229 protein-coding genes, 1 pseudogene, 3 riboswitches and 1 other annotated feature (2 of these 234 only partly in view) are annotated in these 230686 nt (G+C 44.1%); of the genes and pseudogenes, 36 read left to right on the forward strand and 194 right to left on the reverse strand.

The genetic code is table 11. The features are described 5' to 3' along the window. The 5 genes from R50345_RS19930 to leuC all read right to left on the reverse strand — a co-directional run. Window positions 1–488 carry the 5' portion of a GerMN domain-containing protein gene (locus R50345_RS19930; protein ID WP_042129458.1) on the reverse strand. The gene continues 172 nt to the left of window position 1, outside the view, so the window shows 488 of its 660 coding nt (coding positions 1–488); it begins with the start codon at window positions 486–488; its stop codon lies beyond the left edge, outside the window. 115 nt (window positions 489–603) lie between these two features. Next, the gene (locus tag R50345_RS19935) at window positions 604–2043 is read right to left on the reverse strand and encodes an N-acetylmuramoyl-L-alanine amidase (RefSeq protein ID WP_042129459.1); all 1440 of its coding nucleotides are present in this window, start codon (window positions 2041–2043) and stop codon (window positions 604–606) included. A gap of 147 nt (window positions 2044–2190) precedes the next feature. Further along, window positions 2191–3759: an N-acetylmuramoyl-L-alanine amidase family protein gene (locus R50345_RS19940; RefSeq protein ID WP_042129460.1), complete on the reverse strand. Its 1569-nt coding sequence runs from the start codon at window positions 3757–3759 to the stop codon at window positions 2191–2193. Between the two features lie 187 nt (window positions 3760–3946). After that, entirely contained in the window at window positions 3947–4549 is a 603-nt protein-coding gene (leuD, locus tag R50345_RS19945; RefSeq protein ID WP_042129463.1) for a 3-isopropylmalate dehydratase small subunit, read from the reverse strand. 29 nt (window positions 4550–4578) lie between these two features. Continuing rightward, window positions 4579–6003, reverse strand: a complete 1425-nt coding sequence (gene leuC, locus R50345_RS19950; RefSeq protein ID WP_042129465.1) for a 3-isopropylmalate dehydratase large subunit — start codon at window positions 6001–6003, stop codon at window positions 4579–4581. Window positions 6004–6226: 223 nt separating this feature from the next. Between leuC and R50345_RS19955 the strand changes: the two genes are divergently transcribed. Together R50345_RS19955 and R50345_RS19960 are read left to right on the forward strand one after the other, a co-directional pair. Further along, window positions 6227–7609, forward strand: coding sequence for an FAD-binding oxidoreductase (locus R50345_RS19955; protein WP_042129467.1), 1383 nt, complete (start codon window positions 6227–6229; stop codon window positions 7607–7609). 189 nt (window positions 7610–7798) lie between these two features. Beyond that, window positions 7799–8710 (forward strand): LysR family transcriptional regulator, encoded by a 912-nt coding sequence (locus R50345_RS19960; protein WP_042129468.1) that lies wholly within the window; start codon window positions 7799–7801, stop codon window positions 8708–8710. 108 nt (window positions 8711–8818) lie between these two features. Here the strand turns inward: R50345_RS19960 and R50345_RS19965 are convergent, their stop codons facing one another. Next, window positions 8819–9016 carry a hypothetical protein gene (locus R50345_RS19965; protein ID WP_042129470.1) on the reverse strand — a complete coding sequence of 66 codons (198 nt, stop codon included), beginning with the start codon at window positions 9014–9016 and terminating at the stop codon, window positions 8819–8821. A gap of 431 nt (window positions 9017–9447) precedes the next feature. Between R50345_RS19965 and proB the strand changes: the two genes are divergently transcribed. The 3 genes from proB to proC are packed head-to-tail and all read left to right on the forward strand — an operon-like array spanning window position 9448 to window position 12754. Then, complete coding sequence (gene proB / locus R50345_RS19970) at window positions 9448–10551, forward strand: glutamate 5-kinase (protein WP_042129472.1); 1104 nt, start codon at window positions 9448–9450, stop codon at window positions 10549–10551. Window positions 10552–10588: 37 nt separating this feature from the next. Further along, entirely contained in the window at window positions 10589–11836 is a 1248-nt protein-coding gene (locus tag R50345_RS19975; protein WP_042129474.1) for a glutamate-5-semialdehyde dehydrogenase, read from the forward strand. A 48-nt stretch (window positions 11837–11884) separates the two neighbouring features. Beyond that, window positions 11885–12754 carry a pyrroline-5-carboxylate reductase gene (gene proC, locus R50345_RS19980; protein ID WP_042129476.1) on the forward strand — a complete coding sequence of 290 codons (870 nt, stop codon included), beginning with the start codon at window positions 11885–11887 and terminating at the stop codon, window positions 12752–12754. Between the two features lie 64 nt (window positions 12755–12818). Here proC and R50345_RS19985 read toward each other — a convergent pair whose 3' ends face one another. The 26 genes from R50345_RS19985 to R50345_RS20110 form a co-directional block, all read right to left on the reverse strand. Beyond that, window positions 12819–13544 carry a hypothetical protein gene (locus R50345_RS19985; RefSeq protein ID WP_052414664.1) on the reverse strand — a complete coding sequence of 242 codons (726 nt, stop codon included), beginning with the start codon at window positions 13542–13544 and terminating at the stop codon, window positions 12819–12821. Continuing rightward, on the reverse strand, window positions 13541–14644 hold the full coding sequence (locus R50345_RS19990; protein ID WP_042129478.1) for a membrane protein: 1104 nt from the start codon (window positions 14642–14644) through the stop codon (window positions 13541–13543). The genes R50345_RS19985 and R50345_RS19990 overlap by 4 nt, the downstream gene beginning before the upstream one ends. An 18-nt stretch (window positions 14645–14662) precedes the next feature. Further along, window positions 14663–15148, reverse strand: coding sequence for a hypothetical protein (locus R50345_RS19995; protein WP_052414665.1), 486 nt, complete (start codon window positions 15146–15148; stop codon window positions 14663–14665). After that, window positions 15145–15693 (reverse strand): RNA polymerase sigma factor, encoded by a 549-nt coding sequence (locus R50345_RS20000; protein WP_081954140.1) that lies wholly within the window; start codon window positions 15691–15693, stop codon window positions 15145–15147. The genes R50345_RS19995 and R50345_RS20000 overlap by 4 nt, the downstream gene beginning before the upstream one ends. Before the next feature lie 132 nt (window positions 15694–15825). Then, complete coding sequence (locus R50345_RS20005; RefSeq protein ID WP_042129483.1) at window positions 15826–16578, reverse strand: DnaD domain-containing protein; 753 nt, start codon at window positions 16576–16578, stop codon at window positions 15826–15828. A gap of 26 nt (window positions 16579–16604) precedes the next feature. Next, window positions 16605–17903 carry an asparagine--tRNA ligase gene (gene asnS, locus R50345_RS20010; protein WP_036676308.1) on the reverse strand — a complete coding sequence of 433 codons (1299 nt, stop codon included), beginning with the start codon at window positions 17901–17903 and terminating at the stop codon, window positions 16605–16607. A gap of 21 nt (window positions 17904–17924) precedes the next feature. After that, the gene (locus R50345_RS20015; RefSeq protein ID WP_042129486.1) at window positions 17925–19133 is read right to left on the reverse strand and encodes an acetate/propionate family kinase; all 1209 of its coding nucleotides are present in this window, start codon (window positions 19131–19133) and stop codon (window positions 17925–17927) included. Continuing rightward, window positions 19130–20002, reverse strand: a complete 873-nt coding sequence (locus R50345_RS20020; RefSeq protein WP_042129488.1) for a 3-hydroxyacyl-CoA dehydrogenase family protein — start codon at window positions 20000–20002, stop codon at window positions 19130–19132. Before R50345_RS20020 ends, R50345_RS20015 begins: the two co-directional genes overlap by 4 nt. Window positions 20003–20135: 133 nt before the next feature. Continuing rightward, the gene (locus R50345_RS20025; protein WP_042129491.1) at window positions 20136–21638 is read right to left on the reverse strand and encodes an AAA family ATPase; all 1503 of its coding nucleotides are present in this window, start codon (window positions 21636–21638) and stop codon (window positions 20136–20138) included. Continuing rightward, window positions 21631–22173, reverse strand: a complete 543-nt coding sequence (locus R50345_RS20030; RefSeq protein ID WP_042129492.1) for a hypothetical protein — start codon at window positions 22171–22173, stop codon at window positions 21631–21633. The genes R50345_RS20025 and R50345_RS20030 overlap by 8 nt, the downstream gene beginning before the upstream one ends. 415 nt (window positions 22174–22588) lie before the next feature. After that, window positions 22589–23020: a cell wall elongation regulator TseB-like domain-containing protein gene (locus tag R50345_RS20035; RefSeq protein WP_231573833.1), complete on the reverse strand. Its 432-nt coding sequence runs from the start codon at window positions 23018–23020 to the stop codon at window positions 22589–22591. 255 nt (window positions 23021–23275) lie between these two features. Further along, window positions 23276–24577, reverse strand: coding sequence for an amidohydrolase (locus R50345_RS20040; protein ID WP_042129495.1), 1302 nt, complete (start codon window positions 24575–24577; stop codon window positions 23276–23278). Continuing rightward, window positions 24567–25217: a redox-sensing transcriptional repressor Rex gene (locus R50345_RS20045; RefSeq protein ID WP_042129497.1), complete on the reverse strand. Its 651-nt coding sequence runs from the start codon at window positions 25215–25217 to the stop codon at window positions 24567–24569. Before R50345_RS20045 ends, R50345_RS20040 begins: the two co-directional genes overlap by 11 nt. A 133-nt stretch (window positions 25218–25350) precedes the next feature. Beyond that, window positions 25351–28212 (reverse strand): ATP-dependent DNA helicase DinG, encoded by a 2862-nt coding sequence (gene dinG / locus R50345_RS20050; RefSeq protein WP_042129499.1) that lies wholly within the window; start codon window positions 28210–28212, stop codon window positions 25351–25353. A 136-nt stretch (window positions 28213–28348) separates the two neighbouring features. Next, window positions 28349–28990: a tetratricopeptide repeat protein gene (locus R50345_RS20055; protein WP_042129502.1), complete on the reverse strand. Its 642-nt coding sequence runs from the start codon at window positions 28988–28990 to the stop codon at window positions 28349–28351. A 111-nt stretch (window positions 28991–29101) separates the two neighbouring features. Continuing rightward, complete coding sequence (gene panD, locus R50345_RS20060) at window positions 29102–29485, reverse strand: aspartate 1-decarboxylase (RefSeq protein ID WP_042129504.1); 384 nt, start codon at window positions 29483–29485, stop codon at window positions 29102–29104. Further along, window positions 29478–30368 (reverse strand): pantoate--beta-alanine ligase, encoded by an 891-nt coding sequence (gene panC / locus R50345_RS20065; RefSeq protein WP_042129506.1) that lies wholly within the window; start codon window positions 30366–30368, stop codon window positions 29478–29480. Before panC ends, panD begins: the two co-directional genes overlap by 8 nt. A 1-nt stretch (window position 30369) precedes the next feature. Further along, entirely contained in the window at window positions 30370–31236 is an 867-nt protein-coding gene (gene panB, locus R50345_RS20070; protein WP_042129508.1) for a 3-methyl-2-oxobutanoate hydroxymethyltransferase, read from the reverse strand. A gap of 336 nt (window positions 31237–31572) precedes the next feature. Next, window positions 31573–32373 (reverse strand): biotin--[acetyl-CoA-carboxylase] ligase, encoded by an 801-nt coding sequence (locus tag R50345_RS20075; RefSeq protein WP_052414666.1) that lies wholly within the window; start codon window positions 32371–32373, stop codon window positions 31573–31575. Continuing rightward, window positions 32363–33712 carry a CCA tRNA nucleotidyltransferase gene (locus R50345_RS20080; RefSeq protein ID WP_231573834.1) on the reverse strand — a complete coding sequence of 450 codons (1350 nt, stop codon included), beginning with the start codon at window positions 33710–33712 and terminating at the stop codon, window positions 32363–32365. The genes R50345_RS20075 and R50345_RS20080 overlap by 11 nt, the downstream gene beginning before the upstream one ends. A 22-nt stretch (window positions 33713–33734) precedes the next feature. Continuing rightward, complete coding sequence (gene bshA, locus R50345_RS20085) at window positions 33735–34892, reverse strand: N-acetyl-alpha-D-glucosaminyl L-malate synthase BshA (protein ID WP_042129514.1); 1158 nt, start codon at window positions 34890–34892, stop codon at window positions 33735–33737. Window positions 34893–34912: 20 nt separating this feature from the next. Further along, entirely contained in the window at window positions 34913–35623 is a 711-nt protein-coding gene (bshB1, locus tag R50345_RS20090; RefSeq protein WP_042129515.1) for a bacillithiol biosynthesis deacetylase BshB1, read from the reverse strand. After that, window positions 35620–36042: a methylglyoxal synthase gene (locus R50345_RS20095; protein WP_042129517.1), complete on the reverse strand. Its 423-nt coding sequence runs from the start codon at window positions 36040–36042 to the stop codon at window positions 35620–35622. The genes bshB1 and R50345_RS20095 overlap by 4 nt, the downstream gene beginning before the upstream one ends. A gap of 15 nt (window positions 36043–36057) precedes the next feature. Continuing rightward, on the reverse strand, window positions 36058–36861 hold the full coding sequence (dapB, locus tag R50345_RS20100) for a 4-hydroxy-tetrahydrodipicolinate reductase (protein WP_042129520.1): 804 nt from the start codon (window positions 36859–36861) through the stop codon (window positions 36058–36060). A 33-nt stretch (window positions 36862–36894) separates the two neighbouring features. Further along, a complete protein-coding gene (locus R50345_RS20105) occupies window positions 36895–37416 on the reverse strand; it encodes a tetratricopeptide repeat protein (RefSeq protein WP_042129521.1) in 522 nt (173 codons plus the stop codon). A 59-nt stretch (window positions 37417–37475) separates the two neighbouring features. Then, window positions 37476–37805 (reverse strand): nucleotide pyrophosphohydrolase, encoded by a 330-nt coding sequence (locus R50345_RS20110; RefSeq protein ID WP_036676271.1) that lies wholly within the window; start codon window positions 37803–37805, stop codon window positions 37476–37478. 168 nt (window positions 37806–37973) lie between these two features. On the opposite strand from R50345_RS20110, the gene R50345_RS20115 reads away from it, so the two are divergent. Further along, window positions 37974–38843, forward strand: a complete 870-nt coding sequence (locus tag R50345_RS20115) for a YitT family protein (protein WP_042129524.1) — start codon at window positions 37974–37976, stop codon at window positions 38841–38843. 57 nt (window positions 38844–38900) lie between these two features. Here R50345_RS20115 and R50345_RS20120 read toward each other — a convergent pair whose 3' ends face one another. The 50 genes from R50345_RS20120 to R50345_RS20365 form a co-directional block, all read right to left on the reverse strand. Next, window positions 38901–39800 (reverse strand): sporulation protein YpjB, encoded by a 900-nt coding sequence (locus R50345_RS20120; RefSeq protein ID WP_052414667.1) that lies wholly within the window; start codon window positions 39798–39800, stop codon window positions 38901–38903. Window positions 39801–39956: 156 nt separating this feature from the next. Continuing rightward, complete coding sequence (locus R50345_RS20125) at window positions 39957–40604, reverse strand: DUF1405 domain-containing protein (RefSeq protein ID WP_042129526.1); 648 nt, start codon at window positions 40602–40604, stop codon at window positions 39957–39959. 92 nt (window positions 40605–40696) lie between these two features. Further along, window positions 40697–41569 carry a menaquinol-cytochrome c reductase cytochrome b/c subunit gene (locus tag R50345_RS20130; protein WP_042129527.1) on the reverse strand — a complete coding sequence of 291 codons (873 nt, stop codon included), beginning with the start codon at window positions 41567–41569 and terminating at the stop codon, window positions 40697–40699. Between the two features lie 26 nt (window positions 41570–41595). Continuing rightward, window positions 41596–42267 carry a menaquinol-cytochrome c reductase cytochrome b subunit gene (gene qcrB / locus R50345_RS20135; protein WP_042129529.1) on the reverse strand — a complete coding sequence of 224 codons (672 nt, stop codon included), beginning with the start codon at window positions 42265–42267 and terminating at the stop codon, window positions 41596–41598. A 6-nt stretch (window positions 42268–42273) separates the two neighbouring features. Continuing rightward, window positions 42274–42828, reverse strand: a complete 555-nt coding sequence (locus R50345_RS20140) for a QcrA and Rieske domain-containing protein (RefSeq protein WP_042129531.1) — start codon at window positions 42826–42828, stop codon at window positions 42274–42276. A gap of 239 nt (window positions 42829–43067) precedes the next feature. Beyond that, a complete protein-coding gene (locus R50345_RS20145; protein WP_042129533.1) occupies window positions 43068–43487 on the reverse strand; it encodes a DUF2487 family protein in 420 nt (139 codons plus the stop codon). A gap of 202 nt (window positions 43488–43689) precedes the next feature. Then, entirely contained in the window at window positions 43690–43869 is a 180-nt protein-coding gene (locus tag R50345_RS20150) for an IDEAL domain-containing protein (RefSeq protein WP_042129535.1), read from the reverse strand. A 245-nt stretch (window positions 43870–44114) separates the two neighbouring features. Next, window positions 44115–45197 (reverse strand): hypothetical protein, encoded by a 1083-nt coding sequence (locus tag R50345_RS20155; RefSeq protein ID WP_042129537.1) that lies wholly within the window; start codon window positions 45195–45197, stop codon window positions 44115–44117. 89 nt (window positions 45198–45286) lie between these two features. Next, entirely contained in the window at window positions 45287–45874 is a 588-nt protein-coding gene (locus R50345_RS20160; RefSeq protein WP_042129539.1) for a histidine phosphatase family protein, read from the reverse strand. 182 nt (window positions 45875–46056) lie between these two features. Next, window positions 46057–46647 (reverse strand): anti-sigma factor family protein, encoded by a 591-nt coding sequence (locus R50345_RS20165; protein ID WP_042129541.1) that lies wholly within the window; start codon window positions 46645–46647, stop codon window positions 46057–46059. 5 nt (window positions 46648–46652) lie between these two features. Next, window positions 46653–47240: an RNA polymerase sigma factor gene (locus tag R50345_RS20170; RefSeq protein ID WP_042129542.1), complete on the reverse strand. Its 588-nt coding sequence runs from the start codon at window positions 47238–47240 to the stop codon at window positions 46653–46655. 809 nt (window positions 47241–48049) lie between these two features. Beyond that, the gene (locus R50345_RS20175) at window positions 48050–49144 is read right to left on the reverse strand and encodes a prephenate dehydrogenase (RefSeq protein WP_042129543.1); all 1095 of its coding nucleotides are present in this window, start codon (window positions 49142–49144) and stop codon (window positions 48050–48052) included. A gap of 47 nt (window positions 49145–49191) precedes the next feature. After that, window positions 49192–50289 carry a histidinol-phosphate transaminase gene (gene hisC, locus R50345_RS20180; protein ID WP_042129546.1) on the reverse strand — a complete coding sequence of 366 codons (1098 nt, stop codon included), beginning with the start codon at window positions 50287–50289 and terminating at the stop codon, window positions 49192–49194. Between the two features lie 59 nt (window positions 50290–50348). Then, window positions 50349–51173: a tryptophan synthase subunit alpha gene (gene trpA, locus R50345_RS20185; protein WP_042129549.1), complete on the reverse strand. Its 825-nt coding sequence runs from the start codon at window positions 51171–51173 to the stop codon at window positions 50349–50351. Next, complete coding sequence (gene trpB / locus R50345_RS20190; protein ID WP_042129551.1) at window positions 51170–52369, reverse strand: tryptophan synthase subunit beta; 1200 nt, start codon at window positions 52367–52369, stop codon at window positions 51170–51172. Before trpB ends, trpA begins: the two co-directional genes overlap by 4 nt. After that, a complete protein-coding gene (locus tag R50345_RS20195; protein WP_042129553.1) occupies window positions 52366–53043 on the reverse strand; it encodes a phosphoribosylanthranilate isomerase in 678 nt (225 codons plus the stop codon). The genes trpB and R50345_RS20195 overlap by 4 nt, the downstream gene beginning before the upstream one ends. Next, window positions 53036–53866, reverse strand: coding sequence for an indole-3-glycerol phosphate synthase TrpC (trpC, locus tag R50345_RS20200; protein WP_042129555.1), 831 nt, complete (start codon window positions 53864–53866; stop codon window positions 53036–53038). The genes R50345_RS20195 and trpC overlap by 8 nt, the downstream gene beginning before the upstream one ends. Further along, entirely contained in the window at window positions 53856–54896 is a 1041-nt protein-coding gene (gene trpD, locus R50345_RS20205) for an anthranilate phosphoribosyltransferase (RefSeq protein ID WP_042129557.1), read from the reverse strand. Before trpD ends, trpC begins: the two co-directional genes overlap by 11 nt. Before the next feature lie 39 nt (window positions 54897–54935). Further along, on the reverse strand, window positions 54936–56501 hold the full coding sequence (gene trpE / locus R50345_RS20210; protein WP_042129559.1) for an anthranilate synthase component I: 1566 nt from the start codon (window positions 56499–56501) through the stop codon (window positions 54936–54938). Window positions 56502–56839: 338 nt separating this feature from the next. Next, window positions 56840–57214: a chorismate mutase gene (gene aroH / locus R50345_RS20215; RefSeq protein WP_042129560.1), complete on the reverse strand. Its 375-nt coding sequence runs from the start codon at window positions 57212–57214 to the stop codon at window positions 56840–56842. After that, window positions 57208–58311, reverse strand: coding sequence for a 3-dehydroquinate synthase (gene aroB, locus R50345_RS20220; protein WP_042129562.1), 1104 nt, complete (start codon window positions 58309–58311; stop codon window positions 57208–57210). Before aroB ends, aroH begins: the two co-directional genes overlap by 7 nt. A gap of 2 nt (window positions 58312–58313) precedes the next feature. Continuing rightward, a complete protein-coding gene (aroC, locus tag R50345_RS20225) occupies window positions 58314–59483 on the reverse strand; it encodes a chorismate synthase (RefSeq protein ID WP_042129564.1) in 1170 nt (389 codons plus the stop codon). Window positions 59484–60094: 611 nt separating this feature from the next. Beyond that, on the reverse strand, window positions 60095–60256 hold the full coding sequence (locus R50345_RS31715; protein WP_170880309.1) for a hypothetical protein: 162 nt from the start codon (window positions 60254–60256) through the stop codon (window positions 60095–60097). 107 nt (window positions 60257–60363) lie between these two features. Continuing rightward, window positions 60364–61167, reverse strand: coding sequence for a CheR family methyltransferase (locus R50345_RS20230; RefSeq protein WP_042129566.1), 804 nt, complete (start codon window positions 61165–61167; stop codon window positions 60364–60366). Window positions 61168–61194: 27 nt separating this feature from the next. Next, on the reverse strand, window positions 61195–61638 hold the full coding sequence (ndk, locus tag R50345_RS20235) for a nucleoside-diphosphate kinase (protein ID WP_042129567.1): 444 nt from the start codon (window positions 61636–61638) through the stop codon (window positions 61195–61197). A 98-nt stretch (window positions 61639–61736) separates the two neighbouring features. Further along, window positions 61737–62705: a polyprenyl synthetase family protein gene (locus R50345_RS20240; protein WP_042129569.1), complete on the reverse strand. Its 969-nt coding sequence runs from the start codon at window positions 62703–62705 to the stop codon at window positions 61737–61739. Continuing rightward, window positions 62702–63562 carry a menaquinone biosynthetic enzyme MqnA/MqnD family protein gene (locus R50345_RS20245; RefSeq protein WP_042129571.1) on the reverse strand — a complete coding sequence of 287 codons (861 nt, stop codon included), beginning with the start codon at window positions 63560–63562 and terminating at the stop codon, window positions 62702–62704. Before R50345_RS20245 ends, R50345_RS20240 begins: the two co-directional genes overlap by 4 nt. A 4-nt stretch (window positions 63563–63566) precedes the next feature. Continuing rightward, window positions 63567–64169 carry a UbiX family flavin prenyltransferase gene (locus R50345_RS20250; RefSeq protein ID WP_042129573.1) on the reverse strand — a complete coding sequence of 201 codons (603 nt, stop codon included), beginning with the start codon at window positions 64167–64169 and terminating at the stop codon, window positions 63567–63569. Continuing rightward, window positions 64166–65041, reverse strand: a complete 876-nt coding sequence (locus tag R50345_RS20255; protein WP_042129574.1) for a UbiA-like polyprenyltransferase — start codon at window positions 65039–65041, stop codon at window positions 64166–64168. Before R50345_RS20255 ends, R50345_RS20250 begins: the two co-directional genes overlap by 4 nt. Then, window positions 65034–65786 (reverse strand): demethylmenaquinone methyltransferase, encoded by a 753-nt coding sequence (locus R50345_RS20260; RefSeq protein ID WP_156114836.1) that lies wholly within the window; start codon window positions 65784–65786, stop codon window positions 65034–65036. The genes R50345_RS20255 and R50345_RS20260 overlap by 8 nt, the downstream gene beginning before the upstream one ends. 3 nt (window positions 65787–65789) lie before the next feature. Next, on the reverse strand, window positions 65790–66704 hold the full coding sequence (locus tag R50345_RS20265) for a heptaprenyl diphosphate synthase component 1 (protein WP_231573836.1): 915 nt from the start codon (window positions 66702–66704) through the stop codon (window positions 65790–65792). Between the two features lie 69 nt (window positions 66705–66773). Further along, entirely contained in the window at window positions 66774–67316 is a 543-nt protein-coding gene (locus R50345_RS20270) for a hypothetical protein (protein ID WP_042129578.1), read from the reverse strand. Window positions 67317–67409: 93 nt separating this feature from the next. Further along, window positions 67410–67658, reverse strand: a complete 249-nt coding sequence (gene mtrB, locus R50345_RS20275; protein ID WP_042129580.1) for a trp RNA-binding attenuation protein MtrB — start codon at window positions 67656–67658, stop codon at window positions 67410–67412. Window positions 67659–67775: 117 nt separating this feature from the next. Next, window positions 67776–68048 (reverse strand): HU family DNA-binding protein, encoded by a 273-nt coding sequence (locus tag R50345_RS20280; protein ID WP_036676223.1) that lies wholly within the window; start codon window positions 68046–68048, stop codon window positions 67776–67778. Between the two features lie 376 nt (window positions 68049–68424). Continuing rightward, a complete protein-coding gene (gene spoIVA / locus R50345_RS20285) occupies window positions 68425–69903 on the reverse strand; it encodes a stage IV sporulation protein A (protein WP_042129583.1) in 1479 nt (492 codons plus the stop codon). Window positions 69904–70431: 528 nt separating this feature from the next. Further along, complete coding sequence (locus R50345_RS20290) at window positions 70432–71178, reverse strand: DUF3939 domain-containing protein (protein ID WP_231573838.1); 747 nt, start codon at window positions 71176–71178, stop codon at window positions 70432–70434. 30 nt (window positions 71179–71208) lie between these two features. Continuing rightward, window positions 71209–71577, reverse strand: coding sequence for a 2Fe-2S iron-sulfur cluster-binding protein (locus tag R50345_RS20295; protein WP_042129587.1), 369 nt, complete (start codon window positions 71575–71577; stop codon window positions 71209–71211). Window positions 71578–71611: 34 nt separating this feature from the next. Further along, window positions 71612–71791: a DUF2768 family protein gene (locus R50345_RS20300; protein ID WP_042129589.1), complete on the reverse strand. Its 180-nt coding sequence runs from the start codon at window positions 71789–71791 to the stop codon at window positions 71612–71614. A 199-nt stretch (window positions 71792–71990) separates the two neighbouring features. After that, window positions 71991–72266: a stage VI sporulation protein F gene (locus R50345_RS20305; RefSeq protein WP_042129590.1), complete on the reverse strand. Its 276-nt coding sequence runs from the start codon at window positions 72264–72266 to the stop codon at window positions 71991–71993. Window positions 72267–72332: 66 nt separating this feature from the next. Beyond that, complete coding sequence (locus R50345_RS20310) at window positions 72333–73373, reverse strand: NAD(P)H-dependent glycerol-3-phosphate dehydrogenase (protein ID WP_042129591.1); 1041 nt, start codon at window positions 73371–73373, stop codon at window positions 72333–72335. Further along, window positions 73366–73983, reverse strand: a complete 618-nt coding sequence (gene plsY / locus R50345_RS20315; protein ID WP_042129592.1) for a glycerol-3-phosphate 1-O-acyltransferase PlsY — start codon at window positions 73981–73983, stop codon at window positions 73366–73368. Before plsY ends, R50345_RS20310 begins: the two co-directional genes overlap by 8 nt. A gap of 12 nt (window positions 73984–73995) precedes the next feature. Further along, the gene (der, locus tag R50345_RS20320; protein WP_042129594.1) at window positions 73996–75321 is read right to left on the reverse strand and encodes a ribosome biogenesis GTPase Der; all 1326 of its coding nucleotides are present in this window, start codon (window positions 75319–75321) and stop codon (window positions 73996–73998) included. A 169-nt stretch (window positions 75322–75490) separates the two neighbouring features. Continuing rightward, the gene (gene rpsA / locus R50345_RS20325) at window positions 75491–76813 is read right to left on the reverse strand and encodes a 30S ribosomal protein S1 (protein ID WP_231573840.1); all 1323 of its coding nucleotides are present in this window, start codon (window positions 76811–76813) and stop codon (window positions 75491–75493) included. A 175-nt stretch (window positions 76814–76988) separates the two neighbouring features. Beyond that, the gene (locus tag R50345_RS20330; RefSeq protein ID WP_042129595.1) at window positions 76989–77576 is read right to left on the reverse strand and encodes a lysophospholipid acyltransferase family protein; all 588 of its coding nucleotides are present in this window, start codon (window positions 77574–77576) and stop codon (window positions 76989–76991) included. Then, on the reverse strand, window positions 77573–78283 hold the full coding sequence (gene cmk, locus R50345_RS20335) for a (d)CMP kinase (RefSeq protein WP_231573844.1): 711 nt from the start codon (window positions 78281–78283) through the stop codon (window positions 77573–77575). Before cmk ends, R50345_RS20330 begins: the two co-directional genes overlap by 4 nt. Before the next feature lie 207 nt (window positions 78284–78490). Beyond that, window positions 78491–79144 carry a flagellar brake protein gene (locus tag R50345_RS20340; protein ID WP_042129598.1) on the reverse strand — a complete coding sequence of 218 codons (654 nt, stop codon included), beginning with the start codon at window positions 79142–79144 and terminating at the stop codon, window positions 78491–78493. Between the two features lie 128 nt (window positions 79145–79272). Further along, on the reverse strand, window positions 79273–80631 hold the full coding sequence (ypeB, locus tag R50345_RS20345) for a germination protein YpeB (protein WP_042129600.1): 1359 nt from the start codon (window positions 80629–80631) through the stop codon (window positions 79273–79275). Between the two features lie 359 nt (window positions 80632–80990). Continuing rightward, window positions 80991–81686 (reverse strand): glutamic-type intramembrane protease PrsW, encoded by a 696-nt coding sequence (prsW, locus tag R50345_RS20355; protein WP_042129603.1) that lies wholly within the window; start codon window positions 81684–81686, stop codon window positions 80991–80993. A gap of 247 nt (window positions 81687–81933) precedes the next feature. Then, window positions 81934–82548 (reverse strand): genetic competence negative regulator, encoded by a 615-nt coding sequence (locus R50345_RS20360; protein WP_042129604.1) that lies wholly within the window; start codon window positions 82546–82548, stop codon window positions 81934–81936. A 262-nt stretch (window positions 82549–82810) separates the two neighbouring features. Continuing rightward, window positions 82811–83194 carry a hypothetical protein gene (locus R50345_RS20365; protein WP_042129605.1) on the reverse strand — a complete coding sequence of 128 codons (384 nt, stop codon included), beginning with the start codon at window positions 83192–83194 and terminating at the stop codon, window positions 82811–82813. Between the two features lie 85 nt (window positions 83195–83279). On the opposite strand from R50345_RS20365, the gene R50345_RS20370 reads away from it, so the two are divergent. Next, complete coding sequence (locus R50345_RS20370) at window positions 83280–84173, forward strand: polysaccharide deacetylase family protein (RefSeq protein WP_375103454.1); 894 nt, start codon at window positions 83280–83282, stop codon at window positions 84171–84173. 69 nt (window positions 84174–84242) lie between these two features. Here the strand turns inward: R50345_RS20370 and R50345_RS20375 are convergent, their stop codons facing one another. From R50345_RS20375 to R50345_RS20385, 3 genes are read right to left on the reverse strand one after another with little or no spacing between them, the layout of a single operon-like run. Next, on the reverse strand, window positions 84243–85085 hold the full coding sequence (locus R50345_RS20375) for a metallophosphoesterase (protein ID WP_052414669.1): 843 nt from the start codon (window positions 85083–85085) through the stop codon (window positions 84243–84245). Next, window positions 85079–85450: a hypothetical protein gene (locus tag R50345_RS20380; protein WP_042129606.1), complete on the reverse strand. Its 372-nt coding sequence runs from the start codon at window positions 85448–85450 to the stop codon at window positions 85079–85081. The genes R50345_RS20375 and R50345_RS20380 overlap by 7 nt, the downstream gene beginning before the upstream one ends. Then, window positions 85447–86040: a CPBP family intramembrane glutamic endopeptidase gene (locus R50345_RS20385; RefSeq protein WP_042129608.1), complete on the reverse strand. Its 594-nt coding sequence runs from the start codon at window positions 86038–86040 to the stop codon at window positions 85447–85449. Before R50345_RS20385 ends, R50345_RS20380 begins: the two co-directional genes overlap by 4 nt. Before the next feature lie 115 nt (window positions 86041–86155). Here R50345_RS20385 and R50345_RS20390 point away from each other — a divergent pair, with 115 nt between their 5' ends. Together R50345_RS20390 and serA are read left to right on the forward strand one after the other, a co-directional pair. Further along, the gene (locus R50345_RS20390; RefSeq protein WP_042129609.1) at window positions 86156–87067 is read left to right on the forward strand and encodes a hypothetical protein; all 912 of its coding nucleotides are present in this window, start codon (window positions 86156–86158) and stop codon (window positions 87065–87067) included. Between the two features lie 110 nt (window positions 87068–87177). Then, window positions 87178–87408, forward strand: a binding site (T-box leader). A gap of 243 nt (window positions 87409–87651) precedes the next feature. Then, on the forward strand, window positions 87652–89244 hold the full coding sequence (gene serA, locus R50345_RS20395) for a phosphoglycerate dehydrogenase (RefSeq protein WP_042129612.1): 1593 nt from the start codon (window positions 87652–87654) through the stop codon (window positions 89242–89244). A 72-nt stretch (window positions 89245–89316) separates the two neighbouring features. On the opposite strand, the gene R50345_RS20400 is transcribed toward serA, so the two are convergent. Then, entirely contained in the window at window positions 89317–90150 is an 834-nt protein-coding gene (locus R50345_RS20400) for an SDR family NAD(P)-dependent oxidoreductase (RefSeq protein ID WP_042129615.1), read from the reverse strand. A gap of 172 nt (window positions 90151–90322) precedes the next feature. Here R50345_RS20400 and R50345_RS20405 point away from each other — a divergent pair, with 172 nt between their 5' ends. The 4 genes from R50345_RS20405 (at window position 90323) to R50345_RS20420 (ending at window position 95079) form a co-directional block, all read left to right on the forward strand. Continuing rightward, entirely contained in the window at window positions 90323–91279 is a 957-nt protein-coding gene (locus tag R50345_RS20405) for a helix-turn-helix transcriptional regulator (RefSeq protein WP_042129616.1), read from the forward strand. A 122-nt stretch (window positions 91280–91401) separates the two neighbouring features. Continuing rightward, a complete protein-coding gene (locus R50345_RS20410; protein ID WP_042129618.1) occupies window positions 91402–92652 on the forward strand; it encodes a methyl-accepting chemotaxis protein in 1251 nt (416 codons plus the stop codon). A gap of 190 nt (window positions 92653–92842) precedes the next feature. Beyond that, window positions 92843–92938: riboswitch (cyclic di-GMP riboswitch) on the forward strand. Between the two features lie 118 nt (window positions 92939–93056). Beyond that, a complete protein-coding gene (locus R50345_RS20415; RefSeq protein WP_052414670.1) occupies window positions 93057–94700 on the forward strand; it encodes a thiamine pyrophosphate-binding protein in 1644 nt (547 codons plus the stop codon). Between the two features lie 10 nt (window positions 94701–94710). Next, entirely contained in the window at window positions 94711–95079 is a 369-nt protein-coding gene (locus tag R50345_RS20420; protein WP_042129622.1) for a carboxymuconolactone decarboxylase family protein, read from the forward strand. 122 nt (window positions 95080–95201) lie between these two features. On the opposite strand, the gene R50345_RS20425 is transcribed toward R50345_RS20420, so the two are convergent. The 21 genes from R50345_RS20425 to mscL all read right to left on the reverse strand — a co-directional run bounded on the left by R50345_RS20425 (window position 95202) and on the right by mscL (window position 114372). Beyond that, on the reverse strand, window positions 95202–95450 hold the full coding sequence (locus R50345_RS20425; protein ID WP_231573845.1) for a helix-hairpin-helix domain-containing protein: 249 nt from the start codon (window positions 95448–95450) through the stop codon (window positions 95202–95204). Between the two features lie 14 nt (window positions 95451–95464). Continuing rightward, entirely contained in the window at window positions 95465–96958 is a 1494-nt protein-coding gene (gene glpK, locus R50345_RS20430; RefSeq protein WP_197069697.1) for a glycerol kinase GlpK, read from the reverse strand. 118 nt (window positions 96959–97076) lie between these two features. After that, window positions 97077–98513, reverse strand: coding sequence for an ATP-binding protein (locus R50345_RS20435; RefSeq protein WP_042129626.1), 1437 nt, complete (start codon window positions 98511–98513; stop codon window positions 97077–97079). Continuing rightward, window positions 98514–99230 (reverse strand): response regulator transcription factor, encoded by a 717-nt coding sequence (locus R50345_RS20440; RefSeq protein ID WP_036676174.1) that lies wholly within the window; start codon window positions 99228–99230, stop codon window positions 98514–98516. It abuts the gene before it with no gap. Between the two features lie 77 nt (window positions 99231–99307). Then, window positions 99308–100570 carry a cytochrome c biogenesis protein CcsA gene (gene ccsA / locus R50345_RS20445; RefSeq protein WP_042129629.1) on the reverse strand — a complete coding sequence of 421 codons (1263 nt, stop codon included), beginning with the start codon at window positions 100568–100570 and terminating at the stop codon, window positions 99308–99310. Continuing rightward, window positions 100567–102252 (reverse strand): cytochrome c biogenesis protein ResB, encoded by a 1686-nt coding sequence (resB, locus tag R50345_RS20450; RefSeq protein WP_042129632.1) that lies wholly within the window; start codon window positions 102250–102252, stop codon window positions 100567–100569. The genes ccsA and resB overlap by 4 nt, the downstream gene beginning before the upstream one ends. After that, complete coding sequence (locus R50345_RS20455; RefSeq protein ID WP_042129633.1) at window positions 102252–102773, reverse strand: redoxin domain-containing protein; 522 nt, start codon at window positions 102771–102773, stop codon at window positions 102252–102254. Before R50345_RS20455 ends, resB begins: the two co-directional genes overlap by 1 nt. A gap of 120 nt (window positions 102774–102893) precedes the next feature. Continuing rightward, complete coding sequence (locus tag R50345_RS20460) at window positions 102894–103652, reverse strand: pseudouridine synthase (protein WP_042129634.1); 759 nt, start codon at window positions 103650–103652, stop codon at window positions 102894–102896. Between the two features lie 20 nt (window positions 103653–103672). Beyond that, entirely contained in the window at window positions 103673–104017 is a 345-nt protein-coding gene (locus R50345_RS20465; RefSeq protein WP_042129637.1) for a peptidoglycan recognition protein family protein, read from the reverse strand. A gap of 66 nt (window positions 104018–104083) precedes the next feature. Continuing rightward, window positions 104084–104572: a spore maturation protein gene (locus R50345_RS20470; protein WP_042129639.1), complete on the reverse strand. Its 489-nt coding sequence runs from the start codon at window positions 104570–104572 to the stop codon at window positions 104084–104086. A gap of 52 nt (window positions 104573–104624) precedes the next feature. Further along, window positions 104625–105290, reverse strand: coding sequence for a nucleoside recognition domain-containing protein (locus tag R50345_RS20475; RefSeq protein ID WP_042129641.1), 666 nt, complete (start codon window positions 105288–105290; stop codon window positions 104625–104627). A gap of 36 nt (window positions 105291–105326) precedes the next feature. Then, window positions 105327–106526: a D-alanyl-D-alanine carboxypeptidase family protein gene (locus R50345_RS20480; RefSeq protein WP_042129643.1), complete on the reverse strand. Its 1200-nt coding sequence runs from the start codon at window positions 106524–106526 to the stop codon at window positions 105327–105329. Between the two features lie 166 nt (window positions 106527–106692). After that, window positions 106693–107199, reverse strand: a complete 507-nt coding sequence (gene ytfJ, locus R50345_RS20485; RefSeq protein WP_042129645.1) for a GerW family sporulation protein — start codon at window positions 107197–107199, stop codon at window positions 106693–106695. An 84-nt stretch (window positions 107200–107283) separates the two neighbouring features. Beyond that, entirely contained in the window at window positions 107284–107997 is a 714-nt protein-coding gene (locus R50345_RS20490; RefSeq protein WP_042129646.1) for a DUF2953 domain-containing protein, read from the reverse strand. A gap of 183 nt (window positions 107998–108180) precedes the next feature. After that, window positions 108181–108783 carry an SMC-Scp complex subunit ScpB gene (scpB, locus tag R50345_RS20495; RefSeq protein ID WP_042129648.1) on the reverse strand — a complete coding sequence of 201 codons (603 nt, stop codon included), beginning with the start codon at window positions 108781–108783 and terminating at the stop codon, window positions 108181–108183. Continuing rightward, window positions 108752–109543 (reverse strand): segregation and condensation protein A, encoded by a 792-nt coding sequence (locus tag R50345_RS20500; RefSeq protein WP_042129650.1) that lies wholly within the window; start codon window positions 109541–109543, stop codon window positions 108752–108754. The genes scpB and R50345_RS20500 overlap by 32 nt, the downstream gene beginning before the upstream one ends. Window positions 109544–109677: 134 nt before the next feature. After that, window positions 109678–110145, reverse strand: a complete 468-nt coding sequence (gene ribH, locus R50345_RS20505; protein WP_036676377.1) for a 6,7-dimethyl-8-ribityllumazine synthase — start codon at window positions 110143–110145, stop codon at window positions 109678–109680. A 36-nt stretch (window positions 110146–110181) separates the two neighbouring features. Next, window positions 110182–111435 (reverse strand): bifunctional 3,4-dihydroxy-2-butanone-4-phosphate synthase/GTP cyclohydrolase II, encoded by a 1254-nt coding sequence (locus R50345_RS20510; RefSeq protein ID WP_042129652.1) that lies wholly within the window; start codon window positions 111433–111435, stop codon window positions 110182–110184. Between the two features lie 62 nt (window positions 111436–111497). After that, a complete protein-coding gene (locus tag R50345_RS20515) occupies window positions 111498–112166 on the reverse strand; it encodes a riboflavin synthase (protein WP_042129654.1) in 669 nt (222 codons plus the stop codon). 78 nt (window positions 112167–112244) lie between these two features. Further along, entirely contained in the window at window positions 112245–113345 is a 1101-nt protein-coding gene (gene ribD / locus R50345_RS20520) for a bifunctional diaminohydroxyphosphoribosylaminopyrimidine deaminase/5-amino-6-(5-phosphoribosylamino)uracil reductase RibD (protein ID WP_042129657.1), read from the reverse strand. A 214-nt stretch (window positions 113346–113559) separates the two neighbouring features. Then, window positions 113560–113735, reverse strand: a riboswitch (FMN riboswitch). 232 nt (window positions 113736–113967) lie between these two features. After that, a complete protein-coding gene (mscL, locus tag R50345_RS20525) occupies window positions 113968–114372 on the reverse strand; it encodes a large-conductance mechanosensitive channel protein MscL (protein WP_042129658.1) in 405 nt (134 codons plus the stop codon). Between the two features lie 174 nt (window positions 114373–114546). On the opposite strand from mscL, the gene R50345_RS20530 reads away from it, so the two are divergent. From R50345_RS20530 to R50345_RS20550, 5 genes are all read left to right on the forward strand, one after another. Next, a complete protein-coding gene (locus R50345_RS20530) occupies window positions 114547–115731 on the forward strand; it encodes an acyltransferase (RefSeq protein ID WP_042129660.1) in 1185 nt (394 codons plus the stop codon). Between the two features lie 73 nt (window positions 115732–115804). Next, window positions 115805–116515, forward strand: a complete 711-nt coding sequence (locus R50345_RS20535; protein ID WP_042129662.1) for a response regulator transcription factor — start codon at window positions 115805–115807, stop codon at window positions 116513–116515. Next, the gene (locus R50345_RS20540; protein ID WP_042129663.1) at window positions 116512–117615 is read left to right on the forward strand and encodes a sensor histidine kinase; all 1104 of its coding nucleotides are present in this window, start codon (window positions 116512–116514) and stop codon (window positions 117613–117615) included. The genes R50345_RS20535 and R50345_RS20540 overlap by 4 nt, the downstream gene beginning before the upstream one ends. A 127-nt stretch (window positions 117616–117742) precedes the next feature. After that, window positions 117743–119122: an MBOAT family O-acyltransferase gene (locus tag R50345_RS20545; RefSeq protein ID WP_042129665.1), complete on the forward strand. Its 1380-nt coding sequence runs from the start codon at window positions 117743–117745 to the stop codon at window positions 119120–119122. 22 nt (window positions 119123–119144) lie between these two features. Then, window positions 119145–120581, forward strand: coding sequence for a stalk domain-containing protein (locus tag R50345_RS20550; protein ID WP_042129668.1), 1437 nt, complete (start codon window positions 119145–119147; stop codon window positions 120579–120581). 107 nt (window positions 120582–120688) lie between these two features. Here R50345_RS20550 and R50345_RS20555 read toward each other — a convergent pair whose 3' ends face one another. Both R50345_RS20555 and R50345_RS32005 read right to left on the reverse strand, forming a co-directional pair. Next, on the reverse strand, window positions 120689–121525 hold the full coding sequence (locus tag R50345_RS20555) for an IS3 family transposase (RefSeq protein WP_231574241.1): 837 nt from the start codon (window positions 121523–121525) through the stop codon (window positions 120689–120691). After that, on the reverse strand, window positions 121441–121839 hold the full coding sequence (locus tag R50345_RS32005) for a helix-turn-helix domain-containing protein (RefSeq protein ID WP_042123336.1): 399 nt from the start codon (window positions 121837–121839) through the stop codon (window positions 121441–121443). The genes R50345_RS20555 and R50345_RS32005 overlap by 85 nt, the downstream gene beginning before the upstream one ends. Window positions 121840–122268: 429 nt before the next feature. Here R50345_RS32005 and R50345_RS20565 point away from each other — a divergent pair, with 429 nt between their 5' ends. Then, on the forward strand, window positions 122269–123027 hold the full coding sequence (locus R50345_RS20565) for a YwaF family protein (protein WP_042129670.1): 759 nt from the start codon (window positions 122269–122271) through the stop codon (window positions 123025–123027). Between the two features lie 58 nt (window positions 123028–123085). On the opposite strand, the gene R50345_RS20570 is transcribed toward R50345_RS20565, so the two are convergent. From R50345_RS20570 to R50345_RS20625, 12 genes and pseudogenes are all read right to left on the reverse strand, one after another. After that, complete coding sequence (locus R50345_RS20570) at window positions 123086–123517, reverse strand: peptidylprolyl isomerase (protein WP_042129672.1); 432 nt, start codon at window positions 123515–123517, stop codon at window positions 123086–123088. Between the two features lie 145 nt (window positions 123518–123662). Next, complete coding sequence (lysA, locus tag R50345_RS20575; protein ID WP_042129674.1) at window positions 123663–124997, reverse strand: diaminopimelate decarboxylase; 1335 nt, start codon at window positions 124995–124997, stop codon at window positions 123663–123665. Window positions 124998–125124: 127 nt separating this feature from the next. After that, window positions 125125–126699 (reverse strand): annotated as a pseudogene (locus R50345_RS20580) (spore germination protein); the annotation flags it as partial. Between the two features lie 834 nt (window positions 126700–127533). Continuing rightward, window positions 127534–127959, reverse strand: a complete 426-nt coding sequence (locus R50345_RS20585) for a stage V sporulation protein AB (protein WP_042129676.1) — start codon at window positions 127957–127959, stop codon at window positions 127534–127536. Further along, window positions 127956–128618, reverse strand: coding sequence for a stage V sporulation protein AA (locus R50345_RS20590; RefSeq protein ID WP_042129678.1), 663 nt, complete (start codon window positions 128616–128618; stop codon window positions 127956–127958). The genes R50345_RS20585 and R50345_RS20590 overlap by 4 nt, the downstream gene beginning before the upstream one ends. A gap of 208 nt (window positions 128619–128826) precedes the next feature. Continuing rightward, window positions 128827–129870 (reverse strand): glycoside hydrolase family 53 protein, encoded by a 1044-nt coding sequence (locus tag R50345_RS20595; RefSeq protein WP_042129680.1) that lies wholly within the window; start codon window positions 129868–129870, stop codon window positions 128827–128829. Window positions 129871–129875: 5 nt separating this feature from the next. Beyond that, window positions 129876–130754 (reverse strand): carbohydrate ABC transporter permease, encoded by an 879-nt coding sequence (locus tag R50345_RS20600; RefSeq protein ID WP_042129682.1) that lies wholly within the window; start codon window positions 130752–130754, stop codon window positions 129876–129878. A 24-nt stretch (window positions 130755–130778) separates the two neighbouring features. Beyond that, a complete protein-coding gene (locus tag R50345_RS20605) occupies window positions 130779–131669 on the reverse strand; it encodes an ABC transporter permease (protein ID WP_042129685.1) in 891 nt (296 codons plus the stop codon). Between the two features lie 247 nt (window positions 131670–131916). After that, window positions 131917–133620 (reverse strand): type 2 periplasmic-binding domain-containing protein, encoded by a 1704-nt coding sequence (locus R50345_RS20610; protein ID WP_042129687.1) that lies wholly within the window; start codon window positions 133618–133620, stop codon window positions 131917–131919. Between the two features lie 109 nt (window positions 133621–133729). Beyond that, window positions 133730–135370, reverse strand: a complete 1641-nt coding sequence (locus tag R50345_RS20615; RefSeq protein WP_042129689.1) for a response regulator transcription factor — start codon at window positions 135368–135370, stop codon at window positions 133730–133732. A gap of 11 nt (window positions 135371–135381) precedes the next feature. Further along, entirely contained in the window at window positions 135382–137133 is a 1752-nt protein-coding gene (locus R50345_RS20620) for a sensor histidine kinase (protein ID WP_042129691.1), read from the reverse strand. Between the two features lie 297 nt (window positions 137134–137430). Beyond that, the gene (locus R50345_RS20625) at window positions 137431–138390 is read right to left on the reverse strand and encodes a DMT family transporter (RefSeq protein ID WP_042129693.1); all 960 of its coding nucleotides are present in this window, start codon (window positions 138388–138390) and stop codon (window positions 137431–137433) included. Between the two features lie 126 nt (window positions 138391–138516). Next, window positions 138517–138665, reverse strand: a riboswitch (FMN riboswitch). A 208-nt stretch (window positions 138666–138873) separates the two neighbouring features. On the opposite strand from R50345_RS20625, the gene R50345_RS20630 reads away from it, so the two are divergent. Both R50345_RS20630 and R50345_RS20635 read left to right on the forward strand, forming a co-directional pair. Further along, on the forward strand, window positions 138874–140064 hold the full coding sequence (locus R50345_RS20630) for a PstS family phosphate ABC transporter substrate-binding protein (protein ID WP_231573848.1): 1191 nt from the start codon (window positions 138874–138876) through the stop codon (window positions 140062–140064). A 207-nt stretch (window positions 140065–140271) separates the two neighbouring features. Next, entirely contained in the window at window positions 140272–141774 is a 1503-nt protein-coding gene (locus R50345_RS20635; RefSeq protein WP_042132331.1) for an N-acetylmuramoyl-L-alanine amidase family protein, read from the forward strand. Window positions 141775–141837: 63 nt separating this feature from the next. Here R50345_RS20635 and R50345_RS20640 read toward each other — a convergent pair whose 3' ends face one another. The 5 genes from R50345_RS20640 to R50345_RS20660 form a co-directional block, all read right to left on the reverse strand. After that, on the reverse strand, window positions 141838–142230 hold the full coding sequence (locus R50345_RS20640) for a VOC family protein (protein ID WP_042129695.1): 393 nt from the start codon (window positions 142228–142230) through the stop codon (window positions 141838–141840). A 23-nt stretch (window positions 142231–142253) separates the two neighbouring features. After that, window positions 142254–143726, reverse strand: a complete 1473-nt coding sequence (locus R50345_RS20645; protein WP_042129697.1) for a carboxylesterase/lipase family protein — start codon at window positions 143724–143726, stop codon at window positions 142254–142256. Between the two features lie 19 nt (window positions 143727–143745). Next, window positions 143746–144900, reverse strand: coding sequence for an AI-2E family transporter (locus R50345_RS20650; RefSeq protein ID WP_042129699.1), 1155 nt, complete (start codon window positions 144898–144900; stop codon window positions 143746–143748). 71 nt (window positions 144901–144971) lie between these two features. Then, a complete protein-coding gene (locus tag R50345_RS20655) occupies window positions 144972–145622 on the reverse strand; it encodes a GNAT family N-acetyltransferase (RefSeq protein ID WP_052414671.1) in 651 nt (216 codons plus the stop codon). A gap of 193 nt (window positions 145623–145815) precedes the next feature. Beyond that, window positions 145816–146175 carry a (2Fe-2S) ferredoxin domain-containing protein gene (locus R50345_RS20660; protein ID WP_042129701.1) on the reverse strand — a complete coding sequence of 120 codons (360 nt, stop codon included), beginning with the start codon at window positions 146173–146175 and terminating at the stop codon, window positions 145816–145818. 231 nt (window positions 146176–146406) lie between these two features. On the opposite strand from R50345_RS20660, the gene R50345_RS20665 reads away from it, so the two are divergent. Together R50345_RS20665 and R50345_RS20670 are read left to right on the forward strand one after the other, a co-directional pair. Continuing rightward, on the forward strand, window positions 146407–147993 hold the full coding sequence (locus tag R50345_RS20665) for an AraC family transcriptional regulator (RefSeq protein ID WP_042129703.1): 1587 nt from the start codon (window positions 146407–146409) through the stop codon (window positions 147991–147993). Between the two features lie 103 nt (window positions 147994–148096). Beyond that, a complete protein-coding gene (locus R50345_RS20670) occupies window positions 148097–149209 on the forward strand; it encodes an ABC transporter substrate-binding protein (RefSeq protein ID WP_231573850.1) in 1113 nt (370 codons plus the stop codon). Window positions 149210–149412: 203 nt separating this feature from the next. Here the strand turns inward: R50345_RS20670 and R50345_RS20675 are convergent, their stop codons facing one another. The 5 genes from R50345_RS20675 to R50345_RS20695 form a co-directional block, all read right to left on the reverse strand. Further along, on the reverse strand, window positions 149413–149649 hold the full coding sequence (locus tag R50345_RS20675) for a cupin domain-containing protein (protein ID WP_042129705.1): 237 nt from the start codon (window positions 149647–149649) through the stop codon (window positions 149413–149415). 141 nt (window positions 149650–149790) lie between these two features. Beyond that, on the reverse strand, window positions 149791–150831 hold the full coding sequence (locus tag R50345_RS20680; protein WP_042129707.1) for an NAD(P)/FAD-dependent oxidoreductase: 1041 nt from the start codon (window positions 150829–150831) through the stop codon (window positions 149791–149793). Between the two features lie 42 nt (window positions 150832–150873). After that, a complete protein-coding gene (locus tag R50345_RS20685; protein WP_042129708.1) occupies window positions 150874–152589 on the reverse strand; it encodes an ABC transporter ATP-binding protein in 1716 nt (571 codons plus the stop codon). A gap of 43 nt (window positions 152590–152632) precedes the next feature. Continuing rightward, window positions 152633–153667 (reverse strand): FecCD family ABC transporter permease, encoded by a 1035-nt coding sequence (locus R50345_RS20690; RefSeq protein ID WP_042132334.1) that lies wholly within the window; start codon window positions 153665–153667, stop codon window positions 152633–152635. A gap of 2 nt (window positions 153668–153669) precedes the next feature. Beyond that, window positions 153670–154728, reverse strand: a complete 1059-nt coding sequence (locus R50345_RS20695) for a FecCD family ABC transporter permease (protein ID WP_042129709.1) — start codon at window positions 154726–154728, stop codon at window positions 153670–153672. 213 nt (window positions 154729–154941) lie between these two features. Between R50345_RS20695 and R50345_RS20700 the strand changes: the two genes are divergently transcribed. Beyond that, window positions 154942–155949, forward strand: coding sequence for an ABC transporter substrate-binding protein (locus R50345_RS20700; protein WP_042129710.1), 1008 nt, complete (start codon window positions 154942–154944; stop codon window positions 155947–155949). Between the two features lie 90 nt (window positions 155950–156039). On the opposite strand, the gene R50345_RS20705 is transcribed toward R50345_RS20700, so the two are convergent. The 11 genes from R50345_RS20705 to R50345_RS20755 form a co-directional block, all read right to left on the reverse strand. Next, window positions 156040–156261 (reverse strand): hypothetical protein, encoded by a 222-nt coding sequence (locus R50345_RS20705; protein WP_042129712.1) that lies wholly within the window; start codon window positions 156259–156261, stop codon window positions 156040–156042. A gap of 36 nt (window positions 156262–156297) precedes the next feature. Then, window positions 156298–158286 carry an FtsX-like permease family protein gene (locus R50345_RS20710; RefSeq protein ID WP_042129714.1) on the reverse strand — a complete coding sequence of 663 codons (1989 nt, stop codon included), beginning with the start codon at window positions 158284–158286 and terminating at the stop codon, window positions 156298–156300. Then, entirely contained in the window at window positions 158276–159043 is a 768-nt protein-coding gene (locus tag R50345_RS20715; protein WP_042129715.1) for an ABC transporter ATP-binding protein, read from the reverse strand. The genes R50345_RS20710 and R50345_RS20715 overlap by 11 nt, the downstream gene beginning before the upstream one ends. A gap of 235 nt (window positions 159044–159278) precedes the next feature. Then, window positions 159279–160358 carry a chemotaxis-specific protein-glutamate methyltransferase CheB gene (cheB, locus tag R50345_RS20720; RefSeq protein ID WP_052414672.1) on the reverse strand — a complete coding sequence of 360 codons (1080 nt, stop codon included), beginning with the start codon at window positions 160356–160358 and terminating at the stop codon, window positions 159279–159281. Between the two features lie 41 nt (window positions 160359–160399). Then, on the reverse strand, window positions 160400–161998 hold the full coding sequence (locus R50345_RS20725; protein ID WP_042129720.1) for a methyl-accepting chemotaxis protein: 1599 nt from the start codon (window positions 161996–161998) through the stop codon (window positions 160400–160402). A gap of 205 nt (window positions 161999–162203) precedes the next feature. After that, the gene (locus R50345_RS20730) at window positions 162204–162866 is read right to left on the reverse strand and encodes a response regulator transcription factor (protein WP_042129722.1); all 663 of its coding nucleotides are present in this window, start codon (window positions 162864–162866) and stop codon (window positions 162204–162206) included. Window positions 162867–162904: 38 nt separating this feature from the next. Beyond that, window positions 162905–165838 (reverse strand): sensor histidine kinase, encoded by a 2934-nt coding sequence (locus R50345_RS30390; protein WP_052414673.1) that lies wholly within the window; start codon window positions 165836–165838, stop codon window positions 162905–162907. Between the two features lie 97 nt (window positions 165839–165935). Further along, a complete protein-coding gene (gene sigF / locus R50345_RS20740) occupies window positions 165936–166691 on the reverse strand; it encodes an RNA polymerase sporulation sigma factor SigF (protein WP_042129724.1) in 756 nt (251 codons plus the stop codon). An 11-nt stretch (window positions 166692–166702) separates the two neighbouring features. Then, window positions 166703–167158 (reverse strand): anti-sigma F factor, encoded by a 456-nt coding sequence (gene spoIIAB / locus R50345_RS20745; RefSeq protein WP_042129726.1) that lies wholly within the window; start codon window positions 167156–167158, stop codon window positions 166703–166705. Beyond that, window positions 167155–167508: an anti-sigma F factor antagonist gene (gene spoIIAA, locus R50345_RS20750; protein WP_042129729.1), complete on the reverse strand. Its 354-nt coding sequence runs from the start codon at window positions 167506–167508 to the stop codon at window positions 167155–167157. The genes spoIIAB and spoIIAA overlap by 4 nt, the downstream gene beginning before the upstream one ends. Window positions 167509–167683: 175 nt before the next feature. Then, window positions 167684–168883 (reverse strand): D-alanyl-D-alanine carboxypeptidase family protein, encoded by a 1200-nt coding sequence (locus R50345_RS20755; protein ID WP_375105437.1) that lies wholly within the window; start codon window positions 168881–168883, stop codon window positions 167684–167686. Window positions 168884–169193: 310 nt separating this feature from the next. Here R50345_RS20755 and R50345_RS20760 point away from each other — a divergent pair, with 310 nt between their 5' ends. Next, entirely contained in the window at window positions 169194–170207 is a 1014-nt protein-coding gene (locus tag R50345_RS20760) for a serine hydrolase domain-containing protein (protein WP_042129734.1), read from the forward strand. Window positions 170208–170305: 98 nt separating this feature from the next. Here R50345_RS20760 and R50345_RS20765 read toward each other — a convergent pair whose 3' ends face one another. The 9 genes from R50345_RS20765 to R50345_RS20805 form a co-directional block, all read right to left on the reverse strand. Beyond that, on the reverse strand, window positions 170306–171637 hold the full coding sequence (locus R50345_RS20765) for a pyrimidine-nucleoside phosphorylase (RefSeq protein ID WP_042129735.1): 1332 nt from the start codon (window positions 171635–171637) through the stop codon (window positions 170306–170308). A gap of 161 nt (window positions 171638–171798) precedes the next feature. Next, window positions 171799–172623, reverse strand: a complete 825-nt coding sequence (locus R50345_RS20770; protein WP_042129737.1) for a purine-nucleoside phosphorylase — start codon at window positions 172621–172623, stop codon at window positions 171799–171801. Window positions 172624–172667: 44 nt separating this feature from the next. Further along, on the reverse strand, window positions 172668–173846 hold the full coding sequence (deoB, locus tag R50345_RS20775) for a phosphopentomutase (protein ID WP_042129739.1): 1179 nt from the start codon (window positions 173844–173846) through the stop codon (window positions 172668–172670). A gap of 227 nt (window positions 173847–174073) precedes the next feature. Further along, complete coding sequence (gene xerD, locus R50345_RS20780; protein ID WP_042129741.1) at window positions 174074–174967, reverse strand: site-specific tyrosine recombinase XerD; 894 nt, start codon at window positions 174965–174967, stop codon at window positions 174074–174076. 158 nt (window positions 174968–175125) lie between these two features. After that, window positions 175126–175359 carry a DUF4227 family protein gene (locus R50345_RS20785; protein ID WP_042129742.1) on the reverse strand — a complete coding sequence of 78 codons (234 nt, stop codon included), beginning with the start codon at window positions 175357–175359 and terminating at the stop codon, window positions 175126–175128. 162 nt (window positions 175360–175521) lie between these two features. Beyond that, window positions 175522–175986: a ferric iron uptake transcriptional regulator gene (gene fur, locus R50345_RS20790; RefSeq protein WP_042129744.1), complete on the reverse strand. Its 465-nt coding sequence runs from the start codon at window positions 175984–175986 to the stop codon at window positions 175522–175524. A gap of 89 nt (window positions 175987–176075) precedes the next feature. Continuing rightward, complete coding sequence (gene spoIIM, locus R50345_RS20795) at window positions 176076–176726, reverse strand: stage II sporulation protein M (protein ID WP_042129747.1); 651 nt, start codon at window positions 176724–176726, stop codon at window positions 176076–176078. Between the two features lie 81 nt (window positions 176727–176807). Continuing rightward, window positions 176808–178007: an endonuclease Q family protein gene (locus R50345_RS20800; RefSeq protein ID WP_042129749.1), complete on the reverse strand. Its 1200-nt coding sequence runs from the start codon at window positions 178005–178007 to the stop codon at window positions 176808–176810. Further along, window positions 177998–178570, reverse strand: coding sequence for an NUDIX hydrolase (locus tag R50345_RS20805; protein WP_042129751.1), 573 nt, complete (start codon window positions 178568–178570; stop codon window positions 177998–178000). The genes R50345_RS20800 and R50345_RS20805 overlap by 10 nt, the downstream gene beginning before the upstream one ends. Window positions 178571–178647: 77 nt before the next feature. Here R50345_RS20805 and R50345_RS31370 point away from each other — a divergent pair, with 77 nt between their 5' ends. Next, window positions 178648–178821, forward strand: a complete 174-nt coding sequence (locus R50345_RS31370) for a hypothetical protein (RefSeq protein ID WP_156114838.1) — start codon at window positions 178648–178650, stop codon at window positions 178819–178821. 263 nt (window positions 178822–179084) lie between these two features. Here R50345_RS31370 and R50345_RS20810 read toward each other — a convergent pair whose 3' ends face one another. Continuing rightward, window positions 179085–180212: a tripeptidase T gene (locus R50345_RS20810; protein ID WP_042129753.1), complete on the reverse strand. Its 1128-nt coding sequence runs from the start codon at window positions 180210–180212 to the stop codon at window positions 179085–179087. Between the two features lie 94 nt (window positions 180213–180306). On the opposite strand from R50345_RS20810, the gene prli42 reads away from it, so the two are divergent. Next, window positions 180307–180408 carry a stressosome-associated protein Prli42 gene (prli42, locus tag R50345_RS31375; protein ID WP_094872112.1) on the forward strand — a complete coding sequence of 34 codons (102 nt, stop codon included), beginning with the start codon at window positions 180307–180309 and terminating at the stop codon, window positions 180406–180408. Between the two features lie 72 nt (window positions 180409–180480). Here prli42 and lipB read toward each other — a convergent pair whose 3' ends face one another. From lipB to lpdA, 5 genes are all read right to left on the reverse strand, one after another. Beyond that, the gene (lipB, locus tag R50345_RS20815) at window positions 180481–181200 is read right to left on the reverse strand and encodes a lipoyl(octanoyl) transferase LipB (protein ID WP_042129756.1); all 720 of its coding nucleotides are present in this window, start codon (window positions 181198–181200) and stop codon (window positions 180481–180483) included. Window positions 181201–181254: 54 nt separating this feature from the next. Next, complete coding sequence (locus R50345_RS20820; protein ID WP_042129757.1) at window positions 181255–182619, reverse strand: dihydrolipoamide acetyltransferase family protein; 1365 nt, start codon at window positions 182617–182619, stop codon at window positions 181255–181257. 197 nt (window positions 182620–182816) lie between these two features. Beyond that, a complete protein-coding gene (locus tag R50345_RS20825) occupies window positions 182817–183803 on the reverse strand; it encodes an alpha-ketoacid dehydrogenase subunit beta (RefSeq protein ID WP_042129758.1) in 987 nt (328 codons plus the stop codon). Between the two features lie 3 nt (window positions 183804–183806). Beyond that, window positions 183807–184838 (reverse strand): thiamine pyrophosphate-dependent dehydrogenase E1 component subunit alpha, encoded by a 1032-nt coding sequence (locus R50345_RS20830; RefSeq protein ID WP_042129760.1) that lies wholly within the window; start codon window positions 184836–184838, stop codon window positions 183807–183809. Window positions 184839–184968: 130 nt separating this feature from the next. Beyond that, the gene (lpdA, locus tag R50345_RS20835; protein ID WP_042129762.1) at window positions 184969–186390 is read right to left on the reverse strand and encodes a dihydrolipoyl dehydrogenase; all 1422 of its coding nucleotides are present in this window, start codon (window positions 186388–186390) and stop codon (window positions 184969–184971) included. A 167-nt stretch (window positions 186391–186557) separates the two neighbouring features. Here lpdA and R50345_RS20840 point away from each other — a divergent pair, with 167 nt between their 5' ends. Continuing rightward, window positions 186558–186863 carry a DUF2627 domain-containing protein gene (locus tag R50345_RS20840; RefSeq protein WP_042129764.1) on the forward strand — a complete coding sequence of 102 codons (306 nt, stop codon included), beginning with the start codon at window positions 186558–186560 and terminating at the stop codon, window positions 186861–186863. A 180-nt stretch (window positions 186864–187043) separates the two neighbouring features. Here R50345_RS20840 and R50345_RS20845 read toward each other — a convergent pair whose 3' ends face one another. The 3 genes from R50345_RS20845 to R50345_RS20855 are packed head-to-tail and all read right to left on the reverse strand — an operon-like array spanning window position 187044 to window position 190844. Further along, the gene (locus R50345_RS20845; protein ID WP_042129766.1) at window positions 187044–188903 is read right to left on the reverse strand and encodes an ABC transporter ATP-binding protein; all 1860 of its coding nucleotides are present in this window, start codon (window positions 188901–188903) and stop codon (window positions 187044–187046) included. Continuing rightward, window positions 188884–190617 carry an ABC transporter ATP-binding protein gene (locus R50345_RS20850; protein WP_042129768.1) on the reverse strand — a complete coding sequence of 578 codons (1734 nt, stop codon included), beginning with the start codon at window positions 190615–190617 and terminating at the stop codon, window positions 188884–188886. The genes R50345_RS20845 and R50345_RS20850 overlap by 20 nt, the downstream gene beginning before the upstream one ends. A gap of 17 nt (window positions 190618–190634) precedes the next feature. Further along, the gene (locus tag R50345_RS20855) at window positions 190635–190844 is read right to left on the reverse strand and encodes a hypothetical protein (protein WP_042129770.1); all 210 of its coding nucleotides are present in this window, start codon (window positions 190842–190844) and stop codon (window positions 190635–190637) included. A gap of 158 nt (window positions 190845–191002) precedes the next feature. On the opposite strand from R50345_RS20855, the gene R50345_RS20860 reads away from it, so the two are divergent. Beyond that, entirely contained in the window at window positions 191003–191572 is a 570-nt protein-coding gene (locus R50345_RS20860; protein WP_042129772.1) for a thymidine kinase, read from the forward strand. Between the two features lie 110 nt (window positions 191573–191682). On the opposite strand, the gene R50345_RS20865 is transcribed toward R50345_RS20860, so the two are convergent. Continuing rightward, window positions 191683–192201, reverse strand: coding sequence for a DinB family protein (locus R50345_RS20865; protein WP_042129774.1), 519 nt, complete (start codon window positions 192199–192201; stop codon window positions 191683–191685). A gap of 134 nt (window positions 192202–192335) precedes the next feature. Between R50345_RS20865 and R50345_RS20870 the strand changes: the two genes are divergently transcribed. The 5 genes from R50345_RS20870 to sda all read left to right on the forward strand — a co-directional run bounded on the left by R50345_RS20870 (window position 192336) and on the right by sda (window position 194370). Continuing rightward, window positions 192336–193001, forward strand: coding sequence for a hypothetical protein (locus tag R50345_RS20870; RefSeq protein WP_042129776.1), 666 nt, complete (start codon window positions 192336–192338; stop codon window positions 192999–193001). After that, complete coding sequence (locus R50345_RS32485; RefSeq protein ID WP_042132337.1) at window positions 192982–193509, forward strand: accessory gene regulator ArgB-like protein; 528 nt, start codon at window positions 192982–192984, stop codon at window positions 193507–193509. The genes R50345_RS20870 and R50345_RS32485 overlap by 20 nt, the downstream gene beginning before the upstream one ends. Further along, the gene (locus R50345_RS31380; protein WP_139328656.1) at window positions 193506–193625 is read left to right on the forward strand and encodes a cyclic lactone autoinducer peptide; all 120 of its coding nucleotides are present in this window, start codon (window positions 193506–193508) and stop codon (window positions 193623–193625) included. Before R50345_RS32485 ends, R50345_RS31380 begins: the two co-directional genes overlap by 4 nt. Before the next feature lie 21 nt (window positions 193626–193646). Further along, window positions 193647–193979 carry a LytTR family DNA-binding domain-containing protein gene (locus R50345_RS20880; RefSeq protein ID WP_052414675.1) on the forward strand — a complete coding sequence of 111 codons (333 nt, stop codon included), beginning with the start codon at window positions 193647–193649 and terminating at the stop codon, window positions 193977–193979. Between the two features lie 217 nt (window positions 193980–194196). Then, window positions 194197–194370 carry a sporulation histidine kinase inhibitor Sda gene (gene sda / locus R50345_RS30900; protein WP_081390100.1) on the forward strand — a complete coding sequence of 58 codons (174 nt, stop codon included), beginning with the start codon at window positions 194197–194199 and terminating at the stop codon, window positions 194368–194370. Window positions 194371–194552: 182 nt separating this feature from the next. Here the strand turns inward: sda and R50345_RS20885 are convergent, their stop codons facing one another. The 5 genes from R50345_RS20885 to R50345_RS20905 form a co-directional block, all read right to left on the reverse strand. Beyond that, complete coding sequence (locus R50345_RS20885) at window positions 194553–194861, reverse strand: hypothetical protein (protein ID WP_042129778.1); 309 nt, start codon at window positions 194859–194861, stop codon at window positions 194553–194555. A 119-nt stretch (window positions 194862–194980) separates the two neighbouring features. Further along, window positions 194981–195640, reverse strand: coding sequence for a helix-turn-helix domain-containing protein (locus R50345_RS30395; protein WP_042190416.1), 660 nt, complete (start codon window positions 195638–195640; stop codon window positions 194981–194983). Window positions 195641–196033: 393 nt separating this feature from the next. Continuing rightward, the gene (locus R50345_RS20895; protein WP_042129780.1) at window positions 196034–202483 is read right to left on the reverse strand and encodes a phosphodiester glycosidase family protein; all 6450 of its coding nucleotides are present in this window, start codon (window positions 202481–202483) and stop codon (window positions 196034–196036) included. Between the two features lie 229 nt (window positions 202484–202712). After that, complete coding sequence (locus R50345_RS20900) at window positions 202713–203324, reverse strand: PfkB family carbohydrate kinase (protein WP_052414676.1); 612 nt, start codon at window positions 203322–203324, stop codon at window positions 202713–202715. 132 nt (window positions 203325–203456) lie between these two features. Next, entirely contained in the window at window positions 203457–204368 is a 912-nt protein-coding gene (locus R50345_RS20905) for a LysR family transcriptional regulator (protein ID WP_042129782.1), read from the reverse strand. 163 nt (window positions 204369–204531) lie between these two features. On the opposite strand from R50345_RS20905, the gene R50345_RS20910 reads away from it, so the two are divergent. Further along, a complete protein-coding gene (locus R50345_RS20910) occupies window positions 204532–205281 on the forward strand; it encodes an SDR family NAD(P)-dependent oxidoreductase (protein ID WP_042129784.1) in 750 nt (249 codons plus the stop codon). 58 nt (window positions 205282–205339) lie between these two features. Here the strand turns inward: R50345_RS20910 and R50345_RS20915 are convergent, their stop codons facing one another. Next, a complete protein-coding gene (locus R50345_RS20915; RefSeq protein WP_042129787.1) occupies window positions 205340–205630 on the reverse strand; it encodes a MazG nucleotide pyrophosphohydrolase domain-containing protein in 291 nt (96 codons plus the stop codon). A 309-nt stretch (window positions 205631–205939) separates the two neighbouring features. After that, entirely contained in the window at window positions 205940–206425 is a 486-nt protein-coding gene (locus R50345_RS20920; RefSeq protein WP_042129788.1) for a hypothetical protein, read from the reverse strand. A gap of 310 nt (window positions 206426–206735) precedes the next feature. Between R50345_RS20920 and R50345_RS20925 the strand changes: the two genes are divergently transcribed. Then, window positions 206736–208478 carry an ABC-F family ATP-binding cassette domain-containing protein gene (locus R50345_RS20925; protein ID WP_042129790.1) on the forward strand — a complete coding sequence of 581 codons (1743 nt, stop codon included), beginning with the start codon at window positions 206736–206738 and terminating at the stop codon, window positions 208476–208478. Between the two features lie 110 nt (window positions 208479–208588). Here the strand turns inward: R50345_RS20925 and R50345_RS20930 are convergent, their stop codons facing one another. From R50345_RS20930 to spoIIIAA, 26 genes are all read right to left on the reverse strand, one after another. Then, complete coding sequence (locus R50345_RS20930) at window positions 208589–209182, reverse strand: hypothetical protein (RefSeq protein ID WP_042129793.1); 594 nt, start codon at window positions 209180–209182, stop codon at window positions 208589–208591. 513 nt (window positions 209183–209695) lie between these two features. Continuing rightward, on the reverse strand, window positions 209696–210511 hold the full coding sequence (gene spo0A / locus R50345_RS20935) for a sporulation transcription factor Spo0A (RefSeq protein ID WP_042129795.1): 816 nt from the start codon (window positions 210509–210511) through the stop codon (window positions 209696–209698). Between the two features lie 199 nt (window positions 210512–210710). Next, the gene (spoIVB, locus tag R50345_RS20940; RefSeq protein ID WP_081954142.1) at window positions 210711–211823 is read right to left on the reverse strand and encodes a SpoIVB peptidase; all 1113 of its coding nucleotides are present in this window, start codon (window positions 211821–211823) and stop codon (window positions 210711–210713) included. Between the two features lie 138 nt (window positions 211824–211961). Beyond that, a complete protein-coding gene (recN, locus tag R50345_RS20945) occupies window positions 211962–213689 on the reverse strand; it encodes a DNA repair protein RecN (protein WP_042129799.1) in 1728 nt (575 codons plus the stop codon). 63 nt (window positions 213690–213752) lie between these two features. Beyond that, window positions 213753–214202, reverse strand: coding sequence for a transcriptional regulator AhrC/ArgR (gene ahrC / locus R50345_RS20950; protein ID WP_042129801.1), 450 nt, complete (start codon window positions 214200–214202; stop codon window positions 213753–213755). Between the two features lie 148 nt (window positions 214203–214350). Beyond that, complete coding sequence (locus tag R50345_RS20955) at window positions 214351–214716, reverse strand: hypothetical protein (RefSeq protein ID WP_231573852.1); 366 nt, start codon at window positions 214714–214716, stop codon at window positions 214351–214353. Between the two features lie 227 nt (window positions 214717–214943). Further along, window positions 214944–215843 carry a TlyA family RNA methyltransferase gene (locus tag R50345_RS20960; protein WP_042129803.1) on the reverse strand — a complete coding sequence of 300 codons (900 nt, stop codon included), beginning with the start codon at window positions 215841–215843 and terminating at the stop codon, window positions 214944–214946. Between the two features lie 46 nt (window positions 215844–215889). Further along, window positions 215890–217794: a 1-deoxy-D-xylulose-5-phosphate synthase gene (gene dxs, locus R50345_RS20965; RefSeq protein ID WP_042129804.1), complete on the reverse strand. Its 1905-nt coding sequence runs from the start codon at window positions 217792–217794 to the stop codon at window positions 215890–215892. A 99-nt stretch (window positions 217795–217893) separates the two neighbouring features. Further along, window positions 217894–218841, reverse strand: coding sequence for a polyprenyl synthetase family protein (locus R50345_RS20970; RefSeq protein ID WP_042129805.1), 948 nt, complete (start codon window positions 218839–218841; stop codon window positions 217894–217896). Further along, the gene (xseB, locus tag R50345_RS20975; RefSeq protein WP_042129807.1) at window positions 218828–219085 is read right to left on the reverse strand and encodes an exodeoxyribonuclease VII small subunit; all 258 of its coding nucleotides are present in this window, start codon (window positions 219083–219085) and stop codon (window positions 218828–218830) included. Before xseB ends, R50345_RS20970 begins: the two co-directional genes overlap by 14 nt. After that, entirely contained in the window at window positions 219063–220442 is a 1380-nt protein-coding gene (gene xseA / locus R50345_RS20980) for an exodeoxyribonuclease VII large subunit (RefSeq protein WP_042129808.1), read from the reverse strand. Before xseA ends, xseB begins: the two co-directional genes overlap by 23 nt. A gap of 11 nt (window positions 220443–220453) precedes the next feature. Continuing rightward, window positions 220454–221311 carry a bifunctional methylenetetrahydrofolate dehydrogenase/methenyltetrahydrofolate cyclohydrolase FolD gene (gene folD / locus R50345_RS20985; RefSeq protein ID WP_042129810.1) on the reverse strand — a complete coding sequence of 286 codons (858 nt, stop codon included), beginning with the start codon at window positions 221309–221311 and terminating at the stop codon, window positions 220454–220456. A 143-nt stretch (window positions 221312–221454) separates the two neighbouring features. After that, complete coding sequence (nusB, locus tag R50345_RS20990) at window positions 221455–221907, reverse strand: transcription antitermination factor NusB (protein WP_042129811.1); 453 nt, start codon at window positions 221905–221907, stop codon at window positions 221455–221457. A gap of 292 nt (window positions 221908–222199) precedes the next feature. After that, entirely contained in the window at window positions 222200–222433 is a 234-nt protein-coding gene (locus R50345_RS20995) for a DUF2273 domain-containing protein (protein ID WP_042129813.1), read from the reverse strand. A 15-nt stretch (window positions 222434–222448) separates the two neighbouring features. After that, on the reverse strand, window positions 222449–222988 hold the full coding sequence (gene amaP / locus R50345_RS21000) for an alkaline shock response membrane anchor protein AmaP (protein WP_042129814.1): 540 nt from the start codon (window positions 222986–222988) through the stop codon (window positions 222449–222451). A 74-nt stretch (window positions 222989–223062) separates the two neighbouring features. Beyond that, window positions 223063–223479, reverse strand: coding sequence for an Asp23/Gls24 family envelope stress response protein (locus R50345_RS21005; protein WP_042132343.1), 417 nt, complete (start codon window positions 223477–223479; stop codon window positions 223063–223065). A 114-nt stretch (window positions 223480–223593) separates the two neighbouring features. Next, window positions 223594–224937, reverse strand: a complete 1344-nt coding sequence (gene accC, locus R50345_RS21010; RefSeq protein ID WP_042129816.1) for an acetyl-CoA carboxylase biotin carboxylase subunit — start codon at window positions 224935–224937, stop codon at window positions 223594–223596. A 54-nt stretch (window positions 224938–224991) separates the two neighbouring features. Continuing rightward, window positions 224992–225501 carry an acetyl-CoA carboxylase biotin carboxyl carrier protein gene (gene accB / locus R50345_RS21015; RefSeq protein ID WP_042129818.1) on the reverse strand — a complete coding sequence of 170 codons (510 nt, stop codon included), beginning with the start codon at window positions 225499–225501 and terminating at the stop codon, window positions 224992–224994. Between the two features lie 147 nt (window positions 225502–225648). Next, the gene (locus tag R50345_RS21020; protein ID WP_042129821.1) at window positions 225649–226554 is read right to left on the reverse strand and encodes a SpoIIIAH-like family protein; all 906 of its coding nucleotides are present in this window, start codon (window positions 226552–226554) and stop codon (window positions 225649–225651) included. A gap of 67 nt (window positions 226555–226621) precedes the next feature. After that, the gene (gene spoIIIAG, locus R50345_RS21025; protein ID WP_042129823.1) at window positions 226622–227263 is read right to left on the reverse strand and encodes a stage III sporulation protein AG; all 642 of its coding nucleotides are present in this window, start codon (window positions 227261–227263) and stop codon (window positions 226622–226624) included. 40 nt (window positions 227264–227303) lie between these two features. Further along, window positions 227304–228065 (reverse strand): stage III sporulation protein AF, encoded by a 762-nt coding sequence (gene spoIIIAF, locus R50345_RS30400; RefSeq protein WP_052414677.1) that lies wholly within the window; start codon window positions 228063–228065, stop codon window positions 227304–227306. A gap of 160 nt (window positions 228066–228225) precedes the next feature. Further along, a complete protein-coding gene (gene spoIIIAE, locus R50345_RS21035; protein ID WP_042129825.1) occupies window positions 228226–229467 on the reverse strand; it encodes a stage III sporulation protein AE in 1242 nt (413 codons plus the stop codon). A 42-nt stretch (window positions 229468–229509) separates the two neighbouring features. Next, window positions 229510–229899, reverse strand: coding sequence for a stage III sporulation protein AD (gene spoIIIAD / locus R50345_RS21040; RefSeq protein WP_042129828.1), 390 nt, complete (start codon window positions 229897–229899; stop codon window positions 229510–229512). A gap of 7 nt (window positions 229900–229906) precedes the next feature. Continuing rightward, complete coding sequence (gene spoIIIAC / locus R50345_RS21045; protein ID WP_036682849.1) at window positions 229907–230110, reverse strand: stage III sporulation protein AC; 204 nt, start codon at window positions 230108–230110, stop codon at window positions 229907–229909. A 13-nt stretch (window positions 230111–230123) separates the two neighbouring features. After that, window positions 230124–230642, reverse strand: coding sequence for a stage III sporulation protein SpoIIIAB (gene spoIIIAB / locus R50345_RS21050; protein WP_042129830.1), 519 nt, complete (start codon window positions 230640–230642; stop codon window positions 230124–230126). Further along, window positions 230635–230686, reverse strand: partial view of a stage III sporulation protein AA gene (gene spoIIIAA, locus R50345_RS21055; RefSeq protein ID WP_042129831.1) — the 3' end only. It continues 950 nt past the right edge of the window; the window shows 52 of its 1002 coding nt (coding positions 951–1002); its start codon lies beyond the right edge, outside the window; the stop codon is at window positions 230635–230637. Before spoIIIAA ends, spoIIIAB begins: the two co-directional genes overlap by 8 nt.

Genomic DNA, 230686 nt, shown 5'->3' on the forward strand with positions numbered 1-230686 from the left:
TCCGGTTTATGAATATCCATCACAATTTGACCATCCACAAACTTTAACGATTTCAGCTCAATCTTACCCCATAACGATACAAGCTCAGTATTCTCGTTACTTTGCAATGCTTTGAATGTCTCTGTATATTTCTCAACATCGTCAGAGAAGCTAATGCTAGTCTTAGCAGGAATCAGATCCATAACTTGTGAATTCGTATAATAAGCTTCTATACTCAGACTCTGTTTTTGCTTCTCATCTGCTACTGGCTTCGCAGTAGGCTGGGTTTCTGCACTAGTATTGTCTGCTGTCGGTTGCGGAGTGCTAGCCACTTCGTTTCCTGGATCTTCACTTGGAGCCGGAGTACTTTCTCCAGCACCGCTTACAACATTAGTACTATCTGTCTCCACACCGTTTGCTGGAGCTGCTGTAGGCTTGTCTCCACAGCCAGCGATCACTAGCAGGAGCAGCGCGGCAACCCCAACCATAGTCCATTTTTGTTTCATCATTAATAAACGCCTCCTCTAGATGAATACGGGCAGACAGGTACCGCAAAACCACTTCTTGCCTTTTAAAAACAAAAGCAGAAAGCTGACTTTGCGGCGCTCGTCTGCCACTGGTCTGTTATTTTATACCCAAATATTCCTTAATTCCACTCACCATTGAAGCAGCAACTTTATTTTGAAGTGCATCTGTAAAGAGCAACGCCTCATCTTTTTTGTTACTCAGGTACCCTACTTCAAGTAAAACTGCAGGCATTTTCGTTTCACGAATTACATGGAAATTACCGTAACGTACACCGCGATCGCTAAGTCCTGTAGCTTGAACAAGATATTTATGCATCACGTTCGCCAATGCCTTACTGGCTTCCCGTTGATAATAAGTTTCTGTTCCACTTGCCGCCGAGGATCCTGAACTATTGGCATGTACAGAAATAAATAGGTCTGCCTTTAAATTATTAGCCATTGCCGCACGATCCTTAAGTTCCAAGAAAGTATCGTCACTACGCGTCAACACAACGTCGATATTACTCTCTTTTTTAAGCAAAGCAGCTGCCTTAAGCACTATAGCTAAATTAAAATTCTTCTCGTATTTGCCAGTGACTCCAACTGCTCCAGAATCCTTAGCTCCGTGCCCTGCATCCAGTACTACAAGCTTCTTACCGTCCTTACCTGGCTGTGTTGAAGTATCTCCCGTATCTTCTGCATTCAGATCAATGATGACCAGCTTAGAATCGGTGCCAGAAACGCTTACGTTATAATTTTTAGGATGATTCAAATCAATCACAAAACGTACTGTATAAGGGTTAGTGTTGTAAAGAGAATAACGAACTCCAGAAACATCAGGATAATCCGTTACTTCCAGTTTACCATTCAGGTCAGGGTCAAGAACTTGTCCAGTTCCGAACAGATCGGAGAAAGTAGCATTAGGAAAATCAACCACTAACCGATCCGGTCCAGTCATCGCCGTCACTTTCGGTGCTGAATTACCCTCTATCGCAATACTCAAACGATTTTCACTAAAACTCACACCATTTACCATCGTTAAATTCTTAGAAGGATCTACTGGGGGTACAACCTCAGATCCACCATTTTCAGTATTTCCACCAGAACTACCGTTATCATTTGAGGATCCTGGGGTAATAAGATATACACTCTTCTTCACGTTGTCCCACGAGACATTCAATCCAAACTGTTCACTTATGAATCGAATCGGTACAAGTGTCGTATTACTACGAAGGATTGGTGCCGTGGTAAGCGTTAATGTCTTGTCATCAACTGAGGCTGTCTTTTGATTCACAACCAGTTTGATGACCTTTCCTTGCTGTTCAATCGTTACCGTCTTGCTCTTCTGATCCCATCCCACGTTATATCCAAGGCTTTCAGAGATCAACCTTAACGGCACCATGATTGTATCATTCACATTCTCAACCGGGACATTTTGCCCTGCGGTCAGCTCCTTGCCGTCCAGATAAATCTTGCTATTCCCGGCAGCAGCATGTCCGTTCTCAGGCAAAACAAAAACTAAGAGCAACAAAAACAACATCAAACTGAATTTCTTCATTCTTCACCTCTAAATCTAGTATTCGCCTGTGAATGGCGATCGTGATGGCCTGTCTACGTCAACCTCAGACCTCTATTAGACGCTAATAATCTATAAAGGTTGCGAATATATTCCATAAAAATTGAGAAATCTCACCAACATTAAGCATTAAAGTCCTAAATATTCCTTAATACCAGCTACAATTTCCCTCGCTAATTTGTCTTGAAGCTGCTCACTATACATCCCTGATTCATTTCCTGAATTAGTAAGATACCCCACTTCTAGAAGTACTGCCGGCATACTTGTTTCTCTTGTAACATGCAGACTTTTCGTTCTTACTCCGTTGTCCTTGAATCCAGTACCAGCTATCAGATGTTTGTGCATAATCTGTGCAAGCGGCAGACTCCCACTACGCGAATAGTACGTTTCGCTGCCATTTATTTTATCTCTATTCGGATAACCCTGCTCCAGTGAATTCCCATGAACTGAAATAAATAGATTAGCCTTTGCAGCTTCTGCGATATTCACACGGTCCTGAAGACCTAACGTAATATCTTCAGTCCTAGTAAATACGACGTCAACCAAAGCTTCTTGCATCAACAGTGCTTGTACTTTACGGATAACAGCTAAATTGAAGTCTTTTTCCAGTTTACCTGTGAGGCTGACTGCTCCTGATTGTGACCCTCCATGACCCGCGTCGAGAACTACAACTGGCTTTCCTGTCATTCCACTACCACCTGAGGTATTCCCTTCACTGCCTGTAACATTCAAATCTAGTGTCACCAGTCCAGTACTTTCATCCGTACTTAATTGATAAGGCTGGCTCCCGACCGTTTGAATCACGAACCTAACAGTAGAAGGACTTACACTGAACAACGCATACCGGATCTCAGAAACTAGAGGGTAACCAGTAACATCCAGCTTCCCTTGCGGACTTCCGTTTGTCGTAATACTCGGTAGGCCTCCTACGAAATCAGGAGCAAAAGCCGCACCGGGAAAATCTACGACGATTCGATCTGGACTGCTCATTTTTGTGATGCTAGGTTTAGCAGCCCCAGAAACAGCGATGATTAATCGATTCTCAGTGAAGGCTGCCCCATTTACAAGCGGACCTGCTGCATTCACACCAGTGCTTCCTGGTACGGAAGATGATTGTGGTGTCGGTGAGGGCACAACACTTCCAGCGCTTGTGCCATTATCCATGCCGGGTGTAGTAATCTGAGTTGGAGAAGGCGTACTTGTTGCTGTAGGACTAGTAACGGTTCCCTCAGGTGTAGCCACCGAAGCTTGTCCACCCGTCAAATAGACCGTTTTATCGCTATTATCCCAGCCAACCTTGAGCCCGAACTGCTCACTTACGAAGCGAATCGGAACGAGAACTGTACCACCGCTTTGCTTGGGTGCTGCGTTTAAATCAAACGTTACTCCATCCGCATCAGCTGTTTTTCGTCCTACAGCCAGCTCAATGCTTTTTCCATCTTGGTGAACCGTTACTTTGCGGGCCTGCTGCTCCCATAAAACCTCAAATCCAAGATTCTCCACTACCACTCTGACAGGGATCATAACACTGCCATTGACGTTCTCAAGTTTAATTCCTTTTGGTAAAGTAAGCTCTTGATTATCCATAATAATTCTGCCTGAGCTACTACTAGCTGCGGCAGCTTCACGTCCAGTGAATGATAGTAATAATAATGGCAGCAACAATAGCAGCAACGTTCGATACCCAACTCTTCTCATTTTCCCGCTCCTTCTGCAAGTGATAGTTCTAGATAAATACTTAGACGACAGAAATCACCAAATGTTTCCTTAATAACCAATGAATATTTTGATTATAGCAAAAAAAACTTCTATTTCCGTGACCCGGAAATAGAAGTTTTGCGTAATTTTTGTAAAAATTAAGAATAAAACCAGTCATACCCTACTATTAAGAGAATAACTTAGCCGCATGACGCTCTTCATACGCAGCAATTTCATCCGCATGTTGAAGGGTCAAGCCGATATCATCCAGACCTTGCAGCAAGAACTGACGGCGGTGCTCATCCAGATCAAAACTGATGCTTAGTCCAAATTCATCATGAAGTGTATTGCTTTCAAGGTCCACGGTCAACTGGTAGCCATCATGCTCGGCTGTCCGATTAAACAGCTCATCCACTTGCTCTTCCGAAAGCTTGATCGGCAGAATGCCATTCTTAAAGCAGTTGTTGTAGAAGATATCTGCATAAGAAGGTGCAATAACAACTCTGAAACCATAATCCATAATCGCCCAAGGTGCATGTTCCCGTGACGAACCACAGCCAAAGTTAGCACGTGAGATCAAGACAGAAGCATCTTTATAGCGTGGTTTATTCATTTCAAAGGCAGGATTATCGTTACCAGCCTCATCAAAACGCCATTCGTAGAACAAAAATTGTCCAAATCCAGTCCGTTCAATCCGTTTCAAGAACTGCTTTGGGATAATCGCATCCGTATCTACATTCACCCGATCTACTGGTGCAACAATTCCTGTTAATTTTTTAAAAGCATCCATAGTTTTATCCTCCCGTGTTCTCTCTAGTTCTATGAGCTGACAGCTTCCGTCTTATAGTTCCAATCACGTACATCAGTGAAACGACCTTTTATCGCAGCTGCAGCAGCCATAGCTGGGGATACCAGATGCGTGCGTCCACCGCGACCTTGACGTCCTTCAAAGTTACGGTTCGAGGTAGATGCACAGCGTTGCCCAGGTTGCAGTACATCAGGGTTCATCGCAAGGCACATGCTGCATCCCGCTTCGCGCCATTCAAAGCCCGCGTCAGTAAAGATTTTATCAAGCCCTTCCTTCTCAGCTTGCATTTTAACACGACCAGAACCAGGAACAACAATGGCAGTAACCTTGTCAGATACCTTATGGCCTTTTGCTACCACGGCAGCGGCTCTCAAATCTTCGATCCGTCCGTTAGTACAAGAACCGATAAATACATAATCAATTGGAATTTCAGAAATAGGAGTTCCAGGAGTCAAATCCATATATTCAAGCGCTTTTTCAGCAGCTTTGCGTTCATTTTCAGTGGTAAAGTCAGCCGGATTTGGCACGCTAGAGTTGATATCTGTACCCATGCCCGGGCTAGTACCCCAAGTCACTTGTGGAATCAATGTCTCCACATCGAATTCAACAACCGTATCATACTGAGCACCTTCGTCACTAACAAGACTCTTCCATCCTTCAACAGCAGCGTCATAAGCTTCGCCTTGCGGCACATATTGACGTCCACGCAGATAGTTAAAAGTAGTTTCGTCAGGAGCGATCAAGCCGGCTCTTGCTCCGCCTTCGATCGACATGTTGCAGACGGTCATACGTTCTTCCATCGACAACTCACGAATAGCTTCACCTGTGTATTCAATTACATAACCTGTTGCAAAATCAGTACCATATTTAGCAATAACACCAAGGATCATATCCTTTGCTGTTACACCAGGATTTCTTTTACCAGTAAAGCGTACTTCCATTGTTTTAGCTTTGGATTGCTGCAAACATTGGGTAGCCATTACATGTTCAACTTCGCTTGTTCCGATACCAAAGGCCAGCGCACCGAATGCACCATGTGTAGAGGTATGGCTATCACCACAAACGATAGTTTTACCAGGGTGAGTCAAGCCGATCTCAGGACCCATTACGTGAACAACACCTTGATCAATATCATTTAGGTCGAACAATCTCACACCAAAATCAGCACAGTTTTTAGAAAGTGTATCGATTTGTTGCTTGGAAATTGGATCTTTAATGTTAAAACGGTCCTTGGTAGGAACGTTGTGATCCATTGTAGCGAAAGTCAGTTCAGGACGGCGAACCTTGCGGTTACTGAGGCGAAGTCCTTCAAACGCTTGTGGAGAAGTTACTTCATGAACCAAATGAAGATCGATATAAATAATGCTAGGCTTACCTTCCTCTTGATGAATAACATGATTATCCCAAATCTTCTCAAACATTGTCTTGTTGCTCATAATTTCACCTCATTAATAGAATCGTTCATTGGAAGAGAGCGTGGAGTCTCTCTTGAATGATCTAAATATAACATCACCATCTTTATAATTCCAAGATATGATATCTATAGAAGTGATAGGTTCAACCTATAAGATTGAAGACGTTTTTTTCTGAGACCCTAGTAAGCCCACTCCTTAGACGAATGCCCTTCATACTATATCGGGTCCTAGTTGTTGAAATGCAATGCATTTGTTAGCTCAGAAGGAGTTGGAACAATTGAAGTCAGGAACGAGACTTACCGGGCGAGTTATTTTCAAAGGTGATCAAGGGTATGAAACGGCACGTAAGAATTGGGATCCGCATACTGACAAATTCCCGAAAGTGTTTGTTTTCGCACAAAAAACACAAGATGTTGCGAACGCCATAAAATGGGCTAACGAGAATAAAGTCCCCATCCGTGCAAGAAGCGGTAGACATTCTCTGGAGGTTAATCTTTCACAGGTCACCGGAGGAATTGTCATCGATGTAAGTGAAATGAAGAAAATCAAACTAAATAAAAAATCAGGAACTGTTGTTGTGGGTACCGGAAATACAGTGGGGAGAATTGCACACACGCTTGCTGGGCAAGGATATATGGCTCCATTCGGCGATAGCCCTACGGTTGGAATCGGAGGCATCACCCTAGGCGGGGGTATCGGGCCGCTCCAGCGAACCGTGGGCCTTGTTAGTGATAATCTAATCGAACTCGAAATGGTTGATGCCAAAGGGAAAATTATTCGTGCCAATAAGAATAGTAACTCTGATCTCCTCTGGGCTTCACGCGGAGGTGGCGGGGGGAATTTCGGAGTTTACACCAGTTACAAATTCAAAGTACGTCCAGCTCCAGCTTCGGCTACCGTTTTTCGTATCACCTGGCCTTGGGATCAGTTCGAGAAGGTATTCAAAGCTTGGCAACTCTGGGCTCCTTCCGTTAATACCAAGTTGGGCAGTGAATTATCCATTGGTCCGAAAAAAGGCGGTAATGTCACTATGACGGGGCTGTTCCTCGGATCAAAAGCAGAGGCTTCTCGCCTCTTAAAGCCCGTTACGAGCGTAGGAACGCCTACAAATCAAATTATCCGCTCTTTGCCCTATACAAAAGTAGTGAGTTTTATGTTAGCGCCCGATCCAGTGCTAACTCAAAGAGTCAGCAACCAGTTCTCCAGCGGTTTCGTAAGAAAACCCTTCCCGGACAAGGCAATTAAGTCCATGCGTGAATTCTTAGAGAAAGTGGAGGGAGAGTTCGCAGGTTTCTTTTTCCTCAACTGGGGTGGAGCTGTGAGCCGTAAGTCACCCAAATCTACAGCCTTCTACTGGCGTAAAGCGAAATTCTATGTAGAGTGGAATAGCTCATGGATCAAGAAATCGGAAGCTGCCAGAAATATATTCGTAGTACGAAATACACGTCGGAAGCTGCAGCCATTTATCGTGGGGAGCTACATCAACGTTCCAGACCAGGGAATTAAAAATTCCGGAACAGTATATTATGGGGCGAACTATCCTAGATTACGGAGAGTCAAAGCTAAATATGACCCGGGAAATATATTTAACAACCCTCAAAGCATCTCTCCAGCCCGCAAAGTATAGTAAGACGTAATAAGATAGCATAGAAATTAGACCGGCAAACATAAAGGACTCCAGCGATTACTGGTAAACCACACCTTCCTATTTGCCGGTCAGAGCGTTCGTGCACGAACTCACATGCGAACCTATATAAAACTTCAACTTCATAGGTTATACTTATAAGTAAAAACAATCTCCCAAAGGAGTTTATACATGGAACTGAGACAACTACAATATGTACTGCAAATCGCAGCCGAAAAAAACTTCTCCCGAGCAGCGGACAAGCTGCACATTGCCCAACCATCACTCAGTCAGCAGCTTTCCAAGCTGGAAAAAGAGCTCGGTGTAATGCTGTTCCAGCGAAATACCAGTTCTGTTGAACTGACCTATGCTGGATCTAAATTCGTAGAGCAAGCCCAAATCATCATTGATGGCGTAGAACTGCTACGGCAAGAAATGTCTGATATTTCTGAACTGCGTACCGGGCGAGTCGTTGTAGGCAGTATGCCGATCACTGGTGCACATTTACTACCGCATGTGCTTCCTGTTTTTAAACAAAATTATCCGGAAGTAGAAATCACTCTGCTCGAAGACTCCTCCATGAACCTAGAGAAGCTTACTGCGAGTGGTCAGACTGATTTAAGCCTGCTCTCATTGCCGCTCGAAATTCCGGCTCTTGCTTACGAAGAACTGGGTGAGGAAAGGATCGATCTTGCAGTCCCACCCGAACACCCACTAGCTAAACGTAGCTTAGATGGAACTAAGACCTCTTTGGAAGAACTAAAGGACGAGCTATTTATTGTACTTAAAGAAGGTCAAGGCTTCCGCAAAATGACTATGGATCTGTGCCGAAACGCTGGCTTCGAGCCAAAAATTGTTTTTGAGAGCAATAACATGGAGACAGTTCAGTCACTGGTGGCTACTGGCATGGGGGTAACTCTTGTACCTCATTTTATCGCCCGTGCACCGCGGAGTGAATTCGTGCCTGTCTACTTGCCTCTAGCTAATCCAGCCCCTAGCCGAACATTAGTCGTAGCCTATCGACGTGGACGTTATTTATCCAAGGCCGCAAAGGCTTTTGTAGAAACATTTAAATCTACGGTAGCTGAACTAACTGAGGAATAGATACTTAGCCTTTCATAACCTTCTTCCAAAACATATGAAATGCCCTGATAACCAATCGTATGGTTGTCAGAGCATTTTTTTCAAGTTTTCCTTATAAAATTTTCTGTTTTATTTACGCATATTACGCTTTGTAATCAGGCGGTTCTGATCATCTGACACTCGAGCCGTACTTTCATTAACAGATCCTTTAACAATGAAAGTTCCGGTATGTTCCTCCACAAATTCACGAGTCACACTATTTTGAAACTCTGCTATTTCGTTTGGATCTTGGTTCTGTGCCTGCTCAGCATTGTTGCCTTTAGTCACTTCAATCCACCTCCTAGTAACAGATTATAAGTACTTTACCCCCTCGCTTAGAGGCTAAACATAATATTTAAAGCTCTCTCATGCGAGAAATAGTTCCTTCGTTTTTCCTTTGCAATGCAACCATCTCCATGGTATTCTATTGAAAATAAGTGAAACGTGCAGACGGGACCAGTAAGAATGAGTCTAACCGCGCCTAGAGAGTAAATTCCGACAGGCTGAAAGAATTTACCGCGGTTTTCGTTCCGAATCCTACCCCCGAGCGGCCTGTGCTAAACAGGACGGATCCTCCCGTTACGAGAATGAAGTCGGATGATCCCTCATCAATGAAGGTGGTACCGCGGAAGTTAATAGCTTTCGTCCTTTGCTAAGTCTAAGGATGGGGGCTTTTTGTCGTTTTCAGGATCTATATAATACTAAGGAAGTGAACAGAAATGACGACACGAATCGTAGTCAAAATAGGCAGCAGCTCGCTGACTGGAACAGAGGGCGGTTTGAATCGCGAAGCCGTCTCCTTCTTCGCTTCAGAGATTGCCGAATTGAAGAGAAACGGCTGCGAGGTTTTATTGGTAACCTCCGGTGCTGTAGCTGCAGGCTTTCGCAGTATCGGTTACCCAACACGTCCAAAGCTACTGCATGAGAAGCAAGCAGCGGCAGCTGTAGGCCAAGTGCTGCTCATGCAGGCATATCAAGAAGCTTTTGCTGAGCATGGAATTACCACAGCACAAATTTTACTAACCCGTACCGACTTTTGTAGTCGCAGAGCCATGAATAACGCTATGATGACGGTAGATGAGCTGCTTCGCCAAGGAGCGGTGCCTGTATTTAACGAGAATGACACCGTCTCCGTAGATGAGTTGAAATTCGGCGATAATGATACTTTATCTGCGCTCGTAGCCAACCTGCTGAAAGCCAGCAGATTGCTCGTCTTAACCGACATGGATGGCTTATATAGCGGAGATCCGCGGAAACATCCCGACGCTGTTCGCTATCAGTTCGTTGATGATATTACGCCAGAGATTTATGCTATTGCCGGTGGAGCCGGCTCTAGTGTGGGAACGGGTGGTATGCGTTCAAAAATCGATGCTGCCAAGATTGCCACACGAGGTGGTGTACCTGTCTTTGTTGGAAGAGCTACCGAGCCTGGAGATTTACAACTCGCAGCGTCAGGAACGGGTCGAGGTACTTATTTTGCAACCAAGTTATCTTCCTTGCCTGTTAAAAAGCAATGGCTTGGCTTCATGTCCACCCCGCTCGGCTCCCTTTACATTGACGAAGGAGCCGTTGAAGCGCTGCTCCATGGCGGTCATAGTCTGCTGCCTGTCGGCGTCAAACATGTAGAAGGGAATTTTCATGCAGGTGATGTTGTAGAGGTCCTTGGACCTGACTCCAAATTGCTGGGACGCGGGATTGTGAATTACGATGACGCCCAGCTGCGCAGTATTCAAGGCTTACCAAGCCGTCAGATTGTTCCGAAGCTGGGAGAAGTACACCGGCTAGAGGTCATTCACCGTGACGAATGGATTACTTTAAGGTAAGGAAACTTGTCCATACAAAATTTAAGGAGGAATCGTCATGAGTGAAGTTGTCAATAAAACAAAATTAGCCAAGGAAACCACTGGAGTATTAGCTAGTCTAACAACCGGTCAAAAAAATGAAGCTCTCTTAGTGATGGCAGAAGCGCTACGCCGTGAAGCTCCAGCCATTATTGCCGCCAACAAGGAAGATTTGGAACGCGGGCGCCTAAGCGGCACTCCTGAGTCTATGCTTGATCGACTAGCCTTAGATGTAGGCCGAATAAACAGTATCGCTGAAGGACTTCAACAAATCGCTGTATTACCTGATCCGATTGGTGACACGCTAGAAACCATTGAGCGTCCAAATGGTCTGGGCATCCAGAAACTCCGTGTTCCACTCGGTGTCATCGGGATCATCTATGAAGCACGCCCAAACGTAACTGTTGATGCTGCTGGTCTGTGTCTTAAGACGGGTAACGCTGTTGTGCTGCGCGGTGGCTCCTCCGCTCTGTCCTCTAACCGAAAAATTGTCGAGGTGCTTCACCAAGCGCTAGCAGGGACTTCAATGCCGAAAAATGCACTTCAGCTGATCGAGGATCCCAACCGTTCCTCCGTTGATGAAATGCTTAAGCTCAACGGACTACTTGATGTAATTATCCCCCGTGGAGGTAGTTCTCTGATTCAAAATGTTGTGCTTAACGCAACCGTGCCTGTTATTGAAACAGGTGCAGGCATCTGCCATACTTATCTCGACGCAAGCGCCTTGCCAGAAATGGCACAGAACATTAGCTTGAATGCCAAAGCACAACGCCCTTCGGTCTGCAATGCCATGGAGACGCTGCTCGTTCATCGGGATTTCGCAAAAGAGTATTTGCTTTCATTAGCCGAAGCTTTCCGTGAGGTTAAGGTTGAATTGAGAGGCTGTCAGGAAACAATATCTTATGTCCCATGGGCATTACCTGCAACATTAGAGGACTATGCTACAGAATATAACGATTATATCTTGAATATCAAAATCGTCAGCGATTTAGATGAAGCTATGCAGCATATCGCCCAGTATGGAACGAAGCACTCGGAATGTATCGTAACAGAAGATCCGGATAACGCTTCACGCTTCTTACAGGAAGTAGATGCTGCAGCTGTTTACCACAATGCTTCCACCCGCTTCACAGACGGCTTTGAATTTGGATTTGGTGCAGAGATCGGCATTAGTACACAGAAACTCCATGCTCGTGGACCAATGGGTCTACCTGCCCTTACTTCAACCAAATATAAGATTTATGGAACAGGTCAAATACGAGGCTAGTGTCCACGTATCTGTTTTCAATTACACCACTTTAGGAGGATTTTAGCCATGTGTCAGCAACCTTCCATTCCACTAATGAATCATAATATTGTATTTTATGGCGCTGGCTCCATGGCAGAAGCCATCGTTCGCGGGATGATTAGCCGCAGTATCGTGAAATCCGATAATGTTATTATGCTTAACCGCAGCAGTAGTGAACGTCTGGCAGAGCTAAGAAGTCGTTACGGCGTAATCGGTACAAATGATCCTGAACAAAAAACAGATTATCTACGGAACTCACCAGTAATTGTGTTAGCAATGAAGCCAAAAGATGCTGCCGAAGCGCTACGCGGATTAAGTCCTCTTCTTTCTCCAGATCAGATCATAGTTTCTGTAATCGCTGGGCTGTCCATTCGAACGATGCAAGGTCTGCTTGGTAAAGAGCAACCCATCGTCCGCACAATGCCGAATACTTCTAGTTCTATTGGTCTTGGTGCCACCGGCATTGCCTTTTCCAAGGAAGTAGATGAGAAAGGTCGACGCCTTGCACTCAACATCTTTGAAGCTGTCGGACTTACAACAGTCATAGACGAAGAACGCATGGAAACCTTGACGGGTATTTCCGGCAGTGGACCTGCCTATATTTATTATATGATGGAGGCAATGATCGCTGCTGGTATACGAGGCGGACTGCCGCTTGATCAAAGCACGCAGTTAACCGTCCAAACGGTTCTAGGTGCTGCCAGAATGGTACAGCAAACGGGTGAAGATCCAGCTGCACTTCGCAAGAAGGTCACTTCCCCGAATGGTTCTACACAAGCAGCAATAGAAGTACTAGAGCAAGGAGAATTCTTTGAAACTGTCATTGCAGCAGTAAATCGATGTGCCGAACGTTCCCGTGAAATGGGCGCTGCGCTTGAGAAAGAGCTGCATTCCTAATTAAAAAGATCGCTCCCAGACCACATTGGTCAGGAAGCGATCTTTTTTCAAATTAAAACTTAGATTAACTGGTCACAACATTTCCATAAGTATCTCGAACAATCACTTTAACATTAGCCGGAGCCCCGACAGTCACGTCCAATGTGTTCCGAGAATTATCGAATAGCAGGTCTCTAGGAGTTTCCCCTAAAATGATGTATAGCGTATTCCCAACATGCTTTGTTTGAAGCAGCTGCTGCTCTTGTGCTTCTTGTAGCTTTCCTTTATTTGAAAAATAACTTCCAAATACATTTAGCTCGTTTCCACCCGTTTGATCCACTTTAATCCCATAAGGCTCGGCAGCTTGAATAATGATGGTACTAACGCCATCTGGAACGGCTCCTTTCCAATCTGGCAATGCATAACTTTCTTGCACAGCTGAAACGGTACGGCGAAATTCCTGTGTTAATCCTAAAGAACTAAATGCTGCAAAAACTAGACAACATACTGCTATAAAACCAACGAACAGAACACTTAGCACGTCATAATACATTTTTCCTTTTCCACGAAACCATAAAGTGTATATTACAATTTCTAAGCCTAATAATATAAAAATAATCGGCCACCAAGCTAACGTCGTCTCGAACACCTCCGCGCCTCTCCACTGCGAGACCATAATTAGTGCTCCCAGAAATAAAAGACTCAGTCCCATCGACAACGTTCCTACACGCCAGCGCCTTGTTTTATCTTCCGTGACTGGACGCTCATTTGGAACAATGACTCCCTGCTGTATTTCTATCGGATTATTCAAGAGTGACCACCCGTCCCTTTTCTTCCTTTATTATTTTTACTTCCCGCCATCAGCTTCAAACCACCGCCAATCAATAGCACGGATACAATAATGGTCCTGAAATATTCATTGACTCTATACTCCAAACGCCATTCAGGAAATCTGATATCAAGTGCGGGAACTGCGACATTCACTACAATGTAATACAGCCCTAGACACATCAGAGCAGCTCCAAGCCATCCTTGATGATTTAAAAACCCTTCTATGACTGGCTTATCCTGTAAAGGCTCACGTCCATGTCGGCTGACAAGCTGTAAGCCATCGAATAAACTGTAAAACCAAATGACTGGAATGAGGAAGAATAGCAGCGTTAAACGCAGTAGGTCCATGACATAAATACTCCCGAGGAATAGTAACATGAGCTGTAATCCTCTTTTTTGCAGCCCTAGATACATTTGTCCGGCACCCGGAAAAGCAGAAAGCAGTGTAGCCAAAACTTTGCTACGGCGCCCCTCCTCACGACCAGCCTCCATCTCTTCGAATAAGGTACGATCTACCATTTCTTCTCCAGCTTGCTTGCGATGGATTAACTGAACCGCATCAAACATACAATATAACCAAATCACTGGTAATACGCCAAACAGGAGAAGGAAAACATCACTTGACGTAATCCCTGCCAGGAATAACATCACGGTCATGAAACCGAAGAAAGAAATGAGGAAAGACAATCCTCGCTGCATCAACCCCATATGAAAATGACCCAATCCTGGAATGAACGATAATAAAATTACATGTACACGCTCATTATCGTCTGTCTTAACGGGCATTGAAGAATAATCAAAATTCGATCCATCTGGAGTCATTACCGGAGTAGGCATCTGCAGCATTTTAACCACCAGATGCACCATCGAAACCGTCCCGATGAGCAGGAACCCCATCACACCCATTATTAGTATATCCTCGGCACCTTCAGCCACAGCTATTAAGAACGACATAAATAAGATGCCAAAGCTTAACAGAAGATAAACAATTCCCTGTGGACGTTTTCCCATATAATAATGACCTGCTCCAGGAATCAAATTAAGAAAAAAAGCTTTTAATTTACTACGCTGCTGTTGCATGTTTCATTTCTCCTCTCATCACTTTCTGCTGCCCATTAGCTGATCCAACCATCCGCTAGTTGCCTGTATGACTTGCTCGCTAAATGATAGGGATTTATCTTTTTTAGGGATCATTAGCTCCATTTGACCTGTGTGCAGCTTATCAAACATACCTGATGACATAATCAACAGTGTAAGTGACGCGGCAACAGCATAATGAAAGATTGTCTTTTCGTACCAGCGATATCGCCGCCCCCCCTGTTCAACTGTCACTTGATCCAATGCTGCTGAAGATTCGGTCATTTTTGCCCAATCAGCCATAACTCTCTCTGTAAAAACAGACGAATTCTCCAATGAAGGCAGATCCTCCTGTAGCTCATCCAGCATTTCCATATAGGAAGTAAACGTTTCTTCATCTTCCAACAGCAATCGTTCCCAATCTTCTCTGATCGTTTCTTCCATGTGACCTTCAACATACGCTTTTGCTTGTTCACGTTGGTTTGGATCTTCTCCACGCTTCATCATAGCCATTCGTCCTCCTTCCAATGGTTTCGAATCCATTGTCTCGCCCTATATAATCTGGATTCTACCGTCTTCAGTGAAATTCCCTGCTCTGCAGCAATCTGATCATATTTTTTATGTTCCAGATAATAGGCCACCATAATTCCACGATGAGTTTCTGGCAGGCTATTAATTTCACTGAGCAGCCGATCCATCCGATCACGGCGTACAACACCTGACAACACATCCTCCTCGTTGGAAGCGGTCTGGCTTAGTACAAGCTCATAGTCAACAGGCAGTTCCCTAAGTCGATCACGCTTACGCTTAGCATCGATTGCCTTATTTAAGGCGATCCGTGTAATCCATGATTTCAAGCCTTGAAAACGGTAGTCAGGGAGAGATTTGTACATTTGTAAAAAAGCTTCCTGAGCAGCATCTTCCGCCATCTTGGCATCGCGTAATACAGAATAAGTAATTTTGTAAATTTGCTGACTGTATGTATTTACAAATTGGCGGAACGCATCTTCGTCACCTTGGCAAATCTGCCGAATTAATACCTCTTCTTCAATGACTCTCCCCTCCTTCCCACAGCAATAGACGCCATCGATTACAACTACCCCTGCATTTTTTTATAAAAATAATAAAAAAACCGCACTGACTTTAGCGATGGGCTAAAGCAATGCGGTTCTCTCCTGAGCAAGCTATCTTCCGCCATTGCGGAATTTTTGCGTATAGTTCTTAACATCCTGAGCGTTCTTGACCCGGTTGCGGGCCCATTCCAGCAATATTCGATCAATATAACGGAAATGAACCTTTCCTGCAAATACAGATTCCTTCAGTGCTAACAGAATCAGCTCCTCGGGATACCGGTCTTGATCAACCCAACTAGATATCGTCTCACATTCCATTGGAGATAGCGGACGTCCGAATTCCTTTTCGAAAATACTGAACAGATTTCGGCTTTCCTCTTCAGCTCCAAGTTGAGAAGGAGATGAGGGGGGCTTTCCGCCGAATCCACCCCCTGAAGCAGCCCGTGGTGCCGAGGTTGCATAGCCCCCTGCGTGCTTATCTTGCTCATGCTCTTGCACAACTGTCGCTAGATAAGCACCAAGCTTTCCGTATAACCCTGAGAAGTTGTAGCGTTCATAATGGATGTCTCTTAGTTCATCGTTGTCTCCATCGATACTAATGAAACCTTCCTTCATAAGCTTCTGCAATTCTCCTGCTAGAACAGATATGCTACGGCCTGTTACGACCTGAAGCTCCTCAAGCGAAGGGAAGTCAATCCCTTCCACCTGCCTGAAAGAAAGCAGATGGATCAGCAGCATGGCCTCACTTCCGCTTAAATTCAGCTTCCGGTAATACTTCAGTAATGCATAAGGTATGACGGCCATTCCGTTCTCCAGACCGAAGGAGACGCCTTCGCCCCAGGTACTCCATCCTTTGCCGTCCATGAACGTCCCCCTTCAAATATAAGAACTTATGGGTAGAGACGGTACAGCGTACGTGGGAATGGAATAGTCTCACGTACATGGTCAAGGCCACAGATCCAAGCTACAGTACGCTCAAGTCCAAGTCCAAAACCAGAGTGAGGTACAGATCCGTAAGTACGCAGATCCATGTACCACTTGTAAGAGTCCATCGAAAGATTATGCTCTTTGTAACGCTCTTCAAGCAGTGCAGGATCGTCGATCCGCTGTGAGCCACCAATAATCTCTCCGTAGCCTTCTGGAGCGATCATATCCGCACACAGCACGACTTCTGGACGATTTGGATCCGGCTTCATGTAGAACGCTTTGAAAGAAGCAGGGTAATGAGTAATAAATACAGGTTTATCGTATGCTTCTGCGATTGCTGTTTCATGAGGTGCACCGAAATCATCACCCCAAGCAATATCTTCAAAGCCTTTATCGTTTAAGAACTTGATTGCATCGTCATAAGTAATCCGTGGGAATGGCGCTTTGATATTCTCCAGTTTGGAAATATCGCGACCTACTGCTTCCAACTCCGCACGGCAATTCTTCAATACGGATTGCACAACGAAGCTAATAAACTCTTCTTGTACCTTCAAGCTTTCTTCGTGATCTGTAAAGGCCATTTCTGGCTCGATCATCCAGAACTCGATTAAGTGGCGACGAGTCTTGGATTTCTCCGCACGGAAAGTTGGTCCAAAGGAATATACACGGCCCAGTGCCATTGCAGCAGCTTCCATGTACAACTGTCCACTTTGGGTCAGATAGGCATCCTCATCGAAGTACTTCGTGTGGAACAAGTTAGTAGTTCCCTCTGCCGACGTTGGTGTCAGAATCGGAGGATCTACCTTTGTAAATCCACTCTCGTTAAAGAACTGTTGGATTGCGCGAATAATTTCCGCACGAATAACCAGAACAGCACGCTGCTTCGAGGCACGAAGCCAGAGATGACGGTGATCCATCAAGAAATCTACGCCATGCTCTTTCGGAGTAATAGGATAATTCTCTGTAAGATGCAGGACTTCAATTCCAGTTACAGTCATTTCAAACCCGGACTGACTGCGAGGCTCCTCGCGAATAATTCCGGTCACATACAAAGAGCTCTCCTGCGTGAGGCTCTTAGCAGCATCCCATACCTCTTCAGGTACTTCTGATTTCACTACAACTCCCTGAATATAACCTGTACCATCGCGAAGCTGCAGGAACTGAATTTTACCACTGGAGCGCTTGTTGTTTACCCAACAACCGATAACAACGCTCTCTCCAACATGTTCATTCACGTTCTTGATTACACTCTTGTTAGCCATGCCTTCAATCTCTCCTCTAATTTAGCCGTTAATTCCTTGCACAATACGGTGTGTATCGCGTGCAATGACAAGTTCTTCGTTTGTCGGAACTACTAGCACTTGTACCTTGGAATCTACCGTAGAGATACGACGTGGATCGCCGGAACGAACTTTGTTAGCTTCAGCATCCAACTCAATACCCAGGAAAGTAAGGTTATTTAGCAGTTTCTCACGAAGCAATGAAGCATTTTCACCAACACCGGCAGTAAATACGATCGCATCTACACCGTTCATGGCAGCCGTATATGAACCGATATACTTGCGCAAGCGGTACTCATACATTTCAAAAGCTAGCGTGGAATTAGGCTCACCTTTTTCCATACCCTCAATAATATCACGCATGTCACTGCTTACGCCCGAAATTGCTAAGAGACCACTATGTTTATTCAACATGGAGTTCACTTCACCTACAGACAATTCTTCCTTGTTCATTACGTAAGGAACAATTGCTGGGTCAAGGTCACCACTGCGTGTACCCATCATCAAACCTTCCAGAGGTGTCATACCCATCGAAGTATCCACGGACACTCCGCCCTGAACTGCAGTTACACTACCGCCGTTACCGATATGACAAGTAATGATCTTCAGATCTTCCAGCGGACGCTCCAAGTACTCCGCAGCAGCCTTGCTTACGAAGTCATGTGATGTACCGTGTGCGCCGTAACGACGAACTTTATATTTATTGTACAGTACTCTAGGAATAGCGTACATATAAGCTTTCTCAGGCATCGTTTGGTGGAAGGCAGTATCGAATACAACGACCTGCGGTACACCCGGCATATTTACTTCAGAAGCCGTAATCCCCATCATTGCTGCTGGGTTATGCAGTGGTGCAAGGTCAAACAATTGACGAATTTTCGTTTTTGCGTCAGCATCCACAAGTGCGGAGGCTTTGAAGAATTCACCACCATGCACTACGCGATGACCTACAGCATCAATTTCTTTAATGGATTCAATTACACCATGCTCCTTGTCTGTAAGACAAGCAAGGACTTTACGAATCGCAGTATTATGTTCCAGGATTTCGCTTACTTCTGTCACTTCCGCTTTGCCAGTCGGTTTATGGTTCAGAATAGAGGAGTCCATTCCAATACGTTCAACCAAACCTTTAGCCAAAACCGATTCATCGTTCATGTTATAGAGCTGATATTTCAAAGAAGAACTACCTGAGTTAATAACTAGAATATTCATACACGGTCACCATCCTTGTCGTACTTGAAGAAGCCTTCTCCTGATTTCATACCCAGTTGTCCTGCACGTACCATCTTCTTGAGAATTGTAGAAGGGCGGTATTTCAATTCACCGTACTCACGGAACATATTTTCAAGCGCAGCAAGAACCGAATCCAAGCCGAATCTGTCAGCCATTTCAAGCGGTCCATATTGGAATTGATAACCGATACGCATAGCATCGTCAATATCCTGTGCGGAGGCAACGCCCTCTTGCAACACATGCATAGCTTCATTGATAAACAAGCAAATGAGGCGTGATGTTACAAATCCTGGGGATTCATAAATCATTACACCTTTTTTCTCAACAATCTCATCAACAAAGGATTTTGTGTCTTCAAAAGTAGCATCTGAAGTTTTCAGACCGCGTACGATTTCAACAAGATCCACTTTAGCAACAGGATATATGAAATGCATTCCGATCACGCGTTCCGGATACATTGTAGAACTTGCAAGTTCAGTCAAGCTAAGTGTTGACGTATTGCTGGCAAGAATAATGTGATTTGGACATACTTGATCCAATTGATTTAGAATCTTTTTCTTTTCTTCCAAATCCTCAACAATGGTTTCGATGACCATATCACAAGAGCTGAGTTCTGCGAAATGTGTCACTTTTTGAATGCGGCTAAGAATCAGCTTCTTTTCTGCTTGAGTGATCGCCCATTTCTCCAATTGCTTATCTAGACTTGTCTCGATCATTTCGTAAGAGTAGTCCAGTTTTTCTGCGGTTTTCTCCACCAGCAATACATCCAGGCCTTTGGCTGCTAACATTTCAGCAATACCTTGTCCCATTGTGCCACCGCCGATGACACCTATTTTTTTGAAATTCATAAAAAAGTCTCCATCCTTTCAGGTATCTATACTTTTGTATTGTACCTTGTCTGTCGCAAAAATTTATAAAGCCCGACATATAATGATATCTTAGCATGCCTGAAAAGTAAAAAAAAATAACCAGCATAAAAATTTATGCTGGTAAAAGGACGCTGTCACGAAATTGACATCGAAATTGCTCTCCAGAGAGTACTTCTTCCTTCATTAAAATGTCAAGAGAGTAATCAAATACATTTCGTTGCTTTTCAAGGTGCTCACGAGTGCGCGTCATCAGTTCATCCAATATCTTACTATTTTCCTTCATAAGCTCTTCAGTGGTAACCATTTCCAGCTTAGCAATGCCCAGCGAAGTTAATCCTGACTTCATCATCGTTTCCACAATATTCAGCGCCTGATCGAAATCAGCGCGTGAACCTGTGCTTCGTCCGCCATAATACATTTCTTCAGCCGCCGCTCCACCAAGTGCAATCATAATCTGATCTTCCAAATAATCTTTGGTGTACAAATACTGCTCTTGCTGAGGATTGTGCCGTACATATCCAAGGGCTTGCCCACGCGGAGTCAGTGTAACCTGACTGACGCTTCCAGGACGAAGGAGCTCTGCCATAATGGCATGTCCCAGTTCATGAATAGCGACCCTCTTTTTCTCTTCGTGATTGGTTTCTCGATCCGTTTTTTCACCCATCATTACCTTGTCAATCGCCATCGACAGATGCCGCTGCTCAACTTCCGTCAAGTCCTCACGCATCATATAAATCGCAGCCTCATTCATGACACTTTCCAGCTGAGCACCGGAGAAGCCATAAGCTTCTTCAGCAATTTTGTCGAGACTCACTTCTGGATGAAGAGGTTTATTCTTCGCATGCAATTCGAGAATCGATTTACGGCCCTTCTTGTCAGGCATGTCCACTTGAATATGACGGTCGAACCGTCCAGGACGTAGCAATGCCGAATCAAGCATCTCTTTCCGGTTTGTTGCAGCTACCAGCAGAATACGCGGTGTTTCGTTATTATAAATACCGTCCATCTCAGTCAACAGCTGATTCAAGGTCTGATCATATTCACGCTGCTGCCCGCCTTCACGTTTACCGCCAATTACGTCAATTTCATCAATGAAAATAATGGCACTCTGCTTGTTCTCCTTAACAGCGCGGTTACGGGCATCCTTGAACAAATCACGAATCCGACCGGCCCCGACACCCACATACATTTCAACAAATTCACTACCTGATGCAGCTACGAATACGGAGTTTGTATAATGTGCAGCCGCTCTGGCCATAAGGGTCTTACCTGTTCCTGGAGGACCAGTGAGCAGAATCCCTTTTAAAGGACGAATCCCAAATTTGCTGATCTCCTCATGACGGATCAAAAAATCGAGTGCTTCACGAAGCTCTTGCTTCGCATTGTCTTGCCCGCCAATTTCTTCAAAAGTTAGCTTCGAAGGTCCTTCCTTCTTGCGTTTTTTCCCAGCACCAGCATTCACCGTAAGACCGCCTCGCAAATGAGCAATTATAAGAAGTGCAGTAAGCATTCCAGCTGCTATAACAATTGGGAATATATTTATACCTAAAAAAGCCATGAAAATAAACAGTACAGGAATAAATCCGAGTAAAATTTCTTTAAGATACTTAGGCATTATTCCATACCCCCAAGGTCGCAGGTTTTCGCGGCAAAATAATAAATTTACTTTCTTTTCCAATGCTTAAACTAACATACACATTGTTGTCGTCGATTTCAGTAGATGCTATCACATCTTTATATTCCGAATGCTGCTCTTTTAATCTATCAAGTTCAGTAGGTATAAGAGTATATTTACGGCTCTCCATCGCTTCAGCTACAGAGAACAACGCTTTATCCCAGTAATCATCTAATAATTCATTTGAATTTTGATCCACATCGAGTTTAAGCTTACGTCCTTCAATCACTGACTTTCCTTCTTTAGATACATACGATACTAGATCACGTAAATTCGTGCCCGGCTGCAAATCAAGTTTCAAAGTGACCTCATCGCGGTTAATACTAATATGTGAATTATTTACTCCCTCATAACCGGATACAATCTTTTGGAGCGGTTCCTGTAAAGCAAACTGACGATATAAAAAGAATCCTCCGAACAATAGAGTAGCCGACAGTAGAGACGTTATCAGTACAGGTACAAGACGTAATTTCAAGAAACGTCCTCCTCTCAAAGATGACAAAATGTAAACAGAATGATTAATAAATCAAAGCTGTTAAGCGCTCATCAGAGCCTAACGTTCTCTTAATACTGTTCTAATTACAAACAGTAGTATATCACATGTGTATATACGAAAATGAAAAAAAGTGTGAAGATATTTAAAATTTTATTTTTTATTTTTTTCCAATTCATTAAATATATTGATTTATTTCAACGAAAAAAAAGAGCCGTTACTTGTCGTTAACAGGCTTATTTCCACATGTGTTTTTTAAATAAAAATATATAAAAACTACCTACTTAGTATATCACAAATAGTACATTACGAGTATATCAAAATAATCCATCATATTAACGAAAACAAGCGAACCATAAATGGTCCGCTTGTTTCTAGTATAGTACTCTTGTTTATTTTAGCGGCTGGGTAAACTATATCCTTCACCCATTCGAGCTCCATCTGAGAACCGATAAAATTGATAATAATACCGACCGCTTTGTTTATAAAAAAGCTGCCATGCATACTCTCCGTTATATACCCCCGGCAACAACCGCTCGATACTAACGTCCGGAAGATCAGCTTTAATTATGCTGCGTATTTTCGCTTCAGAGGTCCCTTTACTCAGTTCCTCAGCATATACTGCGTCGTTGCCTTCTGCAAACTTCCCGTCTACAGTAAAGCGTACCCATACCATTAACTCGGTCCCGGATTGATTCTTCCCTGTTAAGACCCAGTACACTGCATTTTCATCCCACACGGATTTCTGTGCTTTAGTTACCTCTGTCAGACCAGCGCTGGTTTTGGCGATATCCTTAGCAATATCTCGCTCGTTCCATTGATCTTTCATAATATAGGCATAGAACTGGATAAGTCCAAACAGAAGGAGCAGAATCAGAACTGACCCCAGGAGGATCCATTTTTTCCTTTTCTTCAAGGTGCAGCTCCCTTTCTAGTAATATATCTTTTTTGATTATATAACACACCCGTGTGTTTATCCAAAGTTTCATATTCATTCATATAAATTCTTATATTTACAGAAAAGGCCGTAACTTTTGCAAACGCAGAAAGTCACAGCCTTACAGTTAATTCTTATCATCTTAGACTACCGCTTGAGCAGCCCCTCAAAGGATTCTTGCGCCTTACGACGGATAGCTTCCTCATCTAACGTTACACATTGTCCATGTTTTACAACCTGTTTACCATTCACCCATACATGCTCAACATCCTTGGCACTGGCAGAGTATACAGCATGAGACAGCAAATCTGTGTGCGGTAGTAAATGCGGCTGGTCTATATCAATCGCGATAAAGTCAGCTTTCATGCCTACAGCGAGCCTGCCCACATCATTTAAAAAGATAGACTTCGCGCCATACTCTGTAGCCATACTCAGAGCTTCCGGAGCCGGTACAGCCGTAGGATCACCACTTACACCTTTATGGATAAGTGCTGCAAGACGCATCTCTTCAAACATATCCAAGTTATTATTACTTGCCGCGCCATCTGTACCCAACGACACCTTCACACCGGCCTTTAGAAGATCCGTAACACGAGCAACTCCACTAGCCAGTTTTAGATTACTTCCCGGGTTATGAGATACACCTACATTATGACGAGCCAGAATCTCGATCTCTTCATCATTCAAATGAACGCCATGAGCAACAATAGACGGACGTGTGAACATTCCAAGCTTCTCTAAATGAGCTACAGGCCGCAGTCCGTAATCCACTACATTCTGCTCCACTTCGCGTTTCGTTTCGGACATATGGGTATGCATCGGTAAATCCAAATCATGCGCCGCCTGTACAAACTTAACAAAGAAATCCGGCGGGCAAGTATATGGAGCGTGTGGCGAGATCATCGTTGTAATTCTACCGTCAGCCTTTCCATGCCAGTTCCGTGCAAAAGAAATCGCTTCCGCAAGCTTGTGATTCTGTACTTCCTCTGGACAAAGACCGATCACGCCTCTCATCAATACAGAACGGATACCTGACAATTCGACCACCTCAGCTACTCGATCCATATGATCATACATATCCAGGAAGGTTGTAGTGCCACCTTTCAGCATTTCCAGAACAGACAAGGAGGTTCCCCAGTACACATCTTCTCCGGTGAATTTCTCTTCCATCGGCCACATTTTTTCCTGAAGCCACACTTGAAGCGCTAAATCATCTCCATAACCACGAAGCAATGACATTGCGGCATGGCCGTGTGTGTTTACCAGACCAGGCATAAACAACAGACGACTGCCATCAACAACTTGCACACCTTCTTCCATCAAAGGCTCTTCTTTTCCTATGTAAGTGATCAAATCATCTTCAATAGTCATATATCCACTAAGAACAGGCTCATCCGTTCCCGGAATAAGAAAACGCCCGCCTTTGATAATCGTTTTACTACTCTTCATTTCCGCTTTCTTCCTTTCCGTCTTTCAAATAATAAGCAAGACTTTGCAAATCCGTTGTAAAATCGGCTGCATGAACCCGGATATTCGGTGGTGTTTTTAGAATCACTGGTGCAAAATTCAAAATCGCCTCAATGCCAGATTCAATAAGAATATCTGCTACATTCTGCGCTTCTGAGTCAGGTACAGTAATAATCCCAATTCGAATGCCTTGCTCACGAACTGTCTGACCTAGCTCTTCCATGGGTTGAACCGTAAGAGAGTTGATTTTCCGCCCTACCTTAGGTGCATAAGAATCAAATATAGCGGTAATCTTCATAGTATCTTTCAGATAAGCATTATAATTAGATAATGCATGTCCAAGGTTACCGGCACCTACTAATGCCACATTCAGCTGTTGGTCCAGCTTCAAAATATGACGGATTTTCTCAATAAGATAAGTTACGTCATACCCAATACCTTTTCTGCCGAAGTCTCCAAAATACGCTAAATCTTTACGGATTTGAGCGGGATTCAGATCAAGTTTTTGTCCTAATTCTTGCGAGGAAACGGTTAATATTTCACGTTTCTGAAGATCATTCAAGAAACGTAAGTACACAGGAAGTCTGCGAACAACGGCTTCTGATATTTTATCCGATTTCATAATTTACCTCCTAATTTAAGTACTATTCTGTTTGAATCCTATTAAAATTTCTGTACCTCGTCTCAATGAAGAGCGGTATTCTCTTATACCGCCCTTCATTGTGGAGTGATTAATTAAACAGAAGATGTCCTTCTTAAGAAACGCCTCCGTCTTCCAACCACTCTGCTATACGAGGAACCATTTGATCCGTAAGCATATGTTCCATTTTCGGGCCAGGCAACGAATAAAGGAAATACTTTCCATAATGAGATTCGATAACCCTAGTGTCATACACTATAACAATACCCCGATCCTGCGCTGTCCGTACCAGTCTTCCAAATCCTTGCTTGAAGCGGATAACTGCCTGAGGCACCGACAATTTCATAAACGGATTCTTCTTCTGGGCTTGTAATAACTCAGACTTCGCTTCCGCTAGAGGGTGATTAGGCGGTTGAAATGGAAGCCTCACGATGGCTAAGCATGTCAATGCCTCACCCGGAATATCTACTCCCTCCCAGAAGCTGCTAGTTCCAAGCAGAACTGAAGCAGCACTGTCCTGAAAGCGTCGAATCAGCTTACTGCGGCTTCCACCTTCCACGCCTTGACCTAGCACCGTGATTTCTTGTGAGGCTAGAGCTTCTTTCAGAGGATCGTAAACTTGGCGCAGCATCTTGTAAGAAGTAAACAGAACAAGCATCCGTCCGCGTGTCGTAATCGCCGCTTCTGCTAGTGACTGTACGAGCGTATCGACAAATCGGGCATCACCCACACTGCCCTTCACACTAGGGAAATCCCGTGGAATTACTAATAGTGCCTGCTCCCGATACTTAAAGGGAGAAGGAAGGAGAGATGTCATTAGACGCCCCTCTTCCGCAGCTTCATTAAGTCCGAGATTATCAATCATAAACTGGAATGATTTATCGACAGAAAGCGTCGCCGAGGTTAACACAATACTTTTCTTTTTGTGGAAGAACAGCTCTTTAAGCTGGGTACTAACATCAACAGGGACGGCATATAACTGTAGCGATTTGCTGCGATAATTTCCATTCGCCTCCAGCCAATATACTACATTCTCGTCGTTTAATCCCATAAAAAACCGTACTTGCTCACGTATAGAAGCTAAATCCTTAAATAAGCCGCTAATATCGGTTACTAAACTATCTGAAGAAGATTGACCTTCTTGATCACGCATCTCATTAAGCATCTTATCACCCTTACGGATAATTTCGCTTAATGTCAGATTTATAGTATTCTCCAAAGCAACCAATTCATCCCAATCTTTCGGTTTACGGGTAGGAAGTAACCGCATGACTAGCTGTCCAGCTTCTTCCGCCGCTGCATTGCTACGTTCCGGCAAGAGGCTAAATAGCTTGTCACTAAGTAGATCCCAGGTTTCTTTTACAGTAAGCAGATCTGGATAGATTCTATCGATAACTCCGCTCCATTCAGAAGCTTCCTCACTGCCTGATGACTGAAGCATTTGACGAAGCGTTGGGAGTTGGCCGTTACGACTATCCTTGTATAATCGGGACAGCGTGTGAGCCACCGTGAAATGCTTCATATGCATACCTAAATGCTTGCCAGCCACGTCCTCCAGATGATGGGCCTCATCAATAACAAGATGTTCATAGGCCGGGAGTAGCTGGTGCCCAGCCTTAACATCTGCGAAAAGCTTAGAATGGTTCGTAATAACCACGTCAGCAATACCCGCTTCATGTTTTGCCCGATGGTAATAACATTTGCGGAACCAAGGACAGGAGCGACCGAGACAAGAATCGGTATCGCTTGCTACCGTCTCCCAGAAATCTCCGCCACGACCGCTTAAATTGAGCTCTTCGTCATCCCCTGATTCACTTTGTGTCAGCCAAACGATCATCTGAGCCGCAGTAAGTGCATCTTCCCTTGGACTTATAAAGTCTTTTTTATTAATTTTATGTTCAAACTTACGAAGACACAAATAATGCCCTCTGCCTTTAAAAATCGCAGCTTTAAATGGAAATGGAACTACCTGTGTTAACAAAGGAATATCACGCTCACGCAATTGATCCTGCAGATTAATGGTATGAGTGCTGACCATAACTTTCTCATTAGTACGAACACTTTGGTATATGGCAGGCAACAAATAACCAAGCGATTTGCCGGTTCCTGTCCCTGCTTCGATCAATAGATGTTTGTCTTCGGCAAGTGCCGTAATCACCTCATTGATCATAATATCCTGAGCTTCTCGGCTTTCATACTGTGGCAAAGTGTCTTTAAGCCGTTTAGTTACTTCATCCATATAATCTGTAAATGATAAATTCTGTAGCGGATTCTCAGCATGCTCGTCACGAGGTGGAGCTAGTTCATTCCAATCCCCTACTGCAAGCGCTAATTGACGATAGAAAGTCAGATCACCTTCGGGTTGAAGCGTCTCCGCTTCCCGTTCACGCAGCAGACCATCAAAATACCAACCTAAATCACTATCTTCTTCGGTAAACAGCTCACATAGTCGCTGGATGGTGAGTAACGGTAAACTGTAAAGCTCCTCCAGACATTTCAACAAGACAAGAGCTGTCGCCAGTGCATCACTATCTGCCTGATGCGGACGATCATGTGTCACTCCAAAATGTGCACTAACTGACCCTAGTTGATAGGATGTTAGGGAAGGAAAGCAGATTTTTAGAAAATCAATCGTATCTAAAATCCGCCCTTGAAATGGTAAATACCCACATCGATCTAAAGCATTTTGCAAAAAATGGAAGTCGAATGCGACATTATGCCCTACAAGCACAACATCATCCAAGAGTGGAACAAGCTCCATCATCATCTCATCCAGCTCAGGCGCATCCTTTACATCATCGTCGGTAATCCCCGTCAGACCAGTTATAAAAGGAGGTATCGGCGTTCCGGGCTTGACGTAGGAACCATATACCCGGGAGATGGACCGGTCTTCTTCTATAATTGCAAGGCCAACCTGGATAATTTCACCCACGGATTGGGTTCCCGTTGTTTCAAAATCAAGCACGGCAAATTTCATTATAATTCTATTCCCTTTCAATTGAGACTCTTAATCAGCATAACAGAAGTTGCGAAAAAAGGCGATGCACACCACTGGTTCAGGGGATGCATCGCTTGAATGAAAATGCGGAATAATAAACCGTAAACGTAATAATTTACAATAATGAAACAAGCTGATTTCCGAAATGAAGCTTTCCTCCACGGCGGCGGCAAACCTCCAAATTAACCGTTGGTTCAGGAAGTGCAGGGTCAAGCTGCAACGAGAGGCCAAACAGCTCCTGCGCTTCATTGAAGCGTTCCTGTGAAGCCCGGATGCAGCCTAAAGCATTATAAACCATTGCTTTCAGCTTGGTTTCCCGTATCAAACCGAGCATATGGTTCAAATGACTCCACGCTGCTTCCCCATCCCCTTCCTGAAGGTAAGAGATGGCTAAATATAAGCGAGCAGCCAAACTATCCGGATATTGCGCAATAACTTCCTTAAACTGCTCAATACATTTTCCATACATCAGCAGCTTATAATACCCCTGGCCTCTAACAAAAGTATCCATGCAGAGCTCGGGTGCTTCCTGCTCTGGCATGTCCTCTTCAACCACAGTCGTAAAATCTACACTTTCACGAAAGTGACTTAGCTTCTCTGCAAAGGCCAGCCATTCATCCATTACTTTATCGCTTAGTCGGTGCAGCATATTATAATTGCATAAAAGCTCATTCCGGCGGGCACCCTCCGCTGTAGGGTAATCTGTAACGATCTCCTGAAGCACCTTGTTCATTTCAGCAAACAAATGTTGAAACATGGGCTATCCCCCTTTACTGAAGATGAAATCAGTTCAGCTTGCCTGACTTCATTTTCTGCGAGAACGGGGTCTTTCATCCCTGCCATTCATTACATGGCGTAAGTCCATTATTTAAGCGATTGTAGCATGCAATTCATGATCAGCCAGCTTGACGGGTCTGTTGTTCTCATCCACGAATACCACTGTTGGCTTATGCGACTCCAGTTCTTCCGAAGACAACATCGCATATGAAATAATAATTACTGTATCTCCTGGTTGAACAAGACGGGCGGCTGCACCATTCAGACAGATCACACCACTTCCGCGAGGTCCAGGAATAACATACGTTTCTAACCGTGAACCATTATTGTTATCCACGATCTGTACTTTTTCATTTTCAAGAATATCTGCCGCTTCCATTAAGTTCTCATCAATGGTAATACTACCCACATAATTCAAGTTCGCTTCTGTCACCGTAGCGCGGTGAATTTTGGATTTCATCATATGTCTAAACAAGAGCGGCAACCTCCTTTGGAATAAATACATTATTGTCAATTAAGCGTGTTCTGCCAAACTTCACAGCAAGCGCTATAATAATTTCCCCTTCTACATCCGTTATTAAAGCTTCGTGGTCTAAACTTTCCAGATTAGGGAATGTCAGTATTTCCGCATAATCAATGACCGCCAAAGGAGAGCTGGAAATAACCGATGTCAACAATTCCCGCACTTCAGCAACGGTTCTTACTTTTCCTTCTTCAATGGACTGACGTGCTTCACGTAAGGAACGAGATAGCACTAATGCCTGACTACGTTCCTCCGAAGATAAGAATACGTTTCGTGAGCTAAGCGCAAGTCCATCCCCTTCACGAATGATAGGGCAAGGTACAATTTCAACATTCATATTCAAATCGGACACCATTCGGCGAAGCACTGCTACTTGCTGGGCATCCTTTAGTCCAAAGAAAGCATAATCCGGCTGCACGATATTAAATAGTTTATTCACAACCGTAGTTACGCCATTAAAATGCCCTGGGCGCGAAGCTCCGCAAAGTCGAGTAGTAAGCTCAGATACTGAGACTGTAGTCCGAGTAGGCTGCGGATACATTTCTTCTACACTGGGGATAAATACAATATCGACCCCTTCGCGTTCCGCCAGCTCCAAATCACGATCTTCATCGCGCGGATAGGAATCATAATCCTCATTCGGTCCAAACTGCAGCGGGTTCACAAATATGCTCATAACCACCGTGTTGCTCATTTCTCCTGCCCGCCGAAGCAGACTGGCATGTCCTTCGTGAAGATATCCCATGGTTGGAACAAAACCAATCGGGGTATGCCCACCTTGTCTCATATACTCCAAAGCTTCGCGCAGCTGCTCAATGCTTCTGACAACTCTCATCTTATTTCCCATCCTTTCCGGCACCGCCGTATAAAGATTCCAGAACGGTTTCATCTGCCTTAAAAACATGGCCTTCATCTGGGAACGAGCGATCCTTCACTTCTTGCACATATTGACTAATCCCCTCACGAATTACATTACCCACATCCGCATAGGTTTTGACAAAACGTTTCTCACGATAGGGTGAGGCATACCGCAGCAAATCATGGAAAACCAATACCTGACCGTCACAATAACGGCCTGCACCAATCCCAATGGTCGGAATGCTCAGTGCCTCAGAAATCGCTTGTGCGACTTCTTCTGTCACCAGCTCCAGTACGACTGCAAATGCACCGGCTGCTTCAAGCGCCTTGGCCTCATCCATCAGACGTTTTGCGTCTTTGGCGTCCTTACCTTGAATACGGTAGCCACCAATCATATTTACCGATTGTGGTGTAAGTCCAATATGTCCAAGCACAGGGACTCCCGCAGCTACAACTGCAGCGACTGTCTCACAAATTTCGAGACCGCCTTCCATTTTGACGGCATGAGCCCGCCCTTCCTGCATCAGTCTGCGCACACCCCGCAGGGTCTCATCTACACTTCCGTGATAGGTCATAAACGGCATATCTGCCACAATGAACGTATTTTGTGCGCCTCGAGTTACGGAACGAGTATGGTAGACCATATCGTCAATCGTAACGGGTAAAGTTGTATCATATCCAAGTACCACGTTTCCCAGGGAGTCACCCACCAGGATAAGGTCGATACCGGCTTCTTCAGCAAGTAGAGCCGATGGGTAATCATAAGCGGTCAACATACTCAACCGTTCACCATCTGCTTTCATTTTTTTCATTTTCACAATATTAAGTGCTTGTTTGTTTGCCATTTCTCTCTTCGTCCTCCTTTTTGAAATAACATCCCCGTAAAAATCGCAACAAAAAAACCCTTTAGCAATCATTTGCTAAAAAGGTCCGAAGGGCAAAAAAGAGTCACTCGCGATCGTCCCTTCTGTCTCGGTCCTTACGGCTCAGAGCAGAATCCAACGTAACCGTCTAACGCAGTTATGAAGGTAATTCCAATAATAAAAACATTATAAATTCATCAGATCAAGAGTACAGTTCGTAAAACGATACCGCCTCCGACCCATAGTATATCAAAAAGGACTCGGAATTACACGAAAAAAATATGACAAGGGATGACACCCCTGCCATATTGAAAAGACTTATAAAAGCTCAATTTCACCTGAGCATACATTTAAAATGTCCCCTGAGCTATTTTTAAGGAGTAGTCCGCCTAAGTTGTCCAGACCTACTACGACGCCTTCAGAACGCCCTTGAGGGCTATTCAGGGCGATTTGGCGACCCAATGTAACTGACATCGACTCCCATAGCTCTTTGATGGGTTTAAACCCTTGATTCATATACAGATTGTAATGCAACTCCAACTCATCGAGCACAGCTCTAACCAGCTCCGAACGGTCAATAGGAACACCGCTCCGCTGTATCCGAAGTGAAGTCGCCACTTCTTTCAGATGATCAGGATAATCGTCTTCAGTCAAGTTCGCAGAAATTCCAATTCCGGCGATGCAATATTGAAGCTCCCCTTCTCTTAGCGAAGACTCAAGCAAAATTCCGCATATCTTACGACCGCCCGCAAGCAAATCATTCGGCCATTTAATACCGGCATCGACTCCGGTCACACGACGTATTGCTTTACAAACGGCAACCCCAGCAAGCAGTGTTAACTGCGGAGTCTGTAACAAGGGTAAATTCGGCCGCAATACTATACTCATCCAAATCCCTTTGCCACGAGGAGAAAACCAATTTCTGCCCATTCTCCCCCTAGCGCCGGTTTGTTCTTCAGCGATTACGGTTGTTCCTTCTGGTGCGCCGCTTTCTGCCAATCGTTTGGCTTCCTCCTGAGTAGATACGACAGACTCTAGGAGCTGAACTCTGTCTATCCAATTCGAATCGGAAGCTTCCTGCTTCAATTCGGTTAGCGACAGCGCCTTATCATAGCTCATGTCCATCCATCCTTTTTGCTTCAAGCAGCAATACTTGTTTATTGTTTAATAGATCTCCCGAAGCAGTCGCTTGCAGAAGTGCACTCAGCATATTGCCGAGCCAAGGACCCGGACGTTTCCCAAGCGCTTCCGCCAGCTCATTACCTGTAACAGCAAGCTCCGATAAGCTCTTAAGCGGCATCTGTGCGATCCAGTCTCTTGCAGCTTGCAGATGGATCAAGGCATTTACAAGCTCTGGCGCCGCTGGGGTAGTGACAGCGGGTGAAATCTCTGAGACCGCTGGCGGGTTCGCAGCGGGAAGGCCACCTGCTGGCAAGATCGCCAGCAGCGAGAGCCACCCTTCGGCGGCTTCCACGCCGAAGGTCAGCACGGCGGCGAGGAAGCGCCGCCGCAGTAGATCCGTGCCGTCCGGTTCCCCCGGCGGCACTGCCTCCAGGGCAGCGGTCCAAGCTTCGCGGACCCGCAGCACCTGGACGACGCTGGTACGCGTCGTCCCCGAGAACGTCCATGCCCGCAGCAGCTCATCGGCCTCCTGGGCCGACTGCTTCAGGGCATGGAGGAGAAGCGCCCACCGCAGGTGGGCGCTCTCCAGTTCCCCTATCCCGGCCGTCAAGGCGGCAGCAGCTGCCAGATCGGTTCCGGTCCAGGGGAACGGGGCTTTGCCGCGCGCGAGCAGTTCACAGCGCGCTAGCATTGCAAGTCCGCGCCGAGGATGCGGCCCCTCTACGATGCGGTCCAGCTCCGCGCGGACGCGCTCCACAGCAATATGCGCCAGCTTATCTCGCTGGCGCAACAGTCCCCTCCACGTATTCTTGGCGATGGAGAAATCTAACACCGATGCGAAACGAACGCAGCGAAGCATGCGTAGCGCATCCTCATCGAACCGTTCCTCCGCATCCCCCACACAGCGGATCACACGGAGAGCTAGATCCTTCTCGCCTCCGAAGGGATCAATCAAATCTCCGTCCAGTCCGCAGCATATTGCGTTAATCGTAAAATCGCGACGACGCAAATCTTCCTTCACATCACTAACAAATTCAACATGTTCCGGACGACGATGATCGACATACCCACTTTCAGTTCGGTATGTCGTCACTTCAAACCCATGCCCATCCTGAAGCACGGTGACCGTCCCATGTGCTAGCCCTGTCGGAATACTGCGTGCGAAGATGGCTATCACTTCCTCCGGCACTGCTGAAGTTGTAATATCCATATCATGTACTGGCCTACCCAACAGCTCATCGCGAATGCAGCCTCCGACCCAAAAAGCCTCATGGCCGTTCTGAGTTAGCTCAGAAATTACATTTTCCGCCGCAAGAGCCATAGCGGATGGCGCCATTTTCCATTTCATTACGAACCCCTTACCCCCTGACTGTATCCAGTCTAGGTACCTTGCGCCCGAGCACACGGTAATATATATCTTCATACTGACTTGTAATCGAATCCTTACAGAAATCTTTGCAGGCTGTTTCCAGGCAGGCTTGTCTGAATTGCTGCACCATGCGATCATCCGAAAGGAGTTTAATTGCATATTTCGCCATAGTGTCCGTATCACCAATCGGAGCAATAAATCCCGTCTTGCCATGCTCAATTAGCTCTGGAATCCCTCCGGTTTGAGAACCTATAGTCGGTACTCCACAGGCCATCGCTTCTAGCGCAACCAGACCAAAGCTTTCCTTCTCTGACGGTAACAGCAGCAAATCAGCTAACGAAATGACTTGAGCGATCTCATCCTGTCTTCCTAAGAAGCGGACTTTATCTTCCAGACCCATTTCACTGATCTTAGCTTGAATCTTGGGAAGATCAGGCCCTTCACCAACAAGCAGCAGTCGTGAAGGGATTTCACGATTCACTTTAGCAAAGATATCTACAACATCGCTTACCCTTTTAACTGGACGGAAGTTACTGATGTGCATCAGGATCTTCTCTTCAGGTGAAGCAAAATCTTCCCGAAGATTCGATACATCCCGCGGGTAATAGACACGATGATCAACGAAATTATAAGTGAGGTCAATCTCGCGAGTGATATCCAGCACTTCTCGTGTTTCTCTAATGAGATCCTTCGATACAGCCGTTACAGCGTCACTTTCATTAATTCCAAGACGAATTAGATCTTTTAGAGATTCGTCCTGTCCAAGTACCGTAATGTCAGTGCCATGCAAGGTCGTTACAACCTTTATATCATTACCAAGCATCTGCTTGGCAAGAAATGCACAAACAGCGTGCGGAACGGCATAATGAACATGGAACAGATCCAGATTCTGCATTTTAGCAACCTGAGCCATCTTCGTAGCAAGTGCTAAGTCATAAGGAGGATATTTAAATACGTAATAATCGTTAACCTCTACCTCATGATAAAATATATTTTTCTGAAACTTCCCTAACCGAAACGGAATACTGTGTGTAATAAAATGAACTTCGTGCCCCTTTTCGGCCAAGAGTTTTCCTAATTCAGTCGCTACTACGCCTGAGCCGCCAAGAGACGGATAACAGGTAATACCTATTTTCAAACGATCCATGTTCCGTCCCCTTCTATACTTTATAAAGTATGATCCCCCGCAGTAAACAAATTTACCGCATAAGGAACTTTTGTAGCAAACCCTTCCGCATAAGGAATGAGTCTGCGCTGTCCAAGCAACATATCTCTAGAGCGGACCCGCTCAATGTAACCCTCCGTTAACGGAGTGGATACAGCATCGGCACCCAGCGGTTTGGTGAACTGAGAGCGATAACAGGACAATGCCTGCTCCTTTAACCCATATTGTTCAGTAACATCTACAATAAGATCCGTACGTCCAAGATCATTTATAAAATAAAAAAACAATTGTGGTGCTGAAACTGCCGGCTTGTCCGGCATATATTTACGTAGTTTGGCATTAAAGACCGCCTCTTCTACCAGCTTACTGCATGCTATATGATCAGGATGACGATCTTCCCAATAAGGAGCAAAAACTATCGCAGGCGCAAAACGGCGAATTTCTGCTGTAACAGCTGCTACATGCTCTTCCGTTATAAAAAGCCCTCTGTCTGATAAACCTAAATTCGTCCGCACCGATACACCAAGTAGATCAGCAGCTTGCTGCGCCTCTTCCTTGCGTAACTCTACAGTACCGTTCGAGGACATCTCTGCAGCCGTTAAATCGCACAAGCCCACTTTAAGGCCTGCAGCGGTATGTTTCGCAATCGTACCTGCCATACCGATCTCCGCGTCATCCGCATGAGCTCCAAATACAAGAATGTCCAGCTTCATTCATCGACACCTGGTTTGTATTTATGAACTAGTTCACGCCAAGCAAAGTCACCGCGATCAATCGCCTTCACAAGCACTTCAGCTGTCGCAATATTCGTAGCTACAGGTATACCGTATACGTCGCATAGACGAAGTAAAGCTGTAATATCTGGCTCATGTGGCTGTGCCATTAATGGATCACGCAAGAAAATAATAAGGTCCAATTCATCCTGCGCTACCATTGCGCCAATTTGCTGATCTCCACCTAATGGGCCGGACATATAGCGATGAATTTTCAAGCTAGTCACATCCATGATTCGTTGGCCAGTAGTCCCCGTGGAAAATAATTCATGACCTACAAAAACATGCTCATAGGCTAATACAAAATTTACGATCTCATCTTTTTTACGATCATGTGCAATAAATGCGATTTTTAACATGGTGTTCTCCCCTGTCTATTCTATAAAGTGCTCAAATCCATAGATCAAGCCAGTGTATTCCATAACCTTCTGAATCCCCATCTTAACGCCTGGCATATATCCTGCTCGCTCATAAGAATCATGCCGGATTTTTAAGGATTGTCCGAACCCGCCAAAAATCACTTCTTCTTGGGCAAACACACCAGGAAGACGGACACTATGTATCCGGAATCCGTTATAATAACCCCCGCGGGCACCTTCAATCGTTTCTTCTTCTTTAGGATTCCCTTGACGAAGCTCTTCCCGAACCTCTGAAATCATCTCTGCCGTTTTAATTGCAGTTCCGGATGGAGCATCCAGTTTCTGGTCACCATGATACTCTATAATCTCCAGATGCGGGAAGTATTTTGAAGCTTGAGCCGCAAATTTCATCAACAGAATAGCCCCTATGGAGAAATTAGGAGCAATGAGTCCGCCTATCCCCTGGTCTTGACACTGCTTGTCCAGTTCCACAATTTGCTCCGGTGTGAATCCGGTTGTACCAATAACCGGACGCACTCCGTATTTAATGGCTAGTGCTGTATTCGTATACGCTGATTGTGGTGTAGTGAAATCAACTACAACATCTCCATTGCTTCCCGCGAGGGCAGCCTCAAGATCTGAAGTTACAATAACTCCCGAGTCTTCTAGACCTACAAGACGGCCTGCGTCTATATCCATCGTTGAACGATCTACCGCAGCTGCCAGCTCTAACTCTTCGTCCTGCAGCACAAGTTTAATAACCTCTTTACCCATTCTCCCGCCTGCGCCGGATACGATAACTCTGATCTTGTTGCTCATATCTTTTCATCCTCGCCTTCACTGGTTATATAGTTACTGCATATACGATTGTATGGATTTCTGAAGGTCTACCATCAATTCTCGCAAGCCAGAATCATCCGGATGTAAAGAAATCACTTCTTTCAGGGCAGCTATAGCCTGAATATGCTCATTTACCCGACTATGCGCAATGGCAAGCCATACATAAGCATCCCCATATAAGGGGTCAAGAGTGATGGCCTCTTTAAGCAGCGTAATCGGATGATACGGGTTGCGAGTTTTGTTATCTTCATCTTCTATCAACCGCTTAGCTTCCTGTACATGCATCATAGCCTGAAGATGCTGTAGATGTAGACTATACTCAGGTTTGCTACCGTCTAACTTCATAGCGGCCTGAGCATGAACTAAAGCTTTATCTAGCATACCACTGCGGGCATACGTTATGGAACAACGATATCTGACTTCTGCATCTGCCGGACTTGCCGCAATCGCAGCCTCAAAGCAAACAATAGCTTCCGCAAAGTCACTTCGCAATATAGATCGGTAGGCTTCTCTTACATAATCTCTTTGATCCATATACACACCATCCTCACGGCTAAATCCCGTTCGTTTGGTACAGCATATGTTATAGAGGCCTAATCGGTGTCTTTTGGTGTCCAACGCCCAGCGTCTCGGGTATTAAACTTATGCATAACCTTATTATGCGCTTCAGTCAGATCTATCCCAAGAGAATTCGCAAAACAAACGGTAATAAACAGAATATCTCCCAGTTCAAGCTCAATAGAATTCTCTGCTTCATCAGACTTCTTCGGCTTTTCACCGAATTCATGATTAACTTCCCGCGCCAACTCTCCGACTTCCTCGGACATGCGGGCTAACATAGACAGCGGACTGAAGTACCCTTCTTTAAATTGCGATATATAAGCGTCTACTTCACGCTGAATGTCACCAAGACTTTTGTCCATAAAATGTATCTTTGCCCCCTCTGTATATCTTGCCTTCTGTTTGCCCCTATGTTATCGTAAAGACGTTTTGAAGACAAATCTTTTTTGAATATTTTAACACCTGCAAGAAAAGGTATACTTATTATAGGAAAAGAAAAACTGCCTTAACAAGGCCTAACGAGGGATTCCATGAATTCAAACAAAGTAATCGCAATCAGTAAAACAGTTGCTCCCATCATGCTCGGCACTGCCGTATATGCATTCGGTCTACTGTATTTCATCATTCCCAGTCAGCTAATGGAAGGCGGCGTAACAGGTATCACACTGTTGCTTAATTATGCCTTTGACATCCCAATCTTTTTAACAACGCTGCTAATCAATCTCCCATTGTTTCTGCTGGGTTGGAAAGTCCTAGGCGGCCGCCAAATTGTATACACAGGTGTAGGGATCGGGTCTTTATCCCTTTTCTTGTGGATCTTCGAAAGATTGATCTCTGCCGGATGGATCGTGCCGTTCAGTACCGAACATGACTTTATTCTTGCTGCACTATACGCAGGGGTAACACTTGGAACAGGGCTTGGGATTGTGTTCCGCTTTGGTGGCACTACAGGTGGCGTAGACATTGTAGCAAGAATTCTGGGACGGAATTTCGGCTGGAGCATGGGACAGATTATTCTGGCTATCGACATTTTCATTATCGGTTCTTCCATCTTCTATATTCCCAAAGAAAAAATTCTATACACACTCGTCGCAGTGTTTATCGCTTCACGTGTTATTGATTTCATCCAGGAAGGCGCTTATGCCGCCAAAGCTTTTACTATCATTAGTGACGAGGCACCCCAAATTGCCGATCTAATAACTGCTGAATTAGAACGAGGAGTAACGCTCATCCCCGCCATCGGTGCGTATTCTAAGCAAGCCAAGCATATGGTGTATTGTGTGGTCTCAAGGCAGGAAATTCGCCGTCTTAGTTTATTAGTCAAATCAATTGATCCGCACGCGTTCGTAATTATAAGTGATGTGCATGATGTTCAAGGCGAGGGATTCAGAGAAACATAAAGAAAAAGGAGCGAGGACTCTTCCCGCTCCTTTTTGTTATTCATTAAGCCAATTTCACTAAATCGGCTTGAATTTTTGATTTTCTCCACGATACTTACGATAGCCCACATAAGCTAATGCTGCAATAATAAAGCTTGCGGCTAGCCCTCCCCAAATCCCAAATTCTTGTGAGGCCAGGGGTAATGACAAAGCCGGCTCATCCTTCGATTTTCCGAACATTACCCGCACCGCATCCTGGCCGTAAGACACTATTTCAAGCAACCGGGCCCGTTCGATTTTTTGTGAAGAAGAAGGAATGCCTGCTGCATAAGAGAGCCAAGAATCAAAAGCATTTACAACTTCAGCCTGACGGGAGACGATCACTGCTGGCCGAATATTCTCGTACCTGCTCTGTAGCCTCTCTACAGCCGCTTTCCATCCAGCCAGATCATTTGCAGCACCGCTTCGTTCCATCGCATTCAGATCCTCGTGGATTAGCTTATAATACTGCAGCCAAATGGGCTGTCCAGGTTGATTTAGACTGTTGGCGGCTAACCGTAACTTGGTTGCTGTAGTCTCCAATTGCTCCTGAGATATTTTTGCACTTGCCACTGCAGCCTTCAGGTCCATAATTACCCCTGACAGCGCATTAATGCCCTCTACAGAAGTCATTCCTTCAAAGGAAGAGGAAACTAAGATCCTAGAGAGCTCTTCGGTTTCTTGTCGGACCTTCATCACATCGCCTTCCAAGACATACCCATACAATGCCTCAGCGGCTTGTTCTAGCTGCTGTGCTCCAGTTTTCCCACTCATCACAACCAAACCATTGCCCGAACTAACATCGGCGCTTTGCTTCGTATCATTGCCATCACCTTCACCAGCATTCGCTTGCGCTGCTGAAGCTTTTTCAACATTCATGCTGGTCAGTAACCAGCAAAATACTAGAATAACCAACACATAATATCTCCCGCGGAGCATGAGACATCCCCCTCCTACCTTAAGAAGAAACGACGTTGTCGTCTTTTAAAGACGATATTCATTTCTCGTAAAATTATAAGGATAAAGTATAGTATAAAACTAATACTTCTTATAATTCTAAATGTATGGCAAAGGGACAAGGGTTAGAACTGCTTGCTAGAACCTATTCTTAAACTGATAGATAGACTCACCTGGTCTTTGTCTACTACTAAACAACCAAGCAACAATTACGCTAAACACCGTAAGCGCCATTGTAAAGTATTGTACCTGAGTAACATCATCATTCAGTACAGAAGGTAACCATGGGTATATTCCATAGGAATAGTCCAGCAAATCGTTAGCAAGGGTCCAGAACAGCGCTAGCGGTATCATTTTGCGGAAAGAAAAGAATCGTGCATAGATCAAGGCTTCCACCGCCATCCCCAAATGGGAGATTACCAGCATCCAATCTTTCCACACTAGAATATCTCCTTGATACCCTCCAGCAAAAATCATACTTACCGCCCAAATCCCATACTTCACGGACGTCACTACCGCTAATGCTTCAATAAGCTCCCTAACGTTATTTCCCGTATAGCTTTTTGGAGGAAAGAGCATTAGCAACAGTGCCAAGGTAAAGAACAAGCTCGCGGTTGGACTATCTGGAACAAACGGCAGCAACCAAAGCGGAAAGTTAGCTGCCGTGAACTCCAATTGATTGCCATACCATATGTAGCCATAAATGGTACCGAGAAGATTCACAATAAATAACAACCAAATGATTCCTCGGTGTTTAAACAGTCTATCAAACCCATGAACTGACATACAGATCATTAACCTCCCAAGTAGTGGCAACTTTACGATTGACATACAAAAACCTGACCGCAGATTCGATCAGGTTTTGCGTTATTATTATTTTACTGTTCGCTTTTTTGTTTGGCAAGCCAGTCTGCCAAGGCATCAATGTCTTGATCCGAAAGCCCCGCTCCCAGAGCAGTATCATACATCTTCGGCATCTGCCCTTGACCCTCTTTTATAATAGTAAGGATTGCTTCTTTATCATGGGTGTCCCCTACGCCACGAAGAGAGGGTCCACCAGCCCCTTTCAAATCGGCGGCATGACAAGAAATGCAGGTAGCTTGCTTAAAGAGTCCCATGGCTGGATCATCCTTGTCTACAATCGCTACTTCCTTTGCTTTAACTGCATTCGAGGTTGGGAGGCCCTTCGCCCTATTCTCCGCCGCCTTCTCTTCCCGTTGAACATCTTCAGGAATTTGACCGGTTTCAGCCATTTCATGTTTGTATTCAGTCCAAGCCGTATTCGTCAAGTACACAATCGCTGCAAGTGATAAGAACATCAAAGATGAAGCGATCGGTCTACGATAGAAGCGGCGTTCTCTGCCTGTATCCAGAAATGGAGCTAAAAGAAGTGAACCAAAAGCTACACCGGTTACTCCTAATGTACCCAGTACGATATAATCACCAGAAGCATATGGAAGCTTTAAATACTGATAGAGAAACAAGAAGTACCAGTCAGGAATTGGGATAACCGTAGCACTCGCATTCGCTGGAAACCCTAGCGGCGCAGGCTCTGAAATAGTAAGCACTAATATTCCTACAAGTACAACGACGCCAACCATCCATTCTTTCAGTAGAAAGTTAGGGATGAAGGCTTCCGATTTACCAGGATAGGCTGAATAGTCTGGAGGTGTGATAAATCCATTGCCTTTACGAACTCTGCTATCACCGACGTATACAACCTTTTCCTTAGAATTGTTTCCATGTGCCATCCGTATTCCTCCTCTCTCAGATTAACTTACAACGGTCCAGAAATCCCTTGTCTGCGGATCATAATAAAGTGTCCTACGAGCAGACTAAGAAGCACCGCTGGGAGGAAGAATACATGTAGTGCGAAAAACCGAGTCAATGTTTCTGCACCAACAATCGTACCACCTTGCATAAGCTCTTTTAGTACGGGTCCCATCACAGGAACAGAGTTAGCAATTTCAAGGGTTACTTTTGTTGCAAAATAAGCTTTATTATCCCAAGGCAATAAGTAACCCGTTAAACCGAGACCCAACATTACGAAGAAGATAAGCATACCCACTACCCAGTTCATCTCACGCGGAGCTTTGTAAGAGCCTGTAAAGAAGACACGCATCGTATGAAGGAACATCATAACAATAACTAGACTGGCACCCCAGTGATGCATTCCGCGGACAATTTGTCCAAAAGCAACACTAGACTGTAAATATTCAACACTTGCATAAGCATTGATAATATCTGGAACATAATACATCGTTAAGAACATACCCGATAAGATCTGAATCACTGTAATAAAAAAGGTCAGTCCGCCAAAACAATACACAAACGCAGAGAAATGATGGGCCGGGTTAACATGCTCAGGAACCTCGTGATCGGCCACGTCCCTCCAAATTGGCGTAACATCCAAACGTTCGTCAATCCAGTTATAGACATTTTTAAACATTAGAACCTACGCCTCCCCACTAGCTACTGTATTAGGCACAATATCACCCAAAAGAACCCAGCCGTTATCAAATTTCGTTTTATACTGGTCAAGCGGCTTTGGAGCAACCTCGAGATTTTTGCCGAGTTTAGTGTAACGCGCACCGTGGCAAGGGCAGTGATATTCGTCGGGATGAGCCTTATCGTTATTCCATCCGACCGTACATCCTAAATGTTTACATATGGGTGAAAGCGCATAAATATCACCCTTTGCGTCTTTACGGATCCACGCAGTCAGCGTCGCTGTGCTATCGTACCATCCGTCCTTCTGCTTCAATTCAAACGTAAATTCTTGGGGCTCTTCGGTGATTTTACTTATTTCAGCAACCTTTATAAATTCACCTGCGCCCTTCTTATGTAATATTGGGTCCACGACAAAACGGACCATTGGGAGAATTGTGCCTGCCCCCATAAAAGCAGTAGCGCCACCTAGCGTGTAGGTCAAAAATTGCCTGCGCGACATCTCTTTACGGCTGGGTGGTTGTTCAGGCCAAATATCCTGTTGATCATTATGGCTGCTCATACTGTTATATAACCCCCTTCACAAGATATAAGAAAGTATCTATGGTGTCCGATCAGAGATGCCTTACTATAAATAATCCGTTTTCAAATCTTTTCAATGAAATACATCACATACCATTTCGATTCAACCTAATAATAGCTTAGGCACCAAAACCCGTCAAGAATATTGTCTAATTTGTGACAGGCCAAAAAGTGATTTTCGCCTACAATTGTTGATTTTCTGTCACATTTAAAAGAGGCTCACCGTCGCCACATTTCTTGAATTTTCATACCAATATCACTATTAATCTTGCCTTCCAGAGAGGACTCAATAATAGGCAGAGAGAGCACTAAATCGCTTTCAAAGATTTCTTCCTTCAGAAGGGCTTTATCCGCTGTCAATACTACAGCATACTGGAAACCACTGGATTTGACTTTTTGGCAAACCTCATTAATTAGGTCGATATATCCTCCCCCTCCATACTGAATCGCTGGATAAGTTACGATACGTCCCTTGAATGGTATTTCCACCAAATCCATGAAATCACGTAATCTTTCTAGTGCTTGAACCGTCTCAGGGGGACTCTCAGAACCGCTTAATCCTGTAAAAGGTATGAGACATGTATCATAGAAATTTCGATTGTCTTCCCATTGCTCAACTTCAAAATCACTGAATTTCATTTATGTCCATCTCCCTATAATACAATCCTTCGTCGTTTCCGCTGTTCACAAATTTGCCCGAAGTTATAAATCCCATTATATTGAAAGAGGGGTACAAACGTCTAGATTTAGATTTTTACTTATACATAAAGTGAGCTTCATTGCTCCATTAGCAAGATCACAACAAATTAATAAAAAAAAGAAATGCGCTAAGCGCATTTCTTTATGCCAGACTTTTAAGTTCTTCTGTAAGATTTCGAAAAGCCAATTTATCTCCTGTAGCCAGCGCCGTGTCAATCTCACGGTGCAAGATGTCGGAGCGACGCTTTCGCAGCGCTTCATCCCACACCATTTCTGCCGCAAGTCCTAGCATCACTTCGTACGTAGCCTTCATTTTGTCCATTCGATACACCTCCGCTGTTTAAGAGATCCTTATTGCTTTAATATTTTGATATCCATCAAGATGATTTGTTTTCGGTTTCAAAAGTGACGGCACCTACTAAATCATATTCAACAATCCTGTCTACGTTCTACATATTTACCCATTCTGATCAATACTTCATCTATTGTTCCTATCAGCAACCAAGGCGAAGTCCTCAATCTACATATGTAATCCCCATAAGCATTTGCTTGTATGCCTCCATACTACTATAGATGTTTAGGCACGGCTATCTCCATCCCCCACGGCGTCATCATCACAGCGAGTCCAACAGCGTTCTCCCCTAATTTAAGCATCCCAAGGTGCACCATCATCCGAATAATTCGTTGCTCCAGGATAGAAGCAGCACTGTCATAATAGAACGGTTTAATTAACCACCCTACCCCATCCACTAATGAAGGTACACTCACCCAATTCCTTGCACTAATGCTTACCCAATACACAAGTGAAGGCAGGTTTGGTATAGCCCCCTTATATAGTTTTAACCAAAAAGAGAATATCTGCATCAACGAGTCGCATTTTCCATCAGCCAACACTGCCTCTCCTGTCGCTGTAAGCCTTAACCGAAACCCTTCTTCAGTGATCCAGCGGCGATGACGAACATAATCATACAGGAGCGCTAATCTAGGTGGATAATGCTCGCATGCCCTACCATAACCAAATCTCCAGCCGCCTTTGCTAAGAAGATCTTCCGGAATATGAAGTGCATTCATCACCCCTTGCTGATACCGCCTATACATTGCCCCTTCCTGATTCAGCTCCGGCTCATTTTCTTTAATATATCTCAGAAGCATAACCAGATCACCTAATAACAATTCGCCTTCATTTCGATACATGGCTGGTTCAGAGCTAACCGTAACCTTATCCTTGATATATGCGCTCATCGTCTCACGAAAGCGCTCTTTCAAATCTTTAGGCACTTGGAACAAGTATCTGGTTTGCTGGGAGGAGCCACTAAAGAGCCAGCCTCCGCTTTTGAAACGAGAAACCATCTCCCGGAAACCTCCGGTCTTTCCTTCAGGAGCGTCAAACGAAGCCTGCCTAGCCACAGCCAACAAATCTTCTAGACTAAAGTAGCTGCGTTCATCAAAAAGTAATGTATTCAAAAACCGCAGATCCTCCGGAGCACATTCCCGGATATGAGACTCCATAAAACTTCTGCTACCCAGCATAATCAAAATACTCTGGATCAAGTCATGTTTAGAATTCTGCTTGCATTCACACCGGTAGCGTCCCGCTATGGCGGTCAGCTGTCCAATATCTGCATAAGTAAGCATATCCGCCAGATTCATGTTTTATCGCCTCACCGTTTTACTACCATTATGGGAAATACAGCCCATTTTATTCCCCTTAGCGCAAAAAAAATAACCCGATGCACGGGTTAACGCTGATTTTGCAGGATATGGCGAGTACAATTGTATAAAATAGGGTTCCATTCCCGCTCTTTCTTCTCCAAGATGGTTAGGGATAAATTTCCAATTCGTTCAGAATACTTATCCTTGTAAAGTGCCGTATACAGCTGAGCGAGGAACCCCCCATGAGAAATAACTAATATGTTCCGATCGGGATGCTGCGCAGAAATATCCTCCATAAAAGCGAGTGCACGAGCCTGAAGCTGCTCGTCAGTTTCTTGACCTAGCGAGAGCTGACTCCATTCCTTGCCCCACTTCTCTTCGCGTTCAGCGGCAGTAAGCCCTTCTACCTGCCCGTAAGCACGTTCCCGGATCCGATGATCAGGATCTAGCAGCGGTATGCCTAATTTATCGGCAATAATCTTGCCTGTCTCTGCGGCACGGGAAAGGTTACTTGTAATGCAATAATCCCAGCGATACGGTTCTTGTAGTAAGCGGTCAGCAAGCATAGCAGCTTGCATCCGTCCTTCATCATTAAGCGGAATATCACTTTGTCCCTGAATCTTCCCAATTGCGTTCCAGTCCGTCAATCCATGGCGTATCAAGCCGATTAGCATATTGCCTCCCCCTTTTCATCCAAGTATTTGTCTCTTAATGTAACATGGATGCAATAAAAAGTCTTCTTTTATGCATATTAGAATACAAAAAAAGCCCCTCTTAACTTTAAGTAAAGGGACTCCTACAACGGTATTAACACTATTATATACTGTAACAGCTAAGTCATACGTCAATAGACCCTTTAAGATCTGCGATAGCGATTCAGCCGGGTTAGCGAAAACACTGCAAAACCCACACCAAGCATGGATAACATCATCCAATATTGAGGATGAGTAGGTCCCATATTCACTACAAGCGGTTCAATAATCCCACCTTCAGACCCTAAAATCGGATAAGTCGATGTCCATTCCATAGAACCTGCAATACCCGTCTCTACAATTCCACTCTGAGCCGCTGTGATATCAGCAGGTGTTCTAAACATAGTGAAGTAAAGAACACTGGATAAAAATACTGCCAGAAAGCAAGCGATCCAGAGGCTAAGCCGATGGCGGACAATAGCAGATGTCCCCGCGGATTTCCCATCCCCTGGCATCAACCAAGGACTCTCTAGATAAATCCGTTCCATAACTTTAACATTTATGAGCTCTGCACTCTCTTCGCTAATCTCTTCCTTCAAATCATGCATAAGCTGACTACTTTCTTGCCACAAAGACCATTCAGCAGCGCAGTAAGGACAAGTTTCAATATGTCTTTCTAGTAAAATCCGCCTAGGATGTGTGGGGGGAGCGTCCCACAAGAGCGGAATACATTCTTGCGCTTCCCTGCAATTCATTCGCCTTACACCCTCTCAACCTGCTCTTCAACTTCAGGCTCATTGAAATAGGATTCGAGTTGAAGCTTCACACTACTTCTGGCACGAAACAACAATGATTTCACGGAGCTTACACTTTGATCCAAAATTTCTGCAATTTCTTGATAGTCCATTTGATCGTATTCACGCAGGATTAGCGCAGAGCGTTGTTTCTCCGGAAGATTATTAATTGCCTCACGGACTAAATTCATCCGTTCTTTACGCAATGCAGCCTGCTCAGGTGCTACCTCAAACGGTGCAACGGGAGTATATCCACTCTCTTCTAGAGATACATTTCCGGCACGATTCTTACGAAGCTCACTTAGTACAGTATTACGAGCAATAGTGTACAACCAAGTTGAAAAGGAAGCATCTACCTCTCGAAAGGAATGCAAGCTACGGAATGCCTTGTAGAAAGTCTCCGAACAAAGGTCCTCTGCAATTAGCTCCATTTGTGAGTTTCTAAGCATATGATATACAAATGCCAATATTTTTCGCTGATAACGACGCATTAATTCTGAATATAATTCTGTATTTCCTTGTTTGATTTGCTGGATCAACTGGGAATCCGTCATGGTGAGATTGGCCCTCCTCGCCCTTGCACGTCTTTTCCCGTCCGGTCCGTACTTATTATACCGGTTTGGGCTTTAAAAGTTGCGGTACTAACTGCAATTTTTTAGTTTATTACCAAGAAGAAACGATATTGTCGTCATTTTATGTAGGACAACCTTTTCTCGTCGAAATTTAAAGATAATGTATAACATAAGACTTACATGATCTTAAATTTTGAAATACACCTATGTATATTCAACCACCCAATATTTATGGCATGATGATTGTGATGAATATAAAAAGAAAAATGGCATACTTATAAAAGCATATAAATTTTATAACGAATCTAGAAATATACCAGATCTATTGTATCACAGATTCTCATAGGATGACATTAATAGACTTCAGAGCAGTAATCTCGTCAGCACGACCTGACATCAGATTATAAATAAACATTAGCTTCAGCAATAAGACTTTGGTCACTGTAAAATGACTTTAATCTCTTTTTAATAAACTGTTGACAAAATGTAAACGTATACATATAATAAAAGTACAGTATGGTTTCTCTCCACTCCTATCCAAATACTACACGGTTCCAATTTATTGTGAACTGTAGCCGCTTACTTTGTAAGCGGTCTTTTTTTGCCTTGTAAGCGCTGTATCTAACTTATAAAAATATAAACTACCATCACTAAAACAAATCAGCCAGGTTAGCCCCGCTCATTATCAATACCCTCTTCTGCATCCACTTGAAGCAGTTGCTGTTCACAGCGTTATACTTTTTTAGAGCCCATAATAAATAAAAGCCCCTCCATATTGGAAGGGCAACTAACTACACATATACGGTATAATCGTGCTGCTGCAGAAGCACCTTCGCACGTTCCATATCGTTCTCCTGTCGAAATGATAGGCGCATAATACCCGGCACATCTTCACGACTCTCGATGATTTGTACGTTACTAAGGTTAATGCCTTGGTCCCCCAGCTCAGTAGCAATACGACCGATAATCCCCGGATGATCCGGTACATCAATATGTAGGTCAAATAAAGGTGCTATCATGCCTTTACGCCGTTCAGGTAACTGACTGCGGAAGCCATTTGCTTCCTGGAAGGCCTCTTCAATCCCCACACCATCTTCACTTTCCAGTAGACGAACAAAAGAAGAAACTTCCTCGTTCCAATCCTTCAATAAACGAAGCATTACAAAACGATTGTTCAGTAAAATGTCTCGCCAAATTATAGGATCACTGGAAGCAATCCGTGTAATATCCCGAAAGCCCCCAGCAGCTAATGTGCTATATAAGGAGTCAGTATCATCATAGGCACGAATCTGATTCACCAGAGCAACGGCAATAATATGCGGTAAATGACTAATGGCGCCTACAATCTCATCATGACGTTCTGGATCAAGGCGTACAATCTGCGCTCTTGTGTGGTGTAGTAGAGACTCCAACGCATGATAAGCCTCGTCTGGTACGCCTGGAGGAGGCGTCAACACATAATACGCATTCTCAAATAGCAGTGATGAAGCCGCCTCAACACCTGAGCGCTCCGATCCTGCCATTGGGTGTCCGCCGATAAAATGTACTCCAGGAATATCTAAGGAGACCGCACATGCGGCAATACTAGCTTTCGTGCTTCCAACATCTGTAATAATGCAGCCGGGTTTTAGAGGCAATTTACTTAATTGTTGCAGATAATCCTCTAACATCCCTACCGGTACACATAAAAAAATGAAATCAGCATCAAGTGCCGCTTCTTCAACAGAAAGCGTGGCTTGATCAACCACACCTCTGCTTATATATTTACTCGCGGATTCAGGACGGTGGGCATGTCCTACGACGGTCAGGCCCTCCTTGCCTTTAAAGCAAAGGGCCAGTGAGCCTCCGATCAGACCGACACCGAATATAGCTATTTTTGTCGTCATGTTCTTTGAACTACCTGCCTTTTTTAGTCTAGTCTTGCTGTTTATTACTAAGCGCGCACACCATACTCTATAAGCGTTTGTTCCAGCGCAGTTATAAACGCTTTGTTCTGTTCAGCAGAGCCCACAGTAACACGAATATAAGTAGGGTAAACTTGATGACCTGCTCTTACTATGATTCCTTTACGCATCAAAGCATCGAAAACCTCGGTTGCAGGTTTACGAACATCTACCATAATGAAGTTCCCGTGTGCAGGGAAAGATTCTAGTCCCAGACGTTTGAATTCACCTTGTAATTGGACAATACCCGCGCTATTAAGACGACGGCATTGCTCCACGTAATCTTGGTCATTCAAGGCAGCAAGAGCCGCCGCCTGCGCAAGACGAGAAGTATTGAAAGGCTCACGTACCTTGTTGATCAATGAAATAATCTCAGGACTAGCAACGCCATAACCAATACGCAATGCGGCTAAACCATAAATTTTGGAGAATGTGCGAAGCACAACCAGATTCGTATAACGATTTAATAATTGGATACCGTTGGAGTAAGAAAGATCTGTTACGTACTCGCAGTATGCTTCATCAAGGACAACCATTACATTCGAAGGAACAGCATCAAGGAAAGAAACCAAGGCTTCCTCTGGTACAATCGTTCCTGTTGGGTTATTCGGATTACAAATCCAGACAACCTTCGTGCGGTCCGAAATACGGGCCAGCATCCCATCCAGATCATGTGTACCCTTTACAAGGGGTACCTCGATGGATACAGCGCCTTCGATATCTGCGTTACTCTTATAGACAGAAAAGGTCTGGTCAGCCATGATTGTCTCATCACCTGGCAAGAAGAAAGCACGAGCAATAAGAGCAATAATCTCATCAGAACCACAACCAAAAATAATATTATCGCTATTTACACCAAGCCGGCTGGCAAGTGCTGCCGTCAACTCAACGGCCGATCCGTCTGGATATAGATAAAGATTCTCAAGCTCTGCTAGAATAGCCTCTTTAGCACTCGGGGAAGCTCCATACGGGTTCTCATTGGATGCAAGCTTAATAACCTCACTTAAGCCGAGCTCCTTCTTAACTTCGTCTATAGGTTTCCCTGGTTTGTAGACAGGGAGATTAACTATATTCGGTTTTGGATTCATGAATAGTCCTCGCTCTCCATAGTTGATTACTCCACTATACACAGGTCTAAATGACCCTGTTATGGTCTTTTTAATTGTGCCACAAATTCTCGAATTTGCAACAGCCCCTCATTCCGTGTGACAGGATTGTCGAGCAGCGGAATGACATATTCTATTTTGCGGACAATGGCACTGCCTACTACAACCCCATCGCAAATCTGAGCAAAGCGGGCAACCTGTTCACCCGTTGAAATACCAAATCCAACAGCTACTGGTAGGTCTGTTGCTTGACGTACAGAATCAATAAACGCTTCTACATCAGCATGAAAAGTGGATCGTTCTCCTGTCACACCTAACGAGGATACACAATAGATAAACCCACTCGCACCTGAGACAATCTTCGCAATCCGTTCACTTGAGGTCGGTGCAACCAGTGGAATCAGATTAACGCCAACCTCACTACTGCGGCGACGCATCTCCTCTGATTCCTCGACAGGAAGATCTGGAATAATAAGACCACTAATCTCATGAGCATTCAGTTCTGCAAAAAATGTATCCAGTCCCATTTGCAGAATAGGGTTGTAATAGGAAAACAAAATAAATGGCAATTCACTTCCAGCTTGACGAGCCTTTAACGCAGTCTCCATGCAAGTACGCAGGTGAACCTCACCCCGCAGAGCACGCGCAGACGCTCGCTGAATGACAGGGCCGTCTGCAAGCGGATCAGAGTAAGGAACCCCTAGCTCGAGAATATCTGCACCTGCTAGTTCAAGCTCGGCGATGATGGCAAGCGTAGTCTCTAGATCAGGATCTCCCACAGTTAGAAAAGGAATTAATGCCGTCTGTTCTTCAGCTTTAAGCTTCCGGAATACCAAATCCATTCGGTTTGTAGTTTCGGTTGTCATTCATTTCCCTTCCCTTCTGTGTACGCCATGATCGATTCCACATCTTTGTCTCCCCGGCCTGACAGACAGATAACAACAATATCGTCCTTGGTAAGGGTTGGACCCATCTTTACTACATGGGCTATCGCATGTGCTGACTCTAACGCTGGAATAATGCCTTCCGTCACGCATAGCAGCTTCAGTGCATCTAACGCCTCTGCATCTGTAATCGGGACATATTTTGCGCGTTCGATATCTTTTAAATAGGAGTGCTCAGGACCTACACCAGGATAATCCAGACCTGCGGAGATAGAATGAGCCTCTGTTACTTGACCATGTTCATCCTGCAGAAGGTAACTCATCGAACCCTGGAATACGCCATGAGTCCCCTTACTCATCGTCGCCGCATGAAATGGTGTGTCAATTCCTTTGCCTGCTGCCTCCACACCAATCATACCGACACCTTCATCCTCTACAAACGGATAGAACATGCCGATGGCATTACTACCGCCGCCTACTGCAGCAACAAGCACATCCGGCAGTCTTCCTTCAGCCTTCAGAATCTGGCGCCGCGTTTCATCACCAATCACCCGCTGAAAGTTACGAACCATCATCGGATAAGGATGTGGGCCTACGGCAGAACCGAGAATGTAAAAAGTATCTTCCACATTGCTAACCCAGTAGCGAAGCGCTTCGTTGCCGGCATCTTTTAAAGTACGCGATCCTGAAGTAACGGGAATCACCTCAGCTCCAAGCAGCTTCATACGGAATACATTGAGTGCCTGGCGACGAGTATCCTCTTCCCCCATAAACACCTTACATTCCATACCAAGTAGGGCTGCAACCGTAGCAGTAGCAACACCATGCTGACCAGCTCCAGTCTCAGCGATCACCTTGGTTTTACCCATCATTTTAGCCAGAATTCCCTGACCAATCGCATTGTTAATCTTATGAGCGCCCGTATGATTCAAATCTTCACGCTTCAAATATATTTTAGCTTCTCCCAGATGTTTACTTAGACGTTCTGCATAATACAGTGGGGTCTCCCGTCCGGAATATTGCTTTAATAGATAATCTATTTCTTCTTGAAAAGCCGGGTCCGCCGAATACTTCTGATAGGCTTCCTCCAGCTCAATCAATGCAGTCATCAAAGTTTCGGGCACGAAGCGCCCTCCGAATGAACCGAAACGTCCATGCTGGTCCGGTACTTGTGTCATGATTGCTTCACCCTTTCCACAAAAGCTGTCATTTTAATAATATCTTTAACGCCTTCACTCTCTACTCCACTAGATACGTCTACTCCGTACGGAGCATAAGTATCTAGCAACTCTCCTACGTTATTAGGATGAAGTCCTCCAGCTACAAATAACGGCAAACCATTTCGTAGCGCGATTTCCTGATAATCAGGCAACCTCTCCCAAGCGAAAGTGCGCCCAGAGCCGCCGCTCTGCTGAGGATCATAAGTATCTAACAATACAGCATCAACGAAGCCTGCGTATTGTTCCAATGTATATTTGTTTTCGGCGTCATCACACTCTTTATCAGCAACAGACAATGCCTTCCACACCTGAACTTGTGGGAAAGCTTGCTGAACCTTTTGACAAAAGGCTGGACTTTCCTCCCCATGTAACTGAATAACATCTAGTGACACAACGGAGAGCAGTTCGCTCAGCTCATCCAGCTCGGGATTAACAAAAACCCCAGCAGCTTTAGGCTTGTCACTAGTCTTCCATTGTGGAAGTTCAGCAATCAGTTCGGAAGCACGCTCCAGAGTAATCCTGCGACGACTAGGTGCGAATACAAATCCAATATAATCTAGTGGTAAGTGTACCATAGATTTTAGCACTTCAACGTCCTGAAGTCCACAGATTTTTACCAATGTCTCAGCCATGCCGGACACGGTCCTTTCCATTTGGGAGCATACCTAACAATCCATTTACCGCATCTTCTACATTAGCTTGACGCATTAGATATTCCCCAACGAGTACACCATGAGCGCCAGTCGTTCTTAGGTAGTCAATATCACTTGGACCTGCAATTCCGCTTTCACTGATCACAGGGACACCTTGAGGTACTAATGCTGCAAGTTCTGCCGTTGTCTCTAAGGAAGTCTCAAACGTACGCAGATTACGATTATTAATGCCCAGCAGTATATTAGGATGAGTTATTTTGTCTGTACTTAATACCACCGCAAGCTCATTTCGATCATGAACTTCGATCAATACATCCATTCCAAGTCCTGTGGCTATATCTACAAAATGAGACAGTTTATCCGGTGTCAAAATTGCGACGATTAACAACACCGCATCTGCTCCAAGAATACGCGCTTCATAAATCTGTTTCTCATCAATAATAAAATCTTTGCGGAGCAGCGGAAGATTAACGCTATCCTTCACTTGCTGCAAGTAGGCAGCGCTGCCCTGAAAATAATCCCTATCCGTCAAAACAGATAAACAATCAGCGCCTCCCGCTTCATAGCCTTTTGCAATAGAAACAGGATCGAAATCTTCACGGATCAAACCTTTAGAAGGGGAAGCCTTCTTCACCTCAGCAATCAATCCCATCTCTCTGTTCTTCCCTTGGGTCAGCGCCTTACGAAAGCCCCTAGTCTGAGGGAGTGCTGCTATATCACGTTCGGCTTGAGCTATAGAAAAGCGTTCACTGAGCGCCTCCACCTCTTTGATCTTTGTAGCGACAATTTTATCAAGATACATAATTAAGCTCCTCCGTCATCACAACAAGCTGATCCAGCTTGGATAATGCCTTACCCGAATCCACTACTTCTTTTGCTTTCTCGACGCCTCCGGCCAAGGTATCTGCCAGACCTGCAACATATATACATGCTCCCGCATTAGCTAACACGATATCGCGATAGGGATTGATCTCACCTTGGAGCACGGAGGTAATAATTGCTGCGTTCTCAGCTGCGTCTCCACCCAGAACGGCTTCAAGCGGATGTCTGTTAAGACCTAATCCCTCCGGAGTAATTTCATAAGTGGTCACTATACCCTCTTTTAGCTCAGACACTAATGTAGAGGCAGAAATGCTGATTTCGTCTAGACCATCCGAACTGCTTACAACCATTGCACGCTTGGAACCTAGCTCCTTCAGTACATTAGCCACCGTCTCCGTCTTATCCCGGTCATAAATCCCCAGCAGCTGACGGTCAGCACCTGCGGGATTTGTAAGAGGACCCAGCATATTAAAGATCGTTCGTACACCAAGCTCTTTACGAGGTGCTGCTGCATGTCGCATCGAAGGATGGTAAATTTGTGCGAATAAAAAGCAAATGCCAATGCGATCCAGACATTCTCGAGCCTGCTCTGCATTCAGATGAATGTTAACACCTAAGGCTTCAAGTACATCAGCACTTCCCGCTCTGCCTGAAGCCGAACGATTGCCATGCTTTGCAACTCTAACCGAAGCCGCAGATGAAATAATCGCTGAGGCGGTTGAAATATTAAATTTATGGATGCCGGAACCGCCCGTACCACAGGTATCTAACAAACGTGCGCGGTCAGTCAGTACGGATGTGCCGAAACCTCTCATAGCTTCCGCAAAACCCGTAATCTCCTCCACGGTTTCTCCTTTAATTCGTAAAGCAGTCAGCAATGAACCGATTTGTGCTTGTGAAGCATCTCCAAGCATTATAGCACCCATTATATCCCGTGCTTCAGTACGTGTCAGATTTTTGCCTTCGATCAGTCCGGCGATTCCTGATTGAATTAATTTCGTTGCATCCATAATAATCTTCCTCCCAGCCTTAATGAGTTACTATATAAATCAAACCACTTGTTCAGGGGTATATTCGTACATATAATCTTGGTTGATGACTTGCTTCTCTTTCACTTCAGATGGAAACATAGCTTCTGCCATACGAATAGCCTTCAGCATGCCCTTCGCTTTATTCACGGTTTCCTCATACTCTTTCTCAGGAACCGAATCCCAAACGATACCTGCTCCGGCCTGCACATATGCGCGACCTTTCCGGAAGATGATCGTACGAATGGTGATACAGGAATCCATGTTTCCAGAGAACCCTAGATATCCAATGGCTCCGGCATATGCTCCTCGCGCTTCTTTTTCCAACTCAGCTATAATCTCCATGGCCCGTAGCTTAGGCGCCCCGGAAACCGTTCCGGCCGGCAGACAAGAGAGGAATGCATCAAAGAAATCTTTATCCTCACTGAGTGTGCCTGACACATTCGATACCATGTGCATGACATGAGAATATCTTTCAATTTCCATAAAGGAATCACATTTCACTGAACCAAATTTGGATACTCTGCCTAGGTCATTACGACCCAGATCAACAAGCATCAGATGCTCTGCACGTTCTTTTTCATCCTCCAAGAGCTCCGAAGCGAACGCCCGATCCGCTGCTTCACTGTCCCCCCTTGGTCTTGTTCCAGCAATTGGCCGTGTCTCCACCCGATTTCCATCCACCTTTACTAGCGCTTCCGGTGAAGTACCAACAATAATCTCCTCATCCATTTTTAAATAGTACATATATGGGGAAGGGTTAAGTGTTCTCAGCATTCGATATACATGCAGCGGAGAAACCTCCGTTTCAATATGCAATCGCTGTGACAAGACCACCTGAAAAATATCGCCTGCACGAATGTATTCCTTCGCTTGTTCAACATTGTTGATGTACTGTTCTTTAGTAAGATTTGAATGAATCTCACCAAGCTCGATATCCTGAGGTATGCTGCGACGATTCACATTTTCCTTAGGACCTTCTTTTTGTAGATCTTCGGCCATGTCCTCCAGCTTACGACTCAGGATTTCATAATTGGATCTGATATCCGAATCTGTATCTCCGTCTTTTACATGCAGGTTACCAACAAGTAGAATCTGCTGCTTCACATGGTCAAAAACAATGATCCGATCACAAAACATAAATCTTATATCATCCATTTGGAGATCATCCACTGGATGCTGAGGCAGCTTCTCATAATATTGCAGCAGATCATATCCAAAAAATCCTATAGCCCCTCCGGTAAACGGAGGCATTTCGTCAAGCTTAGGACTACGGTATGAACGGAGTAACGCTTTAAGCTCCTCAATCGGCTTTCCGTATAGTCGCTTCTGCTCTCCTCCGACCTCTACGTTAATTGCACCCTTTTTACCGGATATCATCAAAAAGGGATCGCTACCGATGAAAGAATACCGTGCCCATTGTTTCCCGCCCTCTACACTTTCAAGTAAGAACGCGCGATCACGTTCAGCGAAACGTTGGAATAATCGGATAGGTGTTTCCATATCCGCGAGCAGTCGCTTTACAACAGGAATCAGATTATAATCCCGCGACAGCTTTACCACCTCTTGAACACTTGGATTCGTCATTGTTAGATGCCCCCTTAGATATATGAATGGTTCCGAAATACAAAAAAACCCTCTACCGAAGTAGAGGGTTTGTGTAAGTAAGTATATGTTTTTGAGCATGGATCAGCATACTGATGTAGTGTTTACAGACTTATCCCTAAATAAGATACACCACTGATGTGAAAATAACACTTCAGTGCATATCAAAATAAAGACTCTGCTTACACAATACATGCTAATCTAAAAAACTTCTTGCACTCTGCTCAACTATACTCATCTCAACTAAACTAAACTCTTCTATACTCGGCTAACTACACTATACATGATGACAAGGGTCATTGACAACCCACAACTATAATTTAAGACTTGCTCTCTGATAAATCCGGACGTAGCTTCTGAGCTTCATTCAGATAAACATGGCGAATCTCACGCTGCGATTTATCCGTATTAATCTGTACCATCAACCGAATACACTTCGGTAAGCTGCCTTTAACCGGGATTTCTGTTGAACACATAAGTGGAACCATTTCCCAGCCCTCAATCTCACGAATAGCCCTTGCCGGAAAAGTTGCATCCAAATCATTGGTCATCGTAATCCATACATTGCTTATATTCTCAGCTACAACATCATTACGTTCTACGATTTCACGCAGCAGTATAACTGTCTCTCGTAAAATCTCTGCCTCTTCGTTCTTTGTCACGGTCGTTGCTCCGCGAATTCCTCGGTTTACCACGGTCTTTCCTCCTTCTTAAGCTCTGCGAGAACCTCTCGCACAAGTGACTCCTGCACATCATTCACAATGCTTACAGAGCCTATGGAATCAGGCACGATAAAGGTCATCTTGCCTTCTTTGAATTTCTTATCATGCATCATAGCTTCCATCAGTTCATCTTCATCATACTCGGAAGGAAGGCGTACCGGCAGCGATAACGCGGACAGCATGGATACAGTATCCTCATAAATGGAAGCATCCCGTCCAAGCTTCACAGCCAATAGCGCTGAACCCGCCATGCCAATCGCAATCGCTTCCCCATGCAGGAACACACCGTACCCACCAACGGCTTCAATCGCATGTCCGATCGTATGTCCAAGGTTCAAAATCGCTCGAAGTCCATGCTCACGCTCATCATTTCCTACTACCTCTGCCTTGATCGCACAGCCACGCTCTAAAGCATAACCTAAAGCTTCGACATTCAGACTTAGCAGCTCTTCGGCATGATCACGACACCAATATGCGAACTCTTTGTCCACCAGGAGACCGTGCTTTACCACTTCAGCCAGACCCGATGCGACTTGCCGTGCTGGAAGAGTACGTAACGTATCCAAATCGTAGAGTACCATCGACGGTTGATAGAAAGCCCCAATCATATTTTTAGCTAATGGATGATTGACTGCCACTTTACCACCTACACTGCTATCGTGAGCTAATATCGTCGTCGGAATTTGTAGAAATCCGATCCCACGCATATAGGTCGCTGCTACAAATCCAGCTAAATCTCCAACTACACCGCCACCTAAAGCCAAAACCGCTGAATTACGGTCTAGCCCTGCTTGAATCGCAGTTGTCATGACCTCTTCATACACGGTTAATGATTTAGAAGCTTCACCTGCTGGCATAATGTGGCTAACCACAGTATAGCCATGAGAACGCAAAGCTTCTTCAAGTGCCGGCAAATACCTTGGCGCTACTTCACTATCACTCACCACTAACAGTGGACTACGCTCCGAAAATCCTGCTTCAGCACAATAACGGGCGATGTCCTTAAGTACTCCACTACCGATAAGGATAGGGTACGATCGATCGCCTAAGTCTACATTAATTGTACGCATAATTAGTAGCTCTCCAGCTGTGATAGGTAATTTTCATAGTTCGCTTTAATTTCTTCCAGTGAATCTCCACCGAATTTATCAAGAAAGGCTTTTGCAATTTCCCATGCCACTACACTTTCCAGTACAACACAAGCCGCTGGAACTGCACAAGCGTCGGAGCGTTCAACTTGCGCTGTAAATGGTTCTTTCGTGTCGATATCTACACTTTGAAGCGGTTTATAAAGGGTAGGAATCGGCTTCATGACGCCGCGAACTACAACAGGCATTCCGTTAGTCATACCACCTTCAAAACCGCCTAAGCGATTGCTTGCACGGTAGTATCCTTTAGAAGCTTCATACATAATTTCATCATGGACTTGCGATCCACGCAATTTACCAGCTTCAAACCCAATGCCAATCTCTACACCTTTAAAGGCATTAATTGACATTACCGCTCCAGCGATTGCTCCGTCAAGCTTCCGGTCTGACTGTACATAGCTGCCAAGTCCAATAGGAAGTCCTTCGACGATACATTCAACGATTCCACCGATGGAGTCGCCTTCTTCCTTGATCTGATCTATGTAAGCCTCCATCTTCTGTTCCGTTTCTTTATCAACAACTCTGACAGAGGATTGTTCTGTCCGCTCAATCAACTCATCGATAGGCAGATCGTTCGCAGGCGCTTCAATCTCACCGATACGGATGACTTGTCCTGCTACTTTCACGCCAAAAGCCGCCAATAGCTGTCTGGCTACAGCGCCACATGCGACTCTAGCTGCTGTTTCACGAGCACTGGAGCGCTCCAGAACATTACGAAGATCCGTATGGTTGTACTTCAATCCGCCGTTCAGGTCTGCATGGCCAGGACGCGGCCGGTTTACGCGCCGTTTTTCTTCATCACTGCCAGGAATAGGCTCAATATTCATAATGTTCTTCCAGTGGGTCCAGTCTTTATTCTCTACTACCAAGGCTACTGGAGCACCTGTAGTATAGCCATGACGCACTCCACCTACGATTTGTGCCGTATCTTTCTCAATCTGCATGCGACGTCCACGTCCATATCCCTTTTGTCGACGTTGCAATTGAAAATTAAGCTCTTCAAAATCCAAGGTCAAATTACTAGGCAATCCCTCAATAATGGCCGTGAGCTGGGGGCCGTGCGTTTCCCCCGCTGTTAAATAGCGCAAACTCATGCTGCGTTCCCCCTTTTATACTTTTAAACTGTAAACCGCTAAAATCCTAATGATCTTTGCTCATTATAGTATAGGCAATCCTCTTTGACAAGAAAGGGATCTTCCTAAAAAGGCACCCTTCCCGACAAAATAATGTGTCCGAAACTTGCTCAAAAAGATCCAAAACGTACAATTAGCTGCATCTGAGTCTGTTTACACATGAGCTAGTAGCTTGTAACCCCTCTGGTGAAATACTATGGCTGAGGGTGAAAAGATGAAAAGATTCGGTGCTTCAGTGAGCCTGGTATCTTTAAGATGTTGATGATTAGGGAAAATCTCCCTGATTATAAGCAGATATTGATCCATTATCTATGAATTGAGGAAATTCTCCCTAATTTTCCGTGAAATCACCTCTTTGTCTATCTTTTCGATGGATGATTAGGGAGGTTTTCCCTAAAAAACCTTATTTCCGTGTATTTATCAGAATAATTAGGTACATTTTCCCTAATTCACATTATGAGCGTTCCTGCTGAGGAAGTGCGAAACTTCTATTTCCTTATATTTTTAAAGAAAAAGCGCCATTCATACTCTAAAGAGTATAAATGGCGCTCCTCGGCTCGGTCCGGCGCTTGTTAGCTGCCGATCCGCTGACTCGTTGAAGGAAATGTAGACTTACGCTCTTCCAGCTGCAGAAGGCGCTTCAATTGCATTTCTTCTACACCGAGAATTTGCCCGCACTCACGAACGGTGATAAAGCCTCGTTTGTACGCGGCAATGACCTTGCTTTTGTCCATCGGTTTAACGATCCTTTCACTTAGCTTACAGATTCTACTACCCAGTATCACTGAACTATAGCGAAAGTATACGTTAAAAAGTACACGGACGAAGGAGCAAGAAGTATTTATTTTTTACGATAGAAAAAGGTTTCCGTCGATTCAAAGCCATATTGTGCTGGAGTAAAGATTTGCTCTGTGCTGCCTACAAACAAATATCCACCGGGACGTAAACTTGCCGAGAACTTATGGTAGAGCTTATTCTTCGCCTCTTCAGTAAAATAGATCATTACATTGCGACAAATGATAAGATCAAAGCCCTCGTCGAACTTGTCCAGCAGTAGGTTCTGTTTGCGGAAATCTATGTTTTTCTTAAGCGTATCACTAACTTTGAATAAAGGACCCTCGGGTTTGAAATAACGAGCAGCAACATCCTTAGGCACATCCTTTAAAGAACGTTCCAGATACAAGCCCTGCTTTGCTTTGGAAAGCGCACCGTCGTCAATATCCGTAGCCAGAATACCAGTCTGTCCCAATAAATTCTTATCCGATAAAATCATAGCCAGCGTATAAGGTTCTTCTCCAGTGGAACACGCAGCGCTCCACAGCTTTAATCTGCGACCAGATTGTTGTATGTCAGGAAGAATGATATCTCGCAATACTTCCCATCGATTCGGATTCCGCCAAAACTCGGAGACGTTAATCGTCATTCGGTCCAAAAATTCATAAAATAATTCCTTGTCCTTCATCATTGCGGCAAAAAAATCACTAAAGGTATGATATCCATTCTTCACACGAAGAGTCGTTAAACGCCGCTTCATCTGCGCTTCTTTATACTGAGCTAGATCAATTCCGGTGCTTTGCTTAACATGATGAATAAACCCAATGTAATCTGAATCTGCTGTTAATGCTGCAACATTACGATCAGACATGTTAATCCCCTGCCTCCCGCTTGGCTCCTACATCCAGAGTGCGATCTCTTTGTTATACAGATTCAGTTCATCTGGCGTAAAGAAATTTGCAATTTCTCGTTCTGCACTTTCAGGCGAGTCTGATCCATGAATCAAATTAAGCGGTGTATGACTGGCAAAGTCACCGCGAATTGTACCCGGCATAGCTTCTCCTACCTTCGTTTTACCAATGAGTGTACGGGACAATGTTACAACATCATCACCTTCCCATACCATTGCAAACACTGGACCTGAGGTTATAAAAGAGACCAGCTCTGAAAAAAAGTCCTTGCCAGCATGCTCCGCATAATGTCTTTTAGCTTGGTCTTCACTAACTGTAATCAGCTTTGCAGCGACCAGCTTAAAGCCCTTATCTTCAAAACGTGAAACAATACGCCCGATTAATCCACGTTGTACTCCATCCGGCTTGACCATCAGATACGTCTTTTCCATAGAGGCACTCTCCAATTCCCCATAAGTTGGGTTGTTTTGACGCTATCTTAACAGAAACCGCGCTTTCTGGAAACGTTTAATTTGTAATCACCAAAACCTCAATAAGCTCTACCTGTTACAAAAAAGGCAATATCACGCAGATTACGCTTAGTCTTGTTGTTAGGCAACTGATCTAGTGCGGCAAGTGCCTTCGCGATATAACGCGAAGCCAGCTCCTCGGAACGGGCGATTCCGTCTCCAGAAAGAATAAGATCAATAGCACGTCCTACTGTGCTGTTGCCTTCGCGAATAGACTTCAACTCCTCAAGAAGCGGGGCTCGCAACCTATCATCTTCCAAGCTATAAATGACAGGAAGGGTAATATTTCCTTGCCGCATATCACTGCCCGGGGGTTTACCGATTTGCTTCTCGGTGCCTGAAAGGTCGAGTAAATCATCACGGATTTGGAAGGCCATCCCTACATTATATCCATAATTATAAAGTAGACGTGCCACCTCTGGATCTGCATCAGCAGCAAGTGCTCCAAGTTGGCAGCTAACAGCAATCAACAAGGCTGTTTTGCGGCGAATTCGGCGTAGATAATGACGCACACTTTGCTCACTGTTAAAGAAGTCACGAATCTGCTCCATCTCACCGATCGACATTTCAATCATAGCCTTGGACAAAATCTGATGAATTCGCGGATTCTTCAGCTCCGTCGTTATCACCAGTGCTTTCGCATATATGTAGTCACCGGTGTACATGGCAATTTTATCGCCCCATTTGGCCTTAACAGTAAGTTCACCTCGACGAAGTTCTGCATCGTCGATGACATCATCGTGAACAAGTGATGCACTATGAATTAGTTCCAGCGGAATCGCCACACGCTTCAGCTTCTCTAGATCATACTTGCCAAACTTTCCTCCCATTAAGACAAATACTGGGCGCAATCTTTTACCGCCAGCTTTTAATAAATGCAGGGAAGTCTCGGTTAGCAGGTCGTCATCACCCTGTACGCTACGATACAACTCTTTTTCAATCTGATCCATGTCTCTGTTCAGTAATCCGAATATTTGCAGTCGTTTCATTCCTTCACCCGTGTCAACAGTTTATGACTCCAAATCTCCATCTTCACTGCCTGCGGCAGCAGACCCATCTCATAGGCATAGCGGAAATAGAGGTTCAGACCTTTCTGCTGCCTTTCTCCAAAATCATAGCATAAATTGCGAAAGTACCCTTCCCAATAAGACTTAGTACCTCCAATTGTCGTACAGGCTGCAAGTACAATAGGATCTAAATCACTTAACCCCCGGAGCTTACTCTCAGCAAAAGCTTCTGCAATCTCAGCTATGGCTTCCGGTTTGTCCTTCGCTGCCTTTCGATTCACTGCCCAGACCGCAAAGGTCATCCCTAAGCCCGTCCATTCTTTCCAGAGCTCTGCTAAATCCGTTACGATATAACCTTGATCCTGCCAAGAGGCTTTAATCGCATGATCACCAATGAGTAAACAGGCATCTGCATGATGCATCATGGCATCCAAATCAGGATTAGCACTAATATATTCTGGTTTATTGCCAAAAGCTTTTTCCATTAAAATTTTCAGCAAGTTAACCGATGTTGCAGAAGTGTTCGTAACAGCAATCGTACCTGAACCTATCTGTGCAAGAGGCACCCGAGAAAAAAGAAATATTGACCTCACAGGACCGTCCGCACTTACCGATAAATCAGGTAACAGCAATAACTTTTCACTGGCTTCAGCATAAGCAAAAGAGGATAACGCACCTACATGAATCGTTCCGCGACTCATCCCCTGATTAAGAATGGCAGGTACTTCACTCACCATCTCTGCAGGATATTTCAATGCAGAGGGATGAAAATTGTGAAATACCGGCCATGAGTTGGTATAGCTGATTTTGCCGATGATGGTGTGGCTGTTATTCTCCATTCTTTCAATCCCCCCATCTGCGAAATAATTGATGTTCAATATTAAAGCTGTCAAGCACTTTACCCACCATGAAATTAATCAGATCATCCATACTTTGCGGCCCAAAGTAAAAAGCCGGCATTGCCGGAATGATCCGAACCCCCAGACGGGACAGCTTCAACATATTCTCTAGATGAATAGCATGCAGAGGTGTCTCACGAGGTACAAGGACCAGCGGACGTCCTTCCTTAAGCATAACATCAGCAGCACGAGTCATCAGATTATCTGAAGTCCCATTAGCAACTGCTGACAATGTTCCCATGGAACAAGGCATTATAATCATCCCTTCTACACGAAAGGAACCACTTGCGATCGTTGCGCCGATATCAGCGACAGGATGATAAAGTAGAGAACCGGGATAGCCCTTGAACTTTTCGTTCAAAAAGCCTTCCCGGTCTGATGCGATATAACCTAGTTCTTCTTTAAATACGCGCCAGCCCGCATTGCTTACTACCAAATGCACGGAGTAGCCTAGCGATAACAACGTTTCGATCAGACGAATACCATAAATAGCACCGCTTGCCCCTGTAATTCCTACCACGAAGTTTTTCGGTTTAGTAAGCGTCATTTTTTGAAATGCACCACCAAGTCAATCAAAGTGAAAGAGAACACCACGATGCTCAGCACGCCGTTCATAGTGAAAAAAGCGGTTTGCAAACGACTAAGATCACTAGGGGATACAATATAATGCTCATAAAAAAGAATAATATAAGCAAGAATCATACCTGCCACATACCACCAGCTTAAATCCGTCAAAAACAACAGCGATACGAATCCAATCGCCGTGAGAATGTGAAATACGCGAGCAATAACGAGCGCACCTTGAACCCCAAACCGCACTGGAATGGAGTTTAAGCCCTCTTTAATATCAAACTCAACATCCTGACAAGAGTATATAACATCAAAACCAGCAGTCCAAAACACAATTGTGAAGTAAAATACCATTGAAGTCCAATTCACACTTCCGGTCACTGCTACCCATCCGCCCAGAGGTGCAAGCGCAATGGTGAGGCCGAGGATAAGATGACATGCCCATGTAAAGCGCTTAGTGAATGAATAAATGACAAGAAAGAATACAGCGATAGGTAACAGCTTAGCTGACAAAGGGTTCAATTTAAAGGCTGCCCAAAAGAGTAAGAAAAACGAAATGCCGATAAAAATGACAACTTCACCGATCTTGAGTAACCCTGCAGGAATCGCTCTTCCGGCTGTCCGCGGATTCTTGGCATCACTAATTCGGTCAATCAATCGATTCAACCCCATAGCTGCACTACGTGCTCCAAACATGGCGATTATAATCCAGCCTATTTGGCTCCAAGACGGGAGACTATCATTCATGACAACAGATCCCAGTAAAGCCCCCATAAAGGCAAAGGGTAAAGCAAATACCGTATGTTCAAACTTAATCATTTGCAAAAAGATACCGATTTTCTTAAACATTTCCGTTCTCCTTGAGCCCAATATGTAATGCCGCGATGCCTCCGGTCAAGGGGAAGGATTCCACTTTTTGAAGTCCGGTTTCACGGAAAATAGTGGCTAGCTGCTCCCGGTCAGGGAACAATGCCAGTGACTCTGGCAGCCATTTGTATTGCTCGTACTTTTTCGCGAATAGCTTACCAAGCAGTGGGAGTACACGCTGGAAATAGAAGAAATATACGCCTTTAAACGGCTGTTTCATCGGCTTCGATAGCTCCAAACACACAACCATTCCACCAGGTTTTACTACCCGTTTCATTTCGTTAAGCACTTGAACAGGATCTGGCACGTTGCGTAGACCGAATCCAATCGTTGCATAATCAAATGCATTATCTTCAAAAGGTAACTCCATAGCATTGCCTTGCACCAGCGAAATACGGTTCTGAAGCTTACGCTCTTCAACCTTACGGCGTCCGACTTCAAGCATGCCGGCACTAAAATCCAGTCCGATTACATTGCCAGTCTGCGAGGCTTCCGCCAAAGCGATGCTCCAATCACAGGTTCCGCAACATAGGTCAACGGCGGAATCCCCACGCTTCATCCCCATCTTCTTCATCGTGAATTTACGCCAAGCCTTGTGGCGGCGAAAGCTTAGGATGTCATTCATTAAATCGTATTTTCCAGCAATACTCTCAAACACGGAATGCACAAACTGCTCTTTTGGTTTGCTGTTGTCACCCACAGCAGTTGTCGTCTTTTCCATAGTCATCCATTAACCCTCCACGGCTGCTTGTCCTGTGACCTTCATCTGCAGAAGAAAACGATCCAGCGCGATCTCTAGCTCTCTAAGCAAACTCTCGTCTTTAACACTTTGCAATAGTCCCTGAATAGACTGAAGCGATTGATGCAGCTTGTCTGTCAGTTGAGAATCACATTTATATTTCATTTTCAGCATCTTCCATTCCTTCTGATCAAGGTTCCGGTCTTGAAGCTGCTTGCATTCTTCGTCCGTTGCAGTCTCCATCATCTTCCAATAGCAATAGCCATTCCCTGCATTTGCAGGATCATCACTACGGGAAAGCTCAAGAGCAACGGTCTCGCATTGACTAAATTCTGCCAGCAGTTTCTCCCACAACTCCACTACAGAGTTCTCAATCAAAGGAGTAAAAGAAAGGAACAGCCGCATATTCAGCTGTACCATATGCCGCAAGTATTGTTCAGCCGAAAGGCGTATGCCTCTCATTTTCACGTAGAGATTCGCTTTCAAGACATTGAAATCTGCAATTGCCTTACTCAAGATTCCAATCATCTCGATCTGATCACTCTTTGCAAGCAAATGGTAAAACCAGCTACTGAAGTAATCACCAGCTAGCACCTTCAATTGACGGGAACGCATAGGATCTCCCCCGCGTCTATCGTTTGAACGGTCAATTACCTCATGAGTGTCCAGTCCCAGTTGAACAAGCGCTGTCACAAGCGTGTACAACTCTCCGGCACTCCCTTTTGCAGAAGATGCGTGATTTAGAAAAATATATAACAAATGACCCCGGCCATCAGAAAACGGCGGCAATTCCGTATGCTTCTGAATCATGTCGTAGTCTGTGTAGGGTTTAGCCAGTTGCGGTATGCAGTACGGTTTCATTTCAGCCTCCGAAGCCATTGACATAATAATAATTCGTTTGTTCACAATCTTGTCTATTATATCACATGTTTTTTTGTCACGCACTGTGATACGTCTGAGTTTCTTTTAATCCATTCATGGATAAATGAACTGTTTCTTCCAGAGCTCGGTTTCACTAATGCGGAAGCCCGTTTTGAGACGATCCGATATAGGAAGATTCCCCCTAGACTGGAGTTCATCTTGCAGCGCATAAGACCACTCCGAACGTCTTATATCTCCAGCTAACAACAGTCGTCTGCTGCCAAGCCATTTATCCTCTACGACAATGCGAAGTAAAAGCTGATTCACATTCGAAGTTTCTTGAATAGCAAAGGAAATGGCCTGAGCCATATTTTGATAGAGTTCCTCAGGTTCATGATCGTTCCCGCTCACTTTTAGATCCAGTGACAGAACATGATCTTCCCAGCCTACGCTATCTATGGATAAGGTCAACGGAAGAGCGCCCATAATATCAACAAGATTGTCATTGCCCAGCACTGTGTTATGGCTGCCAGTAAAAGTCTCCACTGTTCCATTTCTCTGCTGTACGGATGAGTCTAAGTCTGCCAGTTTCGGCAAAATAATAGCAGAGGTCGCAGTCAAGAGTAATACAGCACCGACCAACCAGGCTTTGTTCATGGACACGCCCCCTTATCCATAGTACCCACTTTTATGCGGATATGATCATTCACCCTTACTATATTTTGAAAAAAAGCAGGCTATGCCTGCTTTTCAGCTTTCACTTTCCAATTGTCCATGTTTCGTTAAAATTTCAGCTTTACCGCGGATTTTCATAGCTGAGGTATGATCGGTAAATTGGGCAATCAACACCTCACCCTTGTCTAGCTTCTCTGTATGATGAAAGCGTGTATCCGTACCTCTAGTTAGACCAATCACTTGAACGCCGTTCTCTTTAGCCTTAACCACAATATAGTCGCTGCCTGTCGGAAGCGGATTTTCGTTCGTCTTTTTATCCGTCATTGCTGATCCTCCTCTAACCCTAATGTACAGCCCATGATATCCGAAAAAACAAATGCCGCCTTGGAGGGCGGCATAGTTGTTACTTAAAAAGACTATGGGATTGATATGTAGAAATCTTTATTTGATTCCGTCTTTCAGCGCCTTACCAGGTTTGAAAGCTGGCACCTTGCTTGCAGGAATTTCGATTTCTTCACCAGTTTGTGGGTTACGGCCTTTACGTGCGGAACGTTCGCGCACTTCAAAGTTTCCGAATCCAACCAGTTGTACTTTGTCACCGCTTTGCAGTGCTTCTGTAATTGCTTCGAAAACCGCATCTACAGCTTTAGTAGCATCCTTCTTGGGAAGTTCAGTTGCTTCTGTAACTACATTGATCAAATCAGATTTATTCATGTTTTCTCACCTCCCTGAGTAAATTTCCGGTATCATACACTGTTTCCGTTTCAACGTAAAATATACGTGATAATCCCGTTTATTACTGATCACTGGCGCCCATAGACCTTGAAGCGCAACAAACTTATAGTAATACAGCCCATCCATAAATTCAAGCAGTTAGACAAAAAAGGAGTAGAAATTATCATCTATGCTTGCGTAATTATCTAATTTCTATCTAATTTTATAGACCTATAAGACCATGATAATTCTGCTTTTCCGCATAAAAATTGAGTCAGATTCACCGTTATTATAGGAACTAGGAATCAAGTTTCGTTATTTTTACACATAAAAAGAGTGGGATCTCTCCCACTCTTCCAATCCACTTAAATTCAGGTTAGAGAATAATTGCAATAAGTCCGCCTGAGCCCTCATTGATGATCCGACCAAGCGTTTCTTGCAATTTGTAGCGCGCATTATCCGGCATCATTGCAATCTTGCCTTGAATACCTTCCCTTACAATGGAATGCAAGGAGCGCCCAAAAATATCGGATTCCCAAATCTTGATCGGGTCGTTCTCGAAATCCTGCATCAGATAACGAACCAACTCTTCGCTCTGCTTCTCTGTTCCAATGATTGGTGAGAACTCAGATTCAACATCAACACGAATCATATGAATAGATGGTGCAGTAGCCTTTAAACGAACCCCGAAACGAGAGCCTTGACGAATCAGCTCAGGTTCATCAAGAGCCATTTCAGCTAACGAAGGAGCAGCGATACCATATCCGGTAGTTTTGACCATTTCTAAAGCTTCCGAGAAGCGGTCGTACTCCCTTTTTGCATGAGAGAATTCCTGCATCAGCTGGAGTAAGTGATCCTTGCCGCGGATTTCAACCCCCACTACCTCCATCAGAACTTGGTCATACAGCTCTTCTGGGGCATACAGATCGATCTCTGCTACACCCTGACCCATGTTCATACCACTTAGGCCAGCTTTATCGATAAAATCATACTCAGTGAACTGAGATACTAGGCGGTCAACATCCCGCAAACGGCGAATATCTTTTACCGTATCGCGAACGGAGTTCTCATAGCTACTACGCAGCCAGTGATTCTCTCCAAGCACCATAACCCAGCTTGGCAAGTTTACGTTCACTTCATGTACTGGGAATTCGTACAACACCTCACGAAGTACACCGGTTACATCCTCTTCAGTCATGTTTGCCGCACTAAGCGTCATAACAGGGATATCGTATTTGATGGCTAGCTCGCTGCGGAGCTGCTGCGCTTCCTCACTGCGTGGCCGAGTGGAGTTTATGACCAGTACAAATGGCTTACCCACTTCCTTCAGCTCTGCAATGACACGCTCTTCAGAGTCCACGTACGAGTTCCGCGGAATTTCTGCAATCGTACCATCTGTTGTTACTACAACACCAAGCGTTGAATGCTCCTGGATGACCTTACGTGTTCCGATCTCTGCCGCTTCCTGGAAAGGAATTGGCTCCTCAAACCAAGGAGTAGAGATCATTCGTGGTCCATTCTCATCCTCATAACCCTTAGCGCCTTCTACAGCGTAGCCCACACAGTCTACCAGTCGAACATTAACCTCAAGCCCTTCCGCAACCTTGATTTGGACTGCGTTGTTAGGCACGAACTTAGGTTCAGTGGTCATAATTGTTTTGCCTGCTGCGCTCTGCGGAAGCTCATCCACAGCTCTTACCCGATCTGCCTCATTCGTGATGTTCGGCAGGACGATTGTTTCCATGAAGCGCTTGATAAATGTCGATTTCCCCGTGCGAACCGCGCCGACGACGCCAAGATAAATGTCTCCGCCGGTACGCTCGGCAATGTCCTTGAAAATATCCACTTTTTCCAAAAGAGATCCCCTCCTCATATTACTCCGAAGAAAAAATGCCTGAAGAGCATCGACTTCGCGTTCCGCCGGTAATCTGACCCTTGCAGGACATCAACCGGACTTATCGTATGCCCGCCCGAAGCCTAGCTGCTTTCGACCGGGACGTACTTGCCCCGCGCTAAACTCCGAATGCTCGGACATGCATTTGGACTAGTATCATCATATGTATCCGGAACGAATTTATGACCCATAATCGCGCATTTTGCAATGTAATTTCTAAAAAAATTAGTTGTGCGCGCCGCAAGGCGTCTGACGCCCGGAAGCTTTCTCATCCATCATATGAGATAGGATTCATTGATAGAACAGCTATTTTAAGCAAGCGAAAACGCCTTCGATGTCCCTAAAGGACGCTAAGCGTTTATGGGAGAATTATAAGGATAATGTATACGTGAAACTTATACTTTTTATATAAAAAAAAGAACTTCCCCCTCGGCCTGAAACCGATGTTTGGGGAAGCTCTTCTTCTAAATGGCAGTATTTTATGTACACTTAACTAGGAGGCTGCGGAATCGGCTGATTGTTAATCCATAAATACGGCAAAGACTTCACGGGCACGTAATAGGATGCCTCCTCCAGATCTAGTCGCAAATCTTTTTTCTCGTCATGTTCTCCACCATTCTTATCGATGGCAGCCATTATATCAAAAACATAATCTACGTAGACCGTACCAGTCTTATCCATGATGAAATCAAGAACCTGGCCGGAATAGACACTAGTTAATGATATGGAGCTCGTTCCTGCCTTCTTATGATCAATGGTGTACAGTCCAGGATAAAGCTCATCAAGCATAGGTAGAGAGCCATCATGAGCTGATTTATAACGATTAATCTGTCGCTGCACATCATTCACCTTTTGAACGGTAACAAGGTCCATTACCTTAACTACTGGATCAATTTCCTCATTCAAGATTAGAAAATAAGCACTTCCTCCCTGTTCAAAAGCCGTTGCAGGAATATCATCCAAATATCCCTTATTGTTAAGCTTGCCCAGATCTATACGGAACTTCTCATATCTTGGAGTAGTTTCATCCGCATTAAGAATCGGAAGCACACCTTCCTCCTGCTGATAATCATCCACGGCTGCTTGTATCCGCTTAACACTTTCTCGATAATTAACACTAGCTCGTTTCTCTTCTCCAGGATACAGACAACCCGAAAGTGTAAGAGTAATCGACATTACTACTAGACAAAGTCTTGCTCCTGCCTTTAGTTTCTTCTTCCTTCGTATAAACTCCAACCGAGTCCCTCCCACGGTGAAAATCTGACACTACCACAGCTCATCTTCTTCCCCACGCCGCGCTGCTTCAAGCTTACGGCGCACAGCAGCCTTAAGTGGATCTTCTGGTACCTGAACGGTCACATCGCCCCATACGGCAGCCTGACAGGCCAGACGCATTCCTTCTTCTAACGCAGTTCCAAGCTTACGCCGTTCAACATCTCCAGGTGGTCTAACCGCTGAGGCCTCTTCATCTGCAATATTAACTTTGCACATCAGGCAGCCTGCTTTGCCTCCACAGCGAGTGGTTATCGTTACTCCGGCTTTACGAGCTGCCTCCAGTACGGAGATACCGCGATTCACGACAGCTTTACGACCTTCAGGTTGAAATACGACGGTGACGCCATTTTGCGGTTTCATGATGTTACTTCCTTCCTTATCGCTATGTAACTGCTTACATAATCGAAACAACTCCGCCCAAGAGGCCAACTAACATGATGACAAACGCTAGGATAGATAGCAGTGCTTTAAGCAGCCCCTTTGTTTTGCTCCGAGCAAACGTTATTAGAAACACAGACAGTCCCATAATCAGCATTGCAATCAGGGACAACCACATTTTTGTCATCGGATCCAAGGTCAAAGCCCCCATTCGCCTGTAATATATTAGGGACTATTATATCATGACCTTATCCTATTCTGTAAAAAAACATCATTTTTTATATATTATTATTTAGATAATTTTGTTTGTGATAGTTTTCCAATCAATACAAAAAAAGAGCAAAAGATAACAGAATCTGTATGGATTCCGAATCTTTTGCTCACCCAACCTAAAGCTATTTTTTAAGCATCATTTTCATTAAAGACTCCATTGTGCCGGTACCTGCGCCGCCTTTTTTGACGGCATTGATAATTTCCTGCACAGTAGCTTCACTGACCGGCACTTTAGCCATCGATGACACCTGCTTAATTAACTGGCGGAGCTGGGCTTCATTCTGCGTAGTTCCTGGTTTGACCGTACTGGCTAGCTTTTTGACGGCACTTTCCGTAATGTTCTTGCCCGCCTTTTTATTAATGGCGTTCAATGCATCCTTGGAAAAATCTCTGCTCACTTTTCATCCCTCCTCCGTCAATCCCCAATACAACATATGAGAATTCGCGGAAAAAGGTGAACAGGATCAGGAATGCCACTGCTCCCAAGTTTCCTGAGATATCGCCTCAAGCTCAGGTTTACGATCACGGCCCATCAGAGCTTCGACAGCACTACGCGGGCTTCTGCCTTTAAAAAGCACATGATAAATCTGATCTGTAATGGGCATTTGGACACCTAGCTTGATGGAAATGGCATAAGCTGCCTCTGTGGTACGAATACCTTCGACAACCATCCCCATTGACTCCAGCACCTCATCCAACGGTTTCCCTTGCCCGAGCATAAAGCCTGCACGCCAGTTACGGCTGTGCTGGCTGGTAGCAGTCACTACAAGATCCCCGATACCTGCAAGCCCTGCAAAGGTCAAAGGATTCGCTCCAAGCTCAACGCCCACCCGAGAAATCTCGGCCAGTCCACGTGTCAGAAGCGCCGCCTTAGCATTATCCCCAAATCCAAGACCATCGGATAGACCTGCACCGAGTGCAATAATATTCTTTAGTGCACCAGCAAGCTCTACCCCTACCTGATCGCGGTTCGTATATACACGAAAATCATTGTTAATGAACAATTCCTGTGCTTCTGCGGTACGCTTATCATCAGGTGAAGCCACAACAACCGTAGTAGGACACAGTCGCACTACTTCCTCTGCATGACTCGGTCCGGAGAGAACGACAATCTGCCCTTCGTTACAGCCGAGCTCCTCAGCAATAACGATGGACATCCGTTTCTTGCTTTCAGTCTCAAAGCCCTTCGTAGCATGAACGCATAGCATATCATCCTTCCAGAACGGCTTCAGACTGCGAGCAACCTGCCGCATACCTGAAGATGGGGCCACAATAACAACCGCTTTAGAACCGGAAACTGCGGTCTCCATATCAGTGGTTGCAATGATGTTTGCGGGCAGGGAAATCCCCGGTAAATACTTATTATTCATATGAGAGCCATTGATCTCGGCAGCTTGATCAGAGTTACGTGTCCACAGATAAACTTCCGAGTGATTAGCAGCCAGCACACTTGCCAGCGCAGTTCCCCAGCTCCCCGCTACTAGTACGGTTACTTTATCAGACAACACGATTCCCTCCTTTTACTTTTGAGCCTATCTTATTCTCACGGCCCTCCACAATCTTAACAATATTCGTCCGGTGCCGCCAGAAGGCAAAAACCGCGATAATAATACTGGTCCAGAGCACTGGCTGGGTAAATCCTGTCAGCAATAGAAAGACCGGTGTCAGCGCGACAAAAATTAACGAGCCAAGTGATACGTAACGAGTGATAAAGATAGATCCTATGGCGATGACACCGGCGAGCAGCGCTGGCCATAAACACAATGTAGCCATAACGCCAATCGTAGTAGCGATGCCCTTCCCCCCACGGAAACGAAAGTAAAGCGGCCAGTTATGTCCAACAATGGCAGCGATTCCGCAAAGAGCAGCAACCCAGGTTCCCCAGCCACCTACCCAAGTTCCTAACCAAACTGCGGCAACACCCTTTAGTACATCCAGCACTAGCACAGATATCGCAGGACCTTTCCCCAATACACGTAGTGTATTGGTAGCCCCCGCATTGCCGCTTCCATATTGACGGATATCAATTCCCTTTAGCAGCTTGGCAAACAGCACACTAAAGCTGACAGAACCAAGCAAATAGCTTACAACGATAACCAGAAGTTCAAGCGCCACACTTCTTCTCCCCTAACCTTCGTTTTCGGATTTGCGCCGTGTAAAGAGACGGATTGGCGTTCCCTCGAAATTAAACGCCGCACGGATTTTATTCTCCAAGTAACGTTCATAGGAGAAGTGCATCAGCGATGGGTCATTCACGAACACCACGATCGTCGGTGGCTTCACCGCAACCTGCGTTACGTAGTTAATACGCAAGCGACGGCCTTTGTCAGTTGGAGGAGGATTAATCGCAATGGCATCCGATACAACATCGTTCACCAGATGCGTAGTAATACGTAGTGCATGCTGTTGTGATACATGCTGCACCACAGGTAGCAGTTTTTGCAGGCGTTGTTTAGTCAAAGCCGACAAGAAGACAACCGGTGCATAACTCATAAACAAGAAATGGTCACGAATCTTAGTCTCGAAGTTTTGCATAGTCTTGTCGTCTTTCTCAATAGCATCCCATTTGTTCACAACAAAAATTGATGCCTTACCTGCTTCATGTGCATAACCAGCAATATGCTTGTCCTGATCGATGATACCCTCTTCACCGTTAATAACAACGAGGACCACATCAGCCCGTTCAATGGCACGCATAGCACGCATAACACTGTATTTCTCAATGTTCTCATATACTTTACCTTTTTTGCGCATACCCGCAGTATCGATAAGTACATAACGTTGTCCATCACGTTCAAATGGTGTATCAATAGCATCTCGAGTAGTGCCTGCAATATCACTAACGATAACGCGTTCTTCACCCAGAATCGCATTAACCAAAGATGATTTACCTACATTCGGACGGCCAATCAATGCAACACGAATGACATCATCATCGTATTCATCATCTATTTTTTCTGGCAGACGTTCTACTACAGCGTCCAACAAATCACCGAGTCCTGTACCATGACTACCGGAAATCCCGATCGGATCTCCAAAGCCTAGGCTATAGAACTCATAAATATCATCTGCACGCTTCATATTGTCCACTTTATTGATGGCAAGAACGATTGGTTTACCTGAACGGAACAGAATCTGAGCTACCTCTTCATCTGAATTCGTCACACCGCTCTTCGCCTCACACATAAATACAATAACATCCGCTTCTTCAATCGCCAGCTCCGCTTGTACGCGGATTGATTTTAGAATCGTGTCATCTCCATCAATTTCAATACCACCGGTATCAATCACACTGAACGACTTACCGTTCCAATCTGAAATACCATAAATCCGGTCACGTGTAATCCCCGGTTTATCTTCTACAATGGCCATTCTATCGCCAATCAGCCGATTAAAAATCGTCGATTTCCCGACGTTAGGCCTCCCAACGATTGCCACAACGGGTCTTGCCATATTCATTCCTCCTGTCATCCTTACGATACTCATCATAGCAAAAAACATTAAAATTGGCTAACACTCATGTTAGCTTTAATAAATCTTTCTGTTACCGGAAAAAGAGAATCGGCGAACCCCCGTATCGAGGGCTCGCCGATTACTTTACCCGTATATTCAAAAAGCAGGATTAGTTATTACCTTTGAATTTGTCCAACTTGTCACCAAAACGTTCAGCAAGCGTAAAGCTAAGGCCTTCGTTGCTTAGAGAAACGTTAGGGTTGTTCAATACTTCTTTAGGAGCTCTGTCTCTGCTGTTGCTGCGTTCAGGTCTAGCAGTAGGTGCTGGAGCTTCTTCTGTTTCTTTGATGCTTAGGCTAACACGTTTCTCGGATGGGTTGAAGTCGAGTACTTTCACTTGAACTTCTTGTCCTTCTTTCAATACTTCGTGTGGAGTAGCAATGTGTTTGTGGGAGATTTGCGAAATGTGCACAAGACCTTCCACCCCTGGAAGCAATTCAACGAATGCTCCGAAGTTCACAAGACGTTTTACAACGCCTGTTACAACATCACCGATGTTAATTTCGCCAGCAGCAGAGTCCCAAGGACCTGGAGCAGCAGTTTTGATACTCAAGCTGATTTTTCCTTTTTCAGGATCAACCTTAAGTACTTTAACACGTACTTTATCACCTTCGGAAACTACATCAGAAGGTTTCTCTACGTGATTCCAAGCGATTTCGGATACGTGTACAAGACCATCAACTCCACCAACATCAACAAATGCGCCGAATTGAGTTAGACGTTGTACAGTACCTTCAATGATTTGACCTTCAGACAGTTCAGCCATAATTTTGAGCTTGTTGGCTTCGAACTCTTCTTCAAGGACTTCTTTAGCGGACAGGATTACTTTGCTGTTCTCACGGTCAAGTTCTTTCACTTTAACGCGCAGGGTACGGCCTTTGTAATCACTGAAATCTTCAACGAAATGACGCTCAACCATAGAAGCAGGGATAAATCCACGTGCTCCAACATCAGCAACTAGACCGCCTTTAACAACGTCAGCTACAGTAACTTCGAAAGCTTCTTGGGAAGCAAAGTATTTCTCAAGATCTTCCCATGATTTTTCGCTATCAACAGCACGTTTGGAAAGAACAAGGCTTTCTTTGTTGTCGTTGATGCTAACAACTTTACATTCTACTTCCTGTCCAACTTCTACTGCTGCTGCAGCGTTGTCCAGTTGTACTGCGGACAATTCGCGAATCGGAATCACGCCGTCGTATTTATATCCAATGCTTACATAAGCTTGGTTATCTTCGATTTTGACGATTGTTCCTTTCACGGTATCGCCTTTTTTCAAAGAAATGATTTCCAAGTCAGCTTGGTTAGTCACTTCTTCTTCGTTAACGGCAGCAACTTCTTCTACAGCTCCGTTATTTTCTGTCACAGCGGATTCCACCGCTTCTACGGTTTCATTACTCTCCGTAGTTTCCTGATTTTTAATTTCTTCAGACATGTGATTAGCCTCCTCGATTCAAAACCCCATTTATTTAAACCTGCGTATAGCAGAGTTCAAAACAAGCACTGCTTGGCATTACAAATTACACTTGAAGATAGTATGTTCCAAAAAATAGCGACTATGCCGTTATTTAATCGTAGTACTGGACGAAATTTATTATTTCGTTTATCCCTTAACTAACAGTTGGTATACCCGACTTCTTCATCTCGTTGATGCGTTCCATAATGACATCGGTAACAGCCTCGAGAGATTCACTTCCTGCACCGGCAAATTGACTGAGATCTATAGGAGCCCCATAGACAACAACCATCCGTCGAAAGGGTTTGTACTCACCGACAATAGCAGCTGGAACAACTGCAGCACCGCTTCGAAGTGCGAAGCTTGCAGCCCCTTTCTTGGCAACTCCGGCGTCAGAGTTACGCGTACCCTCCGGGAAGATACCCATGACATTACCACTACGAAGTGTGTTAAGGGCCGTTTTAATGGATTCTTTGCTTACGCCACCACGTTTGACCGGAAAAGCGCCCAATTTGTTAATGAGCCAGCCAAGCACAGGAACCTCAAACAGTTCTGCCTTAGCCATATACTTTACCTGACGGTCTAGCTTAATCCCAATAGTCATCGGATCTAGCAAACTAATATGGTTGGCACAGAGCAGCACCCCGCCCTCCTTTGGCACATTCTCTTCCCCCACAATCTTAAGCGGGAAAACAATTGCGTAAATCAAGCGAAGCAATCCTCGGCAAAATACATAAATCATAAATGATTTCTCTCCCCGTCAACATGAGATCTGCAATGGGATACAATGGCCTCAACGACTTGATTGATATCCATATAGGTCGTGTCCAGAAGAATTGCATCTTCCGCACGGCGCAGCGGTGAAATCTCCCGTCCTTCATCCAGACGATCTCGCTGTGCAATATCATGTTCAAGCTGCTGAAGTGTCACCGATTCCGCGTCTCTCAATTCCTTATAACGACGGAGAGCTCTTTCTTCCACACTTGCCGTCATAAAAATCTTTACTTCGGCATCGGGCAGCACGGTTGTACCGATATCGCGGCCATCCATTACAACGCCTTTGCGAAGCGCCATCTGACGCTGCAAATGACTGAGTCTGGACCTTACACCTTCGATCTTCGAATACTGCGACACAAGGCCGCTAACCTGAAGACTCCGAATATGCGGCGTTACGTCTTCCCCATTAATCAGCACCTTTTGGATGTCTTTTTCCGGTATAAGCTCAATAACCATGTCGCGAACCTTCTGGTTCACTTGATTCTGATCTTCCGGCTCTATGCCTTCACGGATCATATACCAGGTGATTGCCCGGTACATTGCGCCTGTGTCGACATAAATATAAGACAGCTTCTGGGCTACCAATCGGGCTACAGTACTCTTGCCTGCCCCGGCAGGTCCGTCGATGGCGACGTTAATTCTGTCGTAAGTATGTGTACCCTGCCTATCCAACGGGGCATTCCTCCTCAAACACTCTTTCATAAGAAAAGCATCTAGCGATGTCAAGTTCGTTCCTGCAATATCAAGAAGCACATACAATTGGATATGCTTGATGATATTATCAAGAAAAAAGCAGGCATTGCCTGCGACTTATAAAATTATACCACAGTTTATACGTCAGTGCAAAATCAGAACGCTTAATAGAGCTTAGAAAAATGCCTATCGGTTGCGGAAATCAAACTGACGTTCAAAGCAATAACGTATTATTTTCTGACGCTCATTATCTGTAATAGCCACAAATTTCACCATGGCCAATTGACGCCCATTTTCAAGCTTTTTAATTCGCACCACTTCACCCTCAAAATCCACATGCTCAATACTACCGTTTCTATACGGCACTAGAACCCAGCAGGACAATTTCGCCCCCACATCGAGCTTCACCTGGTTATCCACCAAGAAAGAGGTTCCTCCTCCACCAATATCATCTGTACGTACAAGGAATCTTTTACCAAGGTTATCCTTCACAGCTAATTCAAGATCTGCATTCACTCGAAAAAAGCTCCGTCTCTGAATTTTGAAAATTGAATCCGCCTCTGGTTTTTGGATCCGTACCATACGAATTACATCTTCTTTAAACCCGAGAACATGAGTATTAAAGTAATTCTTAATGCCGCCCTCAGTTATAAAGTAAACCGAAAGCTCGTCCCCCATAAAAAGTCGTTTTAGACGACCGTTACTCTCCTGCATAGGGATTTCAATCAGAAACGCGTCGTTTTCTGTCTCTGCAATTCTCGATCTATATTCAACTTCTGCTTCAGCAGCGTCACTGGAAGCAACCTGTATGTATAGATATTCATTAATTTTAGGATACAAAGATGTCACCGCCAAATCAGTATAGTTAACAATGATTATAGCATGGGAATATCACCCAATGAGATAAATATTATTTGAACTTAAAAATAAAACAGGGCTCATCCATAATATGGATAAGCCCTGTTCTTTCACTTTTGTTCAACTCCCGAAGAAGCTCTGATTTCTTCCACAGACTCTTCAATGCCATCATCCGCATTAAGATAAATACGATACTGAGTACCATTCACCTCTCCGCCAAATTCGTAAGTCAAGACTTCTACGGAGTCCTCATTTTTAATCCAAGCCATGCGATGATAGTTCTCCTTGAAATCCGAATTCAGGAATTTCTTTGCTTCCGCAAGGGAGAGCTTAGGCTTTGGAATCTTACGATTGTCCTTATGTTCATTGACATATTCGCTAGCCTCAAATCCAACCGTTGTCCCAGTATCAAGTCCTATGCGAATCGTCATTTTCTCAGGATAAATCAACACATCGTTCTGGCTGGTTACAAAGGTTAAATTCCCAATATTATCATAACGGTCAGCGTTCACCGCAGTCATATGAGGATATCCCTTTTTCTTAAGAAACTGCTCTGCCTTGGTAACCGCCTCTTCTAAAGATACCTTAGCTGGACCAATCTCACGGTTATCATAATAAGAGATCAGCAAACCACCATTTTTGGTGAAATCCATACTGATAATCTGCTTATTATTCGAACCGCTGACAGTAGCCGTATAGGAAGGCCAATCCGTATTTTTTCCGTTTTCTTTCACATCTACCTTAGCATTGGAGCCTGCATTTGCAAACTTAATGGCTTTACGTTTGATATCTTCAACTGAAACAGGGGTGCCCCCCAGCATTTTTACAGAACGTTTATCGTAAATGCTTGCAACTGAAGGACCCCAATCCAGTTCAGGGTAACCTTCGACACGTTTGTCCACCGACTTGAAGCCGTCAATAATCGAATTATCCTCTGCCTTTTTCTCTGTAGCCAGTGCGGTTTCGACATCCATCCAGCGCAGGCGGCTACCGATCACTTTATTCTGAACATCTTGCAAATCTTTAGAGATTTCTCCAGAACTCTTATACAATGCTTTTAAATTGCTCAATTCGCCATCTGTCAAAGGCTTCTTAGTGAAATCACGAATCCCGGCTTTATAAGAAAAGTTAGAGATTTTGGACAGAAACTCCTCCGTTTTGCTAAATGGCAGTAATGTGAGCGGCAACTGATTAATTTCATTTTGCGCTTCACTGGTCATCCGCCACACATTAACAAGTCCTTTGCGGTGCATCCCGTTAGAAGCGGAGTTAACAGCTAGTGTGTTCCCGAGCTCTCCATGAAGACGTTCCACATGGTAAGACAAATCATGAAAGGCACGCTGATATTGGTTCTCCGCCTTAATTAGAATCGCATTCTTCTCCTGATTCTCCTGATAACCCCACACGAGCGCTCCAATTAACAGCAGCGCAGTCAGGGGGAACATTACAGCACTTAATCTTTTGTACATAGGGCTACAAGACTCCTTTCGATAGCTTATTGGCGTTAGTTTGACAATAAACTGGGAGTCTTATGCACCCGTCTGTAACACAATGTGACTAAAGTGTATGAACAAAGCTAATTCCTTCAAAATTTCATATCATAGCACTTAAGCTCTCTCTTCAATCTCAAAGCCACTGCTATTACTGCAAAGGCATTGCTTAAAGCCGGTCTGAATAACACCCTGCTCTTTTATCCCTCTTAATATGTAGGTCTCACCGCATTGTTTGCAAAGTATACGGACTTTTATACGCAAAAAAAGACACCTCTCTCCTCTCTGGAATTCCCCGCTAAGGAACAATCCTTTGAATATAAGTGTGTCCATCTCGATTATAGGTTAACCTCTTCTTCTCGTTTCAGAAAGCGGAAAGGGGATCGGCTATTAGCCCTATCCACTTTCCCCATTCCTCCGTACCAGAGAATAGCCATCAGAGGAACAATAAACCATATCCAGTAGTTAGCTGTCGTACTCAAAATAAAGTCATAAATCCCATGCCACAGCCATGGCAACAAGATAGAGATCAACAGAATCCCTTTTGTTTTAGCCCCTTTTGAGAACTTGGCTCTCCCTAAGTGATATCCCATGATCACACCAAACATAGCGTGTCCAGAAACCGGAAGCAGCGCTCTCAGGAACATGGAACCGATTGATGCATTGCTATACCAAGCATACATTATATTTTCTATTGTTGCGAAGCCGAGCGAAATCGCTACGGCGTATAGTATCCCATCATATGGCTCGTCAAATTCGGTGTGATTGTAAATCATATGGTAAAGCACAAACCATTTTAGACATTCTTCCACGCCAGCGGATATGAGAAACGACTCCACATAAGGACCGCCATTCAGCCCCAGCATTAGTCCTCTCTGAATGATCATAACAGGGAATACAATCAGAAGGCCTAGCAGGAACACCTTAATAACGATATGAAGCGGTTCTTGATCATACTTGTCTTTCAGATAAAAAAAGGTCAGCAGAGCAAGTCCCGGCGCTACTGCCGACGAAATAACCGATAACACGAGCACCGAATAACCTCCCTATATCCCTAGCGCCTTATTCTGCTGATTACAGCAAGGCAGATAACAGCTTTAATTCAAGAATGACCGCCACACCATCAAGAACAAGACTAGGGCTAATCAGCCAAGCATAAACGCCTTTGGCGTCCTTATAAGGACGGTAAGCGTTTATGCGAGAAATATAAGGATAGAGTATAGTGTGAAACTTATACTTTCTTATATTTCAAAATGATGCTCATCAGCCCTATCATGCTAATTAATCCTGACGCTTAAAATGAGTGCACAACAACTGGACTGCATTCTCCGACATTACTGTCTTCCCGTATTCGTCGAGAACAGCTTCTGTAACCGGTGAGGAATCTCCAAACTCGGCAAGTACGCCAACAAGACCTGACAACGCCGTTTCTTCAAATTCCTTTGGATCGAAGTACAGATACCATTTATTGTTATAAGAATACAGTTTCCCCTGGGAAGTAATATTACCGATGAGCACATGAGCGGCTTCAACAAGAACCTCGAAATCGCGGAATGCATATACAATGGAGTCGCTTTGTTCAAGAGTAACTTCCATTTCGTAAATCTCTTCTGGCAATTCTTCTTCCCCGGACGCACCGTACTGATGGTGATCATATTTTCCTCGGGTCACTATAACGACCATGCCTTGCGCGGGCAATGCGAAAACTTCTACGGCAAGCGGACCAGTAGCATCAAAACCTAGTTCACTATATGCTTGATCCATCATCTCCGTAAACAGGTCATGTACCTTGGGAACTTCCTGCCACATGTCTTCCTTCTGGATGCCCCGCTCGCTCAGGTCGTCAAAAGTGAGGAAAATCCGTATCTTATCTTGACTTAATCGCTCTATTCTCATGACAGGATCCTCCTTTTGCAAGCTCATTTATTATAATGTATGATGAGTCCCGAGTAATGAGCCAAAAATGGTTACTATGTATGTATGTTATCATTTTGCAGAGATAAATGCACGAAAATAAATATATAAAATCCTCTAAAACGTTGCCACTACTGAAGAGCCTATTCTACTTCATAAACCATTTTCAAGAGCTTGAATATAAAAAAGAATCATCCTGAGGAATATTTCATCCTCAAAATGATTCTGAAGGAGACCTTTACGGTTACAATCCCGGTATGGCTGTATGCGTATCTTTTAGAATCTGCTCCACTTCGCTCTTCACTTCAGGATTGTTGCGAATGAAATCCTTTAGTAATTTGAGATTGGATTCTTTTGATTTTGCCGGCGATTCCATTTTATGCTCAGAAGTTCCATTGTTCGAGCCATTACTTTGCGCATTATTGCTTGCATTACTGCTTGAAGCAGCAGTGTTACCAAATCCTGTCGTAGCCATACCAATTATTTTTTCTTTTGCTTTATCTGCGGCCCCGCTCATGGAACCACCTGATTGCCCCAGCGAAGACATTAAAGAATTCCGCTTTTTGGACATAATCATACTGGCTGCGGCGCCCATCAGCACCCCGCATAAAAATGACGAAGTATTCATAATCCCAGCCTCCTTGTATGGTAAAATCATGTTTAGTGTTCGCGTAAAGATTCCAGCTCATACAACCTAATCACAAGAAAGCGAGATGAAAAAAGTGGGTAAAATGACATCAGTGCTGCTATTAGCTACCTTGCTGCTGACTTCCTGTAGCAATAGCGGAGGAGATAGCAACAATACTAAGGAAACAACCACAACAAATAATCAGCCCACAGCGGCAGCTACACAGAGCGTAGAAACAGAGGCACCAACAGCGGAAGTTGCAGTCACCCCTACACCTCAAGCAACATTAGAAGGTGAAACTGCAGGAAGTAACACCAATACTGGGGCTGAAGTTCCACTTCAGTACCATATGAACAAAAATTATGATATCGTCCCCAATGAAGAATCAACAAATAAAAAGGTCGTTTTGCTTACTTTCGACGACGGTCCCAAAGATGCGAATATGATTAATCCATTAATGGATATTCTGGACAAGCATCAAGCCAAAGCTATTTTCTTCGTGAACGGTTACCGTGTTAAAGCGCATCCCGAGCTTTTAGAGTTAATTCATAAACGCGGAGGAATTATTGGCAACCATAGCTGGGATCATATTATTCTCAAAGACAAGTCTTATGCAGAGGTTAAAAAGCAAATCGAAGATGTTCAGAGCATTGTTAAGGAGACTATCGGTGAAGCCCCTCACTTTTTCCGCCCTCCACATGGTGCTGGCGGTGATGTCGGCAAAAAGATTGCCGCTGAGAACGGGATGCTATATATGACCTGGTCCAACGGATCTTTAGACTGGGAGATGAAAGAGAAAGAAACTGAAAAAACGGATAAATTGATCAAAAATGTAACGGACCAGTTGCACTCCGGGAGTAATATTCTGATGCATGAACTCCCTTGGACAGTCGAAGCCTTGGATAAGTTGCTTACTACACTTGAAGGCAAAGGCTATAGCTTTGTAGATCCCCGCAGCATTGAGCTTAAGATGCGTTAATTCTGGAATAGAACAAAAAAACAGGTAATCACCTTACGAAGAGGTGATTACCTGTTTTTTTATCACTAACTACTCTTTCTCTTTTCGGAGGGTTAATACATGCATCTCGGCAGGACTCCCCCAGCGGATTGGCAAGTGAGAGGTTCCAAACCCTCTACTGATCAACAGCTTTGCTTCCCTTCCAGTTCCATCCCTTCTGGGCCATTGAAACATTCCCGCATCATATTTATGATAGAAATTTTCTACATGCCTGCGACCCAAAAAAGGAAGTATAACCTGTCCTCCATGCGTATGTCCTGCCAATATCAGATCAGCCGGCACACTTTTCTGTATGGAGAGCCAGAGCGGATCATGAACCAGAATGATCCGACAAGTAACATCTAAAGCATTAGGCATTGTAAGACGCGGAAATGGACGATATGAGGTCTTACCACCCTTTTTCGGAAAATCCACTCCCGTTAACCAAAGAGATGCTCCCTCACGTTCAATACGCACATTTTCATCCATTAACAGCTTTGCACCACTGCCTTTAATAATCTGATCAACCCATGAAATATCAGCTCGATAATCATGATTTCCATGCACTACATAAGTAGGAGCTATAGAGGTGACAAGCGTCATATTATCGGCCAGTCGATCCAGAGGACTATTTTTTTCCGTTAGATCACCGCCTAGTAAAACAACATCTACTTTTCCCTTTAACGGATTCAATAGCGCTGATGGAAGGCGTCTGCGATGGATGTCGGTTATAAATAGGATCCGAAATCCATCAAACACATCAGGGAGAGACTTTAGAATTATTTCCTCGGTAATAATTCTGTTTCTAAAGGCGTTACTCACCATAATCACTGCAATAATTACCCCGATCAGAAGCACAGCCCCGATCAATCCCCATAACCAAACGATCACCATAAAGTTCTCAAAGGCGGCGCCCCTTCGATTCCCCACCAGAGGAGCGCTGCCAGCAATATAACAAAAATGAAGATCAGTGAGTTTACGAACATTTTGCTAAGTCGAACACGTTCTGAAGAATACGTATCCGAACGTGATGGAACAGTTTCTTCTTGCTCTTTGTTCCCACCGTTAGTTCCCTTAGTAGAAGCTGCCGGACGGCGGCGCGCTTTCCTTGATAAAGTTGCCGTTGTTGTCCTCGAATGATTGCTCTTTTTAGGGGCGCCCTCCGATCGCGGATTCGCTTTTTTACTTTTGCCTGGTGTTTTGCCTTCGCCAACACGCTTTTTCTGACGAGACTTCAACCGGCTCAATTCCTCACTCATGATTCCCTCCTGTAGCGGATCACCAGACCAGAGAATAGGTCGATGAAGAAATGACATAGTATAGGTGCCCACAGGCTACCTGATTGAATGTATATATATCCAAGACCATAACTGCTTAAGAATACCCATCCGGTAGGTACAAAGTGACGCAAATAACGAACATGAATAAGTGCGAATAAAATACTCGTCCAATAAGGACCTATGGAATATTGAATCGCTCCTCTGAACAGAAGCTCCTCACATATCGATACCATTGCTGCAATTATAACAATATGCCATACAGGCCGATTTCGAAATAAAAGATCGTTTATCCCACCGTCATCCATACTTTCTTCAGGTACAATATGAGTCAGTAAATAATCAACTACCAGCATTACAGCGGCCAGTCCAAGACCCCATGCCACAAAATGTACGCTTTCTGGAAAAATTAATAGCTGAAACGGATTTCTTTTCTGAAATAATATCCATATCAAACCGATAATTAATGTAAGCCCCTGAGTAATGTAGAGATTGAGGAGCAGAAGACGGTCTGTTAACTGGCCTGGTTCTACTTTTTTTATCTTAATCTCACCAAATTTGAATTTTTTCATCGTGACCTGCCTGTTCTTTAATTTTTTCGGGCAGCTCCGAAAGAGAAACCGTCCATAATGTTGCTATCAATACATAATACATAGGATAATTCCCCCAGAAAAAGGAGCACTAATTATGAGCCAACGTAACTCCCGTACTCAAATGTTATACACCCTATTTTTTTTGTTTTTCCTTATTTGCGCCTTCGCCGCATTTTTTACAGGCGTCAAGGTTGGCGCAGACAAGACGGAAGCTAAATATGAGCAACAAAAGAACAGCAATGGATATGGATTAGAAGAATTCACGGGCTCTTACCAACAGAAGGATCTTGTTACTTTCTATCATAACGTATTTTTGCCTTATCGGGAATTCAAGCAGAATTGGAACACACAAGTGGACAAGCTGGCACGCAGTACAGATGCCCGTATGAACGCAGCAGCTATCAAGAATCTCAGCCTTCTAGCAGATAAGCAATATGAAAGAGTTAACCAGGACTCTATTTTTTCCAACTCTCCATTATTGCATCAATCACAGCTAAACATTCTCAAAAGCTTAACTTTATTCTCCAAAGCTTCTGGTGAAATAAGTGCAAGTGCATCTGGTGCAGAGACGGCAAAATTGCTAAAAAATGATCCTTATACTGCCGGTGCGGTTAAATTCGGATTGCTCGCACAAAAGAACTTTTATGATTCTATGCTAAAATGGGGCTCTAAGACAAACCAGAAAATTCCTTCTGATGCTGGTGAGCTAAAAACAATGTCCTTTATACAGTGGAAAAAAATGCCCCTTCTCCAAAAGAACGCATCTATTGCTGATATCATGTTGAACCGCGGAATTTTTGCAGCCTATGATCCTCAGGACATTACTGCAAAAATAGACGATTTGATTCATTCTGGTACTGCCAGTTCATTAAATCTTACAGATGTCCAGTCCTCTGTTACCCTGCTTATTTCCACAGGTGCTATACAGACAGAGGATTTTATGAAGTGGCGAGAACAGTACTATAGCAAGGAGACGATTCCACAGCTCCCGTTTTTTTATGAGTAGAGCCAGTCATTGAATCATAACGAAAAATGAAGTTCACTTCAAGAAAGCCTACTTTCAAAGCCTATTGACACATTTACATTACCGTGTTACATTATGAAAAAATTAATCAATCAAAAACGATGATGGAACAAAGATTCTGATAGTCTTCAGAGAGCCGGTGGTTGGTGCAAACCGGTGACGAACAGATGTCTTTAGCGCTCCTGAGATATTGTATCGAACCTTAAAGTAGGTACAATCGGATCAACTCCGTTACCAGTGTGGCCTTTGCAGGCCAATGAGGCTGCTTCTTCCAAGTTGCAGTGAATTAGGGTGGTACCACGAAGATAACTCTCGTCCCTTACTACGGCAGTAGTATGGGGGTCGGGAGTTTTTTTAGTTCCTAAACACCTAATTTATACTACCCTTTTGCCCAAAGTTACCGATTCCGCGGCACTTTTGCACGCAATTTCTTTTATGCGACACCGCGTTGATCTACTATTATCGCATGTTTTTCTCTACTAGTTTGTGAAACTTCAGGTATTGTGGATTGCCAATAGGCGTCCTCGACATATAAAGCTTTTCAACTTTAAGGGGGATAAGAAACCATGTTTAAAGTATTAGTATCGGATCCAATCAGTGATTTGGGAATTCAGCAATTGATGGACGCAGAAGATGTAGTTGTTGACAAAAAAACAGGCCTCAGCGAAGACGAACTCATTGCAATTATCGGTGAATACGATGGCTTACTTGTCCGCAGTCAAACTACCGTAACAGACAAAATCATCGAAGCAGGAAAAAATCTAAAAGTAATTGGTCGTGCAGGTGTTGGTGTAGATAATATCAAACTGGATGCTGCAACAAAGCGTGGTATTGTTGTAATCAATGCTCCGGATGGAAATACAATTACGACTTGTGAGCATGCTTTCGCAATGATGATGGCTCTGGCCCGTCACATTCCACAAGCTTATGCAAAAACAATTGGTGGAACCTGGGATAGAAAAACCTTCGTAGGTGTAGAACTTCGCGGAAAAACCTTGGGTGTACTCGGAATGGGCAGAATCGGTAGCGAAGTGGCTAAACGTGCCAAAGCTTTTGGTATGGAAATTCTTGCTTTTGATCCTTTCCTAACCGCTGAACGTGCTGAAAAGATGGAAGTTAAATTAGCTTCCGTAGACGATGTTGTACGCGGAGCAGACTTCATTACTGTGCACACTCCACTAACTCCGGAAACACGCCATATGATTTCTCGCCCACAATTCGAAGTGATGAAAAAAGGAATGCGTATCATCAACTGTGCCCGTGGTGGTGTTATTGATGAAATGGCGTTAGTAGAGGCAATTGATAGCGGTATTGTCGCAGGCGCTGCATTTGATGTATTCGAAAAAGAGCCGCCTCAAGCAGATCACCCCTTCTTGTCGCATCCAAAAATCATCGTGACTCCTCACTTGGGCGCTTCTACAATTGAAGCTCAGGAAAATGTGGCGATCGATGTTTCGGAGCAAGTATTGCATATTCTGCGTAATGAACCGTTCATTAACGCTGTCAATATTCCTCCGGTGGCTCCAAGTGTAATGAACAAGCTTCAACCTTACTTCACGCTTGGAGAAAAATTGGGCAGCTTTGTTACCCAAATCGCAGCTGCTGCTATCCGTGAGATCCATGTTGAATACGCTGGGGATCTTTCAGATGTAGATACCCAACCCCTAACCCGTTACATCGTAAAAGGTGTGCTCTCCCGTCACTTTGCAGAGGACGTTAATATCGTAAACTCGATGCATTTGGCGAAAACACGCGACGTGAACGTAGTAATAACTAAAGCTTCCAAAACTAAGGGCTTTACCAATCTAATTACCGTTACTCTAAAAGCTGATCATGACCAAGAGTATCTTGTTGCCGGCACATTGTTGCAAGGTTATGGAGAACGGATTGTTCAAGTAAATAAGTTCCCGGTTGATATTGCTCCTGAAGGTCATCAAATCTTCGTATCTCATAACGACAAAGTAGGAATTATCGGACTTGTGGGTACATTGCTTGGTGAGAACGATGTTAATATCGCATCCATGCAAGTGGGACGTAAAATTATTGGGGGCGCTGCAATCATGTTGCTGACCGTTGACAAAGCCGTTCCTAAGGATGTCCTAGTGAAACTTGCTGGTTTACCAGAGATTAACACTGCTGAAGAAATCATCCTACTTTAATCTATAACATAAAAAGGTCATTCCAGTATGTACTGGAGTGGCCTTTTTTTGATTTAACGAACCTTTTTCTTCCTATATTATGAATGCAGGGATGGACCTTCCATCGGTATCGGTAAATCCATACTTTTCAGCTAGCTTTCCAACCAGCTGCGGCTCACCGGACATGGACATTACTTCCGGATCAGCGGCCAGTGCAGCCACAGCTCGACCAATATATGTCGTCGATTCACTCATTTTCAGCTCCTCGACCTCTTGCCAATGTTCCTCATCTGTGTTCATGGCTTCTAAAACTGCTTCTGTTCTCATCCATCCGGGTGAAAGTGGAATAACTGCAATACTGTCATCCTTTAACTCCTTCGATAGTCCGAAGGCCATACGTAAAAGTGAATTTTTAGAAAGATCATAATAAAAGTTGCCCAGATATTTATAATGATCCCAAAAGGTTGTATGAATAATTAGACCGCCAGTATTTGCCTTCCGCATGAGGGGAATTGCGTAATAATTCGTGATCAACTGTGCTCTCACCCCTGCATTAAACATATTCTCCCAATGAGCTGTAGATAGCTCCCAAAAAGGCTTCTGCTCGATAGCTAGATCATTGCCTCCCCATACGTTATTCACTAAAATATCGAGCCGCCCCTGCTCTTCAGCGATCTGACGGATCACTGCTTCTGTTTCCTGATCCTTCGTATGGTCACATTGGATTACCGCACCAGATCCTCCACTCTCTTTTATCTCTCTAAGTACGCTATTTATGCTCCCCTTAATTGGTTCAGTGGCAGATACATCTATGGTTCTCCCTGTAATATAGACAAAAGCACCTCTTCTTGCTAATTCTAAAGCGATCCCTCTACCAGCGCCTCTACTGCTCCCCGTAACCAGTGCCACTTTTCCTTTCAATGTCATTCCCCTCAACCCTTTCAGTATGTTTTCAATTTCAGTATTCTGTGATCATTCCCTACGTTTTATAAGTATAGCCTTAATATATGACATCCACTGACATATATAATATAATCAAAATTTAGAATGGTTGAATGGAGCACGTCCAATATTTAATTCGAGAAGGAGTAAATAATAAATGCGAGCCGACCGTTTGTTATCTATATTGCTTCTATTGCAAAAACGTGGAAAAATGACTTCTCGCGAGCTGGCCCAAACACTCGAAGTGTCAGAACGAACGGTGTTTAGAGATATGGAAGCATTGAGTGCTTCAGGCATCCCGATTGTAGCTGAACGAGGGCGTGAAGGAGGTTGGATGCTTACAGAAGGGTACCGAACCTCCTTAACAGGTATGAAGCCACAAGAGATTGGTTCACTGCTTCTGTCCACTGACTCATCTATCATGAAAGATCTGGGGATACAGGACGACTTCTCTTCCGCTGTTCTCAAACTGGAGGCTGCTTCCTCTCATCGAACTAGTAACCCAGCAAATTATCTAAGCCAGCGGATCCATATTGACGGTGCCAGTTGGCATCCTTCGGATGAGACTTATCCGTTCCTTTCTGTACTTCAGAGAGCTCTTTGGGAAGACCGTAAAGTAAAAATCACTTATCTCCGGAACGACGAGACAAAAGTCCGGATGATTGAACCTCTTGGGTTAGTTGCAAAACGAGGAGTTTGGTATGTCGTAGCCAATATAGGGGATGAACTGCGAACCTTTCGTGTGTCCAGATTGATAAACGTAGAAGAGACCAATGAGCGGTTTAACAGGCCTGATGAATTTGATTTAAAACATTATTGGGAAGAGTCCACTACAGCCTTCAAAGCAGCACTGCCAAAATATCCGGTAAAATTAAGGGTTAGAACATCTGTCTTAAAAGAATTGCAACGTGAAAGATTCGTTTCTATCCATATGATAGAGCCATCTAGCAATGCAGAGTGGGTGAACGTAGAAGCCGGATTTAATACGATCGAGTCGGCCTGCCGGATAATCCTTTCTTTTAGTCCCTCGGTTATTGTACTTTCACCGCAAGAACTTTTAGAGATGGTAAAGTCTGCTATCGCAAAAATTTCCGCTATTTATGAGGATTTTTGACACGAAATCTAAAGAACTACTCCGAAAAGAAGATTTATGTCAGTTCTTACTATAGACCAATCACCTTTAAATCCCATATAATAACACCAATACATAATATTAATAAGGAGGACATTATACCAATGAACTGGATGCATAAACTTCCGTTAAAACAAAGAATTGTTGCCGGATGTTACCTCGTTGCCGCACTATTTGCCATTCCTGTTTTAGTTACTTTTATGATCTTAGGCAACATTATTTTGGGTATTGTTCTAATCGTCGTTCTTGCTGCTCTAACCTTCCCAGTGGCCCGCTTTATCGAGAGAACGCTTACATCTTCTTTTGATGACATCGCGAATGTATCTCATAGTATTTCAAAAGGGGATTTTACTAGTAGAGCCGACGAGAACGGGTCTATGGGGGACGTAAGCCGTTCCTTTAATACTATGATTGACAAGCTCAAGAAGATTTTGACAGAAGCATCACAAATCACTCGTCAAGTTATGGATGCAAGCCGTGGAATCGAAGATAAGAATCAGAATTTGAAAATTGTCATGGCACAGGTAGCCTCTTCGTCTAACGAGCTAGCTCTTGGTGCAAATGAAATATCTACGGATATCGCTGAAATGACAGAATCCATTAAAGATATTGAGAATAAAGTATCCAATTATACGAACTCAACAAAAGAAATGAACAGACGTTCAATACATACATTAGAGCTAGTTGAACAAGGACGCCAATCCGTTGATACGCAAGCTGAAGGCATGCGTAAAAACATCCAGGCTACTCAAAAAGTAGCTGACACTATCGAAGCCCTTTCTCAAAATGCTCGCGGAATTACGATGATCACAAAGACCATTACTGAGATCGCTGAACAGACCAACCTGTTATCACTAAATGCTTCCATCGAAGCAGCGCGTGCAGGAGAACATGGTCGAGGATTTGCTGTAGTCGCACAGGAGGTTCGCAAGCTCGCTGAAGAATCAACGGCTTCTACGAAGGAAGTCTTTGGCTTGGTTCGGAGCATCGAAACTGATATTAAACAAGCGATTGATAATATCGCTATCAACGAAGAAGTCGTACAGGTACAGAATGAGATGATCACTCAATCTGCTCATATCTTTGCTCAAATCGTGCAAAGTGTACAGTATATTACCGAGCAGATCTCCTCCTTCTCTGCCGAAAGTGATCTTATGTTGGAAAGTGCATTGAAAATCTCAAGTGCAATCGAGAATATCTCTGCGATCACGCAGCAAACCGCTGCCGGCACCGAAGAAGTATCAGCCGCTATGAATGAACAAATTAATGCCCTGCAGTCCGTTGCAGAAGAAACTGAGAAAATGACTCAGGCTGTATTTAATCTACAGAAGACGATCCATATTTTCAAGTTTTAAGTGACGTCCAAATCATATAAACAAATTCAAAAACTGCTCCTAAGCTTAGACTTAGGAGCAGTTTTTTTATATCTATTATTTCATAGGTTCGACAAGACTTTCGTCAAAATTCGAGTTAATTTGCGATAATATATTGACAAAGAGTGTCTAGGAATATATTGTAAAGGAAAATTCTTCTTATAAATTTCTAAATTAATATTGGCAAAATCTTCGAAAGAGGATGACGCAAAACCATGGATCTACAGCCTCATTTTTAATCTGAGGCCATGACTGCCAGGTTGCTGAAAACCAAGACGACTGGACTTTTGTTCAGTCTCTATGGCGATTTATGCTACCAACCTGTGCCCTATTTTAGAGCACAGGTTTTCTAGTGTTTGGTTTTAAAATAACAATCAACTTGTGAGGTGTATTTTTTGAAGACAGTCGCAGATTACATGTCGGAAGCACTACGGAACCTTGGTGTTACCCATTCCTTTGGTATCATCGGTAAATCCATTTGTCCTATCGTTCTTAAAATGGTAGATTACGGTATTGAATTTATTCCTGGAAGACATGAAAGCAGTTCCGGCTTCGAAGCAGCTGGGTATGCGCTGAAAACTGGAAAAATAGGCGTAGCTTTTGGCACTTCCGGTCCTGGTGGAACAAACCTACTAACTGCAGCAGCACATGCTAAGGCCAACAACCTACCTGTCCTATTTATTACTGGCCATCAATCTATTAAAGAGCTTGGAATTCCCCAATGTCAGGACTCTACCTCTTTTCTAGCTGATTTAGCTGATATGTTTAGACCTGCCACCTTATATAGCAAGCTTATTGAACGTGGAGATCACTTTAGCACAATCTTTAATCATGCCATATCCATTGCTTTGAGCGGTAATCGTGGTCCCGTTCACCTTTGTATTCCCTTTGATGTACAAACGGAATTGCTAGAGGAATGTAATATTGTAATCCCTGAACGCGAATCACTGGTCAGCCATGCTAATATCGACCGTGTACTTGATGCTATAAATAACTCAAAGAATCCAATAATTATCGCGGGTAAAGGCGTTAACCGCTCAGGAGCACATAGTGAGCTAATTCAATTAGCAGAAACATTTAATATTCCTGTAGTTACATCTCCAGGTGGTAAAGGAGCTATAGCTTGGGATCATCCACTCTATCACGGTCCAATTGGAGTAGGCGGTTGTACCCATGGGGATGACTTGCTGAATCAAAGTGATCTATTTATCGTTCTCGGGTCACGTTTAAGCGATATGACTATTTGTAATCTTAAAAAGGAAAATCATCCTGCAACATTAATTCAGTTTGATAGCGATCCGACTTTTGTCGGAAAAATATTGTTCTCTAAAACGATTCCAGTGACTGGAGATCTACGTGACAATCTAGTTTGCTATCTCAATAATATTGACACGAACAACATCACAAAACGCGAAGCACCGACAAATTCCGATTATACCGAAGAGCCTCCGATTTTACCAAACCTTTCACTTGCATCGGTCTTGAGTACGATGAGTGATTTGATTCCTTATAACAGCACAGTCTTTGTTGATGATGGAAGTCACGGTTTCCATGCTGCGAAATGGTACAAGGTTAAGAAACCTGGCAGTTTTGTATTCGATGCTTACTTTGCTTGTATGGGTAATTCCATCGGGATGGCAATTGGCGCAAAGGTTGCTGCACCAGAAGAAACGATCTTCTGCATTACAGGAGACGGCTGCTTTATGATGCTAGGCGCAGAGATTAACGCTGCTGTCTGCAAGGATATTCCTGTCATATTCATTGTTGTGAATAATAAACAGCTAGATATGGCTCTAAAAGGTATGGAAAAAACTACAGGACGTATTGACGGAACGATCTACGAAGTCCCTATGGACGCTGTGAAATTCGCAGAATCATTTGGTGCTACGGGTTACAAATGTGAGACAGCTGAGGAGTTCGAAACAGCTATCAAGGACGCTGTTGCCATCAACCGTGTTGCCGTCATTGAACTGCTAACAGACCGTGATGAGGTCCCTCCGACTGCTCATCGTACTTTGAACCTAAATTAGGAGGTCACTTATGAAAGACAATGTAAACAGTGGTCTTAACCACTTCACGAATCTCTCAGGAGACTACGGAGCTAAGGCACTGGCTCCGATTAAAGAACATTTCCCTGATTTGGCTGAATTTATTATGGGAAATGCCTACGGCGATATTTTTCAACGCAACACAATCGAAGCTGACTGGAAGGAAATCGCAGTTATCTCTGCCCTGATTTCGATGGGTCAGTTTGATCAATTGGGTGTTCATTATGTCATGGCTCTTCGTGTGGGAGTTACTGTAGAACAACTCAAAGGGATTCTATTACACTTAGTACCCGCAATAGGGGCACCTAGAATCATTACCGCTTTTAATATCCTTCTCGAAACGATTGAAGAAATAAAGTAACTATATGCCGGATGGCAAAATGTAGCATTTGTTATTGAATATTAAATATTGCAACACAAAAAGCGGCAGGCCAAGGATAATCCTTAGCTTGCCGCTTTTTGTGTTAATCTGTGATGGGGACTTTAGGACTCACTGGCAAAGGACAAACCTTTCTCCGTGAGCGCACGCCGTAATTGATTAAGTGCCTTAGGTCCCATCCCGTGTAACTGCAGAAGCTCTGACTCAGTGAGCTTACTGATTTGGTGAATCTCTGTATACCCAGCACCATGGAGTGCTCGAAGCGCAGGCTTGGCCAATCCAGTCGGAAGATCTGATTCTGATCCGCCAAGCATTCCTGCAGGATCAGTTTCTATATTTCTGTTCTTAGACATATGCATCTCCCTGATCACTGATATCCTTCATGTTTCTCCCAGCCCATGGTACGCGCTACAGCGTCTTTCCAGGCGCTGTAACGATGTTCACGCTCATCCATACCCATTACAGGTGAAAAGACCCTCTCCGCTTTATTGAAGCTTTCCAGCTGTTCTCTTGTCCAGACCCCAGAGGTTAATCCAGCCAAAAGCGCTGCTCCCAGCGCAGTCGTCTCCGCATATGTAGTTCGAGTAACTTCACTACCGAGGATATCAGACTGGAACTGCATCAGCAAATCATTACGAACAGCTCCACCATCTACACGAAGGCCGGTTAATGGCATGCCCGCATCTTTTTCCATAGCCCCTATTACGTCTCTAGACTGAAATGCTAATGACTCTAACGTTGCCCGTACCAAATGTCCCGAGGTTGTGCCTCTAGTTAGACCGAATACGGCTCCACGTGCGTACATATCCCAATAAGGTGCACCGAGTCCAGTGAAAGCTGGTACGACGACAACCCCTTCACTGTCCTCAACTTCCCGTGCTTTGTCTTCTGAGCCTGCCGGCTCCGTTATGAGTCCCAGCCCCTCCTGAAGCCATTGTACAGCCGCTCCGGCTACAAATACACTGCCCTCGAGCGCATAATAGAGTTCCTCTCCCATTCCCCAGGCCACAGTGGTCAACAGACCATGACTGGAGACAACGGCTTCCGTGCCTGTATTCATCAGAATAAAGCATCCAGTTCCATAGGTGTTTTTGGCACTGCCGGGTTCAAGACAAGTATGCCCAAACAAAGCAGCCTGTTGATCTCCCAATACAGAGTGAATAGGGATTTCTGCACCGAACCACTGTGCATCTGCTGCACCAAATTCACTACCGGACATTCTCACTTCTGGCAGGATGGAGTGTGGTACTCGAAGCTCATCCATTAGCTCTTCATCCCAGCAGCGTTTATGGAGATTATATAGCATCGTACGTGATGCGTTAGTTACGTCAGTGGCATGTATAGCTCCGCCAGTAAGCTTCCAGATTAACCAACTGTCCACCGTCCCAGCCAATAACTCGCCATTATTCGCACGCTCTCGGGCGCCTTCCACATGATCAAGAATCCAGGAGAATTTGGTTGCAGAAAAATAAGCATCCACAACGAGTCCCGTCTTGCTAGCAATAAGTCCCTCTAACCCCTTACTCTTGATCTCTTCACATAGCTCTGCAGTACGTCTGTCCTGCCATACAATCGCAGGATAAATCGGCTTACCTGTTGCTCTATCCCAGATTAGGGCCGTTTCCCTCTGATTCGTAATACCGATAGAAAATATTTCCTGAGGCGCAATCCCGCTCCGAGTAATCGCCTCTCTTGCAGCTGCAAGCTGTGACGCCCAAATTTGCTCTGGGTCATGCTCCACCCAGCCAGGGCGGGGGAAAGATTGTTCAACCTCATATTGTCCTTGTGAGACCATTCTAGCGTCCTTATCGAACAATATGGCTCGTGAACTGGTAGTCCCTTGGTCTAAAGATAAAATCATTTGATGGCCTCCCAAGCATAAACAATGAGATATGTTCCACGATGAACAAGATTAATGTGTTCGTTTCAACAAAAAGCACCTCTGCTGTCAGAGGCGCTATCACACATTGTGTTTGGAATTACTGTTTTTCGACAGGAAGTCTTAGGGTAAAGGTAGTACTCTCACCCAATTTACTGGAAGCTGTAATGGTTCCATGATGCGACTCAACAATATTTTTAACAATCGCAAGCCCAAGTCCCGTTCCACCTGACTCTCCACGTACACGTGCCTTATCGGCTTTGTAGAAACGGTCAAATATATACGGCAGGTCTTCCTGAGGAATACCGACGCCTTCATCCTGAATTTTAATTTCAAAATAGCGACGTCCTTCTAAGACACAAGTTCCTGTATGAACTGTGATCTTCTTACCGCCCTGTGTATGACGAAAAGCATTATCGAGCAAGTTCGTTAAGACCTGCTCCAACTTATCTTCATCCGCAGCCTTAAGAACAAGGACATCGCTCTCTTTGTTTAGCTGCAGATGAATATCACGCTCTTTAGCACGTACGGAAAATTTACGGTACACACGTTCAAGCAGTTCATTCATATCTACCTCTGCCTTCAACATATCCGTGTGTCCGGCTTCCATTCGCGCAAGGTCGAGTAAATCCTTTACAAGACGTCCCATACGGAGTGATTCATCATGAATGACCTGAATCAGTTCACTGCTTTCCTCTGGTGAAGTAGCCATGCCGTCAAGTAAAGCCTCACTATAACCTTGCATCATCGATAATGGCGTCCGAATCTCATGAGAGACGTTCGCCACGAAGTCACGGCGCATTTTTTCGAGTCGTACTTCTTCAGTCACATCACGCAGAACAGCAACCACTCCACGAATGCTACCCTCAGAATATAAAGGTGCCATATGGACGGACCACACGCCCTGCCGGACATGTACATTAGAACGCTCATCGCCGCCTTGTTTCAACGTGCTCAAAAATAAAGGACGAAGGGGAGGTGGAACATTACTCTCAGCCGTTTCCGAATGAGGTTCAATATCACTCTCTTGTTCCCACTCTAAATCGCTCCAGCTCTCAAGAAGCGATTGACCATGCGGATTGGTCAGAATTATCTGGCCTAGGGTGTCAAAGGTGATTACAGCATCACTCATGCTGCGTAATACACTGGATAGATGACCCTTCTCATGGTGCAGACTGCGGATATTCTCTTCCAACTCCTCAGCCATATGGTTGAAGGAAGTCGCCAATTGACCGATTTCGTCGCTCGTGACAAGCGTCAGCCTTGTTCCGTATTCACCACGTCGAATATTGTTTGCAGCCTCGATGACACGTTGCATCGGTTGAGTGATCTTGGTGAACAAGAACAACGCGAAGAATGTCGTCAAAGAAAATCCGATCATGCAGGTATACATAAATAAACGTTTGATATCACCAGAATTGGCAAAGTTACTGTCGATATAGGGAAGTAGAAACAACCCGAGTGTAATCAGTACGACAGCGACCAGGCAGATGATCGTAACCCACAGCTTACCGACAAGACTTCTCCAGAAGTTCACTTATTTAGGTACCTCAAGTTTGTAGCCTACACCCCATACGGTAGTAATCATCGCCGCGGATTCCGGTGATACCTTATTCAGTTTTTCACGAAGACGTTTAACATGGGTATCTACAGTACGTAAATCTCCGAAAAACTCATAATTCCAAACATCTTTAAGCAATTCTTCACGAGAGAATACTTTATCCGGCGAAATCGCCAAATAATGCAGCAGTTCGTATTCTTTCGGTGTCAGACTCACTTCTTCACCGCCAGCAGTAACCCGGTGTGCGTCATGCTCAATAATAAGATGAGTAAATACAATGTTATTACTGGAGTTGCTCTCTTTGGACAAAAATGCAGTTGCCGAAGAACGGCGCATAATGGCCTTCACGCGATAAATCACTTCGCGAGGGCTAAATGGCTTCACGACATAGTCATCAGCACCCATCTCAAAGCCCTGTACACGATTAATCTCTTCGCCTTTAGCTGTAAGCATTAAGACTGGTGTTGACTTGACCCCTCTGAGTCGGGTCAGCACTTCCATTCCATCAATGCCAGGCAGCATAACATCCAGCAAAATCAGACCGTAGTCATTTGCAGTTGCTTTACGAAGAGCGATTTCTCCATCTTCTGCTTCATCGATTTCATAGCCTTCTTTTTCAAGATACATCTTAAGCAGGCGGCGAATGCGTTCTTCATCATCCACTACCAGAATTCTGTTTAAATGATCTGCCATTTCACAACAACCCCTTCATCAAATACAGTAGAACGTAACCTTAAATCCATTGTGCTGTGTTAGCAGGTAAACTATGCTCAGTCCGTCCCCGCATAAGAATGAAGTCCGGCGATGACTAGATTAACGCCAACTAAGGTAAACATTACGACTAAAAAGCCTAGAACAGCAAGCCAGGCAGATTTTCGCCCTTGCCATCCACGAGCTAATCGTAAATGAAGATAAGCACTGTAGAAGAGCCAAGTAACGAGTGCCCAGACTTCTTTGGGGTCCCATCCCCAGAATCTTCCCCAGGCAATTTGCGCCCATATCATTGCAAAAATCAAAGCGCCTAATGTGAAAATAGGAAAGCCAATGGCTATCGCCCTATACGTAATCTCATCTAGATCGCCTTCATCAATTCCCTCCATTACCGGGTGAATCGCTGCGCCTAGTGGCTTACGTACGATCAAGCGAAGAATTCCGTAAAGGAGTAATCCTGAAAGAATCGACCAGATTACAGTATTAAACTTCCGGCCAGCATTCACACCATTCATCCATGAAGGAGCTTCAAAGAGAGGTTCTTTCATGCCAAGAAACGACTGGAAGCTTTCAATTTCGCTATTGTGAGGGGCCACAATCGGCGGCATTCGATAACTCACTTTCTCTATTGTACTATTTTCCTGCCCTGCGCTGTCAATCGTAACGTTGGGACGGACAAAAACAGTCTCATAGCCTGCTCCGCGGAAAGCAAAAACTGAACCCAGAAACCCAATTATAACAATGATTGAAAAGAGAGTAAATTCAATCAGCCTTTGTTGTTTACGATCCACCTTTTCTTTACTGGAAAAATTAACAGTCCGCAGCAGATACATCAGCCCTGCCGCAAATCCTACTGCGAAAAAGGACTCACCCAGCGCTGCCAAGGTTACGTGAATCTTGAGATAGTTCGATTGCAGGGATGGAATTAACGGCTGAACCTCCTGTGGAAAAACAGCTGCGTATGCCATCACAATAATACTAATTGGAACTGCAAACAGCCCGAGAATAACCTTACGATAGATCGCATACATCACTGTAAAGGCTACCATAACCATCATAGATAAGAAAGTCATGAACTCATACATATTGCTGACTGGAATATGCCCTGAACCAGCCCAGCGTGTAAAGAAATAAATAAGATGAAAGATAAGACCTATAGAAGATACAATAAAAGCTATTTTACCCCATCGAGCAGTATGCTCCTCTGGCTTGCGGCCCGACCACTTGCGACCCATGATAGCGATAGTGAATAACATAAACGACCCGCTGTATAATAAGAATGCGGCAATAAAGACAGCACTGCTGATATCGAGCAAGCTCATGTAAGGCCTCCTCCATTATCTATTGATTTTTCATCGACTACCATATCTACTTTTTCTAAAATAGAAACGATCTCACGGCGGAAACCGAACCAATTCTTGTTCGTATGTCCTCCGAGTATTAGCTCTCCGTTTACAACGGTAAGCCAGATGCGTCTATGCTGCCAGTAGAATCCAAGGATTAAACCCAGCATCACAATTGCTGCACCTAACCATACAAAAGGCATTGCACGATCAATACGTATATTCAAGTATGTAGTCGATTCCGAAAAATCAACATCGCTCATGTTGTCCACTTCAAGCTCAAGAAATCTATTGCTGCCGCCAAGCTTATCATTAATAGCAACCTGCTGAAACTGAGACTTATCTACCTGCTTAGGAAAATAGAAGTACTGCTGACCTTCCGCTGGCAAATTCGGTCCTTGAATCAAGAACAAGAATGCTGGTGCATTCGGATACGGCGACTTAGATATCGGCTGCCCATCCTCATTTAGTCCAAAATCCATATATTTCTCTTTTAAAGTCATCGTATAAGGTCCCGCTGTTATCGTACGCTGCGGATTCTTCATATCCAGTTTGAATTTACCGTACGACTCCCCTGTGGTGGAGTTCTTAAGTACAGGCTGTACGGAACGCAGCACAGGCGTTAAATCATAATCAAACTGATACGCTTTCAATCCTTTATAATCCAAAGGTGAGTTTACTTGGATATCATGTGTTGTCACCTCGGCAAGCTGCGGTTCCTTAGTAGGATCTCCGCAATCTGCGGTACATTTATATAGCACTGCTTTAGTTTGGAATAATTTTGGAAGGATTTTTTTGCCTCGAAACTCCTCAGGCATCTCTTCATCTGTATAGAACTCTACGGTGAATTTCTCGTTTTTTAAATAGTAGGTCGTATCCGGAATCTGTGTAATCTCCCCTTGCGGGAAAGCTAGATGCTGATCCATGTTGAGACCCGGCAATCCTCTTGCCAATACAGCAAGTAAAAAAATAATCAAACCAATATGTATTACGTAAGGTCCCCAGCGGCTGAAACGGTGCTTCTCTGCTAGCAGAGCTCCTCCATCTGTTTTGACTCGGTAGCCCTTTTTACGCATAGGTTGAACCACCCTAGCAACCCAAGCTTCTGGTTCTTCTTGCACTTCAGTGACTAGCACGGCCTTTTGCCGAGTTAAAAACTGACGATGCTTTCGAATCTTCTGTCTAGTTAATGCCTTATATAGCGGAAGTACTCTGTCCAAACTACAAATGACAAGTGAAGCACCAATCATTACGAGTAGAGTTACAAACCACCAGGATTCGTATGTATGTGAAAGTCCAAGCTTATAGTAGATGTCCCCTGCTGTTCCATACTCCTGCTTATAATAACTAGATGCATCAATATTAAGAAAAGTACTCTCCTGAGGAAATATCGTGCCCAGCATAGAGCCTAACAGTGTCAATACGATTAGATAAATCGCTATTTTGACGGATGAAAAAAAGTTCCATACGCGATCAATCATGCCTGGATTAACACGCTGCGAACGACGGGCTACACCGTCATAACGCATTTCCAGATTCTCGCCCCAATCCGATTCTTTGCCAAGCGGTTTTCCGCATGCTTCGCACAGAACAGTACCTACAGGATTCTGGTGGCCGCATTCACATTTGGTATTGGTTATAAAAGCCTCGCGTTCACTCATCAATCCACCAGCTTTCCAATTTGATCATCAAGTGAATCTAAATCAAGCTGGCCGATATGAATGCTGTCAATTTTACCCTTTGGATTAATAAAGAAAGTAGTTGGAAGTGGAGAAATACCATAACTTCGCACAGCATCTCGTCCCGTGTCCATCAGAATCGGAAAATCAATGTCGACCTGCTTCACAAAATTCTCGACAGTCATCTGATCTTCACCTACATTGATTCCTATAACGACTACATCCTTATCTTTCCATTTCTCCCATTGTGCTTGGAGGGCCGGCATTTCTTTTACACATGGTGTGCACCATGAGCCCCAGAAATTCAGCACAATAGCCTTACCCTTATACTCGTCTAATGTATGCCCAAGTCCATCTAGACCTAGCAAATCAATGGCAGGCGCTTTACTACCTTCCTCTGGCTTACCACTTCCACCAAATACAGAGGAGCCAATTGCATAACCACCCACTAGAACGATTAGAAACAGAATTACGATTTGAATTGGTTTTCTCGCTTTACCCACATGTAAAGCCCCCTTCTGTGACGCAACTCATACTTATGTTGTAAGGTGTGAACATCCTATGAACATTATAGCGAATTTAGTCACAGTATTAGGGGGCTCAATTGTGAATATTCTGTGTCTTTATGACTCTTTACGTGGAGTTCTTTCTTTTAGCAATCCTGCTTTAGCAATTTGCTGCAGATGGTTAATTTCATCTTTGGTCAAATGACGGTAGGATCCGCGTTTAAGATTTTGCAGCATAATATCCCCGAAAGAAATCCGTTTCAGACGGATGACGGGGTGTGAAATCGCATCAAACATGCGTCGTACCTGACGGTTACGTCCCTCGTGAATCGTAATGCTGATTACCGCTTCTTTATTCACTTCATCGATATCTTTGTACTCTACTTCGGCAGGCGCTGTCATACCATCTTCCAGCTTGATCCCAGCCTTTAGCTTGTCCAATGCAGTTCCGTGCGGTATACCCTTGACCGTAGCATGATACGTCTTAGGTACGTGATGCTTAGGATGGGTAAGCAAGTTAGCGAAATCCCCATCGTTTGTTAACAGCAGCAAACCTTCCGTATCGTAGTCCAGACGGCCTACAGGGTAAACCCGTTCTGTAATTCCTTTAAGGTAGTCCGTTACAACCTTACGACCCTTTGGATCGGAAGCACTTGTAATTACTCCTTTAGGTTTGTTGAACATAATGTAGATTTTGTTCTCGCCCCGGATCAGTCTACCGGAGACTTTAATAATATCTGTTGCGGGGTCCACCTTCGTGCCAAGCGTAGTTACGAGTTCCCCGTTGACTTCCACTTTACCGGCCAAAATCATTTCTTCACACTTACGTCTGGACGCCACACCGGCCTGCGCCAAAATTTTCTGTAATCTTTCCATTTTCGACTAGTCACCTCAGATTAATGATAACCATCAGAGGGATAAATCACAAGTTCATTCCATGGAAAAAATGCTCCTGGGCAGTATTTATTGTGGGGTTCGATGATTAAAGGGGAGATTTGGTAGCGCTCTACCAATTCTAGAATGAGTTTACCCGTTGCAAATAGCTGTTCCTTCCTGCCAGATAATGGAGGAATTCCATCTTCCCTGCTGAAATCACCTTCCAAGCAGATGTGAATATACTCCGGATCGGTCAGTAGCGGTGCCGCGTAAATGGCTCCGTCCACTCCAACCCAGAAATCAAAACCTTTGCCGTTAATGGAAGTACAGCGAGACTGGTGCAGAATAAAACCTTTATAAATCATAGCGGATTGCCTCCCTCCACATTGCTGAATTAGCATATGTCGAGGAAGGATAGGGGGTGACGCCGCCTACCCAAAAAGCAGGAGACAGACCGCGATCGCTGCAACGAAGCCAACGACATCGGAGAATAGACCTACCTTAAGTGCGTAGCGGCCGTTACGCACGCCTACGGCGCCAAAATAAACTGTTAATACATAGAGTGTTGTATCCGTACTGCCCTGTATGGTAGAGGCAATCATGCCGATTAGAGAATCTGGACCATGAACGCGAATCAGATCTGTGGTATAAGCTAGCGAGCCTGTCCCTGTGAGGGGCCGCAGAAGGCCAAGTGGCAGTACTTCTGGAGGGACGCCAAGCCCTTGCAGAGCAGGAGATATAAATCCCATGAGGAAGTCGAGTGCACCCGATGCACGAAAAACACTGATCGCTACAAGCATCCCCACGAGATGGGGAATAATCGCGATTGCCGTACCAAACCCATCCTTTGCCCCTTCAACAAACGACTCATACACTGGGACTTTACGCGTATAAGCATAGAGCGGGATGAACGTAATCATGACCGGAATCGCCCATGCCGATATGAGACTGATTAACTGGTACAAGTCATGCTCACCCTTTCAAAGAAGAATTAGGCAGCGACGTCTTCGCCAATGAGGCAGAACCAGACTTTGCTGATGGCGGCTTTGGAGGTTTGCGCAGCAATGTCATCCTTCGGAAGAATCGGTCAGCCGCTATCGCCGCAAGGGTCGCCACAGCTGTTGCGGCGAGGGTCGTGCCTACTATTCCAGCAGGATCTGCCGAATTGTAATTCAATCGAATCGCAATTAATGTCGCGGGAATAAGCGTAATGCTTGCCGTGTTAAGCGCAAGCAAGGTACACATAGCTGGCGTTGCCGTATCTTTATCAGGATTGAGCTTCTGTAACTCCTGCATCGCCTTGATCCCCATAGGTGTAGCCGCATTGCCTAGTCCAAGCAAGTTAGCGCTCATGTTGGAGAGGATATAACCGATCGCAGGATGACCCTTCGGCACATCTGGAAAGAGGAAGGATACAATTGGACCAAGTATCTTGGCTATTTTTTTAAGCAAACCAGCATCCTCTGCGATCCGCATAATTCCAAGCCAGAATACAAGCACACTTATTAAACCGAAGCTTACTGTAACCCCACTCTTAGCTCCGTCGAATACGGCGGCTGTAAATTCATCCATTCTGCCGTTAACGGCGGCGAACAGAAAACCGATGATGATCATTCCTAGCCAAATCCCGTTAATCATGGATACGCCTCCCTCTTCATTATTCAGCCTATCTGCTTACTTGGAGCTTTCCCCCAATTTAAATAACGCCTTCAGTGCACTTCCTAAAGCCTGAAACCAATTATTCGCAGGATAAGTGTGTGCTTGAGTTGCACTATATTTTTTAGTATAAGCGGATTCCTCAGGTGGTAAGGACTCTCGTGTATAGACCGGAACCCGGCCTATTTCTTTGTCCCCTAGATTTAGAACGAGAACCCCTTGCAGTCCAAAGTTTGATCTTACAGTTTTAGCTGATGCTGCTGGCATCTGATTTAGGACAAGTTTGGTGGTCACTCTATCCTGTTCGCCTTGGCCGAGAGGATAGGAAAATTTTTTTGCTGTCACGAAGTCATAACCGCTTACGGGATCCTCACGTTCGATCAATGTCCTTAGCGGATAGTGATTAAACCCGAAGTTTAGTAGTGAAGCATGATCATTCCAGTCGTCGCCATCATTTATAGTCACTGCGACAAGCTGCTGACCGTTTCTAGTCGCCGAGCTGACAAGGCAGCGTAGCGCTTTTTTGGTATACCCTGTCTTTACACCGTCCGCTCCCTCATATAAATACAGCATTTTATTCTTGTTTCTCCATTTGTAATCCCATTTCTCATTTGGATTGTCTGCAGTTTTCTCCTGCGTCTTCACTATTTGCTTAAATACAGGATTATGAAGAGCATAAGCCGTCAGAACGGCTAAGTCGTTAGCACTCGAATAATGGCCTTCAGCATCAAGACCATGCGGATTAGCAAAATGAGTATTTTTCAATCCTAGCTCTTCAGCCTTATTGTTCATCAGGTATACAAACCCTTCTTCAGATCCGCCAATATGTTCAGCAATCGCTGTTGCCGCATCATTCCCTGAGCGCAGCATTAGACCATACAACATATTTTCCAGCGTCATCTCTTCTCCTTGCTGTAAATAAATTGAGGAGCCTTCTTTGGCGAAGGCATTTTTGCCAACTTTGACTTTGGATGCTAAATCGCCATTCTCAATAGCGACGAGGGCGGTCATTATTTTAGTCAGGCTGGCAATAAGCATAGGCTCATCTCCTCGACTGCTATACAGAATACGCCCGGATTCCACATCAATCAGCGCTGCTGCCCTTGCATGCGTAGATATGGAGCTGTTCTCCGCATGGATCAAGGTTAGCGGTGTCAGAAGAAACAACACAATGCTCAGTAATAAGGCGATTGGAAATTTACGGGTTATTGTCTTCATATTTATCCTCCGGATTCTTATCGGTTCTTAAGTAAAGTCATTCATTTCATGCTTATGTTGTACAAGTGTATGCGGACCAGCCTTAGGGTATGTCCTCTCCACACAAAAAGGGACACCGCCTGATGTAAGGCGATATCCCCGAGGCTATTTGAACAATTATGTGTACCTAATGTGTTGAAGATTGGGATGTACTTGGATCGGGTTTAGCAGGTGCTTGTGATGCTTGCGCTTGTGGTGCTTGTGTAGCAGTTGACCCAGCTTGACCTGAAGAACTGCTGCTGCTTTGGAACATGGTCTGGATTTTGTCGATGAGCCCAGGCGTGGCATCGATAATTTTTTCGAACAAATGCGTTTGATTGTCGAGTGGCACAATGTTTACCCCATCCTTACCAACCACTAGAAAAGCAATTGGTCTGATGGAGACACCGCCCCCACTACCGCCACCAAAAGGAAGCATTTTGACACCGCCTTGGGAGCTGGATCCACTTATAGAATCCTCTACTCGATAATCACTACCCCCTGCAGCAAATCCAAAGGCCACTTTACTAATCGGGAGAATAATACTACCGTCAGGTGTTTGTACCGGATCTCCAACAATCGTATTAACATCTACCATACCCTTGATATTTTCCATCGCTGTTTGCATTAGGCCCTGAATAGGATGGTCGCTCATATTGTTTCCTCCTTTGATTGAGTACGATTTCTCATGCTTCTACAGCGCTTATCATCCCCACATCCACACATTTGTATGTAACTTTCATTCTAAACTTTGCCCATGAGGCTCCCTGCGCATCCGTTTTAGTAACTTTCTCCATTTACTGATTCCCCCTGTCTCTCTCAAGACACGGAGAAGGAGCTTCATTGATGCGTATACGGCATAGGAAACGGACATTTTACCCTCACATACGAACTCCATTGAAAAAGAATGCTCATCTTGAAAAACAGGCTTCACAAACACTCGTGGATTGTATTTCAATTTAACCCACTGCGAAATAAATCCAACGATGCTCCACTTCAATCCCCATACGGCCCCTGATACTATGGCAGTGTCAGCTGCATCACCAAGTGAGAAATCCGTGGACCAGTCGAGCTTTGATATTTTGACATGAGATACAGTTTCCTTAAACCATTTTTTCAATCCGCGTGTAGACTTCACAGCTAGTTGTATATTGTCCCGCCAGTGCTCAAATCTTTTTTTATCGAATTGTTCTTCCTTTACAGTATCAACACCTGTAGTCGCGGATCCCGTCTCTTTAAACTTCCCGATCACACCTTGCTCCAATCCTTTAAAGACCAATCGGGGCAGTTCATAGTGGAGTTTGATTAGACCAAAAAGAGTCTTAACATCTAACTCGAGCAGATCATTTTTGTCATGTTTATAGCACCGGATGCGGAAATCGATAGATGAAGACAGAACCAGGATCATTGCCAACACCAGCAATCCGAGGGGAATTCCAAGCCATAACGTCACGTATTTACCTCCAAGAAACCGAAATAATGGGAACCTTTGGTTTAGTATGGCAATTTAAGCTGGAAAAAATTCGGGGTTTGGATAAAAAAGTGCCTCTTCAAAAAAATAGGGACAGCCCATAAACCATATGAATGGTTTATGGGCTGTCCCAGCAATATAAATAATTGCGGAATTACAAAAAAACTAAGGTTCCTCTATATCCTCGAACGTCATTTGAGTATCCAGCTTATTGAACAATAGCTGCGTTTCCTCTTCCAAATTATCCGTGGATTCGAAGTTTGATGGTTCTGGCAATTCATTCAGACTTGCAAGGCCAAAACTTTCCAAGAATGATTTAGTCGTGCCATACAAGATTGGACGTCCTACAGCTTCCGCACGACCTACCTCATGGATCAAATCCTTATTATTCAGCGTATGAATTGCACGTTCAGATTTCACACCTCGAATTTCTTCGATCTCCACCCGTGTAATCGGCTGACGATAAGCCACAATCGCCAATGTCTCTAATGCGGCTTGAGACAACGTGGATCTAGATGGGGAATAAGCCAAACGCTCAAAATAATGGGCATGTTCAGGCAATGTAGCCAGCCGGTAATTCCCGGCAATTTGGACTACCTGTAACCCCCGCTCCTGAGTCACATAATCCTCTTTCAGTTCTTCTAATGCTCCAGCCGCAAGCTCTGGCCGCTGCTCCGTAATCTCGGCGACTTGCCGTACGGAGATTCCTTCATCACCTGATAGAAACAACAGGCCTTCAATAATCGATTTCAGCGTTTTGTAATCCATTGAAGTGTTCTCCTCCTCTCCACTCCATTACGATGTCTTCAAACAATTTCTCTTGGTAGCAAAAAATCGCCTTCATTTTCATTAGTTCCAGAATCGCAAGAAAAGTAACTACGATTTCGTGTCGCGCCATTTCATCGTGAAGCAGTGCTGAGAAATGGAGCCTTCCGCCCTTTCCTCTGCGCTGCAGCGCATCCGATACATCACGTATACGATCTTTTACCGATATTTCGTCCCGGGTGATCCGCTGGTAAGAAGACCTTCTTGCCGCCTTACTTAGTGCTTTACGGAAAGCAGCTATAAGGTCGGAAGTATGTAGTCCTTTTAGCGTATGGTCGATCTCTTCAGGCACGAATGGACCCAGATCCTCCGGTTCCTTCGTAAAAATCAAGCTCCGCTCGCTCTCCATATCCATTAAATGAACAGCAATACTCTTGAATTTACGATACTCAATCAGTCGCTGAACGAGCTCAGCTCGTGGATCAAATTCATCTTCCTCGTAATATTCAAAATCATCGATCTCAATGACCGGTGGTTTGGGCAGCAATAGCTTGCTCTTTATAGATAATAGGGTTGCAGCCATCACGAGAAATTCACTCGTAATATCCAGTTCAAGCTCCTGCATACTTCGCAGGTATTCCATATACTGTTCGGTGATCTCGGCGACCGGAATGTCCTGGATGTCGATTTCCGCCTTATCAATTAAATGCAAAAGCAGATCCAGCGGACCTTCAAACGTTTCCAGCTTGTACAATACAGTCACGAAGCATCCTCCCGCCAAAAAAAGTAAAGTGCAGCGCCCAAAGGACGCTACACAAGTAGAAAGGGCTTTATAATCCATGCTTTCTTCTTATACTATAAATAAGCACGAATTCAACTGATTCGTCAATAGCTGTCTTACTTAAACAGTTTGTTAAGATTCGCCATTTCAATCGCAGCAGTCGCAGCATCCCAGCCTTTATTCCCTGCTTTAGTTCCTGAACGCTCAATGGCTTGTTCAATGTTTTCAGTAGTAACTACCCCGAAAATCGTCGGCACGCCGGTTTTAAGATTAATCGCGGCTACGCCTTTAGCGACTTCATTACATACATAATCATAGTGCGTTGTAGAACCGCGGATAACGGTTCCTAAAGTGATTACAGCGTCGTACTTACCGCTTTCCGCCATTTTTTGAGCAATCAACGGAATTTCAAACACACCTGGAACCCAAGCCACATCTACCTCATCATCACCAACACCGTGGCGTTTAAATGCATCTAGTGCACCGGATAAAAGCTTACTGGTAATAAATTCATTAAAACGTCCTACTACGACTCCGTATTTTAACCCCTCAGAAACTAAATGTCCTTCTAAATATTTCGGCATATCAATCATCTACCCTTCGTTTTTTATAATGTATGGTTATACTTTCGAATCCTCATTTTGTTCAATGTCGTCAAAAGACAACAAGTGTCCAAGCTTCGCCTGCTTCGTATGGAGATAATTAGTATTATCTTTATTCTCCGGCATTTGTATTGGCACGCGTTCAACAACTTCCAATCCATAGCCTTCCAATCCTTTGATCTTTCGAGGATTGTTCGTTAAGAGACGAATTTGACTTATACCTAGATCCTTCAGAATTTGTGCTCCAATCCCGTAATCACGTAAATCTGCTGGAAAACCAAGCTTAAGATTCGCATCTACGGTATCTAGTCCTTCTTCTTGCAGCTTGTAGGCTTTAAGCTTATTAATAAGACCAATACCTCTACCTTCTTGGCGCATATAGAGCAATACCCCTCTACCGGCAGCTTCGATCTGCCGAAGCGCTGCTTCAAATTGCGGACCGCAATCGCAGCGATGGGAGTGAAATACATCCCCCGTCAAGCATTCGGAATGTACACGTACTAACACTGGCTCATCCCCTGAAATATCGCCCTTCACCAATGCTACATGTTCTTTATCATCCACTTCATTTGTATAAGCAATGGTCTGAAACTCACCGAAATCGGTAGGCAGACGCACCGACACCTCGCGATTGACGAGCTGTTCCTTCTCATTCCGATAGTGAATGAGATCTTTGATGCTGATTAATTTAAGATCATGCTTCTTAGCAATCTCAACTAGATCAGGCAACCGAGCCATCGAGCCATCTTCCTTGATGATTTCACAAATCACACTGGCTGAATATGCACCACACATACGGGCTAAATCAACAGCAGCCTCTGTATGTCCGGAACGTCGCAAAACTCCGCCTTTTTTCGCAATCAGCGGGAACATATGGCCAGGTCTACGGAAATCAGACGGCTTCGCTTTAGGGTCAATCATGGCCTTTACAGTCAAGGATCTTTCCCCAGCAGAAATACCAGTAGTTGTATCGATATGGTCTACGGATACGGTAAACGCTGTGCCATGATTATCTGTATTGTGGCTGACCATGGCCTGCAGTTCAAGTTCTTCCGCACGTTCTGCGGTAATTGGCATGCAGACCAAACCACGTCCCTCAGTGATCATAAAATTGATGACTTCTGGTGTCGCCCGTTCAGCAAGAGCTATAAAATCCCCTTCATTCTCACGATCTTCATCATCCACTACGATGATGACTTTGCCGCGCATTAAATCATAAATAGCTTCTTCAATCGGGTCCAAGACACTTTCCTTCTTCGATTGTTCGCTCATGATTCTATCCTCCTAATAGCTTTACGAAGGATTGTTTCCGTCCTCGTAAGCTTACTCTTTATTTAAGCAAATCCGTTCGCAGCCAAGAAATCATGGCTAATCCCAGAGCTGCTGTCACTTTCTTCATCCTGTCCAGTCGAGCCATAATGCAGAAGATGATCGACATATTTACCAAGGACATCACACTCTATATTTACACTGTCTCCTGCCCGCTTGTAAGTTAACACAGTTTCCCCTAACGTATGCGGAATAATGGATACAGTCAGCGATGAAGCCGTCGTCTTTACTACAGTTAAGCTAATGCCATCGATCGTGATCGACCCTTTAGGAATGATGTATTTGAACAGTGATTTGCGATCTGGCGCGATCTCATATACTACTGCGTTTTGATCACGCTTCACACTTTTGATAACACCTGTGCCGTCCACATGACCCTGAACAATATGCCCTCCAAATCGGCCTCCGGCTGCCATTGCTCGTTCCAGATTCATCCGACTGCCAGGACGCAGCTCCTTCAGGTTACTGTTTCGATAGGTCTGAGGCATGACATCCACTGTAAAATAGTTCTCGCCTAAAGTTGTCGCTGTAAGACAGACGCCATTAACCGATACACTGTCACCAATCTTCAGATCATCCATGATGACCGAAGCGGCAATGTTCAGCACCATCATTTCTCCACCGGTGGAGACACTTCTCAAAGTGCCAACTTCTTCGACTAATCCAGTGAACATGCTTTCCCTCCTAAAAGTTTTGTAAGCATTACTTTAAAGAAAACACTTCGTTCTTAACTTACATCGGAAGCATTCGCTTTAGCGTACCGGAGTACCGCTGATACATACATTATCTCCGAGCACTTTTACTTCCAATCCCTCCAGAGAAATCGCATCCTTCATCAGCTCTACACCTGGAAATACGAAGGTCCCTTTCGCATTAGCACCACCGCCGACAATCTTTGGAGCAAAAAAGAGGATCACTCGATCAACCAACCCACTCTCAAGCATCGCACCGTTTAGCGTACCTCCGCCTTCAAGTAAAATTGATCCAATTTCCATCTCGCCGAGCGTTACCATAGCAGCCTTCAAATCCACCCGTGGTCCTGCACCGCTAATAACGATTTGTACCCCTGCCTCAAGCAGAGCAGCTTTCTTGTCAGCATCTGCAGCTTCTGTTGTCACGATGATAGTAGGCGCTAGACCGTCACTTACTACTGCTGAATCCAATGGAGTACGTAGTCCAGAATCAATCACGATCCGCACCGGGTTAATCCCAGGCACTTCCGTTCTTGTCGTCAGTGAAGGATTATCTGCAATCACTGTGTTCACACCGACCATGATCCCCTGATGCCGATGCCGCAGTGTATGTACAATCTCCCGCGCTTCTCCGTTCGAAATCCACTTACTATCACCTGATTTGGTAGCCAGGTTGCCATCCAACGTACTGGCACTCTTGAGCGTCACAAACGGCTGTTTGGTCAAAATATACTTGATGAACCGCTCATTCAGCCGCAGCGCACGATCACGCAGCAACCCTACTTCTACTTCAATGCCATGCTCGCGCAGCATTTGAACCCCGCGGCCTGCCACTTGAGGGTTAGGGTCTTCACAAGCGACTACCACTCTGGCTACGCCCTCATCGATTAGCCTTTGGCTGCAAGGCGGAGTCTTGCCATAGTGACTGCACGGTTCCAGTGTGACATAGGCAGTGCTACCCTTAGCTTGACCTGCCGCCATATTCAAGGCATGCACCTCAGCATGACCTGTTCCGCGCTGCAAATGAGTTCCAAGCCCAATCATAGCTCCATTCTTTACAACAACGCAGCCAACAACCGGGTTAATTCCCGTCTGCCCTTGGGCCCGTTCTGCCATATGCAGCGCCAGCGACATATAAAACTCGTCATTCATGTTGTCCATCTCGTCCTCCTATCCCCTTACTGTCTATCTGATTTAAAAAACAGAAAAACCCATCTCATTCTCCAGGAGGAGTTCAAGATGGGTTATGTGAGAGTTTATCGGCAGTCCAAATAAAAGTGTGCGTAAATAACCGTCAATCGACGGCAATTGTGAAATATCGCACATAATAAATGAAAACACTGCAGTCCACCTGTCTATACAGACAAGCAGTTAACCTCTCCTTCTTCCATCCAGACTATACTGTCGGTCCCGGAATTTCACCGGGTCCACCGTTCGCATCAACAATGCGAGCCGGGTAGCGGACTAAGCGCGGTAGATAAACTTAATAATTAAGCACTCTACAACAGCATCACCGCCGGTAGGGAATTACACCCTGCCCTGAAGGATTGATCCTTTATTTAATTGAGGTTCAAGTTTTCCTTACTAACAAAATTATCACTTACACCATCGAAATGCAAGTGCGTTTAATATATTTACTTAAAATTTGTAACTTAATTCTAAGATGTACGGTGATTACAAGAAGAAACGACATTGTTTTTTATAAACAAATTTACGAATAAAAAAGAAAGCAAAAAAGCGCCAGGACTACTATCTCCAAGCGCTCCTTGCTTTCTTTTTCCAATTACAAACCACGTTCTTGTTGTTTCAACAAATCACGAATTTCAGTCAACAGTACGATATCCTCGGCAGGTGCAGGAGTCTCCACTACTTCGACTTTAACCGCTTCTTTACGTTGAAATTTGTTTGCTAGCTTGATCACCATAAAGATTGAGAAGGAAATAATAAAGAAATCAACCACTGCCTGTAAAAATAGACCGTACGGGATAGATAATTTATTCTCCATCACCATAACATTCAGAGCCCGATCCTTGAGATCTATACCACCTGTTATTAAGCCAATGATCGGCGTTATAATGTCTGACACTAATGAAGTCACAATTTTACCAAAAGCTGCTCCGATTACTACAGCAACCGCTAAATCTAACACATTTCCTTTCAGGGCAAAAGCTTTAAACTCTTTCCACATCTTCCAATTTCCCTCCAACCTATCGAATTTGAAATTATTATAGCATAGTAGCTTCCCAAATCTTAAGACTTGTTAAGAAACTATTAAGTTTACCTTTACTTTTACCTGCCGCCGTTGTTAAGAAATCTCTTGTTAAATAAGGATTACGAACTACATGAAAGGAAGATTTCTATCATGACAACTCTGAAAAAAGAAAAAATTCCAGAGCTTCAGCTCGTTCGTGCTCTTTGTATTATAGCTGTAGTCACTGTTCATGCCACCTCATATGCAACTTTACAAATGACAGGTTCGCGTTATTTTGCTATCTACAATTTCCTGAATATTTTTATGAAATATGGTACTCCGACCTTTATCGCGATGAGTGCCTTTGTGCTTTTCTATAATTATAATGAGAGACCTGTGAATAAAGCGCTTCTGACCTCATTCTACAAAAAAAGATTCCTTTACATCCTGCTTCCATACTTCATGTTCTCATTGTTTTATTTCACGTTAACGCAGCTTGCAGTCGGTTCACCTTTCAATGGAGAGTTGATTCGGAATTTTTTTGTTAAGCTTTTCACTGGTAAAGCCTATACTCATCTCTATTTCGTATTCATCAACATGCAATTCTATCTGTTATTCCCTTTTCCTCTGCTCTTGTTCAAACGTTATCCGCAGATTCGTAAATACTCTATTGTCGCAGGAATTCTCATCCAATGGGGTTTCATCCTTGCTAATAAATATCATTTTCAAGTCGCAAACAGAGGCAGCTGGTGCCTCACCTATTTCTCCTATTACATGTTAGGTGCATGGCTCGGAATGTATTATCCACAGATTAAAACATGGATTGAGGCGCATCGATCAGAGCAAACTAAAAAGAATAATCCGCCTGGAATGGTGTTTCGAGGAATTTGGGCGATTTGGTTAACCTCAGGAATTTCTCACACGATGTTATATTACCAAAATCGACGATATGGCACTTCATTCAACTCGTTGATTTATGAACTGCTATACAGTACTTTTGCATTTACAAGCCTGTTAGTTTTAATGTCTGTTGCACGGTTTCTGTTGAGAAAATCATCACTTTCATTCTTATACCAACCGCTTGAGCGGTTAGGATCGTTTTCATTTGGTGTATATCTGATACATCCGCTATTCTTACTGCTATACAGACAACTTTCTCCAACAATCAGTACTTCGTGGCTTCTGCATCTCTGGTATGTCGGCGGCTTTATTATAGCTCTAGGCTTTTCTTGGATCGCCGTTAGTCTTTTAGCACGTTATTTGCCGTTTGCCTGGGTGCTTTTCGGAAATGTATCACAGAACAAAAAAGAAGGATCACACACGACTTCACATCGCTCATCGCCAGCCTTTAAATAAGTATTTTGAACGTGAATATATTGTATACTTCTTGTAGAACGATTGCTTTACAAGCAAGAAAGGACGCTGAATCATGCACAACGCAACACTGCTTTTGGTTGACGATGAAGCCGAGATTATCAAGCTCATGCAGATCTATCTGGAGAACGAAGGATATCGCCTGTTAACTGCCCGAGACGGACTGGAAGCACTTGAAATTATCAAAAAAGAAACGATAGACCTAATGGTACTAGATATTATGATGCCCAACATGGACGGTATAGAGGCTTGTATAAAAATTCGAGAAACACAAAAATTCCCGATTATTATGTTATCAGCAAAGGGTCAGGAATTAGATAAAATCACAGGACTCAGTGTAGGTGCGGATGATTATGTTACGAAGCCGTTTAGTCCGCTGGAGCTCGTTGCCCGAATTAAATCCCAGCTGCGCAGAACCCGAAATTACATGGTCGATCTAAGTGCCAAACAGGATGAAATCATCATTGATGGCTTAGTTATTAACTCGGTGACGCATGAAGTTAGCGTGGATGATCAGCCCGTTAAACTTACTCCGAGAGAGTTCGCAATTCTGGAGCTGCTCGCCCGTAACAGGGGACAAGTACTAAGCATGGAGCAAATCTACGCCAAAGTATGGAAAGAGCAATTTCTCGAGAGCAATAATACGCTCATGGTACACATTCGAAAAATCAGAGAAAAAATTGAAGCTAATCCGAGAAAACCACAATATTTGAAAACGGTATGGGGCGTTGGCTACAAACTGGAAAAGGGAGGTTCTTCTAGTTGAATTTCAAACGATTCGATACCCTCTCCTGGAAAATAGTTGGCTTCAGCTTAACAAGTTTAGCACTTACAGCAGCAATTTTATTGATGGGTTATTATGGGACATCCCTTTTAATATGGCTAAATCCTTCGCGTTCCTTTTTTGGGGTTAAACTCATCCTCTGGGTAATCAATAACATCGGTTCTACGCCAATAGTGATTCTTATTGGGATTCCTTTGTTTATCTTTTTTATCCTAAAGCTATCCAGAAGTACCACAAAAAAGCTTCATAACATTACAAGCGGAGTTCAAGCGATTGCCGATGGCAATTTATCTTTCAAGGTAACAGTAACAGGTACGGATGAACTCGGTAAACTCGCCGAAAATATGAACCTCATGGCTGGCAAGCTAAAATCCGCTATAGAGGAAGAACGAGCAGCTGCGAAAGCCAAAAACGACTTAATCACTGGTGTATCCCATGATCTCCGAACCCCGCTAACCTCTGTGCTCGGATTCCTTGAGTATGTGGAGAAGGATCGTTATAAGAATGAGGTTGAGCTGCGTTATTATGTGAATATTGCCTATGAGAAATCACTGACTCTAAAAAAACTAATCGACGATTTATTCGAATATACACGGGTTAGCAGCAGCGGTCTCCCTCTTAATATAGAGCCTGTAGATCTCGGAAAGCTGCTCGAACAGCTTGTCGAGGAATTCGCTCCCGTACTAGAGCAAGCGGATATGACCTACCGTATTCATACAGATAAGAGCCCTTTAATTATCTATGGTGATGCGGACGAGTTGGTACGGTTATATGAGAACCTATTTACCAATGCGGTTAGATACGGTAAAGAAGGTAAGATTCTAGATATTTCTGTCTATAGAAAAGACGATAGAGTGATTGCTACATGCACGAATTACGGCAATCCAATCCCTGCTACGGACCTCCCACACTTATTTAAACGATTTTATCGCGTAGATAAGTCACGTTCCAGAGAGACTGGCGGAAGTGGTCTAGGACTCGCGATTGCCAAGAGCATCACAGAGCTTCACGGTGGAACGATTTCTGCTAAAAGCTCACGTAAACAAACTGAATTTGAGACTTCCTTCCCTGCGAGCGAATGATGCTTGCGGGGATTTTTTTACAATCTCATCCATTAAGAAAAAGATAAGAATTCATAACATAAAGGCTTAAGATCTGTGACTTATAGTGATTCCATACCAAAACTGCTATAAGTGAGGATTGTTAGTTATGTTATTTAATTCATATCTCTTTATGTTTGGTTTTCTGCCTGTTGTGCTAGGAGGATATTTCATTCTAAATCGTTTTCGTCTCTTGTTCTACGCAAAAGTATGGCTGACCCTTGCCTCTTTGGTGTTCTACGGATACTGGAACTTAAAGTACGTGCCTTTAATTCTGCTATCCATCTTGTTTAACTACGCTATGGGTCATTTCATTCATACCGCATCTGCCGGCAGACGTCGACCTCTTCTAATCTTTAGCTTAATTGCAAATATTCTACTACTTGGCTATTACAAATACACTGATTTTTTTATAGAGAATTGGAACGGACTTACAGGAAGTAATCTTCCTCTTCACCATCTTATTTTGCCATTAGGCATAAGCTTCTTCACATTTACACAAATCGCTTATCTTGTTGACGCTTACCGAAATCAGGCGCGTGAATACAGTCTTGTGAACTACACGCTGTTTGTGACCTTTTTCCCGCACTTGATCTCCGGTCCCATCCTCCATCACAAGGACATGATGCCTCAGTTTGATAAGCTGCGAAATAAGGTCTGGAACTGGAACAACGTACGAAAAGGTATTTTATTATTTAGTATCGGTCTTGGAAAAAAAGTGGTCCTAGCAGATACTCTGGCTGGTTATGCTGACAATGGATTTTCTACCGCGGCGCATTTTATAGATTCTTGGGTGGCTGTCCTCTCCTATACTTTACAGCTCTACTACGACTTCAGCGGTTACACGGATATGGCGATCGGAATCGCATTGTTGTTCAACATCCGCTTGCCTCAAAATTTCAACGCCCCTTACCGTGCGCTAAGTATTCGCGATTTCTGGAGACGCTGGCATATTACACTCAGCCATTTTCTTAGAGATTATATTTACATTCCACTAGGGGGCAACCGGAAAGGATTTTGGATTTCAATTCGAAATGTGGTGATCACGTTTCTGATTGGTGGCTTTTGGCATGGTGCAGGTTGGATGTTCATTCTCTGGGGGCTTCTGCATGGTGTCGGACAAGCTGTGGAGAAAATTTGGGGACGCTGGAGCTTCCCCCTTCCCAAGTGGTTCTCATGGCTACTCACCTTCGTCTTCGTGAATATCACATGGGTATTGTTCCGATCTGAGCAACTGTCTCAAGCGATTCGTTTATTAAAAGGGATGAGTGGTCTTAACGGGATATCTTTACCGTCTATAGGCACGCTGAAATGGGCAATCCTTCTGATTCTCATCTTATTGACAATTATTCTTTGGAATCCGCGTCATATCTGGAACAAACGCAATTTACAGTATAGCCGGAAAACGGCTTTTGTAATGGCATTTATCATCGTATTCTCGCTGCTGTTCTTCAACCGAATTACGACCTTTTTATACTTTAACTTTTAAAAAATATTATGGAGGACTGATTATGCGTACATCTCCTGGGATTCATACAAAATCGAAACGATTCGTAAGTTATTTTATGCTTTTTTTCATTCTGTTAGCTTTTGTAACAGCACTGATAACCGCATTGATCGACCCGCTGCAATTCTATCATCGCCCCTCGTGGTATACGCCGCTTCTGTCGGAACAAGAACGTTATCAGAATCCAGGCTTAGCCAAAAATTACGAATACGACAATATCATCATCGGTACATCCATGACTGAAAACTTTCTTCCGTCTCAAGTAGACGCAAGCTTAGGTGGAACAACCTTAAAGTTGTCTATGGAGGGTTCAACCGTTGACGAGCATTATAAAATCGCTAAACTCGCCTTAGAGACAGGGAAAGTACAACAAGTGCTTTGGGGGTTGGACTATTTCTCATTGAAGCTCGCTACCGCAGAGGAAGAAGAAGATTTCCCTGACTATCTGTATGACGGTAAGCTATGGACTGACTATAAATATTGGTTTAATTCATCCGTATATAAACAATTTTTTCGAAGTATCAAAAGTACGCTGAGTGGTCAAACGAAACAGGATTTAGAAACTTTGTACAATTGGAATGATAAGGTAGTATTCGGCAAGCAATACGTTGCTGAGTCTTATTTTAAAGCTTGTGACAAAGAGATCGATTACGGTACGAATGAGGAAAGCCTTGATCAAGTAAAGGTTTATTTCAATACGTATATTCGATCTCTATTAGAGGAATATCCAGATGTTCAGTTCTATTTTTACTATCCCCCTTACAGCGTAATGCGGCAGGTTGCTTGGTACTCCAGCAATCCCGTTCGTTTCAACAATCAGTTAGTTATGCGGCAATGGATGTTTGAGCAATTTGAGCAATACCCCAATGTGAAGCTCTATGATTTCCAGACAGCATCCGAGTGGACGTTTAATCTGGATCTGTATAAAGATTTAAGTCATCATAATGGTGAGGTGAATACCTGGATCGCTGAAGCTATAGGAGAGGATAGTTCGGAATATCGTGTAACGTCTAGCAACATAGAAGCATTTAACACACTTCTGGAAGAACAAGCGGAAAGTGCTGTCATCGATAGAAACGGCAATGTCTATCGTAGCAGTGTACAAGTAAACGGTGAACCTCTGGCATTTACCACCCGTCTAGTCCAAGGGAATGAAGAGTTATGGTTACCTGCCAAAGAAATCGGAACAGCCCTGAACGCTTCAATAGATTGGGACGCAGCTACCAAAACTGTATCACTTACTTCGGGTGGGAATAACGTTACTATGACTATTGGTAATACTGAGGCGTTAGTAAATGGACAGACTCTCGCAATGGATACCGCTCCACTACTTGCAGGAGGAAAAGTGTTAGTTCCCGTTGCTTTTGTTGCAGAGCATCTTGGATGGAACGTTTCTGTTGAACGAGAAGGTGATTGGCTACGCTACCTTCTTAATTCATAGAATAACGCGGTACATTTCAACTTCCTCCCAACATTTTTGGACATACGTAAAAAAGCACCCGGCATTTAGTGGTCAAGCCCCCATTTTATAGACACTGAAAAAAGACCCTAGGCAATAAGCTGTTTCCGGTACTCTACCGGAGGCAGCTTATTTAACCTTCGTTGTGGCCGATGTTGGTTATAAAATCGAATGTAATCTTCAATTTTCCTTTGTGCCTCATCCATATTTCGGATATCATAAGGATAGAGTCCTTCCGTTTTGAGATGCGAGAAGAAGCTCTCCATAGAGGCGTTGTCATAACAATTGCCTCGGCGAGACATGCTGATTCGGGCCCCAACCTTTGGCAGCATGTCGTGGTATGCATGAGACGTGTATTGGAATCCCTGATCGCTGTGAACGATCAGTCCAGTCACGTCTTTTTGCTGACTCCACGCCTGCTCAAAGGTCCGGAGAACCAGTTCGTTGTCGTTCCTAGCGCTCATTTGATAAGCGATAATTTCGTTATTGAATAAATCTTTAATCGCAGAAAGATAGAGCCACTTTTCGCCTACACGATATTGCGTAATGTCTGTCACCCATTTTTGGTTGGGAGCATCCGCTTTGAAATCCCGTTTCAAAATATTTTTCGCCACACGGTCTCCTTCAGAAGTAGCATAATTACAACGATGTTTTCGGCGGATCCTCGAACGAATGCCTAAATCCTGCATAATTCTGAGTACCTTCTTATGATTCATCCAAACCCCGTGGTCTTGTAGCAAGAACAATTGAATTTGGCGATAACCGTAGACTCCTTCATACCTTTCATAGACCTTCTGAATGAGCGCCTTTGCTTCCTGATCCCGATCTGTTCCTTTGCGCTTCAGGAAAGCGTAGTATCCACTTCTAGAGACCCTAAAGAGTTTACACAGGTTGCTAACGGCATACTCTTTTGCAGCGTTCTCAATGACTCTATATTTGTGCGTTTCACCTCCTGCATCCAGATTTCCAAACACTTTTTTAGCATTTCATTTTCCCGTTTGAGCTTTTGAACATACCTATCTTGATCGATATATTCAATACGACGCCCCCGTTGATCTAGTAGCCCAAATTCCCCTAGCTCTCGGTATTTCTTCATCCATCTCTTTACCCGTCCTTGATCTTGTATCTCAAAATGCTCCGTAATTTTCCGATAAGTCCATCTTTCCTCCACATGTAAACGAATGGCCTCTTTTTTAATCTCATCTGAGTAATTTTTAAACTTCTGTCCTTTAATCGCCATAAAAATGCACCCCCTAGAATTTCATCGGATAAACCAGGGGTTTTTTCCAATGTCTATTCTAAGGGGTGCACTTCATTAGATGTCGGATGCTTTTTTCATTTCAAATTCGAATGATCTCAGATCTTTCACTTACGAGTTGATTCGTTGATGAAATAAAGCCTCCAATTCCTTTTCCAATTTGTTTTTTTGTCTTTGGATCCCCTCTTAAAACTTAATCTCTGTCACTACTCTATGCCGAATGCTTCTTATGTAATTCCACGCCCATCGCCCAATCTTATGTTAAAATAATGAAAAGTCTTCCTTTTGTGGCGGAGTTGACAGAATATATATGTACATATCTTTATCCATTTTATGGATTTACAGAAATGAAAAAATTCAAAATACCAAGTAAATTTTCAGAGTATTTTTATGTCCAAAGGAGGTTGGTTCATGCATCTTTCATCTTACTTTGATCGACAGCGTACAGAGGATTTTATTATGTTCTCCCTTTCACATTGGATTGCTCTGTCTATCATTGCATTGGTGTGTCTACTACTTTACGGTTTCAGATTCGAAATTCGCACGGACGTGAGACTTCGGCAAAGTGTTCGCTTGCTGTTGATTGTTATTCTTATGTTCTCAGAAGCGGGACTTCAAATATGGTATCTCTCTCAGCAGGTATGGCAATCCAGCTCATCATTACCGCTCGAACTATGCGGAATTACTTTACTACTATCCATTATCATGCTGATTACACGCAGCCGAAGACTTTACTCCTTTCTGTATTTTGCCGGAATAGGTGGAGCATTCATTGCTTTACTCACACCGAATCTGGTCTATCCGTTCCCTCATTTTCGATTTTTACTGTTCTTTGTAGCTCATGGTGGTATCATTCTTGCTTCTCTTTATATGACCTGGATTGAGGGCTATAAACCAACCTGGAAATCACTTTGGTTCACTATGCTTGGCCTTAACGTCGTGGCTGTGTGTGTCTGGATCGCCAATTATATCCTAGGATCTAATTACATGTTCCTATCTCATAAGCCCAGTACTTATTCTGTAATGGATTATTTCGGACCTTATCCTTATTACCTGCTAGTTGAGGAGCTATTTGCCTTCATTGTATTTCTGCTTATGTATTTAGTGTTTTTCTGGGTGCCAGAGCGGCGTAATTCGAGGCGTAAACGAATTGGTCGGCTTCCTAATTAAATGCGAAAAAGGCCAGCCTCCGATAATCCAAAGGCTGGCCTTTTTAAATTAAATATTCTTAAGCTTCGATGATTTCTACCGAAGTCATTTTGTCGCGTCCTTTGAAAGCATCAACAAGATCCATACCTTCAACTACTTTACCGAATACAGTGTGTACTCCATCCAAGTGAGGTTGTGGAGCGTAGCAGATGTAGAACTGGCTTCCGCCTGTGTTCTTACCCGCATGCGCCATAGCAAGTGTGCCACGCTCGTGTTTGTTTGGATTGATTTCGCAGTTGATGGTATATCCTGGACCGCCGGATCCAGTTCCGTTAGGACATCCGCCTTGAGCAACAAAACCAGGAATAACGCGGTGGAATGTCAATCCGTTGTAGAAACCATCTTTTGCTAGCTTTTCAAAGTTAGCTACAGTGTTTGGTGCATCTTGATCGAACAAGTCGATCAGCACTACGCCGCCTGTTTCAAGAGTAATTTTCGCTTGCTTTGCCATATGTAAATGACCCCTTTCAAAATTAACAAAATTAGAATACCTCAATTATATTACTATGAAACCACGCACAAAGCAAAGCAAGCAGGAGTAATTCCTGCTTGCTCTTTTTGCCTTCCCAATTTTGCCCACCTAACATTAGTCCCTGTTACTTAGCAACAGCGGCTTGTTTAGCGATACGCTCAGGAACAATATCGTTGGCAATAAGATCATTGTAGCTTTCACGACGCACTACAAGATCGCTGTGTCCGTTCTGAACGAACACTAAAGCCGGACGACGAAGCCGGTTGTAGTTGCTCGCCATGGAGTAATTGTAAGCACCCGTGCAGGCTACAGCCAACAGATCGCCACTTTCTGCCTTAGGCAGTTCTACATCCCAGATCAGCATATCTCCGCTCTCGCAGCATTTACCAGCGATGGATACAGTTTCTGTAGCCTCTTCATTCGCACGATTCGCAAGTAATGCCTCATATTTAGATTGATACAATGCAGGACGTGGATTATCAGTCATCCCACCGTCAACGGCAACGTACTTACGCACACCTGGAATATCCTTATTCGTACCTACAGTGTAAAGTGTAGTACCTGCATCTCCAACGATACTGCGGCCCGGTTCGACCCAGATTTCAGGCAAAGCATTATAAATTCCAGCAAAATGAGTCTTCACCGCATCCGTAATTGCAGCTACATATTCAGAAACATGTAACGGGGTATCACCCTCTACATAACGAATACCGAAACCTCCACCTAGGTTTACTACACGGAAGTCCACATCCAAACCTTCTTTAACACTACGAGCAAAACTCGCTACACGTTCAACAGCAAGCTGGAATCCATCCGTTTCAAAAATTTGAGAACCAATATGGGAATGTACGCCCAGCAATATTAAATTCTTTTTGCTGACTGCCGCTTTAACTGCTTCATAAGCAGAACCGTTTCCAATATCAAAACCGAATTTGGAATCGGTCTGACCTGTTGTAATGTACTCATGCGTATGTGCTTCGACACCTGGTGTCACACGTAATAAGATGTTAACCTCAACTTCTTTACGTGATGCAATCGACTGCAAAAGGCTAAGCTCCACCAAATTATCAACTACAAAGCAACCGATCCCGGCATCAATCGCCATTTCGATCTCTTCAGATGTCTTATTGTTGCCGTGAAAATGAATGCGTTCTGCAGGAAAGCCTGCTTGCAAAGCAGTATAAAGCTCGCCATCAGATACAACATCAAGCGACAAGCCTTCTTCATCAGCCAAACGAACCATAGCCATTACTGAGAACGCCTTGCTTGCGTAAGCTACTTGGAACCCAAGTCCAGAGGATTTAAAAGCATCCATATATTCCCGGCAACGTTGTCTAACCAATTGCTCGTCCAGTATATATAGCGGGGTTCCATATTCCGCTTTCAATTCAGTTACATCACATCCGCCGATTTCCAGATGCCCAGCATCATTAATTCGGCTAGTACCGTGTAGAAACATTCTTTAGTCCTCCAATTTCTGTGGAATATCAAGGTTCCACCCTGTCTTTAGTGTATTCAGTATAACAGACAGTGGGAACTCCATTGAATGGACTAATTTGCAGTAGTTTTGTATTTTCCTACGATTGTTAATCATTCTTTTGATTAGGCGGCATTCTTGTATTGTCTCTTGTTTTATTGAAAGACGGCCTTGTCTTCGAGCTTAGAACTGGCTTTCGCAATAGAATTTCACTCATCGCCTTTGCATTAAAAGGTATAAACGGCCACATATAAGAGGAGTTATAGGACCGATGGGTAGTTAGGAAAATAGTCAGTAGCGTCGTGCCAATCATAAATCCTGGCACCTGGAATGCCGCCACGGCTAACAATAACCCAAGCCTGACTATTCGATTCGCAAGACCCAGTTCATAACTTGGGGTCGCAAACATACCTATGGAAGCCACCGCCATATATAGAACTACCTCGTTGACAAACAATCCGCTCTGGACAGCTATATCACCAATCAATATCGCCGCTATCAGACCCATCGCTGATCCTAAAGGTGTCGGTGTGTGTACTGCGGCCATCCGCAGTAAATCAACCCCAAGCTCCACAATAAGAAACTGGGCAATTAGAGGAATTCTTGCCGTCTTTTGGGGACCAATAAAATCCAGTACAGGCGGCTTAAGCTCAGGATGAATGACAAGCAACATCCATAGCGGTAGCAGGAACATGGAAGCAAATATTCCGATGAAACGAACCCACCGCAAGTACGTTCCCATAAAAGGCGTCTGACGATTCTCCTCCGCATGCTGGCAGAGATCAAAAAATGTAGTCGGAAGAACTATAACGATTGGTGACGTATCCACGAAAACTACAACCCGTCCCTCTAATAAATTAGAGGCCACTACGTCAGGGCGTTCAGAATAACGCACCATAGGATATGGATTCCAACCGCCCCCGATAATTGCCTCCTCCAATTGCTTATCTGCCAGAGGAATGCCGTCGATATCAATACTGTTGATTTTTTCGATAACAGAACTAACCTGTGTTTTATCAACGATATCATCAATATAAGCCACACAGACATCCGTCTGTGTTCGTCGTCCAACCTGAAATATCTCATATTTCAACCCCGGATCACGAATCCGTCTTCTGACAAGCGAAATATTACTCAGTAGAGTCTCTGTGAATCCATCGCGTGCACCGCGTACCACCCGATCAATCGAAGGTTCGTCGGGACTGCGACTAGGGTAAGAACGAGTATCCATGACGATAACCTTGTTCTCACCTTCGATGAATAGTACGCTCAAACCTTCTAGTACCTTCTCGATACTTTCACTTAACGAATTACCCTCCTCCACCTGGATGTGAGGGACATATTCATTCATAAAGCTAGACAGTACACCCGTAGACAGATTCTCAGAGGTGAGATAGGTCAGACGTTTTAGGATCTCATCCGTTACATCTGCATTAGTAAATCCACTTAAACAGAGAAGAGCTGTCTTATGACCGCCAAAGGACATCTCTCTAAACGTTACATCAAAGCTAGTTCCGAGCCCGATTACCTCAGTAAGTGTATGTTTTGTATCTTGTAAGGAAGTTGAAATTTCATCATTTCCTTGCCAGTAAATGACGGACTCTTTTAACGAGTTAGAGTGCTCGCTATCTCGTTTCTTTTGCAGTTTACTGATTCCCTTTTGGTTGGTGCTGTCTTGTGACTCTTGCCGTGCTTGCTTTTTAGTCGGCTTGGGTTTTGGTGCTTGTTGGGCATTCTGATCTTGTGCCTCATCTTCGGATTCCGAGTCTGAATCTAAGCCGAATAATCTGGCAAAAAATCCTTTACTAGGCTCATTCTGCTCCTGATTGCCGAGCTCATCTGACGCCTCCGCATCCTGCTGCCCAGACTCTGGCTGCGTTGACGCTTCTGCACTTTGCTCTTCTGTCCCGAGCTCATCTGACACCTCCGCATCCTGCTGTCCGGAATCCGGCTGCGCTGATGCTTCTGCACTTTGCTCTTCTGTTCCGAGCTCATCTGACGCCTCCGCATCTTGCTGCCCAGAATCCGGCTGCGCTGATGCTTCTGCACTTTGCTCTTCTGTTCCGAGCTCATCTGACGCCTCCGCATCTTGCTGCCCAGAATCCGGCTGCGCTGACGCTTCTGCACTTTGCTCTTCTGTTCCGAGCTCATCTGACGCCTCCGCATCTTGCTGCCCAGAATCCGGCTGCGCTGACGCTTCTGCACCTTGCTCTTCTGTCCCGAGCTCATCTGACGCCTCCGCATCCTGCTGCCCAGACTGTGGCTGCGCTGACGCTTCTGCACCTTGCTCTTCTGTCCCGAGCTCATCTGATGCTTCGGCATCTTGCTGGCCTTGACTCGGATCAGCAGCTGCGATGTCACTGGCCATAGAAGCAGTATCTGCTTCAGTGTGATCAGCAACTAGCTCGGATGCAGTATTCTTCATTGCTGCGGCAGCCGCAGCATTTTCCTCCTGATGATCATCATCCGGCACTGAATCACCGCTGTGAATAAACTTGCTCATTCCATAACCCCCTGTTTACTGTCGGTATACAAACCAGTCGAACAAAGAACCCGCGACCTTCCCGCTTACCATCGCCATCAACAGCCCGAACAGATAATGTGTCATATTCAAGCGTTTAGCGAGTATCGGCAGCACATTTAATACCTCGGTCAATGCTGCAGCGAGCATCCCGACAAAAATCCCGTCAAATAGGCCTATACCCAGTTCAACTAAAGGACCTGAAGATATTTTCCAATTCCAAAAATCACTCACGGTACCTACCAATGACCCGACTACCATCGCACCCTCGTACCAATGTACTTTATCGTAAGAAGAGGTTAATTGAGCCAGACGGGGCACCATGTCAAGCACCACAAATAAAGCGATCACACCGCCGCCTACAGCGATTCCACCTGCAATACCCAGCAGCAAATTCAATCCCAGTGTTATAGGTGCCGTCATCTTCCTTCCTCCGTGTTCTCTGGTTGAGTTTCTACACGGCGCCTCATTTTACCGTACTCCTCATTGATGACGTATTGGTCGATATTTTTCTGATACAGGTACATTTCCACTTCTAACGGTGTAGGCTCCTCATTCCACTTTTTCTTAAATAAATGGTTGAAAAAAATGACCATCCCAAAGCCGATGCCTACAGAATATGCAATCTGAAAAACAACCGGATGTTCATCCCGATGACCGGTGATCATCTCCACAATTCGGATTTGGACCTCCTGCATGTTTACATCCGCATGGAAATTCATGATTGTCAGCGCAGACCCGAAGAACAGCAGTAGCCACACTAAAACAAACATCGCTATTGAAGGCTTACGTCTCTCCACCGGACTCTCAATCTGCACAATCGTTCTGCCTTCACCGATCGGCTCAATATCCGCTTCTGGCACCAGTTCATAAATGCGGGGAATCACCATCAAGAGATCAATCAAAATTAGATTGCCGTCACTTTGCTCTGGCTTCATTAGCAGAATAGATTCCAGCGACTCTTTCAGCTCAGGCTCCGCAATCAGAAATGCAATATCACCCAATGTGACACCTTTACCTTTGGGCACCGTCACCCGATTCTTAAGCTGTATATAGATGGCGGGAGCAGAATGTTGTTTCATCCGCATTCCTCCTAAAGGTTGTGGTCAAGTAGCTCCGGTGCAAGATAACGGTAGTATGGGAGAAAAGCCTTAATTTTACTCTTTAGGCTGAAATCAATTTCCATGAATGGAAACTGACCTCTCAAAGGTATGAGTTTGATAATCAACAAAAAGACAGCTCAAGGTGATTTCCCTCAAGCTGTCTTTTTTGTTATTCCTTATGATCTCTCTAGAATTGAAGAGAATCCAGTTTCTTACCTTCAAAATCAAACAGAGCTAAATTGGACCATCCATTCTCATGACCGACAGACCATTCCTTTTGCGAAGGGATCCAGGCGGGCTCCCAGTAATAAAAGCCGATGCCTTTTCCGTTAGGTGTATTCTCAATTACGCTAATGAAATCCTTCATATAGTTAGCTTGACCCTCTACTGTGGCTGGATAAGCTTCATGTAGCTGGGATTCCTCATTAACAATTACAGAGAAACCCTCAGGTGCATTCAGCGTCCAAGGATAGGCTGTTTCCACCACAATGATATCCTTGTTATAACGCATCGCTAATTCGTTCAGGTTATGCTGCAAGTCGTCCAAAGTACCATGCCACCAGGAGTAAAAAGATAATCCGATAACATCAAAATTAACGCCATGCTCCAAGAACCTATCATAAAAGTTACGGCTAGTCGGATGATCAGCCCCGCGGTCAATGTGGATCATGATGGACAAGTCAGAATCGACGGATTTCGCACCCGCTATACCCGCTTTAACTAGCGTAGTGAATTGCTCCCACTGTTCCGGAGTATCACTATCTCCATCTACCTTGCCCTCTCCCCATAACATGCCTGGCGTAATCTCATTCCCAATCTGCACCATATCGGGAAGGGTACCTTGAGACTGCAACGCCTCAAGAACTTCACGAGTATATTCGTACACAGCAGATGTCAAACCACTAAAATCAAGTAACTCCCAAGCTTTTGGTTTCCATTGATTAGCGGGGTCGGCCCATTTATCTGAATAATGAAAATCCAGAAGAAAGTTAAGCCCTGCGTCCTTGATTCGCTTAGCCATAACCAGCGTACGTTCCAAATTGCAAAAGCCCCCAGGAGGGTCATTCCAAATCCGCAGGCGGATGGCATTTACTCCATTGTCCTTAAGGATATGGAGTAAATCCTCGCCCTCCTCAGCCGTCCGAACAGAGCTACTGTGGAACTTGCCTCCACCCTGCTCTATTTCATCCAGAAACGAGATGTCCATTCCATTGATAAATGTCGTTATCATCATCCCTACTCCTTTACAGAACCAAGTGTCATCCCTTTAACAAAATACTTCTGCAAGAATGGATATACGATTAGAATTGGAGCAGCCCCGATAAAGATTTGCGCGGCTCTAACCGTTGTCTGCGAGATCAATTCCATTTCCTTCGGATTAATGCTCATGGAGCTCATATCCCGTTGAATGATAACGGTCTGAAGGAAGGTCGCCAGCGGAAACTGCTTGGAATTATTCAAATACAATAGGCCATCGAACCAGGAGTTCCAATGGAACACCATACTAAACAATGCAATCGTCGCAATCGATGGTAATGAAATCGGTAAGTATATGCTGAACAAGGTTCGGAAATGTCCTGCTCCGTCTATTAACGAAGCTTCCTCCAGATCTTTAGGAATGCCCCGGAAGAAGTTCAGCATCAGAATGACCAAGAATGTATTCACCGCACCTGGCAGAACGAGTACCCAGAAGGAATCCATTAAGCCAATCTTTTGGATAACAATATAGAATGGAATCAGACCACCATTGAACACCATACTGAAAACGAACAACCAGGAATATACATTCCGACCTTTGAAGGCCGAGTTTTCCTTTGATAGGGGATACGCTGCCAAAAAAGTAATCAGTAGTGTGAGTCCGGTTCCGAGTACAGTTCTTTGCACGGATACCCATATGGAGTGTAGGAATATCGGATTATTCATTGTCTTTTTATAAGCTTCCAGAGAGAACTGCTTTGGCCACAGGCCCACCAGGTTGGCGTCAGCCGCAGACTTGGCACTGAAAGATACAGCTAATACGTGAATCAGAGGAACAATACACATGAGTGCGAGTAGAATTAGAAAACAAGTATTGAATATGTTGAAAATACGATAACCTCTAGTTTTGTAATACATAGGTCTCCCTCTTCCTTTGGTAGTTTAGAAAATGCGATATCCTGCCCATTTCTTAGCCAGGCTGTACGAAACAAGGATCAATACCATACTAATGGCTGACTTGAACAGTCCGATTGCTGTTCCAAAGCCCATCTCACCATTCAGAATCGCTGTACGGTATACGAAGGTGTCGATAATATCGCCTTTCTGATAGACCAGCGGATTGTAGAGGTTAAAGATCTGGTCAAACCCTGCATTCAATACATTTCCAAGCGCCAGAGTACCTACAACAACAACCATTGGCAGTAGAGAAGGCATTGTGATAAAACGTGTCTGCTTCCAGCGGGTTGCACCATCTATTTCAGCAGCTTCATATAATGAAGGATTAATTCCTGCTAGAGCAGCTAGGAAGACGATCGTGTTATAACCAAATTCCTTCCATACATCCGTGAGAATGACCGTAAACCTGAACCAGTTATTATCTCCTAAGAAAAAGATAGGCTTAATCCCCATACTGCCGAGGATCTGATTGACGAAACCATCTGTAGCAAGCAAATCTAGCAATATCCCGCCAAGGATGACCCAAGACAAGAAGTGAGGTAAATATACCAATGTCTGAATCGTACGTTGGATATAAACCTTGCGAATCTCATTCAATAGAATGGCGAACACAAACGGCACAGCCAGATTGAAGATCATTTTCAGAACGGCAATAATCAAAGTGTTCCAAATGACCTGCATACTGTCATTACGTTCAAATAGATAGCGGAAATTATCTAATCCAACCCACGCTGATCCCGAAATTTTTAGCCATGGCTTATAATCCTGAAATGCCATCACAATTCCGCCCATCGGTATAAAGCTGAAGATGATCAGGAAGATCATCGCCGGCAGTAACATTAAGTGAAATGGCCATGTTTTTTTAAGTGTTCTCATCCTTGGTCCCCCATATCGTGTCAAGTTCTTCTGTAACCATACTCAAATTATAGCAACGACAGGATTCGCCAAATAGCGAGCAAAACCAATATATATGGTACAAAACCAATCTCTTTACCACTTAGAAATTGATCCTAATATACACCTTTTCAAATAGCCGCTAACGCAAAAAGGGACCGTTCCTACAGCTTAATAAAAAGCCGAGGGAACAGTCCCGAATGGTGCTACTTATACCCTTATCAGAGCATTATTTTACGCTGTCATACCAATCATTTACTTCTTTGGTGATTTGGTCTCCACCGCCTGATTTCCAGGTCGCTACGAAGGTATCGAAAGCTTCTAGTGGTTTATTGCCATAGATGATTTCATTAAACGTTTGGTTCTCGATCTTATTCAGATAATCCATCTTCGATTTCATAGTTTCAGTAGTAGGACCTGTGAACATATTCTTGAAGGATTTATCCTCTTGCGCCAACAGAACCTTTGCAGCTGCAGGAGTATCCTTACCATAGTTTACAGCTACATCCTTCTCCAGACGAGTGGTTGGTTCTCCGCCATCTGCGAGGTTCAGCAGGGCTTTCATTTGGGCATCCGGAATCCGGGCACCGTCACGAACCAGCATATAACGAACGCTGTTCACATAACCACCAGCAATTTTTTCATTGTCAATCATCTTACCGTTTGCATCCAGTTCATAGTCATAGCCTGCGAAGAGACCATTATCCAGCTCGCTACCAGGCTTTGGATCAGCGAAGTTATCGAACAGATAGTTTTGATAGGTAAAGAATGCTTCTGGATTTTTCATCTTAGTGCTGATCAGCGTTACACCGTTGGTGAACTGTGTACCGTGACGCATAACTTTACCATCTGGTCCTGCTGGAATTTCAATTGGAGCCCATACAGCATCCGGAGCGTTCTTCACAGTATCCTGAAGCGGCCAACCGCTCATCCAGTAAGGTCCTGGGAGAATACCTGCCGTACCCGCCACTGCTGGTTCAGCTGTTTTGTTCTCATCCCATAGTGCTGCTTCTTGAGGAATGTATCCCTTTGCGAGCCATTCCTTCATTTTTTCCAGCCCTTGCTTCATTCCCGCATTTACAGAGCCGTATTCCAGTTTACCATCAGCATCAAGATTCCATTGCTGTGGAAGCGTTCCGTAAGCACCGAAGATCCAGGAAGGATCGCCCATCCAAGTGTTCATTGATGTCTTAAAGCCGATACTGAGCGGTGTTACCTTATCTGGTGCCAAGCCATCAGGGTTCTGATTCTTGAATGCATCCATAACTTTTTCTAGCTCATCGATCGTTTTAGGTGCTTGCATATTCAGCTTGTCCAGCCAATCTTGGCGGATCCAAAGAATGTAATCATGGTTGTACGCGTAATCAAGTACAGGTAGACCCATTCTTTTGCCATCGCGGCTGTATTGGTTCCATACGTTAGGATCCTGTGCCATGGCTTCTTTCCATGTAGCTGAAGCGTATTTATCGAACAACGTTCCCACTTCAGCATACATACCGGAATCGATCAAATCCTGAGCAATCGTGCTATCACCTGTACCAATGGTTACAACATCAGGCATTTCCTGACCTGATGACATCGACAGGCGCAGCTTGGTTCCAAATGCACCATTCGTATCAGTGATGGACCAAAGTGATTTAATGTTGATGCCGAACTTTTCTTTTGTCCACTTTGTAGCTACGTTATTCTCAATGCTTTCCCCGTTCTTGAATTTAAGCTCAGGGTCAACACCCCATACTGTTGTAATAGTTACCTCAGGATCATATTTATCCTTGTAGGCGTTTTCAGAATTTGAAGTTGTATTTGTGGTCGTATCACCAGCTGTATTCTTTCCATCAGCAGCATTATTGCTCGAGCAACCTGCAAGGCTACCTACCAAAAGCATACTCATACACAGGAGCGGTAGCCATCTCTTTTTCTTCATCGCGCTCATTTTGTTCCCCCTTAGATTCCTTAAGTGTTGGTTATGACTTAATTATAGGGAACGGAGATGATGTCGAATACGTCATTTAAACAAGGTTTCTGCACCTTTCTCAACCTCTCTATCCGTCACGAAATTCATTTGGTGTCATATTGTAGTGCTTTTTGAACATTTTGCTGAAATATTGCGGATTCTGATATCCAAGTTCAGTAGTGATTTCATAGATTTTTTTGTTAGTGTTCTTAAGCAGATATAGTGCACGTTCCATCCGCATGCGGATAATATAGTCTCCGAGTCCTTCTCCTGTCTCTGCTTTATAAATTTTAGATAAGTATACAGGGTGCAGATATACATGATCCGCTATCGTCTTGACCGACAGATCATGCCCAGAATGGTTTCCCACCAGCTCATGCACCTGCTTAATAATGTAACTTTTCGTATTCTGATCACTTTCTGAGAGTTCCTTTTGAAGCTTGTTTAACATATCAAACGCCCAGTCCTTCAGCTTGTCAAAAGAAACAATAATGCTCTGTGTCAGCATTGGGTCGAACGCATACTGGTCGATTTGCGAGATGAATTGCCCTCCTTTATGAGCAATGTACATGAACGCATTGGTAATGGACAAAAAGACCTCATACAGATGCTCACTTGAAAAGCGTGCATTCTCCATATCTCGGAACACATCCGCGATCTTCTGCCGGGCTGTATCCCATTGTTTAGATTCCAGCAAATGAATGAGCGTTGGCGGACGATAAAGGCTTTCGAGCGATTTAATACTCATCATTTCCTGAAGATGACGGTCCTCCAGATAAAGTACCGAGCCTGTTTCATTATGTGTTGTCAAATACATAGAACTTAGGCCACTTCGATAGGCAGCCGTCATCCCTTCGGGGAAAGCAAACCACTCCGTTACGATAAGTGAAATCTCACCCTTTAGATAATTGCTAACACTAGTTCTGAAATTAGCTATCGCTGACTTAAGGATTTGTTGTCTCGCTGCATCGTAATTATTCGACTTCTCTAACTCCCGCTGGATAACTGGCTTCAGTTCCACAAGCAAAATCAAACAATCATGTGGTGCTTTGCAGAACCAGACATGGAACTGCTCCTTGAAGAGCTCCTCGGCAATATTGCCGATGGCATATTCCATTAATGAGACTGAATGATGATCCATTGCAGCATAGTGTTTACCCAGCTGAATCAATAACATCGACGCTTCAACATCCGATTCGAATGAGATTTCATATTCTTTAAGCTTTAAGGCAAGTGTCCGCTCAGACAGCACTCTGCCAAGAAGTAATTCATGCATCAAATTCGCCCGCAAGACACTGTAATCAGCCTTGCGATTATAGAGTAGCAAATGATATTTATCATGTGCCTCCCATTCGTCTTTTAGAGATTCAATCGCTCCGGAGATACTTTTAATAAACTCCTCATCACTGACTGGCTTCAAAATATAATCAAAGGCCTGCAGCTGAATCGCCTTCTTAGCGTACTGAAAATCAGAATAACCTGTCAGCAGAATCGACCGGATATCTGGCCATCTCTCGCTTACCGTTTCAATTATTTGCAAACCGGACATCCCCGGCATAGAAATATCTGTAACCATGATATCTATATCCTGCTGCTCCAAGATGTCCAGTGCCTCAGCACCTGACGCCGCCTGATGTACCTGCTTTACACCAATCTCGTCCCATGGAATCGTGCGGGCCAGACTTTCCGTTACATAGGGCTCATCATCGACTAACAATATCTCTATCATCATATTCCCTCCTAGATGTCATCCGTATTATTGTCAGTTAGGGGTAATAACCACTGAAGTTTAACCTGTAATCCACCGAGTGGTGATGGTGCAATAGTCAACCCTGCATCCTCACCAAAACGCAGCCGCATTCTCTGATGCACATTCCAAAGCCCGCAGCCCATTTCTTCATCCATCGCCTTGCCTAGCTTGTTTTCTAATTCGATAATTTCCTCTGGGGTCATGCCTTTTCCGTCATCATCAACCGTTAGTACCATGACTCTTCCGTTACATGAGCCCGTAATTCGCACTAGCCCCTCTTTAGAGACAGGCTCTATCCCATGAATCACTGCATTCTCAACCAAAGGTTGAAGCACCAGCGGTGGAAGATCTCTTTTCCGCATTTGCTGCGGGATATGAACTTCATACTGAAGTCTGCTCATCCTCATTTTTTGGATCTCCAGATAGTGAGTCACAAACTCCGTTTCTTCGGATAAAGCGACTAAATCACGTTCCTGGCGAGTCGTATATCTGTAATAACGGGATAAATTATGCGACATCCCAACGACAGCACCCATATTATCGAGCTTCGCCATACTTGTAATAAATGAGAAGCAATTATAGAAGAAATGCGGATTAATCTGAGATTGAAGCTGCTTTAATCTAGCTTCTCGAACATGGATTTTTTCCATTAACACGTTCTCTATCAGCATCTGAATCTGTTCTACCATACTGTTAAACCGTCCGGATAGGAAGCTGAACTCATTCTTCCCTTTGATTTCCACCCGCGTTGAGTAGTCCCCTTGCTTCAGCCTCTGGAAACCGCCAACCAACAACCTAACGGGCACTTGCACCTGAACATATAATAGATAGGCTACGAGACAGCTCATTAATAACAATGCACCAATAGCAAAATAGAATAAGCGGTTGGAGGTCTGAATCGGATGCAGTATTTCTGACAACGGCATATAGTCGATTAAATACCAGCCCATTTTATCCGAATAGACGATGTTCACACTGTAGGACTCACCTTTTATGTTCACAGTACGATTCTCGCTCTCCCTCAGCTGCTCTTGTTCCAGCCTTTCTACCAACTCTTCAGCTAGCAGCTTGTCGGCACTGCGGTTAAAGATAAGTCCAGTACCCTGTTTATAATAAAAGGGATCTCTCCTGCCATCACTTTTGAATTTATCCAGCATATCTTCGATGTTACGGCTATCGAACTCCACCTTCATAATCGTATTGACCTTTTCAGGAGAGAACTCTGACATAAAGGGTGTAAAAGAAAACCAAGAGAATACAAAATGGTCGCCATCCTGCTCAGCGATCTTCTCTACATGCCAGCCTGACTTTACTTCCCGCTTTAGATCCTCATCCGAATACGGTATTGCATCATTCTCTGAAACCATTCGATGGATGGACGGTGAATATAGATACAATTTACTCTTCCAGTTGGAGGAGCTTTCTTGGATACTGATTTTGGTCTGAATCCGCTTGATCAGGTTTATCGCATCCAGGTTCAAATGCGTTCCCTTCAAATAAGTATCCTTTAGACTCAAAATATCAGGATCATGAATTAGCAGGATCGGCCAAGAGGACAATAGTTCCATGTTGCTCTCTACTTGATTCTGAAAAAAACTCAGCTGATTGCTGTTCGAAGTATTTAACTCCGTACGTAGCACATCCGTGGTCGTCTTATTGGAATAAAAGTAGAGAATCGTAATTGGAATTAGCATGATGACCATGATACTCACGATTTTGGTAAATAAATTATATCTATACACTTTCCTTCACACTCCGACTCAAATGTCATAGCCTCTATTGTACAAATAATCTTCCTGAACGCATAGATCAATTTCTCCCTAAAAAATGAGGTAGACAGGCAAGTTCCTGTTTAAGTACTGTTATCGTCCTCTCTATTGTAAAGGCTTAAATTATTACGCTATATGCTACGTAAGAAACATTTCTGCAGTTTTTGCAGTCGAATGTAAGGTGAAGACATAGAAAAAGGGATGATCTGAAAGCCTCTAGGCATTCCAGTCATCCCTTTATATAGTACAATCTGTTCATTGAGAGTTTGTTCAGAGTGTTTGCGGTTTAGTTTGTTGACTCGATATAAAGAATAAAGCGGTCCAGATCAACGCAAATCCGATAATTTGCGGTAGGGTGACGAGCTGCTGGAATACGATCCAGTTAATGATTACTCCCGTCATAGGAAAGCTTAATTCAGCCAATGTAGCGAAGGAAGCTTTGGTAGTGCTAAGTCCTTTGTAATACATAAGCATACTGAGTAGTCCTGGCAGCAAGGCCTGTAGCAACAAATTAATAGCAATAGCAGCAGATGCGCCAAACCCGCCATTAATCTGCCAAGGAGCTCCTTCTAGTGTGGTAATCACGAAGAGCAAAGGCAGCGCCAATATAAATCTCAGGGAAGTCACTGTCTCATATTTCATAGACCCAAGCAGGTAACGACCCATTACTGTAGATCCACCCCACAGTGCAGCGGCTCCTAAAGCCATCAAACTGCTAACACCGATAAAGTTATTCACATGTCCAAATGGGATACTCCAGCCAAAGGTTAACAGATAGGTTCCTACCAGTGCCACAGTTATGAGGATTCCGAAATTTTTAGGCAGACGTTCTTTAAGAATTAAGGCTGCAAGACCGATAGCGAATATCGGCTGAAGCTTTTGCAGCAACAGTACTGCATTCAAGTCCCCACTGGAAAGAGCCATTGTAAATAGAATGGTTGCCCCGGCAGAACCTCCCCAGGAAACAATTAGCAAAGCTCCAATCTGGCGAAATCCAATGCCTTTTAACTCCGCCCGGTGACGCCAAAGAACAGGGGAAGCAGCCAAGAAAAGCACCACATGCTCCAAAAGAACAATTTGCGATGAGGTCAAAGATTTTAAGAGGATAATACGAAAGAGCGGATCAACGCCCCATAGTGCTGCACCGAACACAACGAGCCAAAACCCACTGCGTAATGGCGACGTGCTGCTTACCTTATTAGCTGATGATGAAGCTGTTACATTACTCATAATTCCATTCTCCTTGTCGATACAAACCCTCGATAAGAGACCAAAAACCCCCGAATCACCATAAAAGGTCGACTCGGGGGCATTATCAATAAAGACGTACAGGATAGACTCCTAGCGCCTTTATCTTATGATCCTCTCCCATCCGGACTTTACCGTCGGCTCTGGAGTTACACCAGATCAGTCACTTCTCTGCAAGCAGAACAAGTGAGTCGCGGGCTCAGTTCGCTTTGAACATTACCGCCGGTTGGGAATTTCACCCTACCCCGAGAATCTTGTATTCCGTTGTTTTTTTCACAATCTCAGAATAAACCTCTTCTTGCCATTCGTCCAGTACTTTATGAAAATATACATAAATCTTTCATGTATTACAGCTTTTTATTACATATTCTTTCGATATTATTCTACTGTTTCATCCAAAAAGCTACTGTATAATGAAATTATGTTATTTTTCCATACTTTAACAATAAGTACAAGGAGGTTGTTATGAAAGAATCATTTTGGATGAAGGAGTCCTTCTGGACGAAGTTATTGTTCTCCTTTTTTGCTGTCGGAGTCATAGCTTTTTTAGGATTTATAGGTTCGATAATTACCGCGCTTTACGGGGGACTAATGTTTTATACTCCACTTGTGGCGGTTTTATCTGTGGTGATAGCCATTTATGTTGTACTCCTTATATTTAATGTGTTATCCCGAAGAACAAGCAATATTGTATTGTTATCCATCCTCGGACTTAGTGTGCTCGTAACCGCAGGATATGAGATCAAACAAGCATATATCAACAGTATTGCCACGGTCGATGATCGAGAAGTTAATCTGGTACAATACGAACCTTTTGCCGAGAATACCAAAGCAGTCAATTTGGATAAACCTTCTACATATCGTATCGATAGCAACCTACCAAAATTGGATGGCGCAACCGCACTTTACCCACTCTATTCAGCTTTTGTGCAATCTGCTTATCCTGAGGGCAGCTATAATGCATATGATTTTCAAAAAAGCCAAGTGATTTGCAGCAGCACGCCCGAAGCTTACAAAAGACTAATTGAAGGTGAGACGGATATCATTTTTGTTGCGGCTCCTTCTCTCGCACAGCAGAAACAAGCAAAACTAAAAGGTGTCGAGCTGAACCTCACACCGATCGGTCGTGAGGCATTCGTATTTTTTGTAAATAAACGAAATGACGTAACTGGACTTTCCACCGCTCAGCTCAAAGATATTTACGCGGGTGAGATCACCAATTGGAAAGATGTAGGAGGCCCCAATAACCGAATTCGCGCTTTTCAACGACCAGAGGATAGTGGGAGCCAGACGATGCTGCAAAAGTTTATGGGGGACACTCCGCTTATGACACCACCTAAGGAAGATGTGGCAGATATTATGAGCGGAATCATTCAACAAACCTCCAGCTATCGCAATTATAAAAACGCACTCGGTTACAGCTTCTTATTCTATGCATCGGAAATGAATCAAAGCGGGGAAATTACACTACTAGCCGTAGATGGTGTAACACCCGACAAGCAGAGTATTCGCAATGGAGAATACCCTTTGGCTACAGAGTTTTATGCTGTAACAGCTGGAAGTGATAACCCAAATATCCAGCCCTTTCTAGATTGGATTCAATCTGCTGAGGGTCAGGAATTGGTAGAGAAAACTGGTTATACCTCTATAAAATAAAATATTCTTAGGGGAAGAGAGCTAGCCCAAATATTTGGGAAAGCTCTCTTTTTGCATTTTATACCGAAATTTTTCCTTTTTCACTCTAAAAGAGCGCAACTTTTGGAAACTATTGTCGTTTAAGATTTATATAAGCCCAAACTGCATCAAAGGAAGAAAAAGTAAGAATTGCTAGAAACCAAGAAACGGGGATGGTAGGGATTGCAGATGAAGAAGTTTGGTTTTTTGGCGTTACTGCTGCTTTTGTTGGTGCTAGTTCATCCAGGAACTGGTTATGCCGGCTCTGCAGAGACACACATCAATCTAGACGGCAATGATCTTGAGATTTCAAAAGACGCACAGGTTCAAATTGTAAATGGAAGCGTGATGGTTCCACTTCGCCTCGTTGCGGAGCAGCTTGGTTATACCGTGAAATGGGATAACGTGACCAAGACTGCAATCATTGAGCAAAAAGGAACTACATTAAAGCTTATTGTGAATAATGCGATGGCAGAAGCTTCAGGGAAACAAGTAAAATTGGACAACCCTCCGTTTCTCAGCGGTAGCACAACCCTCGTACCTTTAAGATTCGTTGGAGAGCAGACAGGAACCACTGTCGGTTGGGATAATGTTACTAAAACGGTATATTTAACTTCTCCAGCACCCGAGATTGGCGGAGACGATGCAGAAACTACAGTTCCAGATACATCTGTAACCGCACCCTCCAATAACGGATCCAATGGTAACACAGCAACTGACAGAGATACATCGACTACAGCACTCACTAATCTTAGCTTCGTCGATAACAAACTAATCCTTGCGGTGAACGGTAGTGTAACACCTAGTGTATTCACTATGACAGATAAGGACCGGATTGTCGTAGATTTACCAAACACCAGCTTTGGCGACAGCTTTCATCAGAACCTTTCCGTCGGAAAAAACCAAAGTGGACAGTTGACGATTGCCGAATATCCTAATGTCTCAACCATTCGTTATTCATTATTCAGTAGTTCTCCATCTACGATCCGGATCGTTATTGATCTGAACAGCCCTAACAGCTATAGCTTGATAAATGCTAACGATGGACTTATTATAGTGGATCTAAATGGGACTAGCGTTACAACTCCTGAAACCACCTTACCTGAAGTGCCGGTTACAACGTCTCCGCCAGCTACCGGCAACACAGATAAGAAGGTAATCGTCATTGATGCAGGACATGGTGGGAAAGATCCAGGGAGTTCAAGTGTTAACAAGCTTAAAGAGAAAGATTTCACCTTACCAACAGCATTGAAAATTGCAGAATTACTAAAGAAAGAGCCAAATATCGAGGTTGTGCTCACTCGAAGTGATGATACATACCCGACTCTGCAGGATAGATCTAACCTGGCCAATAAGGTAAAGGCTGATCTGTTCATCTCTGTTCATGCCAATAGTATCCCGGTGGGTGGTAAGAGCAACCCTAGCGGCACAGAGACCTACTACACGCGTAATGATAGCTTGTTATTCGCTCAAACCGTTCATAAATATCTCTCAGTCGCTACCGGTCTTCAGGATCGAGGGGTTCGTCAAGCGAATTATCATGTAACAAGAGAAACTAAAATGCCTGCCATTCTATTAGAATGTGGTTACTTAAGTAATACCAAGGATGAAGCCCTACTCTACACCGCAGACTTTCAGAACAAAGTAGCGAGTGCCGTAGTTTCAGGGATCAAGGAATATTTAGGTCGATAAAAAAAGGGGAGCCCATTAGCCATTCTTGGCTGAGAAGCTCCCCTGTCTGTTTATTCTTGTTTGTTATTTCCAAACGCCCATTCGTTCTTTTAGATTGGAGGTATGCAGCTCCAGCTGTATACCGTCTGGGTCGAGAAAGTTAACCGTCCAGCCAACTCCCCGTTTAACAGGTCCCCTGATCAATCGCACTTCGTGGGCTTGCAATATATGAACAGCTTCCTCGAAATGTTCCTCCGCTATGCTAAAGGCAATATGGTCTATCCCAATTACACTATCTATGGATTTGGTAAATTCAGGCTTTTCAATGAGGCAAATCCACGCACTTCCCCATTCCAGATAGGCATCTGTGTTTCCCTTGTGGATTAGCTGAAGACCCAAAATACCTGTATAGAAATTCAACGAACGTGATAAATCACTCACATTTACCGTCACATGATTAAATCCTTGGACCTGCATCCTCATTCATCCCCTCAAACTTCTCACACCAAGATAGAGACAATTCTCTTGCGTTTCTCTGAATCGGGATCTTTAGTTACTCGCATCTCTTCATCAAAGATCAAAGTTGCACGTTCTTCCAGCGTATACTCAGGCCATGATAGCTCAGCTGTAGCTGGGTTTCCTCGATGAGCAAAGGCAATCCATGCCGCATGCATACTGTCAGCCAATTTTTGCATCGCCGGTGTAATTTCCGCTCCCAAGCGAGTTACATGAGACAGATTGTTAAAAGCATAGGCAATTTCCGCACCATGTACTGCCTTATTTAACAGTGGATGACCAGGAACTGTCCCATCAAAACGATACATCCAGACAGGCGCATGGGCCAATTGATTCTCTGCTAAGGATATAGAGGTTCCCCAGAAATAAAGATCCGTTAGAATCTCCGCCTGTCCCTCCCATGTAGAAGAATAGTGACTGGCAACCTCCGCTAAACTTCCAGTTCCCATCATCTGCTCCAGCGCCTTGAGCGATTCATCAAAATCTGCACCAGGTGTTTCTCCCCTGAAAAATAAATTACCCTCATCTCGATTGGTTCCTATGAGCAATGGGATACCCTGCGCCGATCCTAATGCTACAGCCTGCGCAGGATCTTGAGGAAGCGTATCCCCATCAATGACAGGCTGAAATAACATGCCTATTGAACCACCCGTTAATTTAATGGTCATTCTTGTGGCTGCTTCAATAATTTGTTCCGCTGAGAATGTATTAAGTAAGCTAGTATCTCCCTTAGGAGAAATACCTAGTTCAGTAAGTAGTGCTATTGCAATATCTTTTCCTTGCTGATTTGGCAACGTTTGAGCAGCTCCACTTTGCATAATCGCCCCTGCAAATAATCCCTTCGCAGCAGGCATAGCCAATAGTGCGGCGATACTCATACTGCCAGCTGATTCTCCGAATACCGTGACTCGCTGCGGGTCGCCTCCAAAGGCGGCAATATTAAGCTTTACCCATTCCAGTGCGGCAATTTGATCCAGCAAGCCTTGATTTGAAGCAAATCCGTCACCAAGTGAAGACAGATGCATAAAACCAAACGGTCCCAATCGATAATTAATCGTCACCAAGACCACATTCCCGTGCTCCGCGAAGCTAGTGCCGTCAAACTGTGGCTGACTACCCGCACCAGTCACAAATGTCCCCCCATGAATCCAGACCATTACAGGAAGTGCCTCGCCTTGGGACGCAGGTGACCATACATTTAAGTATAAACAATCCTCAGCATGGCGAGGCGTTAAGCCGCCGAAACGCGTACCTTTCTTATCCGCTGGCTGATGGCTAACTGGACCAAATTCAGAAGCATCTCTAATTCCGCTCCAAGCTTCTGGTAGCTGCGGCGCACGAAATCGAAGCCCTCCAACTGGCGGAGCGGCAAAAGGGATTCCACGCCAAACGTTCACGCCACCCTCCTCTCGTCCTTGAAGCTTACCGTAAGAGGTTACTGCTATCGGTCCTACCATTACATTTCACCCTTCCACGTTATTCCTTATTCTCTTCAATCTGCTTATACAATCCGGACTGGAACCGGAACCATTGAAAAATATGTGTAAATACGACCTTGAGTACCGCGTAACCAGGAACTGCAAGGATAATACCAAGAATGCCGAACATTTTTCCGGCAAAAATAATCACAAAAATGATCGTGATCGGATGAATCTTCAGAGTCTTGCCCATAATTTGCGGAGAGATAAACTTTCCTTCAATCAGCTGTACAGCCGTCCAGACGATGATCATCTTCAGCAGCATAAATGGTGAAGTGACCATAGCCACAATTAATGCCGGTGTAATAGCAATTGCCGGACCCAAATAAGGAACAACTGCTGTACAAGCAGCGGCAATGGCAAGAACAAGTGAATACTCCAGACCAATAATCAAATAGCCAATATAGAGCAGCGCACCAATGCAGCAGCTTACTATAATTTGTCCTCGAATATAGGAAGATACCTGGGCGTTCATTTCCGACATTACCATCCGAGTTTGCGGCTGCAGCGCGGTAGGTACAAATTTCAAAATGTAATCCGGCAATCTTTTTCCATCACGAAGCAAGTAGAATAGAATAAACGGTGTTGTTACCACCGCCAGAACAATCTCCGTAACGGCTCCGACGAAGCTCCCTACACCTGTTAGTGCATTATTCAGAAAAGAAGTGCCCCAAGCCGTAATTTTACTGGTAATTTCACTTAGGTTGGTTCCTATACTATCTTGTACTTGACCAAAGAATTCGCTGCCTGTCAGGTTCATAAACCGTTCCTGAATCAAGTCACTATACCTTGGAAAATCGTCGATCAAACCAGATAATTGCGTTCGAAGAATTGGAATCACCATGACCAGAATCAGCGTGATGATGCCCGCAATTATCAAATAAAGAATGATGATTGCATATACACGTTTCATCCTGAATCTTTTTTCCATTCGGTCTACTAGCGGATTCAGCAAGTAATAAGCGATACCCGATAGTAACAATGGTGCAGCCACTGTGTGCAGCAATACAGATATAGGAGTGAAAATAAACGGTATCTTTGAGAACACTAGGATAGTTAACCCAGTTAACAATAAAATAAGTAAGCTTACCACAAATTTATTGTTCAGAAAAAACTTTTTAAACTTCTCCGGCCACACCTGCAGCCTCTCCATCGTACCCTCTCCCCCATGCGCCACCTTATATGAAGTGTTATTTTATTCACTTTTTAATAGCATAGTCAACGTTAGGGGCGCAAGTCAAATTTGATGTCCGCGATTTTGCCCGCCTCCACAAAACCAATCGATTGATATACTTTGTTGGAATCCGGGTTTTTGGCATCCGCATAAAGCACTGGTGTTACCTCTTCATGGAGCAATTGTGAACATATTTCTGCCACGATTGCGCTAGCATACCCTTTTTTTCGATGAGCGCGAAGCGTATATACATCAATTATTCGAGCATGTCTCGAAGTCTGGTGAGCGATGTTAGCCATAGAGACTGGGATATCATCTACACCCCATAGATACAACCTCCCTGAGCTAGCAGCCTCTTTAGCCATTGGGAACATCAATTTAGGCTGAACAGGTTTGCCAAAAGCATCCTCTGAGAAGCCTGCCATGAATTCTGCAATCGTAGTACTGTATTCTTCAGTCGCAAGTCGTAAGTATCCTTCAACATTTGCGGGCTTCTTTACCACTAGGCAGTGATAAGCCTCAAGCATCATATATGTATGAAAAAATTTCTCATGAAATTCACAAAAAGCTTCCGCAAATAACTGTGCCGTTTCTGGCTCACCTGACACGCCTGGAAAGTCATGATCCTTCACATACTCGACTAGCTTCTGTATCAGATCTCTTATCTGTTCCAGTCCCATATCCTGTAAGATCCAGAACATGATTATTCACAGTAAACCTCTTAAACATGTCTATTCCCCCTAGATCTTCCTTTCATTCAATCATAATCCCGGGCTGAACAAAAAGGAACGGCATTGCCCTCCTGAAAAGACAAAAAAACCGCCAGCGCTTTGGCGGTGTTCCAACCTTATATCCTACGAATTCCCCTTGCTTCCAAGCTTCATTTATGGACGGCTATTTTTTCTTCTTCCCTTTAGCTCCCTTGTCATCCACTGCAATCAGCTGACCATCATATGTATACAGTAGATGATCTTCAAGTTTCTCACCCTGTAAATGCTTCCGTACTAACGACTTCGCTAATTTGGGAGTGATCTCTTTATACCAAACCCCTTCAGGGTATGCAATCACAACGCAGGAATCTGAACATCTACCATTACAACGAGTTACCGTCGTATGAATAAGACTCTGTGCACCTTGCTTCTCAATCTCATCTTCTATCGCTTCAGCTACTTCCTCACCTTTGTGTTTCTTGCAGCTGCTACCATTACATATCAACAAATGACTTACGGTTCCTTGTAAATTCCAAGTTGTCATGAAATCCCCATTCCTTTCATGCCTAAAATATACCCACAAAGTGAGGCTTAGCTTCGATGCATACTCAGGTACTTTGCGGGGGTCCAATATTTACTTTCTTATTCGTTAACATAATTCTGTTAGCGGATTATTCTAAACACTATCATAAGCGCCATTATAGTCAATAGAAAGAAAGACTGGTATACTATAATTGAGAATGATTATCACTGAAAAAAGGGAGCGATATCAAACATGCCTATCCATTCCGGCGGGATGCCACATCATTCCCATTCTTTTTATATGCCAGTCAAGATTAGTAGTCTAACAGGCCTCTCACACTTCCTAACCGATAACATCCCAGCAGCTAACTCTATTATTATGATTGTCTGGGAAGGCATAGGTCAGCTTGAGATAGATGGTGAGCTTCACAGCGTCAAACCCGGAAGCATCCTTACTTTTGGCGTATCTTCAGATTTGAAGCTGGAAACAGAGCTACAGTTACATGGAATATGGATAGAGTACACCACCATGGCCAACCGTAGGCATAAGGATTATTTTCTAACTGTCAGCTCCTCATTAGTCCCCGCTTCCACACAATTGTCGGCACTGTCCGGTGAGCTTTACAGTGCTTGGATAGAACCAGATGATCGGAAACCGTTTAAGGTTCAGCAGCTGTTCACTCAATTCATTGCGGAGCTTTATCAGGAACTGGCTACAAAAAAGGAGAGATCAGGAAGCTGGCTTGAAATTGTATTTGAATACATAGAAGCTCATTACAACGAAGATATCACTCGGGAGCAGATGGCTACGTTAGCTGGAGTAAGCCCCGAACACTTCTCTCGTACCTTTCGTAAAATCATGGGTCAAACTTTTAGTGCTTATATTACTCTATTAAGAATCCGTAAAGCGCAGCAACGAATCCTCACAAGTTCCCCAAATCTAACAACTCTAGCCCACGAGGTTGGTTATGAAGAAGGGACTTATCTGAGCCGTAAATTCAAGCAACTTGTCGGTATTTCACCTACAGCTTATCAGCACATGAACAAAAAAATTGTAGCCTTGAACTACAATCACACGGCTATCCTACGGGTACTGGAAATTATGCCTCAACTCGGCGTTTATTCCGATTGGCAACGGAGCTTAGAGCAAGTTCCACCTTCCAAACAACTAATAATGAGCGAAGGTAGTTCTTCCCTCCTATTCGATTCAGTAGCCTCAGCAGAGCCAGATGTCATTATCAGCTACAGTATTCCTGAGAATAAGCTCCTGACTCCTGTTGCTCCGGTTATTGAACTCCCCTTTATGCAAATGAGCTGGCGAGAGCAATTTGGTTTGATCGCCGATGTAGTCAATCGGCGGGAGCGAGCAGAGAAATGGTTAGGTCATTACGATGGGCTCTGCCATGCTGCCAATAAGAAACTGAACCATTCGATAGGATCGGAAAGAGGGACAGCCATCGTTTGGGAGCTTAGTTCCCGAGCAGCGTATTGTTTCAGTAGCAGTTACGGAAGGGGTTGCCAGATTTTATACGGAGATCTTGGATTCAAACCACCATCCATCATTATGGAGAACGGAATAATGGATTCCGGGTATCTTGTTTCATCTATTGAGGAAATCGGAAACTATCCTGCAGACTATATTATTATCACTAGCATCCCATCATCATCAGAGGGAAGAAATCGCCTCACTCGCCTTCTGCATTCCCGTACTTGGAAGCAATTAGATGCAGTTCGTAACAACCGGGTATACATTCTGAACCAAGCGGACATGTTCTATGGATTTGATCCATTGTCTTCTCAAGCACAGCTTCAAGAATTGCTACGTGTGATGACATCATAAATATGCACAAGCAAAGATCATATTCGTCCATAGTAAATACCCAAAGAAGATTGTAAAGTTTTTATTGAGAATGATAATCAATTACCATAGGAGGAACAACAAATTGCATAATCTACAAAAGAACACTACCAAACGGAATCATTGGCTTCTATTTCCCCTCATGCTGACGTTAATTCTAATCATCTCAGCTTGTGGAAATTCCAATACTTCGGTGGAGAATACAGGCGGTACCAGCAACACAAGTAATTCAGCAGCAACCCAAACACCAACCGAAAAGAATCAAGAAGCAGAAAGTGCTGAAACCCCTACTGTCAAAACAGTAAATACCGTAAAAGGTGATGTTGAAATCCCTGTTCATCCTAAACGAATTGTCGCTGAGGAATACTTGGGAAGTCTAATAGCACTTGATACTATTCCAATCGGAGCTCCAGGTTTGACCCTAGAAAATATGTATTATAAGGAGGCTCTTACCGGTGTTGCAGACACAGGAGCGTACGGTAAAATGTCACCAGAAAAAATCATCGCACTAAATCCTGACTTGATTATTTCGGGACAAGCAGAAAGCTATGAAACGCTTAGCAAAATTGCCCCTACCATCATTGTGCCTTACGGGGATCTAAAAGATGCTCATGCAGAATTAACCTATTTCGGAGAGCTCCTTGGAAAGGAACAAGAAGCAAAGACTTGGCTTGCAGATTATGACAAACGGATAGCCGAAGCTAAAGCAAAAGTGGACAAGGTCCTCCCGGCAGATGCAACCTTCTCCATCATGGAAGACGGTGGGAAATCCATCTGGGTCTATGGTGATAACTTTGGTAGAGGTGGACAACCCATCTATCAGGCGTTAGGTCGCAAGCCGCCTACAGCTGTGGCAGCAGAGATTATGGAGAAGCAATGGGCGGAAATCTCAAAAGAAGCGCTTGCTAAGTATGCCGGAGATTATATTATCTTAACCTCCAACAACCTTACTGAAGCGGATTACAAGGCAGATTCATTCTGGGGCAACCTTCCTGCTGTCAAAAATGGACACCTCTATGTATGGAAAGAAGAACGTTCCTGGTACTATGACCCTATCGCGGTATTAACCCAGACCGAAGACCTCGCCGATTGGCTAATAAATAATGCAAGAGTAAAAAGGGATGTCCGAAGCCATAGAGGCTTAGCAGACATCCCTTTATTCTTTTATAATTCCTACAAAAATCTCATTACATTCTGAAGAGATTTTATCTCATAATTGGAGTTTAAACTTATTGAAAAGACTTCAGCACTGCTACAATCTCATCAAGCTGCTTGTCCAGTGCATAAGCATCCGAGAAGTAATAGGTTTTGACATCGTAATTAGCTTCCCCTAGATACTTTGGGATGGCTTCGTGTGAAAGAGACGCCCAGCCTTCTTTAAAAGCGACATCTTGTACAAGATCAGGATGTTCCTTTCATTTGATAAGTCGTGCCTAGGTTTAAGAAAAGAATTTCACCTATTTTTAGAATCACGACCTCGCCTTCTACAATAATATGAACCGTTCCGTCCAGCGGAGCCAGAAAGAGCGGCGATCTGACAATAAGAGGATTAGATGTATGCATGTCTCCACACTTGCGTATTCCAGCCTCTTCTAACTTATAATTTCTATGAATCACGTTATGATTGTGTGGCTTCATTTCTTCTCCCTTCCAGAACATCCGGCTTTGAACCTTGAAATATAAAGAAGGCGCATAAGGCTTCTATCCGCTCGAAATGGATAAGAAACCCTATACGCTCAACACTAAACTCCAACTCTATACCTTGAGAAGTTACCGGTATTAATGGTCATCAACGACGCCAAGCGCCTTATTCTTCTCTTTGAACCGCTCATTGTGAGAAGAAACATATGCAGCCTTAGGTGCAGAGGGGTCCATATACAGTTTGGCGCTGTTCAGCGCAAGCACTGCATCGGTAAAGGTTCCGGCGATTAACCGGACCTTACTGCTATAATCCACAAAGTCACCTGCTGCAAAAATACCCGGAAGATTCGTCTCCAGCTTTCCGCTCACATTCGCACACCACTCGCCCATATCAATGCCCCATTCCCGTAACGGACCAAAATCGCTTTTCAGGCCATGATTAACAATAACAGCATCTACCTCATACTGCTCACTCTCACCTGTTTCGATATGGCTAATCGTAACCTGATCAATGGTCTCACCATTACTGCTGTGTAATTGGCTTACTGCGTAGGGCACGCGAACATTAACTGAGGATTCCTTCATTCGCACAATATTTTTCTCATGACCACCAAACTGTTCGCGACGGTGTACAATCGTTACACTTGCTGCGATGGACTCCAGTTCATTCGCCCAGTCTACTGCGGAGTCTCCTCCGCCGGAGATCAGTACTCTTTTACCACGGAATGGCTCTAGCTCCTGAACGGTATAATGAAGATTCGTCACCTCATAACGGTCCGCACCTTCAATTTCGAGCTTAGCCATTTGTAAAATTCCGTAACCAATAGCCAGGATGACCGTACGAGTCCAATGCTGCTCACCTGTAGCCGAGGTCAGAATATAAGTTCCATCTTCCAGACGCTCATGATGCGTGATCTGCTGTCCAAAAATAATCGTAGGGTCAAAGGTCTGTGCCTGTTGAGCAAGCTGATCTATCAATTGACGACATAGTACAGGTGTTACCCCACCTACATCCCAAATCATTTTCTCAGGATATACTAGCATTCTTCCCCCGAGCTCATCCTTCGCTTCAATCAATTTCGTCTTTAGGTCTCTCATTCCACTATAAAAAGCTGTATACATCCCAGCAGGTCCGCCGCCAATAATCGTTACATCGTATAATTCCAGTTGATTGTTCATTATGTCCCTCCAATAGTATATTCTATCGATGTTCTGAGCTGCTTACGCCCCAAACTGAGCCTCGTGTAATCGGCTGTAAATTCCGGTTGTCAGTAACAGTTCTTCATGTCTGCCTTGTTCTGCGATACCACCTTCCGCAACGACAACGATACGGTCGGCATTCTTGATCGTTGCCAGCCGATGAGCAATAACAAGTGTCGTACGACCTTGTGACAACTCCGCAAGCGCCTCCTGAATAGCGGACTCCGTCTCAGTATCCAGTGCTGATGTAGCTTCGTCTAGAATGAGAATCGTTGGATTCTTCAGGAACATCCGGGCAATGGACAGCCGCTGCTTCTGACCTCCAGAGAGCTTCACGCCCCGCTCCCCGATCATCGTATCCAGCCCAGCAGGCTGGGATTTGATCAGTTCTTCCAGTTGAGCGCGCCGCGCTGCATCCCAGATTTCTTCATCGGAGGCACCCAACCGCCCGTAAGCAATATTCTCACGGATCGTTCCGTCAAACAGAAATACATCTTGCTGTACAATCCCAATATGGGAACGGAGAGATTCAAGCGTCATGGAACGAATGTCCATTCCATCAATAGTAATGTTGCCTCCAGTTACATCATAGAAGCGAGGTAGCAAACTGCACAACGTTGTCTTACCCGCACCCGATGGACCAACCAGAGCAACGGTCTCTCCTGCTGGAATTGATAGATTCACATGCTCGAGTACCTTTTCTTTATCGCTATAGGCAAAAGCCACATCATGGAAGGCTATATTCCCCGTAAGATGATGAACTGGCTTCGCATCTTGTGCATCAGCAACATCCGGCTCCGTCTCCAGCAGTTCGAGATAACGTTTGAAGCCTGCAATCCCTTTGGGATACGTCTCAATGACTGAGTTAATCTGTTGCAACGGTCCTAAGAAAACATTGGACAACATCACAAATGCAATGAATTCACCGTAAGTCATTTGCTTCTGAATCACAAAATAGGTTCCGCACAGTAGGACAAATAAAGAGACTAGTTTCATCAATACAAAGCTAAAAGAGGAGTTCCATGCCATAATCCGATAGGTCATCAGCTTCGTAATACGGAAGCGCTCATTATTCACCGCAAAGCGGGAAATTTCATGATTCTCGTTAGCAAAAGCTTGCACAACGCGGATCCCGCTCACATTGTTCTCTACGCGAGCGTTATAGTCGGCAATGTCCGCAAACATGATGTGAAAGGCTTTAGACATTTTTCGGCTGAAGTACATGGATAAATAAATCATAAGCGGAACGATCACAAACGTCAGTATAGCTAATTGCCAATTGATACTCAGCATGATGCCGAATACACCGAGCAGCGTCATGACTGCTATAAAGAGATCCTCCGGTCCATGGTGGGCAATCTCACCGATATCCATCAGATCATTTGTCATACGGGATACCAGATGACCCGTCTTGTTATTGTCAAAAAAGTTGAAAGACAGCTTTTGTACTCGATCAAACAGCTTCTTTCTCATATCCGATTCGATATTAATCCCCAGCTTATGCCCCCAGTAAGTGACGACAAAATGCATAAAGGCGCTGACAATATATATCCCCAGCAAGCCGAGGCAGGAATAGAGGATCCATCTCCAATTGCCTGTTGGCAGCAGATCATCTACTACCCGGTTAACAGCTAATGGAAAGACTAGTTCTAGTAGTGCAGCAGCAATAGCACAAGAAAAATCAAGAATAAACAATCCCTTATAGGGCCTATAGTAAGCAAAAAAACGACGCAACATGGTAAGAATTCGCTCCTTCTGGTGAGAGATCAGCCTACTTTCATCAAGATTTCGTACGGGCTAACAAATACAAAAAGTATGGTGCTCCAATTACTGCTACAACGATACCCGTAGGAATCTCAGACGGCTGAAGGATCCAGCGTCCAATGGTATCCGCTGTAATAACGAGCAGTGACCCAAGCAGTGCCGAGGTTGGAAGCATGAGTTGATGCTTCGGTCCAACCAGCCGTCTCGCCAAATGGGGTCCGACCAATCCCACAAAACCAATTCCACCGCTGACAGCGACACTCGCCGCTGCTAACCCAACTGCAGCCGCAAGAAGTCGAAATTGTTCCTTCGTTACTGCGGCACCAAGTCCCACAGCAGTCTGCTCCCCTAGATTCAGTACGTTCATCACTCTTGCCTTATAGATTACATAAGGCACCAGAATAAGAATCCACGGCAGGAGAGAAAGTACAAACTTCCAGCTTGTTCCCCAAATGCTGCCCGCAAGCCAGGTAGCCACGAACTGGTACTTCTCTGGATCTAAGCGGAGCGTCAGCACGATCATAGCTGCACTCATCCCAGCTGCGACAGCTACACCAGTCAACAGTAAGCGCATAGGCGATATTCCTTGGTGCCGCTTATAAGCTAGAGCATAGATTAAGGCAGCTGTTAGCCCCGCACCGACGAACGCTACCATTGGCAGCAGATACACTGGAGCCGCGGTCGCCGTCGGGTAAAAAGAAATTAACAGCATCACCATAATTCCTGCGCCGGCATTAATCCCTAGAATTCCAGGATCCGCCAAGGCATTACGGAAGACGCCTTGCATCACAACTCCAGACACTGCCAGACCTGCACCAATCAGAACGGAGATCACAATACGTGGAAGCCGAAACTGAAACAAGATTAATTCCTGCTTATCAGTACCTCTACCGAACAATGTATTAATCAGCTCCATAGGAGTCAAACGTATGTATCCTGTATTCATACTAATAATAAAAGCAATCACAATTAGTACAGCCAACGAAATCATGATAATTAAGCCCCGTTTGTTTTTGGCGGCTTCGAAGGAACCGAATGTCGTCTTCTCCATCATTACAGCTCCCTCCTTTCTTTACGTGCAAGATAAAGGAAGAAAGGTACGCCTATCAGTGCTATAATGGCGCCAAGTGGCGTTTCATTAGGCGGATTAATCATCCGTGCTGTTAGATCGGCAAATACTGCAAGCAGACTGCCAAGAATCGCCGAACAAGGAATGATCCATCTGTAATCGACACCCACAAAAAATCGTGTTAAATGCGGAATAATAAGTCCAATGAAACCAACTGCACCAACTACGGCAACCGATGATCCGGCCAAAATCAATACAATTAACGCGCCTGCCAACTTCACAAGCCCTGTGCGCTGGCCTAGACCTTTCGCAACATCGTCACCTAAGCTGAGCATTGTGATCGATCGGGAGATTATCATCGCACCAATTAATGCCGCCCCTATCCAAGGGAACATGATTTTGAGCTGAATCCACTTCGTTCCAGCCACGCCTCCCGCATACCAGAAAGCCAAATCTTGCCCAATGTGAAAATATAAAGCTACCCCTTCGCTGAGTGCCGATAATAGCGCACTAAAAGCAGCACCCGCCAGTACCAACCGAGCAGGAGTTAATCCGCCCTTTGCAAGTGATCCAATTCCGTATACCACACCCGCGCCAACGCCGGCACCCACGAATGAATATAGAATCAAATACATAAACGATAAATTTGGAAAAAAAGCAAAACACAATGCTAGCGCAAATCCTGCACCTGAGTTGATACCCATCAGACCTGAATCTGCCAATGGATTTCGCGTCATTCCTTGCATAATGGCACCTGCAACTGCAAAGCTGGCCCCTATCATTGCCCCGCCAAGTACACGAGGTAATCTTAATTCTCTAATAATCTGATGATCCATGATTTCCGGATCAAAGTGGAATACAGCTGACCACACTACAGACAGCTTAATATCTGCTGCGCCAAAGGAGACGGAAACAGCGATACCTAATAATAATAGCGCCAGACCGCCAACCAGGATTAATGTTGCCGCCCAAGGTCGTGAACGAAATTCTCGTTTAACAGCTCCTTTATCGGCTCCTATCCTGGAAGTTATCTGTTGATTCATGAATGCCACCCTATTTCTATGAAATTGATTCTCATTATCATTAGCCTATTGTAAATTACATTTCCTAGGTTTGGCAATAGATAGATTTAATTGCTACTATTTAATTTATTGCATTGACAGGCATTCTTGGATTTGATAAAGTTCAAATTGAAAATATTAATGATAATGATTCTCATTATTATTAATTAGCATGTATACATAGGGAGGTTTACCATGTTTAAAAGAAAGACCCTCTTCCCCATCCTGGCACTCACAATGTTATTGTCCGTATTTGTGACCGCCTGCGGGGGAAATAGCAATGCTTCATCTAATACACCAACAGCTACAACCGAAGCAACAACTGCGCCGAGTGCAGAGGCAACGCCTGCTCCTGATGCTTCCAATGCTGAAATGCGCAGCTATGAAACTGCCAAAGGTACTGTGCAAATTCCAGTTAAACCTCAGCGTATCGTTACCGATTATTATGGCGGTGAATTGCTTTCCGTTGGAGCTAACGTTATAGGAGTTGAACCTAGTACTTTTGACAACCCTTTCTTGAAAGATTTACTCAAAAACACACAAGATGTCGGTGCTCCAGTCAACGCTGAGAAAGCTTTAGAGCTTGCACCTGATCTAATTGTCGTTATGTACGATGATAATTACGATGCTTTATCCAAAATTGCGCCAACCATTCATATCCCTTACGGAACTGCTACGAATATCTATGAAACCGTAAAACTGTTCGGTGATATTGTAGGGGCACCTGACAAAGCTGAACAATTCATAGCTGACTTTGAGAAAAAGGCCGCTGAAGGCCGTGAGAAGCTTAATGGGATTGTGAATGAAAATGATACTTTCGGAATCTATGAGCTGACGGACAAAGGTGAGCTTTGGACCTTCGGTAATAATGCTGGTCGTGGTGGACAAGCCCTTTATAATGCGCTTAAGCTGAAAATGCCTACTAAGAACAGCAACGACAACCAAACACTGCAGCTGTCCATGGAGCTATTGCCAGAATATGCAGCTGACTACATGTTCCTAACCACTTATGATCCTGATAAAAAAGGCGATAAGCTGAAAGAGCTGAAGGAATCACCCGTTTGGAACGGACTTGCTGCTGCGAAGAACGACCATCTGTTCTACAATGATTTTGATACGTTCTATCGCTATGATCCTATTGCCATTACCGCACAAATCGATCTGTTCGTTGATATGATTCTTGAGCGTAACGGTAAGAAATAAGAATAGACACATAAAGAAACACCCCACTATTTAGGCATCGCCTAAAGTGGGGTGTTTTGATTATCATAAGAAGTTTCTGTTAAATTTATATCATCTAGTATATCCATTATACTCATCAGTGTTATTTAATTTTTTGTACATATACTCATCATTTTTAAGCTTATAGAGCTGCCCCATCCCCGCAAATACGAAAAACAGCACCAAAATTAATCCATACGCATAGGTGAATTCACCAATATAAAAGCAAGTGACTATCGCAACAAGGGTCAAAATCATTAATGCGACTGCAATTCTGGAAAAAATCTTTTTCAAATGGAATCCCCCTATAGTTTTGTATGTTATACACTATCATATTTCAAGGTAAATGGGTGTCGAATCTTGTTCTGTTAAGGGAACTTCGAGTAGTTGGAGATGATCCAGCATCTTGCGAGTATATATTTTGGTATATAGATAATAAAAGAGGACTTGAAATAAAAGATAAGCCCCACCTACTAACAAACAAAACCAAAATGGTGCCAGAGCTACGGACATTTCGAATCTTGAAGAACTAACAACATACACAGTAGCTAACGCAATACCTAGTACATACGGGAGAAAAAACAACACTTTTAAGGGGCCGCCAATCATTTGAGCCACATCTTTAGAAGTGATTCCAATCTTATTCAGCTTCCTGAATTTGATCCTCTCTCGCTCTAAATCTGTCTGGATACTGAAATGAAGCACTATACCAGAAGCCCCAAAGAATATTAGACCAACGAATGTAATGACGAAGATTCCAAATTGCCCGGACTCCTTCAACTGAAAATACTCACTTATTCTAGACTTCGTAGAAAATACGAGCGCCTCTTGCCGATCATTTCCATACCAGGATTTCGTATGGTCCTTATTATATTTGGCTAAAGCCGCATTTAGCTCAGCATCTATACCTGAAGTCTTTTTCCAATCCTTGAAACTTAGGAGTTGAAGACTCCCGATCGCATCCATATTCTCCGCTTTCAACGCTTTATAATCAACTTCGTTTACTATGACATGAAGACCATTCATGAGATTCGGCACAGGATTAAATATCATTTTTAATACGAGACCTTGTGAATGTAACGTATGGTTCCCGGTAGGAAGCTTCATATCGAAGGTCGGCATTTCCGGTCTTTGGTTCTTCCATTCTTCGCCTGGAGCAACTAAGGCAAGATTAAGAAAGTGACCATTCTCCACATGATAATCACTGCCGATTAAAGTGTTGATGTTCTGGTCCAAAAACACTTTGAAATAGAACAAGTCAATATACTGCAGCTCTTGGTGTGACAGCAGCGGTGTAGCACCATGATCCGTGATTTCGTTGAGTGTCTCTGGTGGAATACTATTTTTTCCAAATCCTTCTGCATAGGCAATATCATAAGGGTTGTTTTTCACAGAAATATTCTCAGCATCCCAGGTGATATAAAAGATAATACCGCTTAAGAAAATCGTGATGAAAACGAGGAAGGTGATGAGTGAAAGCACTATTTTGGAGCGCCCAAGGGTATAATTCAAATTGGAGCTAAACATCAAATGCTTATGGTAAGCTTTCGCTGATCTCGAAAAGATGAGTTTCATCCAGTCGCCAAGTCCTGACAGCAGCAAGTAGACACCCACCATACTTACTCCAAGGTTGGTTAACATCCTACGGGCATCATCAGGGTTGTACTGAGTGATCATATCAAAAACAGTGATCCCCAACAGTAAACCTCCGATGACTGTGGTGATTTTACCATGTAGAAGGCTACGTTCTGCGGTCCTGGATTCTTTTAGAAGGCGTAGAATGTTGTATCTCAATGTTAATATTAAATGGATTCCAATTACAACTATGTAAATCATCCCGAAGAATTTGATGGTATACAGATAACTATCCAGCGTTAGTGAAAACGCACTATCCCCTATATTAACAAACAACGAGATAATGAAGAAGAAAAGACCGGAGAAGACCGTCCCTGCACCTAAACCCGTAAGAATCGAAGCTAATGCAATCATGCTATTTTCAAAAAATATGATTTTCCGGATATTGTGGCTCGTCATTCCTAGAACCATTAACAGCCCAAAGTCGCTTTTTCTAAATTTCAAAAAGGCCATTTGGGCATATACAATAAAAAGAACAGCAAAGACTCTCATAACCAAGAAAGGAGCATATAAATTACCGGACACCATCCCATTCACTTGATAGGGATCATTAAAATCAGGGTTCGTATACAGGGAGTAAAAGGCGAAAAAGACCATGATCGTAAAGCTGCTGCATAGGAAAAATAACAAATACCTTCTAAGGTTGGCCTTGAAAATCTGAAAAGCCATTCTCCTAAAGGTCATCTTCCCCCCCTCCAATGCAGACCAGACTCTCCAGAATCCTATCGAAAAAAGCTCTCCGCTCTTTATCTCCTCTAGTAATCTCTAATAGAGTCTTCCCATCCTTGATAAAAAGCACGCGATTACAATAGCTGGCCGCAAAAGGATCATGCGTGACCATCACAATCGTCGCTCCTTTCATAGCATTCAGCTTGGCGAAGGTCTTCATCACTATACTTGAGGATTTGGAATCCAAATTCCCCGTTGGCTCGTCCGCAAAAATCACCTCCGGATCATTAATAATCGCTCTGCTAATCGCCGCTCGCTGCTGCTGTCCTCCTGAAACCATATACGGATATTTATCCTTCACCTCGCCCAGATCAAAGAGTACTATCGCCTCATCTGTCTTGGTATTGATGTCGTCTACCTCTTGGTCATCCAGCACCATGGGCACCATTACATTTTCCCGTAGGGTCAGGCTATCAAGCAGATTATAATCTTGAAAAACGAACCCCATTCGCTGCCGACGAAACAGTGCAAGCTCGTTCTTAGACATCTCACTTATACTAGTCTCTGCAATCCGTACTACCCCACTATACTCCGTGTCGATTCCGCTAAGGATGTTCAGCAGTGTCGTTTTACCGCTTCCCGAAGGTCCCATAATCGCTACAAACTCGCCGCTATCCACACTCAGACTTATCCCGTTTAGCGCCCGAAATACATTTGTTTTGCCCTTGCCTTTATATTCTTTTGAGAGATTCTCTACTTCTAGGATGGCCATGCTTGCTCACACCTTCCCCTTCATAGCTCGGAGTGATTAACATTAAATGGAATTATTGCATTTCTGCTAATAATATAAAGGTTAGTGGTGCGTTCGGTTGTTAGATTGCTCACAGAGGTTTGGGTTATTTTTATAAAGCAGAGATTAAGAGGGCATCACCGATATAACGTAGAAATAACAAAAAGACTGTAACATTACAAAAAGAGCCTCCAAAGGAGACCCTTTTCATTCTAATCTAACGCTGTAGCTCCCCCGTAACCTCCATAACCTTCGAAGCTAACAAGTGCGAAGGAACCTCATCATCCACGCACCCGAGCGCCATTGCCGCTTCAGCCATTTCATTTATAATAGAAGTCTCTTGCGATTCTACCAATGTAGATTGGGCGCCAGCTTGTTTGGCGTTTAGCATTCCTCTCGACCCATCGTTACCCCTTCCGGTCATCAAAATCAAATGCTGCTTCAAGCTTTTTAATCCTGAGATCGAATCGAACAACACATCCACGGACGGACGGTGCCCGTTCACCGGAGCTTTCCTGTGTAGTTTGATTCTATATGCTTGCCCTTGTTGAACTACGGTCATATGACAATTACCAGGTGCGATATAGGCTGTTCCGCCGCGCACCAACTGATCATTCTTCGCCTCAACCACCTGTACACTTGAGAACCGCTTCAATCGTTCTGCCAATACCTTCGTGTACTTGGGCGGCATATGTTGAACGATTAACAAGGGGTATGGGAAGTTCGCCGGGAGTGAGCTAATTACGATTTCAAGCGCCTTCGGTCCACCTACTCCACACCCTATGGCGATAATTTGATCGAATTCTTCTATACACTCAGTTTTAGAATTGTCTTCTGCCTGTTGTCCTGTAATCACTTTGGAAACAGTTATATTGTTAAGGATAAGGGTTCGCAATGGAATTTGAGCAGCATGTTTAATTTTGAATATGAGCTCGTCTTTTATATGGGATAAATCAAGTCCATATAACTGAGTTGGCTTGGATATAAAATCTACGGCTCCATTCTGTAGACCTGTGATGGTTGCTATTATTCCATCCTTTGATCCTGAGCTTAGGATTAGGATAGGGGTTGGACGCTGTGACATAATACTAGAGAGTGCTACTAAACTATTCAATTCCGGCACTTCTATATCAATCGTCACGACATCAGGCCTGAGTTCTTGAACCATACTAACCGCTTCGGATGCATTACGAGCTGCTCCAATAACCTCGATAATTGAATCCTCCGTAATTAGGTTCGAGATCTGTTTCCGCATCATTACTGAAGTAGCTATAACGAGCACCTTTATCTTTTGCACTACTTCTCCTCTCCTATCAATGATGATCCCCATGACACTGTTTACTTCACTTTAAAAATAGATACGAGTGCATTTAGTTCCTCCGCAAGCTGTGCTAATGCATTAGCCGTTGTTGCCGTTTCACTGCTGCTTGCCGCCATTTCTTCTGTTGCTGCCGATATACTCTCGATCGAGTACAGCACCTCTGATGACTGCGCGGCCTGCTCTTCACTGGCAGCAGCGATTTCTGTTACTTTATGAGCGGTATCGTTCACCATAGAGATAATATGATCAAAGGCTTCCCCATTTTTTTGTGAAAAAGCTACGCCTTCAACTACCGCATTCACACTTTGGTGTGTATTCTTCTGCATTTCTTTAATGATGTTCGTGACTTGTTTCGTAGCCTCACTGCTCCGCTCTGCTAGCTTTCTTACTTCATTCGCCACAACGGCAAAACCTCGACCCTGTTCACCCGCACGAGCGGCTTCTATAGCTGCGTTTAGCGCCAGAAGATTTGTCTGTTTTGCAATATCATCAATGACTGCAATAATCTCTCCAATTCTATCGGAGTCTTCCTCTAATCTAGACATTTGATTATTTAGCACAGTCATTCCTTGTATAGAGTTCGTAACGACGAGACCACCGTCCTGAGCGATACGCATGGTTTGATCTGACAGCTCAGAGGCATGCTCTGCACTCTGGGCTACTGAATTTATTGCATCAGACAATTCCCGGAACAACTCATTCATCGTTTGTGCTGCAGTGGCTTGACTCATACTGCCGCTAGCCACTTCCTCTGTACTGGCTGATATCTGCTGCGCAGCCGCCGAGACACTTTCTGCAGAGGACAAAATCCCCCCCACAGTTCGCCTTAAGTTCAGAACCATTTCATTCACAGAATTCGCGAGTTTTCCGATCTCATCCTTGGAATTTAGATTCGAAGTTTCGCTTAAGTCCCCATTAGCTACTTTACCTAGCAGGCGCATCACTTGATTTAGAGGCCGTGCTATGATTTGCGAGATTAGATAGCCAAAACCCACGCTGATCAGAAGTGCAATAATCGTAACACTAAAGGTAATTAACCGAGAGGATTGATATAGTTTATTAGCACTATCACTGGATCCCTGCGCCTGCTTCATATTGATGTCAATTAAACCTTGCAGGAAATCCGTCATCTCTGTAGTAGCCAGCTGTAAATCTCCTGTTAGCAAATAATTCGTATACTCTTCATTACTGATATTGGTTTTATCCACTTCGATCGCGTGATCCACGCTGGTAATATAGCGTTGCCAGATCTCGGGATAAGTCTTCATCTTCTTTAACTCTTCTTCTCTCAATTTTGTCTTACTATACTTACTCATGATGCCTTCAATGCTTTGGACGTTCTTATGTATTTTATCTTGATACTCTTTTTTCTTCACCTCGGTTTTGGCCATCGTATTAATATCTCGGATATTTATTCTATTTGTTAAAAAAAGCTCATTCGCTTCACCGAGATAGGCAATCGGTGTTAAGCGATTATTATACATATCCTCGATGGACTCATCCATCTTACTCAAATTGCTTATTCCATAGAATCCTACAAAGCATAAAATGACTGATACCAACACAAATGCTGAGATTAGCTTTACCGCTGTCCTCAAATTATAAAACCATTTCACCCTTCTGCACCTCATTACGTTAGTCAATTTTTAGTAATTCTTAGGAACTATTTCATCATAAACTGTAAGCAGAATATGGTAACCGAAAAAAATTGGCGTGACCGCGCAAAATTATTGCGCACCCCCGCCAAGAAGCGAAAAACAAAAAAATCCCGTCTCACCATCCAGTGATCGGGATTTCAATCTATGAGATTGTTACGTATTTTCACAATGAATTAGTAAAATCTGAGTCCTTCAATATTCCTAACCGTTTAGCTTTTATAGCCGCTTCAATTCTAGATTTCACATTTAGCTTTTGGAACAAATTCGTTAAACTATATTCGAGCGATCGCTGACTCATCAGCACAATCTCCGCTATTTCTTTATTACTTTTTCCTTTTGCAATTTCCGTTAGCATTTCATGTTCCCTTTTGCTAATCTTGGAGACTGCTTGTTCATCATTAATTTCTAATCCTTTTGGAGGTACTTTTCTTAGCTGCTTGACTAAGGTTCGCGGTAGAATGACTTCACCTCTTAATGCACAGCGTACCGCTGTAATTAACTGCTCTCTATTCGTCGTTTTTGAGATAAACCCAAATATCCCCGATTCGATCATCAGGTTAAATTTGTTGGTAAATTCATATCCGGTATAGATTAAGATAATCGCATCCGCGTTCATGGTTAATACTTGCTTCGCCAAATCAATCCCATTCACATCTGCGATATGAAGATCAAATAACATTACATCAAAAGAATGACTACTCACCATTTCAAGCACCTCATGAGCTGAAATGGCTAGAGTAACCTTCATATCTCCTTCTTGCTCTAATATCATTCTTGTCCCTTCCATAACTGATGGATGGTCATCCACTAACAATATTTGAATCATGCCTATGATTACCCCTCTTTAATTGTTATACCGCATGATTAATCTGCAGGTATAGATATATAGACTGCTAATCCTTTTTTCTCTGGCGAGTGGAATGCTATCGTCCCATCCATACTCCGAACCCTTTCCTTCATTCCATAAATACCCATACTTGTAAGCGAGTCCTCTCCTAATAGATTCATTCCAATTCCGTTATCTTTATAATTCAAATGAATATGATTGTCTTCACTAGCTAAGGTAATGTGGACTTCAGTCGCAAAAGAGTGCTTCGCTGCATTCGCTAAAAGCTCTTGCACAATACGGTACAAACCTATAAGCACTTCATCATCCAACTTATGTGTAAATGCTTCAACCTCGAAATAAATCTGGTAGTTGGTACGCAGCTGCGTAAATTCAAACAACGTCTCCAGCGAGGAGATAAGACCTTCATTGATTAATGCAGGAGGTCTGAGCTCGTTACAAATAATCCGCAGTTGATAGATAACATCCAGTAAGCCTTCAGCTATCTGTTCTAGCTGTTCTCTAAACTCCCCATTGATGGACTTTTCACCTAAGAGAAGATCCAGCTTACGATACCAGATAATTTGTTCTTGAAGCGCTGAGTCGTGTAAATCCTGAGCAAGACGTTTTCGCTCATTCTCGGATAAATTAAACATAAAGCGGAGAAGCCAAGTAGGAGCCACATGCTTGGAAGCCGCTAGCTCAAGGTCTTTCGTTAAATCTTCGATAAGCAAAAAATGATCAAAGAGAACACTGACATAACGGGTAATGGTCTCCAGCCACACACGAATAGAACTGATTTCCAATAAAACCGTCTTCTCGTTAATCGATAGTAAGTAGCTTTTTCCTCGGGACTCCCCTATCTTGAGTGAATACCCTTGCTCAGTCTCAATAATTTCACATAATTTATCACTGTTAGATTCAACTTCGATAAAATGTATATTGGTTATCTGCAGAGTGTCTCTGACCTCTCTAAGCAACCGCTGTTCCATATGGCTAATCTTCATGACACCAAAAAGGTCTTGGGAGAACTGATCCAGACTCGTTTGCAAGTGAAAATACCGTTCCTCACTCTCACGAATAATCTGCTCTGTATGTTCTCTGTCTTCATCTGCTTTTTTGCGATCACTTATATCCCTAAATATCGAGATACATGCGACCTTTCCTTTGTGCACAATGGAGCTAGCTGTTACCTCTACATCGATAATCGTTCCATCTGAACGTACAACCTTTTGTTCAATTGGTGCTAGGATTCTATAGGGCTCTTTATAGATTTCACGCATTCGTTCTTTTGCCAGCGACAGAAATTCCGGATGTGCCCAATTGAAAATATTTTTACCGATCAATTGACTCTCATCGTAAACACCAAATAATCCAAGACAAGAAAAGTTCACATACACAAACTTATAATCGCTATGGAGAACGACCGCTTCAGGCGACATCTTGATCAGCTGCTGATTTAGTTCCTCGCTTTCCCTTAGTTCTTTTTCCATTTGAACTCTCTTCGTAATGTCTCTCGCAACTATCACAATGTTCATTACATCTCCATCCTCACCTAGAACGGGAGTAGCAATACATTCTAAATTTAGGATATAACCTTTTGAATGAATAAAACGATTGTAAAACATCTTGCTTGCTTTTGTCCGAAAAATATTTGAAATCTGTTCTCGCAAGCCTTCTTGCTCATCAGGATGGATATACTCAAGTATGGTAGTGCCCTTGATTAAGCCTACAGGAATACCGATCAGGGTCTCACAGGAGGGGGAGGCTAAAATGAAATTACCTTTTTGATCCAGGACCCCCATCATATCCTTCATATTATTAATAATAAGTCTATACTCTGCTTCACGCTGCGCCAACTTGTGTTCTACTTCTACAGCTGATGTTATCTCTCTAGCAACCACAAAAACACCAATAATACGACTATTCACATAAATCGGGATATTTTTCATAGACCAGTGGCTCACTGATCCATCCTTACGGGAAGAGGACACAACATAATGCTGAGCAGATCCCCGTACTGTTCTTTCAAAATAATCTAACATCCTCGGTATATTCTCTGCTCCAAATAGATTCATGATGGACAAATTCTCTCCAACCATACTTATAGATTCTCCAGTAATTTGCTCTGCCGTAGAATTGATTGCCAAAATATTACCTTGCAGATTCACCTCACATACGACGTCTGAGTTATAGTCAAATAAGGACTTATAACGCTGTTCACTTTTGAGCAAAGCCTCTTTCATCAACTTTCTTTCAGTGATATCTGCCAAGATCCCGTCAAGCCGAACTACCGTATGGAATTCATCCAGACTGGGTATGATTCTGACCTGTATCCATCGAGGCTCTCCACTTGCGTGGATAATACGATATTCACTAAGCTTTGGAATCCCCTGCCGAGCCGTTGTTAGGATCTCTTGAATCGAGGGGGTTTCTTCTTTATGAGCAATACGGAACCAAAAATCATCTTCTTTCGCCTGTTCAACGGAATAACCGGTGATATTAAGGACGGCATCCGATATAAACAATACTTTCTTAGTTACATAATCATAAGACCAAATCGCCACGTCAAGATTAGAGAACATCTGATGATACAAAGAATATGAGCTTTCCAACTGTATTTGCGCTGTTTTTTGTTCAGTAATGTCCAGCATAACTCCATCTATTCGGTAGACCTTGTTCTCTTTATTTAGAATTGGCGTACCGATAAATTGAACCCACTTTAGTCCTTCAGTAGGTAGTTGCATCCGATACTCAAGACTACTGATATGACCAGCAGTTAATCTTTGCATGTAAGCATCATATCGATCAAGATCCACTGCATACACAAATTCCCGCAAAAAATCAGGGCTGCGTGGTATAGTCTTCCCTGTACAACCAACCCATTCCTCTAAAATATTCGACATCGTCAACAGATTTTCTTCCATATCCATAGACCATGTGACCACATTCTCCTCGCCGAGTGAATGCATGTTGAGATCATCTCCACATAAAAAGCCCCCCCTTTTCGGGGCGGCTTTTTGTTCTAATTCGCTATTTTACAAGCGTCATTACATGAATAACTTTATCCTACTGAGCAATCTGCTCACGGATATTCTGAAGTATTTTCTTCTCCAGCCGAGATACCTGCACTTGAGAGATCCCTAGACGACTGGCGACCTCCGACTGCGTTTGATCACGATAGTAACGAAGATAGACAATCAGACGTTCACGTTCACTGAGGCCTCCGATCGCTTCATTTAATGCCAGCTTATCGAACCAACGCTCCTGTGATTCGTCAGCGATTTGATCAATCAGCGTGATCGGATCTCCATCATTCTCGAACACCGTCTCATGGATAGAAGTCGGTGGTTTATTGGCTTCTTGAGCAAATACCACTTCTTCGGGTGTAACCCCTAGTGCTTCCGCAACTTCACCGATCGTAGGCAGACGATCAAGTGTTTTAGACATTTCATCCTTCATTTTACGAACCTTGTTAGCCATTTCCTTAAGGGAACGACTGACCTTCAAGGTACCATCGTCACGAAGGAAACGCTGAATCTCACCGATAATCATCGGCACAGCATAAGTGGAGAACTTGACCTCATAGCTGAGGTCAAATTTATCTACGGACTTCAGCAGTCCGATGCAACCGATCTGGAACAAATCGTCAGGCTCATACCCGCGGTTCATAAACCGCTGTACTACCGACCAGACCAGTCGGATATTACAGCTTACAAGTGTGTCACGGGCAAGACTATCTCCGGCCTGACTGAGCGCGATAAGACGTTTGACCTCCGCATCGTCCAAATAGGTCGGCGGAGCTTTTTTTGACTCTGCATCCATGGCTCCAACCCCTAATTGTATAAAGCTTTTTTCGAGACGATGGTTTTCTTCATTGAGATAGAAGTACCGTGTCCCGGTTCACTAGTGACTTCAAATTCATCCATGAAATTCTCCATAATAGTAAAGCCCATGCCCGACCGCTCCAGCTCCGGCTTAGAGGTATACAGCGGCTGTTGCGCCAGCTCTAAATCCTCAATGCCCCGTCCTTGATCCTCAATGGTTAGATGTACGGTTTCGTTGTCCAGTGATGCCGAAATGGTCACAATGCCTTCCGGATCACTATCATACCCATGAATAATACAGTTGGTGACCGCTTCCGACACGACTGTCTTCAGATCATTCAGCTCGTCCATCGTAGGATCAAGCCGGGAAACGAACGCCGCTACGACTACACGCGCGAACGATTCATTCTCCGAGCGTGCAGCGAACTGCACGTTCATGAAGTTACCAGCCTTACTATTTGTCATAACGCAACCTCCAAATCCGAGAGTGCAGTACTCTCGTCGTCATATAGGGGCATGATTTTGAACAGGCCTGACATTTCCAGCAGCCGCTTTACAGGTGCCGTTGCATCACACACCACCATTTTTCCACCTTTACTGTGGATCAGTTTATACCTTCCCAGAATCACGCCTAGGCCTGAACTGTCCATAAACTGCAGATGCTTAAGACTAAGAACTAAATGCGATACCTGACCACGCATAATCGCTTCATCCATATCCATTCTTACAAAATCTGCTGCGTGATGGTCCAGCTCCCCTGATAAACGGACAATCAACACACCTCTGTGATGCTCCATCTCCACATGAGAATTCATGCTTGCCACTCTCCTCTTCGTTGCTTTGAAAACTGACCTTGAAAGACGGTACTAATTCCCTTCAAGGACAAGGTTTTCTACGCGGCAAATCAGGAATCCTGCCTCACGACAAAACTAGAAGAAAACCCCTATGAATCTACAGAGTACATGGGGGTAATCTACAAAAAAACTGTTTTTAATCTACGCCGAACATCGAGCCTGTTGTACGCTTAAAGAGCTTCCACCAGCCTGCTTTCGGCACAGCTTCCCCAGCTTTTAAATCATATTCCTTAATCACTTGGGTCCCTTGGTAGACAACCAGCTTGCCTACAGATTGACCTTCAGCCACTGGAGCCTTCACGCTTTCCGGCAATACTAATTCGTGGCGAATGCCTTCTTGGGCCACACCTTTTTTCAAAAGAACACTGTACGTCTCTTTCGCTGTGATCGGCAGCTCCGATTTTACGCCCTTTTCGATCTTGAGGGTGCCGATAGCATCCCCTTCTTTGTGGATCGTGTGTACCTTATATTGCGAGAACAGGTAATCGAACATGCCTGAGACTTCACTATTGCGTGTCTTTGTGTTCGGCTCGCCTAGCACAACAGCGACTGCACGCAGGCCATCTCTTGCCGCTGTAGCGGACAGACAGAATTTAGCCTCTGCAGTATACCCTGTCTTCAGTCCATCAGCACCAGTGTAGAAACGCACCAGCTTGTTCGTATTCACCAACCAGAACGGTTTGGTTGAATCCTTGCGTAAGTAATCCTGATAGGAACCCGTATATTTGATAATTTGATCATGCTTCAAAAGTTCCCGACTGATGACCGCAATATCGTATGCAGAGGAATAGTGATTGGCGGCTGGAAGACCGTTACAGTTGGCAAAATGGGTATCTTTTAGACCCAGCTCCTCTGCACGTTTATTCATCAAGTCTACAAAAGCACTCTCTGAACCCGCTATTTTTTCCGCCATAGCGACAGAAGCATCATTACCAGACGCCATAGCGATGCCTTTGAGCATATCGTCTACCGTCATTTCTTCACCCGGCTCCAGAAAAATCTGCGATCCGCCCATCGAAGCCGCATATTCACTTGTCCGCACCTTATCCGTCAGTTGCAGTCTACCTTCATCCAGCGCTTCCACCGTTAGTAACATCGTCATAATCTTCGTAATACTTGCGGGAGGCAGCTTATCATGGCTGTTCTTCTCATAAATAACAGTGCCGGTACCAGCGTCCATCAAAATCGCAGAACGTGCTCCCGGTGCGAGGTCTACAGCGGCAGCTTTACTGCCAGAGTCCTTGTTTTTTTCCTCTGCATAAGCGCCTGACATAGGTCCTAGAACCGACACAGCAATACAGAGCACAAGCACAGCAAAACGCAATTTTCTCACAATGGTTCCCCTCCTGAACGTTAACCTTCATATCACAGGTACTGTGTTCCAGTTTCGTCAGAAAGGGTGAAAATTATTCCATTTTCAAGGAAATAACCACAATTATTTATCACAAGAAGTTATAAGGTTATCAATTAAAAAAAGCCCAGCAGCAGTTGCAGAGCATTTTTATTATAGGGGAGATCAAAAATTATTTCAAATTTTAATGATTTCCATTTTTTCCGTATTCATTTAAGCCCCTTTAAAGGAAAATGAAAGGTTGGAACGAATCTATTTAAGAACATAACAGGTTTATAGAGGAGTGAATATACAGATGAACCATCTTGCAGATTGTATTGAAGCAGAAGCTAAACAGAACAATTTCTCTGGCATAGTCCTGGTAAATCAACAGGATAAAGAAATCATCAGCAGCTGTTACGGTTATGCTAATAAGTCGGATAAACGCGAAAACAATATTCATACTCGGTTTGGGATTGCTTCCGGGTGTAAATTATTTACGGCGGTTGCCGTCTGCCAACTTGTCGAACAGGGATTGATTTCTTTCGAAAGTAGAGTCTTAGATTATCTGAAAAAGGTAGATTTCCCTCTCTTTAATCCTGAGATCACCATACATCAGCTGCTTACGCACAGTTCTGGTATTCCGGATTATTTTGATGAAACAATCATGGATGATTTCGAGGAACTGTGGAAAACACGACCTATGTACACTTTGCGGCAGCTTGATGACTTTGTGTCGATGTTCCAAAACCTCCCCATGATGCGGACCCCTGGCGAACGTTTCCACTACAACAATGCCGGATATATCGTGCTAGGCCTTCTGGTGGAGGAATTGAGTGGAATGTCCTTTTGCGACTATGTGGAGCTTCACATCTTTAAGGCTTGTGGAATGAAGCAATCCGGTTATTTTACGTTAGATGCCTTACCTGCCAATTGTGCACTCGGATACATAGAGGAAGACAACGGTGACTGGAGGACCAACATCTATTCAATCCCGGTAAAGGGAGGCGCTGACGGTGGAGCTTTTGTAACCGCTCCCGATATGCAGCTATTCTGGAAAGGGCTAATGAACCACACACTTTTGAGTCCAGTACTCACTTCGTTGTTACTTACACCCCACATTCATGTGGACGGCGAAGGATATTATGGTTATGGTGTATGGATCACCCTCCGAGAAGGAGAGGTGATCAAGTTCCACATTATGGGCTACGATCCCGGCGTTTCCTTCCGATCGGCTTTCTATCCTGCTAGTGGTGAGACTGTAGTAGTAATGTGTAATAAAAATAGTGGCGCTTCTCAGATTTTCAATAAGATCGATAATCGTCTGTAATTGTTACCAAAAAAGAGCAGCGATCTTCCCGTAATGGGAAGATCGCTGCTCTGCTGTCTGTTTAGGGTCTTCGTCATGACCATATTTATTTACCTTGACTAGTACCGTGTTACCCCATCCTTCGTAACAAGCGCGAATACCAGTGGTAATGGTGGAATCGACTCAGATGTAATACGGTAAGCTTCTAATACCTTATCTTCAGCTTCCTCTACCTTCTTCTCACTGGCATCGTTGATATGCAATACTGCAAGGGTATCGCCGACCTCTACTGCATCTCCAACCTTTTTAGAAAGTTGAATACCCACAGCCAAATCTATCACAGATTCCTTGGTTTCACGTCCGGCACCAAGCAGCATAGCAGCAATGCCGATTTCTTCTGCTTGAATCCCCTCAATGAACCCCTTAGTTTTTGCTTTCACTTCAATGAATCGCTTGGCAGCAGGGAGTTTCTCCGGATCATCGATTTGCGAAACATCTCCGCCTTGCGCACTCACGATTTGTTTGAATTTCTCCAGCGCTGTGCCATCTTCAATATGTGTCAAAAGCATCGAGCGGGCCTCTTCTTCATCCTTGGCTTTGCCACCAAGAACAAGCATCTGGCTACCCAGAATAAGACAGACTTCCTGCAGATCCTTCGGACCGTGACCTTTTAAGGTCTCGATTCCTTCCTTGATTTCGAGCGCATTGCCAATTCCATATCCGAGCGGTTGATCCATGTCGCTGATGATAGCGACTGTATTACGACCCAGATGTGTGCCGATGTCAACCATGGCTTGAGCAAGCGCAATAGAATCATCAAGCGTCTTCATAAAAGCACCGCTGCCTGTTTTGACATCTAGAACAATAGCGTCTGCACCTGCTGCAATCTTCTTGCTCATCACTGAGCTTGCGATAAGAGGGATGGATTCAACAGTCGCAGTTACATCCCGAAGGGCATAAAGCTTTTTGTCTGCGGGTGTAATGTTGCCCGACTGGCCGATCACGGCAGCACCGATTTCACCTACTTGATCAAAGAAACGATCTCGATCCATCTCTACTGAGAAGCCAGTGATCGACTCCAGCTTATCGAGTGTACCTCCTGTATGCCCAAGACCCCGTCCAGACATCTTTGCTACAGGTACTCCAGCAGAGGCTACCAAAGGAGCAAGCACAACAGTAGTCTTATCTCCCACTCCACCTGTCGAGTGTTTATCAACCTTAATTCCTGCGATTGGGCTAAGATCTACTTGATCACCGGACATCGCCATTTCCATCGTTAGATCGCCGGTCTCCCGTGCGTTCATGCCTTGAAAATAAACCGCCATGGCCCAAGCGGAAAGTTGATAATCAGGAATTTCACCTTTACTGTAGCCTTGAATTAGGAAAGATATTTCCTCACGACTCAGCTCTCCACCATCTCTTTTTTTCTGAATAATATCGACAGCTCTCATCTTACACCTGCAATTCACGGACATTTGCGTGAGCAAATCCGATATATTTTGGTTTAGTCAAATTAACTACTTTCATTACCTGATCATACGTTAATGGCTTACGTTTAATCACTTGTGTCATAAATACGACCTCCCAGTAATTCAAAATGCAGTCCCCGAAATTACATTTTCGGAATAAAGCCCAAGACCAGCTTCAAGAAACGCTCACGCACACGTTCTGCAGTTTCCATCACCTCTTCATGATTGAGAGGTTGATCCAGGATTCCCGCAGCCATATTAGTAATACAGGAGATACCCAATACTTCAATACCCGCATGACGCGCAACAATGGTCTCCGATACAGTAGACATACCCACAGCATCCGCGCCTAGAATACGAAGCATTACGATTTCAGCAGGCGTTTCGTAACAAGGTCCCAGGAGACCTGCATATACGCCTTCTTTGAACTCGAAATTCTGCTGAGCTGCCGTTTCCTTTGCTACCTGAATCAGGCGGCGACTGTAGGCGGTCGACATATCTGGGAAGCGCACCCCAAGTGCAGGATCATTAGGCCCTATTAACGGGTTACGTCCAGTCATATTAAGATGATCTGTAAGAAGCATAAGATCGCCTGGTTTGAAATCTGTGTTCACTCCACCAGCAGCATTCGTTACTAGTAAACTGGCTATACCAAGCTCTTTCATAACCCGCACAGGAAATGCTGTTACTTCCGGTCCATAGCCCTCATACATATGAAAGCGGCCCTTCATCATCACAACACGGCGTCCTTCAATCATACCAATCAACAGCTCGCCCTCATGTCCTTCTACAGTAGACACAGGAAAGTGAGGAATCTCATCATATGGAATGCTTACTCCATCAGTGATAAGATCTGCCAGCACACCGAGACCTGATCCAAGGATCAATCCAATTTCCGGAGCCACCGGACATTTGTCTTTTATATAAATGGCTGCTTCTTGAATTTCTTTTTGAGTTAACGCGCTCATGGATGATCCTCCTTTATTAATGTTGTGAAGCCGCCCACAATCTCTTATTGCAGTTTCGCTAAAAAGCTTGTCCCATACTGCGGCGCCTTCGCACCAAAGTTATCTGCAATGGTTGCAGCTACATCAGAGAAGGTTTCACGAATGCCCAAACTTTCTGGATGTTTAAACCGTGGACTATAGATTAAGAGCGGTACATATTCACGGGTATGGTCAGTTCCAGCATGGATCGGATCGTTACCATGGTCTGCAGAAATAATCAATAGATCATCTTCACCGAGTGTAGATAGAATTTCAGGCAGTGCCTGATCGAATACTTCCAGTGCTCGACCGTATCCTTCTGGATCACGACGATGCCCATACAAAGAATCAAAATCCACCAGATTCGTGAACAGGAAACCGTCAAAAGGTTGACGAAGCTGCTCAATAGTCACTTCGATTCCATGTTCATTGCTCTTCGTAGGATAAGAAGCTGTAACCCCTTCTCCTGTAAAGATATCGTTGATTTTACCTACTGCGATAACATCCTTGCCGATATCAGCCAGCGCGTTCATTACCGTTGGTTCTGGGGGCTTCACAGCATAGTCATGCCGGTTTGGCGTCCGAACGAAATTTCCTGGTTCGCCAACATATGGACGAGCAATTACCCGACCCACCGAGAATTCTGGAGCCATCGTCAGCTCACGGGCGATTTTACATGCGCTGTAAAGCTCTTCGAGTGGAATGATATCTTCATGTGCAGCAAGCTGGAATACGCTGTCCGCAGAGGTATAAACTATCCAAGCCCCGGTTTTCATTTGCTCTTCGCCATATTCAACTAGAATCTCCGTACCGGAAGCCGGTTTATTACCGATCACCTTGCGACCAGTTGCCGCTTCGAACTTCTCAATCAACTCTGCTGGAAAGCCATCAGGATACGTATTGAAGGGAACCTCAATCTTCAGCCCCATTAGCTCCCAGTGTCCGGTCATTGTATCCTTGCCTACTGATACTTCCTGCATTTTGCCGTAGTACCCTGTTGGTGAAGCTACAGGTTCAAGCGGCGGCAGCGGAGCAATATTAGCTAACCCAAGCTTCTGGAGATTAGGTAGCTTCAATCCAGGTACACGATCCAATATATGACCAAGTGTATGCGACCCAGCATCACCGAAATTCGCAGCATCTGGCGCTTCACCGATACCAACACTATCTAGAACAATAAAACCAATTCGTTTAAATGAGGACATTGTTGTCTTCACTCCTTTTTTAATATAGATATTCTTTCGTACCAACAAGAAGAAACGGCTGTACCGTCTTCCAGAAGACTTACGCTTCCGAAACTAGCGATACAACGTACCGCTTATCAGGTATCCGTTTCTGCTAAAGGATAACCTGCGGAGCAATCCCCAGTCTATCCTTTCAGTATGATTCCATCATAACCATCTTACTCACAAAAAGCATCTTTGAAGCAGAATTAACGAGCTCTGGGATGGTGGCTCTCATATACTTCCTTCATATTCTTACGGGCAATACCGTTATAAATCTGAGTCGTCGAAATATCGGCATGACCCAGCATTTGTTGTACGGATCGCAAATCTGCCCCGCCTTCCAGTAGATGGGCTGCAAAGGAATGCCTAAGTGTATGAGGTGTAATATCCTGCTCAATGTTTGCTTCCCGCGCGTATTTTTTTATGATTTTCCAAAAACCTTGCCGGGTTAATCTCCCGCCTAAACTATTCAGGAACATAGCCGGCTCCTCCTGTTGATCACGGAGCAGCTTGTCCCGCATATGTGAAATGTAAGCCGCTACGCTCTCAGCAGCAATGGTTCCAATCGGAACCACCCGCTCCTTGCCGGAAGTTCCTGTGCAACGTGCAAATTTCATATCCGTATGCACATCGTTCACGTTTAGGGAGATTAATTCAGAAACCTTAATACCTGTTGCATAGAGCAATTCCAACATAGCCTTATCGCGCATCCCTTGTGGCGTATTCACATCTGGTGCAGCTAATAGCTGCTCAATCTCTGAGATGGTAAGCACCATAGGAGTTTTCTTATCAGGCTTCATTGTCTCCATGTCCAGCGTTGGGTCCTGCTCAATCAAACGTTCCTTCAACAAATAATGAAAAAAAGCACGAAGGGACACTGCGTTTCTGTTCAACGTTGCAGTTGCTCGTCCCGCTCCGCGTAATGAGCCAAGATATAACATCACATGAGATCTTCGGATCTCCTCAGGCTGAACTGCCCCCCGCTCTTCAGCAAACTCCAGAAACTGCGATACATCCCTACCGTAAGATTCCAATGTATTCGGGGATAAGCCTTTATCTCCGGATAAATAATGTAAAAAAGGCTGCAAGTGTGACTTCATTATTTCACGCTCCTGTCCTGGCGCAGCTACTCATAGTGACTTCCTGCAGCACATTCAGCATGAGGGTTCTGCAGATGTGTACATTTAGTATACGCTGCATGAATCCACCTAGTTTTCTTCGACATTCTTCTCGCCTGTTCCTGCTTCCCACGAAGCTTTCATTCTCCGTACCAGTAATAAAAGCGCAAGCGCTGTCTTGTATCCAGACCATCATCACCACGATCGGCATGATCAAATGCCCGAACAGCGGTGCCTTCAGGAATTCCATAATTCTCTATCGGACTAATCCATTCACCAAGCCAGCTCATAGCACTGTAGAGCAAATAGCTTAGAGCCACAAACATGATCATAAAATACAGCTTGCGAACTGTTTTGGGCACAGAAACGATCATATGGACGCCTCCCACTAATATATAGTTAAGATCTGCTCGTCCTTCACCTTATGCACCAAAACCGGCTGATATGTATACCTCCAATAGACCAATCATTTAAAAAGCTCTCTCCGGTAAAAAAACCGGGGAGAGCTTATGAAGTGAATTTCATTATAAGATGACTTAGGACGGATTTCCGTTTGAATTATTCTTATCGCTACACCGATAGCATATCCCATGAAAATCAAGTCTATGATCAAGCACTGTGAAATTAAATTCTTTCTCCAGTCGCTCTTCTAGCGGTCCTAACCAATCCTCACGGATCTCATCCATACTACCGCATTGCACACAAATTAAATGATGATGATGGTGCTTTGCAGTATCTGTTCGTAGATCATAACGGGCGACACCGTCTCCGAAGTTAATCTTTTCTACGACATGAAGCTCGCTAAGAAGTTCCAGGGTACGATATACAGTCGCAAGACCGATCTCGGGAGCCTTCTCTTTCACGAGCATAAAAACATCTTCTGCACTAAGATGATCTTCCTCATTCTCCAGCAGCACTCTTAAGGTCGCTTCCCGTTGGGGTGTAAGCTTGTATCCTTGGGATTGTAACTGTTGCTTAATTTTGTCTATCCGGGCTTCCATTGTCTCCCTCCCCCTTGGAAAATTACCTCACCGGTCTTCAAACCACTTCTTCCATTATAGGGGGTGTCGCTTTGAGAAGTCAAACGCTTTTACTGCAATCCCAAGGTCGTCACTGCTTGTACAAGTGAAGGCGTAACCCAGCGCATCATGATCGGCGTAACATAGGTCTCAAAACTAGAAACGCCCAGAATCAAGAGCGCCATCACAATTGACAATATCGTGTACATAGTAAAAGGTCGCGTCACTGGTGTCCGGCGTTGACCTAACACTCGGCTACGAATCATCTGCAAGGAAAAGGCAATTGCCGCAGCACTACTCACTAACAACACAGGGATCAGCACCAGATTGTGCGGTGCCACAGAGACTAGAGCAAACAGCATCCCGTGCCACGAATATTGACTGACTAGACAACCGACCGTAAAACCGATCAATACCCCTTTAAGAAAATCAAGGATCAAGATCCCCGGTAACCCAATGACTGATAATCCAAGGATCCAGATCAGCCCAATCCATTTTAGATTCAAGGCCGCTATACTCCAGTACGAATCAGGTGCTGCTGGTAGACTCTGTTGATCAACCGTTACAAAGAAATTCCCCAGATAATCACTCAGCTCCTGTTGCTGATCCATCGTAAGCGCACTAACGATAAGAGCTCCAAATACAACACCTACCAGAAATAATACGCCGACAAAAATATACAGAGGCGTCTGTTCCTTCATCATCAGCCTTAAATTACGCATCGAGACGTTCCCCTTTCCGGTTACATGTTACACCATATGAGAAAACGCCCCGTGATATGACTTGTCCTTAGTACAATAACTCTACTTTCCAGGTTGTACGACTTTACCGTATGTTCCCCCACCGCCTGCAGATAGTTCCAATATACCTGAGCGAGCCTGAACGATCATAGACGCCAAATCCACTCCTACTACGCTAGCAATTTCCGCTTCACCACAACCATGCAAAATGTTCATCTCGGTGCCAAAAGCTTGCAGCAACGCGTTCATTTTAGCCTTCCCGAGACCCGGTATAAATTCAAGTGGAACCTGATAGTGATAAGGCGGACGGTCTGCAGGTACTACAGGTGTCTTGCGGTCAGCAATATCTAGGATCCGGTCGAATACACCCCTCACCAATTTCAGACTGCCACAATACTGGCAACGCTCCGATGTGACATACGCTTCGTCAATAATACTGCCGCAACCTCCGCAGTAGGTTCGGTGGTATTTACCAAGCCGGGGGTTAAGTCCGAAATTGGCAGTTACCTTCCGTCCTTCCTTACGTTCAAGTGCGAGTCGCAGTTCAGCAAAAGAAGGTTGTGCCAAAGCCATTACATTATATTCACGACCTAATTTGCCCAGTGAATGCGCATCAGAGTTCGTTAAGAATGTGAAGTTATCGAGCTCAGAAACATAACCTGCCATTTCAGAATCCGCACTCAGCCCGAGCTCAACTGCAGCTATCCGATCCAGATCAAAGATATCTGACATTCGTTCCGCAGTGCAGCCGTACAAGCCCTTGTGAGGCGTGAAAATATGTGCAGGGATTAGAATACCTCCTCGCTCATAAATCTCATCCTGAAGCTCTCTAGCCGGTGCATAGAGGCGCTGGGAACTAAGGTTCACATTTCGCATATGGCGACTCATCCAAGCGCTGAAATCTGTCATCCGCTCCACGTCGGGCATGAAGGCGAGTACGTGGCACTCTTTTCGCCCAGGTTCGCGGATTTCAATCTCCGTTCCTAGGATGATCGTAGTCCCCTGATAAGCAATCCCTCCACCTTCTGCTAGCGTCATCTCTCCAGATTCTAAGGAACGCTGAATATCACGTAGAACGCCAGGTGAATGACTATCAATAATACCTATCATCTCAAGACCTTTACGCTCTGCAGCTTCTTTAGCGATTCCAGCAAAAGTGAGCTCACGGCTGCCGCTGATTTTGACCGCTTGTCCTTCCGACGTTCGTCCGATATGAACATGCAGATCGCAATAGAAGTTCTTCAGTTCAGGTGTTAGTTCCATTGGCCTGTCAGGGTGTATAAATGCCAAGCGTACACCGCCATCATCGTCTTTGCGTCCGCGATACGTCCGTCAGCTATATATTGATAGGCTTCCTCCAAGGTAAGCTCCGAGACCTCTAAAAATTCATCCTCGTCAAGCGACATATCCCCTGGCTCGGCATTATTAGTAACATACAAATGAATAATCTCATCAGCAAAGCCGGGAGAAGTATAGAAAGATTTAAGTAACTTCAGATCACCGCTATGAAAACCGGTCTCTTCCTTCAGCTCACGACCAGCCGCAACTAAAGGGTCTTCACCTTGATCCAGCTTACCGGCTGGAATCTCCACCTCTGTACGGTGCATAGGCTGACGATATTGTTCTACAACTAACATTTTGTTGTTGTTCAAAGCAAGCACTGCTACTGCGCCGGGATGCTTCACAACCTCACGTGTTGCAGTATTACCATCCGGCAATCTCACAGTGTCCACTTGTAAAGATATGATCTTCCCATCAAATATAGGCTTTGTAGACAGCGTCACTTCGTCAAGCTCCGGCTTGCTGTGTAAATGTTGGTTTCCCATAAAATTTCTGGTCTCCTTTATCTCTATTCTGCATACGGTGTATTATAGCAAACTTAAAGGGAAAGAAGGAATTTCAAATGAACGAAATCTTCAGCCGTACAAGCTCATCCGCAGTCACAATGGTAGGTAAACCGGAGGAAATCAAAGCCATCTTAGCTAGGTGGATAGAGCGGTATGGGCCCGATATGCCTCTCACATACATCCTTTCCCTAAAGGATCAATCCAAGATCATTCCGTCTAAGGCCGGATAAATTCACATTAGGACATAGTGATACTTGTCCTTAAAATTATGGGGGTGTTCCAATTGCCATTCACTGGCTGCTGGAACACCCCTTAAATTTGGGCTTCCCTCTGCGGAATCTGAATAGCAATCTTCCTATCGGACTCAGCTGAACTTAAACGCGGGTATTTTCACACTGTCCTTTGACCTTGTCCAGTAGATAAAACTTACCTATAAAAAAACAGAGCAGCAATCCTACACGGAGGATCGCTGCTCTACTGCCTTATACAAAGGTTAGCCCTTTACACTCTCTTTAACAATGTTCACTACAAGCTCAGCCACTTTAACAATGTCTTCGGCTTTAATCCGTTCCTTAGTAGTATGGATATGTTCGTAACCTACAGCGAGGTTAACGGTCGGAACATCTAGGCCATTGAACACGTTAGCGTCACTTCCTCCACCAGAGTGGAACAGTCGTGGTGTGAGTCCCATAGAAGTAATAGCCCGCTGTGCAAGCTGTACCACTGGATCATTCTCATTAAAACTGAACGCTGGATAAATTATTTCACTGCGGAATTCGCATTCTGCACCATATTCTCGGACAGTGGTCTCCAGTGCTTCACGCATCGAAGCGATTTGATCGCCAACCTTTTCCTGCACGATACTACGTGCTTCGGCATCCAATTGAACGTGATCGCACACCACATTCGTAGGGCCGCCGCCGGCGAATTTACCGATATTCGCAGTCGTTTCGTTGTCGATCCGACCAAGCTTCATAGCAGCGATCGCTTTGCTGGCTACTTGAATCGCACTGATGCCGTCCTCTGGATTAACACCTGCATGAGCAGATTTTCCAAATATTTGCATCGTTATTTTAGCTTGCGTAGGTGCCGCAACTGCAATCGCTCCGACTTCACCATTGGAATCGAGTGCGAAACCGAAATCTGCATCCAAGTTACTCGGATCCATCGAACGCGCACCTAGCAATCCAGATTCTTCACCCGCAGTAATTACAAACTGAATCTGACCATGTGGTAATTTTTGCTCTTGAATCACTCTAATTGCTTCGAATAGTGCAGCTAGTCCAGCTTTGTCATCCGCTCCAAGAATTGTAGTGCCGTCACTTGTAATCCATCCATCCGCGCCAAGCGTAGGCTTGATATTTTGTCCAGGAACAACCGTATCCATATGGCAAGTGAACAGTAGCTTTGGTGCAGCTCCACCGTTCTCAGCCGGCCAGGTAATGAACAGATTACCCGCTCCATGTCCTGTTCTTTCCTGGGAATCATCTTCGGTAACTTCTAATCCCAGAGCGTTAAATTTACTCTTAAGTACATCGGCAATCTGCCGTTCATTTCTTGTTTCACTATCAACTTGGACAAGTTCCATAAATTCTTGAATCAATCTGTCTTGTGAAATCACTGGACTTCCCTCTCTTTCGTGAATACGTTACAATGGTTGTACAGAAAGACCATCTTTATGCTATTAACTTAAACTAAATCTAAAGGAGTTACTCATGCAACGTAATAAGTGGTTCAAAATCTTCATCTACGTCATGTTGTTCGCCATGATTGCCTCTACGCTCTTTATGGTTATCGAGCCTTTCCTTGCAGGTTAATATCTATACAAGGAACATTGATAATAGCGGCTAGGGATTCCCTTGCCGCTATTTGGCTTGCTTGTTTGTTCACTAATCAGCCTTAGCCATAGTGTCGAAGAACTCATCCTGCTCTTCATATGGAAAGTGTCTTAGGAAATAGGGGACCAATTCTCTGGCCACATCTTGAAGTTCAAAACGACGACCTGCACACTCCTCTAGGGAGGTTACTCCAAATTCGGTGATACCGCATGGAATAATTCCTTGAAAGCCGTGTCCAGATATTCCTTCAGAGATGTTAAAGGCAAACCCATGACTAGTAACAAACCCTCTTCGGAATTTGCTTTTGTTAAACTTGACACCAATAGCACAGATCTTCTCGTCGCCAACCCATACCCCTGTATACTCCGGCTTCCGTTCCCCTACAATTCCGTAGGATGCCAAATAATCAATAATTACTGCCTCCAGACTGCGCAAGTACCCGTGTAAATCTACCTTACCATCTTCACCGAGCATAAGGATCGGATAACCTACAAGCTGACCCGGTCCATGATATGTAATATCTCCTCCCCGGTCGATTTCAAACAGCTCAATTCCTTTTTCTTTGAGCTGCTCTTGATCTAGAAGAAGATGTTCGGGATGATTCTGTGAACCAATGGTATAGGTAGGAGGATGCTGCAAAAGAATCAGTCGTTCCGGTTGCTCACCAGCATCAATGGCGTGCACACTTTCCTTTTGCAGATCCCAAGCCTTTCCATACTCCATAATGGGGTCATATGATATCTGCAGCTTACGAATATCCGAATTATTCATACCGTCAGGTCCCCTTTTTCAGTCTCATGCCTGCACAGTTTGGCTCGTCATTATTTAGTAGAGTTTAGTATCCGGTGTATATCCTTCAATATTATCCTTGACGCGTTGTAAGAAACGGCCGCAAATTACTCCGTCCAGAATCCGATGATCCAGTGACAGACAGATATTAGCCATTGATCGCACACCTATCATATCGTTAATAACCACAGGTCTTTTCACAATCGATTCAAAGGTTAAGATCGCAGCCTGTGGATAGTTAATGATTGGATAAGATAGAATGGAGCCAAAAGAACCTGTGTTATTTACAGTGAAAGTCCCTCCCTGCAAATCTTCCAAGCTCAGTTTGCCTTCGCGGGTTTTTTGTGCCAATTCATCAATCTCACGAGCCAACCCGGCGACATTTTTCTGATCAGCCTTTTTAATCACAGGAGTGATAACCGAATCTTCTGTGCCTACCGCTAACGAGATATTGATATCACGTTTGACAATAATTTTGTCTACAGCCCAGACAGAGTTCATAATCGGGTAATCCTTAATCGCACTCACAACAGCCTTCATCATGAAAGCGAGATAGGTTAGATTAATGCCTTCTTTACGCTTGAACTCATCCTTATGTTTATTGCGCAGTGCGACCAGATTAGTCACATCTACCTCAATCATGGTCCAAGCATGCGGAATCTCAGAGACACTTTGGCGCATTCTTGTAGCGATTGTATTCCGGATTGGAGTTACATCAATCAGATATTCAGAACTGCTGCCTCGACCACCCTCAACTTCAATGGTTGGAATACGAGGAGATTCGCTTAAATGTAGACCCGAATGACGAAGAGGCTCTTCCGTCTTCTTCTTTTCGGCTTGAACGAACTGTGGAACAGGCGGTTGTGACACCACTGGGGCAGGTTGACTAGCAGAAATCGAAGCTGGAGATGTAGCTCCGCCACTTTCGATAAAGGCCAGCACATCCTTACGGGTAATCCGACCACCCATACCAGTACCCATAACTAAAGTCAGGTCGATGTTATGCTCAGCCGCCAAAGTCTGTACTGCGGGAGAATACCGCGCACGCATTGAATCGTTAGCAGTTGATGTAGCATTTTGTCCTGCAATATTATTAGACGAATTAGCTGCAACTGTGTTAGTCACGTTTGGAGCAGCAGATGTTGTCACAGGCACGGCAATACGGCAAATGACTTCGCCGACATTGACAACCTGGCCTTCTTCCGCTAATAGTTCACCCATAACTCCATCTATCGTTGAAGGCAATTCAGCATTTACCTTATCTGTAATAAGCTCACATAATGGTTCGTATTGCTCTACCGGATCACCCGGTTTCTTCAGCCATTTGCCGATCGTCGCCGATACTAGCGATTCCGCCAGCTGCGGCATGATCACGTCAGTCAACTTTTGGTTGTCAGACATCTTTTCACTCCTCAAATGTTTTACGAAGTAAAACTCACTTCGTAAGCATAATCTTAAAAGTTTTACGAAGCTTCGCTTATTAGAAATACTTCGCAGTAAAACTTGCATCGTAAGCATTCGCTTATGGTTTACGAAGTAAAACTTTCTTCGTAAGCATAATCTTAAGTTTTACGAAGCTTCGCTTCCACTTAACTATTTTAATATTGCGCCAATCGAAGCATTTCCGCCTTCACCTTTTCTTTGCTAAGCATGAAGAACTTCTCCATTGGTGGGCTGATTGGCATCGCCGGAACATCCGGACCACAAAGACGGAAGATCGGCGCGTCTAGTTCAAATAGACAATGTTCAGCGATAATCGCCGCCACTTCGCCGCCAATACCGCCCGTTTTATTATCCTCGTGCACAATAAGAACCTTCCCTGTCTCACGAGCAGCAGCTATGATCGCCTCACGATCAAGGGGCTGCAAGGTCCGCAGATCCAGAATATGCGCTGTAATGCCTTCTTCGCGCTCCAATTCTTCTGCTGCTTGCATCGCAAAATGCAATGGCAAACTATAACCAATAACCGTAATATCTGTTCCCTTGCGCAGCAGATTAGCTTCGCCAATTGGAACGATATAATCACCTTCTGGCACTTCTTCCTTGATCAGCTTATAGCACTTCTTGTTCTCGAAGAATAAAACCGGATCAGGGTCACGTACGGCTGCTTTCAATAGCCCTTTTGCATCGTAAGCAGAGTAAGGTGCGACAATCTTCAATCCTGGTGTACCGAAGAAAATCGATTCCGGGCACTGAGAATGGTACAGACCGCCGAATACACCGCCGCCGATAGGCGCACGAATGACAACCGGACAATTCCAATCGTTATTTGAACGATAGCGGATTTTGGCCGCTTCGCTAATGATTTGATTCGTTGCTGGAAGCATGAAATCAGAGTACTGCATTTCAGCAATAGGCTTCATACCATACATAGCTGCACCAATCGCCACACCAGCTATAGCCGATTCCGCTAACGGTGTATCTAGTACACGCTCTTCTCCGAACTGTTCTTGCAGACCTTTTGTTGTGGTAAATACGCCACCTTTGAGCCCCACGTCCTCGCCAAGCACAAACACGGATTCATCGCGTTCCATTTCTTCCTTCATAGCGAGCCGAATGGCATCGATATATTCCATTATAGCCATGGTTTATGCTCCTCCTTTCAGGTCGGAATCACTGTAAACATGCAGCAGTGTATCTTCCGGTTTCGGGAATGGAGCGTTGTCAGCATATTCGATAGCTGCTTTAAGATCAAGATTGCATTCAGCAATAAGATCTTGTTCTTGCTCGTCACTCCAAAGTCCCAGACCGATCAGGTAATTGCGGAATCCTGCTACGCCGTCCTTCTTCCAGTTCTCATCAACCTCTTCTTTGGTCCGGTAAGCCAAATCATTATCCGAGGTGGAGTGTGGAGATAAACGGTACATCATAGCTTCGATCAACGTAGGACCTTCCCCCGCAAGTGCTCTTTCCCGAGCTTCCTTAACGACACGATATACTTCCAGTGGATCATTGCCGTCTACACGCACACCTGGAAACCCATAACCCAGAGCACGGTCGCTGACCTTACCGCCCAGCTGTTTGTGAGCAGGAATAGAGATCGCGTACTGATTATTCTGACACATAATAATAACCGGCAGCTTATTCACTCCGGCAAAGTTACAAGCTTCATGAAAATCGCCTTGGTTGCTGGAGCCTTCTCCGAAGGTTACAAATGAGACGAACTTTTTCTTTTGCATTTTGGCTGCCAAAGCAAAACCAACCGCATGAGGGACCTGCGTGGTTACCGGACTTGAGCCTGTCACAATACGCAAACGCTTACTACCAAAGTGACCTGGCATTTGCCGCCCACCACTGTTTGGATCTTCTGCCTTTGCGAACACAGACAACATCAGTTCACGAGTAGTCATACCCACGGAGAGTACGAAAGCATAATCACGGTAATATGGTAAAAAATAATCATTCTGCCGGTCCAGCGCAAATGCTGCTGCTACCTGACCCGCCTCCTGGCCAATGCCGGAGACATGAAAGTTAATCTTGCCAGCGCGCTGAAGCAGCAGACTGCGCTCGTCGTATTTACGTGCGAGCAACATATATCTGTACATATCGATGACCTGACCGTCACTTAGTCCAAGCTGCTTATGTCTGTTAATCGTTTCTACAGTATCTTGGGATTCCATAAAGAGATACCTCCTTATTCATAAAGCCTGAGTCTTACAGGATTTAAGACCAATTGTATCCTGATCTTAAAACCTGGTACTAAGACTTGGCTTGAGTTTATTATAATCCCTTTTTACCCAAAAAGAAAAGCTAAATCCCGATAGATCTTCCGTCTACTGCTAACATTGCTTCTCCAACGATCTCCGAAAGCGTAGGGTGAGCATGAATGGCCTCACCAATTTCCCAAGGTGTTGCATCAAGCAGTTGGGCTAGTGCCGCTTCTCCGATTAGATCCGTTACATGCGGACCAATCATCTGCACACCGAGAATATCTCCGCTGGTTCGATCCGCTACAACTTTAACAAACCCGTCCTTCTGACCGTACACAATCGCCTTGCCAATGGCAGAGAAAGGGAATTTTCCAGTCACCACATCATGTCCCAATGCCTTAGCTTCCTTCTCAGTGTGACCCACACTCGCTACTTCAGGACGTGTATAGACACAGCGCGGTACAAGATGTGTATGATAAGGATGAAGTCTCTCACCAGCGAGATGGTTGACCGCCATAATGCCTTCATGACTGGCCGCATGTGCTAATTGTAATCCACCGATACAGTCGCCAATCGCATAAATATGCGGTTCAGCCGTTTGCATACTAGCATTTACAGCGATAATTCCTTTATCAAAGCGAATATCTGTATTTTCCAGACCAATATTCTCGATATTTGCTACTCTGCCTACGGATACTAGCAGCTTTTCTGCGGATAAACTTTGAGTTTGCTCTCCCTTACGGGCATCGATCGTTATTCCATCCTCAGTTACCTTACAGGTTGCAGCATCTACTGTAGTTTCAGTTAGAACTTTAACGCCACGTTTTTTCAATAAGCGTTGCAGTTCTTTAGCTACTTCTTCATCCTCTTGAGGTAGTAACTGACCAGCAGCTTCAACTACCGTAACCTGTACTCCGAAATCGACAAGCATAGAGGCCCATTCCACCCCAATTACTCCGCCTCCAACAATAATGATGGAAGAAGGTAACTCGTCGAGCGTGAGTGCTTCATCACTGCTAAGAATAACTTTCCCGTCTGGTTCCAGACCAGGTAATACACGCGGACGAGATCCTGTAGCAATAATAAGATGGTTAGAGACCACTGTTTCCATTTCACCGTCTTCTAGTTCTACAGCAACAGCACCACTACGTGGGGAAAAAATAGAGGGACCCGTCACACGCCCCTTGCCTTTAATAACTTGTATTTTATTTTTGCGCATCAAATATTGTACGCCCTGATGAAGTTGTTCAACTACCGCTTCCTTGCGCTTTTGTACTTTCGGGAATACAAGCTGTACACCGCTTGTCTCAATGCCATAGCTCTCGCTCTCATTGATTTCAGCATATACTTCTGCACTTCTGAGCAGCGATTTGCTAGGAATGCAGCCACGGTGCAGGCAGGTTCCTCCCAGTTTGTCCATTTCGATGACGACGACGGACTTACCAAGCTGTGCAGCGCGAATGGCTGCCACATATCCCCCGGTTCCTCCGCCAAGAATGGCCACGTCACATGAAATTGTCATGATATGTATCCTCCAGTCATTACACGTAAGTTCATTTTACATTGTATATTGTACTCTCTTTTTAGAGTATTACAAAACTTATAAACGTCATATCCAAATAGACTTTTTCTTACTAAAGCGTTATCATATGTTTGAATCTAATGGGCTAAGAGGGGTAGGAGACATTTATGAAACTGTTAATTTCACGCTTCATTGCCATCCTTATTCTTGTGTTTCCTGGTTTAATTGCAATGAAGGGCTTCTTAATGATGAAGGACGATATTTTTGATTATATCTCTATGCATGGCGATGACTCCGTTGTCCCAGATTTCGCTTGGCTTCACTTTGGCGGTGGTTTCCTTCTCTTTGCAGCAGGTATGACTTTCCTTGGGGGCTGGATTCTAGCAAGAGACCGCAAACGCAATTATGTTGGCCCTCGGTTCAAGGAGAAACAACAAGCGAAGCAAGCTGCAGCGCAAGAAACGATCTCCTAGGCAGCAAAATCCCCCTCTCATTGTACTTTGTACAATAGAATTCATTCCAAAGAAGGTTAAATCAAACCATCCAACAACTCCTTCGAATGCAAAATGAATCTCCACACATTACATAAAGGCGAGAGTTCTCATGGACGCAACTTGCGCTTCCTTGAAAACTCCCGCCTTTTTATGCACAGCTTAAAGCCCAGCTTTATCAAGCGACTCTCTACGGCCACCCTGAACCAACTCGCTGTACAAGCCCCCTTGCTTCAACAACTCCTCATGAGAGCCCTGCTGCAATAATCTGCCCCCTTGAAGAACAAGAATTCGATCTGCAGCGCGGATGGTACCCAGTCTATGGGCAATAACGAAGCTGGTCCGTCCCTTCATCAACGCCTGTAGTCCTTCCTGAATCTTGATTTCGGTCACGGTATCGATACTGCTAGTGGCTTCATCAAGAACAAGCATGGAAGGGTTGGCAAGAATAGCCCTTGCAATGGATAGCAATTGCTTCTGTCCTTGGCTTATGCCGCTGCCATCAGCAGAGAGCATTCGATCATAACCTTCCGGCATTCGGATAATAAAAGAATGAGCGTTAGCCAGCTTCGCCGCCGCTTCGACCTCCTCATCGGAAGCATCCAGTCTACCGTAACGAATATTATCGCGGATGCTGCCCTTGAATAAAAAGGAGTCCTGCAATACAAATGCCATATGGCTCCTCAGGCTTTCACGCCGAATCGAAGTGACATCTAAGCCATCCAGCGTAATCTTACCCTGATTAGGATCATAGAAACGAGATAACAGCCCGATAAGTGTTGTTTTGCCGGCACCGGTAGGTCCTACTAAGGCAATCATCTCACCAGGCTTCGCTTCAAAGCTAATATCATGCAGTGTGTTAGAACTTCTGTCATATGAAAAAGATACATTTTCGAACTTCACTGCACCTTCAACTTTAACCAGCGAAGTGGCTGCACCTTCATCTTTAGCTTCCGTCTCTTCGTCCAGCACTTCAAACACTCTCTCCGCTCCTGCAACCGCTGACAGCAGTGTATTCCACTGATTCGCTAAGTCATTAAGAGGGCGAGTAAATTGACGCGTGTATTCAACAAATACGATAATCACTCCGACCGTTATTGCCCCACGGATCGCTAGCAGACCGCCAACTCCAGCAACAATAGCGAAGCTCAAATTATTAAGTCCATTCATCAGCTTAGGAATGAAGCCAGAAATCGACTGTGCCCAGTATCCAGAGAGCATAATTCGCTCATTGCGTTCATGAAAACCAGCGATGACCCGTTCCTCTTGTGAAAAAGCCTTGATAATCCGTTGACCGGATAACGTCTCTTCTATATAACCATTTAACTCACCCACATTGCGCTGACGTTCTTTAAAAAGCGGACCCGTACGCCGAGTAATCCAGCGCATGCCTAATAGCATCAAAGGCACAACCAGGAATGTAAGCAGCGTCAGAAGAGGACTAAGCCACAGCATTACACCAACCGTTCCGAGCAACGTCAACACACTGGAAAAGATCTGAATAGCTGAGCTATTCAGCGTAGAGCTGACATTCTCAATATCGTTGGTGAGGCGGCTCATAATTTCGCCCTGCTGTCTCCGGTTAAAAAATGAGATCGGCAAACGATGCAGATGAGAAAACAACTCCGTGCGCATCCGAAATACGGTCTCCTGAGCGATTTCGATCATCCAAATATTTTGCAGCCAAGATGTTAAAGAATAGAAAATATACACACTAGCAAGGCTGATCAAAAAAATCGTCCACGAACGTCCGCCAGTGCCTTCCAGATAATCATCCACGGCTCTACCAATCATATAAGGCCCGAGCAGCGCTAAAGCCGAGCTGAAGACCACCATTAACAGAACGAGAAAAAGCTTAGCTTTACGCTCGGCAAGGTAGCTCCAAATCCGCATGAGCGTGCCGCCCCAATCCTTCGCCTTCGCTTTTGGCTTCCTTCCAGCTGCTGAACCAAGACTTCTTCCAGCTCCAAGCTCAATGACGGGTTTTGGGTGACGAAAGGGTTCAAGAAGTGCTTTGAACATGCTGCTTCGCCTCCTCTACCTGTGATTCATAAATCTTGCGGTACAGCGGAGAGCTTGCCATAAGCTCCTCATGTGATCCCTTACCGATTAAGCGCCCTTCGTCCAACAGCAAAATCAAATCGGCAGATGCAGTTGAACTGATCTTTTGAGTAATCAGGAAGGTTGTACATGAAATCTCTTTTAGTGCCTCCAGCAAAAGTCCTTCTGTCACAGCATCAAGCGCACTCGTGCTGTCATCGAGGATCAAAATAGCAGGCTTCCTCACAAGCGCCCGAGCAATGGTCAACCGCTGCTTTTGCCCACCAGACAGATTTACCCCTCGTTGACCAAGCATCGTGTCATAACCATTAGGCAATTCCATCACTGTTGCATGAATTTGAGCGGCAGCCGCTGCGTGTTCGATTTGTTCCTGTGTGGCATGTTCATTGCCCCAAGCGATATTATCGCGGATCGATCCGCTGAAGAGCTGTACTTCTTGAGGAACGTAACCAATCGATCGCCGCAATCTTGAAATATCGATATCGCTGCTCTTTTGCCCATCAATGCTAATGATGCCGTCTGTCTCTTCGTATAAACGTGGGATGAGACCGACAAGAGAAGACTTACCTGATCCGGTGGCTCCCATAATCGCTACTCGCTCACCAGCAGAAACTTCAAAAGTAATATCCTCAAGCACTGAAATGTTACTTTCAGGATACTTGAAGCTGATGCCTTCAAATTGAACATGTCCCTGTATCGGTTCGCTCTTAGCGGCTCCGCCTTCCTTAACTCCAGCGCCTGCTGACATCACTTCTGTAATACGCTGTGAGGAGGCGCGTGCCCTAGAAATTGTAACGACTAGCCCAGATATTGCCGACAATGCTCCAATGGTTCGTAAAGAGTAATTAATAACCGCAACGGTTTCTCCTAAAGTAGCATCCCCATTTGCAATCTCAATCCGTCCAAACCATAGGATCAGCATAATCGCTGCATTCACAATTAGCATAACAAATGGCATCGTCGTCTCGGTCAAACGCAGCGCAGATACCGTGGATCTCATCAAATTCCCGCTAAATACCGTGAAACGTCCAATCTCATGTCCCATGCGCACGAACACACGGATTAAGCGAATTCCTGTAAGATTCTCCTGAATTACTCCATTCACACCGTCTATACGATTTTGTACGTTGCGAAATAACAAAGAAGCTTTTCTCATGATGAAGTAAAGGAAGAGAAGCAACAAAGGTAGAGCTACAGTGAGAAATAATCCCAGCTTCACATGAACAACCAATGCCATAATCACACTGCCCACCACAACCAGTGGCACCCGTGTCATAAAGCGAAGGCTCATAAATATAGTGTCCTGCAGCTGCGATACATCGCCGGTCAGACGTGTGATCAGCGACGAGGTAGCAAACCGATTGAATACTTCATATGTAAAGGATTGTACCTTTTCATATAACTTGTCCCTAAGATCAAAAGCAAAGCTCTGACTCGCATGGGCAGCAAAAAAAGAACTTAACACTCCAGCTATAAACGCGACTACCGCGCTGCCGATCAATACACCGCCCCAAAGCCATACTACAGAGGAATTCTGTTCTTTAATGCCCTGGTCAATAATTTTGGAAATGAGTAAAGGCTGTGACAATTCCACCGCTAGTTCAATAAGCATCATCACTAGGGCAGCTATTGCAGCGACTTTATATTTTTTGAGAAAAGAGAAAATCAAACCCATTCGCATACCCTCTTTTTCTATTCGTACAGTGCATCCCTTAAACGAGTCGACATTGTGGAGGCCTGCCCAGTTTTCATTATTGCCCGCCGCAGCGCTTTATTGCTTCGATTCAATTCCACCAAATCTGCCATCATCTCTTCCAGCAAAGCCTCAGCCTCGATAGAAAGATTTCCATTTTGCTGAATCAGAGCTAACCGTTCCTTGTATTCGTCTATTTTTTCAGTCACACTTATTACTTCCTTTCCAATCACTTGATTCCTTTTATCATACCACATTCAAATCTATCGCAATGTTTTCACTGGATACAGCTGACACGAATATGATACTCTAATAAGGTCGCATTTTTAAGATTAGATAATTGGCTTATACGAAAGGATAGATGGAAGTGGCACAGTTGTTTTTCAAATACGGAGCAATGAACAGCGGTAAATCTATTGAGATACTCAAGGTTGCGCATAATTATGAAGAGCAAGGGAAATCGGTGCTCATTTTCACTCCATCCATAGACGATCGGGACGAAGTTGGTTTTATCTCCTCCCGTATTGGGCTGCGGAAACAGGCCATACCCGTCGACGAGAATACCGATATTTATAATATCGTCAGCAGTAACCAGCCCAAACCCCACTGTGTGCTAATTGATGAATGTCAATTTCTAAGCAAGGACTGCATTCTTCAGCTAGTACGGATTGTAGATGAACTAGGCATTCCCGTTATGGCATTTGGACTTAAAAATGATTTCCAAAACCAGCTATTTGAAGGCAGCAAATACATGCTGATTTATGCTGATAAAATCGAGGAAATGAAGACTATTTGCTGGTTCTGCGAGCGCAAAGCAACGATGGCTCTAAGAGTAGAAAATGGTAAGCCTGTATACAGCGGTAAGCAAATCCAAATTGGTGGCAACGAAGCCTACTATCCAGTGTGCCGTAAATGTCACAAGAATCCACCACTATAAAAAATCTCCACAAGGCGAGGCTTTGCGGAGGACCCCAATATTTTCTTTAAGCTAAAAAAGCATTCCGAAGGCGCGTTAGCCTCAGGAATGCTTTTTTAAATCTAACTCGCTTATACTAGATATCTTTCTTTAAGAATATTCAAATGATGAAGATCATGACCGATCATTAAGCAGGCCACCGCTCTCGCGGAGATAGCTCCATTGTTAACCGTTCCCATTCGAGTCCACGCTTCTTCCGGCAGAGTATCTAAAAGGGCTTGCGTTGACTCTCGGACAAGCTTGTAATGAGCCAGCAGCTTTTCTAAAGTGTGCGCATCGAAATTTGCGGTTAGTACGTAGTCCTTTTCCTCAAACCCCGCTAATGGTGTTGTATCTCCTCTTGCCACGCGCAATAAACGATAAGACATAATTCTTCCAGTATCCGCTAGATGGCCGACCATTTGCTTAATACTCCATTTGTCAGGAGCGTAACGATGCTCTCCTTGTTCTTCCGTAAGGTTCGAAATAAAACTACAAATCTCATCCGTCTGCTCTCTAAAAATAGTACAAATTTCCCCTTCTGTTGGTACTAAAGAGATATACTTTGACAGCTCATTCAAATACTCACTACTCTCTGGACGTTGACCCATGTAGAAACTCCTCACATATTGAATTTTTTTGAAAAATATGGAGAAAAATCACGTGCTCATAGTTGTATTTTAGTTAATTATGTATGATACTTGCAATATTAAGATTTGTTAAACTAGTCATCGGGAGTGTCGGCATGCTTGATTTTATTCTCTTCATGGTTTTTTCAGGACTAGAAACCTATGCTATTTTCTTTTTAGCTTTTAAAATCTTCAAAATTGATCTCTTTCATAAGGAAATGGTGTTCGGAAGTTTTGTAATGGGGTTTTTCTCCTATTCACTTCGGACGAACTATGACCTATTTCAATTAGATATTTTCTCACAATATGCACTAATGTTTTTCTTTATGTGGCTGTTGTTCCGAATTCATCCCTTTTATGCCTCCATACTGACCGGGATGGCTTATCAAGCATATTCCGTGATTCAAACCTCTCTATATTATTTTTTAAACTTTGTAATCAAGTTACCTTTAGACTCTTCCAACTCTGTTTCTATCAATATATTTATACTTCAAGTTTTATCAGCTTTGGCTGCCATAGGTATTGGTGTGTATATGCGCCGAAAACGTAAAGGATTTGATTTTGTACCCGATAAACCTGATATAAAAATAAAACCAAGTACGAGCGAAAAAATACTATTTACTCTGAATCTTCCTGCACTATTTCTAATCGCTTCCGTTTCGTTATTTTTTCAGTCAAGCTATTTTCTTCTAATCCCTATTGGTTATGGGGCTATATTATGGGGATATTTGTACTTATCCTATAAAAAGGACAGAAATGACTATGAATCATTTAGCATTTAGAATCGTTTCGGCCATAAAAAAAACAAACCCTGAGCAAACTCATTCCATAGAAGTAATGCAGTATGCACTGAGTATTATTTTGAATACCTTATTCATTATTACAGTTTCCCTTCTAATAGGGGGCTTTACAGGGCAATTAATGGGAACATTGATCGCGCTACTAAGTTTTGGATTGCTAAGGATTTGTTCTGGCGGAGCCCATTTGAAAACTGCAACAGCCTGTAATATAACGTCCATTTTCATATGTTCGTTAATCCCCCATCTTACATTCCTTACACATAGTTATTTGCTCTGGATTAATCTATTTAGTATGATTTCAATGATCTTATTTGCTCCGAATCCAGATCGAAATGCACAACTCTCTAAAGACTGGTACCTAGGATTGAAACTGTTATCCATCCTGTTAGTGCTCGCAAATTTTTGGATTAACTCGTCTGTCATCGGACTGGCTTTTTTCATCCAGTCCTTAACAGTAATCATTCCTTTACAGGGGAGGTCCAGTAGATGAAGAAAACGCTCGCTCGTGTTGCTTCTAGTGCGCTTGGCATGTCCGCTCTTGTCTTTGCAACAATAATCAAGCCTTACATTCACAGTCCAGAAATTCCAAAAGAATTGCGTAAGTAATTAAACAAGGATGGGGAAAAGATGCGTGTCTTACAGAAAGACGGTTCCTCCTGTGATATTCTGGAGGAAGAAATATTGTATTTCTCGAATTATAAGAATACAATATTCGTCCATACGAAAGAAGGCGAATTTGTTCTCCCCACCACTCTTTCCGATCTTTTCACAGCGTATGAGGGTAAGGGATTTAAACGCCTTGACCGCAGCAATGTAGTCAATATTAACAACATCGAAGGCTATGATTCCGAACGAAAAATCGTTTATTTTAATCATGGCGAGCAGTTTGCAACTGTTTCGGAGTCCAATGAACCTCGCCTAAAAAAGTACTTATCTACTCTAAAGAAAGACTCCGATTAAAAAGATCCCGGCATGTCTCTACATGTCGGGATCTTTTTTTATTTATTTAAATTTAAAGTAATCCATCCTATAATCGCACAAAAAAAGACATTATGCCATAATTATCCTCAGATGTAAAGATAAATTCGTAAGATGAATGACAGGGGACGGATTGTATTCCAAATGATACCATATAGATAAATGCGAAATAAAAACAAACATATGATGGAGGAACCAAATGAATTACTATTTTCATCCCTCACCTCGCCCCTCATCTCTTGAATCGATATCTGATGAAGAATTACTTAACATCTATGCGTTAGCGGTTGAGGCACAAGCTTTACCAGATTTCATTGAGATTGTTAAAGAGATCTTAGACAGTAGAGATCTCATACATTCTAAAGAAATATAACATCCCCGACACGAATTCATTCACTTATTATGACGCAATTATATAATTTCCCATGACTTCTACTCCGAGTGCTCTCTGGTTTGTCTTCATGTTAACTTCATCAACATAAAGAAGGTAGAGCCTCTAATGGCCCTACCTTCTTTGTTTGAAACAAGGATTACTCCATCTAAATAGAATAGTCCCTACTCCGTAATTTCAGTTTTAAATACATTTTCCAATTTCCCGCCAAGTCTCTTCTTCAATGGAACTTTAATATCTCTACCCAGCTCTTTGAAAAAAGTTTCTACATCACATTTTACATTTTTAGCAGTCGCGATCACAGCGCCATCACCAACAATATTTTGATTCTCGTCAAGAGGAACATCAACTTCGATATCATACTTTTTGGATAATGTCTTGATGTATCGTGCGAAGATCTCCAGCAATTCCTCGTTATTAAAATTCTCTATAGCGACTTTTCCCTTGCTGGTAAACTTCATGTTAATTTTCATTATTAATATCCCCTTTTCTGTCAAACCATTTTTAGTTGTTAGTTTATGGATCAAGATGAATAGATGGCTGCAAGAAAGGGCAACATTATTCATTTTTGAGATCATTTATGAAACATACATTATTTATAAGCACCCTTTATTTGTTGTACTTTAAATTGTGTAAATTCTTTGAGCGCTTGTATGACCTGATCCTGTTCTTCTTCCTTCAGCTCATAAACGCACTCCCGTAACCACTCGCCAAATAGAAAGGCTTGACGCCCTTTCCGAGGGCTCTTTCTTAAGGAGTCGAGGCAACCCTCAAACTTATCGTTCAGGACGTCAGTAAGATTGTATTTCTCAATCTTCTCTATTACCATTCCTGCCCCATATTCGGTTTCATAAACTATGACTTCATTAGAATCAAAGGAAACATAAGAAGTTTCTTTACCTTCCTTTGCCCTGAATTCCTTAAGCTTGTTAAAGGCCGTCTCATAAATGTAGTCTTGAGACTGTTTAAGCTGCGGCAGTTCATAACCATGCTTCAAGGTCTTGATATATTCAATATCAGGCATATAGTCTGCCAAATGATACATCCGATTCTTCAGATCTGTTCCAAGCGCTTCAATGATCTTGTCCAGATTGTCTTTAAGCGGAATGCTCTCTCCACGTTCGATCTTGCTAAGCTGTGAGTAGCTAATACCGCTCTTTTCTTCCAGTCCTCTTAAGGTTAACCCTCTCGTTTTTCTGATGTGCCGAATGAAATTACCCAGCTCATCGGGATAGTTCTCAAAATCATTCATGGGAGTCACCTCCCTACTATCATAACACAACATAACAATTTGTGTTGGCTTATAACAATTAATCCTAGCATTTACTTGCTTATGAAGGGTAATTCCCACTATTCAAGAACCAATATAACCCTCTTGTCACAAAAACAGGATAAGAATAGGCGTTCGTCTTCCAGGTTTTGGATTGTGTTCTCGGGTTGGAAAATCAAACGTATCTGACTGTTGAGACCTAATAATCTGATTTCTGCTTTTTCGCTCACTTGTCGGACTCAGATGCAGCTATTCATTAAAATATACGGCGAGCCGGTTCAAAAATATGACAATAAGAACTGTGGAGTCCGAAAACTAAAAAAAAATGGACCAAAAAACAGCCAGTCCCCAATTTTCTGAGACTGGCCAAAATCATTACTCCATAACATTCAACAAGTTGATGATCATCTGTGCACTTTCGGCACGAGTGCCATTTTGTTTCGGAGCAAATTGCCCTTCCCCACGTCCTTGCATCAATCCAAGTCTGAGCACCTCCCTGATAGCCTCTTGAGCCCATTTCGGAGTAGCAGCAATATCTTTAAATGCCATACCGTAAATACTATCGACAGCTACTGTTTTCTTGGCGTAAGCATATGCACGAGCCAGCATCGCAGCCATCTCTTGACGAGAAATCTTAGCATCTGGTTCAAACTGTAAAGAATTCTGGCCAGTAACAATTCCAGCTTGTCTCGCTAAGCCTACGGCTTCGGCATACCATTTGTCCGAAGCTACATCGGCGAATACGGCTTCCGTTTGACCTTTCAGCCCAAGTACGCGAACTAGCATCGCAGTAAATTCAGCACGTGTAACCGATCTGTTGGGATCGAAATGATCCGCTGTTACGCCCTGTACAAGCTGCTTAGCTGCGAGCTGTTTCACAGTAAGGAATGCCCAATGATCGGATTTCAGATCACTAAAATCCTTGTCGTATTCTAATAATGCATATTTACTAAAATGACTGATAGGAGCAACAATATAACCTTCCAACCAATTACTATTCATATACTCCAGATTACCAGCATCATCAATGTGATAAATTCCTAATAAACGTCGATCTACATTCGCGTCAACCTTAAATGAAATCGTGATCGGCTCTGCAAACTGACTTAACCTGAAGCTCTTTCCTTGTTCAGTTATCATGCTAAGCGACCATTCCCGCATATCACTTATCACTCTCAATTGTGCACCCGCAAGTGTTTCCGCACGATTAATCAGTTCCGCTGCTGCATCGCTAGCTACTGAATTCAATTGAAGTGAAATCTTACTTTCGGCAGTGATTCCAGCAGGGTTCAGCTTACTTAGATCCGCCAATACCCTCACAGGGATAATAACCGTCAATTCCTTCGTAACCACTCTGAGGGATGCACTACCAAGTAGTTCAACTGCATTCCCTGGCAAAAGTATTCCCGTTACCACTTCGTCAATGGAAACCACAACTTCACCTTGTGCATTCTTGTTCGCTGACAACTGAGATTCTGTTATCGTTACAACTCCCACTTGTGCAGATGCCGACGGTGTTGGTGAGGATGTAGGCGTTGGTGTCACCATAGGTCCCGGCACCCAGCCACCTGGCGTTGGTGTTGGTTCTGGTTCTGGTGTCGGTGTTGGTGTCGGTGTTGGTGTTGGTTCTGGTGTCGGTGTCGTCCCTGGTGAACCTTCTGTCACTGTCAATTCATATTCAGTACTTAACCCGTTATAAACAGCACTGACTTTTGTTGTACCGACAGTTAGAGCATGAAGTTCTCCTGTCTCACTAATCATGGCAACGTCATGATCGGAAGTATCATATTTTACGCCTTCGATCAATTTTAGCGTGCTGCCATCACTGTACACAGCCTGAACGACAACAGAGCCTTTACTACCCAGCTCCAACGAATCCGGCCCTTTAATCGCGATTCCTGTTAGCTCAGAAGCCACATCAGTTGTTACGACAAGGTTGTACTCCGAGGAGAACTCTCTATAGGTAACTGCAATTACTGTTGTACCTTCCTTATAAGTCTGAATCAAGCCCTGATCGTTGATTGTAGCAACATTCTTATTTGAGCTGGAATAATGAAGTCCATCTAATATCGGAATACGTTTACCTGACGCATAAACGGCTTCGGTTACCGTCTGATCAGCTTCTTCCAGTTTAAGCTCTCTTTTGCCCTGAAGCTTAATAGATTGCAGAACATCTACGTTTATCGTACTCTCCGCATAAATATTCGGGTGACCTTCCACTGCAACTCTTACCTTAGCCATACCTGGCTTCAATGCTGTGACGAGGCCGCTCTCATTTACAGTGACCACTGATTCAGTGGTGTCAGAAACGATGGACCAAATCTTTTTTAGATGATTAGCCTGTGCTGGTTGAACCTTAGCTTGCAGTTGAATGCTAGCACCAGGTTCAAGCTCTACAGTGGTTTGATCCAGCGCAATAGATTCTAGAACAAATTTCCCGATTATTAGACGGTCAATTTCCATACCATCAACCGTTCTTGCAGTAACCGTAATCTCATTCTCGGCAATCTCAACAGCGGTATAAATTTGTTCATCTTCATCATATATTTTTTCCTGCCAAAAACGTGGCGTCAACGCATAGAACTTAGGACCCGAGGAACCTCCGATCACATATCGAGTACCTTCGCCTTCCGCTACCTGCTTACCATCCTTCATCGGAAAAGTTCGTAAGTAAATATGATCATGGCCATTCATAACAAGATCCACATTATGCTTATCAAACACTGGTACCCACTTTGCCTGCACCTGCTCATTGGAGTAGATGCTGCCGTAGGGACCTTGATGGAAGAAGATCACCTTCCACTTTTTATCTGTAGCTGAAAGATCCTGATCCAGCCACTCTGCCTGTTCTGCAAACGGACTACCTGAATGTTCTGTATTCATGACCACAAAGTGAGTATCCTTCACATCAAAGGAATAGTTCGTACCTTTCACACTCGCTGTTCCATTTTGCGGATTATTGAATTGTGCTAGGTAATCCCCGTCTCCATTCGTTCCCATCACTTCATGGTTCCCGATAATCGGGACAAGTGTGGTATTCAGGAGCTGTTGCTGCGCAGCATCGAACCACCAATTCCACTGCTCTTGTTCAAATCCTTTATCCACCATGTCACCTGCATGAACTAGCATCTCTGCATCTGGCATGTAGGCAAAAGCAGCCTGAATCGTATTTCCCCAAAGACCAAAACCTGCTTTCGAGTCAGCTTGGGAATCACCGATGAACAGGAATTTTGTAGAAGTGCTCTCCCCCCCGCTTGTAACGAAGGTTCCTTGCGCACTTACATCTAACTTGCCATCCCCCACACGATATACATATTCCGTTCCAGGAGTAAGCCCTACTGCCTCCGCTTTATGAACTCGCATTGTTCCGTCATTGTTAGTGTTGTAGATCGAACTGCTGCCGGTTATTTTTATTACATTCGCGGCTTGAAAGCTCGTAAACTCTGCTTTTTTCACAAGTTCAACTATAGTGTCCCTGGTTAACGGTTCGGTTTGCCAAGTGAACTGACGGGAGGTTGCTGCATCGAGTCCCATCGTAACATTCACATTCCGCGGAGCAGTTGTTCCGTCGTATGGAGCAACTCTGAATGTCATTACAGGACTATAGATATTCCCCTTCACTGTCTGTAATTTAAACGTTCCTTCTGCAGAAGTAACGGAAGCCGTCGAAAGTATTCCGTTTGCTCCTGAGACTGCTCCTTGTACCTCCACACCATCAATCAGTAGCGAAGCTCCCTCAACGCCATTTCCACTCAAATCCTTTACCGAAAAAGAAGCGTCAAAGCCTTTGGCTATATCGTAATGATTCCAAGTGAGCATTAACTGTGTCTTCACCACAGATTCAACAGCTGCCCCAACAAAAGAAATAGGGATTCCCGTACCCTCCGTAGAGGTTACAGAACCGGATGTATTCTCAATTACAAACAGTTTACTGATGTCTCCAGCCAACTGTTCTTGTGTATAGGGACCCAAATAATCATTTCGAACTGTGTATTGAACCTGGCCAATGAGATCTTTATCACCAAGATTAGAGCTATTTATGTCGCTTAAGGTAAGGCGTACAGTTCCCAGTACCGGATCAATAATTGATGCCATTTGAGCTTCCGTTACCTTACTCCCCCGAATCACCTGCAAATCTTTAACTGCAGCAGGATTAAAAGCAAACGTAAGATTTCCTTCCTTCAGCTTGTTAGCCTTCTCCGCGGTTACATCCAAAGTGTATGTGCTGCCGGCGTATACTACTTCTGGCGTTTTGTATACATAGAATGGTGATCCTAGATTCACAGTAAAATACCATTCTTTTATCGTCTGATTACCGCTCATATCTCGAATAGCTACTTTTACTTTATGTCTACCTTCAGTTAGCGGAATCTTAGGTTTATAAGTAATTTGTCCCTTTGGTGGATAAAATCCATGCTCTACTAATTGATCATCTACAAAAACCCGAGTCTTTGCAGGATCAATTAAGGTCGTTCCTGGATGGGCTACAGGATCATAACCATCATCCTCACCATTGATAGAAAGGGTTGGCGTAGCTGTTTTTACAATTTCGTTCACACCAGGATAAGCATCTTTAAGGACTGGAGGTGTTCTATCTTCCTCTAGCGGACCATAAATGGCGCGAATATCATCTACGTAAATAGCACCTTCGCTCTTATTAAGATTACTGGTCTCCATATAGCGAACAGGCATATCCATCGTTAAAGGTGTGGCTTTTCCCTTGGGAACGGAGACTTCAACGTATTTCCATCCGGTCCAGTTCACACCGTTCACCTGATCCGTAAAATCCACAGGCACGGCTGCATTATTGCCATCACGAATCTGTCCTCGCAGCCAGTGCTTTTTGCCATCTCCATAAATCCACATACTGATTTTCTCAGGATAACCCGGAATTTGAATTCGATTTTCGGTTGAACTCGCAGCTACATATGCTCCAGATGTACCTGTCTTCCCCACAAAATCATATTCCAGCTTCAAGGCTTTATCCCCACTGCGGACAAAATCCTGATCTGTTACTTCAAGAAGCTTCACACTGTTGGCAGCTGCGCTGGAAGCTACATATTTATTGATTCCACTCTCAAAATCCTCCAGCATTACTGGCGGTAATCCAACATTAACTTCAAATGATGTCTCTACATTGCCGTATTTAGCGATAATCTTACCATTCTTTCCGTTCTCGCTCGTCGCTTGAAACAGACCATTCTTGTCCACTGTCCCTATCTCGCCTTCAACTCGCCACTCGAAGCTATGATTATCTGCTTGAATAACCTGTCCATTCCGAAGAGCTTTTATGGTCAATGGTGCAGTAGCACCTGAAGAATACGTTTTGATTACATCAGGAAATTTAAGCTCTGTGAGCTTATCCACCACTTCGATTTCGCCGCTGCCATTGACCGCACCAGCTTCTACAGTCACCTTTCCGGTTCCGGCGGAGGTTCCTGCTGTTAAGACTCCATTTCCGTCAATGGTTCCAAGACCGTCATCCACCTGCCAATTCACCGTTCCTGAATACGGAGCTGGATGTCCATTCTCATCCACGCCTGCGGTTTTGAATGCAAAGGTTGAGCCTTGCAAAATACGTTCCGTATTCGGCTGCACAACCAGCTTAGAAGCTGCAGATTGCTCAGGAGCTGTGTTGACGATAAGCAAACCGTTGCCGGTTTTTCGTTCGTAGCCATCCGAGCCCTGGTTCATCATTTTAACGCCGGTAGTACCTGGCATTCTAGCAACAAAGGTAGACGAACCGCCACCATCTAGATTCATGGCGTTAATAACGCCCATATCTTTCATTATTTTTCCCAGTTCATCGGTATCTACGCCTTCACTAAAGCCCGGTGATCTTCCATCTACTTCGAAAAGAACGATGCTTCCATCCGCTTTTGTACCAATGGCAGTACGTGGATGAATACCTAAAGGCCCTACACCTTGTTGAACTACTCCGTCCTTCACCAGCGGTCCTTCACCGCCAATAGCTACCTTGACTTCATTCCATTCTCCACTTAGCGCAAAGCTTGCAGTAACACTATCACCAACCGATAACCCCTGCAAAAGGGCACGAGACGTCCCATTAGCAGACAAAACCACCTTTCCTTGGGAAAGCGGCGTATTGCCTTGATTGTTACGGATTTCAGACACCTTCAGCTTCAAGGTCTGACCGCTTTTCACTTCTCCTTCGACAATATCTAGAACAACCTCGTCACCCTCATTGGTCGACTTTGTAGTTGTATTATAATTTTCCGTATAGAGAACCAGCTCATTTGTATTTCGATAACGGTTGATACTGGTTAAATTAGTCGTTTTTCCGTTTATCGTAATGTTTTTAGTTAACTTCGGCACACCATAAATCGAGCTGCCGTCTTCTTTTAAACCGAAGGTAAAAGCTGAGATCGAACTGTTCAGAATCACACCCTCATCCATAAACAATCCGTTAGGAACACCCGTGGCAAAACCGGAGATTTCATAAAAATCACCATTAACCCCTGCTATTACACGGTTTCCAGGCGCATCCGCATATGATGCCATTTCCGTTACACCCTTCATGCCATAAACCTTTCCATCCTTCGTGCCCGCCCGCAGCTCTAAGTTAGCATTTTGCGGGTTAAACTCGACAGCATGAACCTTTTGCAAACCGCGTTCATTTTGAAGATCCATCCAGGTATACATCGCCCCAGGTGCCAGCTCCGTCTTACGAACATCAATAACAGTACCATATTCTGTAGCAGGTAAATCAGAAATGGAAGCGCGAACAAATGCCCCCGGCTGCAACAACGAAATCAACAAAACAAAAATAACTACCACATTAATTTGCCTTAAATACCTTCTCACTGTGTTGACATCCTCCCCACTTGGCTGTCCTAATGACGATCTGAGCTTGGACAACATCATAGGGTTTATATTAACTAGGAAGTGTAAAGGTTAAATAAAATTTACCAAGGCATACTGTTAACTTCTTCTAATCCATTCATCAAATTCATGTTTCAGCTTGTCCCTGCTGGACACAAATAAAAAACCATCAAGCGGCCAGCGCTTGATGGTTTCTAATCGGTACCCAAAATTATTGATTCCAATTCGTTACTTCCTCATAAGTAGGTAATGCAGCAATAGCGCCTACCTTCGTACACACGATAGCACCCACTTGATTAACAAAATGAATTATGTCTTGCCAAACCGCAAAGGTAAGACTCCCAATTGCTTGATGTGTCAGTCGCGAAAGCTGTAACAACACTTTAACAAAATCAGCCGCTGAGATCCCCTTCTTAGCTAACCTGATAAACGCTTCCGTTCTGTCGCCCCATAAACTGCCTCTATAGTTAGGGTCAAAGGAAACGAACTGGCCAGCTTGGCGTGCTTTGCCCATAAGTTCAAAATAAGCTTCAAGATAAGTTCCACCTAACATCGCTGTTGCTGAACCAAAATGAACAACGGCTGCTTCATTCAGCTTATGAAGAGGTACATCTTGCAATCCAAAATTACCATCCGCGCCACGACTAAACACAAAATCCCGTTCTCCATCTTTTTGTAAAGATACATAAGCCATCGTCGTTAGTACTGAGGAATCTCTCACGATCAAATCCGTATTCACTTTAACTTCACGCAAAGTCTGAATTAAGAATTCACCGAATGGATCATTTCCCACTTTGTCAGCAAAGGCAATTTTAGATTTCATAATCATTCCCCTGACTAAACATCCTGTAATGCTTTGTATTCATATTTTAGAATGGTTACTGATGTTTGTAATCTTTTCGGGGCGCTCCATCCTCTCCTAATTCAAGCTCTCCAACATTGGAGAAATGAACGTTCAACCTCTTCTGATTCCTTCCTCAAACTCATGCTTAAGCCTGTTGATAAATCTTCGGACCGTTTTTGAGCCTTGTTTAGAAGCTGAAACAATAGAACCTGGAGTATGCTGATCTGAAGATCGCAGCTCGATCGTCTTCATAATCTTCTGAGAATCCTCAAATGTTTTTATAAAAGAATAATCCATACCGATCGTAATCGCGAGTCCTGCCGCAACTGCATTCTCAATGGCTCGGGTATTATTGCTTATAAAAAGGATATTCATCGGCCCAGCCTTCAGTAAATATCGCTCCACAAAGTCCTGTATGTAATGATCATCGTATATAACCAATGTCTGACCTGCTAACTGTTCAGGGGTAATCATTGTATTTAAAGCTAATGGTGAATGAGGATGTACGCCTACAACAATCTTTCCTTCCATTAATTTCTCAAATACGACCCCTTTATGTTGATCTGATAAGCCCTCCGGCGAGACCATCAGTCCGATATCCACTTCATCCTGAAGCACATTATCCAAAATCTCTTTAGGTCCCTTTTCAAAAATCTCTATTTTCACATTTGGAAAATCCATCTTAAAACCAGAAATAACCTTCACTATTATATGCATAGGTCCCGGAATTGCAGCAATCTTCAAATGACCGCTTAACGTATCACTGTAAATCTGTGCTTCAGCTTTTAATTCATTAACTTTCATTAGGACTTCATTTGCTTTGCTGATTATGGCCTGTCCTTCTGCTGTGGGAACTGCTTTTTGGCCTCGCGAACGAATGAACAAAGTAACTCCCAGCTCCGCTTCTAACAGTGTTATAGATTGGCTTATCGCAGACAGGGTGATATGACGATTCTGAGCGGCTTTTGTTAGTGAACCAATCTTTGCGACTTCTACGATATTCTCGCATTGCTCTAAATTCATTTGAATCACTCCCTAACTTAATATTTACTTAATACCTATTAAATTTACTTAAATTTTAATTAATTTGGACTAGTGTTACAATATAAATAAGTTAGTAAATAACCTTTTCACCATATGAACCTATATTTCTAGTATAACTATATTTCTCGAGGAGGAATCACAAATGACAGACAAAAGAGTAGCCGTAATAACAGGTGGAGCCAGTGGAATCGGGAAACAAACCGCTATTAAATTCGCAAGTAAAGGTGACCAAATGGTCGTTGCCGATTTCAATCAACAATTAGGTGAAGAAACAGTAGCACAGATCATCAAGGATGGTGGCGAAGCGATTTTCGTCAAAACCGATGTTTCAAAATATGAAGAGGTTGAAGCACTGGTTGAAAAGACCGTTACCACTTATGGAAGAATTGACGTCATGTTCAACAATGCCGGAATCGGCCGCGTCACTCCTGTACTAGACCAAGACCTTAAGGATTATCATAGTGTTATTAATGTCAATCAGCACGGTGTTGCCCACGGTATTATTGCGGCAGGTAAAAAAATGCGTGAACTCGGCATCAAAGGTGTCATCATCAATACTGCCTCTGTATTTGGATTCCTGGCTTCCCCAGGTACATTCGCTTATCACGCTTCCAAAGGTGCGGTCATAATGATGACCAAATCGGCAGCACTTGAAATGTCCGTTCACGGTATCCGCGTACTCGCCGTTGCTCCAGGTGCTGTAGATACCCCAATTATCCAAGGATATAAAGACCAAGGAATGGTCGATGAGATGAAGAGCAAAGTCATGGGTAACAAATTAACGCTACCTGAACAAGTTGCTGATACCGTCTACTTGCTCTCCTTGCCAGAAGCTAGCGCAATTAACGGTAGTGTTGTTATGGCGGATGAAGGTTATGCTTCATTTAAATAAAAATGATAAATAAAAAATCCAAGGCTCCCCGCGCGGGATGTCCTTGGATTTTTTTATGCTACTCCCATGTTCTTTGTTCATTAATTTCCAGCTTACGTTTAAATGCCTGATCCAAATCAATATCCAGCTTATTGGCCAGATCAAAAATATTCCACACCACGTCGTACATCTCAAATCCCAAGTTTTCTTTCTTCTCTGCACCGGGGTCGAAGGATACGGATAACACCTCTTTGGACAATTCCCCCACCTCAGTCATTAAGTACAGCATTCTCTGCTCAATGGAGCTCGTGTCAAAACCTTTGGTTTCACTGAACTTCTTCACATACTGTTGAAACTCAGATGTATTCATTTCGTTACGCCTCGCTTTTAGGGTATAAAGTTATGTAGTTTATAAAAACGATGTCATGCGATTAGCCTAGCTCATTCCTTTATTATTATCCATTTGTTCGAAGAAAACAAACTCTCCGTCATTACAAAAAAACGATTCTTCAGATCATTGAAGAATCGCTAAGAAAATTTATTTACTTGCTACTGTTTCAGCCACTATCTACGCCTATGTCGGACATTTCACTGGGCGTTAATCCGCAAGTGCACGGCCAATTTCATCGTCGAACGTGCCGCATCAGTAACGGCGGGACTCTTCATCATTATTCATTTATTATTCGCCGAGCTGCTCCTTGAGCTGCGCAATTTCTGTTTCCATGAAGGCAACACGTTTATTCAACTCGGCGATATAGTTTCTTTGAGCCTCTTGGTCTGCTGCGCTTGTTAGGTCGGCCGCAGTAGTTTCCGCCAGTTGGATGGCTTCTTTGAGAACTTGAACGCTTGATTCTGCCCCTGCTAATCTTTCCCGGAGTTTAGCCGCTGCAATACTTGCTTTCAGCGCCTTCTCAGTCTCCTTACTCTCCAATATTATCGTCTTTCCTTCAACCGTCAACCCTACTCCCGTCGCTTCGGACATCGTGCGCACAGGTACGTAGGCCGAGTTATTTACTACAATTGCATCTGCAATCTTCTTTCCGGCTTGTTTTATAGTATACATTCCGGAAACTTTAGCGCCAATTAAAGACGAGCTTGCTGAGAATCCTATTGAACCACCAAGTAACAGCGCCGCTGCTACAATCCCTACTATTTTCTTCTTCATATCTACGAACCTCCTGAGCTTATCATTCTTCCAATTATAACCAATATATTCGTAACATGAAAGATATACTAAGAGACTCTGCCACAGCCAACTCAACTACTGGCCATATGTAATCTAGCTATAAAACGCCATCTGGACAGGCGTGATCCAATTGTTCTAAGTTGGATTTTTCGATTTCACGAACAACTTTAATTCGAAATGATTGATGTTAGCTGTAAACAGTGTTACTCTATCAACGGTAAACTCAAAATTTATGATCTTCAATCCTTCTATTCATATTTACTAATTCTGTATAAAGAAAGGTAATACTATGATAAAAGTTGATAACTTATCCTTCTCATTTCCGCAAAAAGAACTATATAAAAACATTACATTTACGCTTGAAGAGGCACAACATTGCGCTTTTATAGGAACAAGTGGCAGTGGTAAAAGTACACTGATCGATATACTGATGGATCCAGAAAAATATTTGTTCGAAGGCAAGTTAGAAATTGACCCAACCTGCAAAATTGGATATGTAAGTCAGTTCTCACAAGTAGACAGAAGTAAAGAAACAACCGTTTTTGAATATATAGGAGAAGAATTTATTAAGATACAAAATGAAATAACAACTATTCTCTCTGAAATGGAAACATCATCAGATATTGATTCATTACTCGAAAAGTATCAATTAGCTCTAGATGCCTTTGATTTAATGGATGGAAATGATTTTGAAAGCAATATTAATAAGAAACTAAATTTAGCCAACCTTTTGAAGCTAAAAGATGCTAAGGTATCCGACCTAAGCGGTGGGGAATTCAAGCTTATTCAAGTGATGAAGGAAATGCTGACTCGTCCAGACTTAATGATTATGGATGAGCCCGATGTATTTTTAGATTTTGAAAACCTAAATGCACTTAAAAATCTTATTAATGCTCACAAAGGAATATTGTTAGTTGTTACGCATAACCGTTATCTATTGAATCATTGTTTTAACAAAATTATACACCTTGAAAACATGGAGATCCAAGAGTTCGATGGGCGATATATTGAGTATAACTTCTCATTACTTCAGACAAAAATTGAGCTACAAGAAATCGCAGTCGCTGAACAAGAAGAAATTGAGAGATACGATGACATTATTGATAATCTTAGAGCGATCGCAACCTATAATTCAGAAGCATCTAGAGGAAGAGCGTTAAAAGCTAGGGTTAAGTTTCAAGAAAGATTGGAAGCGCGAAAAATTAAAGCGCCATTCGTTGATATTAAGCAACCGGAAATCAGTTTTGGTGTGGACAATGAAATTGAAGAAGACATCACTGTTTTAAATGTGAATAATTATAGTGTTTCCTTTGATGAGTTGATTTTAGAAAATGTTAACTTTGAGATGAAACCTACAGATAAAGTAGCCCTTATCGGTCCAAACGGTACCGGGAAAACGACTTTACTTCGAGATATCTTTAAAAATAATCATGATTCAATTAAAATACATGATGATGTTAAAGTGGCTTATCTTTCTCAGCTTCAAGACGAAGTGCTAAAGGATTCTAATACCATACTAGAAGACTTCATCGATGCTGGGTTTGCAACTTATGACGAGATTAGAGCACATCTTTCAAACTATGGTTTTGAAGGAGAAATTCTTAATCAAAAGATAGAATCTTTATCTGGTGGCGAAAAAAACATACTGCAATTGGCAAAAGTTTCTGCTAGCAAAGCAAACTTATTGCTTCTTGATGAACCGACAAGTCATTTAGACACCTATACACAAATCGCACTGGAGAAAGCCATTGAAGATTATAAAGGTGCGATTCTCATGATTTCTCATGATTTCTATTCTGTAGTAAATGGCATGGATTATGTATTAATCATTGACGATAAGACGATTAGAAAAATGAGTATGCGAAAATTCAGAAAGATGATTTATGCCAGTCATTTTGATAAAGACTATTTAGAAAATGAACAAAATAAAAAAACAGTTGAAATGAAAATAGAATTAGCTTTAAAAGACAATAATTTTGAACTTGCAAAAGGTATGGTTGACGAGCTAGAAGAGCTGATTAAGCTGCTTTAAACTACAACCCTCTGGTGGGAAAATGTCTACAAAAAAGGCACTGATGAATAAGATCTCAGTGTCTTTTTGCTGCATTGATTTGATACGGGTATTTTCAGAATCCCATTCATTTAATCAGTAATTTTTTCAAGCTCAAAAATAGTTGCCTCTGATAACAAGATAAGCCTATCGTTATTAACAACAAAAAAACTTAAAGGTATTCCAAGGTTTGTAGAAGGGTCACTTATATTTATTACTTTTACTACATCATTTATATTTAAGTCTGGGATATCTATTTTATATAATCTATAAAAAGAGTCAGAGTTATAACATGTCGCTGTAATCTCATATAATGGTTTTTTTAGTTCATATTGATAAACACTATAGTTTTTAAGTCCTTTTGATGAAAAAAAGTCTTTTTTGATGATAATTTCATCTCCAATAAATTTTTGCCCTGTTGGATATTCAGAAGCATCATTATATGAATTTGCAAATCCTAAAAGCTTCTCAACTTTCCAAGTTCCATAGAAATCTTTTTCAGTTTCACTATCCAAATTTATACTTTCTTGAGCACAATATACGGATGTGTTTTTTGGAATAATAGACTCATCCGTTTCACGTTTAGGCTCATTAGAAGTATTTGGATTTGATGTCATTTCAACATTCCCATTAGCCGATGCTAACATCAACATTATCATAATACAAACCAATAATATCTTTTCCACATTTCACACTCCCACTATTTTTTCAAGTTCATATGTCTCCTTCTAAATTAAATATTTGTTTTATCAGATGCTAAATTGTTCCATTAGAATCTCTATAATCAACTCTATTGAAGAAAGTTAACTGTTCATACCTCGATGTATCAAACTGTCCAAGAACAAGTTTTAAGCTTTCTACACTGAGCTTTTTTTGATTTTCTGATAATTTTTGTTCTCGATTTTTTCAGAAGCATTCTTTGTTATTTCATTTTCAATACTATTACATCAGTGATTTTAATTGTGTTTGTAGATATACTACAACATAAAAATTATCAATCTGAAATTCATAGTCAGTCATAAACAAACACTCCTCCATTGGATTTACCGAACCCAATAAAGGAGTGAAATTTATACATATACAAATAAGAAATTGATTGGCTTTAAATTACCCAAAAAGAAGTTTGTAGGCAAAATTGTTTTAGCCTAAACACCTTCCAACAATTCAAAATCACTTACCACGCACTACCCCTAACCCTTTCAACTAACCTTATGCTCAATCCGCAGCTTGTCGGCTACCATGGCAATAAATTCCGAGTTAGTAGGCTTAGATTTGGAGATATTAATGGTGTAGCCGAATAAATGGCTGATGGAGTCGATGTTGCCACGGGTCCAAGCCACTTCAATCGCATGGCGAATCGCGCGTTCAACGCGTGAAGGGGTGGTCTTGAATTTCTCTGCAATGGCTGGATAGAGCGTTTTTGTAATCGCACCAAGGATCTCGATATTGTTATATACCATGGTGATCGCTTCGCGCAGGTACTGATAGCCCTTGATATGTGCTGGAACACCGATTTCATGGATGATCGAGGTAATGTTAGCATCAAGATTCTTGCCCTTCGTAAGCGGCACTACATTCGATCTGGACGTCGACGAATAGTTGTACATGTTAGAGGATGAGCTCATGCTGCCTTGGACCCCTACAAGCTGACGTACACGATTTGCCAGGACCTCCATATCGAACGGTTTCAAAATATAATAGGATGCACCAAGCTGTACAGCTCTTTGAGTGATGTTCTCCTGACCAAAAGCGGTCAGCATGATGATCTTCGGTTGAGGATTCAGATCCATATCACGCAGACGTTCCAAGACACCCAGACCGTCTAAATGTGGCATGATGATATCAAGAATAAGGACATCGGGAACTTTGCGTGCTTCGCTGAGCATTTGAAGCACTTCTTCACCATTGTAGGCGATACCCGTTACCGTCATATCTTCTTGTTCAGAAATGTATTCGGAAAGCAAATTCGTAAACTCCCTGTTATCATCGGCCAACAACACTTCAATATTCTGCACTGGCTGCTTCCTCCTTAATTATATCTGCTATTCGAAAATAACATTTTTTTCTTGTCTCTTAACATTTTCGACATGGAGATTGAATTCCCTTCTGTCGAAAATTATTTTTCTTTATTTTTTTTCTGGCATGGATTATAATTAAATATTTTATTTCAAAGTTCGATGATCTTCGTAATCCTTCGACAAAAAAATCTTAAGGCTAAACCGCCTTAAGATTTAATGGATACCTATTCTCCTGTAGCGTTACACCAGAATCCTTAAGCATCCATTCGATGAAGCAGCCATATCCGGACTTAGGATCATTTACGAATACATGTGTTACTGCGCCGATGAGCCGTCCATTTTGAACGATTGGACTTCCGCTCATCCCTTGAACGATACCACCAGTCTTATCGATCAGTCGAGGATCTGTAATACGAATTACCATACCCTTTGTAGCTGGTGTCTGCTGATGTGCCACATGAATGATCTCAACATTAAACCGTTCCACCTGCTGTCCATCTACCACGGTTAGAATCTCAGCAGGCCCTTCCTTGACTTGATTACTCATCGCCACAGGAATAGGTTCTTTATAAAGACTATGCTCGGGATTACGATTCATTTTACCGAAGATACCAAAATCTGTATTACTCTCAACATTGCCAAGCACTTGGCTTTCTTTCAAGAAATGAGCTCGTTTCTCACCAGGATCGCCATCCTGGCTTTTAGAAATCGACGTTACACTGGACTGAACGATATGACCGCTGCCAACAACGATTGGTGTTCCTGTATTCATGTCCGTAATCACATGTCCTAAAGCTCCATAGACACCTTGTTTCGGGGCATAAAAAGTTAATGTGCCAACACCCGCTGCAGAATCTCGAATGTACAGGCCTAGCCTCCAGACTTTGTCATTAATATCATACGCGGGTTTGAGCTTGGCTGTATGCTCTTTCCCAGCGCGTTTAAAGACAATCGTCAGAGAATTATTCGCTTTTCCGGCGCGATCCACAAGCTTGGCCACCTTAGATAACTCGTCCAACTTCTCTCCATCAATGGAGATCATTAAGTCACCAGGTACCAAACCACTGATTTCACCTGGGGAAAGCTTAGATTTCTCGGATACTTCAATCAGATGATGTCCTACAACCAGAACACCTGCTGATTTCACTTTCACTCCGATCGTTTGACCTCCCGGGATCACCTTCAGTTCCGGTTTCATTCCTTGCGCAGTCACCTTGGCAGGCTCACTGTTCAATGGTGCGGCAAAACTTTGGTGGGTTCCCGTTATGCCCGATAAACTAAGAAAGAAGGCAAATAAAAGGCCTGGCATTAACTTCCTGAGGTTAGGCTTCAATGGCTGTCACGCTCCCTTTTGCTTCTTTCGCTTGACGAAAAAGGTGGTCGCCAATTGCGTACCTATAAGATAACCTTGCCCCCAGGCTTTTATTACTGTCAATCATTGTTCCGCTTAGCTTGTTGCAGCCTTACTGGCCTCAGCCAAATTGAGCATTTCCTGCGAATGGTGCAATGTTTTTTCGGTAATTTCCACCCCACCCAGCATTCGGGCCAGCTCCATTACACGTCCATCATTCGAGAGTGATTCCACTTCAGTCATGGTTCTTCCGTCCTCAACCTTTTTGCGGATTAAGTACTGATGATCAGCCATACAAGCCACCTGCGGTAAGTGCGTAATGGAGAACACCTGACAGGTGGAGGACAGCTTATACAGTTTATCTGCAATGGATTGAGCAGCTCGACCACTCACACCGGTATCCACCTCATCAAAAATCAGAACTGGAATTGCATCATGACGCGCAAAAATGCTCTTCATTGCCAACATAATACGCGACAACTCACCACCCGAGGCAATTTTGCCAAGAGGTCTTAACGGCTCGCCAGGGTTAGGGGAAATCATAAATTCCGCACTGTCGATCCCTTGTCTTGTGAGACGTATACGCCGACCCTTATATTCAACACCACGTGGGTCCTCCAGCGTATCTAATTTAACCTGTAGCGAGGTTCTTTCCATCTGAAGATCTTTAAGCTCACTTTCCACTTGCGTGGCCAAATCAGACGCACACAGCTTCCGTGCTTCACTTAATTCAGCAGCTGCTTCCATCAACACAGCTAATAATGCATCGCGTTTGGTCGTCAGCTTCTCCAGATATTCATCTTTATTCTCAAGCAGATCGGTTTCCCGATGGATTTGTTCATAATAAGCCAGAATCTGTTCTACACTATCTCCGTATTTACGGCGAAGTCCGGTGATTAAATCAAGACGGTTCTCGATTTCTTCGAGTCGCTGTGGGTTGAACTCAATCTCTTCGCGGTAATCACGAAGCTGAAATGCAGCATCCTCCAGTTGATAATAAGAGGACTGCAACTGCTCAAGCACGGATTTTAGACCCTTTTCATCGTAACGAACCGCATCCTCGAGCCTTGAAATGACATTACCGATGGATTCTAAGCCTTGTCTATCATAGAGGAGCTCATATGCACCGGATACGGAATCCATCATTTTCTCACTGTGGGATAGTTTGACCCGTTCTTCGGCAAGTAATTCATCTTCTCCCGGTTTTAATGCAGCAGATGAAATTTCTTCTAACTGAAAACGATATAAATCAAGCATTTGGTATGCCTTCTGACTGGATTCCTGCAGCTCTCGGAGCTCTTTCTCCACTTTTGCAAAGGCGGAATACTTTTCCTGATATACCGCTTTAAGCGGCCCGATTATAGGTTCTCCGTATGTATCCAGCAGTCCCAAATGTCGTTCTGCCTTCAATAAGTTTTGGTGTTCATGCTGTCCATGAATATTCACCAACTGCTCGCCAATTTCACGAAGCATCGTAAGATTGACCATTTGTCCGTTTACGCGTGATGTGCTTTTCCCCTGAGAGGTAAGCTCACGACGTATAATAAGATGCTCCTCACGCTGGGCCTCAATGCCAAGGCGCTCCAAAGTATCCCAGACGGGATGACCGCTGGGAAGGCTGAAGAGCGCTTCCATCTCTGCTTTTTCACAGCCGTAACGAATAGAATCCGCGGAACCGCGGCCTCCGGCAATCAGTCCAAGCGCATCAATAATAATGGATTTACCTGCCCCAGTCTCCCCTGTAAGCACATGGAAGCCAGGATAAAAATGCACATCTACCGCCTCAACGACGGCTAGATTGCGAATAGACAAGGTTTCTAACACTAATAGAGCACCTCCGAGAAGATGATAAGAATTTGATAGAATGATGTTAATACTTTTTACATTTTAAGAAGTGTAACCCATAATTTGTGAAATTACGGTCTTGCTGTCCTCAGGCTGGCGGCAAATAATAAGAATGGTATCATCACCAGAGATGGTCCCCATAATTTGTGGCCAGTCAATATTATCAATCAAAGCTGCCACTGAGTTAGCCGTCCCCGGTAAGCATTTCATCACCACAAGATTAGCCGATGAATCGATCTGTACAAAATTATCCACTAGAACTCGCTTCAGCTTCTGGATTGGATTGTACCGTTGATCGGTTGGAAGTGAATATTTGTATCTTCCATCATCCATAGGAACCTTAATAAGCAATAGCTCTTTAATATCCCGAGATACAGTCGCTTGAGTAACCTGGAAACCAGATTCACGCAGAGCTTCTACCAGCTCGTCCTGTGTCTCGATATCCTTTTGCGTAATAATCTCGCGTATCTTAATATGTCGTTGTCCCTTCATTGTTGCCTCCTAAAAGTTTTGTAAGCGACACTTCCAGATTAGCAGCGACAAAACTACTTCGGAAGCATGGACTTAGTTTTGTAAGCGATGCACCCTGAATAGCTTCGGCAAAACTACTTCGGAAGCATACACCTAGTTAAATATGGACTCAGTTTGATTCTCCGTCATCCCTGCCGAGCTTAATCACTTGAATAGATCCCGCAGCAACATTAACATACAGAACTCCGCTGCATTCCGGATAAATCAGTAAGTACGGAAGCAAGGTATCCCGTAAGCCACTTCCTGTGAAATCTAAAGGTTTGCGTGGTCTGGAAAGGATGACCAAATATATTGATCCTTCTTCCTTAGTCGCCACATAATCTATAAATAACCGGCTATACATCTGCGCCCCGTTTACGTTGAAGGACAACGGGATTTTGAGCTTCCCTCCAACGACCTCATACCCTTCATCCTCTAGTATGTCTATAGAAGGGTGCGGAATAATCACTTTATTAAACGGGATCTGATCCTTCATGAAAGAACGCGGAGAACTTTGCAGCCATATATATATCCGATAAATTATAAAAATCGATAATGCTACTCCAATAAACGCCATGACGACCTTGTCAGAGCTACCCGCCACTATCAATCACCTCGGTGATTTATTCGCGTGAAGCCTTGCTAATTCCTTCTTCTGCGCAGGCTTTTTAGGAGCTTTCCGTATATTCGATTTCACTGACTTGACCATATGGAAAAAGAAACTCACCGGCGCGATGAGTTTCCATGAGTTGAATTTACATTAAAAGTACCCGTAGCCTGCTTAATCACTTCATCCGCAAGAGATGGGAAATCCTCCACTGATATGACTGATGAGACAGCATCTGAAGGTAATAATACCTCTTCATCTTCCGCAGTTTCAGGCGATAGTCTCCAGTGAGCAAGAAACTCGATATTCCCTTCCCCACCTGTAATCGGTGAAAAGGTTAATCCCTGTAGCTGGTAACCCAGCTCTGCCGCCATGGTCAGTACATTAATCAATACCTCTTTATGGACAGCAGAGTCACGAATCACACCTGATTTACCAACCTTCTCCCGCCCCGCCTCAAACTGCGGCTTAATCAGCGCGGCAATATCCGCCGGGCGCTTAAGCAACGCTTTGAGCGGTGGAAGAATTATTTTTAAGGAGATAAACGAAACATCAATACTCGCAAAATCCGGGATCGGACCCACCAAATCTGGAGGCGTCATATATCGGAAATTCGTACGTTCCATAACACTAACGCGTTCATCATTACGCAGCGACCAATCCAGCTGATTATAACCAACATCTATCGCGTACACATGGCTTACTCCATTCTGAAGTGCACAATCCGTGAAGCCTCCAGTAGAAGCACCGATGTCTAACATGGTCCGTCCCGTAAGATCAATATTAAATTGGCGAAGAGCCTTCTCCAGCTTTAGGCCCCCACGACTGACATAAGGATGTACAGAGCCCTTAACCTTAAGGGTAGCCTCCCGTGACACCTTCATACCAGCCTTTTCAATGCGTTCCTCATCCGCTAGCACCAGCCCTGCCATAATGGCTGCTTTAGCTTTCTCACGGCTTTCATAAAAACCTTGCTCAACAAGCAATACATCTATCCGTTCTTTACGGTGTTCCATGGTCATCTCCCGATCGTTCAAAGGGTTGCTAATTTCCGGCTTCCACTTAGGAAGACGAAGTTGTTTTGTAATTATAAGCACTCAAAGCCATCATGGACTTGATACGTGCACATAGTTTTTCTACAGTAAGACCTGTTTCCTGGCGCTGTTCTTTAATGGAGCCGTGCTCCACAAAGATGTCAGGTACACCCATCAGATGTACACGAGCATCATAAATTTCATGCTCTGCATAGAATTCTAATACCGCACTGCCGAGACTTCCCGCTTGGCTAGCCTCTTCAATAACAACCATATTGGTTCCAGCGTGAGCCAAATCAAGCAGCATGGAGTTATCTAGCGGCTTCAGGAAACGCGCATTCACGACGCCCACCTGAATTCCTTCACGCTTCAACAAATCAGCGGCTTCTTCAGCCACTTGAACCATAGGACCGCAAGCAACAACCGCATAACCTTCCCCAGTACGCAGACGTTCCCACGATCCGATTGGAATGGTATGCATCTCTGCATCCATCGTCACACCTGTACCATTAATTCGAGGGTATCGGTAAGCGATCGGGCCGTCATTATATTCAAGCGCCGTCTTCATCATATGACGCAGCTCATTTTCGTCTTTAGGCATCATCATCACCATATTCGGAATATGGCGCATAAAGGCAACATCGTACACACCCTGATGAGTCTCACCATCCGCACCTACAAATCCAGCGCGATCAATAGCGAACATAACATTTGCGTTATGACGGCAAATATCATGAACGATCTGATCATAGGCACGTTGCATGAAGGTGGAATACACCGCATATACCGGCTTCATCCCTTCCATAGCCAAAGCTGCACAAAGTGTAGCCGCATGCTGCTCCGCAATCCCGACATCAATCATACGATCCGGAAATTCCTTCGCGAATGGGAATAAGCCCGAGCCTCCTGGCATCGCAGGCGTAACTGCAATCAGACGCGAATCCTCCCGGCCCAGTTCAATTAACGTACTGCCAAATACTTCGGTGTACATTGGCGGACCCACAGCTTTAAGCGACTGACCCGATTCAATTTTGTAAGGCGAAATAGCATGCGATTTATAGAAATCGGTCTCAGCCGGTTTGTAGCCCTTGCCTTTGGTCGTCAATACATGCACAAGTACAGGTCCAGCCACATTATCTGCTTGGTGGAAGGTATCAATCATTTTCTCTAAATCATGTCCATCCACCGGGCCGAGATACGTAAAGCCAAGCTCTTCAAACAATACACCAGGTACCATCATATATTTAAGACTGTTCTTTAACTGTTCAGCGGTCTTCGCTAAACGCCCTCCGATGGCCGGAATCTTCTTAAGCAACCCTTCAACCTCATCTTTAGCACGCAAATAGTGGCGATCTGAACGAATCTTGCTTAAGTAATTGTGCATTGCCCCTACGTTAGGAGCTATGGACATTTCATTGTCGTTCAAAATAACCATTAGCTTACGCTTCTCATGACCAATATGGTTAAGTGCTTCAAACGCCATTCCGCCAGTAAGTGCTCCGTCACCGATCACGGCAATTACTTTGTTGTCTTCACCCTTGAGATCACGGGCCATCGCCATCCCCATTGCTGCTGATAATGAGGTGCTGCTGTGTCCAGCTTCCCACACATCATGCTCACTTTCGGAGCGCTTAACAAATCCGCACAAGCCCTGATATTTACGCAAGGTGTCGAAACGGTCTTGGCGACCGGTTAGTATCTTATGGACATAGGCCTGGTGACCAACGTCATAAATCATTTTGTCCCGAGGACTGTTATAGCAATAATGCAAAGCCAAAGTGAGCTCCACGACTCCAAGATTGGATCCAAGGTGCCCACCAGTTGCTGTAAGCTTCTCAATCAGAAATCGACGAATTTCCTCCGCTAGAGTATTTAACTCATCAATTGACAGAGATTTCAGTTGTTCAGGATCATTTATTTGTGGAAGCAGCACGTATAGTTCCCCGCTTTCCTAGATGTTGTAAATTATATAAAACCCATTATAACACAAACGAAACGGCTGTCGAAATACAGCCGTTTCGAAATTTCATAATTAGTGATCTCGTGCCATTAAATAATCTGCAATTTCCAGCAGGCGCTGGTGGTCGTGAAAGCCGCCGTTCAGTACAGCATTACGGGCTGTTTCTGTAAGCTGCTTCACTTCTTCACGCGAGGCTTCGAGGCCAATAAAATAAGGATAGGTTACCTTATGCTGTTTGACATCACTGCCTGTCTTTTTACCAAGCTTGCCTTCGTCCCCAACCAGATCTAGAATGTCATCTTGGATCTGAAAAGCGAGTCCAACGGCTGTTCCAAATTCATGTAAGGCCTTGAGCTGCTGCTCGTTAGCGCCTGCAATACGACCGCCAGCTAGTAGCGAGAAGATAATCAAATCTCCTGTCTTATGCAGATGAATGTACTTTAGCTGTGCAAGATCGGTTAGACCCTGCTCGCCTTCCATATCTGCAATCTGACCGCCAACCATACCACGAGGACCTGCCATTTCCGCCAAATCCTCCACGATGGATAGTACACTTTCCGCAGGGACGCCAAATTTACGCGAGGCTTGTACCACACTGTAGAAAGCATGGGTCAGAAGGGCATCACCCGCAAGAATAGCGGTCGCTTCCCCAAAGACTTTATGATTCGTCAGCTTCCCGCGCCGATAATCATCATTATCCATGGCAGGCAAATCATCATGAATTAACGAGTAGGTATGTACCATCTCTATAGCAGCAGCGACAGGCAGGGCAGCCTCTCGACTTCCTCCCAGTGCTTCACATGCGATAATCACCAGCAGTGGCCGGAGGCGTTTGCCCCCAGCCATAAGTGAGTACTTCATGGCTTGCTGCAAATTCTCTGGAACCATCCATTGTGTGGGGAGAATAACATCTAGTTCATGTGAGACTAGATCGCTTAAGGACGCGATGTAATCCTCCAGTGGCTGACGCAGTGTTTCTCCTTCAGAGTTTCTCTCAAGCTCATGCTCAAAGCGAGTCATCGGCGTCCCCTTCCAGACGTGCACCAAACGGCTTCTTACGCAGTTCTCCGTCCTCTAGGGTAATCATTTCGATCTTACGCTCTACCTGCTCAAGCTTGCTGCCGCAAAGCTGAGATAACTTCATACCTTGCTGAAATAAATCGATGGCCTTCTCCAGGGGAACGTCGCCGTGTTCAAGCTCACGTACGATTTCCTCCAGCCGGTCCATAGCGCCTTCAAAATCAAGTTCCGCTTCCTTCGTCATCGTCTTTGCCATCCTCCTTCATTCCCCATACCTGGCAGTTCAGCTGTCCGTCGTTCATCTTTATCACTACAAGATCGCCAAGCTGCACTTCGGTCAGCGATTTGATTAAATGTTCTTCTGCCTCGTCATAGACTAAGCTGTAGCCTCTCGACATGACTTTTAGCGGGCTCAGCGCATCCAGATGACGAATCTCCGCTACATAGCGAGATTTCTTATCCTGCAGGCGGGCCTGCATGGCACCCATCAGCTCACGGCGTATGCTCTCGGTGCGCTGCCGCGCAGCGGCAACACTGCCGTGCGGATGGAAGCGCTGCAGACTATGATGCAGCACAGCTTTGCGCTCGCGGGAACGGCTGAGCCGTGCATCCGCTGAGCGCTGGAGCCGCTCACGCAGCTGATCCAGCCGCTGCGTGTGCTGCATCAGCGAGCGGCGCGGGCCTGCCAGCGCCAGCGAGCGTTCCAGCCCCGCGTGACGCTCGCGTCCGCGCTGGGCGCGTCTTTGCAGCGCTTGGCGCAGCCGCTGCTGCTGCTGGCGAAGCTGCGCAGCAAGCTCGCCGGCATGTGGCACGGCCAGCTCCGCGGCCGCTGTGGGCGTAGCCGCGCGGAGGTCGGCGGCGAAATCGGCAATCGTGAAGTCGGTCTCGTGGCCAACGGCCGAGATGACCGGAATGCTTGATGCCGATATCGCTCGCGCGACTTCCTCCTCGTTGAACGCCCACAGCTCCTCAAGCGAACCGCCGCCGCGGCCGACGATAAGTACGTCGGCCTCACCCATGCGGTTCAGCGCTCCAATCGCCTTCACAATCGAAGGCGCGGCGCCTTTGCCTTGCACCAGTACGGGATAGATTACAATTGCCACCTGCGGAAACCGCCGCTGGAGTGTAATCACGATATCCCGTACAGCTGCACCCGTTGGCGAAGTAATTACGCCGATGCACTTCGGAAAGCGGGGCAACGGCCGTTTACGCGCTTCTGCAAACAGCCCCTCTTGCTCAAGCTTACTCTTCAGCTGCTCATAAGCTAAATATAGACTACCAATTCCATCCGGCTGCATATGTGTGGCATAGAACTGGTACTGCCCGTCCCGTTCATATACGGTCACATTACCTCTAGCGATAACCCGGGCACCTTCCTTCGGAATAAACGGCAGGCGCTGGTTATGGGAAGCGAACATAATCGCCTTGATCCGGCTGCTCTCATCCTTTAGCGTGAAATACATATGACCGCTGCCGTGATGCGTAAAGTTGGAAATCTCTCCGCGAATCCATACATCCGAAAGTAACGTATCCGAGTCTAGCTTCATGCGGATATAACGGTTGAGTTCTTTTATCGAATAGACCTGCCGCTCTGCCGCCATGAATCCTACCCCTATTCCAAGCCGTGACGGCGTTTAGCCGCAATCAGCGTATTGCTCATCAGCATTGTAATGGTCATCGGACCAACCCCACCCGGAACAGGTGTGATGTATCCGGCAACTTCTTTTGCACTATCATAATCAACGTCACCCGCAAGCTTACCGTTATCCAAACGGTTCATACCGACATCAATGACAACAGCACCCGGTTTCACATACGAAGCATCAATGAAATTAGCGCGTCCGATCGCTACAACCAGTATATCTGCTTGGCGGCTAATTTCTTGCATATTAGCTGTACGGGAGTGACACATCGTTACAGTAGCATTCTCACGTTGCAGCAACAAAGATACCGGCTTGCCTACGATATTACTGCGGCCAATGACCACAGCATGTTTGCCTGCCATACCTGTTCCTGTACGTTTGATTAGTTCAATTACACCAGCAGGTGTACAAGGAAGCAGACTGTCTGCACCAATCACTAGGTTACCTACATTTACAGGGTGGAAGCCGTCAACGTCTTTCTCCACAGAGATTGCATCAATAACGGCTTTTTCCTCAATATGCTTAGGCAACGGAAGCTGAACCAGAATCCCATCAATATCATCGCGTCCATTAAGCTGCGCTACGAGAGCCAGCAATTCTTCCTGAGTAGTAGACTCATCCAGTTTATGCACTTCCGAATGGAAACCAAGGCTGATGCAGGATTTTTCCTTGTTACGAACATAAACCTGTGACCCTGGATCTTCACCTACTAGAATTACTGCCAGACCGGGCTTCACGCCGCGTTTCGCCAGTTCAGCAACCTCCTGGGCAATACCAATACGAATTTCCTCAGATACTTGTTTACCACTGATGATTGCTGCTGTCATGATAGTCTCTCCCCTTTTATATACTTTACTATTGTACAAGCATAAACGCCTTCGACGTCCTTATTAGGACGATAAGCGTTTAAGCGAGAAATATAAGACATAAAGAATAGATACAAACTCAAACTTTCTTACTTTTTTTAATATTAAGAATGGTCAGCTTTAATTGTATCGATCTCTTGAATCATCTTCCCAAGCACACCGTTTACAAACTTACCGGAATCATCCGTTCCAAAATGCTTGGCCAAATCAATAGCCTCATTCACAGCAACCTTCGCCGGAACATCATTCGCGAACACCATTTCATAAGCCGCAAGACGTAAAATCTGACGATCGACACGTGACAAACGGCTCATCTGCCAGCCCTTCAAGTAATGCTCAAGCATATCGTCAATCGCAACTTTGTGCTCCCATACTCCGTTTACATGCTCCACCACATAGTGCTTGAGCTGAATCTCGTCCGTAATTACACGCTCGGTTTCATTCTCCTCTGAAGCTTCCTCCAGCAGCATTTCTACGGCATCCGCGCTTTCTACATCGTTCATTTCCATCTGATACAGGCTTTGGACAATAATCTCTCTCGCTATACGTCTTTTCATGTGTTCCTCCTAAAATCTTATATCGCATTAACATGTTTACTTAAACTTCTACAACGTCGGGCAACCATAGATAGAACTTCACACCTCTAGTGTGATAATCATTCAAACTTTTAATTGCTTCGCCTACAATTATTTTAAGCCCAAATTCTTCGACTTCTATCCCTAATCCTTAGAGGATTATTGTCCGTTAATGATAAATTTCTTAATTAAAAAAACCGCAAAGCCTTTCTTCCTGGCGCATTGGACAACACAAACTTACGGCTTCCTGCTCCGGGAAAAAGACTATCGCGGTTCATTTGAAGGGACGCCAGCGTCCGGACAGACGCGTGATCAGCTCCTGCCACTGAAACAGGGGAGCTTCTGCGTTATCCTTTCTTTTGCCGAGCGTATATCCGATGAACACTACCAGTGCAAAGAACAACATATCCCAAAAACCGCAAATTAAATAGATCAAACCTAGACCAATGCCGAAAGTCACTCCGGCGATTCTACCCCCGTGACTTTCCCATACTTCTTTCCAAGACATAAGGGAAACTCACCTCTATTCCACTCGACTTTTGAAGCTTGGAGACTGCGTGAGGTTAGCAATGTACACAGACACATCTGCAACCGGAATACCGGTTGTCTCCTGCACAAAATCATGCACCTGACGTTGCACTTCTGTGGTTAATAGCGGCAATGAATGTTCACCATCCACTACTGCGCGAATTGTAATTTCAAGGCCAGCCTGAGAAACGCGAATACGCGATTTGAGATCTCTGATTCCCTTCACTTTACCGGCAGCCTTCAGACTCAGATTCTCAATGGTCTCCACTGAAATCTGGATATCCCCATACTCTGTACGCTGATCAACAGAAGGTAAAGAAGCACGATCACGACGCAAAGAGATGTAGAAAAATCGGATGCTCAGAAGGAACAAGACAACTGCTACCACAATTGCAGTAATATAAGCTGCTGGTCCATTCTCAATCTCCAAAGTTTTAGGAATAGCACCGCTCAAGAGGAGGATGGCAATAACAGATAATATTCCGATACTTAAGCTGTAGACAAACAGCAAAAGTCTGTCCAAAATTTTTGCCACGAGTCTCATAACCTCCTTAAATTAGAGTAAACCCTCGACTTTGCTGTCGGGGGTTTATGGAAGAACGACGACTGTTATTTCACGCGAAGAACAGTTTCAGCTTCCTCGTTCTTGTCTACAGTGTTGTTGTTCTTGAATTGTACATCATGAATATGCACATTCACTTCCACAACAGTCAGACCAGTCATAGTCTCGATGGAACGCTTAACATTACGCTGAATTTCAGCAGCCACTTCAGGAAGACGGTTACCATATTCAATGATTACAGAAACATCCACTGCAGCTTCGCGTTGTCCAACCTCTACTTTAACTCCTTTGGACAAGTTCTTACGTCCGAGAAGCTCAACAATACCACCGGCGAAACCACCGCTCATGCCTGCTACACCTTTAACCTCAACGGTCGCTAAACCTGCGATCACCTCGATCACTTCAGGAGCAATCTGGATCTCACCGATTTCTGTCCGTTCGTATTCTGTCGGCAATGTACTCATTTTAGACTTCACACCTTTCAACAAAGATTCTCATAAATTCAAGCGTAAAGCACGTCTCTTATTAAACATACTATATCATTTGACGAACTTTATGACAAACAAAGCGAAGTCGTCCTAAATTTCATGCTCTTCCAGAAACTTGATGTCAAAATTGCCATCCAGAAACACAGGATGCTCCAACAGTTTCTGATGGAAAGGGATCGTAGTGTGGATTCCCTCCACCGCAAATTCAGCCAAGGCGCGCTTCATCTTTGCAATCGCTTCCTGACGTGTAGGTGCCCATACAATCAGCTTTGCAATCATAGAATCATAGAAAGGGGAAATCGTATACCCAGGGTACGCCGCGCTGTCTACACGAACACCGAGACCTCCAGGCGGCAAATAAAAGCCGATTTTACCGGGTGAAGGCATAAAATTACGCTCTGGATCTTCCGCATTGATACGGCATTCAATCGACCAACCATTAATTACGATATCTTCCTGTGTAAAAGACAAAGGATTTCCTTCTGCAACAGAGATCATTTCCTTGATCAGATCCACACCCGTAACCATTTCAGTTACCGGATGCTCCACCTGGATACGAGTATTCATCTCCATAAAGTAGAACTGTCCATCCGGACCAAGCAGGAATTCAAGCGTTCCCGCTCCCGAATAGTTTACAGCGAGTGCTGCACGAACTGCAGCATTACCCATCGCTTCGCGAATATCCGGTGTGAGCACAGAACAAGGAGCCTCTTCAATCAGCTTTTGGCGACGACGCTGTACGGAACAATCGCGTTCACCTAAATGCACTACATTACCATGCTTATCTGCAATAATTTGAATTTCTACGTGCTTCATACCTGTAAGGTACTTTTCCAGATATACACCAGCGTTACCGAACGCCTTTTGCGCTTCCTGTTGTGCAGCAGTGATCTGCTTCACCAATGATTCCTCGTCCTCAGCAATCCGAATGCCCTTACCCCCGCCACCTGCGGTAGCCTTAATGATAATCGGGTATCCGATATCACGGCCCAGCATGACGGCTTCCTCAACATCACCTACGAGGCCATCTGAGCCCGGGATGATCGGAACGCCAGCCAGCTTCATGGTTTCCTTCGCCACAGCTTTATCACCCATACGGTTGATTGCATCTGGAGATGGCCCAATGAAGATAATATTGCAAGATTCACAAATCTCTGCAAAATCTGCATTTTCAGCTAAAAATCCATAACCAGGATGGATGGCATCACATTCTGTTAAGGTGGCTACACTCATAATATTTGTAAAGTTCAGATAGCTGTCCTTGGACGGCATCGGACCGATGCAGTAAGCTTCATCAGCCAACCGGACATGCAGTGAATCCCGGTCGGGTTCCGAATAGACCGCGACGGTGGAAATGCCCAGTTCTCGGCAGGCCCTAATAATGCGGACCGCGATTTCGCCGCGGTTGGCAATCAACACTTTTTGAATGTTCATGCGTTTCCTCCCAAAGTTTTGCGAAGCTTCCGCTCCATAAGTAATCTGCGGTATTTATTCCGGTTTAACCAGGAATAGTGGTTGACCGTATTCTACAAGCTGACCATTCTCGGCCAGTACTGACACGATTTCACCTTTAATCTCCGCTTCCAGCTCATTCATCAGCTTCATCGCTTCGATAATGCATACCGTAGTTTTCTCACCAACACGGTCTCCAACATTAACAAACGATGGCATTTCCGGAGAAGCGGCACTATAAAACGTTCCCACCATTGGAGATACAATTTTATGTAGTTTGCCTTCTGCGACGGCTTGTGGCTGCTGCGCTGGAGGAACCTCACTGATTACTGGATAAGGCACTTGCTGCACGCTCTGCGGCTGCGGGGCAGGCGTAAAGGGATAGGCATTATAAGGAGTCGCCTGTACTGCTGTTCCATCAGCTTCAGGGCGATCCGGTTTGCGAATTGCAAGCTTCATTCCTTCGCTTTCGATCTCCAACTCATGTACAGAGGAGGTCTGGTCCAGCAATTTAATTAATTCCTTAATTTCGCTCAACTTGAACATACATTAGTTCACTCCTTCAGCTTTCTCTCGAAGCCACTTCTTAAGCGGACAAGATAACTTTATGTATTATATCATAAACACTAGAAATGGAAAGAGCCCGGGAGAACCCGAGCTCTTTCGTCATTTTTCCTAGAATTTCACATCTTATTATTTCTCGGAAACGTATTGAACACTAACTTTATCCTGAGACACACTCAGTTCTTTCATCACGAGATCAACGATACTAACCGCTTGTTTCACATCCAGCTTGTCACTGAGTACGACTACTTTATAGCTGTCTCCAGCTTCTTCCTTCACGATGGCTTCCCCATATTTTTGTTGAAGCTGTTCTTCGATGCCCGTAATTTTAGATTCTTTTTCTTCAAGGTTAAGGAGCTGTTCTTGAGCAACTGCGTTATCAGCAGGCGTCTTCTCCATATCGTTAATCAAAGCGAGTAAGTCTTGTTGGCTCTTTAGATTCTTTTGCTCACGTTCATACAGGTAGTTAGTGAACATGCTGCTCGCCGATACACTTTGTGAAGCTACTTCATCCAGGATTTCTTTATCATTCTTAGCAGGGGTTTTGGATGTTGTAGTAGCCGCTGTATCCTTAGCTGCCGTATCCTTAGTTACTGTATCCTTAGCTGCTGTGTCCTTAGTTGCTGTGTCAGAAGTTTTACTGGAGTCTTTTGCAGCAGTGTCCGTCGAAGCTTTCTCAGAGTTACCGCTGTCTGCTGCAGCTTTACTGCTATCATCCTTAACCGCTGTAGTTGCACTGTCATCAGTAGTTGCAGTAGCTGCACTATCGTCAGTGGCTGTAGCGTTATCTACAACGCCTCCATCAGCAACAACATCTCCTTGACTGACCACTTCGTTCACAACGATACCTTTGTCGCCAACCGTTGGTAATGCTGCGTTTGCTGTATCTTTTTTCAAGGAGTCTACCTGCATAGTTCCTGCTGTGTCTTTTGGAACCGATGCACCTGAATCTTCAGTAAATAAATAGTATGCCGAGAGTACAACCATCAAACTGAGCATAGAAACCAACCATATTGTTTGTCTTTTGCCGTTCATTCTTTATTCCTCCTAAAATTTAATCTAGTGGCTGCTTCGGAAGCACTCACTTCTTAACTTTCTCCTGCTACTCTTGTTTGCGTGGTACTACTGAAATGCGCTGAATCGGTACATTCAAGCCTTTCTCAATAGCCTGCTCTATGAGTCCACGGACAACCTTGTTCTCTGCCCCTTTGGCAACTACCAGCACACCACGGACCTGAGGCTTAATCCGCTTCGTCACAATAGGTGTCTCATCGCCCGATTGCGAATAAGTTACGATTTCGCCATCCCTTGTATATTGTGTCGTGTGACGTTTACCACCACTGGCATCCGTCTCTTCACTAAGTTGCTGGGAGTCGTTCATATTGCGCACCACAACAATTTCTTCTGTTGACTCCACGGTAACCATGATATCGACTGTACCGACACCGACGATTTTCTCCAAAATCTCCTTCATTCGATTCTCCATCGCCAGTTCAATGCTGTCGAACGAATTGGATGTTGTTGGATCACTCTGAACCAGTGCCGTTTGGGAGGACTGATTCAGCGGCGGCTCACGCCCTGTATTCTCGTTATCAATCTTCTTCACATTGACGAAGGAATTAAACAGCATTATCGCTGCGCCCAGCAGGCCTAAGATGATTAGCCAGCGAAAAGTATGGCTTCTCTTCGGACTGCCAGCCCCGCCCCCAGCCCATTGCTCCAGCTTTTTCAGCCAATTGCCCACGCCTATCCCTCCTAAAATTGTTAGTTTAGAAGCTGCAGACTCATAACTTGACGTTATTCACAATGCCGCCATCCACTTGGATTACTTTGGGATCCAAATCCCATTTTTGTTCCAATAGCTTTACGATGGATTCCGTTTCACTTGAAGTTTTGTTATCTTCTGATACATTTCCGTTTACTGCTTTCGGTTCATCTGCTGATGTTGATCCATTCTCTGGATTCGCACCGATTTTCACTTCAACAGGCTCTACTGGAGCGATTGCAATTGGTGGAGCAGCCGCTGCGCTGGAAGTTTCGGAAGCCCCTATGGGATTACCTGCCGCCGGGGACATTGAGACCTTCACTGCGGAGATAACAGGAATATCCTCGTTACCAGAACCGCCGGATTTCGCCATACCGAGCGTTACAGCGACGTTAACCCCACGTTTGCCGGTCTCGCTGATAATTTGCTCCCTCATTTGTTCAGCAACCTCTTCTGCCGCCAGCTTTAGGCTCTGATCCTGACGCCCCTGCGCAAGCTTTTGCCCATCAGCCAGAATCTTTTCCAAAGAAGGATCTCCGCTTCCCCCTCCTGTGAACAAGCCTCCCTCTTTCTCCTGCCGCCCCATGGCTATACTCAGCTCGGCTATTGCGTCACCTTTAAGGAGAGAAACGATTGGGCTAAGCATGGTAAGTAGGATCAGGAGGCTCAGCACCAGCCTCGCATAACGCTCCATAGATTTACTCGGAAGGAGCAACTCAACGAACGATGCTAACAATACGACAAGAATGATCTCCCGCAGCCATCCTCCTAACCAGCTCATCTTTTCCTCCTTAAAGTTTTGTCAGCATAGCCTTCAGTGAAATTACTTCGTACAAAACTCACTTCGAAAGCACCCGCTAAGTTTTGTCAGCATAACCTTCAGTGAAATCACTTCGTACAAAACTCTCTTCGAAAGCACCCGCTAAGTTTTGTCAGCATAGTCACCTCATCATGACAGTTAAATTGCCTGCGGTTAGCATGATCGTGACGGCCATAAAAAACATTAACGATACGGCTGCCAAAGCTGCGAATACGTACACCATGCTTTTTCCGATCGTCTGTAAGCAGACTACAATCGGCGTCTCTCCTAATGGCTGCATTACAGCAGCAGCAACATTGTAGATCAGAGCAAGCACCAGGATTTTGATCGCTGGAAAAGAACATAAGAACAAAATGATAATGACACCGGATAACCCAATGGCGTTCTTCACTAGAAGTGAAGCGGAGATCACTGTGTCTGTGGCATCCGCGAACATTTTTCCGATGACCGGGACAAAGTTGCCTGTGATATATTTAGCGGCCCGAATCGTAACACCATCTGTCACTGAGCTCGTAATTCCCCTGACTGAAATCACACCGAGGAACACAGTGAGCAGTACGCCTAGCAATCCAGCCCCGATATTTCTTAGCAGATTCGCCAATTGAGTCAGCTTGTATTTCTCCGACAATGCACTTACGAGATGCAGCACAGCAGAGAAGAATAATAGTGGAAAGACAATGGTGTGAATCAGAGTCCCTACGGTATGAATCATAAAAACAATCAGTGGATGTGTGACCGAGACGGTAACGATGTTCCCCATGGAAGCCAGCAAAGCGAACAACAGCGGAATCATGGCCATCATAAAATCAATCATCCGGTCGATAGCATCCTTCGCATAACCGATAGCAACATTGAAGCTGTTCACGGCAATCACTAGCACCACCATATAACAGAGCGTATAAGCCACCTTGCTGACCGTTTTTCGCTCAAAAGCGGTTTGCAGCGTCTCCAGTATCATGCTGAGCACACTGACCATGACAATCGTGACCAGCAGCCTCCCGTTGTACAGCACCTCATGCCACATAAAGCCAAGAAGTCCTGATAACACACTCTGCAAGCTGAGTCCCTTATCCCCCGGAAGCAGCATGTCCATAAGCGAAGGTGTTGCCCCGTCTGGAAAAAAACCTCCGTAATCCTTCATCAGTTGATCCCAGTACGACTCCACCTTATCCGTTGGCAAATTGCTCACCTGACCCTTGACCCACTGGTCTACTGGGGAGGAATTCCCTGATCCAGGTGCTGGAGTTGCTGGAGAAGCTATGGCCACCTGAGCTGTACCTGCAAACCATAGAATGAAGAGAAAGGGGAGCAGCAGCAGTATTATTTTTAATTTTGGAGGACGAAAAACACTGCGCTCTTGCATAACTTCTCCTCCCTAATCGTTGCTTGGCTTAATTCAATCGCTTTAAGCAGGTAGCAGCTTCATGACCGTTTCAATAATGATGCTGATAATAGGTACAGCTAGTACCATAATCAGGACTTTTCCGGCGAGTTCTATTTTGGAAGCAATTGATTCCTGCCCTGCATCGCGCACGATCTGTGCTCCAAATTCAGCGATATAAGAAATCCCTATGATTTTGAACACGGTCTTTAAATAGATCATTTCCATCCCCGATGACTCTGCCACCCGCTCCAGTGTGGACAGAATCATTCCAATCTTGCCGATTAGAAACAGAAAGATCAGAATCCCAGTGGCAGTAGCGAGAAGGAAGGCGAACATCGGTTTTTGTTCCTTCAGTACGAGAATCAATATGGTCGATATCAGCCCTATTCCAACAACTTGAATGATCTCCATAGCACGCCTATTGAAAAAGAAAGATCGTTTTTATTTCCTGCAGCAGTCCGTCCAGCATTCGGATAACCATAAATAGCACGACGACGAACCCGATCACGGTGACCCAATGTGCGAAATCTTCTTTTCCCATCTGTTTAAGCACCGTGTGTATCATGGCGATAATTATGCCAATGCCGGCAATTTGAAAAATCGCATTGACTTCAATATTCATTCCTGGCACCTCGCTAAAAGATCAAAATGACGATCAATGCTCCAAGCAGCAGACCCAGGCTTTTACTCAACTTTTCATATTTGCCTTGATCCTCTCTGGCCACCGACTCCTCCTGCTTCAATTGCTGCAATGCTAACGCGATATGAGTGCTCTGGTTCGACCTATCGCTTGTGCCGAGAGTACAGCTGAGCTGGCGGAAAATCTCTTTTTCTGTCCCCTTCATTGCGGTAGTCTTCCAATGCGTATCCATAGCCCTCTGGATGGCATCCTGGGCACTTCGGTCATGGGGTGGGCTCATCTCTTCAGCTGTTTTAACAAACAACGTCTTGAGCGGCTCCTTAGACTGAATCCCAATACGCCGCATAGCTTCAGGCAATGGGGTAAAGCCGTACATAATTTCTGTCTCTAGCCGCTGTAGCGCTGCTATTAAACCTCTAATATGTCTTGGCCTGTCTGCATATTGTCTCGCAAATTGGAGCCCTGCCAGCGTACCTGCCAGCACAATTAGCACGGCACCGAATAGCTTAAGCATGTAAATCACCGCCTAATCGATCCCCGGGAGAGATAAGCAGCAAT

This window comes from Paenibacillus sp. FSL R5-0345 (assembly GCF_000758585.1).
Classification (GTDB): Bacteria; Bacillota; Bacilli; order Paenibacillales; family Paenibacillaceae; genus Paenibacillus_AQ.

What these genes read in the sequence shown, in the direction of transcription:
- R50345_RS19935 (WP_042129459.1), bottom strand. Translation starts at nt 2,043, where the DNA reads ATGAAGAAATTCAGTTTGATGTTGTTTTTGTTGCTCTTAGTTTTTGTT.
- R50345_RS19940 (WP_042129460.1), bottom strand. Translation starts at nt 3,759, where the DNA reads ATGAGAAGAGTTGGGTATCGAACGTTGCTGCTATTGTTGCTGCCATTA.
- leuD (WP_042129463.1), bottom strand. Translation starts at nt 4,549, where the DNA reads ATGGATGCTTTTAAAAAATTAACAGGAATTGTTGCACCAGTAGATCGG.
- leuC (WP_042129465.1), bottom strand. Translation starts at nt 6,003, where the DNA reads ATGAGCAACAAGACAATGTTTGAGAAGATTTGGGATAATCATGTTATT.
- R50345_RS19955 (WP_042129467.1), top strand. Translation starts at nt 6,227, where the DNA reads ATGCATTTGTTAGCTCAGAAGGAGTTGGAACAATTGAAGTCAGGAACG.
- R50345_RS19960 (WP_042129468.1), top strand. Translation starts at nt 7,799, where the DNA reads ATGGAACTGAGACAACTACAATATGTACTGCAAATCGCAGCCGAAAAA.
- proB (WP_042129472.1), top strand. Translation starts at nt 9,448, where the DNA reads ATGACGACACGAATCGTAGTCAAAATAGGCAGCAGCTCGCTGACTGGA.
- R50345_RS19975 (WP_042129474.1), top strand. Translation starts at nt 10,589, where the DNA reads ATGAGTGAAGTTGTCAATAAAACAAAATTAGCCAAGGAAACCACTGGA.
- proC (WP_042129476.1), top strand. Translation starts at nt 11,885, where the DNA reads ATGTGTCAGCAACCTTCCATTCCACTAATGAATCATAATATTGTATTT.
- R50345_RS19990 (WP_042129478.1), bottom strand. Translation starts at nt 14,644, where the DNA reads ATGCAACAGCAGCGTAGTAAATTAAAAGCTTTTTTTCTTAATTTGATT.
- R50345_RS19995 (WP_052414665.1), bottom strand. Translation starts at nt 15,148, where the DNA reads ATGATGAAGCGTGGAGAAGATCCAAACCAACGTGAACAAGCAAAAGCG.
- R50345_RS20005 (WP_042129483.1), bottom strand. Translation starts at nt 16,578, where the DNA reads ATGGACGGCAAAGGATGGAGTACCTGGGGCGAAGGCGTCTCCTTCGGT.
- asnS (WP_036676308.1), bottom strand. Translation starts at nt 17,903, where the DNA reads ATGGCTAACAAGAGTGTAATCAAGAACGTGAATGAACATGTTGGAGAG.
- R50345_RS20015 (WP_042129486.1), bottom strand. Translation starts at nt 19,133, where the DNA reads ATGAATATTCTAGTTATTAACTCAGGTAGTTCTTCTTTGAAATATCAG.
- R50345_RS20020 (WP_042129488.1), bottom strand. Translation starts at nt 20,002, where the DNA reads ATGAATTTCAAAAAAATAGGTGTCATCGGCGGTGGCACAATGGGACAA.
- R50345_RS20025 (WP_042129491.1), bottom strand. Translation starts at nt 21,638, where the DNA reads ATGCCTAAGTATCTTAAAGAAATTTTACTCGGATTTATTCCTGTACTG.
- R50345_RS20035 (WP_231573833.1), bottom strand. Translation starts at nt 23,020, where the DNA reads ATGAAAGATCAATGGAACGAGCGAGATATTGCTAAGGATATCGCCAAA.
- R50345_RS20040 (WP_042129495.1), bottom strand. Translation starts at nt 24,577, where the DNA reads ATGAAGAGTAGTAAAACGATTATCAAAGGCGGGCGTTTTCTTATTCCG.
- R50345_RS20045 (WP_042129497.1), bottom strand. Translation starts at nt 25,217, where the DNA reads ATGAAATCGGATAAAATATCAGAAGCCGTTGTTCGCAGACTTCCTGTG.
- dinG (WP_042129499.1), bottom strand. Translation starts at nt 28,212, where the DNA reads ATGAAATTTGCCGTGCTTGATTTTGAAACAACGGGAACCCAATCCGTG.
- R50345_RS20055 (WP_042129502.1), bottom strand. Translation starts at nt 28,990, where the DNA reads ATGTTTCAACATTTGTTTGCTGAAATGAACAAGGTGCTTCAGGAGATC.
- panC (WP_042129506.1), bottom strand. Translation starts at nt 30,368, where the DNA reads ATGAGAGTTGTCAGAAGCATTGAGCAGCTGCGCGAAGCTTTGGAGTAT.
- panB (WP_042129508.1), bottom strand. Translation starts at nt 31,236, where the DNA reads ATGGCAAACAAACAAGCACTTAATATTGTGAAAATGAAAAAAATGAAA.
- R50345_RS20075 (WP_052414666.1), bottom strand. Translation starts at nt 32,373, where the DNA reads ATGAGCTATGATAAGGCGCTGTCGCTAACCGAATTGAAGCAGGAAGCT.
- R50345_RS20080 (WP_231573834.1), bottom strand. Translation starts at nt 33,712, where the DNA reads ATGGCGCCATCCGCTATGGCTCTTGCGGCGGAAAATGTAATTTCTGAG.
- bshA (WP_042129514.1), bottom strand. Translation starts at nt 34,892, where the DNA reads ATGGATCGTTTGAAAATAGGTATTACCTGTTATCCGTCTCTTGGCGGC.
- bshB1 (WP_042129515.1), bottom strand. Translation starts at nt 35,623, where the DNA reads ATGAAGCTGGACATTCTTGTATTTGGAGCTCATGCGGATGACGCGGAG.
- R50345_RS20095 (WP_042129517.1), bottom strand. Translation starts at nt 36,042, where the DNA reads ATGTTAAAAATCGCATTTATTGCACATGATCGTAAAAAAGATGAGATC.
- dapB (WP_042129520.1), bottom strand. Translation starts at nt 36,861, where the DNA reads ATGAGCAACAAGATCAGAGTTATCGTATCCGGCGCAGGCGGGAGAATG.
- R50345_RS20105 (WP_042129521.1), bottom strand. Translation starts at nt 37,416, where the DNA reads ATGGATCAAAGAGATTATGTAAGAGAAGCCTACCGATCTATATTGCGA.
- R50345_RS20110 (WP_036676271.1), bottom strand. Translation starts at nt 37,805, where the DNA reads ATGGACAAAAGTCTTGGTGACATTCAGCGTGAAGTAGACGCTTATATA.
- R50345_RS20115 (WP_042129524.1), top strand. Translation starts at nt 37,974, where the DNA reads ATGAATTCAAACAAAGTAATCGCAATCAGTAAAACAGTTGCTCCCATC.
- R50345_RS20120 (WP_052414667.1), bottom strand. Translation starts at nt 39,800, where the DNA reads ATGCTCCGCGGGAGATATTATGTGTTGGTTATTCTAGTATTTTGCTGG.
- R50345_RS20125 (WP_042129526.1), bottom strand. Translation starts at nt 40,604, where the DNA reads ATGTCAGTTCATGGGTTTGATAGACTGTTTAAACACCGAGGAATCATT.
- R50345_RS20130 (WP_042129527.1), bottom strand. Translation starts at nt 41,569, where the DNA reads ATGGCACATGGAAACAATTCTAAGGAAAAGGTTGTATACGTCGGTGAT.
- qcrB (WP_042129529.1), bottom strand. Translation starts at nt 42,267, where the DNA reads ATGTTTAAAAATGTCTATAACTGGATTGACGAACGTTTGGATGTTACG.
- R50345_RS20140 (WP_042129531.1), bottom strand. Translation starts at nt 42,828, where the DNA reads ATGAGCAGCCATAATGATCAACAGGATATTTGGCCTGAACAACCACCC.
- R50345_RS20145 (WP_042129533.1), bottom strand. Translation starts at nt 43,487, where the DNA reads ATGAAATTCAGTGATTTTGAAGTTGAGCAATGGGAAGACAATCGAAAT.
- R50345_RS20150 (WP_042129535.1), bottom strand. Translation starts at nt 43,869, where the DNA reads ATGGACAAAATGAAGGCTACGTACGAAGTGATGCTAGGACTTGCGGCA.
- R50345_RS20155 (WP_042129537.1), bottom strand. Translation starts at nt 45,197, where the DNA reads ATGAATCTGGCGGATATGCTTACTTATGCAGATATTGGACAGCTGACC.
- R50345_RS20160 (WP_042129539.1), bottom strand. Translation starts at nt 45,874, where the DNA reads ATGCTAATCGGCTTGATACGCCATGGATTGACGGACTGGAACGCAATT.
- R50345_RS20165 (WP_042129541.1), bottom strand. Translation starts at nt 46,647, where the DNA reads ATGAATTGCAGGGAAGCGCAAGAATGTATTCCGCTCTTGTGGGACGCT.
- R50345_RS20170 (WP_042129542.1), bottom strand. Translation starts at nt 47,240, where the DNA reads ATGACGGATTCCCAGTTGATCCAGCAAATCAAACAAGGAAATACAGAA.
- R50345_RS20175 (WP_042129543.1), bottom strand. Translation starts at nt 49,144, where the DNA reads ATGACGACAAAAATAGCTATATTCGGTGTCGGTCTGATCGGAGGCTCA.
- hisC (WP_042129546.1), bottom strand. Translation starts at nt 50,289, where the DNA reads ATGAATCCAAAACCGAATATAGTTAATCTCCCTGTCTACAAACCAGGG.
- trpA (WP_042129549.1), bottom strand. Translation starts at nt 51,173, where the DNA reads ATGACAACCGAAACTACAAACCGAATGGATTTGGTATTCCGGAAGCTT.
- trpB (WP_042129551.1), bottom strand. Translation starts at nt 52,369, where the DNA reads ATGACACAAGTACCGGACCAGCATGGACGTTTCGGTTCATTCGGAGGG.
- R50345_RS20195 (WP_042129553.1), bottom strand. Translation starts at nt 53,043, where the DNA reads ATGGCTGAGACATTGGTAAAAATCTGTGGACTTCAGGACGTTGAAGTG.
- trpC (WP_042129555.1), bottom strand. Translation starts at nt 53,866, where the DNA reads ATGTATCTTGATAAAATTGTCGCTACAAAGATCAAAGAGGTGGAGGCG.
- trpD (WP_042129557.1), bottom strand. Translation starts at nt 54,896, where the DNA reads ATGGATGCAACGAAATTAATTCAATCAGGAATCGCCGGACTGATCGAA.
- trpE (WP_042129559.1), bottom strand. Translation starts at nt 56,501, where the DNA reads ATGACGAATCCAAGTGTTCAAGAGGTGGTAAAGCTGTCGCGGGATTAT.
- aroB (WP_042129562.1), bottom strand. Translation starts at nt 58,311, where the DNA reads ATGCGTACAATTAATGTAGACTTAGGCGATCGATCGTACCCTATCCTT.
- aroC (WP_042129564.1), bottom strand. Translation starts at nt 59,483, where the DNA reads ATGAGTTTGCGCTATTTAACAGCGGGGGAAACGCACGGCCCCCAGCTC.
- R50345_RS31715 (WP_170880309.1), bottom strand. Translation starts at nt 60,256, where the DNA reads ATGGACAAAAGCAAGGTCATTGCCGCGTACAAACGAGGCTTTATCACC.
- R50345_RS20230 (WP_042129566.1), bottom strand. Translation starts at nt 61,167, where the DNA reads ATGTCTGATCGTAATGTTGCAGCATTAACAGCAGATTCAGATTACATT.
- ndk (WP_042129567.1), bottom strand. Translation starts at nt 61,638, where the DNA reads ATGGAAAAGACGTATCTGATGGTCAAGCCGGATGGAGTACAACGTGGA.
- R50345_RS20240 (WP_042129569.1), bottom strand. Translation starts at nt 62,705, where the DNA reads ATGAAACGACTGCAAATATTCGGATTACTGAACAGAGACATGGATCAG.
- R50345_RS20245 (WP_042129571.1), bottom strand. Translation starts at nt 63,562, where the DNA reads ATGGAGAATAACAGCCACACCATCATCGGCAAAATCAGCTATACCAAC.
- R50345_RS20250 (WP_042129573.1), bottom strand. Translation starts at nt 64,169, where the DNA reads ATGACGCTTACTAAACCGAAAAACTTCGTGGTAGGAATTACAGGGGCA.
- R50345_RS20255 (WP_042129574.1), bottom strand. Translation starts at nt 65,041, where the DNA reads ATGTTTAAGAAAATCGGTATCTTTTTGCAAATGATTAAGTTTGAACAT.
- R50345_RS20260 (WP_156114836.1), bottom strand. Translation starts at nt 65,786, where the DNA reads ATGACTATGGAAAAGACGACAACTGCTGTGGGTGACAACAGCAAACCA.
- R50345_RS20270 (WP_042129578.1), bottom strand. Translation starts at nt 67,316, where the DNA reads ATGAACAAAGCCTGGTTGGTCGGTGCTGTATTACTCTTGACTGCGACC.
- mtrB (WP_042129580.1), bottom strand. Translation starts at nt 67,658, where the DNA reads ATGACGGATAAAAAGACGAACGAAAATCCGCTTCCGACAGGCAGCGAC.
- R50345_RS20280 (WP_036676223.1), bottom strand. Translation starts at nt 68,048, where the DNA reads ATGAATAAATCTGATTTGATCAATGTAGTTACAGAAGCAACTGAACTT.
- R50345_RS20295 (WP_042129587.1), bottom strand. Translation starts at nt 71,577, where the DNA reads ATGAAACCGCAAAATGGCGTCACCGTCGTATTTCAACCTGAAGGTCGT.
- der (WP_042129594.1), bottom strand. Translation starts at nt 75,321, where the DNA reads ATGGCAAGACCCGTTGTGGCAATCGTTGGGAGGCCTAACGTCGGGAAA.
- rpsA (WP_231573840.1), bottom strand. Translation starts at nt 76,813, where the DNA reads ATGTCTGAAGAAATTAAAAATCAGGAAACTACGGAGAGTAATGAAACC.
- R50345_RS20330 (WP_042129595.1), bottom strand. Translation starts at nt 77,576, where the DNA reads ATGATTTATGTATTTTGCCGAGGATTGCTTCGCTTGATTTACGCAATT.
- ypeB (WP_042129600.1), bottom strand. Translation starts at nt 80,631, where the DNA reads ATGTACAAAAGATTAAGTGCTGTAATGTTCCCCCTGACTGCGCTGCTG.
- R50345_RS20360 (WP_042129604.1), bottom strand. Translation starts at nt 82,548, where the DNA reads ATGAGAATAGAGCGATTAAGTCAAGATAAGATACGGATTTTCCTCACT.
- R50345_RS20365 (WP_042129605.1), bottom strand. Translation starts at nt 83,194, where the DNA reads ATGAATACTTCGTCATTTTTATGCGGGGTGCTGATGGGCGCCGCAGCC.
- R50345_RS20370 (WP_375103454.1), top strand. Translation starts at nt 83,280, where the DNA reads ATGAAAAAAGTGGGTAAAATGACATCAGTGCTGCTATTAGCTACCTTG.
- R50345_RS20375 (WP_052414669.1), bottom strand. Translation starts at nt 85,085, where the DNA reads ATGGTGATCGTTTGGTTATGGGGATTGATCGGGGCTGTGCTTCTGATC.
- R50345_RS20380 (WP_042129606.1), bottom strand. Translation starts at nt 85,450, where the DNA reads ATGAGTGAGGAATTGAGCCGGTTGAAGTCTCGTCAGAAAAAGCGTGTT.
- R50345_RS20385 (WP_042129608.1), bottom strand. Translation starts at nt 86,040, where the DNA reads ATGAAAAAATTCAAATTTGGTGAGATTAAGATAAAAAAAGTAGAACCA.
- R50345_RS20390 (WP_042129609.1), top strand. Translation starts at nt 86,156, where the DNA reads ATGAGCCAACGTAACTCCCGTACTCAAATGTTATACACCCTATTTTTT.
- serA (WP_042129612.1), top strand. Translation starts at nt 87,652, where the DNA reads ATGTTTAAAGTATTAGTATCGGATCCAATCAGTGATTTGGGAATTCAG.
- R50345_RS20400 (WP_042129615.1), bottom strand. Translation starts at nt 90,150, where the DNA reads ATGACATTGAAAGGAAAAGTGGCACTGGTTACGGGGAGCAGTAGAGGC.
- R50345_RS20405 (WP_042129616.1), top strand. Translation starts at nt 90,323, where the DNA reads ATGCGAGCCGACCGTTTGTTATCTATATTGCTTCTATTGCAAAAACGT.
- R50345_RS20410 (WP_042129618.1), top strand. Translation starts at nt 91,402, where the DNA reads ATGAACTGGATGCATAAACTTCCGTTAAAACAAAGAATTGTTGCCGGA.
- R50345_RS20420 (WP_042129622.1), top strand. Translation starts at nt 94,711, where the DNA reads ATGAAAGACAATGTAAACAGTGGTCTTAACCACTTCACGAATCTCTCA.
- R50345_RS20425 (WP_231573845.1), bottom strand. Translation starts at nt 95,450, where the DNA reads ATGTCTAAGAACAGAAATATAGAAACTGATCCTGCAGGAATGCTTGGC.
- glpK (WP_197069697.1), bottom strand. Translation starts at nt 96,958, where the DNA reads ATGATTTTATCTTTAGACCAAGGGACTACCAGTTCACGAGCCATATTG.
- R50345_RS20440 (WP_036676174.1), bottom strand. Translation starts at nt 99,230, where the DNA reads ATGGCAGATCATTTAAACAGAATTCTGGTAGTGGATGATGAAGAACGC.
- ccsA (WP_042129629.1), bottom strand. Translation starts at nt 100,570, where the DNA reads ATGAGCTTGCTCGATATCAGCAGTGCTGTCTTTATTGCCGCATTCTTA.
- resB (WP_042129632.1), bottom strand. Translation starts at nt 102,252, where the DNA reads ATGAGTGAACGCGAGGCTTTTATAACCAATACCAAATGTGAATGCGGC.
- R50345_RS20460 (WP_042129634.1), bottom strand. Translation starts at nt 103,652, where the DNA reads ATGGAAAGATTACAGAAAATTTTGGCGCAGGCCGGTGTGGCGTCCAGA.
- R50345_RS20465 (WP_042129637.1), bottom strand. Translation starts at nt 104,017, where the DNA reads ATGATTTATAAAGGTTTTATTCTGCACCAGTCTCGCTGTACTTCCATT.
- R50345_RS20470 (WP_042129639.1), bottom strand. Translation starts at nt 104,572, where the DNA reads ATGATTACGTTCATCCCGCTCTATGCTTATACGCGTAAAGTCCCAGTG.
- R50345_RS20475 (WP_042129641.1), bottom strand. Translation starts at nt 105,290, where the DNA reads ATGATTAACGGGATTTGGCTAGGAATGATCATCATCGGTTTTCTGTTC.
- R50345_RS20480 (WP_042129643.1), bottom strand. Translation starts at nt 106,526, where the DNA reads ATGAAGACAATAACCCGTAAATTTCCAATCGCCTTATTACTGAGCATT.
- ytfJ (WP_042129645.1), bottom strand. Translation starts at nt 107,199, where the DNA reads ATGAGCGACCATCCTATTCAGGGCCTAATGCAAACAGCGATGGAAAAT.
- scpB (WP_042129648.1), bottom strand. Translation starts at nt 108,783, where the DNA reads ATGGATTACAAAACGCTGAAATCGATTATTGAAGGCCTGTTGTTTCTA.
- ribH (WP_036676377.1), bottom strand. Translation starts at nt 110,145, where the DNA reads ATGCCGAAATATTTAGAAGGACATTTAGTTTCTGAGGGGTTAAAATAC.
- R50345_RS20510 (WP_042129652.1), bottom strand. Translation starts at nt 111,435, where the DNA reads ATGAGCGAACAATCGAAGAAGGAAAGTGTCTTGGACCCGATTGAAGAA.
- R50345_RS20515 (WP_042129654.1), bottom strand. Translation starts at nt 112,166, where the DNA reads ATGTTCACTGGATTAGTCGAAGAAGTTGGCACTTTGAGAAGTGTCTCC.
- ribD (WP_042129657.1), bottom strand. Translation starts at nt 113,345, where the DNA reads ATGGACAACATGAATGACGAGTTTTATATGTCGCTGGCGCTGCATATG.
- mscL (WP_042129658.1), bottom strand. Translation starts at nt 114,372, where the DNA reads ATGTGGAAAGAGTTTAAAGCTTTTGCCCTGAAAGGAAATGTGTTAGAT.
- R50345_RS20530 (WP_042129660.1), top strand. Translation starts at nt 114,547, where the DNA reads ATGACAACTCTGAAAAAAGAAAAAATTCCAGAGCTTCAGCTCGTTCGT.
- R50345_RS20535 (WP_042129662.1), top strand. Translation starts at nt 115,805, where the DNA reads ATGCACAACGCAACACTGCTTTTGGTTGACGATGAAGCCGAGATTATC.
- R50345_RS20545 (WP_042129665.1), top strand. Translation starts at nt 117,743, where the DNA reads ATGTTATTTAATTCATATCTCTTTATGTTTGGTTTTCTGCCTGTTGTG.
- R50345_RS20550 (WP_042129668.1), top strand. Translation starts at nt 119,145, where the DNA reads ATGCGTACATCTCCTGGGATTCATACAAAATCGAAACGATTCGTAAGT.
- R50345_RS32005 (WP_042123336.1), bottom strand. Translation starts at nt 121,839, where the DNA reads ATGGCGATTAAAGGACAGAAGTTTAAAAATTACTCAGATGAGATTAAA.
- R50345_RS20565 (WP_042129670.1), top strand. Translation starts at nt 122,269, where the DNA reads ATGCATCTTTCATCTTACTTTGATCGACAGCGTACAGAGGATTTTATT.
- R50345_RS20570 (WP_042129672.1), bottom strand. Translation starts at nt 123,517, where the DNA reads ATGGCAAAGCAAGCGAAAATTACTCTTGAAACAGGCGGCGTAGTGCTG.
- lysA (WP_042129674.1), bottom strand. Translation starts at nt 124,997, where the DNA reads ATGTTTCTACACGGTACTAGCCGAATTAATGATGCTGGGCATCTGGAA.
- R50345_RS20585 (WP_042129676.1), bottom strand. Translation starts at nt 127,959, where the DNA reads ATGACGGCACCTATAACACTGGGATTGAATTTGCTGCTGGGTATTGCA.
- R50345_RS20590 (WP_042129678.1), bottom strand. Translation starts at nt 128,618, where the DNA reads ATGAAACAACATTCTGCTCCCGCCATCTATATACAGCTTAAGAATCGG.
- R50345_RS20595 (WP_042129680.1), bottom strand. Translation starts at nt 129,870, where the DNA reads ATGATAACGACATTTATCAATGGAATGGACATCTCGTTTCTGGATGAA.
- R50345_RS20600 (WP_042129682.1), bottom strand. Translation starts at nt 130,754, where the DNA reads ATGTATTACAAAACTAGAGGTTATCGTATTTTCAACATATTCAATACT.
- R50345_RS20605 (WP_042129685.1), bottom strand. Translation starts at nt 131,669, where the DNA reads ATGAGAACACTTAAAAAAACATGGCCATTTCACTTAATGTTACTGCCG.
- R50345_RS20610 (WP_042129687.1), bottom strand. Translation starts at nt 133,620, where the DNA reads ATGAGCGCGATGAAGAAAAAGAGATGGCTACCGCTCCTGTGTATGAGT.
- R50345_RS20615 (WP_042129689.1), bottom strand. Translation starts at nt 135,370, where the DNA reads ATGATAGAGATATTGTTAGTCGATGATGAGCCCTATGTAACGGAAAGT.
- R50345_RS20625 (WP_042129693.1), bottom strand. Translation starts at nt 138,390, where the DNA reads ATGAGTAATGTAACAGCTTCATCATCAGCTAATAAGGTAAGCAGCACG.
- R50345_RS20630 (WP_231573848.1), top strand. Translation starts at nt 138,874, where the DNA reads ATGAAAGAATCATTTTGGATGAAGGAGTCCTTCTGGACGAAGTTATTG.
- R50345_RS20635 (WP_042132331.1), top strand. Translation starts at nt 140,272, where the DNA reads ATGAAGAAGTTTGGTTTTTTGGCGTTACTGCTGCTTTTGTTGGTGCTA.
- R50345_RS20640 (WP_042129695.1), bottom strand. Translation starts at nt 142,230, where the DNA reads ATGCAGGTCCAAGGATTTAATCATGTGACGGTAAATGTGAGTGATTTA.
- R50345_RS20645 (WP_042129697.1), bottom strand. Translation starts at nt 143,726, where the DNA reads ATGGTAGGACCGATAGCAGTAACCTCTTACGGTAAGCTTCAAGGACGA.
- R50345_RS20650 (WP_042129699.1), bottom strand. Translation starts at nt 144,900, where the DNA reads ATGGAGAGGCTGCAGGTGTGGCCGGAGAAGTTTAAAAAGTTTTTTCTG.
- R50345_RS20655 (WP_052414671.1), bottom strand. Translation starts at nt 145,622, where the DNA reads ATGTTCTGGATCTTACAGGATATGGGACTGGAACAGATAAGAGATCTG.
- R50345_RS20660 (WP_042129701.1), bottom strand. Translation starts at nt 146,175, where the DNA reads ATGACAACTTGGAATTTACAAGGAACCGTAAGTCATTTGTTGATATGT.
- R50345_RS20665 (WP_042129703.1), top strand. Translation starts at nt 146,407, where the DNA reads ATGCCTATCCATTCCGGCGGGATGCCACATCATTCCCATTCTTTTTAT.
- R50345_RS20675 (WP_042129705.1), bottom strand. Translation starts at nt 149,649, where the DNA reads ATGAAGCCACACAATCATAACGTGATTCATAGAAATTATAAGTTAGAA.
- R50345_RS20680 (WP_042129707.1), bottom strand. Translation starts at nt 150,831, where the DNA reads ATGAACAATCAACTGGAATTATACGATGTAACGATTATTGGCGGCGGA.
- R50345_RS20685 (WP_042129708.1), bottom strand. Translation starts at nt 152,589, where the DNA reads ATGTTGCGTCGTTTTTTTGCTTACTATAGGCCCTATAAGGGATTGTTT.
- R50345_RS20690 (WP_042132334.1), bottom strand. Translation starts at nt 153,667, where the DNA reads ATGGAGAAGACGACATTCGGTTCCTTCGAAGCCGCCAAAAACAAACGG.
- R50345_RS20695 (WP_042129709.1), bottom strand. Translation starts at nt 154,728, where the DNA reads ATGAATCAACAGATAACTTCCAGGATAGGAGCCGATAAAGGAGCTGTT.
- R50345_RS20700 (WP_042129710.1), top strand. Translation starts at nt 154,942, where the DNA reads ATGTTTAAAAGAAAGACCCTCTTCCCCATCCTGGCACTCACAATGTTA.
- R50345_RS20710 (WP_042129714.1), bottom strand. Translation starts at nt 158,286, where the DNA reads ATGACCTTTAGGAGAATGGCTTTTCAGATTTTCAAGGCCAACCTTAGA.
- R50345_RS20715 (WP_042129715.1), bottom strand. Translation starts at nt 159,043, where the DNA reads ATGGCCATCCTAGAAGTAGAGAATCTCTCAAAAGAATATAAAGGCAAG.
- R50345_RS20730 (WP_042129722.1), bottom strand. Translation starts at nt 162,866, where the DNA reads ATGATTCAAATATTGTTAGTGGATGACCATCCATCAGTTATGGAAGGG.
- R50345_RS30390 (WP_052414673.1), bottom strand. Translation starts at nt 165,838, where the DNA reads ATGCATTCACTCGGCGAGGAGAATGTGGTCACATGGTCTATGGATATG.
- sigF (WP_042129724.1), bottom strand. Translation starts at nt 166,691, where the DNA reads ATGGATGCAGAGTCAAAAAAAGCTCCGCCGACCTATTTGGACGATGCG.
- spoIIAB (WP_042129726.1), bottom strand. Translation starts at nt 167,158, where the DNA reads ATGACAAATAGTAAGGCTGGTAACTTCATGAACGTGCAGTTCGCTGCA.
- spoIIAA (WP_042129729.1), bottom strand. Translation starts at nt 167,508, where the DNA reads ATGAATTCTCATGTGGAGATGGAGCATCACAGAGGTGTGTTGATTGTC.
- R50345_RS20760 (WP_042129734.1), top strand. Translation starts at nt 169,194, where the DNA reads ATGAACCATCTTGCAGATTGTATTGAAGCAGAAGCTAAACAGAACAAT.
- R50345_RS20765 (WP_042129735.1), bottom strand. Translation starts at nt 171,637, where the DNA reads ATGAGAGCTGTCGATATTATTCAGAAAAAAAGAGATGGTGGAGAGCTG.
- R50345_RS20770 (WP_042129737.1), bottom strand. Translation starts at nt 172,623, where the DNA reads ATGAGCGCGTTAACTCAAAAAGAAATTCAAGAAGCAGCCATTTATATA.
- deoB (WP_042129739.1), bottom strand. Translation starts at nt 173,846, where the DNA reads ATGTCCTCATTTAAACGAATTGGTTTTATTGTTCTAGATAGTGTTGGT.
- xerD (WP_042129741.1), bottom strand. Translation starts at nt 174,967, where the DNA reads ATGAAGTCACACTTGCAGCCTTTTTTACATTATTTATCCGGAGATAAA.
- R50345_RS20785 (WP_042129742.1), bottom strand. Translation starts at nt 175,359, where the DNA reads ATGATCGTTTCTGTGCCCAAAACAGTTCGCAAGCTGTATTTTATGATC.
- fur (WP_042129744.1), bottom strand. Translation starts at nt 175,986, where the DNA reads ATGGAAGCCCGGATAGACAAAATTAAGCAACAGTTACAATCCCAAGGA.
- spoIIM (WP_042129747.1), bottom strand. Translation starts at nt 176,726, where the DNA reads ATGCGTAATTTAAGGCTGATGATGAAGGAACAGACGCCTCTGTATATT.
- R50345_RS20800 (WP_042129749.1), bottom strand. Translation starts at nt 178,007, where the DNA reads ATGGAACTAACACCTGAACTGAAGAACTTCTATTGCGATCTGCATGTT.
- R50345_RS20805 (WP_042129751.1), bottom strand. Translation starts at nt 178,570, where the DNA reads ATGGGAAACCAACATTTACACAGCAAGCCGGAGCTTGACGAAGTGACG.
- R50345_RS31370 (WP_156114838.1), top strand. Translation starts at nt 178,648, where the DNA reads ATGAACGAAATCTTCAGCCGTACAAGCTCATCCGCAGTCACAATGGTA.
- prli42 (WP_094872112.1), top strand. Translation starts at nt 180,307, where the DNA reads ATGCAACGTAATAAGTGGTTCAAAATCTTCATCTACGTCATGTTGTTC.
- lipB (WP_042129756.1), bottom strand. Translation starts at nt 181,200, where the DNA reads ATGAATAATTCGGATATTCGTAAGCTGCAGATATCATATGACCCCATT.
- R50345_RS20820 (WP_042129757.1), bottom strand. Translation starts at nt 182,619, where the DNA reads ATGTCTGACAACCAAAAGTTGACTGACGTGATCATGCCGCAGCTGGCG.
- R50345_RS20825 (WP_042129758.1), bottom strand. Translation starts at nt 183,803, where the DNA reads ATGGCTATAATGGAATATATCGATGCCATTCGGCTCGCTATGAAGGAA.
- R50345_RS20830 (WP_042129760.1), bottom strand. Translation starts at nt 184,838, where the DNA reads ATGGAATCCCAAGATACTGTAGAAACGATTAACAGACATAAGCAGCTT.
- lpdA (WP_042129762.1), bottom strand. Translation starts at nt 186,390, where the DNA reads ATGACAATTTCATGTGACGTGGCCATTCTTGGCGGAGGAACCGGGGGA.
- R50345_RS20840 (WP_042129764.1), top strand. Translation starts at nt 186,558, where the DNA reads ATGAAACTGTTAATTTCACGCTTCATTGCCATCCTTATTCTTGTGTTT.
- R50345_RS20845 (WP_042129766.1), bottom strand. Translation starts at nt 188,903, where the DNA reads ATGTTCAAAGCACTTCTTGAACCCTTTCGTCACCCAAAACCCGTCATT.
- R50345_RS20850 (WP_042129768.1), bottom strand. Translation starts at nt 190,617, where the DNA reads ATGGGTTTGATTTTCTCTTTTCTCAAAAAATATAAAGTCGCTGCAATA.
- R50345_RS20865 (WP_042129774.1), bottom strand. Translation starts at nt 192,201, where the DNA reads ATGGGTCAACGTCCAGAGAGTAGTGAGTATTTGAATGAGCTGTCAAAG.
- R50345_RS20870 (WP_042129776.1), top strand. Translation starts at nt 192,336, where the DNA reads ATGCTTGATTTTATTCTCTTCATGGTTTTTTCAGGACTAGAAACCTAT.
- R50345_RS32485 (WP_042132337.1), top strand. Translation starts at nt 192,982, where the DNA reads ATGAATCATTTAGCATTTAGAATCGTTTCGGCCATAAAAAAAACAAAC.
- R50345_RS31380 (WP_139328656.1), top strand. Translation starts at nt 193,506, where the DNA reads ATGAAGAAAACGCTCGCTCGTGTTGCTTCTAGTGCGCTTGGCATGTCC.
- R50345_RS20880 (WP_052414675.1), top strand. Translation starts at nt 193,647, where the DNA reads ATGCGTGTCTTACAGAAAGACGGTTCCTCCTGTGATATTCTGGAGGAA.
- sda (WP_081390100.1), top strand. Translation starts at nt 194,197, where the DNA reads ATGAATTACTATTTTCATCCCTCACCTCGCCCCTCATCTCTTGAATCG.
- R50345_RS20885 (WP_042129778.1), bottom strand. Translation starts at nt 194,861, where the DNA reads ATGAAAATTAACATGAAGTTTACCAGCAAGGGAAAAGTCGCTATAGAG.
- R50345_RS30395 (WP_042190416.1), bottom strand. Translation starts at nt 195,640, where the DNA reads ATGAATGATTTTGAGAACTATCCCGATGAGCTGGGTAATTTCATTCGG.
- R50345_RS20900 (WP_052414676.1), bottom strand. Translation starts at nt 203,324, where the DNA reads ATGAAATCTAAAATTGCCTTTGCTGACAAAGTGGGAAATGATCCATTC.
- R50345_RS20905 (WP_042129782.1), bottom strand. Translation starts at nt 204,368, where the DNA reads ATGAATTTAGAGCAATGCGAGAATATCGTAGAAGTCGCAAAGATTGGT.
- R50345_RS20910 (WP_042129784.1), top strand. Translation starts at nt 204,532, where the DNA reads ATGACAGACAAAAGAGTAGCCGTAATAACAGGTGGAGCCAGTGGAATC.
- R50345_RS20915 (WP_042129787.1), bottom strand. Translation starts at nt 205,630, where the DNA reads ATGAATACATCTGAGTTTCAACAGTATGTGAAGAAGTTCAGTGAAACC.
- R50345_RS20920 (WP_042129788.1), bottom strand. Translation starts at nt 206,425, where the DNA reads ATGAAGAAGAAAATAGTAGGGATTGTAGCAGCGGCGCTGTTACTTGGT.
- R50345_RS20925 (WP_042129790.1), top strand. Translation starts at nt 206,736, where the DNA reads ATGATAAAAGTTGATAACTTATCCTTCTCATTTCCGCAAAAAGAACTA.
- spoIVB (WP_081954142.1), bottom strand. Translation starts at nt 211,823, where the DNA reads ATGCCAGGCCTTTTATTTGCCTTCTTTCTTAGTTTATCGGGCATAACG.
- ahrC (WP_042129801.1), bottom strand. Translation starts at nt 214,202, where the DNA reads ATGAAGGGACAACGACATATTAAGATACGCGAGATTATTACGCAAAAG.
- R50345_RS20955 (WP_231573852.1), bottom strand. Translation starts at nt 214,716, where the DNA reads ATGAAGGATCAGATCCCGTTTAATAAAGTGATTATTCCGCACCCTTCT.
- R50345_RS20960 (WP_042129803.1), bottom strand. Translation starts at nt 215,843, where the DNA reads ATGGAACACCGTAAAGAACGGATAGATGTATTGCTTGTTGAGCAAGGT.
- R50345_RS20970 (WP_042129805.1), bottom strand. Translation starts at nt 218,841, where the DNA reads ATGACTCGCTTTGAGCATGAGCTTGAGAGAAACTCTGAAGGAGAAACA.
- xseB (WP_042129807.1), bottom strand. Translation starts at nt 219,085, where the DNA reads ATGACGAAGGAAGCGGAACTTGATTTTGAAGGCGCTATGGACCGGCTG.
- xseA (WP_042129808.1), bottom strand. Translation starts at nt 220,442, where the DNA reads ATGGCGGCAGAGCGGCAGGTCTATTCGATAAAAGAACTCAACCGTTAT.
- folD (WP_042129810.1), bottom strand. Translation starts at nt 221,311, where the DNA reads ATGACAGCAGCAATCATCAGTGGTAAACAAGTATCTGAGGAAATTCGT.
- nusB (WP_042129811.1), bottom strand. Translation starts at nt 221,907, where the DNA reads ATGAAAAGACGTATAGCGAGAGAGATTATTGTCCAAAGCCTGTATCAG.
- R50345_RS20995 (WP_042129813.1), bottom strand. Translation starts at nt 222,433, where the DNA reads ATGTCTTGGAAAGAAGTATGGGAAAGTCACGGGGGTAGAATCGCCGGA.
- R50345_RS21005 (WP_042132343.1), bottom strand. Translation starts at nt 223,479, where the DNA reads ATGAGTACATTGCCGACAGAATACGAACGGACAGAAATCGGTGAGATC.
- accC (WP_042129816.1), bottom strand. Translation starts at nt 224,937, where the DNA reads ATGAACATTCAAAAAGTGTTGATTGCCAACCGCGGCGAAATCGCGGTC.
- accB (WP_042129818.1), bottom strand. Translation starts at nt 225,501, where the DNA reads ATGTTCAAGTTGAGCGAAATTAAGGAATTAATTAAATTGCTGGACCAG.
- R50345_RS21020 (WP_042129821.1), bottom strand. Translation starts at nt 226,554, where the DNA reads ATGAACGGCAAAAGACAAACAATATGGTTGGTTTCTATGCTCAGTTTG.
- spoIIIAF (WP_052414677.1), bottom strand. Translation starts at nt 228,065, where the DNA reads ATGAGCTGGTTAGGAGGATGGCTGCGGGAGATCATTCTTGTCGTATTG.
- spoIIIAE (WP_042129825.1), bottom strand. Translation starts at nt 229,467, where the DNA reads ATGCAAGAGCGCAGTGTTTTTCGTCCTCCAAAATTAAAAATAATACTG.
- spoIIIAD (WP_042129828.1), bottom strand. Translation starts at nt 229,899, where the DNA reads ATGGAGATCATTCAAGTTGTTGGAATAGGGCTGATATCGACCATATTG.
- spoIIIAC (WP_036682849.1), bottom strand. Translation starts at nt 230,110, where the DNA reads ATGAATATTGAAGTCAATGCGATTTTTCAAATTGCCGGCATTGGCATA.
- spoIIIAB (WP_042129830.1), bottom strand. Translation starts at nt 230,642, where the DNA reads ATGCTTAAGCTATTCGGTGCCGTGCTAATTGTGCTGGCAGGTACGCTG.